We start from the raw sequence: 230,686 nt of genomic DNA, 5'->3' as shown, positions 1-230,686 counted from the left end.
CTGAAACTAATCTTGCCGTACCCGCGTGACCCGCTCCCACCGATGTAGGAATCTCTCAAAAGCTCCATGCCTTGGAAGACCACTTCAACGAATTTCTTGTCCGTTTCGGAATCTCCGTTCAGATTGTAGACACTGTAAACGAGTTCCATGTTGAACTCAGAGCCCTTTGGAACGCGTTCGAATGTCCGCAAATTCTTCGATTTGGAAGTCAGCCTTTCGATTACATTCTCGGTCTTCACCTCAAGCGCACCCATTCTCCGCAGCTCTTCTCTCGTTCTTTCCGTCACGTGGCCATCCCTGCAGATGAGCCTCGTGGGACCGATTTTCATTTCCTGATCTGCGGGGACGCCAAAAACCCTGCACACCGGGCATTTCAATGCTTCGTTGACGTCTTTGCAAACGTGTATTCCTGATTCGCCAACCTTCTTATAGTACCATTCAAGAAGGCTTCGCATTTTTCCTTTCAGTGAGCTGCCAGGGATATAGGGCATTCCGTCCGCGTCCCTAATGACCTGCTTGTCGATTCCCCCAATCTCGGTCATTTCTTCTGAGCCGCCGATGAGAAGACCCGTTTCGGCCACAATCTTTCCCCTTATTATCAAGTTACCAACAAATCCATAATTCACAACGATTCCTTCAGTCATTTCAACCACCGCCGTTACGATGAGTAGTATCTGTGGTATGCAAGAATGCTCTCAACCACAGAAAAGAATGCCTCCAGATCCTGTTCATCCGAAACGGCATCAATCACTCTACACAGAATTTCATAGAGATTGTTCATTTGATCTCTTTCATCTCTGTTTTCCTTACCCCTTCCTGCAAGATAGGCGAGCTTGGCCTTGAGAAGCTTGATGTCCGAAATTATTGGTCTAATCTGGTCAACCGTTGGCTGATCAGCTTTCCTTTTTGCTTCCTGCAGGTCAAGCCTAGACTTGCGCACCCAAGCATAAATTGTTCGCATTCTGCTCTTCGAAACATCCTTGCATCTTTTTGCGACTTCCTCCGCAAACTCCACCTGTTTCTCGCCGCTCATTTCCTTCAATGATCTAGGAATCATGCTCAGCAGCTCCTGCGGCACTCTTTGCGCCGTTCCTTCGCCGCGACCCGAGTGCGGCGAACCTCTCACATCTCTTTGCATTTCAACCCACACTCCTTTCAACTCATCTTTTCCACCCTTTCCTCTCTTATTCTGTAACTAATATAACTGACAGGCAACCTAGCAAATGGAACAATCTTCGGTATCTCCCTCTCAAGCCAACCAATGTCCTGCGGACTCAATTTGTCCTTCAGCCTGCCTATTTCATATTTGAAATAGGGGATGTATTTCTTCCTGCCTGTGGCCATGCCCTTCCTCAGCATGGCCTCGGCGTATTGGCTCTTGGACATTCGCCCTGAGCCTGAGGCAGTCTCAATCTCACAACCTGTGCCCTCTGCATGGAAGGTGATGCTTTGATATTTGAGTAATTTGTAGAGAAACCCCTTTGACAAGACTCTTCCATTTATAAGATCATGAAGCTTATCAGAAGTCTCCAGCAATTTCTCAAGATCTCTGTAAACTGTCACCCCGAGGGCTGAATCTCTCCAGTTCACCGTTTCTCCAAATAGATGGATTGCGTTCTTGCCTTCGATGGACTTCGGGAGTTCCTCGAGGAGCTCGCCAGCCAGAATCCCAGCTCTTCCGATTGGATACTTATATTTGAATAGCGAAATTGCGCACGAAAGTGTGAGGTTATCATTTTCCGATGTGAAATTCTTGAACCGCGAGTAGATTTCTTTCGAGACTTTGATCACCTCAATCCAGTCACCAACGATGAATGCGTCGTCACCGCCGGAGTAAATGATGAATACAGCCCTATTTTGGCAAATGAGGTTGAGGTAGCACTTGAAGAAGTAATCGAAAAGACGACTTATCGTGCAATATCTCGAAATGGTCCGCCTGTTGCCATCCGCGATTGCCTTTAATTCTGGATCTACAACTTGAGATGACCACGATCCGATCAATCCTTCGGTCATGATTTTTCCCAAGTTGTCGACGTCGAGGCGTGCAACAGCGAGCCTTCTCGACCCCTTCTTCCCGTCCGATGATCCAGAATTCGAGAAGATCGTGCCATTTGCCACATCGTCAAGCGAGTATACATCCCCGTTCGGGTTTATCGGTGCATAATTCCCAATCAGTATATAACCAAGGGCGATCGGGATGTCAGGTACTGACTTTATAACGGAAACCGTCTCTTCTCTCACAAAGCGAGTATCATTGATCTTAAGGAGTCTTGCATACTGGATATCAAAATGCCGACCTGATTTGCCAGAAAGTTTCATCAATACCGCGCTAACTTCATCGATATCGCGAAGCAGGTACCAGCCGATCCCCAGTTGTGGGATGGACAGGTTGCAATCTCTATCGAGTTCTCCCCTGAAGAAAACCTCGAGGAAATACTCGGATTTTGGAAGACTTCTGCCAATCGCTTCGTGACGATCGCATTTCGAACAAAAGGGTTTTTTCTCATCAACAAAACTGCCACAGATTGCACATGGTATGCCATGCTCTTCTTTTCCGGTGAACGAGAGCTCATCGATCACATCAAAGAACCTTCGCTTCTTCTCAGCCTCCAGTTCAATAGAGAGCTTCGAAAGAATCTCGCTGAAGTTGACAAGTTCTGACGCTTTGACACTAACGGTGGCGATTGCCACATAGATTGAATTTGCAAATTCGGCGAAAATAGCCTCATCGATTCTCTTCTTCAATTCCGCAATCTTGCCCTTGCTTTCCTCAGAATATGGTGCAAGTATGAGGAAATGACCGCCAGTGCACCAGATCAAAGAACAGGTACTCAGGGAAAGCTCTTTCAAAAGGTAATGTGCAATCCCGCGGTTGAGGAGCTCAATGACGAAGGACCTTCCCCTCAATCGCGAAGCCATGCCCTTTTGTGCTTCTGTTGGCGATTTGACCGAATAGATGAAATCCTGTATCCCAGAAATGTCCCCTTCGATAAACAGAATCCGCTTGTCCTCTCCTTCACCCTCATCTCCCTTGAATAGGGCTTCTGCGACAGCGCATGTTGTCTTCAAATGATCGAAGAGAGAAATATCTGGAATCGTATAATAAGTGGCCGACGGAATGAAAACGGTGTATGTCGATAACAAATTCACGAGCGTTTCAAATGATGCCTCATTGAGGGTGAAAGAAAGAAGGCGAAGATCATCGTAGAGCTGTTTCCGCAATTTCTCGTAGCTTAATGCACCAGCGACCCTACCAGCTTCGTTTTCCAGAGTTGGCTCCACGATTCGCGAAGCGTCGAAGTGCTCGATTGGAAACCAGGAGCGGATGGGTTCCTTCAGCTCGTGAACAACGCCTGTAATATAACCCATCGGAGAGAGCAGTGAGAAATTCTCGGGCGGATCCCTTTCCTGGTGCTCATCATTTATTCTTTCCTTTGCAGAGAGATGATCGGCTTGTTGGACAAGGGTTGCCATGCGCCTTGTTTCTGCGTCTCGGACATCATTTGGGCTGTGGTGTTCTTTGACTGCGGTTGCAATACCTTCAGGCAGGCTGCCGAGCAGCTTCACGAAATTGGAGCCAACTTCCTGATGCGTTCCGTTAATGGTAGAGCGCTGGATGAATTTTCCTATGTCGTGCAAAAATGAAGCATAGCGGAGCTCTAATTCGTTCACAAACCTTCCCCACCTACATCTACAATTTACGAATATATAAAAATTATTTTTAATCAAAAACCAGAATCGTGCAATTACCACGTTCAAATATTAAGATTCCAATTTTTACAAAAAAATCATCAAAAAGAGAAATTTGTTGATTCGCCGTTGTTATGAATAATATTTTTATATAAACAATTGGTAAGAAGAGATGACGGAATTTCTGATCTTTCTTCACCTTAGTTGATACTTGCGTCAGTATTTTGCAGAATTCAATCAAGTTGGACTTCTGAGAATTGTTCACAAATGAATCGATTTCTGAAAATTCATACATAGGCACGACATGCACTATTAGAATATCTTCAACTTTGATTTCCCTTTGATTCAAGAATGAGATTCAAAACTGATATGGAACTAAGTCTCATCCCGCAAGAACGTACAGAGATTGGTTGCATTGATTTGGCGGGTAGATCGCAAAAATTTTCGATTGAGTAACGGTATCTTCTGCTTCTATTATCGAAAAGTCATGCATCAAAATATACTCGAAATTAGGATATTCGGTCAGATATGCAATGATCTAGATTTTCCAAAACCCAACAAATATACAATTTTAATTAATCATTTACAGGGCATTACAGGGGCATCACATGGATCGATGAAAAGCTCGTGAGAACATAGCGCAGATCATATCAATTTTTTTTAAGAATGTGCATCATATCGATACATCAGTATCACCATGAGTCACATTTAATTTCACCAAAGAATTAATGCAAGATATCTAAAGAGGGGGTCGCAATTTCAGATTGCTACACTCGTCACCAACCAGTTTGTTGTATTTCGCTACCAGCTTTAAGAATAAGAATGATCGTAATATCCTAGAAGAGGATGACACAATAGACCATGTATCATCTGGATGACTGCCAGCCGGTGACTGATGTCTTATAATTATTGGTCTTTGATTCGAAGAAAGCCATATCTGTACCATATCGGTAGCTCGAACGAGCGCCCGAGAACTATAGGCAATAAACACTGCAATTCAATTGCTCCCGCTTAGAGCGTTTGATATTCCCTTTCTAGAACAAGTAAAAATGATAAAAAGAAAAAAAATGGATACCGAATCAATTTACCAGTTGAATGTAATATCGTCTATCACTGCACCGGTGGGCGTATACAACATCGTTACCCGATACGTCCCTGATGTGGCGGTTGACTTCATTGTTATCTTTAGGTAATCACCAGAATTTATAATATTGTTTTGTGCTAGGTCCACATACTCTATTTCCCCGTTCACATTATCTGTAACGTCTGGAGTGCCTGTAATCGAATATTTATTCTTCTCATCACTCCAGTTCCAAGTTCCAACATTCCCGTCAGGATCTTCGACTATAATTTTCAGATTCGAGGGTGGCGTATCTGGCGTTATCACGCCAAAAGATATTTTCATCGTGGTTGCATTTATCTTCGTCGCCGCTGTAAACGATCCAGTTGGCGTTGTCGTCGTCGGCCCTCCGAATCCCATCACCATGACGTACAACACCGCCGCCAAGACGACGGTGATGGCAACCATGAGAATGGTGGCGATGACCGGGGAAACTGCCTCAGAATCCCTTCTCATTTTCCAAATCTTTTTCATCGTTCAGTCCTCCTATCGTAGGCCAAGCCTACGCTGGAAGTAATTTATGTATCTATGATTATAAAGCTTTCTATTTAGATATCAAGTCAGATTTTAGCAATACGACAAAGAACGAATTTATTGATTTAATAAATTCGATTATTGACGAATAAATCCAGAGTTTTGAGGTGGCGTCGAATCCGTTCAATTTTTTATAAAAAAGGAAAAAACATCAAAGAGAAAGAGCTTTCAAATTAAAGAGACGATGAGCGCGAATATCATACATATCGACCTTTCACATCTCTTTAACATGATCATCATTCATTCGATTGCGGAGCTTCTTTAAAAAAAGTCTACTTCGAAATCTCGTTTAAGAAATGACAATTGTAACCTTGCGAGAACGCTTCAACTCGCGTGATCTTTTTGCATCGTCGCGAATGCGGTCGACCAGTCAAATCGTGTTTAATTTTAAACTTAACGATTTGGATGTGTTTGCGAGGAATGCTTGTTGCCGTTATGGAAAAACGAGGCGTCGATTCAATGAAAATCATTCAAATGACGAAGGCAATTGAATTGTCGATATCGGCGACTCACTAGATTTCCAAGGAGCGCTAGAGCGTGACATCACGCGCTTGATCGATGAGATGTAGTCCTTGCATCGGGCGCTAGTACCAGTTGTCATCGAAAAATTTAAGGGGGGGGGAATAGAGGGTTTGGGGTTTTGTCTATGAAAGACGAGATGAAAGGTAAGCTGAGCAAACCAGTAAGTATGAAGACGTTCATCGCCGTAACCTTAGTCCTTTTGGTGATGTCCGTCGCCAGCGTTGCATATGCCGCCCAGATACTTGCGACGAAACAATGGAGCACCGTCGGAGGTCAGGTGTACCTAGTAACGGGCGACACGTCGGTGACCAGCGTAACGCTTCCCTATGCCTTTGCTGACACGAACATTGCCGAGCAATCAGCTTCCGTTGACCTTACAGCTGGGTCGATAACCCATGGTTATACAGCTATAACTCAAGGACACTGGATCCTTAAGGTCGACGTCCAATTCAAGACCACAGCCACCGCTGGAACGTATTATGTGAATGTTAGCAAGATGGTCGCAGGCGCGTGGACTTCCATAGGCTCGATTATCTGCCAAGTCACTCCTGGAGCTAGCCCAGTGGAGCGGACTGTAAGCTTCTACTACGATTACGGCGCTGAGGATATACCCGCAAGCACCGGTTTGCTCATAACGGTCGAGGGGCCTTAATCCAACAATTCCCCTCTTTTTTTATTTTGATGATTAAGTCTACCTTCAGGTTTTTCTTCGATATTTTCATTCACCTATCTGTTGCAAGAAGGGCCGTCGCTTACTCGACATTCTCCATCGGTTCTGCCTCCTCCAACGGCGACGGCACTTCACTCAATCTTCAGCTCCTCGAAACCTTTCATTCCATTCAATTTCGAGAAGACCAATTATGATATTGTTAGGAGAGATTGACAACTTCATCGCTCACGAGTGCCAACATTTCCCTGACATCTGGCTTGATCTGGTTGGCAATCGCAATCATAATAGCATAGTTACCCTTCGAGCGCAGCGAATTGAGAAGAATTTGAAAGAATTCCGTGAGCATTCCCGTGTCGTTGTAAACGGCGAGAGCGCTGACCGAATCGATAAAGATGACCGCCTCCTTACCCTGATACTTTTTCAACAGGTATTCAACTTTCAGAATGACATTTTCCAGCATCGTCGGGCTATCGAGATACGAGACGTTTTCGAGGGGTGGCGCATTGCCGAAGATTGATTTAGAAACGCAGTCAACGAATTGAATTCTTGAGATATCGATGCCGAGCGCTCCGAACGCGTTAATCAGAGTTGTCGAGGGAATTGAGGCGGTGATATAAATGCAATTCAATTTCTTCGTAAGAGCGAATTCTTCGAGGAGGGCGCTCATGACATCAAAATACTTGTCCACATCGAGCTCAAAGGCGATCGCGGAACCACCACCGATCTCCTGAAGCTTCGCCACCACTTTTTCTCTAATCGCGTCACTCATGATGATCCCCCTCGGAGTAACGGCGTTGCAAGGATTCCGCAATCCGTCAAATCGATTACGTATTTCGATCGTGAGTGATCCGTTCCCTTCATCTTGATAACCTGCATAATCCTCAGCAAATCGCCCCTCCTCTCAAAATTGCTCAGAAGAATCATGCCATCGGCGATGATTCCCTCGCAATCGTCGATCTCATCCGAAATAATCATCGCCGTGCATCTTTTTTCGAAAAGAATTGAGCTCAGCTTTCTCAGCACCTGCCGTCGGGCACTCATTTTTTCATCGTCATTCAAAAAACTGCTGAACGAATCGATGACGAGGCGCTTGATGCCATCCTTTTCAATAATTTCTTTGATCGCCTCGACAAGCCGGTGACCCTTCTCGGTTGCGTCGATCTCGGGTGTTTGACTCGCGATTTCTTCAAGTTCATCAAGTTGAAGAATTTTGATACGACCGTCATCGATCATCCTCTCATCGAAAAAATCGAAGTGGGGGAGATTCGAGAGCAATTTTGCTGGGGACTCAACCGTTGTCACGAAAAGACCTCTTTCGCCGATTAAAGCCCCGCGCACGAGAAACTCGAAGGCCAGTGTCGTCTTTCCCGTCCCGCAACCGCCCGCGACCAGAACCATGTTCCCGACGGGTATCCCGCCACCGAGGATTTTGTCGAGGTCTTCGATGCCCGTCACACACCTTCCGCTGTCCCGCCGGATTTCCTGCATTTGCTGGACATTATCACACTGCCTTTTTATATGGTTTTCCTAAAAAATACAATTCTCGAAAGAGGGGAGGTGTAACGACCATATAGAGGTCTCTGTTTCAAAAGGATTTATTAGAAAAGAGGCTCTTCATCGGGATCGATGAAACCCGTTTTGCAGGTCGCCCTCGACATGATGCATCTCAAGAGGGCGATTGAAATAGGAAAGGAAGCGGTTGAAGGTGGAGCGGACTGGATCGAGGCGGGCACACCTTTGATCAAAAGCGAGGGTGCTGAATGTCTGAGAGCGCTCAAGCGCGAATTTCCTGATCGCGTCATCGTCGCGGACATGAAAACGATGGATGTCGGGGGATTCGAAGTTGAAATCGCGTCGAAGGCAGGCGCTGATATCGTGACAGTCATGGGGCTTTCCAACGACGGGACGATTTCCGAGGCGGTTCTCACTGGTCGCAAGTACGGGACGAAGATCATGGTCGACCTGATGAATGTCGAGGACAAAGTGAAAAGGGCGAAAGAAGTGGAGGCGCTAGGCGCCTCTTACGTTTGCCTTCACGTCGGCATCGACGAGCAGATGCGCGGCGGGAAATCGCCTCTCGAAGTGGTCAAGGCGGTGTCGGAGGTAACGAACATTCCAGTTGCGGTCGCAGGCGGGATCACTTCCGAGACCGCCGCCTCATTCCTGAGAGCTGGTGCATCGATTATTATCGTCGGCGGGGGAATCATCAAGGCCGAGGACGTGAGGGCGGCCGCGAAGAGAATTAAAGAGGCGATCGAGAGAGGCGAATCAATCGCTTCTGACCTCTCAAAAAAATACACGGCTGAGGAGCTCTTCGAGGCGTTTTCACGCGTCTCGACGCCGAATATCGCTGACGCAGCGCATAAGAGAGGGGTCATGAAGGGCATTATCCCGAGAATAAAACACGGCACCAAGATGGTCGGCCGGGCGTTGACTGTCCAGACATCGAAAGGGGACTGGGCCAAGCCGGTGGAGGCAATTGATCGCGCGCAAAAGGGCGATGTCATCGTCATCGATGCTGGAGGAAGCGACATCGCAGTCTGGGGGGAGCTTGCCTCGTGGAGCTGCAAGGTCAAGGGGATTGCTGGTATTGTCGTCGACGGTGCTGTCAGGGACATCGACACGATCATCGAGATCGGTTTTCCCTGTTTTTCGAGATATGTGACGCCGGAGGCCGGCGAGCCAAAGGGATTCGGCGGGATCGGACTCGAGATTGTTTGCGGTGGACAGGTTGTCCGTACGGGCGACTGGATTATCGGGGATGAGAGTGGCGTCATCGTTGTGCCGCAGGAACACGCAGTCGAAATCGCAAATCGCGCGCTCGATGTGCTTGAAAGAGAGAATCGAATCAGAGAGGAAATTAAAAGAGGGAGAACACTTTCAAGCGTCCAGGAGTTGGAGAAGTGGGAAAAAGTACAGTGATCAATCTCCACGCGCACACCACTTTTTCCGATGGAATCTTTGACATCGAGACGATCGTTAGGGAAGCCGCGCGAAAGGGATTGACGCACATCGCGATCACGGATCATTTTGAAACGACGAAAGTCTGTTCACTGAGCAAACGCGATTTCAAGCGGTATCTCGCGACGATCGAGAATGTCAAAAAGAAATACGAGGGGACGATCACCGTCCTCGCTGGTGTGGAAATTGATGCGAATCCAGATCGATGTGATTTGAATGGCATACCAGTCGAGATGCTCAATTCCCTCGATCTTGTGTTGTTTGAACATGTCAATGATTTTTTGAACGGCGGCGCAGACATTGAAACCGTCGGAGAGTTTATTTCAAAACTCTCTGTTCCTTGCGGACTCGCGCATCCTGATTTTGAAATGGCGTTCTTTGATGTCCAACCGGAAGATCTCGCAGAAATGCTCTCGGCATACCGCTTCTTCATCGAAATCAACACAGCGAAGCCGTACAGAAGGAACGGGATGGCGTTTTATGAAAGGGCGGAAGACCTCATCGCGAAGCTCAGGGGAAAAGTCAGATTTTCGATCGGGACCGACGTTCACAGAACACTATCGGAAGTTTACAATGTCATTCCAGCCTACAACTTCGCGAGAAAGATCGGGATAGAAGAGGACCTTCTCTTCTGAATTGAATGTAGAAGAGGCCCGAGACTTCGATTTCTCATTAAAACGCTTATATTCGAAGGCAATCTTAACGAAATATCACAAGATATCAAAACTATCAGCCAGATTGCTTTAATCCAAACGCAAAGCGCCAATTGAATTCGATTTAATTTCCGATTATGATAAGAAAGGAAGATACGGATGATGAAAAGGCCAAAAAAAGTTTAAGGAAAAATTGTAGAACTCAGAGCTGCCCCATCTTGCTCGCCATCTGCTTCAGGCGCTTGACCCTTTCAGCGATTGGCGGGTGCGTGGAGAAGAGGTGGACAAGCCCGCTCGAACCGAACGGATTGACGATCCATATCGACGAGGATGCCGGATTCCCGAATTCGATCGGTTTGCGCTTGTTCGCCGCTTCAAGCTTTTCAAGTGCTTTCGCCAGGCTCATCGGTCTTCCGATGATCAACGCGCCCTCTTCATCAGCCAAATATTCCCTGCTCCTCGAGATTGCCAATTGGATGAGCAGCGCGGCGATCGGCGCGGTGATCGCGACGATAAGAGCGATAAATGCTGCCGACGAGTCCCTGCGACCCCCGCCACCGAATAGAACGCTGTACCAGAAGGATCTCGCGGCAAAGGAGATCGCCCCAGCAAGCGTCGCGGCAATGCTCATAACAAGAATGTCCCTGTCTTTGATGTGCGCAAATTCATGAGCGATGACGCCCTCGAGCTCATCGTCATTGAGCGTCTTCAGAATGCCCTCAGTTGCAGCCACGACTGCATTTTTCGGATTGCGACCGGTTGCAAATGCGTTCGGCGTTTCGCTCGGGACGATCGCGACCTGCGGCATCGGCAGGTTGGCCTTGAAAGCGACGAGTTTAACAATCTTATAAAGCCTCGGCGCTTCCTTTTCAGTTACAATCTTTGCACGATAAGACCAAAGTACAATCTTTGAGGAATAGAAGTACGCGATGAGATTGAAAACCCCTGCGATCGCAAGGAAAAAGACCGCTCCAATGATCCAGTTACCAATGAATAAACTCCCAATGGCCCAACCTATGACGATAAAGAGGCCGAACATGAACGCGAATAGCAGCGCCGTGCGCGAAACTGCTCCCATCGCTCTCACCTTGATCGCATCAATCTTGAAACCTCTATTTAGTTTTATTTATCCTGTAAATGGCAGTCTGGGATTTGCAAAGCCAATTGAATCAGGATGATCATGCAATCGAAGAGTTTAAGAAAAAGGTGATGAAGAAATCAGCTGAAAGAAATCGGATTCGCTGGGCGATTCTCAACCTTTTTGATCACGAGGCGATATAAACGACCCTGCGTCCCCTCTGTTCCGCTCTGATTCGACCTTTTTCAACAAGTTCATCGATCATTTGTGACAGCGTGTCCTCATCGATGCCAACGATTTTCAAGAGCTCCTGGAATGTCTGCCCGCCCTCAACTTTCGTGCTCTCGATGATCTTGTTTTTCGCCCGTTCAATCAATTCCCTTTCTCGGATTTCTCTTAACTCCTTTTCTCTTTCCAGGGCGATGCGATCAACTTCCATCTTAAGAAGTTCCATCGCTCTCGTTCTGAATTTCTCAACATCATACTCGATGAGATCGACGAGCTCGTCAACATCAATCCCAAGAACCCTCCAGAGGTCCATCCGTTCCCTGTAGCCCGCGGACCTCAAATGCTGTGCCTCCGCTGGTCGCATGATCGAAGGAATGTAGATGATGCCAGCATTCTTGAGCGACTGATGGAGTCTCTCGATTTTCTCAGTCAGTTCATTTTCTTCATCCACCTCAATTTCAAAAACCGGCGACCCCGCAATTTTTTTAAAGCCAGCCTCACCGAAGATGCGTTCGATTTCCGCAGGCGATTTGCCTTCGCTGCTGTATTCCACCTTGACAAAGGCCTTCATCTGTATCCGCAAAGGCATACCTTTCTGCGGTATTAAATATTAATCTTGCCCCAATCTTAGCAAAACGCTGCCGAGAATTGAACTCTCAAGGTATCGTTTTTGATCCATGAAGATTGGTTGACGATACCCCAGAATACTACCAGTGGAATCGTGCAAATGACTACTGTTGGATGAAACGATGATATCAAAAATATCCACAGAGAAATCATATTAGTCCTCGAGTATCTAATGTGCGCAGCGATCCGATGACCGATGGTGCCGCGAGAATTTCAAAGGAAACGGAATTCATCATCAGTTGGTTCAGAAAACATTATGAAAAGTCACCGCCCCCACCACCAGAGCGCTTCGGAAGGCGTGAATTTGGCTTCATGTTCTTCGATAGGGACTTTGTCCAGCGGCATGTCGCCTTTACGAAAGCGAATGATCTGACCTCATTCCTCATCTCGCAGGTACCAGCGCACGTTTATTATTCCTCCGCGTATTACGAAGTTCCATCAGCCCCCACCATGGATGAAAAGGGATGGCTGGGCGCCGATCTCATTTTCGATCTCGACGCAGACCACATCAAAGGCGCTGAAGCAATGAGTTACCCCGAAATGCTCGCCGCTGTCAAAAAAGAGATTATACGCCTTCTCGACGAATTTCTCATGGGCGATCTGGGGTTTGGATCGCAGGACATCAAAGTCGTTTTCTCGGGCGGAAGAGGGTATCACGTCCATGTGAGCGATGAGCGCGTGACCTCACTCAAAAGCCACGAACGCAGGGAAATCGTTGATTACATTACTGGCACAGACCTCAGCATCGATTGGGTTTTTCCAATGGATCCCTTTGAAAAAAGGCAATTCAAGCATGTGACAAAAGTAAACATCTCAAGAAAATTTCCTCCCGCGAATTCGGCCGCATGGCGACGTCGATTTCGCAAAGGCACAGAGCTGTTGTTGAATGAGATCGCAGGTCTTTCGATCGAGGCGATCAAAGACCGTTACCCTTCGCTGAAAAATGAGCCAGATCATCTCATCAAAAAAATGCTCGATGATCTTTTTACAAAAAGGGGGGAAACCGCTGGAAAAGACAATCTGTTCGAGAACAACACGCTCGAGATCTTCTCTTCCGATAAAGCGAGAGATCTCTTTCTCAAATTTGTCTTTGAGGAGGTCAAACCGAGAATGGCTGGCCAGGTGGACGAGCCCGTGACAAGTGATATCAAGAGGCTGATCCGCTTACCGTTTACCCTTCACGGAAAGACCGGGCTTCTCGTCGTCAGAATGAGCAGAGATGAACTTGATGAGTTTGATCCTCTGAGAGATGCGGTACCAGACACCTTCACCGACGATCCTGTCAAGCTCATCGTCAATCGTAAGATTGACATCAAGCTCAGGGATGAGCGTTTTGCCCTCGATGGCGAGGTTGAAGTTCCACTTTTCGCAGCAATCTTCCTTCTCTGTAGGAAGGAAGCGGTACTCGCGAGATGATTTTTGTGATTAGATCGATCTGGCAACAGAATCGATTGAATCCCAGAGTGATTCAGATTCCTGATCAATTCTTAAGTTGTTGGATCTCGCACCGGGTAGGATTTAGAAATGAACTCAGAGCCAGATTGATAGACAGCAACGAAAAATATATATTCATTCCAGATCATGCTTCGTAACGAACCTGATGGAGGGCGGAAGGGAGGTACTTGAGGGCGGATGGCGGTTGACGCGCATCCGTCGTATTAAATCATATCTGTATCTAATCCAAGTTATTTTCGCGATCGTCACGGTTATTATCCTTATCTTCTCTGAAAAAGCCTTTTCCCTCAAGCCATTCTATTTGCCAATCAACTCTTTTATCTATTTTCTGCTCCTCATGGGCGTTATCATCGGAGCTGAGAGTTTTTATTTCAGAACACTTGAAATGAAATTCGCGCGTTCGATGAGCTCGAAGTCATTAATGGCGAAACGATTCATCAGAAGGAGTGTAATCATCATTGGCATTTGTGTTGCCGTCATCATCATCTTGAAAGTTCCATTCATCTACAACACCTTTGAAGACGCGATGAGTACGAGCGGAACGGTATCGAGTGTCGTCGAATTTAACAACAAGGATCACCTTGGACTCATTTCAGTCAACCGGATCACAATTGAAAGTGATGGAAACGCAGCGAATGTTTACGTCGTCAGTTCAGACTACTATTCAACATACGCGTCTGATCTAGAAACCCTGAAACTGCATCGGATCAATTATCTTGATTACAGCGTCGACGCAAGCAATCCAACGATCGCTTTCAACTTTCCCGATGCGAAATACGACACCTTCTATATTGTTGTCCAACATTTAGACGACGATCCTTCACCGCTCACCTATACGCTGCATAGGAACATTTCATCCATTTTCCTGGACTATGTTCCCCTCTTCGCTCTCATTTTCATCGTTGTCTACGCGATCGCGATCGTGTACCTTTCAACCCTCAGAAAGAGATATGCTGGCGAGTCGATTTATCGATAGAGGGCGCAGCAGCACTTCCGCGTTTCAATTCTGTAATCCAATTCTTTCAGACCTTCAACGGTTTTTCGTGACGGCAACGCGATACCGGCTACTCCGATTTTGGCGCATTCAATTTCGATCTTCCAGTTCCCCCTTGGCCTCATGCAGCCGATAAGGATCGGACAGCGGAGCAATTCGACGGCGCTCCTCACAAACTCGACCACATCGGATTCATCAGGCGGCCTTCGGTTGAATAGCGGAGTGCCAGGTGTCGGGCGGAAGAGGATGATGACGAATGCAGATATCGGAAATCCTGAAAGAAGATCGAACACATCGCGATCCCTCTCTGGATCCTCAGAAAGACCGAGACAAAAATGTGGGACGACCCTCTTTGCACCGTTATCAAAGAGCAATTCCATGGAGTTCAAATAGTCTGCTGGTGATGCCTCAAGATGAAAGATATGCTTGATGACTTTCTCATCCCCGACGATATCGACCGAAAAGCAATCAGGGGCGGCCTCCATGAGAAAGGAAATCGCGTCAGATGTGAGAAGGCCGGTGTGAACATTGACCTTCAGCCCCCTTTTCTTGATTTCTTTGATCGCCGGGACGAATCGATCGAGTTCAACCCTTCCTTTCGAGTTAGAGCCTCCGCTCAGCAGGATGCCTTCGGCTCCTTGATTAATGACCGAGGACGCAACGCGTAACAGCTCTTCAGGTGATGTTGCAGAAATCATGTCGCGGAGATAAACTCCACGGCAGTGATCGCACATCAAACCGCAATGTGATCCCGTGATCGAGATAGCTGGAAAATTTTTACCGGGGTAAAATGCGATAATCTCCTCACTCATGATTCCTTCCAATCGAAAAACACGCTCTTGACCAAAATATTTATTCGGTCGAGACACTTCCACGAAACGGAGATGATATGAGAGCGTTCAGAGTGGAAGGCACATTCAAAATCAATCCTAAAAAGAAACAAAAGTTCAGCATTGAAATTGCAGCGATCGATGAGAAGGATGCGATTCATAGGATACTCTCGAACCTCGGGAGCAGGCATAAAGTTCCACGTAAGCAGATTCAATTGAATGAAATCAAGGAGATCAGCAATGAAGAAATTACCAATCCAGTCGTGAGATATCTTGCAGGAGGGGCGCGATGAGCGAAAAAGAATTGCAGGAATCGCTCGCGCTTCTCGATCTCTACAGAGCCCAAATTGAGAGCCTCGCAGAGCAGCAACAGATTGTCCAAGCATCGATCGAGGAGCACATGAGGGCGAAGTCAACCCTCACGAGCGTTTCTAAATCCGAAGAGGGTACGGAGATCCTCGTGCCAGTTGGCGGCAATTCATTCGTCTTTGCGAAAGTGGCGTCGAACAAGAAGGCAATCGTCGGGATCGGCAGCGGAATTTCTGTCGAGAAACCCATGGACGAGGCGGTCAAAACGATCGAATCAAGACTGCAAGAGCTCATCGACACTTTCAACAAACTCGGGGAAAGAAGATCGGCGCTCGAGGCTCAGAGTTCCCAACTGACGAGAAAAATCCAGGAAACTTATCAGAAGGTCCAACAAAGGATTTAGGACCGGTGGCCAAGGTGTTCGAGTCGCTGAAGAAGAAACTCTTTGGGTGGAAGAAGAAAGCGACCGAACTCCCGGAGTCGCCAGAGGCAATCATTGGCGACAGCGGCCGAAAGATTTCTGAAAGCATGCTTGATGAGATACTCTGGGATCTCGAGATCGATTTGCTCGAGTCCGACGTCGCCCTGCCCGTTGTTGAAGAGATTAAGAAAGGCGTTCGGGATAATCTAATAGGCAAGAAAATTGAAAGGGGATACGCCCCCGAGGATGCCATCGAGCTCGCGCTCAAGAGCTCCATCGAGAAGGTGCTCAAAAAGAATGAATTTGACTTTGATCAATTCATCGCTTCTCGACAAAAACCTGTGGTCCTCATGTTTGTCGGCATCAACGGTACAGGCAAAACGACAGCAATCGCGAAAATCGCCCATCGCCTTCAAAAAAATGGGATGAGTTGTGTGCTCGCAGCTTCCGACACCTTTAGGGCGGGCGCGATCGAGCAGCTGAGTGTTCACGCCGAGAGGCTCAACTGCAAGATTGTTAAACACAAGCCCGGAAGTGATCCAGCTGCTGTCGCCTTCGACGCAGTCGAGCACGCGAAGGCGAGGAAGAAAGATGTCGTTCTCATCGATACGGCTGGCAGAATGCAGACGAATGTCAACCTGATGGATGAAATGAAAAAAATCAAGCGGGTTGTCAAACCAGATCTCGTGATTTTCGTCGGCGATGCCCTCGCGGGCAACGACGCGATCGAGCAGGCTGCGACGTTTGATAAGGAAGTTGGAATCGACGCTGTCATACTCACGAAAATCGATGCGGATGCGAAGGGAGGCGCTGCTTTATCGATCGCGCACGCTGTAAACAAACCGATCGCCTTTCTTTCAACCGGTCAAGGATATGATGATTTCATTAAGTTCGATAGCAAATGGATGGTCGAACGGCTGTTCGCGAAAGAAACCACCACTAATAATGTATGATCTTTCGATAAAGGCGTAGATGATCAATTTATCGAATGCATGGTCAGCGCTCGAAATGATTTGGATAACAAATCGTCGCAAGCATAACCGCAAAAACCTTCGCGTCGGCGATGAGATTGTCGATTTTTGAATACTCATTTATGGTATGCGCCACACCGTCGACCGTTTGCCATACGTATGCGTCAAACCCGACCTGCCTGAAGAGGTTAGCACATGTGCCACCGCCGATGCCCCTTGCCACAGGTTCGATCCCTTTCACCCTCTTGATCGCTGATGTGAGCGCGTTCATCGCTTCCGTGTTTGTCGATGAGGGTGGGCCAGCTTTCGTTGCCTGCTCCGTTTCGATCTTGATTCGCGCGCCACTCCTCTCTTCAAACAACCTGGCAATCGTTTCGACGGTTTTTTTGACCTCTTCGATCTCGTACTCTGGCAGTACACGGAAATCGAGATAGAAAACATCCTCTGCCGGAATCGTGTTGATATTCCCAACCGTCTGCAACCGCTTTGTCGGCTCGAATGTCGAATTTGGCGGAATGAAGAGGTCGTTCAACTTACCATATTTTTCTGTGAGATGATCGAGCAGGAAAGTCATGAATTTCGATCCGACCTTCATCGCGTTGATGCCCTTTCCAGGGGAAGAGGCGTGTGCCTGAATGCCTTCAACAGTGATTTTAAGCCAGAGAAGCGATTTTTCGGCGACTTCGATAACAGATCCATCTGGCACGCCGTAATCTGGCACGTAAATCATATCCCCTGATCGGAACACCCCCTCCCTGATGAGAAATTTGATTCCTTTTTCATTTCCGCACTCCTCATCGGCCACAAGCGCAAGACCCATCGTTTTCTCCCCGCTCAATCCGAAACTGTTGATCGCTTTGGCAGCGAAGAGCGATGCGATGAGCGCCTGACCGTTGTCCTCAGCACCGAGACCATAGAGCTTACCGTCAACAACCCGCGGGGAGAACGGAGGATAGCTCCAACCGTCAAGATCGCCCGGCGGCACCGTATCCATATGTGTGACGATCCATGCGGTTTGATCTGAGGATCCCCTTTTCTTAGCAACAATATTCGGTCTCAAACGGAGGCGCACCCTTTCATCAAGGGCATCGAACAATTCAATCTCTTCGAACCCACAGCGTTCCGCGAGCTCTCTCAGATATCTGGCCCTTTCAAACTCTCCATCACCCCCATTCTCAGGGCCGATTGCAGGAATCCTGATGAGTTCCTTCAGTGCTTCGATCATTTCTTCCCTATAACCATCAATAACAGCAAGCAGTTCATCAACGGATGGCATCGGATCACTTAAAACGAGAGAGACTTATTTCCTTATAAATCATTGTCGCCGCGATTTCTCGTCCATAAGGATATCTATCGATCGATCATCCGTATGATCTTGGCCCTTTACAGATCGGTCACTCGTATTTATGGAATCCCCAGCCAGTTTTTCTTCCAAGGCGCCCTGCCTGAACCAACCTTCGAAGCAAAGGACATGGCCTGTACTTCGGATCCCCGTATTCACTGTAAAGCACTTCCATGATATTGAGGCAGACATCCAGGCCAATGAGGTCGGCAAGCTCGAGGGGGCCCATCGGATGATTTGCGCCGAGTTTCATGACCTGGTCGATCGCCTCGGCCGATGCAACGCCCTCCATTAGACAGTATGCGGCTTCGTTGATCATCGGCACGAGAATCCTGTTCGTGCAGAATCCTGGAAAATCGTTAACCTCGACCGGCACCTTGCCCATTTTGACGGCAAGCGCCTTAATCAGTTCCTTTGTCTCGTCGGCAGTTTGCACTGCCCGAATAACTTCAACGAGTTTCATAACCGGGGCTGGGTTAAAGAAATGCATCCCGACGACCTTATCAGGTCGCTTCGTCGCCGATGCGAGTTCTGTGATTGGGATTGATGATGTATTTGACGCGAAAATCGCATCTGGTTTACAGATAGAATCAAGGGATGCGAACACCTGCTTCTTGGCAGCCCGATCCTCCAGAATCGCCTCGATGATGACATCAGAATCCGCGAGATCTTCGAGTCTAACTGAGCCTCTGATTCTCGACATAATATTTGCCATTTCTTCCTTTGTCATCTTTCCCTTTTCAATCGCCCTACTCAAGCCTTTCTCGATCTTCGCAATGCCGTTTTGAATGAATGAGTCGCTGATATCGTTCAGAATGACTTCGTACCCACTTTGCGCAGCGACCTGCGCGATACCACTGCCCATAGTCCCCGCGCCAACAATGCCAATCTTTCTTACACCATCAACCGTCTTCATCTCATTCCCCCCAAACCGTCATTGTCTTTTATTTTTTAACGATCATGGCGACGGCGTTTCCACCGCCAAGGCATAACGTTGCCAAACCAGTTTCCTTATTTCTATCGTGCATCGCGTAGAGAAGCGTTGTCAGAACTCTCGCACCACTGCACCCGATTGGGTGACCGAGTGCCACCGCTCCACCGTTAACGTTGAATATTTCTTCGGGAATATTCAGTTCTCGCTTAACGGCAACGGAGGCCGTCGCGAAGGCTTCGTTGTGTTCGAAGAGATCGATGTGATCGATAGTCATATTATTTCTCTTGAGAAGCGCCCTAACCGTTGGAATCGGCGCTTCCATGATATATTCTGGTTTAACCCCACCAGTGTTATAATCGATGATCGTCGCCATCGGTTTAATCCCCCTTTCCTCCGCGAATTCTCGCGAGGCGACGACGACCGCTGCGGCCCCGTCACTGATCTGTGACGCGTTTCCCGCTGTGACGATGCCATCTTTCTTGAAAACCGGTTTTAATTTTGCCAGCGACTCCAAGGAGATATCTGGACGAACGCCTTCATCAACCTTAAACTCGATGTCACCCTTCTTCGTGCTGATCTTGAATGGAATGATTTCTTTCTCAAAACGCCCAGATCGAATTGCCTCGAGCGCTTTGGTATGGCTTTGATATGCGAGGAGATCCGCGTCTTCCCTCGTCACCCCATATTTCTCCGCCACAATTTCACCTGTCATCCCCATCAGCATGCCCGTATTCGAATCCAATAGGCCGTCGAAAATCATATGGTCGACGACTTTGCCGTCATTCATCCGATAACCCCACCGGGCCTGTGGGAGCAAATATGGCGCTGCACTCATGTTTTCCATTCCGCCAGCAACAATCACATCGTATTCCCCGGCTTTGATTGCATTCGCTGCGAGCATGACTGCCTTCAGTCCAGATCCGCACATCTTGCTAATATTGAGCGCGCCGATCTCATAAGGGAGACCCGCCCTGATTGCCGCCATTCTTGCTGGATTCTGCCCGACGCCGGCGGGAAGACAAATGCCCATGATGCATTCCTGAATGTCAGTAGGCTCAAGTTGCGCCCTTGCCACGCTTTCCTTGATCACGTGCGCCCCGAGATCGTAAACTGGGATGTCTTTGAGCGCCCCACCGAACTTTCCAACGGCTGTTCGAACAGCGCTGAGTATAACAACCTCTTTCATCGAGTACCACTCCTCGTTCTTCAAATGACAGTCGTGACTTTGCTGCGTGACTAACGATTGGTGATTATTTTAAAATTGCCTGAGTTTTCATCGTTGATTGACTAAATCGTAGCGGTTGCTGCAGAATTCTCTTCAGCGGTTTGCTTAGATGTCTGCGGGAGCAAACTGGAGGTTCGTACCATCCGATTTGAATTGACCGGGAGACGGCGCGGTATTCAGCATCTGCTTCGGATGCTTTCCTTCCGCATCTGCGACACCGATAGCCAGAGTCTCTTCCAATCGATTTCATGCGTTTCCCGCAAGAAGGGCAAATCGGATTCCCGATTTTCTCTCTCGATTCAACAAGTTCAACGATTCTCATTTTTTCGATGTTGAGCGTCCTAGGCTCGTTCCTCAGCTCCCCATAAACGACGATTCGATCACCAGGATCAAGCGCCCGGACCACATCTCTAAAACTCTTCGAGGGTTCGTACGCCGTACAATCAATCGGCGTGCGAGACCGATCTGGTCGCAGCTTAAAAACTACATGTCCTCCCTTGATCGTGAGAGGTTTGCTGAGTACAACACCCTCAACCGCGTAAGATCTGCATGGAATCAATTCCTCCCAATCCGTAATGATGTGATCGTCCGTTCCCTGATTGGTGAGATAGACGAGCCAGCGCTCTACTAATTCACCCTTGATCGACCGCATCGCAGGGATGAGTTCGTTTACATCGTCGCCTCTGATGCCAAAGAGAATAGGACATGGCGAATGTGGAGCGATCGCGATTCTTCCTACTTCAGCATCATAATTATTGAACGTCGATGGAAATGTGGAGTCCAATGACCTCACTGTATTATCATCGATTTCACGCTCTGTTCCCCATTTATTCTCGAAACGGTAAGTGATGATCTCATACGTTCGATCTTTCGGTTTCCAGGCGGCCGCAGCCGTCGCACCAATGATTCCTCTTCCGCCTGAAAGTTCGAACTTGGCAGCACCGAGCCTTTTCAGTTCCTCCTCTACAAGCTCCTTTTCTACGATACCACGAACCGCTTGCCAGTAGAAAGACTCCTTTGGTTTCATCGGTGAGACGATGAGACCAGGACTCGCACCCTCGTCCGTTCTCGCCCACCGCTTGACGACTTCGCCGCATTGCTGAGCGATCTCCTCGGGATTTGCGTCACTTCTTCCCCTTTCATATGAATAGATTGGCGACCCAGAGATCATCCCGATTAGCATCTTCTTTCCCCGTCCAATTCCAAAGCGCATGGCAATCGCCCCATTACCGCGCGTCTTCCATGGTACCGCGGGATTGAGGCGAACGAGGCGAGGCAATCCGATAAGATCGAAGCCTTCAAGCTCTTCGATGATCTTGGTCGCAAGAAAAGTTGTGCACATACCTTCTGTTGAATCGGTATCGTCAAACGCGACGATCATTTTGTGTCACTCTAAACTGGGAAGACACGGGTTGAAACGGTTCTTTAACCTTTCGCAAACTCCGTACACTCGAAAACACATCTTTTCAGCTGAATGCTCCCAATGAGAATTTGTTTAATCACACGGCAACAAGATGGGAGGACAAGTTTATCAGATCTGAACCGTAGGGCTCGATTGATTTGATGAAAACAAAGTTCCCATCGTCCCCGACATCCACAAGCATCATAACCACGGATCCGAGTTCTAATGCCTCATCATCTATCAACGAAAATTCGCAGAAGGCACGAATTTCGTGACCGAATGAGTCTGAAAGCTGGAAGATCCAACCGTTCTTACTCTTCTGGATACTCTCGATCGAGCAGATCAAGCGCACGCGATGGCCCTTTTCTTGTAAAAGATCATCAAAGTTTGTAATCGTATGGACGTTGAAGTCGCTGATGAGAAGGAGTGTGCCGATGCTCATTGCCGCTAAAACACAAAGGAGTGCAATCGTCCGCTCAGGGATCATCAATCGCGCAATTTTCGATAAAAAAGTGGAATTTGTGACTACAATCACATTAATCTCCATCGCATGCAATTTCAATATTTCTACTACCGGTCAATAGATTGCTGGTCAACGAATCAAAATGTTCGAGCATCAGAAAAATTGAAAAGTTTCCCTGTTGATGCCTTGCTCATGGGAAAACCGATTCATGTTGAGTGGGCACCTGTATTTTCTGTTGGACTCTTGCTGTTCGGCTTCGTACTCCTCGAACTTGCTTTGATGTCTCTTTTCACGGAGATCTCTCTGATCTCGACAGGATGGGCTTACTGGTTGCTGATAGTGGGATTGATTTTTGTCATTTCGGGAGGTGTTTGGTTCTGGAGATTCTTGTCAACACTTACAAAATACAAGAAATTGCTCGCGACGAGAAGCAAGTCTGAATTCATCACAAACCTAGATGACATTGAATATATGGCTTGGAAACTTCCATCGAAATATCAAAGAGAACTCGAGGTGAAGAAGAGTGAATTAAAGATAAAATGACGGCGCTTTGCTGATCAAGTAGGTAAGAGAGTTTTCATCGGAGAGAGACCCCTTTATTTCCACTGGAGAGAGAAACTAACACCCTCGAACGTTCCTTGTACAGATTCATTATGTCTATAACTTTGGTTGGCTCAATTTCACCGCTCTTTGTATTAAGCTCTCCCTTAATGATCTCTCACATTCAATAGAAATCCTGATTTCGTCGTCATAAACGATATCACTAATTATGGTGTTTTTGCTAAGCCAGGAAATGATAGAGTTCGTTTCCTCGGTATATGGCAAACGCAGTTCTAAATGTTCAGAATTATTAAAATAGCGTCTGATCATATCAATAAGGGAATTAAGTCCAGTTCCTGTTACAGCCGATACAGCAACAATATTTTTCGATTGAATTCGACTTGAAACAAATTCTATTCTCTTTTCAATCTCAGAATATTCTAGTTTATCAATTTTGTTTAAAACAAATATAACTTTTCTAAGATCCATCTCAGGTAATAGAATCTTTAGAGATGCGTTGAGTTTTCTTTCGATTTCAGAAAGAGGGTCAGATATATCTAGAATAAGTAAGACAAGATCAGCGGTAAAGATATCATCAATCGTATTCTTAAAGGATTCAACAAGAAAAATCGGTAGACTATCAAGAAAACCGATCGTATCGATCAAAACGAGATCTTCTTTAATATCAGCAATTCTCCCTGTCAGCGGTTTCAGTGTAGAGAACATCTTTGAATCGACAATCGTATCCTTTTTTGTAAGAGCTTTAAATAAACTCGACTTGCCTGCATTTGTATAGCCGGCCAAGGAAATAACGTGTGCTTTAGGCCTCTTCTTAAATCTTATGTAGAGATGGTTTTCTCTCAATTTTTTCAGTTCATCATCGATTTTTTTAATCCTTTTCTTAATAAGATCATAATAAACTGTCGCTTCATATTCGCCACTGGAAAAATGACCTGCGCGCTCTCCACTCTTCGTCCTGTGGATCCAATCTCGAATAAATGGGATCTCATACTTGAGTCTGGCTTTTTCAACCTGTAATTTTGCTTCTTTACTACTTGCGCGCTTCGCGAAAATCTCGAGAACTAAACTGATGCGATCGATGCATCTAACATTCAATAATTTTTCGAGATTATATTGTTGCGATGGTTTCAGCTCGCCGTTGATTATGATCGCATCCACAGATCGTTTACTGAGGATGACTTTGACCTCATCGATCTTACCTTTTCCTATGAATGTCGAAGGATCTGAAGAGCTTCTACGCTGAATAATTTCATAAATCAGTTTATAACCTGCAGATGCTACCAGCTCTTCAAGTTCTGAAACGTTTTCATTGGTTGTTATAATCGCTGCCGTCCGTTCATTCATATTTGGATCTCTTTTTTTGTCTTCCATTGATATTATTTAGAAATGTATTTGAGAATATTTAATGAAGAAGTGAATCGATAGAACCTGGAAAACTTTCGAACATTTTCAATGTTTTCCAATCACATAATCTTTCATTATGCTTTTATGTCTAGTTCAAAATATCCTGTTTTTGGGTTTAAGCGCCGTCCAAGCTCTATTGTCATGAATTTCTTGATCAATATTTCATTAAGAACGTTGACCGTTCCCTTGAATAAATGTCCTCCAAATGCATCAAATTGATCGTTTGAAACAGAACAGTGAAGATGTATTGGTACCTCTGCTCCAATCGTTATTGAACCAGATAGAGACAATAGTTCATGGGGCTTTTCAAAATATTTCTTGATGTATTCCTTTCCTGTAAAATAACCAAGAGTAAATTCCCTTAAAATACCCACTCCACCAAGAACCCATCCATTCTTTACACCATATTTCTTAGATACTTCAATCAAACTTGAATGTACATCTTCTCCATCTTCAAGCTTAACAATGATGACATCTTCTTCACAACTGTGAATCAAGATTCTTGCCTCCCTGACCTTTTAATTTCATTTCAATAACGGACGTTTTAGTATTCATAATTTCGCGGCAGCAAGACTCCTTTAATTTCTCGATCCGTGCACGCGAAACGAGCAGCATTCATATTTTATTCAATGATCACGGAATGCCTCAACTAGCCAGATAAGAAAAAATTCTTTACAAATCATTGAAAACATTCAAGAAAAAGTTTCCACAGGAAATGAAGGGGGTAGGGCTCAGTAAGATTATTGCCAGAAAATAGTTTATTTTGAACCAGTAATTCGGTAATTCGCTCATGAGGAATAAAAATAAAGTTCTTGTAATCAACCATCCTATTCATTCCGGAAATCGAATTTCGATGTAATCTCCAATTGAAATGAAGGGGTGGGACATTTTATTCCCGCGCCTTCTGCTATTTGGGGGGAGTGCCCTTGGATGAAAACATCTTTCAACCGTACCTCAAATCAAAGTCGCTGTTCAAAAGAAATCGGGAGATCCTACGGCCATCATACATTCCGGATGAACTTCCTCATCGGCAGCAGCAGATCAGTCAATTGGCGGCAGTTCTTGCCACAGCTTTGCGAGGGGACAGACCTTCGAATGTATTGATCTTTGGAAAAACGGGAACAGGAAAAACGGCGTGCGTGAAGTATTTGGGAAATGAGATCAAAAAGGCTGACGCCACATCCAATCGCGTTAACTTTTTCTATATGAATTGCGAAGTCGTTGATACCCAGTATGGGGTTCTTCAGAACATCGGAAACAGGTTAATCAGCGATTTTGGGGAAAGAATTCCGTTCACCGGCTGGAGTACGGAAAGACTCTATAACATTTTTCGAGAAAGAATTGAAGATGAGGGGAAAGTCAACATTATCGTTTTGGACGAAATCGACAAATTGGTCTACAAGAGCGGAGATGATATCCTTTATCATTTATCGAAGATTAACGATGACCTCGTGAAAGCCAAAGTATCGCTGATCGGCATTTCTAACGACCTCACTTTCACCGAATTCCTCGATCCTCGCGTTAAAAGTCGTCTTGGCGAAGAAAAAATGGTCTTTCCACCATATAACGCTGAACAGCTGCAGGACATCCTCAATCAGCGGGCAAAACTTGCGTTCGAGGATGGAGTCCTCGAGCCAAGTGTTATCCCGCTCTGCGCGGCTTTAGCAGCACAGGAACATGGTGATGCGCGGCGCGCGCTTGATCTATTAAGAGTCGCAGCAGAGCTCGCAGAACGCAATCATGACGACAAAATCACGGAGGCGCACGTTTACAAGGCGAAAAACAAAATCGAACTCGATTGCGTAACAGAAGCGATCAGAACATTGCCAACACAGTCAAAACTCGTGCTGATGAGCATTATTATTAATGAAGAGAAAGGTCGCGAGAGGCTTACGACGGGAGACGTCTACGAGATTTATAGGGAGTTGAGCAGAGCTGTTGGCGTAAGCGTCCTAACGCAGAGGAGAATTACTGATCTTATCTCAGAGCTCGACATGCTTGGCATCATCCACGCTCGTGTCAAATCGTTCGGCAGAGGCGGTCGGACGAAAGAAATCGAACTGAGTGTTCCGCCACATGAAGCAAAGAAAATACTCGAGGAGGACGAGATGCTTCAGGGCCTCAAGAATTTCAAGCCTAAAACCCAGACAACATTGATTTGATTACAAAATTTTCTTCGGAGTAAGGAAAGATAGACACAAAAATCATTTCTCTCTTGATCCGCTTTTTTCCCGTTTTTTCTTTTTTCCTCCTTGCTCTTGATTTTCATCGATCTTTATAGGTGCTCTCGTTTTCTTCTTATCTTTATCGATCTTCATTTCTACGGTCTTATCATCCTTGTTAGTGACATTTTGTGCATTGGGCGGCTTTTCAGATTTACTTTTTTTGAAAAGCTGTCTAAGATTGAATTTTTTAGTCCAACCAAAGATCTCTATCCCTTTTCTCTTAAGTACAAAATTGAGAGCGTCGATCCCGATGGGCACGACGATAATGGCAGCGATTGTGATAAACAGGTTCGTTTTACTGTTCTCAGGAACATTGGGGGGCGCGTCTCCGCCAGCCCATAGCTTAAGCAATCCGAACCACGGTATCTCTCCACGCGCTATTCCGACAACCCAATCGTCCCTTACGGGTTCGCGAAAAATCGAGATTTGATCATAGTATCCATAAAGAATGCCATTATCGCTGATGACATTATGGTCGCCCATCGTGATGAAACCGCCATGAGGTGTCACATTATGTGATTCAAAATACTGAAGTATGCTGCGGAGATCGAGACGAACGGTCACATTCAGGTATCCAACGCCGTAAATCTCGACAACCGTCCGGAGATTCCACCATACATGCTCGCCTTGGGGGAGAACTTTCCACTGCCACTCGGGAAGCGATGAAAGCGAGGGAATATCGAAACCGCCACCAGTGGCATTATAAATGATTCTGCAAAATGCTCTGTGAATGATCGGCGTAGAAGGTGAATTATCACCTTTCTTATAGATAATCACGTCGCCGTATTCGCCATAAGTCATATGCCCTCTTGCAATCCCCTCGATATATGTTACGATATTATCGCTGCGCGCCTTCTTCACAATCACGATGTCTCCTGTATCGATGACACCGATGAAGCTCCTCGAGTCGCTATGCTGCATGCTGCTCGATTCGACAACGACAAGTGGAGGCCAGACTGAACTGTAGGCGAAAAGCAGGGAAAAAATAATCAGAATGGTAGCTGCCGCGATTCCGATATTGATGAGCACTTTCTGGATCGCCATATTGACCATCGAGTCACTGACCAAGTTGCTGATTAGCATCTTTTATTATAAAGAATTGGGCCGTTCGAGGCAACCTGATGATCAAGAGATTCGAGCTCACCCGTTGAGATGCAAAAATTGGATATAGGAATCGACAATACGCCTTCTAACAATGACAAGACCTGATAATGATACTTATTTCATGAAAATGGCAGAGCTTGTAGCCACGCGGTCGACCTGTCTTCGTAGACAGGTTGGTGCCGTGATCGTCAAGGAGAAGAGAGTACTTACGACAGGTTACAACGGCGCACCTCGCGGACTTAAACACTGCGAGGAAGTCGGTTGCGTGAGAGCGCAGAATCACATCGAATCGGGGACGAGACACGAACTCTGTCGTGGGGTACACGCCGAACAGAATGCGGTCATTCAGGCGGCGTATTTCGGTGTGAGTATTAAGGGCGCTACGATCTACACGACAAATTTTCCATGCGTCCTCTGTGCAAAGATCCTTGTCAACGCTGGAATCGAAGAAGTCGTGTATAAAGACGAATACATTGATGAACTCTCGAAGAAAATCCTGAGCGAGAGCAACGTCCGTGTTCGTAAATTCGAAGGATGATACTCGGCGAGCGCCGAAATGTTTGGGATCAAACGTCTGAATACCTGGCTACAGATAAAATCATTTTCGGATATTCGACGATCAAATAACTAAACCTATAAATATGACAAGAATGTTCAACTCGCAGCTATCCGGGGAGAGTCTGGTGACACGAGCTGAAACGCTTCTCGAGATCAAGAAGGCGGAAGAAGAGGCGGAACAAATCGTCCGGGAGGCGCAGGAAAAACGGAAAGTGATCGTCGCCGCCGCCCGGCGGGAAGCTGCACAGAGAATGAGAGAAAGCGAGGAGAAGCTCAAGGCCGAGTTCGAAATAGCTGTTTCCAGAGAAAAGAACCGCATCGCATCTCAAAAAGAAGAAATTCTCAAACGGGGGCGGGAGGAGGCTGAAAAAATCAAGAAATTGGCCGATGAGCGCATCCCAGAGATCAGACTTTATCTGAAGAACGCTTTTGAGAGGGCGATCGATGCTGCTACCAGAACAAATGGTTAGAGTTCTTGTCGTCGGTTCGAAGGACCTTTTGGAAAGGACGGTCGACCTGCTTTATGAGCTGGAATGCGTGCATTTGATCGACTTTCCGGCAGATGAAGAAGGATTCACGCTCGGCTCACCGTTGCCAGCGGCTTCCGATGCATCTCAGAAACTGCTGAGATTGAGGGCAATGCAGAAGGACCTGGGTATCGAGGAAATGAAGGGAATCGAGCCGATCAGGACAGATGCACTTGCGAGAGAACTCGACCAGATGATTGAATCGCTCCATCAGGAAATTTCAGATGTTGTTGAATCGAAGAAGAAGATCGAACTTCGATTAAGCGAATTAGAGCAGGAAAGAAAGAATATCGAGCCCTTCGTCGGTTTGCCCCTCGAGCTTGATCTTTATACAGGTTACAAATCACTTGTTGTTTTTACTGGTTATGTAAAACTTGATCCCGAAGGGGTCTTAAGGGAATCGATTGAAAAGTTTGAATTGTTCAAGAGCGAGGACGGAAAATTCATCGCGCTCTTTGTTGGTAGGGAGGAGTCTGAGGAAGCCCAGCGCATCCTCGTTCAGCACGGGTTTTCTGAAGTTCCTGTGCCACCAAAAAGTGGAAAACCCGACAAGATCCTCGAATCGATTCTTGCGGAAGAGGAGACCTTACGGAAGAGCATCGCCGACCTGTCGGAAAAATTGGAGAAAATGAGGGAAAAACACGCTACCTTTGCGCTTGCGGCTGAAGAACATCTAAGCATCATTGTCCAAAAGGCCGAAACACCGTTGAGGGTCGGTGCGAGCGCCCATTCCTTTATCATTGAGGCCTGGGTACCCGAGAAGAATTTCGAACAACTTCAAAAGGCATTTGCTGAGAATCTCGGAGAGAGAATTTACGTTGAAGTCCTCGAAAGGAGGGAAAGGAGAGAGGCTGAGGGACATCACGATGAGGGGGACGAAGCACCCGTCAAAATCGAAAATCCAAAGCCATTTAATCTATTCGAATATCTTGTCGAGCTCATTTCAACGCCGAAATACAACGAGCTCGATCCCACGCCATTGATCTCAATCTTCTTCCCAATTTTCTTCGGACTGATGGTCGGGGATGTCGGTTATGGAATTCCTTTCGTCATTCTGGGCTACTTGGGATTGAAAAAATGCACGAGCAATGAATGGCGAACAATCGCGACAATGCTTTTCTTCGGTGGAATATTTACAATAATTTTCGGTTTATTCATGTTTGGAGAAGCCTTTGCTCTGCACTTTGCACCGAGTCCTTATGGGGAGGTTACTTGGTCGAGTTTGCTTGGTATCGAAATCCCCCACCATCTTGAGATCGGACCTCTGTCGATTCCGCTGGGCGTTTACAGCAAGCTTCACGATGTGAAGATGCTCCTTTACATAAGCATCTGGATAGGCGTTATTCACCTTTTTGTAGGCTACGCGCTCGGGTTCATCAACGTCACAATTAGACATGGTTTGAAGCATGCGATTTTTGAGAAACTCAGCTGGCTCTTCATTCTTATCGGAGCTGTTATGTTGGGTCTGGTTCTCCTTGACGGGTTGGTCCTTTCGAAACCTTTAGTCATGACTGATGTAAGGATGATTGGCGGTCTCATCACTCTGATCGTTGGCATTGTTCTTGGATTCCGGGGAGAGGGAGCAGGAGTCGTGCTTGAATTGCCTGGTTTAGTCAGCAATATTATGTCGTATTCAAGATTGGCAGCGATCGGGATGTCGAAGGCAGGTATGGCCCTCGCGTTTAACATGATCGCGATTGAAATGATTGCCCCGGGCGGTGGCGTCATGATCGCCGTCGCTTTTGCCATCTTCGCCGTGGGGCACATGATGATTTTTATCCTTGCAGTGATCTCCGCGGGATTGCATGGAATCAGGTTACAGTATGTTGAATTCTTTACGAAGTTCTATGAAGGTGGAGGACTTAAGTTCAATCCATTGAGAATTCGAAGAAAGTATACAACGGAGGTGTAAAAGAAATGGCAATAGAAACGGGTTTGATCGCCTTGGCCGCAGGTCTCGCTGTAGGCCTTGCTGGACTCGGCGCAGGGCTTGCTGAGAAGGAAGTCGGTACCGCGGCTGTCGGTGCCATGGCAGAGAACGAGAAACTCTTCGGTAAGGGCCTTGTGTTGATGGTCATTCCGGAGACGATCATCATTTTCGGGCTCGTCGTGGCGATTCTGCTGTGGACCAAGATGGTATAAGGGCAGCACTTGACAACAGGGAGCCTGATCATGGCGCTCGATACTGTAGTCAGGGATATCCTAGAGAAAGCCAAATGTGAGGCGGACAGTTTGATCGCGGAGGCGGAAAAAGAGCGAGACGCAATCTTGAAAGAATGCGAGGAATCGATCGCAAAGAGGAAACGAGTGCAGGAGAAACAGTTTGAAGATCTCACACGGCGTCTCGCCCGCCAGGAAATTTCAAGTGCCGAACTGGAAGCGAAAAAGATCGTCCTCAAGGCGAAAAAAGAGATCCTCGATCGTGCATTCGGTGAAGCGCTTCGGGAAATCTATGGAATGGATCGTGAGAACAGAGCTAGGATTTACCACAAAATCATCGAGCGTGCGAAGACGATTGTCTCAAGGCCGAGGATTATTTGCCCGAAGGGTGACGCCGCACTGATCGAAAAGAGTGTTGCCAATGTCGCTATCATCGAAACTGACATGGAACCAGGGCTAATTATCGAAAGTGAAGACGGTCTGATACGGCTGGACTTCAGGTTCCGGACGATGCTCGAAGAGATTTGGGAAAAGGAAATGAAGAAGATCTCGACGATTCTGTTCGGGTGAACCGATGCAGCGATTCTGGGGGAAGAAGGGGAACTACGCATATGTCTGCGCGAGGATCAAAGCGAAGAAGAGCCTCCTCCTCACAAAGGATGTTTATCCAAAACTGCTCATGATGGACCTGAATGAAATTGGTCGGTTCCTCGGCGAGACACAGTACCACGTCGAGATGACGGAGCTTGCCTCGAAGTATTCGGGTGTGGATCTGATTGAATTAGGGACGAGTCGTAATCTCGCGAGGATTTACAGGCAGATCATTGGATTTAGCAGAGGTGAGCTGCGGGAAATGATCTGCAGTTACCTCGGACGATGGGACGAATGGAACATCAAAACAATTCTCAGAGGTAAGTATTCCGGTGCGAGCATCGAAGAGATCCAGGAGGATCTTGTTCCAGCCGGAAGACTGAGCGAAGATACGCTAAACAGCCTCCTTGCACTCGAAACCGTCGAGGAAATTCTCGAAGCACTAAGGACGAAGGAAGGTATCACGATACCCGAGGAGGTCATGGCGGCTTATCGTGAAAGTGGAACGCTCGAGCCACTCGAGGAATATTTCGACAAGGTCTATTATTCCCGCCTTCTCGCCTCTATTCGAACAAATACCAAGCCAGGGAAGCTGTTTCTCGCATTCGTTCAAAAGGAAATTGACGTGACGAATCTCAAGACGCTCCTAAAGCTGAAGCGCGAAAACGTCCCACCTGAGAGGTGTAAGGGATATTTCATTGATGGCGGCAGTGAGCTCACGATGAAGGAGCTGCTACGCCTCGCAAGTGTCGAGAACTTCGATCGCCTGGTCGAAGAGCTCGCCAAATTCTCCTTCTACGAGGAGATCAAGGAAGGATTGCGCATCGCGAAGGAAAGTGGATCGCTCATCGAGGTGACGCTTGCGCTACAGAAATACCTCGTGAAGCAATCTGAAACCTTCTCACACATTTATCCACTTTCGATCCTTCCAGTGCTCGATTACATTATCAGAAAGAAGATCGAAGTCGACAACATCAGGATCATCGCTCGCGGAAAGGAAAGCGGGCTTGATGTCGAAGTAATAAAGAATTTATTGGTGGTTTGATGGAGATCGCCGTACTTGGCAGCGAGGAATTCATACTCGGATTCCGGCTCGCAGGTGTCACACGGGTTTATAGAGCCGAGGGAATCAAGGAATTTGAGGAAAAGTTGCTGGAACTGCTCCAGGATACATCAATCGGCGTACTGGCGATCGACTCATCCGTCCTTGAAAAATTGGGTGCAAGCACACGGAAAAAAGTGCTCGAGAACATTGCACCGGTCGTCGTTCCAGTGGGTCGTGAGGAAGGCGACCTGAGGGATAAGGTCAAACGGGCTATCGGTGTCGATTTGTATAAGACGCAGAGGGATTGATATGGCTAAGGTTGGTGAAATTTACAGGGTGGCCGGACCAGTCGTTACGGCGACTGGTATTTCACCGAGGATGTATGACGTCGCTCTGGTCGGCGAAGAGAAGTTGATGGGCGAGGTCATCAAGATCTACGGGGACAAGACGGTCATCCAGGTGTATGAGGATACTTCTGGGTTGCGCCCGGGAGAGAAGGTCTTGGATACTGGGCAGCCGCTTCTTGCAGAACTCGGTCCAGGACTTCTGGGCAGCGTATATGACGGAGTCCAGCGACCTCTACCGGTTCTCATGAGTGCTATGGGCGATTTCATCAAGCGGGGAGTCACAGCACCAGGACTTGATCGGAAAAAGCGATGGAATTTTATGCCTGCTGTGAAGAAAGGTGACGTGGTCAAGGCAGGTGCCATTATTGGCAACGTCAAGGAAGGTCATATGGATCACAGGATCATGGTGCCACCAGATGTTTCTGGCACCGTTGATTGGATCAAAGAAGGTCAATTTACCGTCGAGGAACCGATATGCTCCATTTCAGGAAAAGAAGTGACGATGATGCAGAAATGGCCTGTGAGGACAGCGAGGCCGATCGTTCGTAAGACGATGCCTGATGTTCCGCTGGTGACGGGTCAGAGAATTTTGGACACACTTTTCCCCCTTTCAAAAGGTGGTACCGGCGCAATCCCTGGCGGTTTTGGTACTGGTAAGACGGTGACGCAGCAGCAGCTTGCAAAGTGGAGCGACGCAGATGTTGTCGTGTATATTGGTTGCGGTGAGAGAGGCAACGAGATGACCGAAGTTCTCGTTACATTCCCGAAGCTGGAAGACCCCAAAACAGGAAAACCACTGATGGAGAGGACCGTCCTCATCGCCAATACATCGAACATGCCGGTTGCTGCCAGAGAAGCATCAGTCTATACAGGCATGACGATTGCTGAGTACTACCGTGATATGGGATACGATGTCTCTTTGATGGCAGATTCAACGTCGAGATGGGCAGAGGCGATGAGAGAGATTTCATCAAGACTCGAGGAGATGCCTGGTGAGGAGGGATTCCCAGCGTATCTCGCAGCACGTCTCTCCGACTTTTACGAGCGGGCTGGAAAGGTTGAGACTTTGTCCGGCTTGAACGGATCGGTTACCGTTGTCGGCGCTGTTTCTCCGCCTGGCGGAGACCTAAGCGAGCCTGTAACGCAGAACACGCTCAGAATTGTGAGAGTCTTCTGGGCACTCGATTCAAAGCTCAGGGAACGAAGGCACTTCCCTGCCATTAACTGGCTGACCTCATATTCATTATACACCTCGAACCTGGATGCCTGGTTCCGGAAGAATGTCGCCGAGGATTTCCCTGAGCTCAGAGCATGGGCAATGGAAATTCTTCAGAGGGAGGCTGAACTGCAAGAGATCGTTCAGCTCGTTGGTTCTGATGCGTTGCCTGAGGAGCAGAAACTAACCCTGGAAATCGCGAGAATGATCAGGGAGATTTTCCTCCAGCAGAATGCGTATCACCCCGTCGATACCTACACGCCTCTCAAGAGGCAGTATGTTTTCATGAAAACGATCAAGCGCTTTAGCGAGCTTGCCAGGCGGGCGGTCGAATCTGATGTGCCAGTCGAAGCGATCACGGAATTGCCGGTGAGGATCCGATTGACAAAATCGAAGTTCGAACCGAACGTCGATGAGGAGCTTGAAGTGATCAACAAGGAAATGGAATCTCAGTTTGAAGGTCTTGGAGGGAGGGCATGATCTCGAAGGAATATCGTACAATTTCTCAGATCGCAGGCCCACTTGTTTTTGTTGAAAAGACTGAACCCGTCGGCTACGGGGAACTCGCTGCCGTCTCGCTTCCAGATGGTACTGTGAAGCGAGGACAGGTTCTCGACACATCGCATGACTTCGTGGTCATTCAGGTTTTTGAAGGGACTGCTGGCATCGAGAAATCGTCGGGGGTGCGTTTTCTCGGCGAAACGATGAAGATGCCTGTATCTCAGGACATGCTCGGGCGTATTCTCTCTGGATCGGGCGAGCCGCTCGATGGAGGACCGCCTATCGTGCCGGAGGAACGTCTCGACATCGTTGGATCGGCAATTAATCCCTGGGCAAGAGATGAGCCAAAGGAATTCATTCAAACGGGGATTTCAGCAATTGACGGGATGAACACCCTTGTCAGAGGCCAGAAGCTTCCGATTTTTTCGGGGAGTGGTTTGCCGCACAACGATATCGCACTTCAAATTGCGAGGCAGGCCAAGGTTCGTGGGAAGGAAGAGGAATTCGCCGTCGTCTTCGCAGCGATGGGGATCACGAACGAAGAAGCGCAGTATTTCATGTCCGATTTCGAAAGGACGGGTGCGCTTAAGAGAGCTGTTGTTTTTATGAATCTAGCAGATGACCCTGCGATCGAAAGGATCATCACTCCACGGCTAGCGCTCACGACGGCTGAATATCTCGCGTTTGAATTGAATATGCATGTTCTTGTCATTCTCACAGACATAACGAACTACTGCGAGGCGTTGCGTCAGATCGGTGCTGCAAGAGAAGAGGTACCAGGAAGAAGAGGTTATCCAGGGTACATGTACACAGATCTCGCCACGCTATACGAGCGGGCTGGGAGGATCAAAGGAAAGAAAGGATCAATCACGCAGATTCCAATTCTCTCGATGCCCGGTGATGACATTACTCATCCGATTGCCGACCTGACAGGATATATCACTGAGGGGCAGATCGTGGCCGCAAGGGATTTGCACAGAGCTGGCATCTACCCGCCAATCAACGTTGGTGCATCGCTTTCCAGGTTGATGAACGCTGGCATTGGTCCGGGGCTGACAAGGGAGGATCACAAGGCAGTCTCAGATCAGTGCTACGCCGCATATGCGGAGGGGAGGGACCTCCGAGGTCTCGTCGCGATAGTCGGCAAGGACTCGCTTTCTGAGAGAGATAAGAAGTTTCTCGAGTTTGCCGACCTCTTCGAACGCCGCTTTGTCAGGCAGGGCAGAGAGGAGGATAGGGATATCGAAACGACACTCGAGATCGCGTGGGAGTTGCTTGCTACTCTGCCGGAATCCCAGCTAACTCGTATCGACAGAAAGTACATCGAAAAGTATCATCCTGCGCATCGAAAGAGTGAGTGAAGATGGTTAAGCGTGAACTTAACCCGACGCGGTCTGAACTGCTCGAGATCAAGAAGAAAATCAAGCTGACCGAGGCCGGATACAAGATTCTTAAAATGAAACGTGACGGTCTCATCCTCGAATTCTTCAAGATCCTCGAGGAGGCGAAGGACGTAAGGGCGAAGATCGTGCGAGACTACGAAAGGGCGATGCAGAAAATCGCAATTGCAAAGGCGGTTGATGGAGTCATTGCCGTCAAGTCAGCTGCATTCGCCCTCAGAGCTCATCCTGAGGTGAAGCTGCGCAGCAAGAACATTATGGGTCTCGTTGTGCCGGAGATTGAGGCGACGAGCATCAGAACGACCATCGAGAAGAGGGGATACGGTGTTATCGGCACATCACCCTTTATCGACGAGGCTGCAGAGGCGTACGAGGAACTCGTTGAAACGATCATCAAGGCTGCTGAGATCGAGACAACGATGAAACGGTTGCTCGATGAAATCGAGAAGACAAAGCGCCGTGTCAACGCGCTTGAGTACAGGGTGATTCCTGAATTGAAGGAAGCGGAGGAGTTCATCGAGTTCAGGCTCGAGGAGATGGAGAGGGAAAATATTTTCCGCCTTAAGCGCATCAAACAGAAGGCGGAGGCACGCGCTTGAGGATTTTCGATATCAGCGAAGAGAAGAAAAGGGAACTCGTATTTAAGTTAGTCTGGATTATCTCAACCTTCATGCTCGTTTTCGGCTTCATCATGATTATTCTCTTCTGGAATGCGTGAAGCATCTAGCGTAGCAATTATCTCTCATGAGACGCTTTTGATGGAAATCAATTGAAGTTCCTTACAATGCACTTGCCTGTCCCGAGATGCACGACCGGGAGTTTAGCAGGATCTGGGTTGAAGTTGTGCATTCGTTGATAGCTAGTTTGCGCCTGCCATGTTGATGCGTTGATAATCCTTACACCACGATAATCGGAGACACCAGCGCCGTGGACATGACCCGTCACAAAAATGTCTGGAACAGGATCGATCACGAGAAAGTCTTTCTTCTCTGGCGCAATAGGCGTTTTGCCCCCGTAAATTGGCGCGAGGTGTCTCCTCTTGAGCATCTCCTTCATAGCATCGATCGGATTAGCGTAGGTAAGGGATTGGATATTGCCGATCAGATCGTCAATACTCCTGCCGTGATATGAGAGGATAATTCTCCCTTCGATCTCAAGATAACAGGGGTTGCCGATCATGATGACTTGAGAATCGAAGAGATCCGCAATCTCTTTTTGAAACGCTGGTTGCGGCTCAGCGAGCCTCACCGCATCGTGATTGCCTGGTTGAAGGATGATTGTTACGCTGTCCGGTATCTCCTTTAGGAGTTCGCTAAGCATTTCGTACTGTTTGAAAATGTCATCGACAATGAGTTCTTCCTCCTGATCCGGGAAAACGCCGATGCCGTCGACGCAGTCGCCTGGCACGATCAAATAATTGACCCCGCTTGAAATGCCTTCAGTCCTGAGCCAGTTGACCATCGCATCCCATTGTTTTCTCAGAAATGTTTTGCTGCCAACATGGATATCGGATGCGAACGCGATCATTGAGGTGGCATCACTTCGCTCGAATCTGCTTCTCAACGGAACATCGGGTCTGATGATCTCTTGAACAATGAGCATCTCGCCCTTCCTGTTCGGTTTTCCCACAATTCCGATCACTTCGTCGGGAATAACGGAGTCGTTGATCAGGGGGGAATCCTTCGGGATGAGGGCGAGACACCTCTCTTCTTCATCCTCTATCTCAAGTATCTTATGCCCCGTTTTGGTCACTCTGATCTCGTTAACCATCGCGATGATTCTCACATCACGCTCAAGTTTGAGCGCCTTCGAGATCGGGAGGGAACCAGCTAATTCTCTCCTATGAGCGAGCATTCGCTTGATGGCGTTGAATCGATCCAAAAAATACCGTGCAAAGTCTGATATATTGCCTTCGCAGGTCGAGTTACCCGTTATATCTTTTAAAATTTTTACATCATTGATCTTCCTGGCATTACTCTGTTGATTTACGCTTGTTCGAAACTCATGATTATCTGGTAACGCATTTGCTACACCAAGTGTTTCCGCTGCCGAATGATCTTTTACATATTCTGCCAGATCTGCGGCAGTGACGATGAGGGGGTGCTGTTTCATGAATGAAATCGCCGATTGAACAAAGGCGATCGGATCGTCTTTCGACATGACGATTTCGAGCGCACCAGGTTCAAGCAAAATTCCATTGCTCGCCAGAACTTCGAGAACGTGCTCCCTCATCTGCGCTGATGATGAAGCAGTCCGATTTAAATACTTTTTCCGGTATCGGGTTGGCATGTCCATAATCACAGTGCGGGCGAAATGCTATCCTACCGAAGACCCTGAAAGGGTTAAAAGAGCAATCCTTAACATTTTCCCAGAGAGCACGCTGACCGAATATGAGGATGGTTTCATCGCCAACACAGCCTCAGTGGAAAAACTCAGTGAGCTCATCAGAAACATGAAGATCCTTGATTCAGCGCGTGCTGTGCTTCTCAGAGGAAGAGAGGGCAACAAGGTGAGATTCAGAATCAACAAACAGGTTGCGTTTGTTGGAAAATTAAGCTTCGTCGAGGATCGAGATCCGCCTCTTGGTTCGATCGAAGTTGTTATCGAGGACGAGAACATCGTCGCCCTCATCGACACGATTGCGCCGAGTACGGTGAGCGGGGAGGGATAGGCAGATGATCGCGGTTTCTTCACCAGTTTTCTCGATGTTGGATTTCGAAACGGCATTGGGTTTTGTGAGCCAGAAGTTCGACGCATGGGAGATTGTAGGGGAGGGGCGACACTTCCTTCCAGAGATCGAAAAGACTTTTCACGAAATCGCACCATCTTACAATATGAGGTTTTCGGCGCACGGGCCACTTAGTGATGTCAACATCGGGAGCCTCAACCCCAGGTTGAGGGAAGCGGCTGTGAAGGAAATTGTCGACGGGCTTCATGCAGCGAATCGCATGAATTTTGAAGTCTATACAATGCATCCGGGTTTCTGGTCTCCAATTGGGTTGCTGGATAGGGAGGGCGTGTATCGTGCCGTGCACGAATCACTCAAGGTTATTGAAAAAGTTTCAATCGATACGGGCGTAAAGGTCGGTTTTGAGAACATGCCAGACACGCCAGTAACAATGGGAAAAACGCCGGAAGATTTGTTTGCGATGTTGAACGGATTTGAGATCGATGTTTGTTTCGACGTCGGTCATGCCCATACTAGCGGTTCCATAGACGAGTTTCTTAAGTATACTGATAGATTCGTTAACGTTCACATTCATGATAACCGTGGTCAGTATGATGAACATCTTCCCATAGGAAACGGAACACTCGATTTCAAAAGAGTGCTAAGAGCGCTTAAGAATTACAAAGGGCAACTGGTTATCGAGGCGAGGAGCATGCCCGATGCAGAATTGTCGAAGGAAAGACTAACTAAGCTGATCGCTGAAATCAGTTGATAATTCGTCCGCATCGCAGGCATTCGAATCTTCCTTCACGATACCTTGCTTCGGTGTATCCACAGTAGGGGCAGGCAAATCTGAAAGATCCCGGTCCGTACTGTTGATCGCCGTGTCTCATGTCAATCTGCATCGGATTGTCGACCTTTCGCGATTTGCCCCTCTCCTTTTCAACACTGATCGAATCTGGCCAGATCCTTCTTCCGATGAGAAAACCGATGGCCTTTGACGTGTAATTGACGAAGTAAAGGAAACCTACTGCAACCCAGGCAAAGATTACCAGTCCCATAATGAGGAGAGACGCAAGGCCGGGAAAAACCTGAGTTGGAATTGCCAGATAATCGACCATAAAGTGAAGCATGATCGACGCGTAAATGCCCTGAGTAAGGAAGAGGTAGCCGAGGGCGAGACCAGCAACAAAAGTCGGCAAAAGCTTGAATGCATCCCAGCTGAATATATGGGCGGAACTGAAAAAGATGCTGGAGATGATGAGAAACGTGATTTCGAGCTTACCGAGGGAAAAGTTGCCGCCAAGGAAATAATGTATCAATCTTTTTCTTCGCTTCCTTGCCATGTCGATGATGAGTAAGGGGACGCCAATCAACAACATCCTGCTTACGATCTCCTCCCAAACAGAAGCACTCGCAAATCCATAGAGAAGCTTCCACAGTTCTTGCTCCTCAAGTTCTGGCGTTTTTGGGGTGATGCCAGCAGCACCGAGGATTAGATAATAAATGACATTGAAGAAAAGAACAGCAAAAAAGATTGTGCCAACGACATAAAGTGGACTGTGCTCCTCCACCACTTTTTCTACAGACATTTCCTTAATGAACAACCTCCAGCTCTTCCATACGAGGAGTGTAAAAGAACTAACGATCGCAATGACGAGTAATACATGATAAATCGCGAACGAAATTCCTGTGAGCTCAACAAGATTAACAATCCAGGGAACGATGATAAAAAGAGTTGTATGATAATTTGGCGTCTGCGGGAGAACGAGTTGTATACTCCAGATAAGAATGAGGACGTTCAATATTGTCATCGCTACAAGGCTGAGAACTGTATACGTTCCAACGCCTCTGAGAATCTGCTTTATTGTCATCATTGCGGATTGAGTTGATGAAGAGGGTAAACGCGGAATATCGAATGGAACATACAATTGCTGTCCGCAGAAAGCACAGAAATTCGCTTCTGGTAGGACGGGACGTCCGCAGCGAGGGCAAAACCTGTAAGGGCGGACGCCATCAGGCGACTGGATTCCAGATACCACAGCTTTCAATTTTCAGGTGAATATTTCTACTTGTCGGTTCTCCTTCCGGTATCTTGTTCTTCTTTTTAGCATATCTCTAGCTCCGACCGTTGAGCTAGATCAGGTCGCATCTCTGCCGATCGATATGCCGATTGAAGAAAACTAGCCAGATTGAAAATTGTTACTTTGTGGAAACTTTTATTAGGTATCCGAACCTTCTCGGACAAGCCGATCAGGAGGCTAAAAATGGATGATGAAGTATCGGGCAAGAAGGTTGAATTTGTGACGATAAGCGCTGAGAAGATACCCTTCGGTAGAAACAACTTCATTGAGATCGCCAGAAAAAAGGCGATCACTGAAGATGGCGAGAATGAATTTATCTCGCTTTCGAGGGGTTATTATCTTCCTGATGGCTCCGAGAGATTCAAAAAATCTCTTACAATACCGGATGACCCACAGATCAAGGCGTTCATCGTAGAGAAAATATCGTCGATGTAAGCATCGAGGACAGCAGCTGAGTTTTGTAATTGGCTCTCTCTCGCAAATCAAGAATGCGCTTCTTTTATCATTTATTTTCATTTATTTTCATTTGAACGATCTTCCATTTCTCTCGATTTTTTGATCAATAGTAGTTCGAGGTAGGACCGTCGCTCATTGCCGCTTAGATGGAGCTCCCTCATCATTGAGAGAATCTCTCTCTTCCCCTTTTCGAGGTCTTCACCTGCGTATTCAATTTCCACAAAACTTCCCAGATCTTCGACCTCATCAAGGCAGACAACGAGCGACCCAATCCTATATACTGTTCTTTCCTTCACAACTTTGCCAGCGATGTCAAAACCTAGCTTTTTTAGAATGGAAGCGATCTGTTCGCAGTCAGAAACCTCAACTTCAATCTCATCGCGCGTCTTCGTTTCTAAATCGATTTTCGGTCCTTTGTAAACAAGCGTGCAATGACCCTCTTCTTTTCGAATACGAAGGGCCTCATCCGTCACTGCGAATCTTCGACAAGGATGAGAGAAATAAATATCGATTTGCTTTGTGGTATCGAGTCTTAGCGCGCCCATCGACTCGAGTTGACATTTGACCAGGGCGATATCATCGCAATAGGATTTGACCTCGATTTCCAGCATGTTGGTAAAGAATGAATAGGAGAAATAAATAATGTTGACCCGATAAACATATCGGCTTTCATCTCCTCCCTTTCGGAAGTGGGCTTTCCGCTGACTAGTTAAAAATCACGGTGCGTGAATGATCTTAATTAAGGCAAAGTGAATGCTCAATTCCGAGGAGGTTTTGGATTTGTCGGGCCTCATTATCCTGTACACTGGGGATGGAAAAGGAAAGACGACAGCAGCCTTCGGTCTGGCAATGAGGGCAGCGGGACACGGAAAGCGCATTTGTATCGTTCAGTTCATGAAACGCTGCGAGGAATGTGGAGAGGTCAAAGCGATTAAAAAGTTCGATGCCGTAACGCTCAGACAGTTCGGAACTGGTGCGTTCGTTGTAAAGGAAAAGCACCAGAAAGAGGATCTCGAAGAGGCTGCAAAGGGCATGGCGTTCGCCGAAGAGGCACTCACCTCAGGTCTTTTTGACCTCGTTATTCTAGATGAGATATGCATTGCAATCGATTTTGGGCTGATCGATGTCGATGATGTGCTTGAGCTTTTAAGAAAACGCGACCCTGAAATCGACGTTGTCCTCACTGGGCGCAATGCACCAGAAGTGCTGATCAATGTCGCGGATCTCGTGACAGAAATGAAGGCGGTGAAGCATCCGTACGATGATGGTACAAAAGCACGAAAAGGGATCGAATACTAGTTTCTTATTTCTCCATTGCGTAGTGTCTTTTTCGTGCGCAAATACATAAGAAAGCGCACCTCCTCTTTAGGTTTGAATGCCATGAGTTTCTCCGCGTCGCCTTTCCGCACAAGGTCGAGCGCGAGCGGCTGCCCTCTCGTTAATTGATATATGAGTTGGAACGCCTCGTCGTCGACATCCAGCGAAAGAACCTGTTTCGCGCTCGTCTCATCCATCCGCTGCAAATGGATCTCGACCACGTGCCCTCTTTCAACATCCTCTTTCTGGAAAAATCTGTTATAGGACGGCGTCCCTTCTCCCATGGCGATCGCCACTTTTGCCTTTCCGCCCTTCAGAACTTCTAGCAGTTCAAAGAAAAAATCGACAACATCCTCGGACACATTGCAGTAATTGTCGAAACAGAGCAGAATTTTTCTCTCTCGCAGATCTTCAAGCTTGCCGCTATTACAACCGATTTCGATCGCAAATTGGCTGATGGCTTCCTTGATATCGGTGGCATCTGAATTCATCTCTAGATCGTACCAAAGGAGTGGCATTTCAGTGCGTTCCAATGCAATTTTTTTCAACAACGTCGAGGATCCATAACCAAAACTTGCAAAAATTACGAGTGCAACCGCATCTGAACCAAAAAATGATGAAGCGATGGCGAGCTCCTCTTTCCGACCGCAAAAAGCAGGGATCTCCACATTTGTGTTTGACCAAATGATTCTTTTATCCTTTCTTCTGATTTCAATTCCAGTGTGAAGATACTCCGCAATGGTCATAATTGAAATGTCGTGGAATTTCTTCAGCACCTCCGAGACGCTCATCACTTCTTTTCCATGATCATCAATGACGGTAATTCTTTCCAAAGCAAGGCGATTGATCAGTTCCTGCGCTTTTTCCAGGCCAGCGGGCGTTAGAAAGTAGACCTTCATCTTTCTCTCTCTTCCCTGGATCCGCATTTTTCTTTCTTCGATCAGTCCTGCTACGATCAATGGACGTAAATGACGTGTGATGTGCGTTCGCTGAATCTGAAGCGCCGATGAAATACCACTCTGAGTCAGCGCTTCCGATGAAGAGTCCTGAAAGTGCTCTTTCCTTTTTTCCAACAGGTGCAGAAGGATCCGATCTCTCGAAGAGAGCTGGATCATGTGGTGAAAAGATCATTCCCGCAATATTTAAGTATGCTCTTCGCGAGCTACGGACAAGAGGAAGGATGGTTTAGATGACCAGCAAATCATTGGTCTCGCGATGCCATTTTCTCTAATTTCATCACTATGCCATCCGCTCTTTCATATTCAACAACAGCGAGGATTTTCCTGTAGAGAGAAGCCATCTGGGCGATTCTCTCTGCCATGTATTGCTCCCTCACCTGCGAAAGTTTTTTGAATCCATTCGAGGCGTTGACCTTTCTGTCCCAATCAAGAACGAAGTTTTGTGGGGATGAAAGGTCGAATTTTTTCCTGGTAAGTCTCCTGACGAAAAATGATTCTCGAAGTAGGTCGATTGCCCCGACGCAGTTGCAGTACGCATCCGTGTAATGTTCCTCGCACATATCAATCGCAACGATTGTGATTCCCGCTCTTTCGCTCAGTTCGAGCGTTTTGACGTAGCAGGGTGGTGGGATCTTCACCATTCCAAACGTAGACAGGAAATTTCCGTAGGCGATCTCAAGATCGCTCGGCTCATACTTGTCATAGTCTTCTTTTTTCCTAAGACCTTCGAGTTCTTCACGAGATATCGAAATTCCGACAGCCTCAGGCCTAACGAGATCAAAAGCCCTCTCGACGGCAGACTCTTCCGAGACAAGACCTTTAATAACCGGCAGGACATCGATCGTCGCGCCGTTGAGTTCAACTCTTTTCATTAATCCCACAACGCGCAATAACCAGTTCAAAGAGTTTTTCTGATTCATTAAGTTTCTTCAGTTCATCTTTACCAATAATCGCCGCCCCACCAATATTCTGTCGCGATTTCGCTCTTCTCAAAAATATGACTGATTTCTTCTCGGTGATCTTCGAGATATCGCCGACGATGCATGCCTTCTCGACGAGCTTTGTTTCGTCCTTCCCTACGCCCGTCAAAATCAAAGTCCGGTCGTCTTTTGTCAGAGCTTCGAACGGACACCGCACCGTTGGCACGACGGAGTATCCCAGCTTGCTGAGCAGCATGAAAACCTCTCGGCTCAAATCATCCATTCCGCTGAGATCCATAAGGCGCCCGCCCGTTTCAGATGTGTATTTAAATGGATCAAGTGGCAGAACGAGAAATTCTCCGAGGAATTCTTCAAGCTTGAGTGCGACATCGATCATTGCGCCCATGCCCGATTCGTACATTTTGATCGTTCTTCTCGAGACACCTGCCACCTCGGCCAACGTACCGAGGCTGATATTTCTCTCCTCTCTGATCGATCTCAGTAATTCGCTATCCAGACGTACATAAAGGCCTCCAGGAGCTGCAAAGATGAATGGGGGGACGCCCTCGAGGAGATAGTCTGAGAGGGTTTCTATTGAAATAATTGGAACGCCGAATCGCGAGTAGACGATACCCTCCTCGATGTCTCCAGAGCCAGATTTTTCACCGATGAGCAAAGGAGAAGCCTGAAGCGCTTCAGCGAGCACCTTCATTTCTTCGGCATTTTCTTTCGAAAAAGCATCGACGTTGCTGAGAACCTTGATGATGAGGAGAGTCTCATCTCTCCGGGCGACGATGTCGAAGCTGATGCTCCTCATGGCGATTGGTTTTGATACGTAAAATCCCGCTTTGGCCAAGATGCCCCTGACGCCCTCAATGAGCTCTCCTCTCTGCACAATTGTAAACAAGGCGAGCTTCTATATAAGTCTTGCTCAATATCAGGTGCATTTCTGATATGTCTGGAAGGTCTGATGATCGTCGATCGATCACCGACCCACTTTTCCTACTCGATTCTGATTTCCTTACCCTTCTCCTTTACACTTGCCCTCTTCAGTAGGATCTCCAAAACACCATTTTTGTAGGTCGCCTTTGCGCTATCGGGATCGACTTCGCACGGAAGTTCGATGCGTTTCTCGAATCGTCTGTCAGGGTTGTCTACTTCGATGTCGAGGGAGTCCTCCGTCGCATTCAGTTTGATATCCTCCTTCTCGACACCTGGCAGTTCGACGATAATCCTGACCTTGTCCGCTTCCTCGATGATATCTGTTAATGGCTCTCTCTTTGCCACCTCTTCTTTTCTGCGTATCGTGTTTCCAAACTCCTGGATCCTCGGTTTCCCGTCGGGACCGATTCTCATGGAGAATCCGTAGATCATCGGCTCCCTTTCTAGCGGTACTTCTCCGCTCATCAGTCTCTCCATAATCCTCTCGATCCTCCGGCGCATCTCTTCGAATTCTTCGTCGAAATCACCGAAGAAGTCGTCCCAGTCTCTTCTCCTCTTGTCCCTTACCATCATGATCACCTCACATATTCAAAGTCTTTTGCGATCTTCTGATACTTCATCAACTCTGAGCGTGAGAGCGGTCTCACTTTGTTGAGTGCTTCGAGGAAATGTCTCATCTGCACCTTTTCCTTTTTCAGCGTCTCCGAATTAACCTCCCCGCCCTTTGAGATGATTTCTCGCATGGCGAGCATGACAGCTTCATTGACGAGCGCTGCGAGGTCCGCTCCTGTGTACCCTTCTGTGCGCTTTGCGAGGTCATCGAGATCCACATCATCCGCCAAAGGTTTCTTTCTTATGTGGACTTCGAGGATCTTCCTGCGACCCTCGAGATTCGGCGCGGGGATGTGAACGAGCCGATCGAACCGACCCGGCCGGAGAAGCGCTGGATCGAGCATGTCGGGGCGGTTCGTTGCCGCGATGACAACAACGTTGTGCAGGCTTTCCAGCCCATCCATCTCTGTTAGCAGCTGGCTGATTACTCTTTCAGTGACGCGGCTGTCGAAATCGCCGCCCCTTACCGGTGCTATCGAGTCGATTTCGTCCATGAAGATGATGCAGGGCGCAGCCTGTCTTGCCTTTCTGAAGGTCTCTCTTACCGCCTTCTCGCTCTCGCCAACCCATTTGCTGAGGAATTCTGGACCCTTGACATTGATGAAGTTTGCTTCACTCTCCGTCGCGACCGCCTTTGCCAGCATGGTCTTTCCAGTACCGGGCGGACCGTAGAGAAGGACGCCTTTCGGCGGTTTCGCGTCGAGGTGCTCGAAGACTTCGCCGTACTTCAGTGGCCATTCGACGGCCTCCCTGAGTTCCCTCTTCGCCTCTTCGAGATCGCCAATGTCATCCCAGTGCAGATTGGGCGATTCGATCAAAACCTCTCTCAGGCTCGAGGGTTGCATCTCGCGCAGTGCGGCGAAGAAATCCTCCTTCTTGACATTGATCTTGTTAAGGATCTCGACTGGGATGCTTTCCATCTCGAGATCGATCTCTGGAAGCACCCTACGCAGAGCGTGCATCGCCGCCTCCTTGCAGAGAGCCGCTAAATCAGCACCAGCGTAACCGTGCGTGAGATCTGCAAGCTTCTCGAGATCGACATCATCATCAAGAGGCATACCGCGTGTGTGAATTTGGAGGATCTCAAGTCTTCCATTCCTGTTCGGGATGCCAATCTCAATCTCTCTATCAAACCGACCGGGCCGTCTGAGTGCGGGATCGAGGGCATTCGGTCTGTTTGTTGCGCCGATGACGACGACCTTTCCCCTTGACTCGAGTCCGTCCATAAGTGCGAGTAACTGGGCAACAACTCTTCTCTCAGTCTCCCCGGTCACTTCATCTCTTTTCGGCGCGATTGAATCGATCTCGTCGATAAAGATGATACTTGGCGCGTTTTCCTCTGCCTCTTTGAAAATCTCGCGCAACCGTTCCTCGCTCTCACCGTAGAACTTGCTCATGATCTCGGGTCCGCCGATTGAGATGAAGTTTGCATTGGTCTCACCCGCAACTGCTTTCGCCAGTAAGGTTTTACCAGTACCCGGCGGTCCATGCAGGAGGACGCCCTTCGGCGCTTCAACACCGAGTCGCTCGAAGAGCTCAGGATGCCTGAGGGGAAGTTCGATCATCTCTCTCACCTTTTTGACCTCTTCACTCAGGCCACCAATGTCCTCGTAGGTAACCTTCGGTATCTTTTGCGCAATCTCCTTCACCGGCTTCTCACTAATCTTGACCTCAGTATTACGATTGACGATAACAGCATCAGCTGTTGGAGTGTAGGATACGACAACGAGATCGATTCTTCTACCCATCACATTGATTTCAATGACATCGCCCCTTGTAACAGCTCTGCCTTCAAGGGTTTGATTGAGGTATTCCTCACCACCCATGATCCGTAAAGGCTCGGTCGGGGCGAAAGTGATCTTTTGAGCCTCTTTGACATTAACTTTTTTGATCGCAACTTTTTCATCTATACTCGTCTGCGCGTTCCGTCTGATCGTGCCATCAATCCTGATGATCCCTCTGTTTGCATCCTCAGGATAACCAGGCCAGACGATCGCCACAGTCCTCTTCTTGCCTTCGATTTGTATAACATCGCCTGCCGTCAATCCCAACACTTCCATCACGGCAGGATCGACGCGTGCAATGCCTCTGCCCGCGTCTTTGGATTTTGCCTCCGCAACCTTGAGTACTTTTTCTGATGAGTTCATAATTCAGCTCACTTCCTCAAAAATATTAAGAATGGAGGTTTTATTTAACCTCCACTTTCTTTCGCCTCTCCTCGACTTTTCTGAGCTTGGGAAGGGTGATCTCCAGGACCCCGTCCTCCATCTTTGCCTCGATTTTGTCCTGATCTATATCCTCATATATTGGAATTCTCCTATAGAACGAAAGTCGACCTCTCTCCCTGCGGACATAGCCAATGCCCTTTTCCTCTTTCTCTTCCTCTTTCTTTGCCCTGATCTCTAGCATGTTGTCGACAATTTCGATTTCAACATCGTCTTTTCTGATCCCTGGCATCTCCGCCTGAACAATGTACTTGTCACCAGTGTCCTTGATGTCGATCGCTGGGATGCGTTCAAAGCCGCCACCGAGCATCGGGAAGGACGGGAACCAGGATTCACCCCATCCCATTCTCAGATCGTCGAGCATTCTCTCCATTTCATCTAACAGGCTAAGTGGTCCCCAGTAAGATCGTGGAACGATACCCTCTCGCTCGCGGTCTCCCTTTCTCATGCGACCACCTCCTTTTTCACGGATTATTACAACCTCGAGTTATCAACCCGAGGTTACAAAGTGTAATTAGAAAGAACATCTATATAAATTATTCGCTCAACAATTTCTTCAATTCTTCTTCGATGTGTTCAATCTGTTTCTTCACAACCTGCTCCATAGCCCGCAGATTCTTCACGATTTGAGGGGTTTCCTGCTTGACTTCATCGATGATTTTCTTTGCTGTCTTTTTCACATTCCCCTCCGCTTCTTTACTCTCTTTTACCAGTTCCTTGAGAACTTCTTCGCTCGTTCTCTCGATTTTTTTGATTGCCGTTTTGATGTTTTCATTCGTCTCTTGAGCGAGCTTTTTTAGCTCCTCTTCATACTGTTCCATGAGCGTTTTCAACCTGACTTTATCCCACATTTCAACCCCTTCCATTTATCGCACTTAATATCTCCTCCACAACTTCGTCTCGCAGTCCCAACGCTTTCGCGATCTGGGCCGCCGTCAGCGTAGGATGCTTGACCGATTCATAGATCACGCGTCTCGCTTCGTAATCTCCAATATATGATTCAACGAGCTCTCTCGTCTCGCTCAATATTCTCTCCTTCTTCTCGATGAGAGCACACCTGCGGTTTTGAAGTTCCTCGAGTTCCTTGTCGATCGCCTCGATCTGATTTCTCATCTCAGAATACTTCTGACAAAAGAGGTCGAAATCGATATTCTCTTTTTCCTGCGTGTTCAAATCGGTGCGAGATTCGATGTCAAAGTTCTCGCGCGAAAGGATCTCAACGTTGAACAGACCTGGTCCCACATCGACGAGAATACTGAATCCTCTTATTGGAACATAGACCTTTCTCGCTGGTCCGCCTCGATCGCTCTCCATAAGGAAGCTACGCACCAGATTGTTCTCTTCGAGTACTTTGAGATGTTTCATGATGGCTTGCTGGCTCATTCGAAGCTCTCGTGAGAGCTGCAATGGGTAATGTGGCTCCCTAACGAGCGCTTCAAGTATCCTTCTGCGCGTAGGGTTTTCGATTATGGAGAGAACGGTGTCTAGATCGGTCATATTAACCACTTCTAGGTAACATTTAGTTAACAACATATAGTATATATATTTAACCGATTTGACCCTCCGAATCCGTCATCAGTTTATGATGACCTCGCGTTACATAACAGTCTAATGAATCCAAGCTTCGTGAGGTTTGATCACACGTCCGGGATGAGTTAAAACACAATCATGATAGATTCGGCAAATAACTATAATAATCGAAACGGAATTGCAAGATGCATGCCTGGGGTTATCTTTAATGATTCAGTTATCATCGAAGACGCGGCTGAAGGGAGTCAAATTTACAATAAAGGATTCTATGGATATCCGCGCTCAGGTGGTGGTCTCGAACTCGATCTGCTTGAAGCGTGCTACCTTGTTGAAACCGGTCGTCTTGTCGTCTATGAAGGGTCATCGGTTATCGGATTCTCTGAAATCATGAGACGTGCTGCATGCGTCTGCGATGATTTCGAGATCGATTACTTGGTCTACCGTGATTTAAGGCAGAGAGGTTACATTGTCAAGCGTGGGACCAGCGATTTTGATTTCAGGGTATTTCCAAGGGGCGGAACACCCACGAGTTCTCCGACAAAATTCTGGGTTTCTGCAATTACCGAGAGATCGCTCTTCGATATTGGAAAATTCCTTCAGGATGTTGAAAGATCTGAAAAAACGAGAAAAGAGCTTCTTGTCGCGGTTGTGGATGAGGAGGGGGATATTACCTATTACAAGGCATCTTCTGTTATTCCGAAAGGTCGGTTTTCTTCGGCCAGAAAAGAAACAGAGTTGATCGAAGCGTTGCTTTTCGAAGATCGGGCTCTTGTCTTTGAAGAGAAAGCAGTCCAGCAACTCTACGATCATGAATTTTACGGAAAGAAGATTGGTAATGCCTTGCAATTATCGATGATCGAAACAGCCTTTTTGCTTGAAGATAAGAAAATTGTTCTTAGGAGTGCAAAGTCGGGAAGAAAGATCAGTCTGAATGGGCTCAGAAAGCGTGCAAAAAAGATTCAAACGGACTTTGATCTGAGGTTTAAAGTCTACAGCGATTTGAGAAGAAAAGGGCTCATCGTCAAAACTGGGTTCAAGTATGGATCGCATTTTAGAGTTTATGACGCTGATCCAGACAAACATCATTCGAAGTACCTTGTTCACGCCGTGCCGAGGGAATACCGCGTGACCTGGCCGGAGATCTCGAGGGCCGTAAGGCTCGCTCACGGCGTAAAAAAGGAAATTCTTTTTGGCAGGATATCTGACCGCAAAGTCGATTATCTGAAATTGAAAAGAGTGCGTCCGTGATCAGGCAGTCGTCGCTCTTTCTCCGACTTGGCACGCTTCACGCTCTTCATTTGACTTCAAAATCTGCTCTTTGACCTTCGTCGCTCCTGCGTAATCTTCAGGGTCGAGTTTCAACGCTTCTTCAACGATTTCAAGAGCATCCTGGCTTTTGCCGATATTCTTGAGAATCGTCGCCATCTTAACCATATAATGACTCTTTTTTCTGTCAAAGACGGTAAACTCGATTGCCTTTCTGTATGCGTCGAGTGCTTCGTTTGTTCGACCGAGCTTCAAAAGCGCTTCAGCAAGTTTTGCGTATCGGCTCGATCTGACTTCGCGCGAACTCTCTTCTTCAGCAAGGGCCTTGAGCGTTTCCACATGTCTGATCAGCAGCTCAGGGCGTTCGATTTCAGCGCCACAACGGCCGCATTTAATATCCTCGGGTTGCAGCTTAGCACCACATTTTCCACAAATCTTTGGAAGGGATGTGCCACAATACGGGCATGATATCCAGTCTTTCTCAACAATTCCTTTGCAGGTGGGGCACTCTGAAACTGTCTTCACCAGTGAAGCTTCCAGATTCTTGATCGCAACTGCTCTTTCCGCTTCTGATGGGATAAAATAGTCTTTTTTCGTGAAAACAAACACGAATGTTAGTAGCTCGGCAGCGCCGATGATCGAGTTCGCATAAAAGATATCTCCTGAGGAGAAGTAAATGATAAGAGCCCTGCAGATAAGTGAGAGGCCTACCCATGTAAGAATGCTTTTCCAGGCACCAATTTCCGAGCGCCATAGTGATCTCGTTACTGAAATTTCAGAGATGGCCACGAGTAAGAAGAAAATGACAATGAGCGTACCGAGTGTCGTGCTGACGAGTCTCCCCCATATGAAAACAATGACTGATGAAATGATGGTGAGAATCCCACCAGCTATCAAACAGAAAGCAGCTGGTTTTAGTAAAGTTTTCCCGATCTGCACCGCTATTCCCGCCGATGTAATGGCAAGAAGCAATAAATAAACTTCGGAACCAGCGTAGGCTCCGAAGTCTGATAATCAATGATCCAATCAGAGCTGAATATCAATGCCGAGCTTCTCCGTCAATTCCTTGTACCTGTTTCTAATTGTAACCTCTGTGACGCCTGCGACATCAGCTACTTCCCGCTGCGTCCTTCTTTCGTTGCACAGAATTGAAGCGATGTAGATCGCTGCAGCCGCGACACCTGTTGGCCCGCGTCCCGATGTCAGCTCCTTCTTTGCAGCATCCTTGAGGATCTCACCAGCTTTCGATTGTACCTCGCCGCTCAACTTCAATTCACTGCAAAATCTCTGTATATAATCTTGCGGCTTCGTTGGCATCAGCTTAAGCTTCAATTCCCTAGTCATGAATCGATAAGTCCTTCCTATCTCCTTTCTTCCGACACGGCTCGAGTTTGCGACTTCATCAAGTGTTCGTGGTACTCCGCACTGCCTGCATGCAGCATACAGCGAGGCCGCTACAACACCCTCGATGCTCCTTCCCCTTATCAAGTTCTTATTGACAGCTTTGCGGTAGATCATGGCAGCGGTCTCTCTAACATTTCGCGGTAACCCCATTGCTGACGCCATCCTGTCGAGTTCGCTGAGTGCGAAAGCAAGGTTTCGCTCTGTTGCATTTGAAACCCTGATTCTCCTCTGCCATTTCCTCAATCTGTAAAGCTGAGCACGATTTCTTGTCGGAATACTCTTACCGTAACTATCTTTATTCTTCCATGAAATCTCAGTCGAAAGACCCTTGTCATGAATCGTGTAGGTCATCGGGGCGCCCGTTCTCGCTCTTTTCTCTCCTTGCTCCACATCAAAGGCCCGCCATTCGGGTCCCTGATCTATAAATTGGTCATCGATCACTAACCCGCAATCTTCGCATATCAATTCGCCACGCTCATAATCTCTCACGAGGTGCGCGCTGTTACATTCCGGGCACCGCTCTATCTCATCCATTCCTTCTCTTTGTTTTGGCATGCTCATCGACCCCTTCAACATATACTTGCTTGCCAACGACGTCAGGCAAGCGATAATTATCGACAGGTTCTATTGACACGAAAGGCGTATTAACTGGACCAAAAACTCGCTTGACGCGTCCGATGACCCTCTTGCGGTTGTCAAGAACGCTCATTCCAATATTCGGGGCGAAAGTCGCCCTGACAACATACTTGCCGTCAAAAGCGATTTCTTGGATAGCGCCAAGGAGTCTAATCCGTTTATGAGAGTTCACTGATCTTCCCCGATGCGGAGAGTACATTAGAGAACATGTATATATAGATTCCGTAAAAGATTTAATCGAACACTTTTAGATGATGAAAATCCCATATTAATATTTATTTTATTTTCAAACTTCAATACTAATATATAAATTATATTGCAAGAACCTTGTGTTGAAGCGAAGTTCAAAACCATTCCCAACGCGGTGAGTAACAGTGAACGAATTCATTTTGATGCCTGATTAATACATGACACATTTAGTATTCGATGTCTTTCAAGGCTGTCGGAACTTTTTAATCGTGAATCGAGTAATGTTCGATCATGGAAATACCGAAGGATCATCCGCGTCGCAAATCGCTCGAAACGAGGGAGCGCCTGGCAGAGCTTAGTCGTGAAGGAATCGTTTCAATAACTGGATTAATCGCTCACGGTCGGGGGGAAGCTTTTGATTATCTTCTCGGTGAGAAAACAGTTAAAGAGGCAACTGTCGCCGAAGAAGTCGCCGTTGCCTATCTCTTGGAAGCAAAGAATCCCGTGATCTCGGTGAACGGTAATGTAGCCGCACTCTGCGCTAAAGAGATCGTCGGGCTTGCGAAATCTTTGCCTGCAAAGATCGAGGTCAATTTATTCCACCGTTCAGATGAACGTGTAGAGAAGGTTTGCGCTTATCTAGAGAGAGCCGGTGCAACGCATGTTTTGGGAAGAAAGCCCGATGCGAGGTTAGAAGGGATTTCGTCAGACCGCGCCTTATGCACACGTGAAGGAATATACACCGCTGACGTCGTTCTCGTGCCTTTGGAAGACGGGGATCGGGCCGAGGCTTTGGTAAAAGCTGGAAAGGTCGTTATCGCCATTGACCTAAATCCTTTGTCGAGGACTTCAAGAACGGCCACTATATCGATTGTTGACGAGGTAACTCGTGCAATTTCGAATATGCAACAAATTGTTTCAAAATTGAGAGATAACGAGCGTGCTCGTAAGGAACTCATCTCGAATTTCGACAATAAGAAAAACCTAAAGGAGATTGTAAGGGCGATATGTCGTTATCTCGACTCGCAGTTTTGATGAGGAAACTGATAAGCGATACCTGAGCAATTTCGTGAACGACACTGTGAGTGGATTACCTTGACGGGAGACATAGATCTGGGTCTTAAGCGATTGGAATGGGCCAGCACCCATATGAAAGTTCTTTCCGCTATTCGGAAAAGAATGGAAAAGGAACAGCCGTTCAGCGGTTTGAGAGTTGGAATGGCCCTCCATGTCGAAGCGAAAACAGGTATTCTTGCGATTGCACTTTCTGAAGCTGGGGCGAAGGTGAGGCTTGCAAGCTGCAATCCCTTGTCAACAGACGACTCCGTTGCTGCCGCTCTGAAGGAACATTTTGGTATCGAGGTCCATGCGAGGAAATGGGAAACGCTCGAAGAGTATTATCAAAATCTCAATGCTGTCATTGACCTCTCACCCGATTTCGTGATCGATGATGGCGCTGACCTCATCACGATGCTTCACACGAGTCGCAGGGAAAAATTGGATAATGTCAAGGGGGGAAATGAGGAAACGACAACTGGAATCATCCGTCTGAGAGCATTGGCAGCGCAGAGAAAATTGGAGTTTCCAGTGATTTCGGTCAATGACGCGCACATGAAATATCTTTTTGACAACCGTTACGGAACAGGTCAATCGACATTCGATGGCTGGATGACTGCAACAAATCTCCTCGTCGCAGGAAAGAAATTGGTCGTTGCAGGTTATGGGTGGTGTGGGAGAGGCATTGCGATGCGCGCAAAAGGGCTCGGCGCGAATGTCATTGTTACTGAGGTCGACCCCATTCGTGCGATCGAGGCTGTTATGGACGGTTTCGAAGTCAAGCCGATGGCTCAGGCCGCCAGGGAGGCGGACATCATCATCACGGCGACGGGTTGTCGGGACGTCGTTAGAAAGGAGCATTTACGAAACATCAAAGACGGTTGCGTTTTGGGGAATTCTGGGCATTTCGACAACGAAATTTCGAAAAGAGCCTTAGAAGAACTTGGCGGCAAACCTGTGAGAGTAAGAGAGTTTGTTGATGAATACCGGTTTCCAGATGGCCGTAGGGTATACCTGCTTTGCGAAGGGCGCTTGATGAATCTAGGAGCGGGTCAGGGGCATCCTGTGGAGATTATGGATATGAGTTTTTCGATCCAGGCGCTTTCGCTTCGGTATCTTTCGGAAAATTATGAGAAAATGTCGCCAGCTGTGTACAGCGTGCCGAAAGAGATTGACAACGAAGTGGCACGTCTGAAGTTGAAAGCGATGGGTATTAAGATCGATAGGCTCACGCGTGAGCAGAAACTTTACCTTTCTGGTTGGGAAGGGGGAACATGACGCCTTCCCTTTTCCTTTGTGTTTATGGGCATGTTGCATTGGACTATATCATTCAGCTCAAGGATTTTCCTGAGCCAAATACGTCGATTGACATTCTTGAGAAAAAGCGATATTTTGGCGGGACTGGCGCCAATATTGCGACTATCGCCTCCTCTCTCGGTGTTCCGACAGCTCTGTGTTCATTCGTTGGCAACGATTTTCCCGATGATTTCCAGCGTTTCATGATCGATCGAGGCGTTGACCTCAGAGATCTTGTGAAGATTGAAGATGATGAGACGCCACTTGTTTGGATTGTTTCCAATTCATCACACGATCAGATCGCATATGTTTACCAGGGACCGATGCGCCGGATGGACGAATTCGAGATCAGGGTCAACGCTGCGCGGGAATCTAAATTTGTGCACATTTGCACGGGAAGACCGGGATACTATCTGAAAGTGATGAAAGCATGCAGGGGAATGGACAAATTCATATCATTTGACCCTTCACAGGAAATTCATCACATTTGGAATAAAGAAGATTTTTGCGACGCGATCTCGCAATGCGACGCATTCTTTGCAAATGATAGCGAGTTGAGGACGGCCATGCGTTATATGCATCTCTCAACACCTGAGGAACTCTCAACACGCGTGAAATTCCTCGTTAATACAAAAGGAAAGGAGGGATGTGTGATATACGAAGGTCAAAATCGGATTAGCGTTCCTGCTTTCAAATCGAAGAAAGTTGTTGATACCACTGGTGCGGGGGACGCATTTCGTGCAGGTTTCTACGCTGCATTATACCGGGGAATGTCTCTCAAAGAATGCGCGGCAGCAGGATGCGCGACCGCATCGTTTATTATCGAATCAACAGGGTCAATGACGAATATTCCGGATTGGAAGGACGTCGAGAAGCGGATGTCAGAGATTCTCTCCCATTAACTGATATCTTTGATTAGAATTGATTGGCTGTTGTATAATAATACAGCGAAAAGTTTAAACACAAATAAACTGTAATGGGGTTTGGTGAATAAATGGCTGTGGGTTTTGTTCTGATCAGTACGGCACCCGCAAAAGAGCACGAGGTCTACAACGAGCTGCTCAAAGTCAAGGAGGTTGTTGAACTTCATCCCCTCTTCGGAGAATACGATTTGATTGCAAAAATCGAGGCGGAGGACTTTAATCTTCTTGGGCAAGTCGTCGTCGACAAGATCAGATCGATCCCCGGCGTTATAGACACCAAGACACTCACAGGTATCAAGTTTTAAATGAAAATGGAGCACAGGTGATAAAATGGATTGGGAAGGCTTTTTGACAGTACTTTTGTTGACATTTGGATTGTTCATGGTTTTGGCAGGAGCATTCACAGCTTATTTTGGTAGCGGAAAAAGCAGAACGATCGGCGTTGCACTGTTGATCATTGGTCTCATTGTAGGAATCATTTGGGTCTATCTCGCGGGCTTTACAGATACGGTTCATGTTTGGGTGGCCGACGTCGTTTGGACCGCATTTGTGAACATTCTGGCAGCAGTCATCGGTGCTTTGATCGCAATTGGCATTTTCCTGCTTGCGATCATGAAATCCTGAGGACCGAAATCCTTTTTCATTTTCTCTGGTAGATTCGAATTTCAACAATTTTTTCTATTCCTTTTTTCTGTTTAACGTACGAAATACTTTTATTCTGTCAATATGGTCAGTAGAGTTATGCCGGACGTGACAATCCTGTTAGGCAGTAAAAACGACATCTCCGTCGGTGAAAAGGCCCTCGAAGTCCTTCGAAAATTCGACGTCAGTGCGGAAATCGTTGTCGCATCAGCGCACCGTACGCCCGAACGCGTGAAGGAAATTGTGTCGAAGAGCGACGCAAAAGTCTTCATTGCGATTGCTGGCCTTTCGGCAGCGCTCCCTGGGGCGGTTGCTGCATTGACAACAAGGCCAGTAATCGGCGTGCCCGTCAGCGGCAAGATCAATCTTGATTCAATTCTATCCATCGTTCAGATGCCTCCAGGAGTTCCCGTGGCAACCGTTGGCCTTGATCGCGGCGATAACGCTGCTATTCTGGCACTTGAGATTTTGGCATTATCCGATAGACGGATTCATGATAAACTCATTGGATATCGAAACGAAATGGCCAAACAGGTTGAGCGAGACTCAGAGGAGGTGCAGCGCTAGTGTTCGACCCAAGGAAGTTCGTTGAGGAAAAGGTTGGCGAGCTTGAGCGCGAAATCAAAGGAAAAGCGATTATCGCATGCTCAGGAGGCGTCGACAGTACTGTTGCTGCTGTCATTACAAGTAAAGCCATTGGAAATCGACTTCTCACCGTTTACGTCAACACGGGTTTTATGAGAAAAGGAGAGACGGAGACGGTAGAGAGAATGCTAAAGCAACTTGGCGTAAATTATAAGATCGTTGATGCATCAAACGAGTTTTTTGCCGCGCTCAAGGGTGTTGTGGATCCTGAGAGAAAAAGAAAGATTATCGGGGAGAAGTTCATCAGAGTGTTTGAAAGAACAGCAAGAGATTTTGGAGCAGATTACCTCGTGCAAGGGACGATCGCTCCGGACTGGATCGAAAGCGGAGATCGCCTGAGGGATACGATTAAAACACATCATAACGTCGGCGGATTGCCAGCTGACATGAAATTGAAGCTAGTGGAACCGCTGCGCGATCTTTACAAGGACGAAGTCAGGAAAGTCGCGAGATTTTTGGGTATTGAGGTTTCGGAACGACAGCCATTCCCAGGTCCAGCTCTTGCGATCAGAGTCATCGGGGAGGCGACACCGGAGGCGGTAGAAATCGTCAGGGAGGCGTGTGCGATTGTTGAAGAGGAAATCGAAAAGGCGGCTGCGAGCGGAAAAATGGCACTGCCGTGGCAATATTTCGCCGTGCTCCTCCCAGTTCAGTCTGTTGGTGTTCAGGGCGACAGGCGTGCTTACGGAAGAACGATTGCTGTGCGTGCTGTGGATTCGGTCGATGCGATGACCGCCACCTACTCAAAGATTCCACATGAAGTTCTCGAAAAGATCTCGCTTCGCATCGTCAACGAGATGAAAGACAAGGTGAACAGGGTCGTTTACGACATTACTGACAAGCCGCCTGCGACGATTGAGTGGGAATGAGTCATCGTCGTGTGTACTTTGCAAGAACACGATCTATTTCATTCCAACCTGAGATTTTTTCGTCTGGCACGATCGAATCGTCGTGCTGGTAGAATTTCGATTCCTTGAGAACCGCTACCATCCCAATGCCTTTTGCACCCTTGATATCGGCCTGCAGTGAATTGCCAATGAATATTGCCTCGTCAGGTTTCGCATCTAAATTCGAAAGGGCCATTTTGAAAATCTTGGGGTTGGGTTTTCTTAGACCAACATCCGTCGAGAAGATAAGATCATCGAAATACTGGTCAATCCCGTAGTAACACATGTCTCTCAGAGGGAATTCAGAGGGTAGTCCCCAGGCGACGTCAGAGACAAGCCCAATCACGTATCCCCTTGCGCGCACTTTATCGAGCATCTCTTTCACACCTGGAATGAGCTGGCGATTCTCGAGCAATGTTTCGTAAAAAGCGTGCAGCGCTTTATCGATAAGGTCATCATCACCGTCACAGCCGTAACGATGAAAGCATCGGTTCAGGATATCTGATAACGGTATTTCGATCATTTTCTTGAGTTTTGTCTCCCTCGCTTCCATCAGCAACTGGCTCAGATGCCGACAAAATTCACCCTCTTCCTCGGAAATTCCAAAATCTGTTGAGAGTATGCGATAGATTTTCCTGATCGCTTTCATCTCAGGTTCTTTCCAATCGTGGTAGTAATCGATGAGCGTGTGGCCGAGGTCGAAAAGAACAGCTTTCACAAAAAATTCTGATACAAAATCACCATTTAATGATTCCGATTATGATTAAATTAGTAGTTGATTCGTTGCTAAATAACACTTTGCGAGAATTGCATAACCATTGAGATCATTAGCTGAAGTCGGTACCTCAACAATCCGTCATGACCAGCTTTTTTCTCTCTTTTCAGTTTTGAATCCCAATTGATCGGATCTTTCGCAGTGGTATTTAGGAACCGACACTCCTTAAATATGGTACAGTCTTTTACAAAACGATGAAGATCTACGTTGTAGACAACGGTGGACAGTGGACACACCGAGAATGGAGGGTACTCAGGTATCTCGGCGTCGATACAACGATCGTGCCAAATACAACACCATTTGAGGATATTCAGGACGCGGACGCTCTCGTTCTTTCTGGCGGGGCCCCTCGTGTCGCACTCGATGCCGAAAGGATGGGACGCAACAGTGAGTACCTCGACAGGGCGCAGATTCCAATCCTCGGAATCTGCGCGGGAATGCAATTCATGTGCGCGAAATTTGGGGGGAAGACGGAACCGGCAAAAGTTCCGGAATTCGGAAAGACAGTACTTTATATCGATCGCGAAAACGATCTTTTCAAGGGCCTCCCTCATAGTTTCATTGTCTGGGAATCGCACAATGACGAAGTATCGGTTGTGCCCTCTTCATTTGATATCCTTGCACATTCGGATCATTGTCCCGTCGAAGCGGTTAAAATGAAATCGAGACCGGTATACGGTCTGCAGTTTCATCCAGAGGTTGAACATACCGAATATGGCATAGAGATTTTCAAGAATTTTCTCAGGGTCGTCGAAGGTTGGCATAAATGAGATCGGAGGATATAATCGCGGTCAGGGAAGCGCTTGAGCAGCTGAGAAAGAACGAGCCATTTGAAAAAGCGCTCGGTCGGGTGCTGCGGAAAAGGCGAAATACATTCGAAGATTACATTAGGATCGTTGGGGAAATCAGGGAATTCGCACGGAAGAAAAAGATCTCGTTGAGGGATGCTGGCCAACTGATTGTTGATGAATTAGAGAAAAAGAAGGGCGAGCAAGATCATGACGATTGCTAGCACCATCGCTATAATCGCCATTTTGGCATCCGATCCAAAGACGATCGGGATTGGACCGATGAGAACAACACCACCACCTTTGACTTGAGATTTCTTCTCCATCTGAGGTCGCTCGATTTCCATCGGTTCGTATGGCTCTTCAACATGGTCAGGAGGAATAGCGAAGGACAAGAATGCTAAGAAGAAACCAAGAAAAATCAGCAGAATCGAGATCAAACCCACGATTCCTGTACCATAAATCACTGGGAAAATAAGGAAGAGAGCAACCTGCATCTCACCTCTCGTGATACCATAAATCACTAGGAAAATACCGCTTACGATCATTGACAGCGAGATCAAGCGAATCGGCAAACGGAGATCCATGTTCAGATACAGATGAACGTCCTGTTATCAACTTTTCTCATCAGAGGTTCGATATCATCTCTATTTCAACTCGATTGCAGCGATTTGAAATTGTTCACTCATCGGAAAGAAGTGAAAAAGAAGAGCGTCTCTCACATTACCATATTTTATCGCGCATGAAGATTCCATGCACCCACGAAGGATAAGCCTTTTCTTGTGAGGGCTTCCGCGGTTTTGTTAATGGCATCGTGTTTATCGAGGTAATTTCGTTCCAATAACGGCATTAATCCCGATTCTACGATCTCTTTCTTATCTCTGAAGTAGTCGAGAATGTCAGATGGGTGCTCTCTCATTTGCTCGATTTCGATTTCACCGCCCTCGTGCTTCGCGGCGATATTAGGGATATGATCCGCAACCGCAAGGAGATCATCTCGCCGATTGTATGGCTGTCTCACGATGCTTTTCCATGTTTCGGTGATATGATGTTCGATTCTGACCTTATCTTCAAGGCCGAGCATCTTACGAATCTCCGCCGTTTTCTCCAGCGTGTCGACGTTGACCGAATTGCTCAGATTGAATCCAACGAGTGGTGTCGTTCCATCATTTCGTGCAAACAGTTTCGCCGTCATTAATGTCCAGAGTACAGAATAGGGGTTGTCGTTTCCCATGAAGACAGATATCTTGAATTCCATATCGATCCCGAGCTTGTGAATGATGTAACCGAGGAGAACAGTGCCTGGGTTCACATTGAGAACCTGTTTTATTCCATAGTTTGTATAATAATAAAGAAACTCATCGATGTACTGACGTGCATGCTCGTTCGGCTGTCCAACTCCGCCGAAATATCCAGTAATCGTTTCAGGACCCCCGAGGTGGACATTTGAGCCGTCAGTTCCCCTCGTATCAAGCGTCTCAACATATGAGGCGCCAATGACTTGCATCGCTGCCACAGTGGCTAGGATATCTCCCTGGTCGGCTTCCTGTTCCTTCATCTTCCTGACCCTGATGTATCTCGATGGCATGATTTCCCCGTTCTTGATCGCCTGCTGAGCCTCAGCGATCAACCAAGGGAAATATTGGAGGGCGCTGATCTCGAGAATTACGGGATATTTCTCGTTAAATACCATTTCATCGGCTCTCTTTCCAAGCACTTTTTTTCTGAATTCTCGAATGGAAATGAACATTTTCTTGTCTCTCGCATCGATGAGCCATTCGATATCCCTCAGATACGGCGAATTCACATCTTTCAGACGCTGCAACAGCTTCGCAAGCTTGCGAGTCTCTCGCGCTTTTGCATTGATCTCCTCAGGCGTCCCGTATTTTTCGATAACGGAAAGTATGTCGTTTATTATTTCATTGGATGGGTCAAGAAGGAAATCGTTGATTTCCTTTAGAGCACTTCCTGGTATTTCCAGTCTATCCCGTAGTTTCTTTATCATCCCCAATTCTCCTGGTGCAGGTCTTGCGACCTACCACCCGATTGAAACATTACAGTGCATCCTATAAATCCCTTCTTCTATCGCAGATATTGATGCAGCGTTGATATTTCGTATCTTCACGAAATCCTGCGTATCGAATGAATCCAGCAATCAGCCAGCACTCTCATTAGTAACCCAGACTATGTTCCGAAGAATAAGCTCTCATGAATTAGTATCCTGCTCTTAATGCGCTCAATGGGCAGAAGAAATCCTCTCGTATGATTTGCTTGCGAATGGTAAAGATCTTGTAGTCATATATCTGGTAGAAATGGTCATAGGGCTCCGATCGAGAATGTGCACGCAATAAACGAGAAGATAATATTTTTATTTCTGGAACATGATCAAGTACACGGTGCGAATTTGTCCTCCCTGAGCAGCGTCATCATCGAGATTCTGAAATCGAGGGAGTTCGAGGTGACCGAAAAGGGAGATCGCATATTCGGAAAGAAAGGAACGAGCGAAGTCGTCTTTTTACTTCTGGAAGGAACGGATGATGAAACAAAAATCCGTGCTTTTCTCAACGAATTTAAGAATTTCAAGGGGAAAAGGGTGATTGTGAGTCTTCAGCCGATTTCCGAGTCATCGGCGGCGCTTCTTGATCAGTCGGTTACCTACTGGGACAGGGAAGCCGTCGCTCGCGAAATTGGACGAACGCGTATCGAAAAACTACTGGGAGAACATGACCACGGTCTCATTGATGAACTCATCGCCGATGATTATCCGAAAATCGTTGCGCCGGAAGTATTGGAAGAAATGCAGGGTACGGAATTGGGCGAGAAGATCGTGAAACCCGTAATAGACCTCACGGATGTGAAAGAAATTTCAAGACAGACTGTTGGGGGCTTCAGATACAGGCTGGAGTTGGTTCCCTATTTCGTCTATCAATACTCGTGTGATCTGTATATTGATAAAATCAAGGTCGGTAGCGAGCGTGGACACCTGTCGGTCAATGCGCTGACGGGAAAGGTTGAGCCTTGGAACGAGAATGTCGATGTTGTTTTGACGCTTGAGCATGCGTTCAAACGCCTGGAACCGATGCTGGAAACAGAGGAAGCGAAAAAACTCGTCAAACGTGAAGTTGTGAGAATACACACGCATGAGCAGGAAATTATCAGGGATACTGGTCAGGTCACTATCGTAGAGAAGAAAACGGTTTCACCGAATCCCGATGAAGTCGCGGTGAAGGAACTGGGCGTATTTTACATCCCGATCTGGTGCGTCGAGGGCATTCATGGTGTCATGATACTCAACGCAGGTAATGGGAAAATCATCAGCGAGGATTATTATAAGATTTGAAGGAAGCATATTTCGAGGAAAATTGTGGTTTAAAATATGCATGAGATTCACTCATCTTCCTCGATCAGTTCCAGGGTTTTAAGAATGTTTTCCCAGTGAGATCCCTTCCAGTAAACCTTGCCGCAGCTCCGACAGCGATAGAATTCTGTGTTGTTTACGAGGGCACCTGCTGGAACATCATTTTCGACTTCCTTTTGTGAAACTTTATCAACTTCTCCATTACATAACGTGCATCTTGTAAAATCCTCATCCATCGTCAAATTAAATGACTTGATGACCTGACGAAGCTGTTCACGAAGCTCATCGCTCTCAATGTAAAGACTTCTCTCGCCAAGCCTCTTTGCAAGATTCTTATCCCTGGTCAGTAGAATTCTCTTTTCTCTGAGAACTTGCGCCTCGATCTCTTCGTCACTCTTATTCTTTTCATAAATCGTGTCATAACCGATAATGCGCAACCACCTCGCCAGTGTTCCGAGCATCTCATCTGCTGCGAATCTTATCCTCTCACTTGACATTCCTGACAGCCTCGTAGATGAGGAGAACGCCACCGCCTAATCTTTCCACGCTGATCAATTTGAGATGGAATGGCAGATGATCGGAGAAACCATCTCCTTCGACGGGAGTTGGAGCGTCCCTTCCGCCGAGAACAAAGTCCCCGATGTAGACACAATATCTGTCAATAAAGCCTCTGTTGAAAAAGGACCAGATAACTTCTCCACCTCCTTCTACAAGCAATTTCCTTACGCCCTTCGAGTAAAGATATGAAAGTAATTGCTCAATATCAACTCTCCCCTTTCCGAATCTCACGACCTCAACATTTTTCCAGGTTTTTTTGCACTCTTCCGACGTCGCGATGAGTGTTGGGGCATTTCGATCAAGGACCTTTGCATGATCTGGTGTTCTTCCATTCGAATCGAGCACCACCCTCAGCGGATTCTTTTCTGGTGGAAGATCTTTGACAGTCAAATGCGGATCGTCTGCAAGTACTGTCCCTATGCCGACGAGAATCGCATCGCACGAGGCACGTAATTTTTTTACCCTCTCGAGATCCTCTTGAGACGATATGCGCACTTGTCTTCGTTCTCTGCCAGCGATTTTTCCGTCAGGCGTCATCGCACAGTTGACGATCACATAGGGTCTCATCATCTCAGAGCATGATGAAAAAGGATGATAAGATTTCCGTATGTCGAGTAATTCTGCATTCTTTCAGAGAATAATGAGAATTGAGGAGAGCCAGCGATTGCTAATTGTTAAGTATTATGAGCTGAATATGAATTATGATGGACGAAATTCAGATTATTGAATTAAAGGAAAGGGATCTGAAAGGTGCTTATGTCATCGATGGATTCCCGAGTGTCGGCCTCGTAGGGTCGATCGCAGCGAACTATTTGGTTACGGCTCTAGCGCTCGAGCAAGTGGGTGTTGTCGATTCGGAATACTTTCCGGCTGTATCCTGGATAAAGAATAGAGTGCCGTACGGACCCGTGCGGATATATGCTGGTGAAAAGGGAAAGGACAAGATTGTTGTCTTTGTATCAGAGTTTCAACCGCCAGCAAATCTAATTAAACCGCTTGCGAGAGCTGTGATGGATTGGACGGAAGAACACAGGTGCGGGATGGTGATTTCACCAGAAGGTCTCATCGTTCAGTCGGCGCCGGGGCGGGAATACGAGGGGGCTGAAAAGGTTGATACAGCAACGGACCTCACCAATCGGGTCTGGGGGATCGGTTCAACCGAAAGAGCGAACGAAGTCCTGAAAAACAATGGCATACCTTTTTTTGAAAACGGCGTCGTTGTGGGTCTAGCCAGCGTTCTGTTGAATGAAGGTGTATACAGAGATTTTGATGTTTTGTTATTGTTGTCGGAAGCGAGTGCGGAGTATCCAGACGCGAGAGCGGCCGCCGCTGTGACTTCAGCAATCGATAAGATCTTGCTTCACACCGAGATCGACGTCAAGCCCCTTCTCGACGAGGCGGTAATGATCGAAGAAAAATTAAAAGAAATGTACAGAAAGGCTGGCAAAAAAGAAGAACTGACAAAAATGCGATCAATCATGTATGGGTAGGCCGAACAATGATCCTGTATCCTCCTTCGATTTTTTCCGATTCAAATCGCGTATTCATGAACTTGCCTATCAGCCAGACCTGCGTTTCGAGATGTTTTGAGATTGTTCTTACACGGAATGTCGATTCTTCTGTAGATAGCGCGAGATAAGGCAATATCTGGTCACTTGCGTGAACATCGAGCGTACCGGCACCAGAGATTTCCTCTTTAAGCGACTGTGCAGCGCCCGCTCCCACCGACTCAGCTGGTAATCCTTTCTCGCCCAGAGCATCTGCGCCAAGTATTGTATGATCGTATTCAGCAAAAAGACAGATCCCTGTACCAGTTGAGATTCCTGATGAGGTCTCATTCTTGATCTCAATACCGCCGAAATCGATCAACGACTTTTTCACTGAATGAATCATCCGCGAACAGATATGTGGTGGAAGATTTTGGGAAAAACATTTACCTCCTATCCTTCTCAACTGGCCACGATCTTCCAGGCGCAACGGCGCGAGATCTCTGGCAGGGGAGATTTCGACCAATACCTTTCCTCCCCCTTCTGGATAAAAGCCTCGTGCAATGATTTTCATTTTTACGTCAATTCCGATCTTTTTTAAAAGTGAAAATAGCACTAGATCATAATAGTCGACGGACGGGGACCACCTTACATCCGTGCCGCCAGAGATTTCCATGATCGTTTTCGTTTCAGCCATGATCGCTGGCAACATGCATGCCTGAAGGACGAGAGGGATGCTACCAGCTGTACCAACATCGATCTTGAATTTTCCCCCTTGAACCTTTCCAGGTCGAAAGATAATTTCAGTTGAACCAACTCCTGCCCCTTCCAGCTTACCCCCGGAAATCAGAGCAACACCGTTGATCGCAGCGAGGTGTTGCGGTGCGAGACCGGGATTCGGTCTTCCAGCTCTAATGTTATGTACTCGCGTCTCTTTGCCTGTTAGTGCAGCAAATGCAACAGCGCATCTCAAGAGTTGCCCGCCGCCTTCTCCATATGAGCCGTCGATTTCGATCATAAGTCCCCTCTCGCGATGAGATCACTGGATTATCAGCAAATCCGTTGATTGCGATCTTTATTATTTTTCTTTCTTGAAACGACTTTCCAAAGCTCTGCTACCAACGTTGCTGACATTCCAATAACCATCACGATCACCCATTCTTCTAGCCCTATCGGTGTCGTCTTGAATATAGGGTTGAGTGGAGGCGTATAGATAACAAGTAGCTGCAGCAAGACAGATGCAAGAAATGCGTAGACAACCTTGACATTCGAGCGCAACCCAAGCTCAATGATTGTCCGTTTTTCCGATCTACCGGAAAAGACATAGAACAGCTGAAAGAACACAATCGTGCAAAATGCAACGGTTCTTGAGCGCGTAACATCTCCCGTCTCCATATATTCAAGGTAGAATGATAATATTGTCCCAATTGCCATGATGAATCCGACCGCTACGATACGGTAGCCCATACGCCTCGTGATCGGTTTTTCTTTAGGATCTCTTGGCGGTTCTTGCATGACGTCCGGTGATGTTGGTTCGACGCCGAGAGAAAGCGCGGGCAAGCCGTCAGTGACAAGATTCATCCAGAGTATTTGAATTGGAAGAAGGAATGGTAAAAATTCTGGATCTGCGAAAAGGAGCGTTGCAAGGAACATCGCTGCGACTTCACCAGCATTGCAAGAAAGAAGGTACTCGACAAATTTCCTGATATTATTGTAGATGCCCCTTCCCTCTTCCACGGCGTGAACGATCGATGCGAAGTTATCATCCGTAAGCACCATTTCAGACGCTTCCTTTGAGACATCAGTTCCTGTGATGCCCATCGCGATGCCGATATCCGCCTTCTTTAACGCGGGCGCATCATTAACTCCATCACCAGTCATCGCAACGATCTCCCCATTTCTCTTCAGAGCTTCCACAATCTTTACCTTGTGATCTGGAGCCACACGCGCAAAGACTGAGACTTTCTTCACCCGCTCTCTGAGCTCTTCCATCGTCATCGTCTCGAGTTCTCTGCCGGTGAGAACTTCGGCTTCATCGCGATTAGCGATGCCCATTTCTTGAGCAACCGCTTTAGCGGTCAATTCGTGATCGCCAGTGATCATAATAACACGGATTCCCGCATTTTTTGCCTTTCCAATTGCCTCGATCGCCTCTTTCCTCGGCGCATCAATCATGCCAACAAGGCCGAGGAAGACGAAATCTCTCTCGATCACAGCCTCATCTTCAGAGAATTCTGGCATTTCCTTCATCGCGATCGCGAGAACACGCAAGGCTCGCTTGGCCATATCTGAGTTCCTTCCTAGTATTTTCTGTCGTTCATCTTCTGAAAGTTCAACGATCCGCCCATCCAGGTATCGCTTGTTGCACAAACAGACAGTCGATTCTGCGGCACCTTTCATGAAAGCAAAGATCTTTTCACTGTGTTCATGGATCGTTATCATTCTTTTCTTGACTGAGTCGAAGGGTAATTCAGAGATTCTTGGAAACTCTTCTTTCAGCTTTGAAAGGTTAATGCCAGCTTTCTGCGCGAGAACGAGAAGAGCTCCTTCCGTTGTATCGCCCCTAATTCTCCACTGACCTGAATCATATTCGAGCGACGCATCGTTGCATAGAGCGCCAGCTTTGAGCAACCAAGCGAGTTCCTCAATTGTGAGAGGATCAATCTTTTGCGAACCCTTGCTGAAGTCACCAACTGGCACAAAACCCTCACCAGTGACGTGGATAGGTTCTCCAGTATAAATCTCCCGGACGGTCATTTCACCTTTTGTGAGCGTGCCAGTCTTATCCGTGCAGATCACTGTTGCGCTGCCCAGGCTTTCAACGGCTGGTAATTTTCTGATTAATGCATTTCTTTTTGCCATACGCTGAAGGCCGAGAGCGAGGCTGACTGTAACGACCGCTGGCAATCCTTCTGGAATCGCGGCGACCGCCAGACTTACGGATGTGAGGAACATTTCGCCGACAGCGACATTCCGCAAAATCCCAACGATAAAAATAAAGGCAGATACGAGAAGTACCATAATTCCCAGTTGTTTTCCGAGTGTCGCGAGCTTTTTCTGAAGAGGTGTTTCCTCGTCCTCTTCTTGTATCATGTAGGCGATTTTTCCAAGTTCTGTTTCCATTCCCGTCGATATAACAACTGCGGTACCCCTTCCATATTCCACGGTCGATCCTGCGAAGACCATATTCCTTCTATCACCGACGTATGCGTCTTTTTCCACAACTGCACCAGCATCCTTGGAAATCGGCACCGATTCGCCAGTCAGAGAAGCTTCATTGACTTTTAGATTAACAGCATCGATCAGTCTAGCGTCCGCCGGGATCTTGTCCCCCGTCTTGATAACGATGATATCGCCTGGCACAAGCTCACTTGACGGTATGTCCTTCTCGCAACCGTCTCTGATCACTGTCGCGTCGGGTGAGGCGAGTTTCTTGAGTGCCTGCAAAGTCCTTTCAGCCTTGTATTCCTGAAAAAACCCCAAAATCGCATTCAGAACAACGATCACCATGATGACCGCAGCATCAAGCCATTCCTCCGTTGTCCCCTGGATCGTTGCAATCGTGCCAGAAATGATAGCAGCGATGATGAGAATGATAACCATTAGATTTTTGAACTGACCAATGAAGATTTTCAGGGGAGAGAGAGCATACCTATCTATGATTTCATTTGCCCCGAACTTTTCGAGCCGTGATAGCGCCTCCTTGTCACTTAATCCCTTTTCGAGACTTGTATTCAGGGAGGCCAATACCTCGTCTCTGCTCAGGGAATGCCATTCCCTTACCATCGGTCGGAAACTTCACTACCTCCTTAAAAAAGCACCGATACGTGTACTCGATCTTTTGAGACAGATCCAAAGAGCTTTGTGTGACTTATGTTGGTGCAAAGGACCGTAATTGAATTCGAATAACCATGTAACTCAAAATAGTGAACGATTCTAATCAAAGAAGTTGCGAAAAAATTATCCGTTCAATTCCTGTCCATGCTGGGAAATATATTAATATCGACTCATCCCATTATACCCGTGGAGGGATGCACAGTTGATACAGTCGTGTCAGAAGGGTGCTATATTGTGTATTAGAAAATCCTGTTCGCCGATCAACTCATTCGAATTCTCAATTGCCCATCGTTCGTCAATAAGGTCGGACGATATATCCCTGCTCATGTTTGATCTGTATTGATGAGAGGGAGCCATGCTAACACCAGACAACATGATGCTGGAGATCGGCGCTGTTATGCTTATCGCCTTTATAGGCGCCACAATCGCCTCGAAGTTGAAGCAGAGTGTCATTCTCGGCTATATCATTGTTGGCATCATCATCGGTCCTCATATTCACTTTCAACTTGGTCCGCTAGCTTATAACGGCATCATCAAAGACACGACTATGATCGATTTCCTCTCGTACCTTGGTCTTATTCTCCTCATGTTTTTCATCGGATTGGAATTCTCTTTTAGCAAGGTAAGAAAGACAAAGTCGTCAGCTACGATCATCGCGATGTTGAATCTCGGCATCAACATGTTTACTGGCATTATGTTGGGAACAGCGATGGGCTGGCCAATCATCGACACGGTTTTTCTTGCCGGCATCATCTCGATGAGTAGCAGTGCGGTGGCAATGAAATCAGTCATCGAGCTCAAAAGGCTGGCAAATCCAGAAACGGAGTTCCTCATCGGAATCTCCGTAACTGAAAGTTTCCTTTCAATGGTCCTTCTAACGATTATCGCTGGTCTGATGATCAAAGATGGAACCGAACCTGTGAATTTAACATCACTTGCGATAGGGATCATCGTTTTTTATGTATTCTTCGTTTTTCTCGCACTTTGGGTTATACCGAAGACGATCCACCATCTTCGAAGGATTAAGAATGATGAGATGTTCGTCCTCTTTGCACTCGGTATCGTTTTCCTTGCGGCTGCTTTCGCGGAGATTTCTGGAGTACCAGCTATTATCGGAGCATTTTTCATCGGAATGGTATTCGCAGAAACGAAAGTTTCCGAGAGATTTGAGGAGAAGATCGTACCTTTCAGGGACGCGTTCGTAGCTGTCTTCTTCGTATCATTTGGAATGCTGATCGATCCTCTCATGTTCGTTGATATTTGGTGGCTGATCATAGCAGCGGCCGCACTTGTCATTCTCAACGATTTCATCATCACCGCTGCGCTCGCGTATCTGCTTGGTTTTTCTTCGAAAGCCTCTGTGTCAATAGGAAGCGCACTCTGTGGGAGAGATGCTGAATCTGTGATGTTTGCGAGCGTCGGTAGCCGGGCTTTTGGTGTGACGAAAGGCGCAATTCTTTACCCCTTTGCAGGAGCGCTCTGCTTCGTGACGAGCGCGATTACCCCGTTCCTCATGCGAAATAGTTTGAAATTTGCTGGGAAGCTCTCTTCAAAACTTCCTGCGTATGTGAAACATGGTGGTGCTGTCGTATCGAGGACATTAGCAAAGTTGGTCATGCCTTCGACTCTTCCAATCCAACAAAAATCAAAAGGAATTGGTATTCTTCTTTTTGTTTACTTTTTATTTCTTTGTGCGACTGCCGTGACGACAGGCTACGCACACATCTTGATATTCTTTATCGGCATTCTCTTAACGATCATCTTCCATTTTGCTTTTTCATCTGAGATTTCGAGGATTGTAAGGAGTACAAACTACTCAAATCTCAATCTTTCACAGAGGGACAATCGGGTTACAATTAGACTCGTCTCCTCATTTGTTTCTGGAGGATTCATTGCAATGATCTGGGCTGCATTTCTTTATCCCTATTATTGGCCATTGACGCCCACGGTACTTTTCGTTTATCTCGTCTGGATTATCATCATGATGAAGCGAGTTTATCGGACAGTATCGAGTCGATCGATATCAATCAGCCGACCTGTCGCCACGGATGAATTTTCGTCATTTGGCTGCGGAATTGAGAATAAGAATGCTGCAAAGATCCCGTCACGAGACAAGTAAAGCCAATTAAATGTGATTTTGATGTTCAATCGTTTTTTGGGATTAGTTAAACACGATCAGTGTCCTTACTAAGTGTCCCCCTCTATCTGAAACAATCCCAAATGACACTTTATGCCTCTGCTCGAAGCCGTTCATTGATTAATGATTAATTCGATTTGGGTTATTTTAGAGAATCCAGAAAGAAGACATCTAGATGTGTTAATGACGGTAACCTGATACCATGTACTCCCAGCGCGATCGAGGGACAGTAAACCTCAAAGTGCGGCTGCCGGGATTCGAACCCGGGTTTGAAGCTTGGGAAGCTCCAGTCCTAACCACTAGACTACAGCCGCTCGCGCCTTAATCGCATTTCAATCAATAATTCTTTTCCACTTTAAATCTCTTTGATTTCAGGCTCGGTGCAGAAGCCTTCTCAGCTTACGGTTTCCAGCTGGCTGATTATGTTCCAGATCAAGGTTCTGCCATGAAGGGGAATGTTGGGATCATTTGCCAGTTCATCTAAAATAAAGATGGCGCTCGCAGCCCTCACGTCGAGTGCTTCATTTTGCTGCAAAAGTCGCTCTTTCGCTTCTGTCGCTCCCCGCCTGATATTCCTTGGTACCGATGTATCTTCAGCCAGCTGGTCGAGAATTTCAATGATCTGCTTGAGTTTGGCATTTTGATCCACATAATCACCTCCTTCACCTACGGCATGTTTCCGTCACTCACTCTTTGGTGTCTCATCGGAGCCTTGGCCATTTGGCGACTCCGTTTTCAACTCTCCTCTTTCTTTGAAAGTCATCACGACCATCATCGTTTTTATCTCTTTGATTCCCTGGATGTTGGCAATTTTTTCGACGAGAAATCTCTTCAGTTGATTATAGTTCTGAAATTTCACCTTTGCAATGATATCCGTATCACCAGTAACAAGGAAGACGTCTTCCACAACCTCGTATTCGGATATCCGCTCAGCTATCGCATCCGCATCCTTTGTGTCAATTTTCAGATTTATGAGTGAGGTAACTTGGTCGTCACCGTAATAGTTCGACATAACTGTGTCGTATTCCGTTCTCTCCTTCTCCTGCAAATCGAACACCTCCTCTTGAATGAATCTCAATGGCATACGGGCTCGCAGGTGCAGGATGCTCTGCGCTCTCTAAGCGGGCGGAATGCAGAGCCTTGGAAGATCCCTAACCAGTCGTCTCAAATTCTTCCTGGAGATCGATAATCACTTGTTCAAGAACTTCTTCGAGACTCGAACTGCGGTATTCCCTCAGCCCGCCAATGTCGCTTTGAACTCTGGCTACATAGGTCGTGTTGCTTTTCAGGAACTCAACATTGCAAAGGGTCTCTTCCATTTTTCATCCACCTCCAGCCAACATCCTGAGAGGTCACCAACGTGCGGCACATGTATGGTTTGATATTTAATGATTTTTACACGACAAAGGTCGCTCGGGTAGCAGTTTTGAGAATTTGCCAAAATCATTTCATGGAATAATGGAATTCTTTCTGATCAGTGCGGGTTTGATTTTCTTGAACATCGTGATCTGAACGGTTTTTTTCATTTCTCTGAAGAATTAGATTTCATACAATATCGTTTGTGCTAGATCATGATAATCCAAAATAACTAATCTTGACGATTGGAATGGAAGAATACGCTTATTTCTTTTTTTTTCAGAGTGAAGGTTGCCTTGGATCCAAAGCAGCGGATTCTAAAATGGATTGATGGTTCTTTTGTACCAAGACCAGTCATCGACTCCCGGGCTTTTTGACCGGAAAATTGAACATCGCTTATAAAGGAAATCTTGTGGTGCATGGGAATGCGGATCTACGACTACATTCACCTCAGATACAATGGCCAGCTTAAAGCGATTATCGCCAATCATCCAGGCGATCAGTTGGTACTAGAGTGCATCAATTGCCATCAACTAGATTCCGTAAATGTATCATCGTTTCGATCAGCTGCACTAAAATTTTGGAATCAATCATATAGAATCTCTCGAAGATTGATCATCCGAATCCTTTTGACCCTCACGACGGTATCGAAGAAATTTTTCCATGGTAAACGCATTTTTTCCAGGGCCGTAGTAGTCCAGTAGAATCCCTCTGATTGAAAATCCTCTTTTCTTGTAGAATTTCAATGCCTCATAATTCGTCGTACGAACCTCTAAAGCGACTTTGATAATACCCTTTGCAACCGCGTTCCGTTCAATCTCTTCGATCATAATGGTACCAACTCCCCTTTTTCGATATTCTGGGAGAACAGCGATCGAAATGATTTTCGACTCGTGACAGAATTCAGAAAAATAAGCCGAAGCATATCCTATCGGCTTTTCGTTGATACATGCAATAATTGTCAGGAATTCTTGATTCTCTACAAGTGTTTGTAGCAGTGATCGTTCGTATCGCTCGGACTTGTCAAAGCATGCTCTCTCGATCAATTCAATACAATAAATATCATTGGCAGTAGCTCTCTTTACTACGATGCCGTTAAGGTCCACGATCGATCAATGACAGTCACAGGACAATAAATTTCTATCCCTCTGTATGTCCAACTAAATAAGAAAATAGGAAAAACTGTAAAAAAACTGAACTTCAATTCGAGCCTCTCATTCTTGTGAACCGAAATCAAGAGATACTTGAATGCACTTCGTAAAAGGCGAATGTACCATCCAGTTCCGATATCGGAAGTATTCAAGCGGCCTGATACCGACAAGGAAGTCTGCATCAGAGGATGGGTCTACCGTACTAGATCAAGTGGATCGATTGTTTTTTCGATTATTCGGGATGCCTCGGGGATCATCCAAGTGACAGTGAAAAAAGGTCTTCTGCCTGATGCTGATTTCAATGCAGCGGCTGCGGCATCGATCGAGTCATCGGTAATGGTCGCAGGTAGAGTCGCCGAAGACAAGAGGGCGCCGGGCGGATTTGAGATTCGAGCTAGCAAATTCAAATTGATCGGTCCAGCTGATCCATTTCCGATCACAGAGTACCAAAGTGAGGAGCTTCTTCTCGACAAGAGACATCTATGGATTCGGTCAAGGGAACAAAACGCCATCATGAAAATCAAGGCGACGGCTCTCGAGGGAGCGAGGGAATGGCTCAAAGAAAATGACTTTGTGGAAGTGACACCGCCGATTTTCACAACAAATGCATGTGAAGGAGGCGTCACGCTCTTCAAGCTGGATTATTTCGGAAGGGAGGCGTATTTGAGTCAGAGTGCGCAGATGTATCTCGAAGCGTTGATCTTTTCCCTTGAAAGAGTCTGGTCTCTGACTCCTTCTTTTCGTGCCGAGAAATCGAGGACGCCGAGACACCTCACTGAATATTGGCATCTTGAGCTCGAGGAAGCTTGGGTCGAGAACGATGAGAATATGAGAATTCAGGAAGAGCTTGTGACCGCGATCGTTGAAAAAGTCTTGTGCAAAAGAAAAGCCGAACTGGAATTACTTAAGAGGGATATCGAACCTCTGAAGGCCGTATCGCCCCCGTTCAAGAGAATGAAGTATTCGGAAGTCATCGACCTTTTACGTTCGAAAGGATTCGATATCGCCTATGGATGCGATCTTGGTGCACCTGAGGAAAGGGCAGTCACAGCAGAGGAGTTTGTGCCTGTTTTTATCACTAATTATCCCAAAGAATGCAAGGCATTCTACATGAAAGAAGATCCAGAAGACCCGAAAACGTGCAAATGTTCGGATCTTCTCGCACCAGAGGGATACGGTGAAATCATCGGCGGCAGCGAAAGGGAGACTGATATCAATAAGTTAATCGAAAGGTTAGACGCGCTTTCGATACCGAGAGAAAATTATGAATGGTATCTTGATCTCCGGCGATTTGGGAGTGTTCCGCATTCTGGGTTTGGATTGGGGATCGAGAGGGTTGTCAGGTGGATATGTGGGGTTGAGCATATTAGGGACGTGACCCCGTTTCCTAGGACAGTCGCACGCATTTACCCCTGACCGGTGTTTCCAGACAATTCTCGCCCAAGTTTGACCAACGCGGTATGCATTCTTACGAGTGCCGATAGCTCGACGTACTCGTCGGGTACGTGGGCAAGCGAAGGCGCCCCCGGTCCGCAAATGTAAATGGACCGGTTGGATGACTGGTATCGTGGCGCTTCGGTTGCGTACGGAACGTCGACGATCGTCGATTTGAGATATGTAGTGAGCATTTTTACAATTCTCGAATCTCTGTCGGATTCGAATGGTTCAAGACCATAAATTGTTTCAATCTCGTAGTCTTCACTCCCTAAACGACTTTTTATCAGCGCTTCAATATCTTTCAGAGTGAGAGGTGCGGGGAAGCGTACATCGATCTCCGTTTGACACCTGTCTGGCACAACATTGTCCTTCGTACCGCCGCGAATCGTTGTGAAACACATCGTCATTTTGTCTGTCGGTCCGGCTGGAACTTGCGCGAGATCGGAAAGTTTGATCATTAAAGTGTGCATTTTGAGAATCGCATTCTCTCCTAGCCAGCATTGGCTCGAGTGCGCTGCTTTTCCTCGCGTAATTAGTCTGAACCGGAAGACGCCTTTTTCTCTGCACGCGACGTTAAGGCTCGTGGGCTCGCAGATGATGATTGCCCGCGCGGCTCTCACAGTCTCGAACTGGCTGAGCTTTAAAGCTCCCAGCATCCTCTCCTCCTCATCCGTGGTAAGGAGAAGAGTACAAGGGACGTCCTCTTCTGCGAGATCGCGGGCGGCGAACAGCATCGACGCGATCGCGCCTTTCATGTCCGTAGTACCTCTTCCGTAAACCCTATCGCCGTCGATTTCCCCTTGTTTCCTCGTCCATCCATCTCCGATAGGAACTGTATCTAGATGTCCTGAGAAGGCGACGCCTCCTCTGCCTTTTGATGCGACGAGAGCTGGATACGATTGATCTCCCACAATTGTAACTGCAAACCCAATTTCTTCGAGCATTTTCTTAACATAATTCACAATGATGCTTTTGTCAGCATGCATATCGCTTCTGATTGCCAAAAGATCCAGAAGCATGGCTAATATTTCATTTTTCATGAAATAACACCTTTTTCCTTCTTTTCCAGATCATCGATCGTCTTTTCGAGGAGGAGGATAAGATTCTTCAAATCGTCGAGATGTATGCATTCGACAGTGGAATGCGTATATCTTACAGGTATGCAGAGAGGAACCATCATCGAACCGAATTCTTGGGCGGCGGCACCATCAGTACTTCCTCCGCTTATCCCCAGCTGGAGCGGCAATCCATTAGATGCGGCAATTCTTCTGATGAGGTTGACAAAGGCGGGAGAGGCAATAGACTTGTTGTCGATGTATCTGACGACGGGACCTCCGCCTAATGAGATCTTGTCAAGGTATTCAGGTGTGCCGGGGAAGTCTGTTGCAGAACAGGTGTCAACGGCAATCACGTAATCTGGCATCTCTTTGAGCGCTGCGACTCGAACGCCTCTCAATCCGATCTCTTCCTGAACACTCCAGACGAACGTCACACGTAAATCGATCCTTTTTTTGTGTAAACGTCGTAGCAATTCGATGAGCGCAAGACATCCTGATCGATTGTCGAGACTGCGTGCACTCACGATCCGCTCTCCTAACTTTGTGATATTCTTTTCGAAAACGATTGGGTCCATAACGGATATACCGATTTCCTCCGCCTCCTTTTTTGAAGTGCAACCGATATCGATAATCATTTCTTCAGCGGCTGGGACTTCCTTCATCTCCGCGGATGGGTCTTTCATGAGGTGGGGAGGAAGCATTCCGATGACACCTTTCATCTCTCCCTTCGCTGTGTATATTGTGACCGTTCTTCCAAGTAGCGATCGATCATCAATCCCTCCAATCTTCCTGAAACGAAGGAAACCGCTTTCCTCGATCTTTGACACAACCATCCCGAGCTCATCCATGTGAGCAACGAGGAGCAGATGACGATCGCCGTTCCCAATCGTTGCGTACAGATTGCCAATTTCATCGACTCGTGTTTTAGCGAGTGGATCTACTTTCTTCCTGATCATCTCTCTTATCGGGAATTCAAAACCAGATACTCCGGGCGTTTTCAATAGCTCCGTGAGCTCCTCCAACATGACAATTACACTCCTCAATTTGATCAGAAAGGAAATGCAATTCTCATTGATTAATTCTCATTCTTTCATGAGAATGCGATGAATGGGAATTGAGAACACGACTATGCGAAAAAAACAGACAACTGTCTACATCGGAATTCTATGATCGAAGAATTTCCTCAAGCTTCTGCCTCAGCACTTTCGCAGGAATGTCTGGTAAGGAAATAAAAGTCGTTCTTCCACCGGATGCATCCGTGGAGACCTTTGTTTCGATGATGCCTTCATTTGAAAGATCTTGCAAATATGACCAGAATTGTGTATGGCCACGTGGCTTTTCACCATATTCCTCCGCGGCGATGCAATATGCTCTTTCTGCTTCACCAGTTGTTACATAGGCCTGGTCTTTGAGTGCTCTGCAAATTCCAAGCAACACGATCTTTTTTTGTCTATCGAGCTCTTCAATTTTTGATTCGGTGACGATGCTGTACGTGAAGGCCTTTGCCGCCCTCACGTGCTCCGGCGAGACAACCGTAGAACCCTCCTCCTCCGCAATCATGCCTGATCGCTCGAGCAGCTCAATGGCAAATCGTGCATCTCCCCAGTCAGCAGCGATATCGGCGATCAGATCAATCGCATCCTCGCGCACACTTCCTGGATAGAAAGCAAGTGCAACTCTGTCGCTTGTGATATCCTTCAATTCGTCGCGGGTGTATTTGCCGAACGTGATGACATTTGCCCTCCGGAAGGTGGAAATTGATGACAGATCGAGGAGATCAAGTACGTATTTCTGAGAGATGAGGATGAGCGAAAGAGATGCACGCCCTCCGACCTTTTCCTCGTCAAATCTGGAAAGCTGGTAAATGAGATCTCCAGCACCTCTTCTTAGCAGAACGTCAACTTCGTCAAGAACGACAATGAAGTGAAGTTTTCTTTTCTCGAGGTGCTTTTTCAATGACGCAAGCATTTCGGAAAGGGACATCCCTCGATCGGGATAACCCTCATCGAAATGCGAGACAAGTCTCAGAACGACGCTTGCCTCTGTGTTGCGCTGGCGGCAGTTAACAACGATAAAATCGACCGCACGACCAGATTCCTGTGCGACCTTTGCGAAATCAAGACAGAATCGCTTCGAAGCGGCGGTTTTTCCAGTGCCAACACTTCCGATCAGCAGAGCGCTTTGCGCGATGCCTTTTTCAAGTACGGGTCTGAAAAGCATCCAGAGCTTCTGCATTTGGCTCTCTCTATGGATGAGCTTATCTGGAACATAATCGAATGAAAGCTTCGAAATGTCCTTGAAAATCTTCGACCGCCGTTCCTGTTGCACGAATGCCGTCAATTTCTTTTCACCCTAATATATCCTGAGAATGGTTTTATTGAGAGACCTCTTTCTTCAAGCTTGTCTGCAAGAAGATTCATTCCGAGAGAATCTGATGCCATATGGCCGGAAATCACGAGATTAATGTGATATTTCTTCGCTTCCTCGATGTGGTTTTCCGGTACGTGCATGCAAACGACTGTCCCAACACCTGCCTGCACCAGCTGTTCATACATTTCTTTTGGACCTGACGTTCCGCCAGTCATCTTGACCGCGATTTTACCGGCTCTTCTGTTCTTATCTCCTACGAAGATTTCTGGTCCAGCATGGTGTCTCATCGCGAAATCGAACTCAGGGATTTCGCAGAGAATGTCAACAACATCTTTGACTCTTTCAGGTTTCTTTTCGTCCATGATCGTCTGGAGATATTTCTGAACAAGGTTGTCCGTCGGCGAATGTATACACATGAATGGTATGCCGAGAAGGTTGCATGCGTCCACTGTTTGGTTGAAATTCTGTGGATGCACGCCTCTCTGGACTTCTTTAATTCTCGGCGCTAGTATATCCTCGGCGACGGTGATAGGAACGCCGAGTCTCTGTAGCATGATCTCCTGTACATGCATGACGTCGTAAAAATTCGCCATCGCCTTCCCGCGTGGATGATGTCCTATGATGAGGTCGATTTTCTCGCCTCTTTCTCTTAGCCTATCGGCGATGAGAATTTCCGCAGGCGTTATATCGATTCCCCACATGATCCCTTTAATCTCCATTTTCGGATCACCGACAAGGATTCGGGTATCAGCATATGGGTTCCAAAGGGAATCCATATCAAACCATTTTTTCTCTTTTTCCTCCATTTTCTTAAATTTCTCTTCCACTCTTTTGAGCTCAGCCTCGATTTCCTCTTTTGTTCTTGGATCTGCATCCATTCCGACTTTGACTGCCAATTGATAAATTTCTTCCAGCTTCATAATACTCAATTCAGAGTAATCTCTGAGCATATTTAATCATTCGTCGAGCGATTCACGACCGCTCCGCAGGGTTAACAGCAGAGATTATCGACGTTCGACATCAAGATCGGGATTGATTGTCATCATAGATTCGAGTTGAGCGCAGTACGTGATCATTCATCAATGATGGGAAATCCGATCGCCGATCGCATCAAAATCGGAGTTCTTTCGAGCGGTGTATGTGAAAAATAATTATACTTATCAATAAGTGATATATGGGGTACTATGCCAGAAGAAAACGTTGAGTCGTTGATTAAGAGTCAACTGGGAATTCTTCATTCTGAAGATATTCTAATCGAGGCTCTCAGGGATCTTGTTCGTGATGAGGTCAAGCGATACATACGACAGAAAATCGAAGAAAATCCGGCGCTGAAGAAGGAGATCAAGGAAGCAATCGGTGAGTTTGTTGCTGCGAAAATCAAGGAGGTCTACGCCTTGATGAAGTTGACGAAATGCGGCGCAGAGCTTGGACTTGCGATGGTTCCAAAAGAGATGAAAGAAAAACTGGAAAAGGATCTTGCATCGCTACTCGAACGCGAAGTTTCGAATGTGATTGAGCGGATCTAGTAGTCCTCGCAGCTCCCTGATTTAAAATTTTTGAGAGGAGAGCGCTCCGCGTGGCCTTGCGTGCTCATCCGAACAGAGCACTTAGGCCAGCTGCGGCTTCTTCCTCGCTCACCGTCTCTTCTTTCTTCTTTTCTTCCTTCTTCTCTTCCTTCTTCGGCTCTCCAGCGGCTGGAGACGCGGGTGTAGCCGCAGGTACGGCAGGCGTGATCATCGCTGAGGCGATCGCTTCGTCGATGTTGATTCCCTCGAGTGACGCAGTCAACGCCTTTATCCTCGCCGCATCCGGCTCAATACCGGCACTCTTGAGGATACTTGCAATTGAGTCCTCGGTGATCGGCTTCCCAGCGGCGTGGAGAACCATTGCGCTATAGATATACTCCATTTCTTTACCTCCTTTTTTATCCGAACAGAGCACTTAGGCCAGCTGCGGCTTCTTCCTCGCTGACCTTCTCCTCTTTCTTTTCCTCTTTGTGTTCTTCTGCCTTGAGCTCTTCAGGCTTTTGCTGGGCAGGTACTGTTGTCAGTCTCTGCCGCAGTCGTTCATCTTCAAATCCAGGAATCCTGGATGCGAGAGCCAGCATATTTGCTTCAGCTTTCGCCAGCAAGACCTTGATATTGTCTTTTGTCGGGAATGCAGCCGCGACGCCGAGCGCAACCCCTTCGCGATAGGCTCTAGCCAGCAGAGGTCCGATGGTCTGCGGTGTCACGTAGGCAATGTGGATGCTCAGACTGAAAGCATTCCTCGCTGCCGTCGCGATCATCGATCGATAGTGATCAGGTGTGATTGCAAGATCATCCTTCTTGAAGATGATGCCATCCTCAAATACTCCCATGAGTTCGAGTCCTATCATCATCGGGTAGATGTCAAGTTTAGGAAGTATCTTGGCAATCTCCGCTGGTATCTTTTCGCCCTTTTTCACCAGCACCTTATCCTTCTTGAATACGACCTTTCCACCTTCAATACCGGCGGGAATACCAGCTTTCTGAAGTTCTCCGACAATTGGGCCGGGCTTAAAGGGTGTTTCGCCCTCTTTTATAACGATATCTTCTGGCGAGATATCACCCGGTTTGGCAGCGCTTCTCGTTCGTGTGGCCTCAATCTCCCTGTATAACTTAAAGGCGTTCATGTCGGTGCCTAGCAATGCACATTGACCCCCGACCAGATCCTTGAGCGGCTTCAATCCCTGTCTTTCTTTTGAAACTTCCTCGATAGCGATATTGATTAGTGTATTCCTGGCCATGACCATTTCAGCTTTCCCGCGAAGTCGTTTCTTAATCTGCTGAAGTTGAGGGGCTGGAATATTTCCCACGTTGACAATAGCGACGACCTTGTTGTTCTTCAGTATGCGCGTGAGATCGCTGACAACTTCTCTTTTCCACTGTGCAACATGTGCTTGTCTGATCATGTTACTTCACCCTCTCCGAAGGTCCCATCGTCGTTTTGACGTACACTGAACCGATGTTCATCATTCCTCGCTCTAATTTCGATGAGATCCGCTTGAGGATCGCTTCAATGTTATCTGCGATCTGCTCTGGTGGCATGTCAACGGTGCCAACGGGTGCGTGAAATGTTCTTTTGTCTCGACTCCTCACAGAAACGGTCTTGCGTAGATTCTCGATCATTGGCCTCGGATCCGCACCTGGTGGAATGGGTTTCGGCATTTTTCCGCGAGGTGCAAGAACGATACCGAGTCGCTTACCGATCGTCGGCATCAAAGGAGCTTCGGCAATGAAATAGTCAAACTCAGAAGCGATCTTCTTTGCTTCTTTCTTATCGTCCGCAAGTTTTGCGAGCTCTTCCGGTGTGATGATACGGTCGGCGATACCCTTAGCCTTCAGCGCGAGCTCGCCTCCCCCGATGACGCAGATCTTGACATCCCTTCCCCTTCCGTACGGAAGAATAATATCTTCTTGAATTCTATTCTTTGGGACGGAAAGATCAACGTCTTTAAGATTGATAGAAACGTCAACGGTCTCTCTAAAATTGCGCTTTTTTGCTCTTTCAAGCGCCTTCTTGACAGCCTGAACTACGGTCTTTTCTGCCAATACAATGCCTCCTGTAGTGCTAACGAGCTGTGCTCTCCTACAGCAGTGGCCTCCTCTAACATCCGTACTGTTTATAAATTTTATGGCATCAGCCGGCTAGCTTGTTGTCGTACTTCCCAGCGATGATGTCCTTCTGGATATCCTTCGGGTCTCGATTCTCAACTGTGACACCCATGGAAACGCAGACACCGATGACCTCGAGAACTCTCTTCTTCAGCGTCTTTCCAAGCAGTGAGTCACCTTTCATATTGGCGATCTTGATCGCCTGGTCGATCGAGATATTGCCGATCTTCATCGCTTTCGTCGATCCCGATCCCTTCTCAGCGCCGATTTCCTTGAGTATCAACGCTGATGTTGGTGGAGTGCCGACTTCGATCTCGAATTTCTTGGTTTTCGGGTCGATTGTAATCTTGACAGGGACTTTCATACCCTCAAATGATTTCGTCTTGTCGTTGATCGCGTTCACGATTTGAATGACATTTACACCCAGTGGACCGAGTGCCGGACCCAATGGCGGTCCCGGCGTCGCCTTGCCACCTTCCACAAGCACTTCGACTGTCTCAGCCATGCTATTCACCTCTCTTTTTCAATGACTCTGACATGATCCCCTCTGACTGTGATAGGAATAGGAACCATTGCTTCGAAGAGCTCTACTGTGATCTCTTCCTTGCTCTCATCGATCTGCTTGACCCTCGCCTTCTCTCCCTTGAATGGGCCAGCGACAAGTTCAACAACATCACCTTCCATAACGCCAGAGACAAGCGGTTTCGGTGTGAGGAAATGATCGATTTCGCTGAAATTCGTCTCACCTTCAACAAGTCCATGTGCCCTTCGAATTCCGCGAATTGCTTCGCGGACCGAATCGGTATTCATACCCTCAATAAGAACATAGCCTCGAAGTGTTGCGGGGGCGAGAACTGCGAAGATCCCGGCTTTTCCTGTTTTTGCCTTGCTTGCAACGCTGTCTGCAACATTTTTCTCATGACCAATTGATGTTTTGAGTGCGAGAATTGACTGTCTTGCGGAGGCGGTGAATTTGATTCTTGCAACATCATCTGGCGAATCTTCAGCGTAAGCTTCCATGTTAATAACAACCCTGTCATTGTACCGCGCACCTTTGGGGGCCGTGACTTCGAGTTGCAGTTCCTTCGCCTTCGTCCCCTCCATAAAAAATTCGGTCTCGGGCGGCAACTGCGAGTCACTGTCCCAGAGGACTCCCCTGGCGTCATATAGTCTGATGCCCCATTCAGGAGCGCCTTCAGTCTCTCCTCCTATATCGATTGTCAGCTTCAATTTGATCTTCTTCTTTGTCTCATCGTCTATTTTCAACTGGATCTTCCAGCTGCCCCGGCTGCTCGCCGGCAATCTCTTCTCGTCGCTCTCTGCGACTAAATGGATATTCTTTCCTGTTTCGCCAGCAGGAATCGTCTCATTCTTTCTATCCTCTTCCAACATTTCCAATTGAAACCTCTCCTTTGATGTCAACCAGTGAGCAGATACATGATCCAGTAAATCAGAAAGCCCAATCCTCCAATCAGGATCAGTCCAATCCCAGTGATCTCGATCACACGGATATATTCCTCATTCGAGGGCTTTCTAGCCATCTTAATAACGCGACCATACTTGCCTTTACCAATGTGTTTGACGCGGTCCTCTATTCCCTTTTGGACCTCCCACGATTTCTCGATGATGTCCATTTTTGATACACTCTTGAGGGATGAACGTCCTCTACTTTATAAAATCAACGTCTATCGTTTTCGAAGGCTGTGTCTCCTTCGGACCGAGAATGTACTTTGATTTTACACCGGTGATAACGACCATCACCCTTATTTTGTCGCGAAGCGTCGGATCGATGACCGCACCCCAGATGATTCGAGCATTCGGACTAATCTTCGACTGGATGATCTCTGCGACCCTCTCCGCCTCGCTGACTGTCATGTCCTCGCCACCTGTCACATTAATTAAAGCACCGGTTCCTCCGCTGATGTCGACATCGATCAGCGGGGAGTTGATGGCCTGATCAACTGCTTGCTCAACACGATCGTCGTCTTCGCCCTCTCCTAGCCCGATCATCGCGACGCCAGATCCCTTCATGATCGTCTTGAGGTCATTGAAGTCGAGGTTGACGAGACCCGGCTTCGTAATCAACTCGGTAATTCCTTTGATCGCCCGCATCAGTACCTCATCAGCAACCTTAAACGCGGCATTCAGTGACAAACGGGGGACCAACTCGAGTAGTTTGTCGTTCGGGATTACGATGACAGTGTCAGCAACATTCCTGAGGCGTTCGAGACCCCATTCTGCATTCTCCATTCTTATTGTACCTTCTGCCTTGAAGGGAGAAGTACAGACCGCGATCGTCAGGGCACCCATTTCCTTTGCTAACTGAGCAATGAATGGCGCTGAACCAGTGCCAGTCCCCCCACCGAGTCCTGCAGTGATGAAGACGATATCCGCTCCCATCAGCGCCTTTCTCAATTCCTCCTCGGCCTCTCTCGCCGCCTCCTCCCCAACCTGAGGCAATGCACCGGCGCCAAGTCCTCTCGTGCTACGCCTTCCGAGCAAAATTTTATGTGGAGCTCTTACTGTCAAAAGATGCTGGGCATCTGTGTTCGCGGCATAGAGCTCGGCTCCAACAATTCCAGCCTCGACAAGTCTGTCGATTGTGTTCGAGCCACCACCGCCACAGCCTATGATCTTAATGTTCGTTTTCAGGCTTGCGAGAATTTTCTCGAGCTCTTCGTCTTCAGCCGAGTATCCCTTATATGGCGCTGTGGCATTCGCGGGAGTGACCTCCGCAGCATTTGTTCCGGCACGAGCCAGTGCATCAGCAATGAATGATTTCACGATGAGACCTCCATCGGGCGCTTTTATCGAGTTAACACTACATCGATTTACCTTGCTTTTAGCGTTACGTGCATTTGTATTTTAAAACATTTCGGTTTTGTGGCTTTTCAATGAAGTATCTGGAATACCATGAATTGAAGGGGGTAGATGGGACGAAAGAACGGGCCCCTCTCTTTTTGATGAACATTTAACCATCCTTGGGTTGAGGATTTTTGCATAATGCTCTTTCAAAGATGTTGTGGGCTCTTCAAAGATGTTGTGGGCTCTTCATCAGTTGAATTTGATCACCGAGATTCAATTGTACACGCCATCACGATGTTTTCGGCCCCTAGAGCGATGAGGCTCAGATTATTTGGCTTATAACGAAGATGACGGAGATGGAAAGATTCATGACGGAGATGGAAAGATTCGATCCAGTTCTTACCTGACAAGGTCGACTTCCGCTTCCTTGATACGCGATGTCTCTATGCTCCTGCCGAGTATCTGCTTCGACTGCACGCCAGTCATGACCAGCAATACTCTGATTTTGCGCTCGACCGTTGGATCGATCGTTGCTCCCCAGATAATCCTTGCATTGTTGGAGACCCTCTTTTGTACCTCCTCCGCAACCTTCTCCGCCTCACTAACCGTCATATCCGGTCCACCAACAACGTTGATGAGAACGCCCGTCGCAGTGCTGATATCGACCTCAAGTAGAGGAGAATTGATTGCCTCATCTATCGCCTCTGTTGCTCTGTCCTCAGCGTGTCCGGACGATTCGCCGAGTCCTATCATTGCGACACCAGCGCCCTTCATGATCGTCTTAACATCGTTGAAGTCGAGGTTGACGAGACCCGGCTTCGTAATCAACTCGGTAATTCCTTTGATCGCCCGCATGAGCAATTCATCCGCGACTTTGAAAGCAGCGTTCAAAGATAATCGCGGCACGAGCTGCAGGAGTTTGTCGTTCGGGATTACGATGACAGTGTCAGCAACATTCCTGAGGCGTTCGAGACCCCATTCTGCATTCTCCATTCTCAACCGTCCTTCACCTTTGAACGGAAGCGTGACGACGGCTACAGTTAACGCTCCCAACTGTTTTGCGATATCCGCAACAACTGCGATACCACCTGTTCCTGTTCCGCCACCCATGCCGGCAGTGACAAAAACCATGTGTGCGTCCGCCAGCGCCTTTCTCAATTCCTCCTCGGCCTCTCTCGCCGCCTCCTCTCCAACCTGAGGCAATGCACCAGCACCCAACCCCCGCGTACTTCTGCGTCCGAGCAATATCTTTCTCGGCGCCCGCACCGTGAGTAGGTGCTGTGCATCTGTATTCGCTGCGTAAAGATTGACACCAGAAATACCCTCCTCGTAAATCCTCGCAATGGTGTTGCAACCTGCGCCTCCAACACCAACGATCGTGATGTTTGTCCTTAGCTTTTGTAATACTTCGAGTAACTCAGCATCAGTGGAATCTTGACCAGGAAAAGTCGTAGTCTGCATAGTGACGCTCATTCCACCAGCCCCTCTACTCAGGGCCCCCTCAAGCATTGATTTCATTTCATTTCCTCCAATGTCACAATGCCCGCTCCCATCCCAGAAACGTGCATCCCTGCACGATATTATGCTCCATACAGGTTTATAAGGTTTACTACTTAGTCGAGTGCTGGGATAACTTCGAAGGGAGTAGAATTGATCCTGGACACCAAGAGGGAAATAGAGAGGAATTCCGTCGGAGCAAAATTTGCGTCGTTGATGATCAGTTAGTCGATTATTTGTGCAGAATTCATTGGTGGGCAAAATCGCCATTATCTATAATCTATTTTAGTTAGGCGAAATGTTGTACGAGGTGAAATAATGATCAATCCAAGTTATCTTAACATTCTCCGTAAAATTTGCACCCGACTCGGTGGCACCACTGTAAATTGGGTAGTCACAGGCAGCTTCGGTTTTGCACTTCAGGGTGTTCCCATTGAGCCGAATGACATTGACATTCAAAAGACAAAAAGGGAGATTATGAAATTGAAAGTCTCTTCTGTAAGTTCGTTATTAAACCCGTTAGGTTTTCCTCCGCTGAGAAAATCCGCTCATATTTTGGAACGCTAATGATTGATGGTATTGAAATTGAGATAATGGGAGATATTCAGAAGCGGCTTGCGGACGGGTATGGGAGGAACCTGTTGATTTGAAGCAGTATAAGAGGGTTGTAGAAATTGAAGGAGTGCAAGTACCTGTCTTATCTTTAGAGTATGAGTATCAAGCATATCTAAAGTTGGGTAGGATAGAAAAAGCAAAAATGTTGAGGAAGTGGTTGGATAGTGTGCATGGGTCATCAGACAACACATCGCCTAACAGCTGATAAAAGTGAAATCAGGGATTTCCCCAAATTGCCTTTCGCAATTTTTTTATCCACGGTACAATCGACTAGGATTCTTCGCGCCTCGCTCATAGCGAATTTTGCGAGCTCCGTGATCTGTATTGGTATAACTAAAGAATTGGAGACGAGAGGCAAAGATTATAAAATCTCAAATTTGACATGGAAATAAGATTCCTCGCGGAGATCTAGACTGGTGAACAATCGAAATTTCACGAAATGTAATTAACGCTTGACCACTCGAATTCTTTCACGAGTTCAAGGCTGTTGTCCTCTAGAATCGGGCGAGGCGTAGGATAAGTAAACAAAGGCAGGGAACGACCGACGTGTTCCGCAAGTCTTGTGACAAGACGATCTTTCCTCGAACAGGCTTTCGTTTATGGCCAGCGTCATACTCTTTGTTTCCCCTCATCGATGTATTCAACACTATGTAGATATTCTTGAAGAAGAATATGGAAAATGTATGTCTTGTAGAGCTTTCTGCATGAAGACTTGATGCGTTCCAGCGGCCCTTTGTTTACGATGATTATATTTGAGGCTATAGAATATAAATACAACCAATGAACGGAACGTTGCTACCTTCGGGGTCTGCAAGGCCAAGCATGAGACCCCCCTCTAGACATTCCAATCTTCACTTTCGCAGCTTCCTTGACCACCTCGAAGATATCTGCAAAATCCTTGCCTTAGATAGGATGTTCGGAAACCCATCAGCTCTATTCGACCCTGATATCGCATTTGCCGTATTCATCAAGACTGAGCCACGTGGGTACGACGGTGCGACTATAATTAATTCACAGTTTTTCAGCTTGGTGCGGAAAAATTGAAAAAAGTCGAAACGCCTGGAACCGTCCATGTACGCGATATGGAATTCATATCTGTATTTGAGGTCATTGATGCCATTCGCCTCTCTTTGACCCTCACATGATCCTCTCCAGCTGATTGTGATTTTTTTTCGACCAGCGTGGAAAACCGTATCACGAAATTGTCGTCTTTGAATTCGATTCTTCCGATAGTTCCAGGTTTCGTCTCATCTGATAACATGACGAAACACCAGAATTTTCTTGCATGTTCAAACGCTATGAAAAATCCAATAAGAGAATCACTGAACTTAATCTATTCATAACAAAAGCGCACCCTCTTCGACGATTTGATCGCAGGGATTTATCTTTCGATTTCATATTTGCAGAGCGATGAAGGCACGTGCTGAGGTGAGATTCTCCGGAAAGGTGCAGGGGGTCTATTTCAGGGCTTACACAAAGCGCTTTGCCGACGAACTAGGTGTCATGGGTTTTGTGAAGAATATGCCAGATGGCAGTGTTTATGCAGTCTTTGAAGGTGAAAAGGAATCGATCGAGGAAGTTATTCGTAAGCTAAGAGATGAGCATCCATACGCTTGCGTAAAGTCTATAGAGATCAAATGGTTGTCTTGCCGAGACGAGTTTAACGAGTTCAAGATTCTCTATGATTGAGATTTTCGTTTATTCGACAGTAATACCATAAACCCGCTCAGGATTTTCCTTATGAATTCGCCAGAGATCGTCCTCTGTGAATACTCCCGATTGCAAAAACGAATGGCATCTTTTCGGCACAGTTGTAATCGCCATAACCGCCCCCGGTCTACTGGGATCATCCAAATAGTCCGTCTCCATGAGGAAACGCCTTCCCTTTCTGATCGCCTCTTTTATAGCCTCGCGACTGGCGAGAATTGATGGAAAGAGCCCGTGATTTTCTTCCGGAAGAACATACGGCGGGCAATAATGTTTGACGACATTTTCTCTCCGCAACCCAGCTGCGTCGGCCATAGAAGCGATTTCCTTCATCGTCTCAGGCGTGACACTTTCCGTATGCAGAATAACTGGGCAGTCGATCTCAGCTGCGAGTTCCATACCGTATAAAAGAATGTCATTTGACGCCCTGAGGATTTCCTCGCTGATTGTGAAATGCGGTCTCCCGATTTCACCGATTCCTATTGCTTTCTGCTCTCTCACGAATTTCTGGGCGATTTCCATTCCACCTTTCATAATTTCAACGGCGCGTTTGATGCCATACATCTCTGCGAGTGGAATGAGAAGCGCGGGATATGGACCGACGACCAGATGGAGACCGACATCGACCTCTTTTCTCGCCTTGTTTGCGATGTTGACCGTGATATCAAAAGACCGCTCAAAACTTCCCTCATCGACGATCTCAACTTCATCGTATGGAAGATGCACGAGGATTGCGTGCGTCCCTCCTGCCTTCCGAAATTCTCTTAAGGCGTCGAGATTCCTGCCCGAAGGTCGTAGGTGAATGTGGTTATCAAATATCGGGATTCTCATGAATCAATGAAGCAGACCCGCGGCTCTGAGTTCTTCCGTGATTTTGTTAACAGCTGCCTCGACGTCCTCAGGTTTTCTTGCGCCTGTGCAGACGAGTTTTCCAGAGCCGAATAGGAGAACGACAACCTTTGGCTCATCGATTCTGTAAACAAGCCCAGGGAATTGTTCTGGTTCATATTCAACCTTCTCAAGACCAAGAGAAATCGCGATCGCATTGAGATTGATCTCGGTTCCAAGATCAGATGAGGCAACAATATTTTGGACTTCGATTTGGGGCTCCATTTTGATTTTGATGCCAGCCCTTTCGATTTGTTTCGCAACCTTGCTGATTGCGACTTTGACGTGCTCTAGGCTTTTTGCACCCGTGCAAACCACTTTACCACTTCTGAAAAGCAAGGTTGCTGTCTTTGGGTCTTTCAATCTGTAAATCAATCCCGGGAACTGCTCAGGTTCGTATTCCGCACCTTCCAATGCGAGTGCGATCGATTGAAGATCCAGCTCTTCTCCTAGGGACGTCGACGCTACAACGTTTTCTATTTTAATTTTGGCCATCGGGGGTCACCTTTGCGGTTATTTAAATAGTCCTTTATAAAGGTTCTTAAAGGTAGTTTCTATGTTTTTTCGAAATACTTGAATGACGTTAACATTTGGAATCAAAAGTGATATCCCTTTTCCGTTCCCCCTTTCCTTGCTTCACTTGATTTGAGATTTGCGAATAATAAAGAAGCGATGAATGTGCGCCCACGTATTTGCTCCTGTTGTTCGATCATGTCACGCGGGAAATTGGCGTTTCACCTGCGACACCATAGCATTTTTGGGGCTTTTTGGCTATGAGCTATCCTCTTCCATGAGGTCGATTGTTTATAGAAAGGAGTGCTCTAATGAAATTTATTCTCATTCTCGACGAGTAATGTAAATGCCTAACGAAAGTAATGGCAGCGTTGCCAATCTTTAAATACTCACTGGAATATAATGACATTTGTCCGACGATATTGCCAATATCGTCCGACAAATTCAGTTTGAAGAGCCGAGGTCATGACCGAAACTGAAAGAATTACTGTAAGGATTCCTGCAGAGAAGGTTAAGGCTCTGCAGGAACTCGTAAAAAGGGGGTCGTATCCAACAATCTCGGATGCAGTAAGGGAAGCCATTGATACAATCATTGAGAAACATTTCACTCCAGAACATATTAAACGGATTACCGTGGAACTTCCAAAAGGTAATGTCGTCGAACTGGAAAATCTTGTTAAGGAAGGCGACTCAGTGTCTATCGATGACGCGATCAGGAATGCTGTGCGGGAATATGTGAGAAAGAGAATATCCAAAGTCGTCGAGGAGATTAGGTAAACCTGCTGGATGCGCCGGGGTGTGGCCCGTGAGTTGGGAATACGTCGAGGACGAGGACATTGAAAAAGATCTCAGGCAGCTGAAGATCCTCGTGATAGGATGCGGAGGAGGGGGCTGCAACTCCATCAATAGGTTGAACGATCTGGGCTTAAAGGGGGCCGAGACAATCGCGATCAACACCGATCGGCGGCATCTGGCAAGGATCAAAGCTGATAAGAGACTTCTAATCGGTGCTAGTCTAACAAAAGGTTTCGGTGCAGGCGGCGATCCTGAACTCGGTCGGGTTTGTGCCGAGAACGCATTTGAACCACTTAACGAAATTCTTTGCGGCGCAGATCTCACATTCGTGATCGCCGGGCTCGGAGGAGGGACTGGCACTGGTTCAGCACCTGTCGTCGCTGACCTCGCAAGAAGAAACGGATCCCTTGTTTTTTCAATCGCGACAATGCCGTTTGAATGCGAAGGAAGGCGCGTGGATATCGCGACGAGGGGTTTGTGGCGATTAGAAGAGTTCTCCGACACCCTCCTTATCCTCGACAATAACAGACTCCTTGAAATGGTGCCACATCTACCGGTCGACCAAGCGTTCGGCGTCATGGACCAGCTTATTTCTGAGATCGTCAAGGGCATCACAGAGGCGATCACTGAGCCATCACTAATCAACATCGATTTCTCCGATCTGAGGGCAATATTCAGGCAACGGGGAATCTCGACTGTTCTCTATGGTGAGAATTCAGACCCGGACTCAGTCGTCAAGGACGCGCTTAGCAATCCATTTCTCGATATCGATTTTACTGGCGCTACTGGCGCCCTTATTCACATCACTGGCGGAAGTAACCTGACTTTGAAGAGGGTCACACGGGTCGTTGAGGGAATAACGGCATTTCTCGACCCACAGGCAAATGTCATTCTCGGCGCGAGGGTGGACGATGATTGCGAAGGGGTAATCAGAGTCATTGCTATTATCACAGGGATCGAGGAGGTCGACGAATCAGGTGATTTAGAAACAGTCGGCGGGCATCTGATGACTGTGTACTGAACTTATGAGCCAAAATTCTGATCATCCGTTTCATTACCATTCGATTCCTTCAAGCGGATCTTCTTGACCGCGTCTCCGATCACGCCCATCAGCGTGTAGAACTCCCACCTAGATGGCACAGCTCTGCCTACCAAACGACGGAACATGATCTTTGTTCGCTCTTTTCTAAATTGAGGATAACCAATTGCATCTAGGAGATCAGAAAAGAACTCATGCAATTTTTCCTTTTCAATCTCGCTCGCTTCGGTCAGTGTGAACGATCGAGCTCCAACGAGGAATATTTCATAAAATATGATAGCGGCCGCATGGGAAATGTTGAGGACGGGATACTGCGAGCTTGCTGGAATATGAACGAGGATGTCGCATTTCATCAACTCTTCCTGCGAAAGGCCGTAATCTTCCCTTCCGAAAAGCAAGGCGATTCGACCCTCGCTCGTTTTCGTTTTTTCAGCGAATTCTTTTGGTGTCAGTGGAATCCTCATAAAATTTTTTTCACTTGGCGTCGTGACGCCGCTCGTGCCGACGACGAGCGAACACTCTTTGATGGCATCATCGAGAGTCTCGACAATCCTCGCATCGCGTAGAATATCAACGGCGTGCTTCGCTCTCTTATACGCTTCTTCGGTGATCTGGCAAGGATTCACAAGATAAAGGTCTTGGAAATCGAAATTACCCATGACTCTTGCAATCGCCCCTATGTTCCCATCATTCTTCGGATTGACCAGGACTACTCTGAATTGTGGCATGAGTCTTCCCAGAAAGCTTATTACCCGTTTCTTACTTAATGCTGTCGTGGTCTGGAGAGCAGCCGTCAAAACGGCTTACGATGGTAGACTTTTCGCTGGCTCTCAAAGACAACCAGATCTACCGACGGTTGAAGGCGAAATCATCAAAACTCTGAAAGAAATCAATGCGATTAAAAATGAGACGTCTTCACGATTCAAAGCGGCGAGCAGGACGGATCGCGGCGTGAGCGCTCTCGGCAACGTGTTCGCTTTTGATACGGAGTTTCGAAAGAGTGAACTCCTTCGAGCCATGAATTCTGTCGCGAAGAATCTTTATTTCTACGCAGTCGCCGAAACGCCAATTGACTTCTCTCCGAGACGCGCGAAAGCACGCTGGTATCGATACTGGTTACCGAATTCTGGTGTCGATGTTGATCTTATGATGAAATGTGCAACACTCTTCGAGGGAAAGCACGATTTCAGGCAATTTTGCAGATATGATGGTCGATCGACGATAAGGACGATTAGTAAGATCGCCGTAAGCGAATGTGGGAATTACATCGCAATCGACTTCATCGCCAGGGATTTCTTGTGGAATATGGTGAGGAAAATCGTTTCGTCGATGACGATGGTTGCTTCGGGAAGGGCAGCGATTGAGGACGTCAAGAGGGCATTGGGGGGTGAGTTTATCGACTTCGGCATAGCTCCAGCGGAGAACTTGATTCTGATGGATGTATCATATGACATCACATTTCAGGTCGAACGTCCAATAACGCTCGCTCGCAAAATCATACAAGGAAAAACTGATGCTTTTTTGAAGTCTTTCTTTTTCGATCACTTAGGCAAAGTTTCTGGTTTGTCTTTAAACGATTACCATTCAACTTTTTCGGTATTTTTTTCTTGAGTGTTTTTTTTGAGTGTATTGCTATATAAGGTTTGCTGTAGCATGCTCTCCGATGATTTTTATAGAGTGGTTCAGGTCTGCCGTCAACAACCAACTGCTCAATACGTGAGTGTTTGGGGAAGGCCCCCGGGGATTTGTCCCCTTCGCCAGGAGATGGATTCTCCTGGCACTATAGCGATAATGATTCAGCGTGTCTAAAAGATCGTTGTGTGTATGAATGCGAATAATTAATATTCAGTCTATCGATGCTCAATCGTGGTCATAGCAATTACTGGTACACCAGGAACGGGCAAGAGCTCTGCCGCAGCGATTCTTCAATTAAAAGGTTTTGAAATCATCGAGATCAGCGATCTTGCAAGAGAAGAGGGCCTCATTTGCGGATATGATGGGAAGAGGGATAGCTATGAGGTCGATCTCTCAAAACTCGATGTAGTGTTACGAGGAAAGATTCAGAAAAAGGACGTATTCGTCGTCGGTCATCTTTCCCACCTGATCGATCCAGACATCATTGATATGATCATCGTGCTCAGGTGTAGTCCCTCTGTTCTCGGTATGAGGTTGAGAAATCTCGGTTGGAAGGAATCTAAAGTGAGGGAGAATATGGAGGCTGAGGCGTGCGATGTCATCCTTATCGAATCCCTTGAACAATCAAACGAGGTGTACGAGATCGACACAACATCGAGAACACCTGAAGAGGTCGCAGTCTGTATTTTGGAGATACTGGCTGGAGAAAAAGAAAAGTATGCATACGGAAATATCGATTGGAGTGAGGAGGTACTGAGCTGGTTCTAGAATCCTTGAGGAATGATGCCGAAGTCATTCTCGATCCTTTCGCAAAGGCGTTTCGCCGCGTTAATCCAAATACTTTATCTTGGACCGCGTTTTTGTTCGCTATTGCCGCAGGAATTTCCATATACTTCAGCTACTGGGTTCATCCCTTGCTCATTGCGACATCGATCCTCATTATTCTAAACGGTTTTTTCGATGCGTTGGATGGAAAAGTTGCACGTCTATCTGGAAGAGCTTCAAAGAGCGGTGATTTTGTCGATCACGTCCTCGATCGGTACGCTGATGTTTTGATGATCGGCTTGATCGCGGTGAGCCCCTGGTGCAATCCGTATATCGGGATTCTTGCTATCATCGGGGTTCTCCTGACCAGTTACATGGGTACTCAGGCGCAAGCCGTCGGCGCGGGGAGACTATACAGTGGACTGCTTGGAAGGGCCGATAGAATTGTTATATTGTTCTTCGCGCCACTTGTCCAATGGGGTCTGATCTTTTTAGGATCGGAAACGATTGGATTTGACAAACTGCAATTCACGATATTTGAACTCGTGATGCTCTGGTTTGCGATCGTTGGAAATCTTACCGCGGTGCAGAGGGCTTATGTCATCTGGAAAAAGATTAAATGAGCAGCTTGGATGCGGTTGAATGCGATTTTGCATTGATCAAATTTCAGTTATGATTTTTATTTACAATCATTAGGTGCAGATGATACCGATTCCGGGGATATTTCATCAATTGTCCAGACGATCTCCCGCTCTATTTTTCTTCATTGGCGACTTTGATCGATTCTCCTCTGAACTCATCTCTTTTCGTTTTCTGCTTTTCGCTCGGTAATAGGTAAATGGGTGCTTGATCTTCTTGCAGAGTGAATCGGGCTCATAACAGAGTCCGTAGCTTTTCATCGTCGAACATTCTGGTGCGGTATATCTCGTACCAGAAATTTCCCCGGTGATGTGTTCGATCTGGTAGCGAGTCTTCGATTGATCGAAATCCGGTGAACTCGAAAAAAGTCTAAGGATCTCTTCTTGAGAAAGTCCTATTCCATGGAGAAACGCGGTTACTGCGAACCTGCCGCTGTGTGGGATATTCTCACCCGCCTGCACCATTCCGACGAGTTTTCTCATGCACGGAGGTAGTTTGATGATGCTGATTCTTCCAAGGTCTTCAACCTTGTACTTTGTTACCCTCATCTCGAGTGCCGTTCGAATTTCTGCAAGATCGGTGGAAAATCGCTGTAGGATCTCATCAGAAACTTCAAGTGGCAATTCATTTTCAATCTTCTCTTGCAACGCCTGTTGAAGTACTCTCGCAAATCGATGCTTGTTCAGATAAACATACCCGTTCTCTACTTCCATGTTTACGAGTTTCCAATCAACACTACGCATTTTTGAAGTATACCTCAGATAATCGGAAAAATACATTCTGAGCGATTCATCGATGATCGCGACTTTAACCCCAAGTTCGTCCGCAACAGCTGCGACGGATTCGGTACTCTCTGAGAGTAGTCTCTTGTTCATCGTCACCGCTTCAGCAAGCGCGTAACGTTTGATTAGAAAACTATCGTTGATGCAGGATACGATCATCCGAGCGACGGGATAACTGAGTATTTCGAGTAGACACTCTTCCTCTGTTGACATCGGATAATTCTCAATTTCTCCCTCGACTAGTGCATCCATGACTCTCTTTTTACCGCGTCTTCTTGCCTCGGAGAAAACGTATTCTCGGAGAACATCGTCGAGATCCACATCATTTTCTTTCACATACGTAATCGCATCTCTGAGAAACGGAAATTTTGCGAGGCGATGTGGATCCATATCGATTGATTCAATCGCTTCTCTTTATTTCATTTTTTCCGCGTATTCTGACCTTTTGATACAATCGCTTTACTTTCATTCATGGTTTCGGCGACATCGAATGTGATGATTGGAGCGATTTTTTCAGCAAGCGATGGATCGTCGAGTGCGTTTGCCAGCTCTAGGAGTGTTCTGAACGGTCTTCTCTTCAGAATTCGAGTAGCCCTCTTCTCGCCGATTGATGGTAGAGACCTCATTGCAGCAAGTGAAGCCGTGTTGATTGGGAACGGGAATTCGATTGCGGTGATACTCCTGTAACCCCAGCCAACAACCATTGCATCAACGAAACGTCCTAGCTCAAGCGGATAATCAAACCCGACAAGCAAGGGATAAGTTCCGATTTGTCGGCCGAATGTCTTATTTCCTTCCCTTATTTCCAAATATACTCTTCGTAGTATAGTTCCAGCTGGAGCGACACGCTGCAGCATTGGTTTATCGATTTCTTTCCTCACCGCTTCTTTGAATCTGAGAAAATCTGTATGGGTAACTCCCGGCTTGAATTCTCTCCTGATCGGCATGACCTGCCTCACGTTGATCCTCCTGAGCAGCAATCCTTCTTTCAGGACGGAACGGAGAAAGGCCAAATTGTGTTCAAGTGTTTTCTTGCTCTCGCCATCTAGTCCAATAATGAAATTGAGACCTGGAAGCAGCTTCGGCAGGCCGTTCTCCCCAATTTCAGCTCCAACATCATTGATCAATTTAATCGCGTCAAAGACCTGTTCGGGCGTGGCATTGAGATTATTCCTCTCGATGACGATTGGATCTGCACTCTCCATTCCGAGTGCCAGAACGTTGCCACTTGTGCAATAATCCACTATGGTTTCAAGAATCACTCTTGCTTCCTCTGGATGCTCAGCGATTACCGCTGGATTCGCGTTATCAAGGTGGATGACATCGATGCCGATGTCGGCAATTCCTGAGAGAAGAGTTTTAATCGCTTGCGGATTAAGTTTGAGATTGTCATCATAACCCTCAGCTTTGTACGAGATGAAGCATGTCTGGCCACCGAGTCTGAAGTTTTTGACGCCAAGGCGACTCAATGTCTTGATTTCTTTAATAACATCCTCAGGCTCTCGAAATAAAGGTGCGCCTTTGAGCGCCTCGATACAGAACGAACATCCGCCCGATCGGTATCGAATGCATCCCCTATATGTTTCAATTTCAGCGATGAGCGGTTGAGGATAATCTGGATGTTTCTTGACCACGGGCGCTCCCTCGATCAGCCAGCGATTCCATTCTTCTATCGTCCTCCACCTGGTGGAAAATTCACCTGTTCTGAGAAAATCGTAAACACACGCGGCTACATCCTTTTTCGCGATCTGATCGAAAAGACCCGTTTCTTCGTATTGCTCGTCGAATGTCGCAGGGCCGCCAAGAATTTTGACACCTGGTAATATTTTCGAAAACTGAATAATTTCATTCTGCGATGCTGGCATCGCTCTCAGATATTTGCCGGGAACTGATACACCACCGAAGAAAACGCTGATCTGCGCATCTGGTAGTTTCACTTGTTTCCTTAAATCATTAATTGACATGTAATGAGGAGTTGCTCCTGCGTCCACGACAGCTCCTGCTATCGCCCTGATATGCGGTGAGACATACGGTGGTACCCCAAGCGACGCAGGCTCATCAACGAAGCCATCGACGATGAGAACGTTAGGATTCATATGAATGAACATAATCGGGCGTGATATTGAGAATTATTATAGATAATTTAACGCGATCGAATGAATCTTAATGGTCTTAACATGCTGGTGATTCATGAATTATAAAGATTAGCGAAAGTGCGATTGTTTCATCTCTTCGTGCCATATTTCACACTCATTTCATTTTTTTGATTGATTTCGAAAATCGATATTGTTATTTCGAATACAAAGAGGTGAAACCTCAATCATTATTTATCTGATGGTTTATATGTCACGCCCTATCATGCCGGGAAGAGTTTCCTGGCACGCTCTGGGTAGAATTGAAGTCAAGACAAAAATGGGTGTTATGATGTCTGGTGCGAAGAAAACCGATGAAGAAAGATTGAAAAAAGCATATGAACCAGCAAGACTAGCAATGAAGTACCACCCCTATTACGAGGGAAAGATCGAAGTTGTCCCGAAGTGCCCGATACGCAACTTCCAGGATTTTGCGATTTGGTACACCCCTGGGGTCGCAGAGCCGTGCAAGGACATCCAAAAAAATCCTGAGCATGTTTACAGTCATACGAATAAATGGAACATGGTAGCAGTCGTGACCGATGGTACAAGAGTACTTGGCCTTGGCGATATTGGGCCAGAAGCAGGTTTGCCGGTGATGGAGGGTAAAGCCCTCCTTTTCAAGTATTTGGGAGGCGTTGACGCGGTACCGATCTGCTTGAACACTAAGGACCCCGATGAAATCATTCAAGCTGTCAAATGGATCGTCCCTTCATTCGGTGGTATCAATCTTGAAGACATCGCGCATCCTAAGTGTTTTACGATTCTCGATCGCCTGCGGAAGGAAGTTGAAATTCCAGTTTGGCACGACGATCAACAGGGAACGGCCACGATCGTCACGGCGGGGGCAATCAACGCGCTGAAGCTTGTTGGTAAGAAAATGAATGAGGCAAAGGTCGCCATGATCGGTGCGGGTGCCGCAAACATCGCGATTGCACGAGTTTTGATTGCCGCGGGCGTTAATATTAAGAATATCGTCATGGTCGATAGTAAGGGCATTCTGCATCCTGGTAGAACGGATCTCGAAGGAAAATATCCTGAGAAGTGGGAAATGGCGCTGAAGTCAAATGCAGAGGGCAAGATCGGTGGAATTAAAGAAGCGATGGAAGGCGCTGATATCGTCATCGGGGCCTCGAGGCCTGGACCAGGTGTCATTACAAAGGAAATGGTAAGATCGATGGCTGACAATGCGATCGTCTTTGCTACGGCCAATCCAATTCCGGAGATTTGGCCCTGGGATGCCAAAGAAGCGGGTGCCCGGATTGTCGCAACAGGTCGATCAGATTTCCCGAATCAGATCAACAATTCGCTTGGATTCCCTGGTATTTTCAGAGGTGCGCTTGATGTTAGAGCAAGAACGATCACCGATGAAATGTGTATCGCCGCCGCGTTGGAGCTTGCAAAAACAGCTGAGGATAAGGGTTTGACAGAGGAGTACATCGTACCGACAATGGATGACTGGGAAGTGTTCCCGAGAGAGGCTGTCGCAGTCGGGATGAAAGCGATGGAACAGGGGGTTGCGAGGATCAAAATGAGCAGGAACGAGCTTTATGAGAGGGCCTCGTCGATCATTCGTCGTGCGAGAGATATGACAAAGTTGCTGATGAATGAAGGATGCATTCTTGCACCGCCAGAGTGAAGAAAAGAAATGGAATGTTCTTTTTCATCCTCTTTTTGTTTACATTTTTGTTTCATCAGTTTCATTAACTTTTAGTGTTTTATCATTGAATAATAATTGCAGTTTCCATTTGTAGAACAAGTAGAGTCGTATGAGTTGACCGTTGCAAATTGCAAAATTGCCCATAGCCGTAAATTATTATATAGTAATATATTGAGCTTTGATGTACGGCGTTAGCCATTTAATAACAAATGATAGAAACAAGAACACAGTTTTTGACTTCTTGTGAGAGGCTCTATTAAAATATCATTAGATAGGAGTGAAAAAAAGGATCTTCTCTTTAAGTCTTGATCAGATCAGCGTGAGAGAAACAGCTTCAACGCTTTGAATACCTTTGATTTCATGAAGCGCGGTCTCAAGTTTATCGACTATGCCTTCAGCATCATTCATCACGAATGTAGCTGTGAGCATCTTGAGACCAAAAGCCACAGGTTTCACTTCAATCTTCGCCACTTCCACTCCGCCAGGAATGACCTTGGTAATTGTGTGTGCAATCTCTTCCATTGGGATATTTATGTCATCGGGCATCAAATTGTAGACTGCAGCAACTTTACCCATAATGATCACCTATGGCCCCGTAAAGCCGCACTTGGGGCATGTGTAAGGCACACTCTGATCCCTGCATTTAGCGCAGCGCCCGATTTCTGTCCCACCACACATTGGGCATTTAAAATAAGTGATTCCCTTTCCGACAAGCCTGATTCCACATGAACTGCAGATCTTCTCTTGCTTCATGGTCTCAGCCGGTGCGAGATGAAGCTTCTCCTATTTATAAATCCTTCTCCACCCTGTTTTTTACAAAATCATCTGTAGCGAGGATCAGTGTTGAAGAAAACGGTCTCTCGATCTTATAGAGATTGGAAGTGTGTTTTGCGAGTAGATACCTTTGAAAAACTCAGTGCTGATCAGTCGCTATCTACTCGTATGTTATTTTCCATGATGGTACCATTAATCTCAAGTTGAGTAGCGAGATTCAAAAATCCCTTTTAGACAAAGTTTAAATAATGATAGTTGTTTGGGGACTCTCTACATGCCTATGTGTGCTTGCCAAGGGCCCGTAGCTCAGCTAGGTTGGATTCTTAAACTTTAAGCATCCCTAGAAAGAGCATCTGGCTTTTAACCAGATGGCCCGGGGTTCGAAAAGGCCTCGGATCCCCAAGGCCTTCGAAAATCCCCGCGGGCCCGCCTGGAAGGGGAGAAGATGTCAACGGTGATGAAGCCTGGTAAAAAGTCGTTGCGTCGATGCATTTTTATAATGATAGCATTTAATGGAAAAATAGGTCCGGGACCAGCGGCGAGGTGAAATTGTGTCTGATGTTATCGAATTTAATGTTTTAGAGCATGAGCTAGTACCTGAGCACCATTTGCTCACGGAAGAAGAGGCTGAGAAGGTCTTGAAAGAGTTGAGGATTACACGAGATCAACTTCCAAAAATCAGAAAGAGCGATGCATGCGTCAAGGTTCTTGAAAAGATTTATGGCCCAATCGAGGAGGGCAGAATTATCAAAATCGTGAGGAAGAGTCCAACTGCAGAAATTTTTGTGGCATACAGGATGGTTATAAGAGGGTGAGATTTTGCGGGAACTTGTAGAACTTTATTTTAAAGAGCGGAGTATCGTCAACCACCATATCGCAAGTTTTAACGATTTTCTCTCGACAATCGACAACCCAAACAGCCGAATGCAGAAAATCGTCGACAACTTGAGGGTCTCAGTCGAGGATATCGATAGGGGTGTGATTAGACTCGATCCAGACAAGACCGATGGAAGGATCATTGAAATCAGAGTCGGAAGAAAGAGAGATGAGAAGACGGGTATGATTGACCCTCATGCTCGCCCAACCGTGCACGTGAAATTGCCGATTGTTAGGGAGGCAAATGGTGCCTCCCATATACTGACACCCATGGAGGCGAGACTGAGGAATTTAAATTACATCGCGCCAGTGTACGTTGACTTTACTGTCATTGAAGATGGAATTGAAAGGGAACCAGAGCATGTTCATATCGGTGATCTCCCGATCATGGTCAAATCGAAGAAATGCACGCTTTATAAGGAAAATATGGAAGAGGAAAGGGAGCTCACTGAGGAGGAGTATATCAAGAAACTGATCGAGGCGGGCGAAGATCCAATGGATCCTGGAGGATACTTTATCATCGGAGGAACCGAGAGAGTTCTGATTTCTCTCGAGGATCTCGCGCCAAACCGGGTCATGGTCGAATTCAACGAGCGGTACGGCACGAAGATCGAGGTTGCCAAGGTTTTCTCGCAGAGGGAGGGCTATCGGGCTCTAACCCTCGTTGAGAAGAAAAAAGACGGAATGCTCATGGTCACCGTACCCGCTGCCTCTGGCCAGATACCACTTGTCGTTTTGATGAAAGCGCTTGGCATGGAAAGCGATGAAGAGATTTACGAGGCAATTGTGAGTGTCCCAGAAATGGCGAACATAGTCTACGCTAATATCGAGGAATGCCAAGACAAGAAACTGTATCCGCCGAATGGTATCTTCACAACCGAAGATGCGATCCTTTACCTCGAAAGGAAGTTCGCGACGGGGCAGGCGAAGGAATACCGTGTGAAGAAGGTGGAGTCAATCCTCGACCGTTCTCTCCTCCCTCACCTCGGTGACACACCAGAAGATCGACTCAAAAAGGCGATTTTCCTCGGACGGATCGCGAGAAGCGTGCTTGAATTATCCCTTGGCTTGAGAAAGGAGGATGATAAGGATCATTACGCAAACAAGCGTCTCAAACTTTCTGGCGATCTGATGGAGGATCTTTTCAGGGTTGCCTTTACCAACCTGATGAAGGATTTAAAGTACCAACTCGAAAGAAGCTACGCGAGAAAGAAGGATCTGAGAATCTCGAGCGCCATCAGACCCGATCTGCTAACAAATCGCCTTATCCACGCCCTTGCGACAGGCAATTGGGTTGGTGGTAGAGCAGGCGTAAGCCAACTCCTTGACCGAACATCAAATATGAGCACGCTCAGTCATCTGAGGAGAGTGACCTCCTCTCTCACAAGGAGCCAGCCTCATTTCGAGGCGAGAGATCTGCATCCGACGCAATGGGGCAGACTCTGCCCGAATGAAACGCCGGAAGGTCAGAATTGCGGGCTTGTTAAGAATGCGGCGCTGATCATCGATGTCTCGGAAGGATTTCCCGAAGAGAATGTTCTCTGGATACTGAGGGATCTCGGGGTTAAAGAGGTTAAAGGTCAGAAGAAGACGGGTACTCGGGTATACGTGAACGGCGATCTTGTCGGGGTTCACGATCGCGCGAGGGAACTCGTCGCGGAGATCCGATATAGACGAAGGTCAGGGATCATTTCTCACGAAATTAACATCAGATATGATGAGGAAATGGACGAAGTCATCATCAACTGCGATGAAGGCAGGTTGAGAAGGCCCCTCCTTGTCGTTAAAAACGGGAGAACCGTTCTAACGAGGAAGCATCTTGATGAGATTGCAGAAGGCAGGCTCCGATGGTCAGACCTCCTAAGAGAAGGGGTTATTGAATGGTTGGATGCTGAGGAAGAAGAAGACACCTACATCGCTGTCGAGGCCTATAAAGTGCCAGAGCGATGCAGCAGCTGCGGCAGGGCGTTATCACCGATCGATGTCATTTGGTTAAATCCTGGTGCAGAGGAAAATTATGCGCTTCTCCGCTGTCGTCACTGCAACGGCGAGATGAAAACACCTCTAACGCTGACGAGAGAACACACGCACATGGAGATCGACCCAATTCTCATTCTTGGGGTGTGCGCTGGGCTTGTCCCTTACGCCGAGCACAACTCTTCGCCGAGAATCACAATGGGAGCGGGGATGGCGAAGCAATCCCTCGGTCTCAGCACAACGAACTATCGTAAGAGACCGGACACGAGAGGGCACCTTCTGCACTATCCGCAGAAACCGATTGTGCAGACGAAGACAATGGATTTCGTTTCGTTCAACGAGAGACCTGCGGGTCAGAACTTTGTTGTCGCAGTTCTGTCTTATCACGGATACAATATGGAAGATGCATTGATTCTCAACAAGGCAAGCATTGAAAGAGGGCTCGGTCGCTCGACTTTCATGAGAACCTACAGGGCCGAGGAACGCAGATATCCTGGTGGGCAGGAAGATCACTTTGAAATTCCGGGTCCAGATGTGAGGGGGGCGAGGGCTGATCTTGCCTACAGCAATCTCGGCGAAGACGGGCTGATCAGTCCGGAGACTCCGGTTAACGGCGGCGATGTGCTGATTGGTAAGACATCGCCACCGCGATTCCTTGAAGAGGAAACGGACTTTCTTACGCCTCAGAAACGGCGGGAGACATCGATCACCGTCAGACCCGGTGAGAGTGGATGGGTTGACAGCGTCATGCTGACAGAATCGGAAAATGGAAGTCGTCTTGTCAAGGTCAAGGTCAGGGATGAGAGGATCCCAGAACTCGGCGATAAGTTCGCATCTCGTCATGGTCAAAAAGGTGTTGTCGGGCTCATCGTGCCGCAGGAGGACATGCCATTCACATCGGATGGCGTCGTCCCCGATCTGATCATCAATCCACATGCGATTCCATCAAGAATGACCGTTGCCCACGTCCTCGAGATGATCGGTGGCAAAGTCGGCGCAATGGAGTGCCGGATGATCGATGGCACGCCTTTCAGTGGGGAGAAAGAGCAATCGTTGCGTGAAGCGCTCGTGAGATGTGGATTCAAGCACACCGGAAAGGAAGTCATGTACGACGGTATGTCTGGTCGGAAGATCGGTGCGGACATTTTCATCGGCGTGATCTATTATCAGAAACTGCACCACATGGTCTCCGGGAAGCTCCATGTTCGCAGTCGCGGGCCAGTTCAAATTTTGACACGACAGCCAACGGAGGGTCGCTCAAGACAGGGCGGTCTCAGATTTGGTGAAATGGAAAGGGACTGTCTGATAGGTCATGGCGCCGCCATGGTGATCAAGGATCGATTGCTTGATGAATCCGACGGTACGTTCCAGTATGTTTGTGGGAATCCGAATTGTGGACACATCGCAATCATGGATAGACGCGGTGTGCTGAGATGTCCTGTATGCGGTAATAACACAAATATCAGTCTTGTCCAGACATCATATGCTTTCAAATTGCTGCTCGATGAGCTTCTTTCGTTGGGCGTTGTAATGCGACTTCAACTGGAGGACTTAAGATGATGCGAGGCGTCTCCAAGAGAATAGGGGCAATCAAGTTTGCCGTGTTGTCGCCGGATGAGATCCGGCGGATGTCAGCTACGAAAATCATCACGGCCGACACCTACGACGATGACGGATTTCCCATTGAAATGGGCTTGATGGATCCCCATCTGGGCGTCATCGAGCCAGGTCTGCGCTGTAAGACCTGCGGGCATAAGGCCGACGAGTGCCCAGGACACTTCGGTCACATCGACCTTGCGATGCCAGTGATTCATGTTGGTTTTGTCAAGGAAATCAAGAAGCTGTTGCAATCGACCTGCAGGTCATGTGGGCGCCTTCTTTTGACGGAGGATCAAGCTAGGGAATACAAGGAGGCGATGGAGTCGCTCGAAACGCTAGGTGGCGATGCGATTGAGGTTCGCATGGTCTCAAAGGAGACAGCCAAAGATGCGGCCTCACGACCTGTTTGTCCGCACTGTGGCGCCGAGCAACTGAAAATTACACTTGACAAGCCAACGACTTTTAGGGAAAACGGACATAAGCTCACGCCGAAAGAAGTTCGGGAACGTCTCGAAAGGATCCCAGATGAAGATTTAATACCGTTGGGCATCGATCCCAAAGCATGCAGACCTGAATGGATGGTTCTCACTGCCCTCCCTGTTCCCCCTGTTACCGTGAGGCCGTCAATCACGCTTGAATCCGGTGACCGCTCAGAGGACGATTTGACGCACAAGCTCGTTGATGTATTGAGAATCAATCAGCGTCTGAGAGAAAACAGGGATGCCGGGGCACCACAACTCATCGTCGAGGACCTCTGGGAGCTTTTGCAGTATCATGTGACGACTTATTTCGATAATCAAACTTCAGGAATTCCACCAGCAAGGCACCGTTCAGGAAGGCCGTTGAAGACCCTCGTTCAGCGACTTAAGGGGAAGGAGGGGAGGTTCAGGTCGAACCTCTCAGGAAAGAGGGTCAATTTTTCCGCACGTACCGTCATTTCACCAGATCCTTCTCTCTCGATCAATGAAGTTGGCGTTCCCGTCGAAGCTGCAAGGGAACTGACTGTCCCCGTTTATGTGACAAAGTACAACATCGAAACCTTAAGGGAAATGGTCAAGCGAGGACCGAATCCACCAGGTCCGAAATATTTGCCCGGTGTTAACTACGTGATTCGGCCCGATGGCAGGAGAATTAGGGTCACGGAGAAAAATGCGGAGAGTGTCGCCGAAACTCTCGATATCGGATTTGTTGTGGAAAGGCATCTCGTTGATGGCGATATCGTCCTATTCAACAGACAGCCTTCGCTTCACAGAATGTCGATGATGGCGCACACGGTCAAGGTCATGCCATGGAAGACATTCCGGCTCAATCTCTGTGTCTGTCCGCCGTACAACGCGGATTTCGACGGGGATGAGATGAACCTCCACGTTTTGCAGAGTGATGAAGCGAGAGCAGAAGCCCTCATCCTCATGAAAGTTCAGGAACACATTCTCTCGCCGAGATTTGGAGGCCCCATTATTGGCGCAATCCACGATCACATCACTGGTAGCTTCCTGCTCACCCATAAGGATTCGAAGTTCACACTGAGCGAAACACTCTTCATCCTTTCAAAAGTTGATCATAAACCTTTGCCAGAACCTATTATTGAAAACGGCATGAAGTACTGGACGGGAAAGCAACTGTTTTCACTGATACTGCCAGATGATCTCAGGATGACGTTTAGGGCATCGATCTGCAGGAAATGTCCCGAATGTCTCAAAGAGAAATGCGATCTCGATGCCTATGTGAAAATCAGAAATGGAACGCTCTTGTGCGGTACAATCGATGAGAAAGCGATCGGCGCTTTCAAGGGTAAAATCATCGACAAGATCGCCAGGGATTACGGTTCAGATATCGCACGTACGTTTATCGACAATCTGACGCGACTTGCGATCGGCGCAATCATGGTGCGTGGATTCACGACGGGAATTGATGATGAGGATATCCCTGAGGAAGCGAAGAGACAGATCGAGGAAGTGCTTCAGGACGCGGCGAAGAAGGTCGATGAACTCGTCGCCGCGTATCGTGAGGGTATTCTCGAACAGCTTCCAGGACGGTCTCTCGAAGAAACTCTTGAAGTTGAAGTCATGAAGGTCCTAGGAAGGGCGAGGGACGAGGCAGGGCAGATTGCGTCAAGGCATCTCGGTCTCGAGAACTCCGCTGTGATCATGGCACGATCTGGAGCACGAGGTTCGATGCTCAACCTGAGCCAGATGGCTGGTTGTATCGGTCAGCAGGCGGTCAGAGGAGAAAGGCTTTCGAGAGGATACTGGAATAGGACGTTGCCGCACTTCAAGAAAGGTGATCTCGGTGCGAGAGCAAAGGGATTCGTTGTTAATTCCTATAAGAGCGGTCTGACGCCAACCGAATTCTTTTTCCACAGCATGGGCGGTCGTGAAGGTCTCGTCGACACGGCTGTTCGTACATCAAGATCGGGTTATATGCAGCGTCGTCTCATCAACGCGCTTGAGGATCTAAAGTTAAAACAGGATGGCACCGTGAGGAATACCGCGGACATGATCATCCAGTTCAAATATGGTGAGGACGGCATCGATCCTTCAAGAAGCGTGCAAGGCAGCCCAGTCGATGTCGATGATCTGCTGATCGAGGTGCTTGGAGATGAAGCTGAGCTGCTGGCAAAGATCGAGGAGAAGAAGGTCGGCGGATATGCAACGATCGAGAAGGATCTAATGGAAGTCGAGGAAGAAGAAGAGTATGAGGAGCCGGAGTTTGAGGCCGGAGGTGAGGAGTAAGTGGCGCTGAAAGACACGGTCAACGCACTCAAACGGAGAGGGCTCAGCGAGGACGCGATTTCAAAGCTCGTATCGAAGTTCAAGTCGATCAACGAAATTGCATCAGCAAGCGCGAAGGAAATTACATCGCTCGGCTTCACTGAGGACGAGGCAGCGGACATTCTCGCCAAGGTTGGGGGCAAGCCTGTTCGGAAGCTAGCGAAAAAGATTCCCGAGAAGGTGGAGAAAAAGGAGGAAAAGCCCCAAGAGGTCAAGGAAAGCAGAATGGAAGTCTACATACCTATTAAGTCGAAGCCTCTGACGGAACTCCAATCGAAGATGCTCAAACTTGCGGAAGAAATGGATATCGACGTTCCATTGCGTGTTATCATCGATATCTCTGAGCGGCTAGAGGGAATCGACGTGCCCGATGCGACACTGAGGAAAATTCTTCAAAGAGCTCATGAAAAATATGAGCAGCATCTGATGGATCCGCATGAATCTGCGGGAATCGTTGCCGCGCAGAGCATTGGGGAGCCAGGTACGCAGATGACGATGCGTACTTTTCACTATGCAGGTGTCGCCGAGATTAACGTCACCCTGGGTCTACCGAGACTCATCGAAATCGTCGACGCGAGGAGAATTCCAAGCACACCGATGATGGAGATTCACGTCGATCCGAAAATCAGGAACGACGTCGAGCGCGTTAGGAAAATCGCAACGGAAATCGAAGCGACCGTTCTTCTCGACATTGCTGACATCGAGACGGACATCATCAACATGAAAGTAATCGTCCATCCTGATGAGAGGAAAATGGTGCAGAAGGAGATCACTCTCGATGATGTCTATGCGCAGCTCTCGAAACTCCGTGCGCTCAAGGGTCTTGTGGAGATTGTCGATGGTAAGATTGTGATCACATCCGATGAACCTTCTTTCAAGAAATTACAGAACATCGTCGATACGGTTAAGGAGTGCAAGATAAAAGGAATCGATAACATCAAACGCGCGATCCTACGAAAGAGCGGAGATGAATATGTGATTTATACTGAAGGATCAAACTTGCAGGAAGTGCTTAAGATTGAAGGCGTCGATCGAACCAGGACGACAACGAACTGCATTCAGGAGATATATGAAGTGCTAGGAATAGAGGCAGCAAGGAACGCGATTATCAACGAAGCCTCGCGCACATTAGAAGAACAAGGTCTGACCGTCGATATCAGGCATATCATGCTCGTGGCGGACCTGATGACTCACGACGGTGATGTGAAGGCGATTGGCAGACATGGTATCTCCGGCAGGAAGTCTAGCGTTCTTGCAAGAGCAGCCTTTGAGATTACCGCGACGCATTTGCTACACGCCGCTATTACGGGAGAAGTTGACCATTTAGACGGTGTAGCAGAAAATATTATAGTTGGGCAACCAGTTACTCTTGGCACAGGAGCTGTCAATCTTGTTTATGTGCCGGTGCGCAGGGAGGCGAATAAATGATTGATTTGGGAAGAGCGTTGAAAACTGCAGCATCGACCGGAAAGGTGGTGTTTGGGACGCAGAGAACTGAAAAGGCGGTCAAGAAAGGAGAAGCGAAGCTGGTCATCATCGCGAAGAACTGCCCGAGCGAGTTCCTCACATCTGGAAATCATGGCGTCAAGGTCTATCGCTTTGATGGCACGAACATCGAGCTGGGTGCGCTCTGCGGGAAACCCTTTTCAGTCGCGGCACTCGCCGTTATTGACAAAGGGGCTTCAAACATTCTTTCGTTGTGATTGTCATGCCAGAGATCACTTTCACTGAGGAGACCCTCCGATACATCTCACTTTTCGAGAGTATCACAAAAACGAGAGTCAGGGATTGTCTAGAAACAGAGGACAAGCTTGTTTTTGTCGTCAATCCAGGGCAGGCAAATAAGGCAGTCGGAAAGGGTGGCGAGAATGTTATCAGAATGAAGAATGCGACTGGTAAAAACATTCAGGTGATTGAGTATTCTGATGAGCCCGAGGAATTTATCAGGAACGTTTTTTACAATTATAATGTACAGAGCGTCAAAATTGAAAACCGTGGAAACATCATCCATGCGACGGTGACGGTCGATCCAAAGGTTAAGGGAAGGGCGATCGGGAAGAACGGGAAGAATCTAAAAATCGCTAGGGATATAGTCAACAGACATCACAACATACAGAGCATCAGCGTAGCTTAGATTCAGATGGCAGTTTCTCCCTTTCAACCTCGAGCCTGTCCGCCGTCGGATATTCTTCAATGATATAGCAATCGTAAGGCAGTGAAGTCGAGATCTCTTCAAGAATCCACGGAGCGATCTCGATTCTTCTCTTCTCCCTATCAACAAAAATAAGATCATCTGGTACTTCGAAGACCTCAAGGAGTAGCTCTCTGATTTTTTTCAGATCCTTGCCCTCAACGATCCCCTTCAGCAATGTCCCATCTCCCGTTATAATATCGCTAGGCCGTGCGATGTTTTTCGCTCTTCGCATGATTCTATTTCTCAATTGAACGCGGTCCTTGAAGCTCGATGAACAATAATGGCGCGGAATCGAAAGATCAAGTCTGAGTATCTCGAGCGCGAGTTCTTCGCTTCCGGCAACTGCACTTGAAATATCGTCTTTGACTTCGAATCCCTTCATTTTGAGTCTCTTCCAATTTGTTTCAGAGAATTCGAGCTCATTGATATTTATGAAATCCATACCGATACTGTCCGCGTAAGTCACGAGCGAAATGATTTCATCCTTTTTGTTAGGTAACGCTGGAATCTCGAGTCCAATCTTCATTTTCCTCGATTCGATAGCCTCCTCAATTCCTGTCTTCGCCATTTTATTCCAGAGCGATAAATGCGGATGGATGCGTAATTCGTCGAGACCTGCGGTCTCGAGTGCATCGAATGCCCTTGGGTCAATTGTGGAGGTGTAAAGATGAATATGATGTTCACCACCGAATTCTTCTTTCAGCATCGTGATAAATTCGAGCGTCCGTTCGAGGACGAGTAATGGATCTCCGCCAGTGACGCCTGTGCCGCGGGCATCGATCAGTTTTGCTTCTTCGATGACATCCTCCTTTTTTCTCACCTTCAGCTCATTTGCATAGATGACGTCGCGTCCTTTCTTTTTCAATGATAAAGGGCAGTAATAGCATGAGGTGTTGCATTTCCCAGTGATCAGTAAAACCAGCTTTGCGCCTTCCTTGCAAATTCTGCAACCTTCTGGCAACGCGCCTATGTACTTTGAACCAGCTCCCATTGATCTTAACTTCATCAGAAAGACGCAGACAGTCTGAGTTTTAAATCTTTCTCTCATTGACAAGAGCTCTCATTGTCATAGTTCGCAGATATTTTTGAAATTCAGAAGTTATCGATAATTCTGCCAAACTGAATATAGATTCTTTCCAATTCTAGAGGTGATATATTTGATATCAAAGGTAAAAGGATCTGAAAGGAATTAAATCGATGGGAATGTATGAGTACCTCCTGAGAAAATCCTGCGTGTTCTCAATTGAGCAGCTCGAAAAACGATCTGCGGGTGAAGATGATGAAGAAAAACACAAGACTGATATTCGCTCTTGATGAAATCGACAAGGAAAGAGCGCTGAAAATCGCTGAGGAACTCAGTGACATTGTTGATGCAATCAAGATCAATTGGCCTCTCGTTCTTCATTCTTCTCCTTCAATCATCACTGAGATTTCTGGATTATGTGATGTTATCTGCGATTTCAAGGTCGCTGATATTCCGAATACCGTGAGATTGATTGTTGAGAAAGCGGTTGATCTCGGTGCCTCAGGAATCATTGTACATGGATTCGTAGGTCACGACTCTGTTTGCGAGGCAGTTCAGTCCGCAGGGGAATCTGCTGACATTTTTGTTGTCACTGAGATGAGTCATCCTGGCGGAAAGGAATTTACCGCGCCTGTTGCTGAGCGGCTCGCAGCTCTCGCGGTCGAATGTGGCGCTTCTGGTGTGATAGCACCTGCGACGAGATTAGATCGTCTTAAGGCGATAAGGAGGATTGTGGGTGATCTTCTCATCCTTGCACCCGGTGTTGGCGTACAGGGCGGGAGTGCAGGAGATGCGATTTCAATGGGTGCGGATTATGTCATTGTCGGTCGTTCAATTTACAAGAGTTCGCATCCGAGGGACGCCGCAAAGGCAATCTGCGAGGAAATCGCGAGTCGTCTACAAAACGATCGATCGCGTGTGTCTGAGAAGGTATCCAGATAATGATGTATTCAAGTATGGCTGTGGACAATTATTTATATTGGGTGTGTTATCGACTTCGCACGATTTTGTCGGGGAGACTCTGAGATGGAAGGGCGAGAGGAAGGCGGAGCAAGCCTTGTCTCAAGAAATCCGTTCAAGTCACTGGGCAATTTGAGAGCTCGTTTTGATGATTCGTGGCTTGGAAGGAACTGGCAAACGGTCGTCGTGCTTTCGATGATTTTTCTGATCGCTCTTTTCATGAGAAGTTACTTTGGCTACTCTCTCTCCGTCGACAACGGGTTTCTTGTGTCAGGCGGTTCCGACTCGTATTATCACCAAAGAGTAATTGATCACGTCACCTCGACAGGTACGCATCTCGTTAACGATCCCCTTCTCAATTATCCAATGGGAATGAGGAATCCGCGTCCACCGCTTTACGATTGGTCAATTGCTGTGACGGGAATGCTCATCTCTGCATTAACTGGTATCGCTGTAGCGGATGCGGTTGGCTATTCCCTCATTTTTTCAACGGCGATATGGGGTGCGTTAACGGTTATCCCCGTCTATCTGATCGGACAGTCGGCTTTCGGCAAGAAGGCGGGGATTATCGCGGCTTTCCTCTTCGCAATCATGCCTGGTCATATTACCCGTAGCGTCCTCTCTTTCGCGGACCATGACTCAATGGTCCTGTTCTTCGGTGTTTGTTCATTCTACTTCTTGCTGACTTCCCTTAAAACAATCGAAGGCGATCGGTGGGTCGAAAACTGGAAGAGTTTAAAATCGATTCGTTCTGGAATTGTCAGTTACTTCCGTTTGAACTGGGTATCAACAATATACGCAGCACTCGCTGGCATCTCTCTTGCCGCCGTGGGCATGATCTGGACCGGGTACGCATACCTTCTCATCATCGTTCTCGCTTATTTCCTCGTGCAAATTTTGATCAATAGATTTCGGAATGCTGATTCGTTGGGCGTTTTGATCACCCTTGTCGTCATGCTTCTTGTGGCGTTTGCAATAATGGCGCCAGTCTATTACCAGATGAATTACTGGGCTGTCTGGTTCGATGTTCCCTTTTATCTTTTTGTTGCTGCGGTCATCGTTGGTGTGATTTTCGTCGCGACGAGGGACTATCCATGGACTCTCGTTCTCCCCTCTTTCACAATTCTTGCAGCGATCGCGCTTTTCATTTTGTCCATTCTAGCACCGAGTATTTTTGAAGCGATCATATCGGGCCAGGGTTACTTCGTCAAAAGCAAACTCTACTCGACGATTTCCGAAGCGCAGGCACCGAGTTTCTCTGACCTTGCACTGTCATTCGGCGCGGTCACTTTCTGGCTATCCTTTGCGGGTGTTGTGATTGCCGCGATCAGGATTAAAAAGAATGTCGCGGCATATTTCGTTTTCATCGTCATATGGACTGCTGTTTCGATGTTCATGGCGGTGTCGGCGGCGAGATTCATGTTTAACGCGAGCCCTGCATTCGCGATCACTAGCGGATGGGTTGTCGCGATGATCATTGAGAGTGTCAAGTTCTCAGACATTTCACGTGCTCTCTCCGCCGGCGCGAGAATGGGGCTTTTCGGTCTCCTGCGACGGGCGATTAAAGTCAGGCATGTGTTTGCGGCATTCTTTCTTGCGTTTCTCGTCGTCTTACCAAATGCCTGGGGAGCGACTGACGCGGCGATCCCTTCCGAGCTAAAGGCGCAGTACGACAAGCAAGTCTATAACGTCATGCCAGGTTTTGCCAAACCTGCGAGTTATGATGTAGTCAATGGATCGAACTGGTATTTCGGAGCTTTCACATACAGCATGCCACTGCCGACGCAATATTGGCCAGCGGCGTGGAGCTGGTTCAGGACGATCGATTCGAATATCATCCCAGTTTCTGCGAGACCTGCATTCCTCTCATGGTGGGACTACGGTTTTGAGGCGATCCAGGCGGGACAGCATCCAACTGTCGCTGATAACTTCCAGAACGCTTACCAGTTCGCTGGCAATTTCATCATGTCTCAAAATGAGACCGTCGCCGTCGCGCTTTTCGTCATTAGAATTCTTGAGAAAACGGGACTTGAAAACGAAACGATCGCTCAGGTGCTAGTCGATCATGGCGTCGATTACACGAAATTGCGGGATATCATGACGAATCCAGAGAGGTACGTAGAAGTCGTCAAGAATCATCCTGAAATTTACGGTCCCAGGGATGCCGATCTGAGTCCGACGAATGCCAAGTATGCTGCTGCGAGCGTGGAGCTTTCGAAGGTCGGTCTTGAGAATATTGTTGAGATTTATAATGAGCTCCGCCAGATGACAGGGGTGGATATTTCTTATTTCGCTATTGATAGCAGGCTTTTCCCCTTTACAGCTTTGAGCGCAAACATTTTCTACGCGCCAGCCAAATTGGCTGATTATAGAATCGATACAGTCTCTAATTCCCCGATCGACTTCTTTGAAATCAAGGCGATCGACAGCGAGGGCGGAATTCACGATCTGGCGAATGTAACTTCTGACATGACGATCGTGAGTTACCAGATTGTTTACAAGGAAATGTTCTACAACAGCATGCTTTATCGCGCTTTCATGGGTTATGGACCATATGACATAGGCGAGACGAGCCAGGGATTACCAGGCCTTACTGGTACACTAGCAAGCTATCCGCCCATGCAGGGCTGGAACATGACGCATTTCAGAATGGTCTATAGGACTGCTTATTACAACCCGTTCCCCCCGGATCAGGTCAAGAATCATTCCTCTGCATGGCGTGCGATTAGCTACGATGAGGCACTCGAATTTCGTGAAAAAATCGACCGTGGTGAAATGCAGGGAACGGTGGATGCAAGTGCGAGTGCCCTGCTTCAGGGCGTTGTCTTTCTCCAGTACTACGATGGCGCCATTGTCGAAGGAACGGTAACGACCAACAGCGGGTTGCCTTATCCTGGACTCTGGGTCACAGTCCTTGATGAATACGGGATTCCGCATCAGACGGTGAAGACTGATGCGAATGGGCATTACGAGGTCATCGTGCCGTTTGGCGAGGTAACACTTGTGTTCTCATACGGAGATCTTGATCTCAGGACGCAGATTGCAACTGAACTCAGTAGGATCACATTCAATGTGAGTTACGATCAGGCGATGAGGAAGAAGATCGATGCGGACAATGACGGGAAATGGGATTATTATATAACAAAAAATGTGGTCGTCCAGGGCAGTGCTGTGAAAGGTAAGGTATACTGGGATGTTGACGGTGACGGGACTTATACTTCTGGAACTGACACGATTATCGAAGGGGCAAAGGTGATCGTTGAAAATGAGAGTGAAGGCCTTCGATACGAAACGATCTCGAATGCTAGCGGCTATGGATTCTATGGACTGCCGCCGATGAATTCGACTATATATGTTGTGCTCGACAACCATTCCTTCGGTCGCATCCAGGTGAATCTGCTTCCGATGGGAAATATCACGAAAGATATCGGAATAAAACCCTCCTCCTTAAATGGTACAGCGACTTTTGCCGATGGGAACGTGGCCTCGGGATTGAATCTAAAGATCATCGATACCATCAGCGGAAAAGAGATTACCACGACGACAGATTCAAATGGGTACTACCATGTCGGAATGTTGCCTTCTGGTCATTATCTCCTAAAAACACAAGACCTCTCTTATGCGATTGTGCCAGATGAAGTCAGCGTCGTGGATGGCGAAACTAAGACGACGGATCTTACGGTTTATGGCTCGCTGAAAGTCTCGGGTCGTGTCATGATCGGAAGTTCAGTCGCGAGTAATGTGACAATAGCATTCATCTCTGAAACAAGCGAGTTCTGGACGAAAAGTGATTCGAATGGAATTTACGATGTTACGCTGCCCACCGGCAATTATACCGTTTTCTGCTTGTCAATCCAGAATGGTGAAACTTACGTCTCTCTTACCGCCTTGAATTCCTCCGGTTCTATCATCAATTATAACATCAAGATGGTACCAGGCAACTTCATTGACCTCTATGTCTCTGATTCGTTGGGACCCGTCAGTAACGCCGAGATTTTGATGCAATCGAAAGCCAGCAGCGCAGCTATAAAAGCGGTGACAAATGCAACTGGTGCGGCAAGGATCATTCTTCCCCAGGGTACTTACTTTATTTATATCAAAGGAAATGAAACGGCATACTGGGGTGACATGTACGTCGATTCCTCGAAGCGTGTTAACATGGTACTATCCTCCGCTGCTTCAATTTCAGGTGTGACATGGTATGATGCCAACAACAACGCAATCATAGACTCAGGTGAACAGATTTCAGGTGCGAAATTGAGATTGTACGATCGCGACGGCAGAACAATCGAGGCGACAAGCGATTCACTCGGCGGTTTTTCATTCGTAGTGCCTTCAGGTTATTCATATGAGCTATCGATTAGCAAAGATGGTTATGCGTCCAAGGTTTTGAGTTATCCGTTCATCGAATCATCGATTTCCCAGGATGTGAAACTTGTGCCTCTCAACCGCACAATCACAGGTATCGTGTATTATGCGTCGACACCAATCGCCGGCATTTCGGTGAAATTTGTATCTATCAATGGGAGTGTTTTCACGGCGAATAGCGGATCCTCAGGTACTTTTTCGATTTCACTTCCACCAGGAAATTACGAAGTGATTGTCGATCAGAATGTTTCGTCTATGAATAATGCGACGAAATATCAATTTACCTCATCAATACAAGTCCCCATCGGTTCTGATCCCTCTCTGCTGCAAATCGATCTTGTGAAGAGGGTGAGGGTCTACGGTTCGCTCTATCCTGAAAGGATTGGTACGACAAAGATAACCTTCAGTGGACCTGAGGAAAGAACGATCACGACCTCTGAAAAATTTGATCTTTACCTTGTGGAGGGCGACTATAGTGTTTACGCGCTCAACGACCAGGTAATTACTGATTACGCGTTTTTCGATCTCATTCACATCGATGCATCGGTTTCACCATTAAATCTAACAACATCTGTCGCGAAAACGGTTAGGGGGGCGATCTATTTTGAGGGCTCACCCTTCTCTTATGTTGTTCCAGTTGAGATCAGAAATGATGCTGGTGCGGTAATCAGGATTGATTCTTATGTTACTGGTATTTTCGAAACTATACTACCGTATGGGAATTATTCGGCAGAGGTTGATTATCACACGAAGACGAGAATCGGCCTAGACACGCGGTATGTACGTTATACTGGAAACACATCACTGGTCGTTCCTTCTTCAACGATTTCTAGCATCGTGCTACATCGCACCTATGATAACGTGACTCTCAGCGGATCGATTTTCGATTCAAGCGGATCGTTGGTGGCCGCGACAATTGAATTCATCCCGACATCTTCCACAGCAATGAGCGCATCAGCGACATCTGGGATCGGTGCATATGCAGTATCGATTGCACCTGGTAATTACAGTGTCTACGCAAGGCAAGTCGGACGGCTGGGCGTATTCCTCGGTGTTGTCAATGTGCCACCGCAATCGAACAAGACCTTTAACATCACCCTTGTTCCTGGATTCAGGTTTGCGGGTGAAACCCTGAAGGAATACGCGCCTGGCAATGCGACGATCGAGATCACATCAATGAATGGGGCGAAATTGAGTGCATTCTCCTCATCTTCAGGCTCGTTTGAAATCATCCTGCCTCCTGGTGAATATAGTGTAAAATTCACTTCTACTGGAATAGAAAAGGGAGTCTTTGTTCGTTATTACGCGAATACATCGATCAATTTGATTACCGATGTGAGCCGAGCGATCACGATGGAAAAGATTCCTGAAAGGGGCGTCGATCTGCAGTGGAATGAGGTCGAAAAGACGACGCTTAGGTCTGGGCAGACAGCGGTTTACAATCTGAGGATCGTCAATAAGGGAAATGTGCCGGATACGTTCAAGCTCGAAGCTCAGGCCACGAACTGGGATGTTGTGTTTTCCCAGAGCACAGTAAGCGTCGATTTCGGCTATCAGAATTCCCAGCTGGTCACGGTAAGCATCACACCATCGGCGAGCGTCTATGTCTCACATTCGCCGATTAAAATCACTGTGGTCTCGCTCAACAACGCGTCGATTCAGGATTCAGTATCAATCGACGCAATCATCCTTCCGTACTACAGTTTGAATCTCAAGTTCGATAAACCCTATCAAGTCAACGGGACGCCGTATTCTTACAGCATAAAACTTGAGAATAACGGGAACGATGAAGACACGATCGATATCGCTGTTGCAAATCGAGTTACACTCGCTGAACTGGGTTGGAAGGCAGAGCTGAGGCTTGGTGACGAAAATCCTGTTAAGAATCTCACAGTCACCTTGCAGGCTGGAAAAGTCAAGTATTTCGACGTCCTCCTTACACCAATACGGGAGAATCCTAGTCCGAACATCGAGGTCGTTATCTCAGCGGCGTCTCAGAAGTCTTCAAATGCGTATGCATTGCTGACAGTGAAACCTCCGCTACCTGTGATTATTCTGCCTTCGGACGGCGTGAGCGTTGGCGGGGAAAATGTGTATTTTGAACCGGCAGCAATTCCCATTGAGACAATCGCTCTTGCAGGCGCAGCCTTAGCGGCGTTTGTGATTTTCATCCTCATGGGTATACACAGGGGGGTATTCAGACGAAGAAAGCGCTGATGGTGATCGCATTCACGATGGCGATTCTTTGTCTTTTCGTTTATCCACTCGCGAGTGTTAGTGTTGCCGCGTATGACCCGATGTACGTTTCCATCGATGGCAAGAGCTGTATTGCCACCAGCGAAAAATCGGAATATGTGATCAGGGTTATTGGTGGTCCTGGAGAGGAGCCTGGAGGAAATTTTAGTTTCACGGCGAAATTGATCGGCCCGTCACCAGCCGAGGCAAAGGTTATTCCGACCAATGGAAAATCGCCGACTGGCCTTTTCAGAGTCAATGTGACCGCGCCACCAACGGTGCAGGACATGATTCTCCGTATCAATGTCAGTTCAGTTTCTGCCAATGGCACGCTCGTCGAGAAGGTGACGAAAGACTTCCCAATCAAGGTGCTCGTTCCCGTTGTCATCACAGCGACCGTGAAGAATGATGGGAACATGTCAGTGAAGAATATCCCTGTTGCGATCTACGCGGATGGATCGAAGATTTATGAAACGACGATCAACCTCGATCCGAAGACATCAAAGACAATTGTTTATAACTGGACCGACCCCTACATGAAACCTGGGGAGCATGTTATCACGGTGACGATTGACCCAGGAAACACTCTAGTCAAGCTCGATACCGGTGACACCTCATTTACAACGACAATTTTTGTTGGAAAGACCGATTACGGCTCTCTCAACGCGCTGCTCGTTGGCGTCCTCCTCCTTTCCCTATTTTTAATCTATGTGGTGTACCGGCGACCGAAGAGAAGGAAGATGAAGCGGTAAACTTCGATTCTGGACGTGAATTTTTTATTATCTCCCATTGATATTTGAAATCGAATTCCCATCATATTCTGAAATGATCTCGCGTGAAGGAGAAAGTCCGTCGAAATGATGGCAAGTTTGGGACGATTTATATAGGCGATTCATGATAGGGCGAATTCATGGGTGGAAATCTCATTGAGATCACAGATGACAATTTTGAGCGAATCAGAAAGGAAAATTCTAAACTCATCGTTGATTGCTGGGCTGAGTGGTGTGGTCCCTGCAGAATGCTCGCTCCGATTTTCGAGAAACTCGCAGCCGAATATTCGGGAAAGATAGTCTTTGGCAAAATGAATACCGATCACAATCCTGAGCTCGTGAGACGATTCAGAATCATGGCAATTCCGACGCTTCTTTTCTTCAAGGACGGAGAAGTCGTCGATCAAATTGTGGGTGTCGTACCGAAGGAGGAAATTGCAGAAGCGATAAAGAGGAATTTCTAAAATCGATGTGATTAATGTCGTTAACCACATCCCTCCAAACGCGTCTTTCCGCACTTTTCTAGATCTTAACATTGTTCGTCAACTTTCTGAGATATCTAGATGTCTTCGAAATTCCTCCAATTTTTCCTGAAGACGTTTCGAACTCACCGCAACGGCGATTTCTCCTCTCGTCTTTTCGAGAAGCGAACGTGCGATATCCTGTTTCCTCCTTATTGGGACGATAGCATCCGGATAATCGAAGCGCATGAGAACGAGAAACAAATCCTCCATCATGTCGAGATACTTCACCGCCTCATCTGTCTTGTCTTTTCTCAGTGCTTCAAGTGCGAAACGTCGCAGCTCACCAATTACATCGGCAAGACCGAGAAGATAGGACGTGGATGTGATATTCAGCTCTTCTGGATCTGGAAGTTCTTCGTTATTGACAATCGCAAGAAGTATCGATGCTTCGGCCATTTCGGCCATTGCATCCTCAACTAGGCCAGAATTCCAGATATCAGGATGATCTTCGAGGAGGCTCCTCAGGCGGTGAACTTCTTCCTTTGCTTCGGCCAACGCCTCCTTGACATCTTCTCTCCTGTGAATGGAATGGACGATGCCTGTCGAAATTCTGATGATCGCCCTTGATGACTTAATCGCCACTTCCCTTACAGTGTCTTTTTCATCGAGCTTATACTGTATTCGATCGGCAATCTCTTCCAGATTTCTCATAATCCAGAAATAGACGACATCGTTTAAATATGATTATGTTTGATTGCGTAACTTTTTCATGTGTTCAATCCTTTTCTGAATGAGCTCTTTCTTTCCGATATCGTGGCGCACGTAGATCGCTTCGCCAGAGACGTATTTCAAACCACGCTCGCATTGTGCCTCTGCCTTTTCCACAGTTTCATCAACGCCGACAACCGCAATTGCCCTCGAGGTCGTCGTTGTGATAATGCCACTATCCTCGTTGACAGATGCGTAGAATAATTGAGCCCCCTCCCTTTTCACGGCTTCTTCATCGACCGATATCTTCAGCCCACTCTTCGGTTTCGTACCGTAACCCTCTGGTACAACATATTTGCACACCGTCGCTTTATGATCAAAGGCAACCTTCGATTGTGATAGGTTGCGGTCGACAATTGCAGCACAGATATCAACAAAATTGTTTTTGAGCAGGGGGAGAACGTTCATCGCTTCTGGATCCCCGAGGCGCGCATTGAATTCGATAATCTTTGGGCCGTCGGCTGTGAGCATGAATTGGCCGTAGAGAAATCCCACGTAAGGACACCCTTCATCTCTCATCGCACTGACGGTTTTTCTCATGATTTCCATCGCTTTGTCGAAATCCTCCCCCGTCATGAATGGAAGGCGATGATCCTCCATTGAGTACGAACCCATACCTCCTGTGTTCGGTCCCGTATCTCCTTCGTACGCCCTCTTGTGATCCTGAACTAGCGGCATTGGCACAACCGTGCGCCCATCAACAAATGATTGAAGCGTGAACTCCTCACCTTCCAATCGCTCCTCAAGGACAACGCCAATCCCTCCAATCCTTTTTTCGAAAATCTCTTTGATGTAATCAACCACTTCGTTCTTATCCTTTAAGTGTTCTCCCTCAATTTTCACACCCTTTCCGCCCGTTAATCCAACAGGCTTGACGGCAAGCTGTTTATCGCAATTGGCGACAAATCTCTTTGCATCTTCAAAATCATTGAAGGTTTCGTAATAGACATTGCCAGGAATATCATATTTCTTCATAAGAGTTCTCATGAACCGCTTTGAAGTCTCGATCCTCGCAGCGGCCTTATTTGGTCCTACGCAGCCAATTCCTTGTCTCGAAAGCGCATCAACGAGGCCAACATCGAGCGGCGCTTCAGGTCCGATGACTGCCATCTCGGCTCCTGCGTCGACGGCAAACTCCGTGATAGTTTCAAAATCAATCTCCTTGATCAGTCTGAATTCCTTACAGATTCTTGCGATACCTGGATTTCTGTTGCTCATCGCGGCGTAAACCTCAGCGCCGCCATCGACGAGCGCTCGCACGATTGCATGCTCTCTTCCTCCCCCTCCCACTGTTAAGACTTTCATCGCAATCCCTGTGATGAAAAAGGTCTCAGCGTTTATAAAAGTGACTTGCGGACGATATCCGTGATTCTGAATTTACGACTGCTTTGAGTTATTATATGTTCTAACTGCTTTGGATTATGACAACTCGTCAGAGAAAAAGTGCAATCAGACGACTCGCAAGAGTGAGCCGTTAGAGATCGATTTCAAGATCTTTAAGGAGAGCTGGTATCCCGACTCCAGTCTTGACACTGATCAGATGGAGGGTCTTATTTTTCATAATCTTTTGGTAATCGCTTGTGATTTTTTTGGGATCCACATCAAGATATGGAATGAGATCGATCTTATTGAGTGCGGCCACATCCGCAACGGAGAAGATCGAAGGGTGTTTCCTCACCATATCATCCCCTTCCGTCACGGAAATGACGACAAGTCTCTTATCAGTCCCAAGGGGAAAATCCGCTGGGCAGACAAGATTGCCGACATTTTCGATAAATAGAAAGTCAATCGATTCGAGATCCAACTTCTCGAGTGCATGGCTGATCAAATGTGCATCGAGATGGCATTCTTTGCCTGTGTTGATATTGATCGCTGGGATACCGAGCGATCGAAAACGATTGTAATCATCTTGGCCAGCAACATCGCCAGCAATCGCGGCAGGGCGCTTCCCTTTCTTGATCATTTCTGAAGCGATTCTCTCGATCAGCGCTGTTTTCCCTGAGCCAATCGACCCCATCACGTCGATTGATTTGATGCCATTTTTCTTGAGGAGCTCGTGATTTTCATCGGCAATTCTTCTGTTCTCGGCGAGCACATCAATTTCCATCGATATCTCAGTTATCTTGTGCACATGCCGATATCGAAATTGAAGATAGAAAACTTGTTGTTGATAGATCGAGCAACGCGAATTTTTCTTTAATGCTGATGATTTAAATTCAAATACTTAGAAAAAATTGACTGAAGAGACTGTAGGTGCGAATAAAATTCATTACTTGAAAAATTCGTTAGAATCTCGATGATAGTTGGTCAATTATTAATTGTTCGAGCGTCAGATTGAAAAACTCACAATAATGATTCAGGATATATCGTTTGGTCGATCTGATAAGGAATTAATATGTTCTTTGAAGCCGCATTGAGTAGATTAGTAAAGATAAATTCAAACTTTGACAAAAATGAAAAGGCATTTCGACCATTGATTCGTGATATGGTGTCGGCTATCATATAATTTTCATGTGTGTTAAATTTCTCAACCGCGTGGCAAAACGCCATGTAGATTCTGGGTTTTATTCCACCCTACCAAAACTGAGGCTGCGGAAAGCATTTTTTTTCTTTTATTGATTTTTTCTCTCAGGTGCCAATTCCAGACAATCATTATCACAAAAGAAAAACCGACAACCTTTAAATAAAGAGACTCCAATACTAGATATAAGTCCTTTCAAACAGGGAGGAAGGATTTGAACAATCTTTGGGGTGTATTTATGAATTCGGACAATGAGAATAAGCGTGAGCCCTCATTGGGTCACGCTTTTGGAAAGCGGACGTTGGTGTATCTCGGTGCACTGGTATTACTTTTTGCACTGTTCCTCATCATCAACACTGGTGATGCAAGTGCAGCGGGACCTACCTACGTTTACGAAGACATTTCCACTGACACAACATGGACAGAGGATGGTAGCCCCTATATTCTGAACGCATCGATTTCGGTTCTCCCGGGAGCTACACTGACTATAGAACCGAATGTGACAGTTATGGCAGATCCTGGGAATGTTCTAGAAATCAAGGGGGGACTGGTAGCGATTGGGACATCCGACGAACCGATTCTTTTTACAACGAACGACACTTTGTATTGGTGGGGAATCGTAATCGATGATACCGGGACAGCTGTTTTTAGCAATGTGATCATTGAACTGGCATATTACGGTGTCTACGTTGAAGACGCAAACGTTGCAATCTCTGACACGCTTATTCAGTATAGTTACAGGGCTGGAATCTGGTGGTCATCAAGTGGAGATATCGATGCTGAGTTGTCAGGAGTTGAAATCAATCACACATATGAAGAAATGGGAATAATGCTCTTGGCAAACAACGGAAATGCGACGGTGTCTCTAACAGATTGCATTGTTAACGACACATATGGGCCTGGAATTGTTGTTCAATCGACCGGCTGGATCGATGCGGTAATTGCTGGTACAACAGTGACGGGATCTGTAGCAAATTCAGGAATCATCTTGTATTCGACTGGTGGAGACGTCGGAGCTACCTTGGATTCAGTCATTGTGAGTGCGTGCGAATTGAATGGCGTACTCATCTATTCCGCGGTTGGAGCTGTTGACGTTCAGGTAAGCGAATCTAATATATCAGCAAGCGGGAAAGCCGGTCTCCAGGTGGAGGGATCAACTGGCGCTGTTTTTGTGATTGAGGATTCTGAGTTTTCTGAAAATGGTGTTGGTGTTGCGGTTTATTCCATCGATGGCGATGCTGTCGTTGAGCTGTCAGGTGTATCAATTCTGGGAAGCTGGGATTACGGACTGATTGTAAACTCAGCTACTGGTAATTTCGACGTGAGTCTAACTTCTGTCTTTGTCAACAACACAGAATGGGCGGTAGGCGTATTTGTGAAATCAAATGATGCCGACGTGAATGCAGTGATTCAAGAAACCTCAATTATTGGCGGAGCTGTGGGCCTTGATCTAGAAGCGGGTGGTAATGTATCTGTTGCGATCACTGATTCTAGCCTTATGGCCAACGGATTTATGTCAATGCTTGTCGACGCCGATGGATTAGCAACCGTCACTGTCGAAAACAGCTACATGAATGGTGAAGAAGCAAACCAACTCTCGTGGTATTATCCAACGGAAATCGATTACGAGTACGACATCATCAATCCTGATGGATACACGACTGGTTCGCTACTGTATGTTACGCTACCGTTTGAATTCCCGTTTGGCGATGGAACTTACACGAACATTGCAATCCATCCGTATGGGTTCATTTATGTAGGTTCGCCAGTTTCGATCTCTTTCCCGATCGATCTGGAGTCAGCATCAGCCAATTTGATCATACCATGTCAGGACTTCTTTAGTGTTGTATACTGGCCGTATGTGAGCTACAAAATTGTAAATGACGAGAAAATTATTGTTCAGTGGTATGTAACTAGAAGCTCCGATCCATGGGGGGCTACAAATGTCTTTGAGGCAATCCTCTATTCAAACGGTGACATACAGTTTAACTATGCGAACATGGATGCGTTGAACTCAGATGATCGCTCATATGATTATGGTATCAGCGCGATGGGTGTTTGGTACACCGCGATTACCCTCAACGAAATCTGGGTTCCGAACGTGTACAATGCGGATTACAGGAGTATTTATCTCACCCGAGAATCGTTCGGAGTGTACGGTGTCGTTGTTCTGTCGAACGGTGGGGTCAAGGCGTCGATACTCGACAGCACGATCAGCCATTATGCAGGCGCTGGTTTCCTCTTCATGTGTGAAAACGGAGATGTTACGGTAGATGCGAACAATCTGACGGCGGAGTACATTCTGGGAATGGCTGAATATGGCGTTGCCGTAGGTGCTCTCACATTCAACGGTACGATGTATGCGACGGTCACCGACTCGAAATTCTCTCACATTGGTAACATCGCAGTCGGCTTCCTATCGTCCCCGTACTGGGGAGGGGAAGATATCGTCGAGATTACATCGAACGCGTTCGACGAGGTTGGCTGGGCTATTGCTGTGGTAACTTTGGTTGAAGACGATGATGGTTTCAACGAAATGGTCGAGTTCAGCGCTACAAGAACAATCTCTGGGAACATCGGAACCAACAGCGGTGGCATGATGATTGGCGCGATGATAGGGTCAGCTGATTCGGTGTGGAATGTCTCTATTGCAGATATGATCATTAATAACAGCTTCTCCGGAAAACCGATGTTCCAGGAAATGTGGGAATCGTTTATCCAGGTGAGACATTATCTGTACAGCGATGGCGTGAATATGTCCGCCAACTTTGTCACCGAGATTGTAGAGAACTCGATCGACTCGGCGATAAGATATGGCAATGGTATTGATGTCGAAGATGATGTCGAAACACATGGAGGAACAGCTGTCATCAATTCAAGCGTTTCCATAAATAGTAATCTGGTCTACGAGCAGAGTGGCTTTAACGGAATAGACGTCTATTACTATGGATATTCGGATACTGGTCTCTATTCAGCCATCGATATTGCGATAAACGACAACGAAATCAGGGCCGGGGAATATGCCTGGGACGGAATCTATGTATCTATCGATAATGACCTACAATACGGCCGCGGTGACGGATCGCTTGATGCGAATGTAGTGACAGAGAGAAACGTGATCGAGAATTCAGTCTACGGTATCTACATCGGGGTAGGTGCGGGAACATATAACCACTTCGGCAACCAGGTAGCGACTTTGACAATATCGGCATCGGACAATGAGATTATCGCATTCTACGATTTCATTGATATCGAGATCTACAGTTACGCTCAATATGATTATTATTACCCATCGTCATACGAGACTGAAGTCTCATCAATGCAATCGGTTACCTTTTACGTCAGCATCACGAGAAACAAGGGAACATATCCAATGGAATGGTGGGACGGTCTCTACGGTATGGGAGTTTATACTGAGTCTTACGCATACGATTGGATGAGCCTATTCTCTCATGCGTCAAGCTATATGGACGGAACCATCTTGATCGCTGACAACACGATAGAAGTCGGTGATTATGCGTCGTACGGTGCAGCGGTCTGGATTGAGAACGATGTCGATGTCTACGCGTATTACGGTGATAGCATTGCTGTTTCATCAATTTCAAGTACGATCACAAACAATCTGATAAATGTGACTGAGGATTCTGACTTTGTTTACATGGAAGGTATAGAAATTTACGATTATGTACAAGCGTATACTTACTACAGCCAATTCGCTTCATCACCTTCCGCAACGTTGATTTCTGATGTCGTGATCAGTGAAAATGAAATCACCGGCCCGATATCTGATGGAATCTACATCGATTCTTATGTTGACTCATATTGCGGCACATCGTCTGCCAATTACCAGACATCGCAAGAAATATCAAGTAACGTGATCTCTGGATATCTCAATTACGGTGTTTATCTCGACTGGTACCTTGATGCTTATCAGTACTCGCAAAGTACATTCGAAACAAACGCAACTGTGAATGCGACAGTTGCAACGAGTATCAATGACAATCTGATATATTCTGAAGTCACGGAGTGGTCTGAGGCCACAGCTATTTCATTATACGCATCCGCATGGTCCAACTGGGACGTCGAGCGTTACATCAACTCGAACATTACTGTGGAGATCAATTCAAATGAGATTTCATTCAGCCCGGATACGGGTTGGGGACAGACCGAAGGAATTTACGCCTATTCATGGCCATGGGGTCTCATTAGTGTCGTTGCCGATGGAAATGTCATAGAGAACGCTGATGTGGGTATAGATGTTGACGATTGCATCGTGACAGTGACGAACAATGTGATATCGAATCCAGGAGACGAGGGTATATATCTATACGACTCCACCGGAGTAGTATCAGAGAATGAAATCCGTGGCGGCGTATATGCGCAGGGCATTTACCTCGACGAGTGTTTCCAGATGAACATTTCGGACAACAGGGTTGATGGCTGCGGTGACGGAATCTACGTATACTATTCGGACGATCTTGTCATCTCGAACAATACGTTGACGAATAATGGACTCGAAGGCTATGATACATTCGGACTATACATCTATGATTCGTATAATGCGACCATTACTGGCAATACAATAACAGGCAACGCAGTCGGTGTTGTGATCTACTATTCTTATGAGATCACATTCTCAAACAATGTCGTCAGCAACAACCTCTATGAGGGCACATACTTCGATGAATGCGAATCGCTTGTCATCGAAAGCAACATCATGTCAGAGAACGGCGGGAGCGGTCTTGAGCTCTATGATTGTTACTCGGTCGTTATCGGTAACAATACAATCCGCGAAAACCTACTGTACGGTCTCTACATCGAGTATTCGGGGCCAGTGACGATCTACAATGGTATCTATCAGGACAACACTTACGATGGAATCTACGCCTACGGCGTAGTCGAATGGATTGTTGACGATGTCTCTGAAGTCAGAAACAACGCAATCACTCTCTACGGCGATCTGACTGTCGTCGATGGCGGTATGCTCACCCTCGACAATGTGTGGTACTTCATGCTTGGCGAAGACTGGATGGACGGCATTCCGCAGATCATCGTCGAGGAAGGGGGAACGCTGGTCGTCGTTGCCTCAGGCATCAGTTCCTACAGCGGGTGGCCAGGACCGGGAATACTCCAGGATGGTTATTACTACAGCTTCGAGGTCTACGGGACACTTGATATGGAATCAAGCGAGGTGAGCGGTGCCGCTGAGATTTACCTTGGACCAACATCAAATGCGGATATCAGAACAAGCGTAGTGTATGAAAACTGGAGAAACGGTATCCACGTAGACAACTGCTCGCCAAGAATCTCGGCAACAACGATCATTTACAATGGCATGGATGGCATCTTCATCGAAGGAGCAGATGCGGCTCCGACGATCATGGACTGTCTGATCGCGATGAACAACCGCGGTATCTACGCGATCGATTCGAGCCTTGCCAATGTCGTTGACAATGTGATCGTCGCCAACTGGGGCGTCGGTATCTATGTGATTGGGGCGAGCGGTTCAATACATGACAATATCCTGCTGTTCAACCCCGTTGAGATCTACATCAAGGACAGCACGGTAACGGTCGAAGACAACCAGATCGGTTATTCAGTAATTGTAGACATTATGTCCAAATACGCACCAGCTCTCATCGGAGGGGGTTCTGTCCCGCTATTCGGAGAATGGCTCCTCACTCCAGAAATGATCGCAGAAGCCCAGATGAATCATATCGGTGTATATGCAGTCAATTCGACTGTTTCGTTGAGCGATAACGTTTACGGCATGCTCAAATACGCGATTTATGTGACTCAATCGACACTAACAGTCAGTGATACTATTAACATGACGACGCTTGTCCTACCTTACTATGATGACTATGGAACTCTCTGGAATGTGTCGTTGCCAATCATTGTATACGATGGTATCTATGCAGCGAAATCCACTGTCACGGTTAATGGCGGCATGATCAGCGTGCTTGACGATGCAATCTTCCTTGAGTCTTCAAACGCAGACCTGAGGAATGTTGTGTTCGACGCGGGCGACTTTGACATCTATCTCACTGGTGAATCGATTGCGTCTGCGATCGAAGTCACATTCGAGAAGGCGAAGGTCCTAGATACATCAGTTCTGACTGTCTACTACAAGCTAACAGTAAGGGCTCTTGATCAGGATGGCTTGCCAGTGAGTGGTGTCTGGGTCGTCGTATACGATGAGGAGGGCAGCCCAGTAGGCGAAGGAGCAACCGATGATAACGGTCTCTTCAGCGTCTATGCAATCGGTTGGATACAGACAAGTGCTGGTCAGAGCGCGGCAAAGGCTTACACGGTCAATGCTTCGTTCGAGCAGGGATACGTCGAGAAGAATGTCACGCTTGATAAGGCGACTGATGTCATCGTCGAGGTACCTGTTGAGAAACCTGTCGCATGGAATCCATCCTTTGCGATTACATTCACGCTGATTGCGGCACTCCTCGTCGCTGTGGCGCTTATCATCGTGAGCACGAAGAAGTAATTAGAAACCCATTCCTTTTTTCTTTTTATTTTTGATTTCTTCTTAATTTTGATGGTTTCTATTAATTCTGCCAAAATAGTTAAAGATGGATGCGTTTTTATCGTCGGGGAGATTGATGAGTTACTCAAACCTAGCATTCAATATCCTCAGAAAAAGCGGAGCCGAGGAAGGCGATCATGTCGTCATCGAGACTGATAATAGAGTTTTTGAGGGAATCCTCATGCCTCACCATGAGTTTAGCGATCCTGATGTCGTTGTCATCAAGTTGAGAAGTGGCTACAACATTGGTGTGAGGGTTTCTGAAGACACGAAAATAACTACAATCAGAAAGGTTGAGAAGAAAGAGAAGCATCTTAAAAAGAGAGAAACGCACGCGGAGAAAAAGGATGTTGCGATCATTGGAACTGGTGGGACGATCGCAAGTTATGTTGATTATCGTACTGGGGCAGTGCATCCTGCGCTGACGGCCGAGGAACTTGTTAGTGCGGTTCCTGAGATTGCAGAGATATGCAATGTCCAGGCGAAAGTCCTTTTTTCAATTTTCAGCGAAAACATGACTGTCGAGAAATGGCAGGCAATCGCAGAGGCTGTGGCTGACAGAATGCGTGAAGGTGCGGAGGGATGCATCATTCCCCATGGAACTGACACAATGGGATATACTGCGGCGGCGCTTTCTTTCATGTTTGAAAACCTTCCGCGGCCCGTGATCCTTGTCGGTGCACAGCGATCTTCTGATCGCCCCTCGTCCGATGCGTACACGAATCTAATTGCAGCGGCGAGATTTGCAGTCGAATCGGATGTTGCTGAGACATGCGTGCTCATGCACGAATCGCCGTCAGATACTTCGGCTTTAATTCATCGCGGTACAAAAGTAAGGAAGATGCATACGAGTCGGCGGGACGCTTTCAAGAGCATCAACAGCAAACCTATTGCTAGGGTTAATTTTGAAGGAGGAATTGAGTATCTCGCGCCATATTGGAAAAAGAACTCTCATCCTGTTAGTCTGAAAACTGAAATGGAGGAGAACGTCGCACTTCTCTTTTTTTACCCGGGTATGAGCCCGTCAAAGTTTGAAAGGATTCTTCTAGAGCACAAGGGAGTCGTTATTGCAGGTTCGGGGCTAGGGCATGTATCATCAGATATGGTGCGATTGATCGCGAGGACGATCAGATCGGGGACGGTCGTTGTCATGACCTCTCAGTGCTTGTACGGTAGAGTGAATCTCAATGTATACGATACGGGGAGAGATCTGCTCGCAGCTGGTGTGATTCCCGGGGAGGACATGCTTCCAGAAACGGCATACGTAAAACTGATGTGGGTACTTGCTCACGCCTCGTCGGAGAAGGAGATCGAGTCAATGATGCGGCAGAATCTCCGCGGCGAGATCTCGCAGAGGAGGGAACTCGATGAGTAAAGAGGCGATCATCGGCCTCGAAATCCATCAGCAGCTCGATACAAAGAAACTCTTCTGTTCGTGTGATTCAGCACTTGTTGATCTCGAAGGTGGTACTTTCACGCGGAGGTTGAGGCCGACGCAGAGCGAACTAGGCGACATCGATCGGGCAGCACTCGCCGAAGCAGAGAAACGCATGAAGTTCAATTACCAAGCGCCTCGCGGTGTCTCGTGCCTTGTAGAGGCGGATGAGGAACCGCCTCACGACGCGAATCGAGATGCGATTGAGATTGGTTTGACAATCGCCTCTCTATTGAACGCAACACCGGTCGATGAGATACATTTCATGAGAAAAATCGTCATCGACGGATCGAATACGACGGGCTTTCAGAGGACTGCCCTCATCGCGGTCGACGGCTCGATCGAGATCAATGGTAGAAAGATTTCAATTCCGACAATCTGCCTTGAAGAGGATGCCGCAAGAAAGATCGAAACGAAATCCGGCGAAGTTACGTACAGGCTCGACCGCCTCGGCATCCCGCTTATTGAAATCGCAACAGGCCCGGAGCTTCGCACGCCAGAGGAGGTCAAGATTGCTGCGCAGAAGATCGGATCGGTTTTGAGGGCGACGAAGCGTGTGAAGCGCGGAATCGGCACAATACGCGAGGATCTCAATATTTCAATTTCAGGTGGAGCGAGGGTCGAGATCAAAGGGGTTCAGGAGCTCAGGATGTTACCGATCTACGTTTCAAAGGAGATCGAAAGGCAGAAGATGTTACTCGAAATCAGGGAAATACTCCGGTCGCGATCAGCCCCACAAGTCACTCCTCATTTTTTCGATTGCACCGAGATTTTCAGGGATACAAAATCGAAGATTGTCCGATCATCTATTTCGTCGGGCGGAAAGGTTCTCGTTCTCCCATTGAAAGGATTTGCCGGCGTGCTCAAGAGCGCGGATAATCGTTTTCGCCTTGGCGCGGAGCTTGCGCAGCATGCGAGGGCAAGAGGAGCTGGAGGAATCTTTCATACAGATGAATTGCCTGCTTACGGGATCGATGAAGCCGCGGTCGCTACCGTAAGGAAAACGCTTGGACTCGAGGAAAACGACGCGTTCGTCATGTGCGTCGATCTGCCAACAAAGGTGGAAAGAATTCTCGAGGCCGTTGCATCACGTGCTGGATACGCTTTGATCGGCGTGCCTGAGGAAACTCGTGACCCGTTGCCCGACGGAACGACCGCATACAGCAGGCCATTGCCTGGGGCAGCCAGGATGTACCCTGAAACCGATGTTAGACCGATTACCGTCGACGCCGAATTGATCACACGTATCAAAGAGAGATTACCAGAGTTGCCTGAATCCAAGGTTAAGCGCTTCGTGTCGCAATATGGCATTCATGAGCAGCAGGCCGAGCAGATTATCAGGGAGGGGTTCGAAGAGATTTTCGAAGAAATCGCCTCGAAATGGGGCCTCGGAAGCATCGCTGCGAAAACGCTGTTGAGCACCTTCCCTGAGCTTGAGAGGGAAGGTGTTGGTGTTTACTCAATTGATGATGACAGAATCAAAGAGATATTCCAGGCGCTTCATGATAACAGATTTGCGAAAGAAGCGCTTCCGGATATTCTTAGATTGGTCGCAAAAGGCATTCCTCTTCAAAAGACGATCGAGGATCTCGGTTTGAAAACGATTTCGATGAACGAGGCAGTGGCGATTATCGAACAGATCGTTGAACAAAGAAGAGATTTCATCAAAGAAAGGAAAATGAACGCGATGGGGCCGCTCATGGGTGAGGTTATGTCACAGTTGAGAGGCAAGATCGATGGCAAGATCGCAAGCGAATTGCTGAGGAAGGTGATTACGAGGATAATTGGAGATTAGGAGACACGGAGGCGAAGGACGGCCAGCTCTTCAAAGAACATTTTTTTCCTCGCAATGAAATCAACTTTGAAAGGAGCGAGTAATTCCTTCAGCGTATCCTGATTCATGAGCGATGAAACGACGATGAATATTCTTCCCGCTTCCTTCAGAAACTGAGGGACCGAACGGAGAAAACGTTGCAAGATTTCAACACCGTCGTTTCCTCCAGCCCAAGAAATTGACTCATCCGTATCCTCATTAACAGGCAAATAAGGTGGATTGAAAATGATTGTGTCAAATCTTCCCCTGATCGCTGAAAAGAGATCGGAACGAAGGACGTTGACAGGCACAGAGTTTCTTTCGGCATTGCTTCTCGTACATTGCACGGCTTCCTCTTTAATATCGACGGCGGTGACGATAGCGCCAGCCATCGCGCAATGAATCGAAATGATGCCGGTTCCGCATCCGATTTCGAGGACTTCCTCGTCTCTTTCGACATCAATTGATTCAAGCAGAAGGAAAGTATCCTCCCTCGGCGGATAAACACCGGGACATTCCGCAATTTGAATCTGCTTGTCAATCCTCATATTCCTTCCGTATTCATTATTGGATACAGTTGTGTGGCATAAAAGAATATCTTTATCGTCGATTTCGCCGAAAAACCCATAAGATCACTTTCATTGACTTGCGAAATGCAGATAACGCTAGAGCTTGCTACACTCTGCCAGGTGTTCGAATGAATTCTCTCTCGTGGATCGCGATCATCATCATCGTTCTTTCAATTTTCATCGGTTTCACGAAACGGGTCAGTATGACAAATTCGTTGATCATGGGGAATCTCGTTGTTTATTTTCTGACGATCATTTCACTCGAAGATTTTGGCTTCTTCGCGATCTCGCCAGTCCAGCTCGAATTGGGATTTAAGCCAGTGTATCTCATCACTGGAGAGAATTTTTACACTCTGGTTACGCAGATGTTCGTGCACTCGTCGATTGCCCATATCTTCTTCAACATGCTCTTTCTTTTTCTCATAGGCGGGCACCTCGAGCTGAGGATTGGAAAATCACGCTTTTTCGCGATTTATTTACTCGCTGGGCTGCTCGGAGTGCTGATGGAATCTCTCGTCCAATGGGGTTCAAATGTGTTAATTATCGGGGCCTCTGGCGCGATTTCCGGCGCTATGGGGGCACTTCTCCTTCTTTATCCAAAAGAAGAAATCCCGATGTTTCTGGGGCCCATTTTCTTACCTCGCGTACCTGTTTGGCTTTCCGTCGGAACATGGTTTGCGATCCAAGTTGTTATGGTTTTTGTCGACTCAGGACCGATCGCCTACACCGCACACGTCGGTGGATTTCTTACTGGGGCGTTGCTCGCCTCAGCAATGTCTCCTGGGATCAAGGTCGCCGAGCGGAAAAAACCTGAAGCGTCCCCCTTCGAAACCTCAGCGCTCGAATCTCTTGCGACGACGGAGGAGCTGAAAAACGCACTAGCAATAATAAGGGAAGAAAAATTTGAGGATGTGAGAAAGGCGTGGCTTGAATATTTTGTGAAGCGGGCTCGATGTCCAAAATGTGGATCTCCCCTTTCTTTCAACCGCTCTCAAATTCGTTGCACTTCATGCGATTTTGCGACGGTGGTTAGATGAAAGAAACGATGGTAGAAATCCTGTGCGAGGGCATGATCCGAAAAGCTGGTGGTTTCGTCGTAGAGGCGCACTCAAGTTCAATCCTTGTTTACAATGATGAGATGAGAGCAATCGTGGACACAAGCAGTAGCGCGTATCGCGAAAAATTGCTTTCTTCTCTCAGAAACTTAGGGATTGGATGCAACGAGATCGATGTCGTAGTGGTTACACACCTTCACCACGATCACACTGGAAATAACGATCTTTTCGCTCGAGCGCGATTCATCGCCCACGCAAACGAATATCCCCCCGATCATTACATGAAGATTTCTAGTGATGTCGATCTCTTTGAAGGCGTTCACATCGTTCATACGCCGGGGCACACAAGAGGTAGCATCAGCGTCTTCGTCGAGTCGGAATCGAGAGTTGCAATCGTAGGTGACGCGCTACCAACGAGGGATAATTATGCGAAATGGCTACCGCCAGCGATTCATTACGATGCGTCAGAGGCGCTTGAGAGTATAAAGAGAATAGTCGGTTTCGCAGATCTCGTGATTCCAGGTCACGACCGCCCGTTTAAAATCGACCGATAATTATAACTGGGAGTACGCTAAATGGATTGTGAAGATTGAAATGACAATCCCGAGTGCTGTTTACTTGGAATGTCCCTCATGTGGTACCAATACACTCCATGAGGTTCTCAGAGGTAGGGTTGGAGGAAAGAAAGACACGCTGGAGGCGACGGTGCGCTGCAGGAAATGCGGCACTATTCATACTACTCTTTACACTGAAATGAAACCATTAAAGATCCCTATCATCATCAGCGATCTTGGAAGATCGCGGAGAGAGGAAATCGAGCTCGGTCCAGACGAGCTGGTCACCATCGGCGATGAGCTGATTGTCGGGGATACGCAAGTCATTGTGACCTCGATCGAAAGTGGCGAGAAAAGAATGAAAGAATGCGTCGCCAGGGAAATAGGCACGATATGGGCGAAGAGATTTGATAGGGTAAAGGTTAAGATATCAATCAATAAAGGAAGTAAAACGATTCCCGCCGAGATGCTTGTTCCGCCCGATGAGGAGTTTTACGTCGGGGATCTCCTGACTGTCGGGAAGTACAATGTTGTTGTGCATAATATCAAGACGAAGGACAAAATGCTGAGAGATGGTGGTAGCGAGGCGCGGGAGATCGTCAGGATTTATGCCAAGATCGTCAGGACGACGAACGCTTGAGGTGCTTGAGGCATGGATTTCGACGTCGAAAGGAAGCGAATGATTAGATCTCTCATTGAAAAGGGCTACCTCACAAAGCCTGATGTGATTAAAGCGATGGAAAAGGTCCCTCGGCACCTCTTCGTTCCTGAAGGTATTCGTCGAAGTGCATACATTGATACACCTCTTTCAATCGGGGAAGGACAAACAATCTCTGCACCGCATATGGTCGCGCTCATGGTCGAAACTCTCGATCTTCATCCTGGAATGAAGGTTCTCGAAGTCGGTGGGGGATCGGGCTATCATGCAGCGGTCATGGGAGAGCTTGTGAGACCAGATGGCCATGTGTATAGCGTCGAAAGAATCGAATCCCTCGCTGAAAGGGCGAAGAGAAATCTCAAGGAGGCGGGGTATGATGACATCGTGACGATCGTCGTTGGCGACGGATCAAAGGGCCTGAAGGAGTACGCGCCATTTGACAGGATTTGCGTTGCTGCGGCAGCTCCGGGTGTGCCTGAACCGTTAAAACAGCAGCTTGCTGATGATGGCAAACTGCTTGTACCAGTCGGCGGTCGGTGGTATCAGGACCTCATTCTCGTCGAGAGAAAACAAAACAAATATCTTCAAATGAACCTGGGTGGCTGTGTCTTTGTGCCATTGATTGGTGAATACGGATACGGCGATTGAGAGGGCTTTTCGAAGATGAAAGGAAGAACGGCACGCAAATCATTCGATTGAATAATAACATCAGCTTTCTTAACGACGATCTCATCAATCGGGTTAAATGCGATTGAAAGACCGCAGTCCTCAAACATCGACACATCGACAAAGCTATTTCCTACACTCACAACTCTGTTTCTTGCAATGCCCCATTTTTTCAGAAATAAATCAAGTGCCTGTCGTTTATTCGTCAGTTCAACCCTCAAAATTCCTTCGCCAGTCAAGCAGCCATTTTCGTCATACTCGAGACCATTTGCAATGTAATCGTCGAATCCAAAGATACGCTTGATTTTTTCGGCGATAACATCTATTCCCCCACTCACGATGACAACTTTCATCCCAGCATTTCTCAATGTGCGGACTGTTTCATCGATGCCTTCCGAAAGGGGCAGGGGAGTGAGAATTCTTTCGATATCTTCCCTGCTTAAATCTCTCTTACACGCTTTCCAGAGAGCGATGTCTCTGCGCATGAATTCGATGTCGTCAATCTCGCCATGGATGTACTTTTCCAGCGAAGTTTCGTTGGTCACGCCGAAGTGATCATGGATCCATGTCCATGAGCTTGGATAGTCGACGAGAACGCCATCCATATCAAAGGCAACAAGATCGAAACGTCTTTCCTTTGTCATTTTCGTGATCAGAGAAGAGCATGAAAAGATTATTAAAATCTTCGCGCCATGAGTTGAACAATGATCACGCTTGTCGGTGTGGGGCACGTTTTTAATATTTCGGAGCAGGTGCGCCAGATCATATTCTCTCAGAGACCTAAAGTTGTCTGCGTTGAATTGGATCCCCACCGTTATGAGACTCTACGCAATCCTGAGGCGGCTCGGTCGATGCCTATTATGTATCGCATGCTCGCTGAAGTGCAGAAAAGAATGGCAAGAGAATTTGGCGGAGAAGTTGGAATGGAGATGATTGCTGCGACTGAGGCCGCAAAGGAAATCGGGGCAGTCGTCGAATTCATCGATGACGATGCGGTGGCGATTTTTGAAAGACTCTGGAAAGAAATGCCTGTCAAAGAAAAGATCTGCCTTATGTTTTCGGCAATTACTGGTTTTTTCATGACCAAAGGAAGAATCGAGAAAGAATTGGAAAGATTTGAGGAGAATGGAGAGGATTATCTCAGGTTATTTGGTGAACAGTTTCCGACGATCAAGAGAATGCTCATCGACGATCGTAATAGAATGATGGCACTGAGAATAGAAGGCGCATGTGCACACCATGGTAAAGTAGTGGCCGTCGTCGGCGATGGGCACATTGAGGGTATCAAGAAACTTCTGAATAAGGATGAAATCAAGGTTTTCAGGTTGCGGGATTTGAGAGAATGGCCATCACACGATGAAAAGAAATCGCCAGCTGGTAACGCCGAGGCATCGTTCCACTTCACCTATTCAGATCAATATTTATGAAAATCATATATCACACAAGAACAATCTAGAAAGAGAAAGCTGAGAGGCGATCGATGAGGGTCAAACTTCTTTCGTACACGAAGGATGCTGAAAAACTCTGTGCCGCGGCCGCACAATCTTGTTATTCAGAAAAGCCAGCGAGCGAATTGTTAGTGGACATCGACGATACTCGATCGGGCAAAATCATTTCAAAAGTTGTAGGTATGGGTCATCACTCTGTCATCGAGCACGCATGTTATACCTTTAGCGTCGAAGGCGTTTCGAGAGCACTGACACACCAGCTTGTGCGGCACAGGATTGCGTCATATTCGCAGCAGAGCCAGCGTTACGTCTCGATGGATCGCGCGGATTATGTAATTCCACCGAGTATCGAAAAAGACAGAGAGATGGCTGATGAATTCAAAAAACTGATGGATGAGATTTGGAAAGTGTATAGGCGATTATCTGAAAAAGTTGACGTAGAGGACGCGCGGTACGTGCTACCGAATGCCTGCACGACGAATATCACTATCACCATGAACGCGAGAGAACTTCTACATTTCTTTTCACTTCGCTGTTGCAATCGTGCTCAGTGGGAGATCAGAGAGGTCGCTGATAGGATGCTAGCTGAAGTCAAGAGGGTATCGCCGGCAATTTTCGAAAATGCAGGACCACCTTGCATGAGGGGACCATGTCCTGAGGGCAAAATGAGTTGTGGAAAGCCACGACGGGACGAGTTGAAAAGGCTTAAATAACAATATGGCTTAACCCGATGCTACCGGTGTAGGCATGGGAAAAATACGACCTACGTATATCAAGAGGGTGGCGCTTGAACTTGTCAAGAAGTATCCGAAGGCGTTCAATGACGATTTCGAGCACAATAAGCTGTTAGTAGAGAAACTCACGGATGTTTATTCTCCCGCAATGAGGAATCGGATCGCAGGTTACGTGACGCGATACTGGCAGCAGCTCGAGCATTGATCGATAGGTTTTTCATCACCCTCTTTGTTCTCTTCGCCAACGATGAATAATGCCGTTGAATGCAGATCTCTAAGTCGATCTTTCAAGGGGAATGCGAAGCAACCGCTGATCATTGCCCTCGATAACATCAATCTCGATGTTAGAGAAGGCGAGCTTTTCGGCTTGCTAGGCCCGAACGGTGCTGGTAAGACAACCCTGATCAAGATCCTTGCAACTCTATTGCTTCCTTCCTCAGGAAAGGTCACGGTATTGGGGTATGATGTGGAGAGGGAAGCGCATAAGATCAGACCTCGGATTAACATGGTTTCTGGCGGAGAATTTTCTGGATACGGGCTATTGACTGTGAAAGAAAATCTCTGGATGTTTTCGCAGTTCTATGGTATCCCAACCAAGATTGCAAAGCGAAGGATCGATGAATTGCTCCATGAGTTCGCGCTCGCAGACAAGGCAGACGCCAAAGTGAGAACGATATCGACAGGCCAACGGCAAAGGATGAATGTCGTCAGAGGTTTTGTGACCGACCCCGATCTGATCTTTCTTGATGAGCCAACGCTTGGTCTCGATGTCAATTCGAGCAGGACAATCCGAGATTACATACGAAGGTGGGTCAGGGGACAGAATGGAAAAACGGCGCTGATCACGACGCATTATATGATGGAGGCTGAGGAACTCTGTGATCGGGTCGCGATCATCGACCGGGGGCGCATTCTTGCCTGCGATTCGCCTTACAACCTTAAAAGACAAGTTCAGAGAGACGCTGTTTTCACTCTTGAAACAACTCAATTCGTCGATCTCGATTGGATCGGGCAAATCAGCGGCGTGAAGGGCTACAGTGGCGAAATCAACGGGGAACGGCAGAAGATTAGGATCGTTGCCGAAGATGAGTCCGTGCTAGCTGAGGTCATCCACGTGATCGCGGGAAAAGGGGTGAAGGTGCTCTCCCTCACCAAGGCGGAGCCAACACTTGAGGATGTCTTTTTGCAGCTAGTTGGAAGAGGACTGATATGATTGATTGGCGCTTGAATCTCCGTGCTGTTATCGGAAGAGCTTATCCACGAATCATTGGATCCTTCAGGGAACCAAGTTGGTTATTTTTTGACATCTTCCTTCCTCTTTTGGGAATCGCGGCGTTTGCTTTTTATTATCAGGCACTCGGCGCCCCTTCGGTTTTTATCGGTTTTGTGATTCTTGGCGGCGCGATGACGGCATACTGGCTCAACGTTCTTTGGAGCATGGCGGCACAATTCTACTGGGAGAAGGAAGTGGGGAACCTTCAGTTATACCTTATGGCGCCGATGTCGCGTATGTCTGTTCTTGCGGGTATGGCGCTTGGTGGTATTTTTTTCACATCGGTCCGCGCACTGTCAACGCTCACTTTAGGAATGCTGATTTTTGGCATCGAGATCAAGATCGTTTCCCCAGGTAGTCTCCTGATCGTTTTCTTCCTCACCCTTTTCGCACTGTACGGTATGGGAATGATGTTCTCCTCTCTGTACCTTCTCTATGGCAGGGGAATCTGGCATTTATCGAGCGTTTTTCAGGAACCGATCTATTTCGTTTCTGGCTTTTATTTTCCAGTAAAAGCACTTGGATTTTGGACGGCGCTTCTGGCTTCAATCGTTCCGATCACTCTCGGTCTCGATGCGATGAGACAGCTGATTTTCGCTGGGCAGGAAACGATGGGATTTCTACCGGTCAATATCGAGATAACTGTTCTTGTCTTTTTGACGATCGCTTTCATTTACGGCGCCCGCGTTGCGCTCGATTTCATGGAGAACCTCGGTAAGAGGGAAGGGAGGCTGACTTTGCGATGGCAGTGAACGAACATCTGCGAACGATTAGGTGGGCGGCGTGGCTTGGCTGGCAGATGGAGTCGAACTGGACGAATCCATTTCTTTTCATCATTTATTCTATCATTAAACCAATTACGGCGACACTGATTCTCGTTTTCATGTATCTCATTATTCTCAAGTCTGTCAACGCCGATCCTGTGCTCTTTTCGTATATGTTCATCGGGAACGCTTTTTATATGTATGTGGCCCAGGTCTTATTCGGCATCACCTGGGTGGTGCATGAAGATCGAGAACATTATCAGACGTTGAAGCAGATCTACATCGCGCCGATCAACTTTCCAGTTTATCTTGTTGGGCGGGGAATCAGCAAGATCATCATCACAACGGCATCGGTCATCGTGACACTCGCATTCGGAATCCTGGTTCTCGGTTTGCCTGTCAACATTTGGAGAATCGATTGGCTGTTGTTGATCGTCGCGATGATCCTCGGACTCTTTTGCATCTGCACGATTGGCATCGCGCTCGCAGGCATTTCTTTGCTAACTGCACGCCACGGGGCAGGAATCAACGAGGGCGTCGCTGGCGTTTTCTATTTGTTCTGCGGCGTGATTTTTCCCATCACCTTTCTACCTTCGTGGGGACAATCGATTGCTCTTTTCATTCCGATCACTTACTGGCTTGAATTTTTAAGGCGCGCGATGGTGCCCGAGACCGTTTCGATCAGCGGTCTTGTGAACTACTCAGCGCAAGAGATGACGGTCTTGCTTCTTGTCTCTATCCTTCTCTTTCTTTTTCTCTCCCTGATCATTTTAAAGTACGCAGATTTCCTCGCTCGAAAGAAAGGAAAACTGGATATGACGACAGCTTATTAGGCAGAAAGTGAATTAAAGGGTATACTGATATCCCGAGAGAAAAAATGCCCGAGTGGGGTAGCTTGGACATCCTAGGAGGCTGCGGACCTCCAGACCCGGATTCGAATTCCGGCTCGGGCACTTCCCTAGCTTTCTATCATCACGTTTTTCCTTTCTTTAATAGAAATGTCACCTGGCGGAAGAACTCTTGATATTTCTTCTTCGGGCACTTCGAAAAACCTTGCAAGGGCCGATGAAATCAGATTTCTATCAGTGTTCCCTGGCACGATCACAACGAATCTAGTCGATTGCTTTTCAACGGCGCTGCGAGGTCCGCACATAATCTTTCTTTCGCCTTGATACTCAATCTCGCCAATTGCCAGTTCGATAGGTAGGTGATGGAGATAATTCCTTTTTCCACGGATGATAAAGGCACCTCTGGGCACGAACTCGCCGGCCTCTGGCGTCTTTGAAACCTGATCCGGTAAAACCCAATACGCGCTTCCTTCACCAGCCCCAGCTTTCCAGATTTTTGAATGTGCGAGTGCAAAGATGCCTGCTTCTTTCATTTCCTCATCACTCGCCGTCGACCCGTCTTTGACGATAACGCTTGGCGCGCCATGAATATCCGCGTGAACAAATCTGTCGGCCGTTGTCATGTGTTTCTTGACGAGCTGTTCATTGGTCTTTGCGTCCCTGCCAGCAAGAACAAGTTTTCCGCCGGAAGTGATGAACCACTTGTATCTCTCAAACCAGAACTCTTTTGTTTTCTTTGTCTTCTTATCAACAGTTCCCCTCTCCCTGCTTGCTTTTCTCTGTTCGATTTTCGCTTCAGTCTCTTTAATGGCGACAAAAGCGCCTTCAATTTTCTCTCTCAGGCGTTTTGATTCCTGATAAAAGGCGTCAGCATTCTCTTCGAGACTTTTTAGGTAATCGAGTTTGATTCTATTTCCCTGAATCTCGAGCTCGATCGAATGTTCGGAGGGATCGATTCCTTTTACGACGTCAAATCTCTTTGAGAACTCAACGATCTCATTCCATTTGGATGAAGTGGCTTTCTCTTTGAATTTACAGAGAATTTCGTTGATCGCTATGTAATTTACAAAAAGAAGCTCGGCCAACTTCGAGCACTCGTCCGCTCTTGTTCTTAACTCTTGAATTGCGTTCTTCTGCTGCTCGAGTTGTCGCTCGAGTCTCCGAAGTTCCTCATCAACTGCCTCTGCCTCAATTCTTGGTCTCAATTCTAGGAAACGATTTATCGCATCGGAAAAAGAAACAAACTGCTCAGCGCGTGCCCCAGCGTGAATCATCAGCCTGATTGGCGTAACATCAACAGGGGAACCATCGTCAAATACAATATTCGGTTCTGGCTTGGTACGAATCGAATCGATGATTTCCTGCAATCTGCTGTTCAGGTTTCTGAAATCTTCTTCCGTCAACGAATCCGCTTTCCTGTTTTTATCAATGCCAGCCCTCAGGCAAATTTCTTCGGCATACTGGCCGCCAAGGTTGACAACAGTCGCAAGGCTTCTCACGATGTCGGATCTTGATTGTTCGAGCGCTGCTCTGAACGATTCGAAGGTTGCGGCAAGTGGGTTGAATCGCGATGGCGGGAATTTGTACTCCACGCCAGGTCTGACTTCTCTGTGCTTCCATTGTTTTGATGCAAGTGCGATGACGATCTTCCCTTCCTGCACGACAAGTAAGTTGCCATCCCCAAAAATCTCAAAAATGACCTCATATTTTTTATCTCGTTGGATTTCAAGAATAACGATTCGGTCAAAATCTTTCTGGTAAACTGATGTGATACGCCCACCTGATAAGTGTTTTCTCATTGTCATCGCGAGCTGAGAAGGAATACCAGGAAGTTCAGGGCGTTCACTGGCTAGATAAAGCCATCGTGCCTCCTGGAAGATAATTTCCTTCTTGCCAGACCCAGGCACATTGATTCTGAAAAGGAAATTACTTCCATTCCAGTGGAAGATCTTATCGACAAATCCGCCAATAATTGAGCGCATTTCAGCTGCCAAGGCGAGTACATCAAAGGCGCTCATCTCATTTTTCATCAACAATACCCATATGCCGAAGTGTCATAAATGCTTGTTTTCGATTTTGGAAAACTTTATGAACGCTCATCTGATTGAAGGAGTCGTGGCCACTGTGGCTTAGCGGTAGTGCCTTGTTGCACCGCCAAATAGCGACGCCTTGGTAAGGCGTAGGTCGAGGGTTCGAATCCCTCCAGTGGCTCCATTTTCTTCTATCGTTGCAAGAATCGATAAATACAAATTCTGACGTCTTTGAGTCGTTATCTGTTGGGGGTTCGTATTTGAAAAGCCATAGATTGCTCTATTCGCTCTATGGATTGCTTGCGGTCCTGACCATTGGCACGGTGGGCTTCACACTTTGGGAGCCAACCGTCGATAATCCGCTAGAGGCGCTATATTTCACGCTCGTCACAATGACAACTGTTGGATATGGGGACATCGTGCCCACGACCGCCGCAAGTCGAATCATCGCATCGATCGTCATGGTTGGCGGAATCGGAGCGGGAATTGTCGCACTCCAATCTGTCTTTGATACAATGGTGAGTAAAAGTCTGAGAGAAGAACTCGGATTACCTGAAAGGAGGACAAGGATGAAGGGCCATTATATTATTTGTGGGTATGGAAATGTGGGGCGTCAGATCGCCGAACAGCTAGGCGCAAAAGGTGAGGAGTATATCGTCATCGAGAGAAATAAAGAAAAAGTCGCGGCGATGGTGGAAGAGGGAATACCTGTCATCGAGGGCGACGCCATATACGAGGAGGTTTTGCTAAGGGCGAATGTCGAAGAAGCAAAAGCTCTCCTAACAACGATGACAGACACATCGAATGTGATGGTCGTCCTTACGGCGAAAATGTTGAATCCGAATCTGCATGTTGTTTCTGAGGTTGAGGATTATCGAAACGCGGCGAAGCTGAAAAAGGCAGGTGCCGACGAAGTAGTTCATTGCCATGAAATGGGTGCGCGGGTTATGGTTTGCAAGGCGAGGCGCATCGTCCTCGATCCCGTATGTGGTTTGGAGATCGATCCAGCTAAGAGCGTTTTGTCTTATGAGCACGAAGGCGAAACCTATCGCTTCTGCAGCGAGGAGTGTCTGGAAGCATTTAAGAAGAATCCTGCGCGATTCGTCGAAATGAAGAAAACACTCGATGCAACTTGCAAGGTCAAATTCGGCCTGGGCTAGGATCAAATCTTCGATGATCGTCGATTTCAATCCCATTCATTTGGGATGGTCTTTGTCCATATTGAATCGACTAAAAAGAACAAAAAAATGGAAAGTGGGATAAATCCCCTTTCAAAAATAACCGCCTTCAGGTTGATTGTTGATGTAGTCTGCCAGATCCTTTGCCTTCTTGTACTTTCCCTCGCAATACCAATTCATTATCTGATGAAGCGCATCTTCGATCGCTGGATCGTTATCACCAGGAAGATCTACACATCCCTCTAGATAATAATTCTCGCCATAATAATTGTTGTACCACGCATTTGTCATGAGCAGCGCGAGAATCTGTGCTTGTGCCTTCTGTGTCATATTCTTTGCATCGGGTATCGAGAGAATCTTGTAAGCCTTTGATGGCGTGATGTTGCGGATCCAGTCCATGCATTCAGCTGTGCAGTGGCCATTCTGCCAGTCGAATGTTGTGTTGATTTCTGCAAGGCAGTTGACGATCTTTGCCTTTGGAACCTGAATGCCCTTCCCTTTCATCCAGCCCCAGTTCTTACCGATGTTTGTTTTCCAAAAGCCTATAGTAAAACCATCTGGATAATAACAGCATTTGACGATCGATGAGTCGCAGAGTGCGTTCGGCACAACAAGGTTTTGTACGTTGACATCGGGATAATTCTGATTTGGCGGATTCTCGTCGTCCCACATCAACATGCCAGCTCCGCCATTGACGCAAACAGTAACAACCACTCTCGTTGCGCATTCGGGATCCAGATAAACGCTCGCTTTCCCAGTAGAATTCGTGGAGACTTCGGTATCGCTCAGCGCGCCAGATGTTGTTGAAAAGCGAACCAAAACATTCTCTAGTGCATTGCCGAACTGGTCGAGAACGGTCGCCGTTATCGCAACCTCGTCTCCACAATCAATATTCTGAATCTCGGGCTCAAGCTGCAATGAAGCTGGGTATAAGCAGGGGTCCGGAATCGATTTGATGATTTCCCACGCACGATCTCTTATCTCATGTCCATAAATCTCGTTCCAAGCGTCAAATGTCGCGCCAGTCGCGGCATCTGTCATAAATGGGTGATCTTCATCGGCGGTGAGAATATACCATATCGCAGACTGGATTGCAGCGGCTTCAAGAGTCGGGTCTGAAGCCATTTCAGGCTTGAATATGTTGATAACATAGTTGACCATGCAAGATTCATTTTTCGTTATGTATCGTGTCAATTCGCCGTTAGCCCAAAGCATATTGCCTTCACCGACCACCATGTTGAAATCAATGCAATAACCATTATACCTCACACCAATTTCATTTTCCAGGAGATAATATCCAGCCCATGCCCATGGCCAGTGATTTGCATGATACGATACATTGACAGCAATGTCTACGCCGTACACTCCTTTCCCAACCAGCTTTACTTTTTCCCCTTCCTGAGGTACGGCACCAGATATCGCGGGCAAACCGAAGCTCACGACAAGAAGAAAAGCTACAATGATCGCGATTAATATTCTTGTTGAACTCATTTCCTCCCCTCTTTACCAATCAAAAGAAGAAGTAAAACGCGAAATCCTACAATAGATCAGCGCCTTGCTCTCTTTTAATCTTTAATTATACCACAATCGATCTATTATTTGAATCTTCTCTTAATCCAGACATTATCAAGAATGATAATTCAAAATTGATATTCAATATCCATTATTTCCTTTTTGTATAGTTGTTTTCATTTCGGGAAACATGTTGTTCTTTGAAATATTGAAATTCTAAAAGAATTTCTGACAAACCAAACGCGAGCTTCCTATTCACTTACTTTTTCATCGAATAGATGACAAATCCGGACCATATTTTTGGCCAGAAATAGGTCGTCTTTTTTGGCATCCTGAGGCCGCGCTCTGCAATTTTCCATATTTGATCAAGTGATGGTGGTCTCAAGATGACCGCGAGATCGCATCGATTATTTGTCACTTTTCTGAAAACTTCATCGGCATTATGCTCGTATTCAACTTTGATCTTGTCTTTGTATCTTGCTTTTTCCATAATGACGGGAAAGCCAAGTTCCTGAAATACAAACGCATCAACACTCCATAGCGCATTGTCCGACTGTTTCATTTTGGGAGTAATGATCGCACATTCGCGATCGCTTGTAATAATGCCGATACTGGACGTATCGGATGCGAAGACCCGCTCTTTGAGTTCATGAAAATCTCTCGTTCGAATGATGTCGAAGTTTGTTTTGAGAATTTCGATGATTTCGAAATTGTTCAATCCCGTTCCATAAATGATCCTATGCGTCGGCAAAACGATCATCCCAGGATCATTCGAACCAACCAGCGTCGCGAGGACGAATTGACTCTTTTCATCGCTCCGCTCTCTTGAATATCTCAATGCGGTCTCATATCTGTGATGGCCATCGGCGATCAGGATTCTTTTCCATTTCAGACTTTCAGAGATCATTTGCACCGTTTGTTGATCGCTTATCCTCATGAATGAGTGCTGAACACCATCTTCATCATAACATTCCCAGAGAGTCTCCGCAACCGATGTCATCTTTTCTGCAATGTCATCATCAAGACGATCGAAAACGCCAAAGATCGATTCGAGATGAAACTCGGTTGCCATCAATAGGTTGAGCCGATCATCCTTGACTTTCGGAACCGTTTCCTCGTGTGGCAAAATATTGCCTTTTTCATATTCTTCAACCATCAACAACCCAACGATCCCCGTTCTTGATAATTCTCGTCCGTTGAACTTGAACGACTGTTTGTACAAATAAAACGATTCTCGATCGTCTGGAATAAGCTTTTTGTCTTTCAGCCAGCTCTCTAATTCTTTTCTTGCGGCATCGTAATTATCAGCCTTTTCCCCCAGCGTGATCCTCGCGATGTTAAAGGGCTTGCTCTGTAACTCTCGCTTTTTATTGTCATCTATCACGTCATAGGGAGGTGATATCCTGTCGCAGATGCTTTCTCTTTCGCTGAGATTCGGAAGATAACCTTTGAAAGGTCGGAAGACCACCATACGCGCACCGAGGATTTGGGGTTATGCTTACGCTATTCAATATTCTTTCCCCGCTCGTATGCAATGAAGTTATTTATCTATCGCGCATCTGTTCGTAGTTCGCAGACGGGAAACGTCCCCTAGTTAAACGGCTCCTCCTCCGTTTCGAAAAATGACAATGCGGTCATGCAATCGTTTGATTACAAATTATTCGGAGACGGGCCCTACGCGATCCAGCAAGAATTGAGTGTTTCAAATTGATTTCTTTAACCTGATTCGTTACAAGGAACAAGGTCCAGACAATTACGGCTGCTTTGAGGGACATGTAATGAGCGACGTTTTGGCATCTCGTTCAACAGCATCTACTGCCACATTCTGTAAGTGGGCTGAGGTCTTGAGGGTGCGAACGATGAATCTTCAACACTCTGAATTTTGATATCCATGCCGTGCAACACTCCATGGACCGACTCTCTCACAACTCTTTTCAATTTCTCCGGGGATGAAACGACCCTTGCATTAACGGTGATCATCGTCTTTCCCTCGCCATGTCGTGTACCCTTAATGCCGTCGATACTCACTTGTTGATCAACCAAGCTGATCTTTAGCGCATTCGATTCAGACTCTATCATTAATTTGACATGAGCAATCTCTCCAGCTTTGTAATTTCCAGCAATTGATTTGAGAATATTAATCGCAAGTCCATACAAATCGGTACGGCGGTCAAGCTCGAATCGATACAATCCATTGTACCAGCCAAGTTCTGCCTCAGCCGCAGCGTAGATATCGTAATCTATTTCAATCGGGCGTCTTTGGCTGACCTCATGTGAAGTTATAACGCTCATGATCGAATCGAGACCTTTGTTATCCACTGCCGAGTATTGAATGATTTTTGCATCGGGATTGATTCTCCTGATGATCTGTATGAGTTCTGGCATATCTTTCGTCGAGACCAGATCTGTTTTTGACAGAACGATGATCTCCCCCTCCTCGATCTGGCATCTTTTGAGATAATCGCCCGGAGTCTCGAACTCCATCGCATGCGAGAGGAGACGGGGACTGTCGACGACGATAAGAAGCGGAGCGACATCGAACTCGTTGGGGTATAGTGTCTTTAGGGGAGCAATCACCGTGGATAATAGGTCTGTGCAGCTACCGACAGGCTCGGCGAGAATTATATCAGGTCTTGAATTCACAGCGAGGATTCTCGCACTCCTGAGAAAGTCAGGAAATCGGCAGCAGAAGCAACCTCGGAGCACTTCCTCGACGTCGATGCCCATCGATTTCGTGTATTGAGTATCGACTAGCGTTTCCCCCTGGTCGTTCGTCACGAGCGCAGCCGATTTGCCCATTTCCTTGAATTTCGCAGCCACCTTTGTCGCCAAGGTTGTTTTCCCAGCTCCGAGAAAACCGCCGATGATCACTATTCTAGTCTTCATCAGCTTTCACCCCCGAGAAGGCTCTTGTTGGAGATACGTTGTCATTTTTCCCTCCTTGTCCGACCCGATGTCTATCAAACCAGGAGTTTCGTCGTGATTGATTCTCACAGAAAACAGAATCTCACTCTCAATCATCAACATACTATCACCTTTTTATCTGGCACGGACATGCAGGTGCAATCAATCCTGGATCCTTGATTGTCAAGATATCATTACTCCTTTGCTATTTGGATCGATTTTGTACTTTCCAACTGTATGGATTTGTCACCCAGTTTTCTTGGATAAAGATAACTGAACGTTATTGTGGCCATTGATGCCCCAACAAACTCCGCGAATATAAAAAAGATCGCACTAGCGGGAGCGATGCCACATATGGCATAAGTAAAGACCCTTGCCAAGGTGACTGCTGGATTGGCGTACATGGTGCTTGATGTTGTTATCAGCATCCCTCCAACAACAGTCCCCACAGATAGACCTGTGAACTTCGAGCCTCCCCTGATACAGCCTAAGATAACTGCAACTAAGAGGAATGTTCCGATAAATTCTGCGAAGAACATGCCTGGTGTCTTAGTATTTTCGGACACGACGAGAAGCGTAGACGTAGTATCATAAAACATCAGGTGAGTTGCCATAACGCCAATGAATCCACCAGCGATCTGGGCTCCGATATAACAGGCAGCTTTCTTCTTTGTGATTTCTTTTGACAGAAGAAAGGACATTGTGACTGCCGGATTAAAATGACCTCCAGAGATTGGTCCGAGCATCTCGATCAATGCGAAGAGTACGAACGCGACTGCGATCGCGTTCATGAACACCGAGAGAGCTACGTCAGCTTTGAGAACATCTACGGGCAGTATTGTCGACGCAATTGCCGCGATAATGAGAAAAAAGCTGCCGATGAATTCTGCGACAACGCCTCGCCTCAGTGTCGACGTATATAATTCCCTCCAGCGGCTCGTTCCCTACGTCTCGATTTTTCAATACTCCTCCATTGAATGAAAATATAAATAATCATTGTAAAACTCAAATATTTTACCTGATCAATTACACTTCAATGTCGCAAAGGACAATAACAATTTCACCCATTTGATCTCGAAGAATTGAGGTATCATTCATCAATCTGCTCGCCTATCCCTCGGTTTCAATCAAATCTTGAGTACTAGGGAATCGCAAGTAAGTGATCTATAGTAGATATTCTCTAAGAAACGGTTGGGTGATTGATGAGGATAAGAAATAGCCGCTTATCTATTAATTGATCAATCACCTCGAAAATTTTTGAGTGTAAAGGATAAAAGATGGAACGCGAATGGACCAGGGAGAGCAAAGCTGTACTGCTCCAACGTTCGAACCGAATCCGAACTCGCTCATTTCGATCGACTGCATAATCAAATTCGTTTGCATGCACAGTTAAAGGTGTAAAGGGCGATTTGATCAGAATCGAAAAAACAATCGCCTCTCAGGGGAAATAAATGGGCTCACCCGGATTCGAACCGGGGACCTACGCCGTGTAAGGGCGTTGTTTGCCAGTCGACCTCTGTTTTAGGTCGACTCATGACCACTAGACCATGAGCCCGTGCATATAATGGAAAGAATATTATTAAAGATTAGCAGTTGTGAATTAAATTATTACTGGCGAAAGAATTTTTCATCGGATTGTTTTCGCAACACTCATCATTCCGAGCAGAGTGATTTCGAAATGTCATTTCTTTTCAATCGAGTAATCGAACAAGAGACGCTTCCTTATTCCAAGGACCTGAGGATCAATACCGGATTGTTTGGAATAGCACGCCGAAGGAGCTATTCATAATCACATTTATAATCAGTAATCAAGGTCATTGCTCGAAGATCTTATTTATCCACTACAACGACAAAATATCTTTCTTCGTGAGGTTTTTAAATCATGATTCCGCTCCTCTGGCAATAGATTCGTGACAAAAAATAATAAAAAAAAAATTAAAAAAAGAGTTTTTATGTTTACGGTTTAGGCAAGGAATGGTATGTTAGGCACAGTACCTATCCAGTAATCGACTGGACCCTGTGTTGTACTAACGATGATGTATAGATAGTCATAGAGCGAAAGCAGACTTGAAACACTCCTCAGAACCGTTTCATCCGCGTGATTAACATTGATGTCGAGAAGCAAGGGCAGTAGCATGTTTCCGTCCGAGGTTAACTGTCCTGGTGCGTAAATCGTGATCATGAAGTCGCTGTTTGGATATACCGGTTCCAGTGTCGAGATCGAATCTCCGCCATCATCGACCAGGACATCGTTGATGTATACTTCATCGATGAACCATCCCTCATATGTAAATGCCCAGTCCGTCATGTACCTGAAGCGGTACATGATTTCGTGGCCGACATACTCAGAAAGGTCAAAGGACATTGTTATCCATCCCTCCGACCAACCCGTCAGGCCTGGCAGGTTTTCGACAATCGCGGGATGAGCATCCGGATCTGCTTCATCGGTCGTGTACTCATTGGCGAGCGAGACCCATGTGTTCCCACCATCTATTGATACCTGCACGAATCCGAAATCCCAGTCATCCTCGATATCGTAATAAGTTGTAATCGTCAATGTAGCTTCTTCAACATCAGATAGATCGGCTTTTCCAACAAGCGAAACATCCCTGAGATCCGATTCCCCAGAATACCATACGTATCCATGTGGATATCCAGTCGATACTTGTTCCCACCCAATCATCGCTATATCGTCACCATCGAATCTGAGACTCATCGATGTCGCATCTTTGTTGAAATTGTCGACAAAGAAGTAATCAGTTCCGTAAGATCCCAATGTGCTTATACCAGTGTCATAATCGTCATATGTCCATGTCGTGCCATACCACCATGATTCATCAATATAACCATAAGTTGGGCGATAATAATGCGTCATAAGTGGTATAGGTCCCAGATCGATCGATTCATAGTTGTAAAGTCCGTTACCTATGCTGTCGGATCTGATCAGGTTTGCCAGTGAGAAGGCATGATAAACCTTGTCAAAATTCCAATCTGTATAGTTCCTGTCGTGCAACGCCTGGGTTACAGATGTTGCGCCGTTCAGTTCACTCTTTACTAGGTCTGAAATCAACGCCGAGCCACCGAAGTGATCGCTCAAATAGATCATGAATAGGGCAGCTCCTCCGTAATCGGCAAGGATATTAATGTCCCCTTGGTCTCCCCACTCCGTCAGCGAATTGTCTGGGGTGTAGAGGTATCTCAAGAAGTAATCATATGGTATTCCATAACCGCATAGCATTTCTGCATACATCGAACATCCTTCGTTCAACCATGTGTCCTCATCTGGGTCTAAATAATCGTGCAGCAGGTGCTGATATTCATGGGCAACTGTGCCTTCATAGAGCCATGGTCTTGGTGAGTCGGGCCCCGTTCTGTTGTCCCAGTCCCAGCAATCGATGTTAATTATATTCCGGTCATAATAGAGATCGAGTGTCGGGCTGAAGAAACCAGCGATATAATATGGATATGATGGGTCGTAATAATTATCATCCCTGATGTTGAAAATCATGATCATAACTTTGCCAGTATCGTTTGTTTCCATGTATGGATAGCCCCACTCCTTCATGAGGGCGTTGGATCCGTCCAGAGGTGGAGGCTCGGAGAAATATGCCGTCTCGTTAGGATAGATGTTGTTATCGAATTGGTCAATAATCCAGGCTACGTGGTCGTCTGTGATCGTAATCCTTGATGTATATGCATTTCTTGGATCGCCAGCAGGGAAGCTCAGATCCAGTGCTACCCAAACTTCGCAATAGTTTCCTTCGCCTCTCTTCTCGAATTGCTGGAAACCTCCGCTGTAGCCGCCTGCCCAATACCATTCAACATCACCAATATTGTAAAAATCGTTGAGATCATGTTTCATTGGCGAAGCACCAAGCGCGTAGGCAGATGATGCAACGGCACTATAGTCTGGGAATTCACCTCTAATCGATGGTCCGATGTCCATTCTCTCTACGTCGGCAATAACTGGCTCTTCGGAAGGGGCAGCGATTGTTGTCGGAAAAACGACAGCAAAAACCCCCAGCACCATAACCAGTGCAATGGCCACGCTGAGAATCTTAATTATCTTTTTCAACTCATAACCCCTCCTAAGTTTTCAGCTTGCCAGTGGTCCAGATATACTCTTACCAGTGGCAGCTCTTACTGTAAATGTATCGAATGCATCTATATATATAAATTTGGTATCTGGAGTTTTTAACCCATTCAATTTTGTCAGAAGCTTGCTGCGTAAATAGAACTCCAAGATGAACATTGCGATCTGTTGCAACCGATAGAATTTCTTCAGGTATTTAACCGAGGAGTATGAATATAATCTTTTCTTCTAACCTTTGAAAAACTCATACAGCAATTAGGCGACTGCAGCTTTTTGGGATCTACTGGTGCTGTTTGTCTGAATTTGACTTGATCATATTTCTGTTCCATACTAGATTTTTTTGGTAATCAATAGCCTCGCAATTCTACCTTTTATCATAATGCATCTGTCCAATGTGGCGATGTGTTTTCATTTGATTGGCGGAATAACCAGTAAACTCGATTATGATAAATTCAAGTCAAATATCAGGGTTTTGTGATGGCTTCCAATTATTTTCTGACAGATGAGAAATTTCGAATGTCAATGTCAACATATTCTCGGTACCGGATCTCCTACAGGCCTTTCAAGAATCCTTTTTCCCCCGATTTCAGTTCTTAAGACAACGCGTTTATGTTTCGATGTCGCTCGTCCGATGATTTCAGCCCTTTTTCCGAAGGGTGATCTTTTCATCACCTTGAGCACTTCCTCGGCCACTTCCGGCACAACTGCAACGACCAATTTCCCCTCGTTGCCGATTGTGAGCGGATCGAGACCAAGCATCTCGCATGCGTTTCTGACAGGTTCCGCAATCGGAATGGCCTTCTCATCGATCTCGATCCCCACCTCTGATTTCTCCGCCCATTCGTTGAGGGCGTTTGCGAGACCGCCTCTCGTCGGATCCTTCATCGCAACTGCACCGCCAACCTTGAGAATCTCTTCAACAAGTTCATTGAGAGGCGCCACGTCACTTTTGACCTCCGTTTCGAAACCATAACCCTCTCTAAAGGAAAGGATGGCAATACCGTGGTCGCCCACGGTCCCCGAGACGATAACGACGTCTCCATCAGCAACATTATCATCGGTTAACCAGTTCCTTCGCACTCTTCGGAACGAAGAAGCGACTTCGAAGTTGTGATCGAGGTACTCGCTTCTCCGCCCAACAGCCGATGTCGTGATAATCATACCATCTGCGGCTCCCCTCTCGACGACCTTCGTGTCCCCTGTCGCGATCGGAACGCCGGTCAGGGCGGAGTACTTGCCCATACTCTTCATGACTCTTTCTAGCACATCGAATTCCAGCCCTTCCTCCAGGACGAGAGCGCAAGACATTGCCAATGCTTTCGCACCCATGACCGATATGTCGTTAATTGTTCCGCAGAACGCCAGTGCTCCTATATCACCCCCAGGGAAAAAGAGTGGTTTAACGGTATGAGCATCGGTCGTGAAAACGATGCCATCGATTACAGCCGAATCATCAAAAGATTTCAGGGGCACCTCAATCGGAAAATCTGGTAAAAATGGTGCGATGTGTTTCCCGATGAGCTCCTGCATCAGTTCGCCGCCGGCACCATGCCCCATCGTAACCTTGTTCATCGCTCCTAAATTCAAGGGCGTCGTTTAAATCTTTTTAAATAGAAATGAGAACAATCTTTGATGAATCCTTTGTAAGTTTTGATCGATAATTGTCTTTAATTTGGTGACGGAATTGATCGTTTATAGACAATTTCAGTTAAATCAGTTCATTTTTGAAGCAAAGGTTTATCATCGATTCTTGCTTTTCGAAAACCCGCACCACGGAAGATATATATGAATCCATTCAGATTTTACGTACCGACGAGAATCATCTTTGAAACAGGCTGTGCTCACTCGATCGGCGAGATCCTTGTCAAGCAAGGCATTCATTCATCTCTTATTATCACTGATCGTGGCGTCCGAAAGGCAAGTTGCGTTGCTAAAGTGATTGACTCACTAGATGACAGCCACATTTCCTATGATGTTTATGATGGCGTGGAGCAGAATCCGAAAGAGGAAAACGTCATCGAAGCTCTTGAGACGTTGAGGTCATCATCGCATGATTCCATCATCGCTGTTGGTGGCGGTAGTGTGATTGACACCGCAAAAGCAACACTCGCACTGATGAAAGAATGTTGCGATATACATGAACTCTATCGGAGGGAAGTGACTGGAGCCGCGCCGATCACGTTGATCGCAATTCCAACAACAGCGGGTACGGGCAGCGAGGTGACGAGGTCAGCAGTCATTACAGATGCGAAGGCGAAGGTGAAGGAAACAATTCGCGGCGAGTGTCTTTACCCTAAGATCGCTCTAGTCGATCCTGAATTGACAATTTCATTGCCAAAATCGATTACCGCATCAACCGGCATGGATGCACTGACCCATGCCCTCGAAGCTTACACATCAAAAAATGCTCATGCGATGTCCGATGCTCTCGCTGTTGAAGCGACGAGATTGATCTTCGAAAATTTGAGAACGGCTGTTGAGGACGGTCATAATATTGAGGCAAGAAGTTGCATGAGTGCCGCTAGCACACTTGCCGGGATGGCATTTTCAATTTCTGGTCTAGGGATGGTTCATGCGATGGCGGAGCCCCTTGGCGGAAGGTTCAATGTGCCGCATGGAATTGCCAACTCGGTACTTCTCCCATACTGCCTCGAATTCAACTGCGGAGCGGTTATGGACAAACTCGCCCGCATGGCGAGGATTTTGAACATACACGCTGTTGAGAACTGTAACTCTTCTATCGAAGATGCTGCGAATAGCGTTGTCAACGCAGTCAGGGAATTGTCAGCTGATGTCGGTATCCCTCATCATCTCAATCATTTAGAAATCAGCCAGGACGAATTTGAGATACTCGTCAATGACGCATTGAAGAACAGCTGCCTTCCTGCAAATCCGAGGAAAGTTGGAAAGAGCGATCTCAGCAGAATTTATAGCACGGTCTTGCGAGTTGGATGATGAAATTCTGATCATCTTGCATTTTTGATATTTCGATGCAATCTCCTATTTTTTAAGTCGAATGAGCATTCAGCTATGCCGTTTGAATTCCGCTGCATAACAAACAAATACTTATCAGGTGGTGATGTGATACCTTCGACGGGCCCGTAGGGTAGTCTGGATTATCCTTTTGGCCTTCGGAGCCAAAGACTGGGGTTCGAATCCCCACGGGCCCGCCTTATTACAGGAAAATAATTTTCTTTTTTCTCGTTCGTAAAGATACTAGTCATTCATTTCCGCTTCATGCTGCAGTTAAACACCGAGTTGCGATACCTTTGTAGCTCTAACGAGGCGGAATATGACATCTATTTCGGTATCGAGAACCCAAAAGGAAGCGTGCCCTGACTGTGATCAAAATTAACCTTATTACGAAATCAAAAAAATCAAAACGTGAAAGACGAATTTGCGTTAATTCAAAATAGCCAAATGTTTTTCATTATTATCACTAATCCTATCCTTCGTGGTTCGAACATTTGAAGAGATTGTTTCGAGATTGGATAAGGGAGAAGCCATCGTCCTCACAGCTCAAGAGATCTCTGAGCTTGTCGAAGAAGGTGATGAATCTACATTAAGAGAGGTAGACGTGGTTACGACCGCGACAAGGGGGATCATGAGTGGAACATATGCTCTCTTGTCTTTTCAGGTGAGAGCGCCACGAATCTTCACGAAGGCGGAGAGAGTACTCATCAATGGGGTGCCAGCTTTCGTTGGTCCGTGCCCCAATGAACGACTTGGCATTCTCGATCTGATCATTTTTGGAACGGCAAAGAGTGAGACGGATCCCACATATGGAGCCGGTCATCTCTTTCAAGATTTGGTAAGGGGTAAGTCTGTTGAGGTGGAAGTGAGAACCGAAGATGGCTACGAATTTTCTGATAACGTATCTTTGCAAGATATGGCTGTTGCGAGACTCTTGGCTTCTCGCAATATCTTTCGTAATTATCATGCTTTTGTGAATCGTAGTCAGACGTCCGTCCGCTCAATATTTCACGCGAGAGAGTTTAAACCTGGATTAAAGGAGGCAACTTTTTCTGGAGCTGGTCATATCAGTCCTTTGGAAAACGATCCGTCGTTGAAATACATCGGCATCGGCACACGGGTACTTGTTAACGGATCTGAAGGTTTCGTGATCGGCACGGGAACAAGAAGTACTCCTGACCATCCAAATCTGATGATGATATCCGATATGAAGGGCATGAATCCTGAGTATATGGGAGGCTTTAAGACATCAGCAGGTCCAGAGTGTATCGTTTCTTGGGCTGTACCCATCGCTGTGATCGACGACTCCATTGCAATGGCAATAAGAAAGAGGGATGCGGATATTCCTCTGCCAATTGTCGACATTTTTGAAAGAAAGAGAATATCCTTGGCCAACTATGGAGAGGCGTGGCAGAACGTCGATCTCGCTGTTAAATTGGATACAGAGAAATGCATCGATTGTGTAGAGTGTCATGCCGCTATCGGATGTCCGATGGATGCAATCAATTTTGACATAGGCAAGCCTCGAATCGACCGAAAAAAATGCTTCAACTGCGGTTTTTGCACGACACTCTGCCCTCAGAATGTATTTCGTGCCAAACTTGGTAAAATCAAACTTCCGGACAACGGCATCGAGATCCCCATCGTCTGTCGGCAGACAGACCGTCTCCGCTCATTGCGGCTTGCGGAAGAACTCAAAAAGAGAATACTTTCCAATTCATTCAAAATCACCCAGAAGGTTGAGTCACTGCGGATATGAATCTATCCACAATCTCTTGAGGAGATAAGGGGATTTCTGGAACATCTGCGTTCTCTGGTTCTACCTTAACTACCAAAACACCATGGCGTGTTGTTTTCAATTGGTAACGCAATTCCAATTCCGTATTTACTTCGATCGCTGGCCTGATCCCAGCTGCTTCCGCAATCTCAACTAATCTTGTCAAATGCGATGTTGGTGTTGGCTGATAACCTGTCGAGCCATAGACGCCGTTGTCCATAATGACCAGCATATAATTTTTTGGATTATGAGAGGCGATCGTTGCCAGCGATCCTAGGTTCATCAGGATCGAACCATCACCATCGATCGTGATGATCTCCTTTTTCTTTTGGGCCAATGCCAGACCGAGCCCGATCGAAGAAGCCATGCCCATCGAGCCGAGCATATAGAAGTTTCGTGCTGAATCTCTAATATGAAAAAGCTCTCGTGATGGAAATCCGAGATTGCATACTATGTAAGCATCAGGTCTTTCCTCGACAATCGTTCTAATCGCTTCAATTCGTTTCATAACCCCCTCCAAAACGAAATGCTGAGTAGGACAGCTCTTGGCACTCTCTCATTGAAACATTTCTCCGCTTCCACTGCAACGACACTCTCGACTTCTGCCAATGTCGGAGATACATATGGTATGCCTAGAGTTCTGAGAAGATGTTTAGTCAATTTTCCCATCGGCATCTGCGCCACTATCCGTTCCCCTTCAACCCCTCTGTGGCTGATAATCATGAGTACGGGAATCCTATATAAGAGGTCAAGTGACGCCAGAGCGTTAATGGAGTTTCCGAGTCCAGAATTTTGCATGATTATCGCCGGCCTCATCCCGCCCATATAGGCACCGGCGCATAATCCTATCCCCTCCTCCTCCCTTGTGACGGGAACATGAGTGATCTCTTTATCAGAGTTAATGAGGTCTAACAACTCCCTGAGATAGAGGCATGGAACACTGGCTACGAAGTTGACACCACCTTTCTTCATACCTTGTAAGACGGCAACGCTGTGGTTCAAGGTCTCCACACCTTTAAGTCGATGCTTTCGATTCTCACCCTCGAGCCTGCAGACAATACCACAACTCCGGAGTGAACCTTTCTCATCATGCATTCGTGCGGTAAAAATCTCACGGTCTGACCTACTTCAGGTATTAATCCATCACGAACCACTCCTTCGAATGCGACAACCATGCATATCCCGATATCCGATGGCTGAAAAGGTTCGCCAAGCAAGTGACGTGGGCCTACAATATGCACAGTAATCAATCCATGATTCTTTCTCAGGATTTTTGCGAAATGGGTTATTGGGCAGCCTAACGGCCTGTATCTGATCGCATCTCCTTCATTCAACTCGCAATCTCGATCGAAAGGAAGAAGTTCTTCCCTGCATGAGGGTTCTCCCTCCAATGGGGCAAGGGCGAAGTCAGCCTCCAGGCCATCGATCACCCCTCTGATACTTCTTTTTCTTTGTCTCTTTGCCATTATTTCTCGTATCTGTGCTAATTTTTCAGGCGAAACGTAGGGGCAATCCGATGGATGCGCGCCATCCTCTAGAGCACGGGCGAATCCAAGGCAACTCCTATGACCGCATCTCCCACAGTTTAGTCCCGGCAAGAGATCAACGATTCTCTCCATGCTCATTCACCAACGTATTCCATCGATCCGTCCAAATGACGGAGCAGTCCCCGGTGGTGCTCCCTTTCGATTCTCCGCTCGCCTGTACAGAGAGTGCATATAGCAAATGGGGGATTATGCCGCAGTTGCATACCAGGGTTAACGGTCAAGCACTTAACCACTATCTCGACCAGCTCATTGACACCCTTGCCTGTTATTCCATTAGCTTCGATCACTTTGCATGTTGGATTTGCCTCAACAACTCTCTCCCAGAAGACCTCCCTCTCTGCCTGCGAGACCATATCGCCTTTTGTTGTCACTATTACGTCTGCCGTAGTGAGGAGTGGTCCTACCTTCAATGGAGTATTGGGTCCAGATGTGACATCGATTACACAAACGGCAAGGCATTTATCCGGGTACGGGGCGCAGCGGAGACACAGGCCTGCCGTTTCCACAAACAGAATCTCTGCCCTCATCTTCTTAGCCCATTCGATCATCTCTTCGAATCCGTAAATGGCGAAATGATCGGGGCACATATCCTTTGAAAGACCAAGCATGACTGGCACCTTCAATTCCGCGATCCTCTTGTCATCCTCGGACGAAATACAATCGATCTTGACAACTGCGGGGTCGAAACTTCGTGATATCAGTGATCTTACCACATGCATGAGTATGGAAGTTTTTCCAGAGCCAGGTGGACCGGCGATGACAACTAATCTCATTTCTCGCACACCACTTCTCCCATTCTAATCCTCTCTCGGAGATTGCAAATCCAGTCGTCAATCTCAATGAGTCTAGAGTGTATCCTCACCTCTTCTTCAGAGCGATTGATAAGTGATATCATCCCACCATTTCTCATCACAATACGCCTTGGTGGGATGAGGGCAATATAGGGATCATGGGTGATCACCATGACAATTTTTCCCTTTCCCGAAAGAAGCCTTAACGCTTCTTGTTTCTTGATTCCAGCGTTCTCAATTTCGTCCACAAGTACGACTGTAGAATCGCTGATAATCGCGATATCTGCCGTCATCAGTGCTCGGCACTGTCCACCACTCAAAGTCGTGAGACGATCGGTTTCGACTATTGGCTCACCACATAGCGTATTTGCCAGGGCCAGAACTTCCGAAACTATCTCCTCTCTCCTTCCCCTACTCCTTGCATGTATCTTGAGAAATTCACCAACTCTCAAGTCGGCCAGAAAATGCATGCGCTGTGAGAGCTGCGCAACGAGTCGCTTTTTCGGATTCGTTCGAACATCCTCGTCTGCCACTACTCCATTAATCAAAATGGTTCTTCGTGAGATCGTATCGCCCTTGGCAAGCTGTTCAACATCATTGAGCAGAGTCGATTTTCCAGATCCAGTCGGACCAACAATTCCGATGATCTCTCCTCTTTTCAGAAGGACTCTATTAACCCCTTCCCTCCTTCCGTTTTTGTCTATTCCACCCAAAATAGTCAGTTCACGCAGCTCTTTCAAAAATCGACCCTCCCAGCGCTTCTGTAATCATCCTTACGATCGAGAAAGGATCCTCGTCCCTTCTGACTTTAACATCTGCTTCTATAATTTTGATTCCTTTATCCCGCCGGAGAAGGGCTTCTCCACCACCAGTGATATTGAGAAGAACGCTTTCATTTTTTGACACAACTCCAGTGTCAACCGCTTTCAGCAATGCAGCTACTGCAATAGCGGCCGCCGGAACGATATCGATTCCCTCAAGACTCTCAAAGAGCCTCTTTGCTATCTCAGCCTCCTTATTTGAAATACCGTAGACCAAGCCTCCTGTACTTCTCAAAGCGTCGAGAATACCTCCGCCAACATGAAGCGGAGGTTTTCTATTGAAAAGAACATCGTCGAACATGTCGCGAGGGCAGTCATCGGAAATATTTTCATTGTTGATAGTGTTGAAAATAGGCGCACAAGGAATATTTTGGGCAAGATGGAGATGAGGGAGAGACTGGCCAAAACGTCCATCACTTATAAGGCGCAAAGAAGCTTCCCATGCCGCTATTCCTCCAGTTCCGCTCCCTATCGCCTGAAAGTAATGTTTCGGTAACTTCTTGATCGTAAATGCGGCATCGAGCATGACCGTACCCATGCCATCTCTGCGAGCGATGTTTTTTGCCCCACCTTCAGCCATGAAGGGCCCGTGAGCGACCAACTGCTCTGAAAGCGAAATTGCGTCGTAGTAGTCCCCTTCAACACCAATAATGAAAATCGATTTGCCCTTCTCTACAGGCATCCATATGCGATCCAATCCATGAACAGGGACAACGAGGATAAGGGGAAATCCGATATCGCTACAAACGCGGGCAAAGGCACGTGCGGTATTGCCAGCAGAGGCGACAACCAACGCTTTACGTACCTTATGATCTAGCAGCCGTCTTATTGTCGGGGCGGCTTCAAGATCTTTGAAAGTACAGGTATCCATGTATGCCCCTTTCTCTGGCCAATATCCATTGAAGCTGATGTATAATTCTTCCAGTCCGAGTTCCTTTGCGAGCATTTTACTCTTGTATGTTGTTGGTCCGGCCCCTAATTCCAGAATTCCCTTCACAGGTAACCATTCTGAGAATTTCCAGATACCGGGAAGATCACTCAAAATGAGTTGTCTTGTCTCGTATTCACTGCGGAGAAGGGAATCATGAATTGAACAATAACTGGCTTGTTGATTGTGTATTTCTCCTCCCCTCACACACCGAATTGAACACTCAGCCACAAATGCTAAGATTAAATGGGTCTTAAAGAATTTTTCTACAATTGTGATAGATCGTGTCACGAAGAGGAAAAAACCCAAATAAAATGGTACGAGAGTATCATCAAAACGAAAAGTATGGTTTACTTGTTAGCATCTAACGCTCTTCCATATATAATTACACTTTTATTTTTGTCGTTGATCTTTTTTCTCATATCATCAAGCGAAAACCCCTATGGAATCTATTAACAAATAATAATATGAGATGTATCGCATATAAAATTAATTAACTGTTAACTTGAGGGAGCGTAAATGGATGTGTGCACATCCACGGGCCCGCCATAATGCTCAATTTACCTAATGTGTCCATCTGGTACCACAATTTGCGAGCTCAAATTGGCGGGAATGGCCATCATCGTTTTTTTACTTTTTTAAATAAAAGAACGATCCTCTTATCAAATCGCCTATTACATACCATTTCGAATCCGTATTTAGAAAACTGATTGTAAGACACTTGATAGATTGCGGATCTTGAGAAACGAAATCATCCACATATTTAAAGATCGCTCCTTTACTTAAGAAATTCCGATAAATGCATCGTGAGAGTCAGAAAATTAGAAAAGGCAATCATTCCATAATGACAATACCTGGTTCGGTTGATGTTTCGAAACTCGATTTTGGTAGAAATTGTGGAGTAATGGAGGCAAAACGAATTGTTCCTCGACGATCCAATAGTCGGCAGTCTGACGATACTTGATCTCATCGCATTTCTTATCGTTCTCGTTTTGTCAGTCATCCTCGCGAAGAGCGCCTATGCTTTGATCAGAATGATCCTCGACCTCAGAATCACAAAAAAACGATCGAAGATTATCGCGAAACTCACTCAATATTTAATTATCATCCTCGGTCTCTACATAGGTTTCTGGGAAATCCTCAAGTTGGATATTTCAGCGTTTCTCGTCTCTCTTGGTGTCATTGGTATTGCTGTTGCGCTCGCATCGCAGCAGGTTATACAGAACGCATTCGCTGGCATCCTTATTTCCGTCACGAAACCTTTCGAAATTGAAGATTGGGTTGAGGTCGGAGGCATGCCCGCCACCGGTTTATGCCGCGTAAAAGATGTCAACCTCATCAACACAGTCATGCGCGACCTGGATGGACGCATTCTTTACATTCCCAATTCTTTTTTGATTGGAAATAAGTTGATCAACTACACGAAGGGAGGTTTCATCGCTCTGACAGTGCCCTTGTGGATTTCGAAGGAAGAAAATATCGACTGCATCGCGAGAATCGTGCTGGACGAAGCGGATAAGAATAATTTCATCCTACCTCATGTAACCGGAGAGGAAAAATCAAGAATTAACAAGCTACTTGAACTGCCACGTTTCAAAACACTATTTGAAGGCAAAATCGACATGAATTTTTTTAATCCGCAAGTCAACGTTGTCGAGATTCAGGGGACAAGGACAAAACTGGCAATCAAGATTTGGATTAGGGAAATCAATAAGAAAGATGAAATTATTTCGACCTTTCTAAAAAATTTACGTGAAAGATTTGAAAAAGAGGGCGTTAAGCTTGTCGATGTTTAACCTCTCTCTCATGATCCTCTGTAAACACGTTTTGCATTCGTAAGCAAGCATTGAGCATTTCTTATCGTTGAATGAAGATTAATGAAAATGCACCTAGCATTCTACTGATCGGTTTTTGATTTCAACTTACAGCTCAAATCGACGAAACGCTTGATCCGCTGCGCAGATATCTGTAGTCTCGGCAACAAGCGTCTCAGTGAGCAGAATAAATAATGGTCAATACATGTCATTATCTTGCAATGGATATCCTCAACGATCTCATCTTCCTTCTCACCGGATTTACCGCCGTCTATTTTGGAGGCAGATATCTCGTTGATGGGGCGGCTAAGCTTGCGAACGCAATTGGGGTGAGACCATTTATCATCGGAACGACCATCGTCGCTTTTGGAACATCCTCCCCAGAATTCTTCCTCGGTCTTGTGGCGGGAATACGCGGAGTATCAACGGTCTCTCTCGGTAATGTAATAGGTGCGAATGTATCAAACGTGACTATCATTCTCGCTCTCTGCGCAATCATCTCTCCTATCGTCATCAGGTTTGAAATGGTCAGGCGGGAAGGTTTAGTTGCACTTTTAAGTACAATACTCTTTCTGGCGCTTGCGCTCGATGGTCAAATTTCGCTGCTTGATGGGTCTTTGATGATCATCTTGTTTCTTCTGACAACTCTTATCATACTCATCTTGTCGAGAGGAGAAAAGCCAAGCGACGCGGTCAGCATGGAATACAGGGAAATTTGCGCACCCTGCCCCAAGCCACTGACGAGCGCACTTATCCTGCTAGTAGGTCTCCTGATCCTGCTTATAGGGGCGCAAGTCTCAATTGATTCGGCTGTGGGTCTTGCAAAGGCATTTGGGGTCAGCGATTTTCTGATTGGTCTTACGCTCGTGACGCTTGGAACCACTCTTCCCGAAATGACGGTCAGCATTGTCGCCGCCTTTAAAAAGGGAATGGACATCGCTTTGGGAAACAGCTTTGGCTCTGTTGTTTTCAACACACTCGTCGTCGCAGGAATGGGAGGCGTCTTTCAGGGTTTGTCGGTCACGAGCATGTTGCTGATCACAGGTGTCATTCCACTCGTCCTGTTTACTATTTTAGTATTTTTTATGCTGATGCGCCACGGCGGCATCGACAAGAAACATAGTGTTCTACTCTTGATTCTCTATGGAATCTTTCTGGCCATCAATTTTGCCGTAGGATGATCATTTTTGGGTCTTTATTTTTAGGAATCATTGGTTTATGATGTTTATGTCATCAATTATGAGCATATATTTTTGGTATTTGATTGAGGAAATTGTGCAAGATTAAGTCAGATTCAACTCTATCCTCGAAAAATTGAGTCAGGTACAGGAGTCTGCGATGTCACCGATTCTATATTTGGACAAAAGACCCCTTCGACCGTTAAAAAGAACTTGTGGAGCATCGGGGTATATCAGTAATTTATGAAGAAGAAATACATCGCAGGAGAATAGGTTAATTACTGAGTCAATGATATTTCATAATAAATGATCTCAAGGGATGAGGCAATTCGCGTGGTGAGGAATTACATTTCGAAAGAAAACAATCTGAAGCATATGATCGCGGTTGGTGCGATCATGAGGGAGTTAGCAGTGAATCTAGGTGAAGATGCGTTGAAATGGGAGGTGACAGGAATTCTCCACGACATCGACTTTGAGACATGCAATGCTCCTTCAAATCACACCCTGAAGGCAAAGGAGTTGCTTCAGGGAATTGTTGATGATGAAATCATCAACTCGATTTTGGCGCACAATTACGAGTACACATCGGTTATGCCAGATAGTAAACTTAAGAAAGCCCTCATCGCATCCGATGCTGCCTCTGGTCTGATCGTCGCATGTGCGCTTGTTATGCCATCGAAGAAGCTCGATGAAGTGAAATTAGAAACGCTTCTCAAGAAGTACAAGTCGAAGGATTTCGCAAGAAACGTGAGCAGGGAAAGGATCGCGATCTGCAATGAATTAGCTCTCGCGCTCGAGCAATTTTTGCAAATCGCTCTGGAGGGAATGAAGAAGGTATCGGGAGAATTGGGACTTTAATCTGGCAATTTGAATTTCTTGGCGGAATTTTGTTAAACAATTTTTGACTTCAGATAAAGGAAATAGCTCATCTGAAACGAAGCGCAGATTCTCTTTCTTATTTTAAAATAAATAATTTTACTATTATTTTATTATTCGCAATGATTTGTTAGAGATCTAGCTCATGCGTGATCCTTAACTCATGAGGTATCATCGGTGCCGATTATGCCTGCCTTCTTGCTTTTTTTACTTTTTCTCATTTTCATCGGACCGCCAACATACTTCTCATCATGAAAGCCGTGCGCGGGCGATCTTGAATCGGGTTCTCTCAATGGATCGTGTCTGATTTCAAGCCATAAAAGGTTAGGACACGAATAGTGACCGGAGAGCATTGTCAACGTTAATATCCTCCGCAAAAAGATCTGCATAGAGAATTTTTTCTTTACTGAATATATGGCCTGCTAGGGCCTGCGAGTGTTACGCTGGCAGGGTTGACAATGAAACTACCTCCTACCGCAATATTGAAATTTCTACGTTCAGGCGGCATCCTGTCATCTGGAATATACTGCCTACGCTGATCACGAAAACCTGGTTTTCGAACGCGTATTCCTTCATCGCATGTCCGAGATCACAAAAGAAAGGGGAGTCTCTATTTTTCAATCTCTTTTTTTCTCCTGGATGATGCTCCCATGACCCACCAGCCGGGCCATAACGCGCAGTGAATCTCCTTCCCAGCGATGCCATCGCCGCTTTTTGAAGCGCCATGTGACGCTCGTAACAGATCATGCCACCGATCGTTCCGATTGGAGTATCGAAGACGACGATATCGTTTGCGTCCCCCATGCTCCAAATCATTCTCTCGGCGTGTGTCGGCATGGGCTTTCTGTGGCGTCCGAGGATTTTTCCGTCGTGGTTTGATGAATAGGATCGTATTACACAGTGCGTTGCTTCCCTTGATATCGCTCATTTCGCTACAGCCGATGGCTGTAATGACAGTCGCATCCTTCGGGGCTTCGCACAATAAATCGACATCAGAACTTGGGATCTTCAAAGAGTTCTTTTGATACCGTACCATCCACTTAGACCATTTCAAGATCGGCAAAATCCCGCGCCTGGCTTTCTCCGCCGTCTCAATCGTCCTGCAGGCTTTGTTGATTGTTGCTTCCTTTTCCATAAAAACTGGCGAGACTTGTGCCGCCGCAACTCTGACTCTTTTTTCTATTGAGATCAAGAAGAAACCAATTTGCTCAGGTAAGAATCTATTGTCCCGTTCATCTTTATCGATCAAAATCAATGATCATTTCCATGTCTCGCAAACCCAGCGATCGTAAAAATCACTTCTTTCATTTTCAAACACTTCGACTTCTCTTCCCCTCTCTTTTGACCACTGACTGATCATGAAGGCTTCTTTTTCAGTGCCTGTTGTGAGGATCGTATTCTCAGTTAACGATAGAATCTCATTTACAATTCTCTTCCAGAGAATTGAGTTGAACGGGGTGATTTCCCCTGCCATAAGAATGAGTCCGTATTCCACTTCTTTGATATACCGAGATGCGAAAGTAGCGTCAATACACATTGTCTCTTCCGGTAACAATCTTCCAGCTCGCAGACCGCAGGATAGCAGCGACGGATCATTGTCGAATGAAATGACTGACATACCCATCGTTCTTGCGACCACCGAGCCTACACCTGTCCCGCAGGCGGCATCGAGGCAAATTTTATCCCTAACATTCCCCCATTTTTCCCTCAGAATGTGTAATAAGTTTTCAGCACGATGCGGGGAAAAATCGTCGAGCGCTGGTGGAACCTTTCTTATCAATTCGAGCGAATAGTATTCCCTCACTGCGGCTTCCCATTCGGTCTGTTTTTCCTGGTAAATCTCAATATCAATTTGTTCGAGTTTATCAAGAAGCTCTTCTGAGATATTTCTATAAGTGAAAGTCCCAGCAACCCACCCACTATCTGTTTCCAGCGCAACAGCAATTGGCCACTCACTCTCGTTGATGAGCAATCGTCCTCTCGATGATCGTATGTTGATCAGATCGTTAGTGAATTGTTCGTCGATGAGCTTGTCGAAGCTCGGCTCAATGAATTTGACTTCATCTAGGTCGAAGAGAAGTGCCGCTCGCATAGCTTTTCACCTGCTGTCGTGCCCACACATCTAGGCGGCATACCGAATCCTGCTTCCGATCAGCACAATCGATTGAGTAAATAATGAAATTTTCACACAGAATCGAATCCTCTTTTCCGAAATGATCAGAACATTAATAATACTTGAAGGTATGAATTATCAATACAAAATGAAATAAAAGAAGATGATGGAAAGAATGAAGGAAAACCCGCGCCTCTCGTTACGGAGAAGCGCTGAAACTCGGGAGGAGAATCTGTGAGAGTCGTCAACATGTATGCGGAGGTTGATGCCTCCAAGTGCACTGGGTGCCAGACGTGCGAAAAGGTCTGTCCGACGCTTTCAATCAAAGTCGGAAAAATTGACGGCAAAAGGAAGGCGCAAGTCAATCTCGATACATGCGTTGGCTGTGGCGCATGCTCGGAAAGATGCCAGTTTAGGGCTGTCAATCTGAAAAATCTCAGCCAGCCGAGGATTCTGGCGATTGATCTCGAATCGGTCGACAGAATCAAGATCAAGGAGCTGTGCCTGAAAGCGAGATTGCACCCAGAGCAAATCGTATGTTTCTGCACGGGCACGAGGGCAGAAGAGATTGCTGCGGCAATCCTCCATGGAGCCTCGTCCCCTGAAGAGATTTCGAGGACGGTCGGAGCAAGAACGGGCTGTAAGGTCGAATGCATTCAGCCGATTCTCCGTTTGCTCTTCGCCGCCGGGAAAGATCCGAAGCCCATTAAGGGAGGATGGCAGTGGTATGGTCTAACGCCGACCCTCTGGGATATTCCGGAAGAAGTAATCGAGAAATACTCCTCCAGAGGCTTTTATTTTGAGGAAGATAGGGCGATTTTCAGGAAGCTCCTTGATTTGGCTGAAAAAAGGGGTGAATAAAGTGCCACCGAAGCTGTATGCTCCAGTTAGACCTCTTCCGCCGAAACCGTCGAGGTATGGTCCCGACCCCTCGATGATCCGTATCAGAGCGGCAGATTTGAAAAACATGGTCTCTATCGGTGTGAGAGAGCTTTTTCCAGGATTTCCAGAGGCCATATACCCCTCCGAAAAGGGGATATCGGCTGTGAGGGAGGCAACGGAGGAAGCGCTCAGCAAGGTCGACATGTCGATGATCAAGCCAGGTGACTCGGTTAACATTCTCGGTTCTCATCATGGCTTCACGATCCTCGGCGGAGAGCCGTACGCCGAGATGCTCAAGGCAACGAGGGATTTCATCATGGAGAAGACAGGCGCCGAGGACATCAGGCTCAGGGCTGGTGTCGGTCTCAGATTTAGAGAATCGGATGAGTACATCGAACGATTCCGGCTTGACGATCATTTCAATGGGAAGGCAATTGGGGTTGCGCCAATCGACGAGGGGATCGCGATCGAAACGGAGATTGGTACGCTCTATGGTTTGAAAAAATGCTACGATGCGAAATGGATCGTCCACGCTCACAACAGCGATGTCAGGGAGATACACTTTCACAGGCATGTTGACAGAGCGGTCAAGCCGTTCGGCATGTCGTATGCAAGAATCGAAACGCGGTCTACATACCACCATAATCTAGGCCCGAGAGGCGCAAATTTCGCAGCAAGGGCAATCTTTAATTCTCAATTTGTACAGAAGAAGTGGACATTCGCGACATTCCTGCGACCAACACCTGCAGGAATCATCGGCGTTGACGCAGATAACGATCTTTTCGAGCTCGATCGAAGAATCGCAATTGATAACTTCAGATATTATGGCAAAATTTTGACGCTCCTCGGCAAAATCAGGGAGTGCATCGCCGTACTTGATTTCCAGGCGCCGATTCCTTACGTGTTTTCAGCGGGAATGATTTTTGCGAATTTTTCCGCTTCAAGCGTCGACATTTTCGATTTAGATAACCCTCTTCCTGGTTATACATGGTACACCGAATCGTTCTATGGCAGGGATGAAAAGCCGATCATTCAGGATGTTGCCCCAATCAATCCAGCTATCAAAGCACTCATCATCAACTACGCCTGGGGAGGTTATCCTAGTGTCTTTTGGGCCAAGAAGATACCGACGATTGTCGTCGGAGAATGGCAAGCGGATGTTTTCAGAAAAGATCCGCAAAACGTGGAATTCATGAAACATGCACTCATTGCCGACGATCTGGAATCAGCGATTGAAATGGCAATGCGAATCACAGGCACGGACAAGATACTTGCCTTTGACGGTGCACCTGGGGCAATCAACTTGAGCAAGTCGCTTGCCCTCGATTTGATCGACATAGCGCCGGATGTTGATCAGGAGGTCGAGAATACGCTTCTGCCGAAATGGTGTCGGCAGCGGGGAATCTCATTTGCGACAAGTGAAATCCTGGCAGCAAAGTGAGTCGAACGTGAATGACATCAGAGATTCGCTGTTCAGAGACATCCCTAACAGAAAAGTGAGTGCCCGTATATGGTCAAACGAGAGCGGTGTGGTCGTTGGGATTAGACGGATGGCGCAGGCAGCGGCGAAGATCGGCGTGTCTATTGATGTGAAATTGCGCGATGGAGACGAGATTCCTTGCAGAGGGACGATCGCGATCGTCGAAGGTACGCCAAAGCAAATATCGATTGCAGAGGATGAGCTGATCGGAACGATTGCCAAAACCTCAGGTGTTGCGACGGCTGCGCGCAACGCGGTGAAGCTTGCTGGAAATAGAGTTAAAATCGTTTCTGGGGGCTGGAAGAAAATGCCGATCCAGATCAAGGAAGAAATCAGAGAAGCGCTCAGATTGGGAGGTGTCGGGATCAGGATTAGCGAAGAGCCATTTGTTTATTTGGACAAGAATTATATCCGAATTTTTGGCGGAATTTCTCAGGCTCTGAGGGCCGCCTCGCAATTCGACGATCGAATTAAAGTCGTGCAAATAAGGGGCGAAACAAAAACGATTTCAGATGAATCGATCGAAGCGGTAGATCATGGTGCGACGATTATTATGGTCGATACAGGGGAAATGAAGGACCTGATTGCGGTCATCGATTCGCTCAGAAAAGCTCATGTGAGAGATCGAGTCAAGGTCGCATTTGGAGGATCGATCAAATTGGAAGAGATTCCTCGGCTTGTAGAAACTGGTGTGGATATTCTTGATATCGGTAGAGCCCTGATCGATGCACCGATGTTGGATATCAAATTTGATGTGAGCGTGGCTTCAAATGAAAGTTAATCTTCTGGGAAAGACGGAACTATGGATAAGAGATGTGAAGCTCGATGATGTGAACTTGGGTGAGGTTGCCGCAGCCGTTGCGAGCGTCTTGGGATTGAGCAGAGAGGAAGTTCTTGTGACCGACGCTTCAGATAATCATCTAACCTTGGATATTTTAAGGAAGGAGATTGAGGCAGAGCGCATTTTCGGAAAGAAGGCGGAATTGCTCCGTGCTCTTTCGAATGTGCCCGGAATAAATGTATCGGAAAAAACAAGCATTCATTCAGAGGGAATTCTTGGGTTCATCGATCTCGATGAGGAAATTGCAAAACAAGCCTTTCAAAAATCGAGCGAAATGGTTGAAGAGATCATGAGCAGGATTAGAAAAAGGTGCATCGTTTTTCCGACAGGGGAAGAAGTCAAGAAAGGGACAATCAGGGACACGAACTCCCCTTACATCAAATCTCGTCTTGAGGCAGAGGGATTCTGCGTCGATATCGGCAATGCGCTAAATGACGATGTCGATGAGATCGCTACCGCGCTCAACAGCGCGATCGACTCGGGTTACGGGGTCGTGATTACAACTGGTGGTGTTGGCGCAGAGTCGAAAGATTGCACAGTCGAAGCGTTGAGAAGGGTTGATCCTCATGCTGCCACTCCTTATGTCACAAAATACAAGAAAGGGACTGGTAGACATGCGAAAGACGGCGTGAGGATCGGTACAGGACGAGTTGGAGAAAGCCTCCTTGTAACCCTTCCTGGTCCTCACGAAGAAGTGAAAATCTTGATCGAAATCCTCATATCTTGTATTAAGAGAGGAGAAAGCAAGGATAGAATTGCTGCTGAGATCGCCAGAGCGCTCAGGGAAAGATATATGCAAAACATCGATGTTGCTAGCCATCGGAAGCATCAAGCAGATTAGTGAGGATTTCTGACGAGAGAATAGCGAAACCCACGGCTCGATCTCACCTTTTGTTCCCCAATCCATTCCTCGAGCCCTATCTCCTTCATTCTCTTTCCATCTGGAATCAGAAATGGATACCGCCTTGCAAGTTTTTCGATGTGATGACATGGATAGCTTTCGCAGAAAGGGCAAGCAACGATGTTCTTCTCTCTTGCACACTCCCTTATTGGACAATCTGGTGGTCCTCCAGAATTGTTTCTACAGGAACATTCAAACGATGCGAGCTTTCGCAGAAAGTTCCAGAACGGCGGAAAGGATTCTTTCATCTCCGGATCGTAACGATAGAAATCATCGAATCCTTCGTCATGTAAACTCTCGATCAGGGCTTTCGATCTTACTGGCACTTCAGCTCTCTGAGCGCAGAGATCACAGTAAAGACCGCAATACGCGACGCATTCTAGCTCAGAATCGCTGACCATGAGATATTCATTTGCGCTCTTGTTTGAAGACTTTTTGGTCATTTTAACCGATGCGATTTTTTAGTAATGTTGTAAAGGAAGATCGAGCCGGAAGAAAACAAAAGCACAAGAACACTCGTCGCTGATTCTTCAAGCTGATGCAAGAAATATCTGACCTAGCCACTGGCGCGAGATAGCGATCATCATACATTTTTTTTGGGAGGTACCTTTTAGACCTTCTGCGAGTCGATTTTCTTGTCTCGCGCATTCGAGATCATCTCCTGCGAAATGCGACGAAATCGATTCGTCTATCGTGTCGAAGATCTTTACTGATCCGAACTCAACGTAAGATGGATCATCAAAATCCTGTTTGATACTACTTGTCTTTTCGAAGGAAAACGCCAAGCCTATGCCATCGGTTGTAACAGCGATTGTTCCCTCTATATCCGTCCGTAAAACCGTGACATGGTGAGCTGAGAGCCTTGCGAGTGTTTCAGTCGATGGATGATCATAGGGATTATCAGCTCCGACCATGATAATTCCGATTTCTGGTGTCGTCGCCTCAAGGAATTCATCTGAAGTTGAATACTTGCTTCCGTGATGGGCAACTTTCAGGACTTCGATATCCAGTTCAGCCAGAAAGTTGACCAGAAGCTCTTTCTCGACATCATATCCGATATCCCCTGTTAGTAGGAAATCTATTTCGAAATATGACATCTTTATGACGATGCTTGCGCTGTTGGAGTTAGGTGCATCTTTGTCGACGTGAAGAACAAGAAAATCGACGAGACCGCTGATTGGGATTCGATCTCCCGGATCCATATTCTCGTCTGTGATGATCGGGCACCCTTCTTCGAGCATCGCAGAGACGAATTCGCTGTATGTTGTTGTCTCTCTGACATATCCTGGATGATAGATGCTCAGGACATCGAAGTTCCTGAGAACCTCGTCCGCCCCTCCGATATGATCCTCATCGGGATGGGTAAGAATGAAAGCATCGATCGATGTTACTTTATTGGAATATAGATAATTGATGAGTTCCGCGGCTCTCTCGTTAGGTCCTGCATCGATAAGAACGGTTTTTGAATCAGGTGTTTTAATAAGCACCGCATCGCCTTGTCCGACATCAACGAACGAAACGGTCAGATTCTCTTGAATTGTCTCATCGATTGGAACAAATACTCTATCTTTGTAAATGAGAACGGACGGCATCCTGTTATTGGGAATATCGAAGTGCAGAGAGATTGAAATTCTCTTCAGAGGATCCAAGACTCTGTCTAACTCATACTCAGTTTCTTCGCATTGGTATAATTCATCATCATCGGTTTTTACGAAAAACTCGCTGATGTTAATTGATATTGGTTGCGGCGCTCTGTTGCTCAGGGAAATATTGATCCAGAGCGTTTGCATTGATGGTGTCCCGTTCTGATTTTCGAATCTCTTTTTGGTGATGGAAATAACCTCTGGATTTTCAATCTTAATTGAATGAGTCACGTCGCTTACACCACCTTCGGAATCCTCAACGGTCAATTTGACTTGATAATCCCCAGGGAATCGATAGAAATGTGAGACGACGCTAGATCCAGTTACATTCTGCCCATCTCCAAAATTCCATCGGAAAAACATCGCATTAAGGTTAGGATCGTAGGAAGAAGAAGCGTTGAATTTAGTTACGATATCGCACCATGAAATCTTTGGCGCATTGAGTTTCAGTACAGGAGGTTTGTTGGGTGCTTTAAGAACATCTGGGAATGGAACGTTGTCGCAACCTTTTTCGAGGACGATTTCATTATTTGAAAAACGGATGTATGCCATGAGAGATTCGTTACGGCTATCGCTTTTCTGAATCACGGCGAAGGGGATTTGCCATACATATCCATGGATGAGTGTATGATCTGGCAAGTCATATGTAGAAAATTCGTTGGCCGTAACCTCGAACGAGGCCTTGTAAAGAGTGATCATAAACTCGTCACGTATTTCGAAATCAACAGTTCCAGCCGTTGCGACGTCCTTGCCGCCTCTGTCAGTTAGGACGAAATAGGCAGTAAAGTGATCAGATGATGCAAAAAGCCCGAATCTTTCGATGCGATCTGGATGGCCTCCAGCTGAAAAACTAGCGAAGCTCGCGGTCATCAGAGAGATAATCGATATGATAAAGAACCAAAATCTGATTCTCTTCTTTCGCACATCCCATCCCTTTCTGAAATATACGAAATTACTATATTTTTCATTTCTTCACTGTATCTATTTGTCTTCCAATTGTTCGATAATAGGTGCACCGATAGGTGCACCGAGAAGACAAAAACTCGAGAAAGTACAATCCGTTAAACACAGACTTCAAGTACACATCTGGTGATTACGGTAGCTGAATTTAAATCTTCAGCAAACGCAAGAAAAACGATCGGTCTGCTGAGGCGTCAGGATTTGGGCGGATATTCGGAGCGGGATTTGCCTATGGTCGGATCGATACCAACCGTCCTTGATTCAATTCAGTGGGGCGCACACATCTGCCAGTTTTACAGAGAACGCGATGAATTTGTCGATCTTATTACGCCATTCATTTCTTCTGGCCTTGATAAGAAACACTATTGCCTGTGGATCCTCCAAAACCGTTCATCAGCAGACGAAATGGTCGATGTTTTGTACCGTGAGGTTCCAGGATTTGATGATTTTCTTAGGCATGAGCAGGTCGAGGTTATATCGCAGGAAGTGATCGACGAGCATGTTGACAAACCAGCTTTATCATCGCTGACAACTCTTCGACAGTACCTCAAGGGAAAAATGGATTCCTGCATGGTTAGAAATCTGGAGGGAATGAGGCTGGCCATAACAACTGAAAGCGTGGAAGAGGGAAAGATCGAACACGTCATGGAACGCGAACAGCTCATTCACGAATTGTTGAATAGTAAAAAAGTGATTGCCCTCTGTTCTTATCCTTCGACCGAAATTGAACCGCTAGAAATCACAAGGATCGCGCTAGATCACCAGATCATCATTTCCAAAAAAGATCACGACTGGACATCTCTGGTGATACCGTTTAACCAGGATAAGGGGAGCTTGTTGGGAGAGCTTCATCAAACGTTCGAAACTCTACTAAGCAATCTTCCTGGGATGGTTTACAGATGCCGCAATGATGCAAGCTGGACAATGGAATTCGTTAGCGACGCATGCACTATCCTTACAGGCTACGCTCCATCCGATCTCGTCGGGAATGCGAAGATCTCTTATGCGGAGATTATACACCCTGAGGACAGATCTTTCGTCTGGAATGAGGTGCAGAAAGCGTTGCGGGAGCGCAGATCATTTACGATTGAATACAGAATCATAACTCGTCACGGAGAAGAGAAATGGGTGTGGGAGCAGGGACAGGGTCTCTATGATGATTCTGGGAATGTGATCGCGATTGAGGGTTTCATCATAGATGTCACCAGCAAGAAACGTGCAGAAGAATCAATCATGCAACTGAACGATATCCTTAAAGTGATTAACAGAACGATGAGGCACGATCTGTTAAATGAATTAACTGTCATCGGCGGATCTCTTGAACTTTTTGTGGAAATGAAGAACGAGAAATTCCTGAAGAATGCGCTCACCGCTGTGAAAAAGAGTACAGAACTGATAAAAAGAATGAAAGAACTCGAGCAATTCGCTTTTTCTGGCATTGGATTAAAACCGATTAGGATCAGAGAAGTCTTGGAGAAGGTCATTGGCAGTTATCCCATCAAGTTCAACATCGATGGCGATTGCAGCGTGATGGCGGACGAAGCTCTCATGTCGGTCTTTGATAATATCATCAGGAACGCGGTCGTCCATGGGAAAACTGATAGAATTGACATCGTGATTAAATCGGATACGAACACATGCGAAATCAAGATAATTGACTTTGGCGTTGGAATTCCAGAGTCGATCAGGAATCGGATTTTGGAGGAAGGCGTGAGCTACGGAAACGGTCGGGGCTCTGGTCTAGGGTTGTATCTCGCGAAGAAAACAATTGATCGGTATCATGGATGCATCCATGTGGAGGAAAATAAACCGCAGGGCGCAATCTTCGTCATCAATTTGAAAAGAGCGTAATAGCGCCATTGCATTCTTAGTGGATCGCTATCGTAGGATACTGCTTTAACATCAAATAATATGAATGGCTATTTCTATTCAGTTTCCGCTCTAGTGTATCGTCGGTGATAACATGATGTACCTTATATTCAAAGTCGTGCAAGAAGCAGGTCAGGCTTCTGGTATTATCGAAATCCGTAAAAGGAAGACAATCACATGTACCGAAAAAATCGGCGCTGTAGCCTTCTCCAACGAGGAAGAAAAACGCTTTCTCCTTGATCTCTTGACGAAGGGAGGAACTGCAGGTGAAATTATCGAAAAGGGATGTTGACAATCCAGAAAAGGTCTTTGAAGTCACTGGTTCGAAGCCGATTTGTTTTCAATACGGAATGAGTTTATATTTAGCAGAATGATACTATTTAGCAGAATGATACGGATGGGAATTATATGGTGTTCCTTGTCAAGGATTTCATGACACGCAAAAGGGAAATCGTCTCCAGCAACGACTCAGTCATCAGTGCGATCGAGCTAATGGTTGAGAATGATGTGGGAAGTGTGGTCGTGGTCGATGACGATCATGTTGTCGGTGTTTTTACTGAAAGGGATCTTTTGCGCAGGTACCTTCAGAGCCAGTCCAAGCTTCTATACATGACTGTTGCCGAGGTGATGAGTTCCCCGGCAATAACCATTCGACCGAATGACAAACTCTCTGATGCTTTCAGGATCATGGCGGAGAAAAACGTTAGACATCTGCCAGTCGTCGATGATGAAGGAAAGCTTGTCGGCTATCTAACGTGGAAGGACATGTTTAGGTTCGTGTCGCAGCGGATCATTTCTGGTGAATTGCAGTGAATTCATTCTTCGAGTGTTGAGAGATCGCCAACGTCGAGTCCGAGCTCGCGGGCTCTGAGAACGCGTCTTAGTATCTTGCCGCTACGCGTTTTTGGCAATTTATCAACAAACTCGATTTCACGTGGATAAGCATAAGCGGCGAGCTTCTGTTTGACGAAACGGGCAATGTCTTCTTTCAATTCCTCGGAAGGTGTGAAACCAGGTCTGAGCGAAATGAATGCTTTGACGATCTCCCCTCTAATTTCGTCGGGTTTTCCGATGACACCAGCTTCCGCAACAGCCGGATGTTCCAGCAATGCACTTTCAACCTCAAAGGGCCCAATTCTCTCGCCAGAGCTTTTGATCACGTCGTCCGCTCTTCCAAGGAACCAAAAATAGCCGTCTTCATCCCTGTAGGCCATATCGCCGGCAACATACCAGCCAGGTATTCTAAAATACTCGCGATATTTCGGAGCATTGCGCCAGATACCGACCATCATCGAAGGCCATCCAGGTCTAATTGCGAGATATCCCTCGCGTCCTGGTGGCAATTCCTGCCCATCCTCATCAACCACTGCTGCCTGGACACCCGGTATCGGTCTCCCCATCGAACCAGGTTTGATGTTCTGGCACGGATAATTGCAGATGAGCATCGCGCCTGTTTCTGTTTGCCACCAGGTATCATGGATTCTCTTTCCGAGTGTTCGCATACCCCACCGCACAACCTCTGGATTGAGCGGTTCCCCGACACTGCATATATGCCTTAACCTCGAGAGATCGAATTCTCTGACGAGGTCATCTCCCGCTCTCATCAGCATTCTGAGCGCTGTCGGAGCTGTATACCAGACCGTGACACCGTATTTTTCCAGGATGCGATACCAGACACGTGCGTCGAACCGCCCCTCATACGAAACGATCGAAGTGCCCAGTAACCAGGGACCGATGATTCCATAGGATGTTCCGGTGACCCAGCCGGGGTCGGCCGTGCACCAGTAAGTGTCCTCTTCTCGAAGATCGAGAACGATCCTGCTCGTGAAAAATTGCTGGATCATGGCCCTGTGTCCGAGGAGCACGCCCTTCGGTTTTCCTGTTGTTCCTGATGTGTAATGGACCACATAGGGGTCATTGGGATTCATGCTAACAGACCTGAAATCCGGTGAGCATGATGAGACGAATTCGCTGAAGGAGATACAACCAGTTGGAACCAGCTTCTTATCCTCTGTCACAACGATGATATTCGAAAGTTCGGCGAGCTCATCCAGAATCGGCTGTATCCTCCGGTAAAGCTCAGGCGTTGTGACAAGGGTTCTCGCACCAGCATCCAGCAATCGATCTTTGACCCCATCTGGCCCGAGCGCTGAAAACAGAGGACCGACGATACCGCCCATCTTGATCGTTCCGATCGCCGCAATGTAAAGTTCTGGGATCCTGTCGAGGTAGACGAAAACGCGGTCTCCCTTTTTTGTGCCTAGTTTTATAAGCGCGTTTGCGAATCGATTTGTCTCCGTTTGTATCTCTCTGAATGTGTACTTCTTTGCCGATCCATCAGCTCCTTCCCAGTAGAGGGCGATCTTATTCTTTCTCCATCCTTTTGCGTGTCGATCGATTGCTTCGTGGGCGATATTGTATGGTGCGCCATTGGACCACTCGAATTCCCTTTCCAGCGATGCCCACGTGAATTCCTTGCAAGCCTCCTCGTAATTCTTCAGATTACCACTTTCGGTGGGGGGTATAACCTCACTTTGCACGTGGATTCCTCCAAATCTCTGAGTCTGGTTGTTAACGCCATTCGACTTTTAAAATTATCGTATATTATATTCGACAATTGCCGCACAATCGCGGGCAATAGCGATATAAAAGAGTAATGCTTCCTTCTTCGCATGATCCCCATGACCTTTGCGCAAAAGATTCTTTCCCGTGCGTGTGGTCGGCCAGTTGACCCAGGCGATATCGTGAACGCGAGAGTTGATCTCGTAATGTCACATGAGAACACCGCTCTCGTGATCAAAGCTTTCAGGGAAATGGGTGCTGCAAAGGTCTGGGATCCTGAAAGGATCGTCATTCTCTTTGACCATCGCGTGCCAGCAAATACTCTGAAAACAGCAGAAAGCCACAAGATCGTTAGAGAATTTGTTAGAAAGGAGGGGATTCGACATTTCTACGATGTGAATGAAGGAGTTTGTCACCAGGTTCTTCCGGAAAAAGGTCACGTATTGCCAGGATTGCTCATCGTGGGTACGGATTCTCATACGACAACTTATGGTGCCTTTGGCGCCTTTGCAACAGGCATCGGAGCAACCGAAATGGCCGCAGTTTGGGCAACGGGGGAACTATGGTTCAGGGTACCTGAAACCCTAAGGATCCGCATCAGTGGGCAAATGCCCGATCGTGTTTCAGCCAAGGACGTGATGTTGAATATCATCGGTACGCTTGGTGCGGAAGGCGCAAATTACATGGCTGTCGAATTCGTTGGCGATTGCGTTGATCGAATGTCTGTTGCTTCGAGAATGGTTTTGTCGAACATGAGTATGGAAATGGGCGCAAAGATTGGTGTCGTCTTCCCAGATAAGAAAACAGAAAAATGGTTATCAGGTCGATCTCACCGGTCATTTGAAATTGTTCGTTCGGATGACTCAGCAAATGTACAAATGGAAGAATTCGATGTTTCTAACCTCTCTCCCCAGATCGCAAAGCCTCACTCCGTTGATAACGTCGTTCCAGTTGAGGAAGTTGCTGGGACGCCCATTGACCAAGCTCTTCTCGGGTCGTGTACGAACGGTCGATTGGAAGATCTCATCGCAGCGGCGAAAATCTTGAACGGAAGAAAAGTGAGCGAATCTGTGAGATTTATCGTTGTACCTGCATCGAGGGAAGTTTACCTTTCAGCGGCGAAAAGGGGGGTTCTCACATCGCTCGTTAAGTCGGGCGCGATTGTTTTGAATCCGGGCTGTGGTCCTTGCCTCGGCGCACACCAGGGCGTTCTCGCGGCAGGAGAACGCTGCATCTCGACAACAAATCGCAATTTCAGGGGAAGAATGGGAAGTCCAGACGCGGAAATTTATCTCGCCAGCCCAGAGACAGTTGCGGCGAGCGCGCTCAAAGGTGAGATCACGGATCCTAGGACGGTGTGACAATGATCAAAGGGCGTGTATGGAAGTATGGCGATCATATCAACACAGATCTTATCATCTCGGGTCGATATCTTGACGAATACGACATGAAATCCCTTTCTGCCCATGTATTTGAAGATCTCGATCCGACATTCGCAATCGGGGTCAAGCCAGGCGATATTATCATTGCTGGTCGGAATTTTGGGTGCGGATCAAGCAGGGAACAGGCACCGGCGGTTCTCAAAGAAAAGCGGGTAGGGGCTATTATCGCAGCCAGTTTCGCACGAATTTTTTTCAGAAATGCGATCAATATTGGTCTCCCTGTTATCGTTTGTCCGGATGCCTGTCGCCTCTTGGAAAAAGGGAATATTGTGACTCTCGACATTAGGGGCGGATTTATCTTAAGAGAATCTGATGGCATTCGCATCGATTTCAATCCACTCCCAGAATTCCTAATCGATATTCTAGAAAAAGGAGGGCTTGTACCATATTTGAAAACAAAGCTCGGGAGGTGCGTTGCCTGATGTCGGCCTCTACAGAAATCGGCGTGGAGAGATGCATAGCCAGCGTGTCAGAACATCATGAGGCTCGCTACAAAAGTTTTATAAGGCCCCCATCAATATGGGGGAAATCCCGGCATGGTGACTTTATGAAATATACAAGATTTGAGAAGGCGCGCATTATTGGAGCGAGGGCTTTGCAGATATCCCTCGGTGCGCCTGTTCTCATCGATATTCCTGAGAATGTCATTGATCCGATTCAAATTGCTATGCTGGAATTTGAGAAAGGGGTTATCCCTCTCACGGTCAAAAGAGATATATGAGGGTTTGCAATGACGGATGAAACGAATACTGGACTTCTCGTGTCCGAGGACATCTATCTCACTTCAGGTGTTCACATCGGAACGCAACAGAAAAGCGCAGATATGAAACAATTCATTTTTAAAGTAAGATCAGACGGTCTGTATGTACTCGATGTGAAGCAAACCGATCAGCGGATCAGGGTGGCAGCGAAATTCCTTTCAAGATTTCCTGCCGACAAAATCGTTGTGGTCTCTGCGCGGCAGTACGGGCAAAAGCCAGCAAAAGTCTTTGCTAAAGCGGTTGGCGCACAGGTCATCCCTGGTCGTTTCGTACCTGGCAGTTTAACGAATCCTGCGCTTCCCCAATACATTGAACCGGAAGTTCTTCTCGCCACAGATCCTGCTGCAGATCAGCAAGCTGTTGCCGAAGCTCTCAACATCGGGATCCCGATCGTTGCTCTTTGCGACGCCAACAATGAAACAAGAAATGTCGATCTTGTCATTCCGACAAACAACAAGGGACGAAGGGCGCTCGCGTGCGTTTACTGGCTTTTGACCAGAGAAACGTTGAAGGAAAAGAAAATTATCGAGAAAGACTCAGATTTCAAGTTGACAATCGATGATTTCGAAGCAAACCTCTGAGACAGGAGTGAATTAGTGAACATTCAATTTTCGATCTCAAAACTTTGAAATAATCTAGCACGCATCATTTTGTTGATATGAGATATCCTGCCGTCGCTGGGAAATTTTACGCAGGAAAGGAAAGAGAATTGAGAGAGGAAATCAGAAAATGTTTTCTTTCGCCCCTCGGTCCGGGCTCAATTCCAGAGCTTTCACGCAACGGTGAAAGAAAGATCATTGGGGCTGTTGTGCCACATGCAGGTTATGTTTACTCTGGACCTATCGCCGCGCACGTTTACGCGGCGATCGCCCGTGATGGATTTCCAAAAACCTTTGTGATTATTGGTCCCAATCATCACGCAATTGGAAGCGCAGTGGCGGTGACTGGTGAAGATTTCGAGACGCCGCTAGGTGTATGCAAGTTAGATCGGGATCTGCTAAAGAAGCTCGAGCGCGAAATGAGTGTCGATCCGATCGCTCATCAATACGAGCATTCGATTGAAGTGCAACTGCCGTTTATTCAATTCTTCTCTAATGAAGTCAAAATCCTTCCGATCTGCATGGCGCTGCAGGATTATGAGACAGCGATGGAAACTGCGGAGCAGTTGCAGAAGGCGATTGAAGGGCTCGACGTCATCATCATCGCATCGAGCGATTTTTCACACTATGTGCCAGCACATGAAGCAAAAGCGAAGGATATGGAGGTTATCAATCAGATTCTGGCGCTCAATCCAAGGGGCGTTTACGATGTTGTGATTCGAAGGGATGTCTCGATGTGTGGCTATGGTCCTGTGATGGTGATGCTTGAAGCGGCGAGGGGGAAGGAAGCCCGATTGCTCAAATACGGGACATCCGGCGATGTTTATCCGATGAGAGAGGTCGTTGGTTACGGCGCGATCGTCGTAACGAAGTGATTTCGAAATCACTTATTTAGACAGCGATCATTAGCATTTTCATATTATCGTTAGGTCACCGAAATTACGCCGTTTCGAAAAATTCCCGCATCATTCGAAATTGGTAATCTCGAAGCGGATTAATCGTGCTGAGTGAAGTATTATAAATAGATAGAAAAAGATATCTTTTTGCCCTTTTAGGGCGACGGAGGTATCAGGATGGAGGAACGTCCATATGATGAGATCATCGATGCAACATGTCCGAGTTGTCGCCACGCGGTCCCGATGGACGCCAACGTCTGTCCTTACTGCGGGTATGTCATAAAACCCGAGGTTGCCAAGGCGGCAGCACCGCAGAAGGCACCTCCGCAGGCAGCTCCCGCTGGTGCAAAACAGCTGACGTCCAAGCCAGTAGTTGGTGGGGCTTTAATTATTGTCTCGGGGCTAATCGGTATCGTCATGGGTCTTGTACTTGCGACCCTTTCTGGCGAGATTGAAGAGATGTTACAGGAAATGTATGGCCCTGACGTCATTAGCACCGTTGAAGGAATTTTGGTTGCCTGTGGAGTAATCTGGTTTATCATCGGTCTCATTGCTTTAATCGGTGGTGTCTTCGCGATAAGGAGGAAAAAATGGGGATTTGCGATCGTTGGTGCTGTCCTCGCATTGTTGACCGTTGGGCCGTGGTTCATCGGTTCGATACTGGGCCTCGTGGGGCTTATCCTCATCGCGATCTCGAGGAATGAATTCAGTTGAAGAATGCGCTCCGAAACCTTTTCCCTATATCCTTTTCATTTTTCCTAAAATTGGTTCGTAGATCAATCCTTTATCGAGAAGAGAATTTGTGATCTCTTCAAGTTCATTCTTCTCGATTCCTTCCTTCCTTGCCTCCTCAACAATTTCATCCCAGGGCGCTCCTTTCCCCTTCTTGTCAAGGCGGTCGATGATCGCCAAAACCTTTTCTTCGTTATCGATGTTTTCCTCCTCTTCATCAATTTCCTCAGGGGATTCGGCTGGTATCTCTGGAATTTCTGCCTGGTATTCTGGTAGCAGATATTTCAGCGCATCAATAACTACTGCCTTGTATTTCTCAAAGTCAACTAACTGATAGTGAGCGACACTTCTAACTACACCCTCTGAAAGCACCTTCGAAAAGCCGAGTTTCATGAGAGACTCAACCGATGGATTTTCCATCTGCCTTGCCTCCTCAGCTGCCGATATTCTCTTGAGCGTAGACTTACATGTTTCGAGTATCCAGTAGTCACGAATTTTCTCGTCGACAACCGTCACTTTCTCAGGCCTGATCGACACATAAAGCGTTCCCTCTTCTGGTGAATATGTTCTGCTCTTCCCCACGACGGCGATAAATTCCGGAGGCTTTATTCTGGCCAATGCGATGGCCGCCTCTGGCTGATACTGGCCAGCCGAAATGAAGAATGTTCCCGTTGGATCGGCAATCCTTGCTTTCCAGAACGGCTCTTCCTCAGTACCCGTGTTTTCAATGTCGGTCAGGACGCCGACCACGAAGAGTCTGTTGATCATCGCGCCTAGCGGAGTAATCACATAGGACGGTGCCCTCTCTCCCTTTCCCTTGATTTCAAGACTCGAGGCGTTGTATTCCGCCGCGAATGTCCTCCATGCAACTTCCCTTGAAATCATGAAATTCCCTCCAGTTCCGAGAGCAGAGTTGTTGCCTCTGCCTTCACATCGGGTAACGCGATTCGAGCCGATCCAACGATCATCATGAGACCGTATTCATCTTTTGTGACATTTCCAGAGATCTCGACAGGCTGGGCAATCAATTTACTTTCAATCTCCTCTTTCACAATTTCGGGAGTCATCATCTCCTTCGCCTTTTTCATTGCTTCGTCAAGTGTAATCCCCACTAAAGACTCAGTGATTTTTCTATTCATGATTGCTGTGAGAACAGACTCGCCGTCATCGACAACCGCCTTAATTCGAAGATCTGGCAATGGTTCAACAGCGCCGTGAATTCTACAGAGATTCCTCTGGATTACCCTCTTGCAGGTGGGACACCTGAAAATCAATCCTGATCCATCACGCACATCAACGATGACACCCTTTACAAGGATATCAATTCCGCCACCGATCCTCTCGAGATCGACAATCGTCCTCAGGACGGGCTGGGAAAGTTCAATCATAGAAGGGAAAGTTCCAGAGAATTTGCTGACTTCAGCGCGCTCTCCAAAATTGAGCTGGGGGATTCCCCGCCATCCTCGGACGTACGCGCCCTTCACTGTGACCACATCATTCTGTTTGAGTTCAAAGTTGTGCCACGCAGAAAACTGGGTTTTCCCTGTCGCATCTGCCATGACGCCCGAATATACGGTCTTTGAGCCATCCGGTGTCTCAACAATTCTTTTTTCTACCGAAAGGATTCGACCAGTGACAGTCACATTGTTCATACCCTCCTGGAGCTCCGCTATCTTCACCTGTTTTGTCTCTGCAAAATATGGAAGTTCTATATCTGAAAAGTTAACTGAAGTGGCATCTTGTCGCTCAACGATTGCCCTGTTTCCAAGATTGATCTGCGGTTGCCCATTCCATTCTTTGGTGTAAGCATTCCGGATGAGCAAGACGTCCCCTCTATCGAAATTGAATCGATCTGCATCCCACGCGGTAAAACTCGCGGTGCCGCTCTCGTCCGCGAATATCCCATAAAGAATCGGCTTGTAAGTCCCGTCCATCTCAATTTCTTTCTTGTTAACAGAGACCACCTTGACGAGAAGATCGACTCTCTGTTCATTGGCAGTGAGTTCGCCAATACGTTTTCTTTGACCGCCCGAGAGGAGAGCTGGATTCCCCCCATATTTTCTAATGATACTCCTTTTCGCCGTCTCGAGCGAAACTCTGTAAACTTCAAGAAATGTTTTAAGTTCGTTCATAATCTGATCATCATCGATACTCCCATTGAGCACCTGGCTAATCTCCTTAACATGGGGTGCTAGATCTTCTTTTTGCATGGAATGCCTCCGTTTTCTTCCGTGATTTCATTCATTTTAAACTTTATCTGAGTTGTCCTTAATTGTACTATTGCAGAGGAGATCGAAAGTGGCGGATACCGATCCGCTTCGATTCTTTATTTCGACTCTTTAATGACAAAATATGCCCCAAATTGATATGATCAGAATCTTAAAACTTTGAAAAAGGAAAAAAGTACGGATGAAGGGATATCAGGCGCTTCGAAATTGTGTTTAATTGTGTTTATTCGGTGAAGGTCTCGCCACGCTCGTAGTTGTCCTTGAGATGCTTGATCAAAATGTCCCTGTTCCTTCGGAGGTGCGATTCGTACCACGCTTTAACAACGTCTGCCAGTTTCTCGTGAAACTTGTCCATATCAAACTTAGCGAGAGGAGCATCATAGATGACAAATTGTCCAAAGATTCTCTTCCATCCAGAATACTTATAATAATGTTCGCCCTCGCAGTATTCAAAGACCATCCTGATGTGGGGCGTCGAATCTTCGTTATAATACCAGATTTTCAAGGAATCACCCATTCTCCCCTGTTCCTGCGTTCTGTCGACGAGTTGTATCGTGTTAACTCCCGCGAAGTTAAAATCTTCTCTGAAGCGCCATTGCTCCGGGAACTCGTCGAATTGGGCGAAGGCGCTATACGAAGGCTCCATGGTGAAGTGGACATTAATCTTCCCAAACCTCATCCAAATCTTCCAAAAGTCTTCGATCAATGTTCGGTTAATCATTCTTTTTTGATTGTTGAGTTCCATGAGGTCCTTGGTGATAGCTTCGGTCTTTTGTTCCAGCTCGGCATCCAATTGCGCGAACCAGTCCTCCTCCTTTGCAGCATCTTTTGGCGCCATTGTATTCCCTATATTGCGTAATTGGAATGCTTGCTTAAAAATGTTGCTAAGTGTGTTATCTGCTGGATTGGCAGACTTTTTTTATCGCAATTTTATGCATACAATGATTTCATTTGTGATGTTTCAAAGAAGGTTTTTAGCATCTGAATGAAATCACCCTCTGATGGATATTTGGACAGAGTTCATGCATTTTCTGAATCAGTACTCGACAGATCCACTTACATATAGTTTGATTTTCTTCATTTACGCGGTATCCGCGGCAATCATTCTTCCGATTCCTGTCGAAATCGGTCTCATTCTCAACCCCGGAACTCACTTTGTTCTGAAGGCGCTGATCCTTGGAGCTGGGAAAGCGGTTGGCAGTATACTCGTTTTCTTCATCGGATCAAAAGTTGAATGGCGTGTAAGAAACTGGTCACAGAAATGGGGGTGGTTCAGATGGTTCGTCGAGAAGTCTGAACTTCTTGTCGAGAAGCTGAAATACCTCGGTCTATATATTCTTCTCAGCATTCCCGGTATGGTTGATACGATTCCGGTTTACATCTTTTCTGTCTTCAATCGAGAGGGGGAGGTCCTTGAGTTGAGGTATTTTGTTCTCGCGAACTTCTTAGGAGGAATCACAAGAGCCCTCCTTTTGTATGCCCTGTTCTATGGGTTTGGGATCAATCTCTTTGGCCATCTTTGATTTTTTCATCTCAGGCTCGTAATGCAACATCAGTTCCGAAGTGAAGAGCATATGGAAAGATTTAAGCATTGAAGTGGAATTAAACGGTAATGGCACTGAGAAATAAAATCAGTGAAATTCTCGAGGGTTACGATAAGAGTAAGATTGCTATCGCTACATTGTGCTCTCATTCCTCGCTTCAGATTTTCTATGGCGCAAGACGCGAGGGTTTTAGAACGATTGGTCTTGCTGTGAACCAAAGGACAAAATTCTACGATGCCTTTCCGCTTGCCAAACCTGACGAGTTTATCCGATTCGAAAGTTATGACGAAATTCTCGAAAGAGCCGATGAACTCATTGACCGCAATGTCATCATTATTCCGCACGGCTCCTTTGTTGAGTACATGGGAACGGAAAAATTCGAGAAACTTCCGGTCCCAACTTTTGGGAACAGGGCCGTTCTCCAATGGGAATCAGATAGAGAGAAGCAGAGGGAATGGTTGGTTTCAGCTGGTGTCGAGATGCCGAAGAAAATCAGCGATGCGAAGGAGATCGATAGACCCGTTCTTGTCAAATACCACGGCGCAAAAGGCGGTCGGGGCTTTTTCATCGCTAAGGATTATCCGGACTTCAAACTGGGAATCGATGAAAGCCAGCCATACACCATTCAGGAATATGTGCTGGGGACAAGATATTACCTGCACTACTTTTATTCCCCGATAAAAAAAGACGGGTACAGGGTTGCAGAGGGCAGTCTTGAGCTCCTTTCAATGGACAGGCGCGACGAGAGCAACATCGACGAGATGTACAAGCTCGGTGCCCAGGAAGAGCTCAAGAAACTGGGACTTTATCCTACATTCGTCGTCACTGGCAACGTTCCCGTTGTCATAAGGGAAAGCCTGCTGCCGAAGATTTTCGACATGGGCGAGCGCGTGATTAACCGGTCAATTGAATTATTTGGCGGCATGATCGGCCCGTTCTGCCTTGAGACGATAGTCACAGACAGGCTTGAATTCAAGGTCTTCGAAATCTCTTCGCGTATTGTTGCTGGAACGAATCCGTTTATTTCTGGCTCTCCCTATTCCGATCTTATTGAGCCTGAGCTGAGCACCGGAAGGCGGATTGCAAAAGAAATCAAGATTGCGAGGGACAAAGGTCTACTACACAAGATCGTCTCATGAGTTTATGATCGTGGTGAATCTAATCTGGACTCACCATCCTCGCTCTTGCAACCTTTGTTCTGGTTTTATCGCCGAAATTTCGATGCCCTTCATCGCCTCGCCGAGTCCTTTGGAAATCTCCGCCAGTGTTGCTGGATCGTCAAAGTGCGTGACCGCTTCAACAATCGCCCTTGCCCGTTCCTCAGGGTTTTCAGACTTGAAAATACCAGATCCAACGAAGACACCATCTGATCCCAGCTGCATCATCAGAGCTGCATCTGCAGGCGTCGCGATGCCACCGGCAGCGAAGTTAACGACAGGAAGGCGCTGAAGCTCCGCAACTTCCTTAACAAGATAAAACGGTGCCTGTATCTCCCTCGCAACGGTCATAAGTTCTTCGTCTTCTTTTCCTTTCAATTCTCTGATCTTCCCCATGATCACTCGTTGGTGTCTGACCGCCTCAATCACATTACCCGTACCGGCTTCGCCCTTCGTCCGGATCATCGCTGCGCCCTCGTCGATGCGTCTGAGCGCCTCACCGAGGTCCCTCGCCCCGCAAACAAATGGAACTGTGAACTTCTTTTTATCAACATGGTAAAACGGGTCAGCGGGGGTGAGCACTTCCGATTCGTCGATCATGTCAACACCGAGGGCCTCGAGTATCTGTGCTTCGACGAAATGCCCTATTCTGCATTTCGCCATGACTGGGATCGTAACTGCATCCATGATTTCCAGTATTTTTTTGGGATCGGCCATGCGGGCGACGCCTCCTTGCGCCCTAATATCAGCAGGGACTCGCTCCAGTGCCATAACTGCAACTGCCCCTGCGTCTTCGGCGATCCCGGCCTGCTCAGCGTTTGTAACATCCATCACAACGCCGCCCTTCTGCATTTTCGCGAATCCTCTCTTGAGGAGTTCGGTTCCGCATCTGAGCTTGGCCAGATCAAGTTCCAGTGGCATTTCTTTCACCAACCCACTTTAGTTGTGCACCATTATTTATCATTTTCCTAAAACACGCCGGATTGCGTATCATATTCCATGTCTATCGTATTCATCTCTCTGTTATCAGTTATCGGATGAGAAAAAAACTAAAAGCTCGACCATGTTGCCGTCTTTGATGGTTTCGCAACGCGTCAAACGCGTCGCCGAGTCCGGCACAGTGAGGATATCAAATATCGTGAGCAAGCTCAAACAGGAAGGCATCGACATTATTTCATTTTCGATGGGGGAACCTGACTTTCCAACGCCTGAAAATATCACCAACGCATGCATCAGGGCGCTCAAAGAAAATTTTACGCATTACACGCCGTCTGCTGGAATTCCCGAATTAAGGAAAGCAGTCGCTGAGAAAAGCAGGAAAGAAAATGGGATCCCTTGCGATGAGAAGCATGTTTTGATCACACCATCGAAGCAGGCGATCTTTTTGAGCATGCTGGCTGTTCTCGATGACGGAGACGAGGTTATTCTTCCTGATCCATCCTGGGGGACATTCGAGGCCTGTGTCCGGATCGCCGGCGGAATTCCAAGATTTCTGCCTCTTGAGGCGGAAAACGATTTCCGAATGTCTCCAGATGCAATGGCAGAACTCATCACGGACAAGACAAAAATGGTTCTTGTCAATTCTCCATCGAATCCCTGTGGCGCCGTGCAGAGCTTGGAAGATCTCAGGGGGATCGCCGATTTAGCGAAGGACCACGATTTGATTGTGCTGGCGGATGAGGTCTACGAGAAGATCATATTTGAAGGCACACACTACTCAATCGCATCGTTCGATGGTATGTTCGATCGCACGATCACGATCAACGGTTTCTCGAAGACCTATGCAATGACGGGCTGGCGCATTGGATGGCTGATTGCACCGACTGAGATCATGAAGGAGCTCAATAAATTGCAAACTCACTCCTTGACATGTGCAACTTCATTCGTTCAACTGGCGGCGCTCGAGGCGTTGAAGGGGCCACAAGATTCTGTCAGGAAGATGGTGGATGAGTTCAGGGCAAGAAGAGATATTGTCTGGAAGTTAATGAACGAAATCCCCTCACTGAGCTCGCCGAAGCCTAAGGGAGCTTTCTATGCATTTCCATCTTATGACTTCAAGATGTCATCCGAGGAACTGGCGGCGTACCTCCTAGAAAAGGCGCATGTGGCTGTTACGCCTGGGTCTGCGTTTGGACCATCGGGTGAGGGACATATCAGATTATCATTCGCAACGAGCAGGGAAGCAATCATCGAGGGAATGAAAAGAATCAAAGAAGCACTGGAAAAGCTCTGATCATTTTTTTCTTCATAACTTCTTTTCTGGGGGAATCATGTTCGGGATGCCGTCTTCAATCTGATAGTTTATCTGACATTTCGGGCATCGCAGAGTTCCATGAATGATCTCTTTTTCATTTTCTTCAATTACATCGAGCTCGAGCGGATGATGTTTGCAAACTGGACACGCAAGTATATCAAGAAGTCCTCGCTTCAAATGATCACCTAAATGAGGTTACTAACTATCCATTTGTCTGATATATTTTTTGCGCATTCACTTGCTATCTCCTCATTTCTATTATCGCGGGGATTTAATACTGTATAATGTGATGGAAGATGCATGATCCGGACCGGTGTTATCGGCGTCGGATACATGGGTCAAAATCACGTACGGATCTATTCAGAGATTTCAGATCTTGTCGGAATTTACGACGTCGATATCGATCATTCACGCGCTGTTGCGCGTCGCTTTGGAACTCAGGTGTTTGAGAAAACAGAAGATTTGATTCGGAAGGTCGAGGCATTGAGCATCTGTACACCAACGGCCGATCACTTTGACTCGGCGCTCATGGCGTTAAAAGCGGGTAAGTCTGTGTTATTGGAAAAACCGTTCACAGGGGATTCAAGAAAAGCGAGTTTGCTAGCAAATGAAGCCGAAAAACAAGGTGTCGTCCTCGCTGGTGGATTCGTTGAAAGATTTAACCCCGTGGTTTCTGCGGCGAAGGAAGCGCTTGAGGTCGGCAGATTTGGAAAGCTCATATCGATATCTTCGAGGAGGGTTTCCTCATTTCCCTCAAGAATAAGGGACGTCGGGGTCATCATGGATTTGGCGATCCATGACATTGATGTAATCAGGTACATCACTTCCTCTGAAATCATTGGGGTTTTTGGCATGGGGGGTAAATTCGCGAATGATAGATTCGAGGATTACGCGAATCTTCTACTTGAACTCGAGTGCGGAGTGACAGGCCATGTAGAAACAAACTGGCTTACACCGATGAAAGTGAGAAAAGTGTCAATGACCTGCAGCAAAGGATATGTTCAACTCGATTACATCGATCAAATGCTCGAGGTCTCATCGTCAGAAATCAGGGAAATTGATCCGGGTAACCTCTTTCAAGTGCCGCTAGAATTTGACGTGCGCCGACTCTCTCTGAAAAAGGAAGAGCCACTAAAAAGGGAACTAGAAGATTTTCTCGCAGCGGTTAAGTCTTCGGGGAAGCCGAAGGTAACAGTGCAGGATGCTATTATGGATCTGAAGGTATGCGAAGCTGCAATTCGATCCGTCAGGGAAAAAAGAAAGATCGAGATCGCTCATTGAGGGACGCAGAAGATCATCAAGTCACAGATTCGTTCGAAAGATTTCTTAATGAACTTATCGTACTTGGGGTTGTGAAAGCATGCGAATCATTGATTTGCGAAGCGATACGGTAACGCTTCCGACAAAAGAAATGCTTTTGAGTATTCTCGATGCTGAGCTCGGCGACGATGTTACGAGGGAAGATCCAACCGTCAACAGATTAGAGCAGCTCGCAGCTGAGAAATTCGGCATGGAGGCAGCGTTGTTTACGCCCAGTGGCACGCAGAGTAACCTCATCGCTGTGATGACTCACTGCCATCGCGGCGATGAAATGCTTGTTGAGTCCGAAGCGCATATTTACTATTATGAAGTCGGCGGAATGTCGGCGATTGCTGGCGTTATTCCTCGTTTAATCAGAGGAAAATATGGAGTTTTCACTGGCGAAGACGTTCATGCTGCCTTACGTGGAAATGATCTGCATTTTCCACCCTCAACGCTTGTTGAGATCGAGAACACGCATAACAGGGCAGGCGGAACAGTATGGAAACCCGACGAGGTGAAATCGGTCGCCAGCGTGGCGCACGATTTTGGAATGAAAGTGCATATCGATGGCGCACGGATCTTCAACGCCGCCGTTGCCTTAGGTGTTGATGTAAAGGAGTATGCTAGGCACGTTGACAGCATCAGTTTTTGCCTGTCCAAAGGTCTTTGTGCACCCGTTGGATCAGTACTTGTAGGGAACAAAGAATTCATTGAGAAGGCAAGGAAAGTGAGGAAGATGCTCGGCGGCGGGATGCGGCAAGCTGGTGTACTTGCCGCACCAGGCATCATCGCTCTGACGAAGATGGTTGACCGCTTGAAAGAAGACCATGATAACGCAAAAAAATTGGCCAGAGGACTTAATCAGATTGGCTCATTGAAGGTCGACATGAAAAGGGTTCAGACGAACATCGTGCTGCTTGATGTCTCATCCTTAAACATGACATCAGCGGAATTCGTCATGAAAGCGAAGGAAAAGGGATTGCTTGCCGCCGATTTCGGCGGCACCATTGTACGATTCGTCACTCATTATGGTATTACGGAAGAGGATGTTGATGAGGCGATCGGGATCGTCGAATCGATCTACTGATCACCGACCCTTGCCGATTCCTCGATAGATGAAACCTTCTTCTCTACATTTCTTCGCATCGAACAGATTGCGCCCATCCACGATAATCTTTGTGCGCATGAGCTTGGCCAATTCTTGCAGATCGATCGTGTAATAATCGCTATGATCTGTGACAAAGATGGCACAGTCTGAATCTCTTAGTGCTTCGTTGATGTCCCTCGTAAATGCGATATCGATCGGCGGTTCGGCGTAAGGATCGTGGACAATGATTTTTGTATCTTTACGAAGTATGTCGATCACAACGAGCGCGGGGGAATTTCTCGTGTCTCCAATATCTTTCCTGAAAGCGAGACCGAGTACCGATATTTTCGATTTCGATATCTCTATTCCAGCTTCGCAGAGCGCCTCGATCGCCAGCGCGGCGAGATGTTTCGGCATTGAATCGTTGATCGCCCTCGCAGTCGAAATCAACGGAAGCGATCGGCGAGTGATTGAACTCGCGAATAGCCACGGATCTTTAGTTAGGCAGTGGCCACCGACTCCAGATCCGGGCAAATGCATATCCCTGAAAGGTGAGGTGTTGACAAGTCTTCTTACCTCAAAAACATCTGCTCCGAGCTCTTCACAGGCCAGTGCAACCTCATTCGCGAACGCTATCTGGACATCTCTATAGGCGTTCTCGACAGTCTTGACGATTTCAGCCGTGAGGATATCTGTCTGATAAATTGGAGCCTCGATGATCGCCGAATAAATTTCGCGGGCCAGTGAGAGCGACTTATCATCATGGTAACCAATAATTCTTGCATTCTTCTTCAAACTCTCTACAACATTGCCGGGCAGAATTCTTTCTGGGGAATAAACGACGTGGAAATCATTGCCTGCCCGCAGCCCGCTAACGCTTTCAAGAAGCGGAATCACGAAATTATCCATCGTTCCAGGAGGAAGCGTCGACTCCACCGCAACTAGCGTACCTTTTCTCAGTCTTTTCCCTACTTCCGTCACTGCACTTTCGAGAAATGTCAAAATGGGTTTCTGGAGTTCGTTTATTGGAGCATCCACGCAAATGAAGATGGCATCGGCCTGTGAGCAAATCTCTGGATCAGATGTTGCGATCAGTTTTCCCTTCTTGACAACATTCAAAAGAATCTCCTTTAAACCAGGCTCTTTTCCTCGTAACGGACAAATGCCTTGATTGATTAATTCTACTTTTTTCCGATCCTTTTCCAATCCGATTGTTTCGTACCCTCTATCAGCGAACAAGCATGCCAATGGTAGGCCAACGTAGCCCAACCCGACGACGCAAATCCTTCTTGCACTCATTTAGCTTCCGAATTCACTCAGCAGCTATAATAACCTTCTACAATTGCTGGTCAATGCAATACTATTCTCAAAGCCTGGTGGGATCGTGTGTTTGTTCAGTTAATTTTATTCCCCATATCCAATTCGATCGATCTCATTTGTGATCAAATGTTATCCAACCTGTTTGGAACATTTGATGGCGCTTTGCTCATCAACTGTATCTCTGAATTATCCCCTTCAATGACCAATTCCTTACAGTAAGTTTTATATCAGGACATTTTCCATACAGGCATCGCAATGTTATTAAGTGTCATGCTTGGCATTTCAAGAATCGACTTGATCTCGACAGCGCGCAGCAGAGACTCGCCAAGCATGGGGATTTTGAGTTTTCGAATGAATTCTTGCGGTTGCTGGTCGATCAGCTCTGGATCGGGATGTGGATGTGGAGGAGCATCACGGATGCCCTCCGCTTTCCCCGTGCGGTCCTGAGCGTCGTGCGGAGAATTCTGGGGGGTGTCCGTGTATCGTAAGTTGTTTACTGTAGGCCCTGTCGAGGTTCGACGAGAAGTTCTGGAAGCGATGACAAAGCCAATGATTGTGCATCGAGGTAAGGATTACGAACATCTTCAGGAAAGCATCGTTGAGAAGATTCGCAAGGCGCTGGATGTGGATATGGATGTATTAATAGCGCCATCGTCATCGACCGGTCTTCTCGAATCATGTGTGAGGTGCGGTGTTAGCAAGAAGATGGCTGGCATATCAAACGGTGCCTTTGGGGAACGCTGGCAATCGATCGGCTCATTAAATGGGAAAACGGTGCAGAAAATTGAGATACCTTGGGGTAAAGCGACCAGAGGCGATTATGTGGGAAACACTCTGCAAGAGGACGTCGAGGCGGTGACTATCGTTGCCAATGAAAGCTCAACTGGCGTTTTCAACCCCCTTGATGAAATCATTAATGCGATTCGCTCGAAATGTGATCCTCTCATTTTTATCGATGCGGTGACCGCCGCGTTTGGTATCGATCTCAAATTGAGGTCTCTCGACGCGGATGCGATTGTGTTCGGGACGCAGAAAGCACTCGCACTTCCGCCTGGCCTTGCCATAATCTGCGTGAGCGAGAGGTTGCTGGAAAAGGCAAGAAGCGTGGAGAACAGGGGTTACTATTTCGATTTACTGGAAATGAAAAAGTTTGCTGACAAGAATTTGCCCGTCACGACTCCGCCGATTTCTTTAATGTACGCTCTTGATTTCCAGCTTGAAAGAATTCTGAGGGAAGGGATGAAACAGAGATATGAGCGACACAAGGCGATGGCAGAGGCCGTGAGGTCATGGGCTGCGAAGCGGCTCTCTCTTTTCGCTGAGGAGGGATACAGATCGGACACGATCACCGTGATCTCAAAGGGAAATGTTAAATTCGATCAATTGCAGGAGGAACTCAAGAAGAAAGGTTTCGAGATCTCGCCTGGCTATGGGAAAATCAAAGATTCAACTTTCCGGATCGGACACATGGGTGATCTTACTGTAAAGGAAATTGAGGAACTTCTGAAAGCGATGGATGAAGTACTGGAGGCGTTGACATGAAGATACTCGTTACGGATGAGATTTCGAAAGAGGGGCTTGAAATACTGCGCCGAGATTCAAGTGTAGAGGTCGATATTAGACCGAATATCAGCCACGAAGAGCTGATTAAAATCATACATGAATATGATGGTATCATTATCAGAAGCGGCACTAAGATCACAAGGGATGTAATCGATGCGGGCAAGAATCTCAAAGTTATCGGTCGTGCGGGTGTCGGTGTCGATAATGTCGATGTTGAGTACGCGACAATGAAAGGCATTCTTGTCATGAATACCCCGTCCGCCAACATCATCTCGGCAGCTGAACACACAATGGCAATGATTCTGGTACTCGCGAGAAATATCGTGTGGGCCGACGCCTCGTTGAAGAGCGGAAAATGGGAGAGGAGCAAGTTCACGGGCATTGAGCTCAGTGGAAAGACTCTGGCGATTATTGGCCTTGGTCGGGTCGGAGCGGAGGTTGCGAAGCGCGCGAAGGCATTCCAGATGAGATTGATCGGATATGATCCCTTCATCTCACCTGAAACCGCGGTGAAGGTTGGCGTTCGGCTATTACCGCTCGAGAAAGCGCTTGAAGAAGCCGATATCGTGACGATCCATGCACCATTGACGCCGTCAACTTATCATCTGATCGGCAAGGATCAGATCAATCTGATGAAACCGACAGCGCTGCTCGTCAACTGCGCAAGAGGGGGTATTGTCGACGAGGAAGCTCTTTATGAAGCGCTGAAAACGAAGAGGATCGCTGGTGCGGCACTCGATGTCTTCGAGAAGGAGCCGCCGATCGGTTCAAAACTTCTTGAATTGCCAAATATCGTCACGACACCACATCTTGGAGCGTCAACAAGGGAGGCGCAAGAAAGAGTTTCACTCGAAATGGCGGAGCATGTGAAGCTCTTTTTAACGGAACACAAGATCACGAATGCCGTCAACGCGCCAATTGGTCGACTCGACCAGAAGGTCATCCCATTCATCTCTGTTGCAGAGAAACTCGGCGCATTCGCATTCCAGCTGGTTGACGGGCCAATAAGAAGAATTGAAGTCTCGTACTCAGGCGAACTCGCAACACTTGATACGAAAATGTTGACGATCTCTGCATTGATCGGCGTTCTATCGAATATCACCGGCGAAAACACGAATATCATTAACGCGCAGGTGATTGCGAAAGAGAAAGGTATCCAGGTCATCGAGTCGAGAGTGGAAGAAACATCCCAGTATTTCAACACAATCAGTGTGAGGATTCATTCGGACGGCGTCAAACGGGAAGTGCGTGGTACTACATTTCCGACGAATGAACCGAGGCTCCTAGGTATTGACGCGTTCGATGTCGACCTTCCGCTAGAGGGTGATTTCATCATGACCACGCATAGCGATGTTCCTGGTGTAATCGGGAAGGTCGGCACGATTCTTGGCAGCAGGGGAATTAATATTGCGAGGATGGGCGTCGGGCGCGAGAGCAGAGGGGGTCGGGCACTCATGTTGCTCACAGTCGATGATCCAGTGCCAGCGGAGATCCTCAACGAGATCAAACAACTCGGGGAATTCCACGAGGTCAGGTTTATTGCATTAAGTAAGCTGAAGCCGAAGGAATACATGATTTTCTGATCGACAATGGAATTCAAACGCTCGACGTCGGAAAATGTATTACAACGACGTTCATTTTTACCTTCAATGAAAATCGCCTCGATCATTGGTGCGCGTCCTCAATTCATCAAGATCGCGCCACTTCAGGATGAAATCTCGAAAAGGCATGAACATCTGCTGATCCATACCGGGCAGCATTACGACTACGAAATGAGCAAGGTCTTCTTTGAGGAGCTCAGCATTCCCGATCCTGACTACAATCTAGGAATCGGCTCAGGAAGTCACGCCAACCAGACTGGGAGAATGCTCATGGCGATCGAGGAAGTCCTCCTTAAGGAGAAACCAGATCTCGTGATCGTTTATGGGGATACGAATTCAACACTCGCTGGCGCCCTCGCTGCTGCGAAATTATTGATTCCGATCGCACACGTGGAAGCGGGCTTACGTTCTTTCAATATGAAGATGCCTGAGGAGGTTAATAGGGTCATCACCGATCATATCTCCTCAATATTTCTGTGTCCAAGCGATACTGCTGCACAGAATCTTGCTCGAGAAGGTATTGTCAATAGGGTTCACGTCGTCGGAGATACGATGATCCAATGCCTGATGGACGTTGAACAGAAGCTCTCGAAGTCATTCCTTCAGAATTTCGGGGTTACTGAGAACAATTACATTCTCGCAACGATACACCGGCAAGAGAATGCAGATGTGAAGGAGAGACTTGAGGTGATCATCAAGGCACTCGCGAAATGCGGAATTGAGGTTTTATTGCCACTCCATCCGAGAACAGCAAGGAGTATTAGATTATGGGGTTTAGAAGATTTGATTATCTCATCTGGAAATGTGAAGATTTTGCCTCCGCTGAATTTCATCGCATTTACATCTCTTGAGAAATACGCGAGGACGATTGTCACGGATTCCGGTGGGGTTCAAAAAGAAGCATACTATTTCGGTGTTCCATGTGTTACCATGAGGGAAGAAACTGAATGGGTGGAGACGGTCAAAGACGGGTGGAATGTGCTTGTTGGTGCCAACGAGGAAAAAATTCTTCGCGCAATTCGCAATGCTAGGCCCAGGTCGTCGAGAACGACGCAATACGGGGATAGGAATGTTGCACAACGCATCGTCGAGTCGATCGAGAAAGACTTCGAAGGACTACGCTGATATTATATAGAGGGGGATGTCGAAGCCACGTGGAGAGTCAAGAACGCATCGCTCACACAAACATTCGTATATGTTTGACTGAACGTATTCATCCGATCTTTTCTTTAACACTTTTCACTTTTTCAGTCATCGCGTCTTTTCGTCCTTTCCTATCGTCGATTTTGATGGATGTCAGTGCCCGATCGCACATGCTCATGATCTTCATGTGGCATTTCTTGATAACTTCCATGACCTCATCGTATTCGCCCTCGAGGATTGTGCACATCGGTGTGAGCTGATACTTGACGCCGCTTTCCTTCACAATTTTGATGCATTCGGCCACGAACCCACTCAGACTTTCTCCCTTTCCTATCGGAACAATACTGAATTCGGCGATCATAATTTCTCAGATTTTGATAGGAATATAGAGATACAAAAAACTGATGATTTTTTTCATGATTTAGCTAATCTTGTTCCATATTAGTAAAAATAACCCCTTTTCAAAGGATGGCGCTCGCAAAATGTTTAAATAGAGAATCTCTAAATTTCAATCAACCTTCTGATTCGTAGAAAGTTCTCAGAACTCGTTAACTTCGTACGGAGCGGACCTGTCATGTCACCTAACAACGGCAATAACGGTAAGTCATCAACATTTACGGTTGATGACTTGGCTAAGGCGATTAGGAATAGCATCGACAGGAATGGCATGCCTGAAGATCAAGCGAAGGCGATGGCCACTCACATTATGAATTTCTTCGGATACAGTGAACGGATTATCGATAATATTCTTGAGCCTGAAGATAGGGATGCGTTTTACATGCTCGAGGATACAGGCATTTTGACAACTGAACGGGAAGAAACAACGCTATATGACGGAAGAGAATGGAGGATCCATTACTGGCTTTTCAGGAAAGAAAGGATACTTGAATTGCTTGAAATGAATGGGTCGAGTAAGCATCTCGATAACGAAGCCGACTCGGTTTACGATGAAATTCCAGATGATGTTTGGCAAAGAAATTGAGTAATTAGTGATCTTGGATTCGAGGAGTTTGGTTTTTGAAATCACTCAATAGATCAGCAATTTCGATGACCTCTCCGAAAGAGTATTGTTTGGCTCTCAGATCTTATGAATGAAATGAATCTTTTCCCGTATCGTCCGAGACCAGGCCAGCGTGAAATGGTCGAAGATATTGCCGCTGCGGTAAGGAGTAAACAGCATATTATCATCGAATCTGGCACGGGGACCGGAAAAACGATATGTGCGCTTGTAGGTTGCTTGAGCGCATCGCTTGATAGCGGGAAGAAGATTCTGTATTTAACGCGGACAAATTCTCAGCAGCAACAGGTGTTGAAAGAGCTTAGGCGGATCAACGAGATACGCTCTGTTTACGGACTTGGCCTCCAGGGAAGGCAAAGTACCTGCCCGCTTGCGCGACGAGATCCAGAGCTGAGGTCTGGTACGCCAGAGGAACTTTCAAGGCTCTGTACAGAAAAGAAGAGGCGCACAATTGATGAACTCGAAGGCGGGTGCAGGTTCTACGAACAAACGATCGCTATGGCTTTCGATGAAATCGAAAGATATGTGTTCTCTGAGATTCCAACCGTGGAGGAATTTGTGGATTATTGTGATAGAAGGGGTATCTGTCCGTACGAACTCGCAAAAGAGCTAGCTTCAAAAGCGACAGTTGTAACGGCGCCTTATGCATACTTCTTCGTTCAATTCATTAGGGACACGCTTCTCGATTGGATGTCCGTGCCAATTTCGGATCTGGTTGTCATTGTCGATGAAGCTCATAACCTTCCAGATTATGCGAGAGAAGTGAAGACGCTGAATCTATCGAGGAAGGCGCTGCGTCATGTGGAAAAGGAGGTAAATGAGTTTGGGAACCTCGAGATTCTCGACGGAGTTAGCATCCTTGACATCGTGTCAGCGATGGACGAAGCCCTCGATTCAGCGGTCGAAGAATATCTTCTCGATGAGGATGGATTGTTGCCGACGAATTTCCTTGAGGAGCGTCTATTGCACGCCTTCACTCTCACATCAAAGATGCTAGAATTGGCAACAAGAGAGTTGATGGTACAAGGAGAGATCATCAGGGAAAGAAAAAAGGAAGCGGGGAGATTACCAAGATCCTATATCTTCTCGCTCGGCGCTTTTCTCAATTTCTGGATGAACATTGAGGAGCGTTACTATGTGAAACTCATCCTCGGTGGCGATAACCCATCATTTGAGAGCTATTGTCTCGATCCGTCAATTGCGGCTGCCCCTCTCCTCGACTGCGCCGCTTCTGTGCATATGTCCGGTACGCTCTCCCCTCTGATTGAATATAGGGATTCGCTTGGTCTTCCTTCGAGTTCACCAATGAAGTCGTTTCCATCACCCTTTCCCAAAAGAAACCGTAGGATTTTTTTTGTCGATGATGTGACGACGAAATACGAAGATCTAGCGCAGGACCAAGAGATCGTGGAGAAGATTGAGGATTATATCGTCAACATTTGCAACGGGGTAAGACGGAATACCGTTGTCTTCTTTCCCTCTTTCAATCTTTTGCAGCGCTTTCTCTCAGACGGAATCCTGTATCGAATTAAACGGAAGGTTCACATCGAGGAGCGTGGTATGAGCCAAAGCGACTTGATGGAAACAGTGACGCGGTTCAGGGAAGGCGCAGAGCAGGGTGCCGTACTTTTCGCGGTTGTGGGCGGAAGGGTTAGCGAAGGTCTTGATTTTCCAGATCGGGAACTTGAACTCGCATTTATCGTAGGTATTCCTTATCCCAAGCCAACCGCTAAACAGAGGGCTCTCCTCCATTATTATGAAATGAAATTTGGTCGGGGGTGGGAATACACGGTAAGGGCGCCTGCATACCGCCGGATGCTTCAGGCCATCGGGAGGTTGATCAGAACGGACACAGATATCGGCGTTGCCATTATTCTCGATCGAAGAGCAAAGCAGTTTTCCGATCGCATCGAACTTGAGCTTACACAAGATGCCCTCGGCGATGTACTTCGTTTTTTTGAGGAAAGAGAGAAGGAGGGAAGGGTTTCAAGTGAAAAGACGAAGATGCGAAAAGTTCATACCAATACTTCAGAATAAACGGGCCGATGGATTTGTTGCATGTCGCTTTAAGCGGCCTCTGGTTGATGCTACCTTCTTTGATTCCTAATCCCGCCGCCGTGATCTTTGGTGGCGGACCCCCCATCGATTTTGGCAAGAGTTCTCGTGGAAAGAGAATTCTCGGTGATGGTAAAACGTGGCTCGGTCTCATTGGTGGCGTCTCAGCGGGGTTATCTTTAGGCATTATCATGTTGATGATCGCATTCAGTTTTGATCCCCAGGATCTCTGGGGGTTTGAATCTTGTTCAAGAGGTTTTGGGATCATTTTTGTGCTGTCATTTGGTTCTCTGCTCGGCGATATGGGAGGGTCGTTCATTAAACGACGCCTTGGCATTGAAAGAGGTGCGAAGGCGCCAGTACTCGATCAATATGACTTTCTTGTAGGGTCGATCGTCCTCGTGGTCATCTTTTATCCAGATTGGTTCATCAACAACTTCATTGTCGGTGAACGTATTTTATCGTTGATTACATTGATTATTGCCGTTCCGATTCTTCACAGGATCGTGAATATCATAGGATATAAATTAGGTAAGAAGAGTGTTCCTTGGTGATTTCATGCAGGCAGTCAAAGACGCATTGCTGAATTGCGGAGCCCTCATGTACGGAGATTTCACCCTTGCGTCGGGGAGAAAAAGCGGGTATTACATCGACATCAAAAAGGCGACCACAGACCCATCCGTTCTTTCAATTATCGCGGATGGAATGCTGTCAGTTTTGACAAAACGAAACATTAAATATGATAAGATCGCGGGTGTGGTGCTTGGCTCGATTCCTCTTGCAGTTGCGCTCTCTCTCAAAACAGGCATTCCTTTTGTCATGGTTCGGAAAGAAAAGAAGGATCACGGTACGGGAAAAATGATCGAAGGATCCGTTGAAATGGGCGATCGCGTTCTTGTCATTGAGGATGTCGTCACGTCCGCACGTTCGGCTGCGGAAGCAGTCATGCTACTAAGAGAGAGCGGAGCGGTTGTTGATTTTGTTGTTGCGGTCGTCGACAGAGAAGAAGGGGGGAGAGATTATCTGAAGTCGATGAATGTCGAACTCATACCACTTCTGAGTTCGACTGATTTGCTGGGGAAACAGCATGCATTTTGACCCCCATTGCCGACGCTGCCGTCTGTCGTCTTCTCGAACCCAGGTTGTTCCACCGGATGGTAATATGAATTCGCCAATATGCTTTCTGGGAGAAGCACCAGGAGAGAATGAGGACAAAATTGGTAGGCCTTTCGTTGGCAGAGCTGGCAAGATACTCGACCGTCTTATGGAAGAAGTTGGACTTTCGAGGAAAGATGTTTTGATTACGAACGTTGTGAAGTGTAGGCCGCCCCATAACAGGAGGCCTAAGAAGGATGAAATGAGCGCATGTCTTCCCTTTCTTTTGGAAGAACTGATCGGGAAGAAGATTATTGTCGCGATGGGCCGAACTGCGTGCCTCGATCTGCTCGGTCGGGAAGTGAAACTGGACGAAGAGGCGAATGGCATTTTGCAAGTGGTAATCGGAGACACAAAGTCACTGGTCATCCCGACGTATCATCCAGCCGCATGTTTTTACAGCATGCGTGCAAGAGAAACGCTGAAGAAAAGCATTGAGATTGCAAAGGCATATTTATCAGAGAAGAGCAATGATGAGAGGGATTAGTGCATTGAGAACCGCTTTTTAAGTAGAAACGAAAGGTTCTGCCAACCATCTTTCCACGATGAAAGTTTAACCTTTCCTATCCTTTTCCTGTATTCGATAGGTAGTTCCATCGCGCGGGCTTTCTTAAACGCCTCGATCTTGATTTCCTCGGAAAAAGGCATGCCGTCGCTGATCAGATTCATCCTACTCAAACACTCCTTTCTGAAAACCCACATACCGGATTGTGAGTCCCTAACTCGGATTCCGAAAAGAATGTTTGTTGTGACTGTCAGAATCCAGTTTCCAACTCGGTGCTTAAAACTCATCGCCTTTCTTTCCATCTTACCAAACCGGTTCGTCGTGATGAATTCAACGTTCTCCTGAGAAAGCGTTTCAATGAGTCGGGGAATCATTTCTGCGGGATATGAGCAGTCGGCGTCAAGTGTCACAAGAATATCACCTTTCGCCATCTGAAAACCTGTCTTGTAGGCCCTACCATATCCTCTTCGGGGCTCGTCGATTACGATCGCCCCTTTTTCCCAAGCAATTTCTCTTGTTCTGTCTCGCGAATTTGTATCAACGACAAGGATCTCATATTGATACTCTGTGTTTCTCATCGCTTCGTGGACGGCATCAATGACCTTGCCAATTGATTCTTCTTCGTTCATTGTCGGGATGATAATTGAAACCTTCAGTTAAGCCCCCCAGACTGTGATTCGTCTTTTCATTAAAAATAAGTTTTCATTTTCGATGTTCGCGAAGGCGATTACTTCTCATTTCCTTTTATATGGTCCCTTATCGCCAAAGAACTTGAATCCGACATAACCCATGAGTGCGCAGGTGAGTCGCAGCAACGACCATGCGTTGACCCTTTGTTTGAACATTTTAATCGGATCATAGGAACTCCAGAGTCTGCCGTGCTTGAAGGTAAGTTGCTTTCTCCCAACGCCGTTCCAAAAAGCCTGTCTGAAAAACTTGTAGATCGTGCCTTTTGTCCTGTGATAGACGATCGCATTGGGGTTGTATTTAATTGAATATCCTGCTTCAACAGCTCTGTAATTCAGATCAATGTCCTCTGCCGTGATGAACCAGGGATCAAATCCGCCGACCTTCTCGAGAACTTCCCTGCGAAATGCCATATTGCAACTGGGAAAGGAAACATCAAATCCCCTATGATACAATTCAACACGTTCTAAATCCTCCCAAGCTTCAGGTCCCAGATTAATTGTCCTTCCTGCAACGATATCGGCTCCTTCCGCAATCGTTTTTCTGAGCTCCTTGACCCAGAAAGGGTTAACAATACAATCACCTCCAGTGAACGCGATGATTTCGCCAGTTGCCTTCGAAATTCCGTAATTTGTACTCTCCCCTCTCGTCCCCCATTTTACGTAAAGCTTGATGAAAGGATACCTTTCGGCGTACGCCTTCACGATATCTCGTGTTCTATCCCTACTGTTCGCGTCCACAACGATGATTTCGACTGGCATTTCTTGAATGACGAGGCTATCCAGAAGATCGGATATGTTCCTTTCTTCGTTCATAACATTAAGAACAACGCTGACAAGCATCTATCGCTGGATAACCTCTCAGAAGCTTATCACAATTTCGATGAAATCTAATAATCATTGATTTGATGACAGGTTGTATTTGACCGTTGCTAATAATTCTCAAAGACTCTGGTCGCATGGATCGACAATAAATTATTAATGCCCAGATTGCGTTGGTTGATGAAAATGAAGCTCTTGGCCAAGTATTATTCAATAGAGGATTGCACGATTGGGGAAGGAACAATCGTAAGAGAATTCGTGAATCTTTACGGCTGCACGATCGGTCGCGACTGCAAGATCGCTGCATTTGTTGAGATTCAACGAGGCGTGAGAATCGGGGACAGATGCAAGATTGAGGCCTTTTCTTTCATTCCTTCAGGTGTCGTAATCGAGGACGAAGTCTTCATCGGGCCCCATGCTATTTTCACAAACGATATTCGTCCTAGAGCGGTTGGCGAATGGAAAATTATTCCGACGCTTGTCAAACGCGGTGCATCGATAGGAGCTGGTGCTGTGATTATTTGCGGAGTCACCATTGGCGAGAACGCGATGGTTGGTGCGGGGGCCGTTGTTACTAAAGACGTTCCGCCGAATACGCTTGTCGTTGGAAATCCAGCGAGAGTGGTAAGAAAACTGGAAGATCGTCATGGGGGTGAGCTCGACGAATAAGATACCATTAAGCAGGCCAGTGATCACAGATGAAATGATCGATGCGGCGGCCAATGCGCTGAGAAACGAAAGACTCGTCCTTGGAGAGAGTGTTTATCGCTTTGAGGAAGCATTTGCTAGGTACATCGGAACCGACCATGCGATTTCAGTTTCCTCGGGAACCGCTGCGCTCACACTTGCGCTTCTCGCACTTAACATTAAGAATCAGGAGGTCATCACCACACCCCTCTCTTTCATCGCGACTGCGAACGCGGTTGTTCATGCTGGTGGAATCCCAAGATTCGCCGATGTTTCGGACCAAGACTTCAACATCAACCCTATCGAGATCCCCAAAAGGATTTCTGAAAAAACCTCGACGATCCTTCCAGTTCATCTTTTTGGATATCCATGTCAGATGGACGAGATTCATGAGATTGCACGATCGAGAGAACTGAAGATTGTGGAAGATGCCGCTCAGGCGCATGGCGCTGTCTTCAGAGGGAAAAAAGTAGGCTCAATCGGAGATGTCGGCTGCTTCTCTTTTTACTCTTCGAAGAACATGACCGTGGGAGGAGACGGAGGAATGGTGACAACTAATGATGATTCCCTGGCAAAGGCGATCGCCAAACTGCGGGATTGTGGGCGCATCTCTCGGTATCTTCACGATGTCTTCGGTTTTACCGCGCGCCTTAATACGATTAATGCGGCGATTGGTCTCGTGCAATTAAAATATCTGGACGAATGGAATGAGAAGAGAAGAACCATAGCAAAATACTACGCAAAACAACTCGAGGATTTGCCGCAGATCAGACTCCCGCCGATGGGCACCACCGATGTGCACCCTGTTTTCCATCTCTTCGTGATACGGTGTGAGAAAAGGGATGAATTGGCAAAATACCTTGAGTCTAAAGGGGTCGAATGCGGAATCCACTATCCTGTCCCGATCCATCTTCAGCCGATCTATGTTGAGACTTTTGGCCATGCACCAGGGATGTTCCCCGTTAGTGAAGCCCTTTCAAAAAATCTTCTATCTCTTCCGATGTTCCCTACTCTTTCCTTTAATGATGTCAGGTATGTATGCCAGGAAATCTTCAATTTCTACGGAGGCTCAGGAAGATGAGACGATTTGACGTCGGAGTCATCGGTGTGGGATACTGGGGGCGGAAGATTGTCGACGAATACAGCGGGATACCGGGGGTAAGAGTTCGGGGCGTCGCCGATATCGACGAGAGAAATCTGGAGTATTGCAGGGAGCGGTATGGTGTCGAGATATTGACTCAGGATTATCATGAATTACTCGCCGATAGTTCGATCATCGCCGTTAACGTCTGCGTGCCTAACGCTCTCCACTACCAGGTTTGTAGAGACGCCCTTGAGGCTGGCAAGCACGTCCTTGTAGAAAAACCGATGACCATGACCTCTGTAGAAGGCCAGAAGCTCGTTGAGATCGCAGAGGAGAGGAATTTAACGCTCTCCGTCGGTCATATTTATCGTTTCAACAACGCATTGCTGGAAGTGAAAAGACTCATTGGCGAGAGATTCTTCGGTCGTATTTTCTTCATGAATCTCTTCTGGGTGAACTTCGAGCCTCCTTATCCTGACAGGGACGTCATTGTTGATTTGGCACCTCATTATTTCGACATTATCAACTTTTTGTTAGGTGTCTGGCCAAAGAAGATTACTTGCGTTGGCCGCCCGTTCAGAAGGAAAGAGATGGAGGAAACGGCATACATCATTTCCGAACTGCCTTCCGGTGAGATTGCAAGCGCCTCACTAAGCTGGCTGGCACCGAAAAAGGTGAGGCAGATCGAGATCGTTGGGGAGAGGCGTTGCTGCGTTATCGACGCAGTCGCCCAGGAAGTGACGGTCTATGAGAGCGGATACTGGTACAAACTTGGAATCGAGAGGAATAATACGATCAGGACCGAACTCTTGCATTTCATTAAATCCATTGGTGATCCGCATACCGAGACGATGAATAGTGGAATCGTGGGCGTGAAGACGGTCGAGATGATCGAGAAAGCGAAGCAGTCGATGATCGAAGGGAAAACCATTGACACTTATGTGTAAAAAAAAGGTTCCAGCCGAGAAAACCGTTCTGATGCTCCTCTCAAACGAATACAGGCCAGATCCGAGAGTCGAGAAGGAAGCGCTCACCCTCTCGGGCGAAGGATATAGAGTGAAAGTAATCTGCTGGGATCGCAACTGCAGCCGGGTAATGAATGAATCTCCTAATAGGATCGAGGTTGAAAGAATCAGGACGCTGTCAGTTGAAGATGTTAGATCATTCATTTTCAATTTCCCATTCTTCATGGTGAAGATGATTCTCAGAGCATTGAGAACGAATTGCGACATCGTTCATTCCCACGATCTCGATACACTCTTTCAGGGTGTGATCGTTTCAAAACTCAAAGGTATTCCACTCGTTTACGATGCTCACGAGCATTATGCGAGTATGGTTTTCGAAGATGTTCCACGTTTTTTATCAAACTTCCTTAATTCATTTGAAAAATCGCTCGTTGACAAAGCAGATGTTATCATTGCCGCCAATGAGAAAATCGCGGAGATCCTTCGTGATTCTTCTCGCGTTGAACCAGTGATCGTGATGAATTGCATCGATTTGCGCGATTTTCCTAACGACATTGGACAGCGGTCAAGAGAACGTGAAAAAATCGTTGTTTTTTATGGCGGGAGCTTGGAACCACTGAGGTATTTGATCGAAGTCGCTACGCTCGCAATTTCTTCCCAGGCTTTTATTTTGAGAATCGCTGGATCTGGTCGTTTGGCTGATCATCTCGAAAAGATATCTCAAGGGTTTTCTAATGTCGAATTTCTCGGATATTTACCACGTAAGCAACTGCTAGACGAACTGAAAAACGCTGATATCGCCTTATGCCTTTTAGACCCCAAAAACAAGAACAACAAGATCGGGACCCCTAACAGGTTGTTTGAGGCGATGGCCCTAGGTGTGCCTGTCATCGCATCGGAGGGCACATTGACAGGGGAGATTGTTAAGAAATATTCATGCGGTCTTGTCATCGAATGGTCTGAACAGAATTTCCTCAGAGCGATCAATACGTTGAGGGATCCCGCTGTCCGTAAGAAGCTCGGTGCGAACGGTCGCATAGCGGCGGAAAAGGAATATAACTGGGAATCGATGAAATTCCGTCTTATTCACGCATACTCCTCCGTTAAAAAATCGATGTTCGATGATTATTGATTTTTCTTGCGCAGCTCCGATTTAAGATATTCCTTCATCCCGCCAGGACTCACGACACTCAGGAAGTAATTGATGTCATCTTTTGTCAACTCTCTCAGCAAATAGAGAATTATCAGAAATACACCAAACGATACGATCCCATATCCGATGAGATCGTACCATCTCACCATTGGCCAAACAAAATTTACAAAATATAGCACGCAGCCCGTGATAATCCCAGCAACGACATGTAGAAGAATGCGGGGATTCGATCGCGTGTTCGTTAGTCTTCTCACAACAAGTCTCGTCGCGATAAATACTGTGCTGACAGTCACCACGTTCGCAATCGCGGCCCCGGTCGCTCCCAATCCAAGCATAGTGATGCCATTTATACTCGGTGGCACGAAAATTAAAAGCATTGTGAGATTGACAGAGAGCGACAAAAGGGTCAGTTTTGCCGTGATATCAGGTCGATCGACGGCGTTAATCTGGCTTGCGTACACACCATTTAACAATCCAAGTAGCATGGATATCGATAGGAATCTTAGAGGCCCGCTCGCATCGGCGAACTTCTCGGCAAAGAGAATTAATGCGATTTCGGACGGGAATAAAAGAACGACAACGACGATAGGAATCGCGATCATTGAAATGTATCTCTCTGCCATCCTTGTCTTTTTTCTTACTTCGATGAGATTGCCTGCCCGGTGCATCTTTGAAAAGGTCGGGAAGGTAATCGTCGACACAGCAACGCCGATCACGCTGAAAAGACCGAGAGTTGACTGGCTAGCAGAATAAAATCCGACATCGGCATCGCTCCAGAACAATCCGATCAAGAGTTTGTCTGCGTTGGCAGATATCGCTCCCATGATTGAAATCAGCGCAATTGGGAAAGCAAATTTGATGTAGGATTTGAAAAGTGTCGGTTTAACAAATCGATATCGTCCTTTCATAAGAATTGTGAGGCTGACGACTGCAACTGTCAGCCCGCCGAGAACGTACGCGTAGGCGAGGTAGGTGGCATCGAGCCTGCTGATCGAAATAATCGCAATAAGTGGAATTCTGACCAGCGGATCCGTTATTACAGAGATCTGTGTTTTCGCAGTTTCGACTCGGCCATCGAACGTCGTGGTGGCAATCGAAGCCAAATCGTAGAAGACCGAATAGAGAATGAAGAGCATGATCAGTTCGAGGGTCGATTGTGAAAATCGTTCGCCAGAAAACGAGGACCAAAGAAGCACTGATGCGATGATCGTCAATACCATAATACTTGTCAAGAGGGTCTTTACAACAAGGAATGTACTTAGGCAGTCGTGGATGTCCTTCCCCTCTGACACGCGTTTAATGTGTGCAGCGTTGAAGCCAAGATCGGCTACTGCATTGAATGTGTTAACAAATGAAAGAGTCCACGCGATGCTGCCGTAAACATCGGGCGCATAATACCTCGTCATGAAGTACAGACCCACGAACGCGAGTCCGGCCGAAGCGAATCGCGAAAGAACGATGAGGAAAGATTTGCGCCCTATCAAGATATGACGGGGATACGCTGGTTTCTATTTAACATTGTTCCTTTCAGCAATCAGAGATCTCAGGATCGACTACTGAACTCATCAAACCAACTTTTCTTTCATCCCTGTTTTAATGGCTAATCGAAGCACCCGGACATTGCCATCTTCTTCTATTTCCTTCCAGTTGTATCCTTTTGGTTAATTCTTTTTATGGTCTCGAACTTTCTCAATGAATTTTAAAACATCGTCGAACAAGTGACTAGCCATTCTTTGGAAAGAAGTTCTTGACGAAGGATCATGTCTCGTTTGTACGATTCATATAGAACTTTGAAACGATGAAATCACTCCGCACCAATCAATACCGCAATCCCAATGATCAGCAAAATAAATAATGAAATACCAGCGTAGCGAAAGTCCTTTTCCGACAGGAAAACAGCAAAAGCTATTATGACCCTCATCAGCGGCGTTGCGATGAGTAGGACGATGCCAAGATTCAAAATCGCGACAGGGTTTCCCTTCACTATTTCGCCTGGGATCCGATCGATTGGTATCGCGATATCACTCCAGCCGGGGGGTGAGAGGAAGAAAGCGACGAGACCGATAATCAGCAGTGAAACGCTGAGGATCATGCCACTGAATAGAACTAGTCTCACATACCAATCCAGTTTTTCCTTTTCTTCCATCGATTTCTCACCCCGTCGGCAAGATTCCCATGCCGCGAAGGAACATGAGAATCGCAATCGCGATCATCACGACTGCGAAGAATTTTCTTAGACCAGTGCCAGTAGCTAGGTAAGCAATTCGCGATCCTATAGTTGCTCCAAAGAAGACGCCAACTGCGACGATTGCACTAACAAGTGGCGATAGGAAACCATAGCCGTAATAGACCAGCGCACCCGCGAGGGCGGTGACACCAATCATGAAATTACTCGTTGCAGTTGCTGCTTTCATCGGAACGCCCATCCAAATGTTCATTGCAGGAACCTTGACCAAGCCTCCACCAACACCAAGAAGACCGGACATAATGCCAGCGCCAGCGCTCGCCACTAACCCTCGATCGAGATTTTTCACTTCGTATGTAACCTCTTTGTTCAGTTTGCGATCAAAAAAATTCCCTCTAATTCTGAAAGATTTTCGTTCACCTTCAACGGGAGCTGGCGGCGCTAGACGCTCTGGCCTGTGGATCATGTAAATCGCGCCGTAAACAAGAAAAATTCCAAATGCAATCGCGAGAAGATGCTGGTTTGCGTAAACGGCAACGAGAGCGCCGACAATCGAGCCGACTGTTGTTGCCGTTTCCAAAACCATCCCGAGTCTGATATTCGTTAGTTTCTCCTGAACATAATGTGATGCAGCACCTGTCGATGTCGCAATGACGCCGATGAGACTTGCACCGATTGCCACTTGGATCTGATAACCAAAGACAAGCGTGAGGGCTGGAATGATGATGATGCCTCCGCCTAGACCTAGCAACGACCCAAGAAGCCCTGCGATAAGTGCGAAAACGATCAGTCCGATGAAGACGATCAATTCCATCGATAACCGCCTAACAGTCTTCCGACATATCAATGTCTGATAGATAACTCTTGCCCAGCCGTTTAAAGAAGAGAATAAAAGGAATCAGCCTTGGACGTTCTCGGACGCTGCACAAATATAATCGTATGTGCTTCATCTCAACACGATGTCGCTCCTCCTCGTTCGTTATGCTGAAGTCGGCCTCAAGAGTGAGTCGGTCCGAAACCAGTTTGAGCGAATTCTTATCAACAACATTCTCGACTCTTTTGCGAAGGAAGGAATTGAGTGTCTCATCGAGCGGGAGCGAGGGAGGATTTTCGTTGAAACGCATGATGTCGATCGCGCGATCAAGCGATTGAGGAGGATTTTCGGAATCGCATCAATCAGTTCTGTTATGAGTTGCAGCAGTAAACTCGAAGAAATGCGATCATTTGCTGTCGAATATTCAGCACCCCTATTTGCTCGGAGAAGCACTTTCGCACTGCGCGTGCGACGTACTGGTGTTCATGATTTTAGTAGTATGGATGTTGCCAGGGAACTTGGGAGTGCTATTCTCGAGGCAAACAAAGAAAAGGAGATCAGCGTCGACCTCGTATCACCCGACCTCGAAATATTTGTGGAAATTCGTAGAAGCAAAGCCTACTTCTTCACCGAATACATTCCCGGTCCTGGGGGTCTTCCGTTGGGTTCTCAGGGAAGGGTTCTCGCTATCGTTGATCGAGATAGGGATGTCGTGGCCGCGTGGCTCATGATGAAGAGAGGTTGTCGTGTGATTGTTCTCTCTGATTCGAGAGATCTGGTAAAAATTCTGGAGGCCTGGACCCCACGTCTTACAGTCGAACCTTCCGCTCAAGTCGAGCAATGCGTCCGAAAGTACAGGGCACTAGCTGTTGTTTTTGGCTATGGTAGCGATGAAATGGAAGAGATAAGAAAAGTCAAACTCTCAGTTCCTGCCTTTTTCCCGCTGATCGGTTTTGACGATCAAGAAGTTGAGAGAAAGTTGAGGGAGATCAGCGCTTGATTTTACTTACCCTGTCTGTTATGAGCGCCGATCGATGGTCTGACTTTCTCCGCACCCCTGCCCTTGTGTCTGAGCCCTCTTCCTTTCTTGCCAGCTGAAGTGAGTCCGCGATACGCTCTTCCCCTATTCACGGGGTCACATATCCAGTTGATTTTTGGGTCGCTCTTTATCACGGGATGATGTGGATCGACCATGATGATTTCGAACCATTCGTGCTTACCATCACTCCCGACCCAGTATGAATTGAGAACCTCCAGGTTGGGGTACCTCTTCGCCGCTCTTTCCTCAGCAATTCTCTGTAAACTTTTGCCAGCTGTAATCTTCACGATTCCACGGCGCTTCGCCCTTCTTCCTTTCCTTATTTTTCTCTTTTGAAGTGCACCTTTTCTCACTCTGCCTCTGACAAGCACATAGCCCTGTTTCGCCTTGTAACCAAGTTTCCTTGCCCTGTCCAGTCTTGTCGGATAATCAATCCGACAGAAATTCTCTTCTCGTCTCCACTGGATCAACCTTTCGAACTGCAGCTGTTTGACATACGATTCATCTGGATCGTTCCATGCTTCGGCGATGTAGTGGTAAATGCTTTTACCAGAAACGAGCTTAGGGGATTCAGCCTCTTCGCCAAAAGGCTCTTTTTCTTCAAAATTTTCATGATTCTTTGCCATGTCGTCACCTGCCGTCTCATGCGGCGTTTACGGATTCGCCCCAAAGGGCACATCTCCAGCGCGACTGCATCGCGCGACTTGATGGCGCAGAAGTGATATCGATATATAAATGTTTGTCTGAAATGCGCATTGATCACGGTGAAAAAAACAATTGCCAGCATGGTTACATGAAGTCCTCTAGACTGAGCTTTCTTTGTGTCTTCTTCGGTTGTTGTTTTTCTTTCTCTTCGCGCTTCGTTTTCTCAAATGACTCGTCGAAGAGTGTGAACTGCTGCGATCCCATCATCAAACTTCGCTCATCCCATCCAAATACTTCGGTTGCGCGCGCAACGGTCTGAGCAAGTCTCTCGGCATAATAACGCCAGTCGGGTGTTCCAGATAATTTTTTGCCGCTGACATATGGCTCGACCTCCTGCGGTGTCTTCCGGGAATCGGTGACGATCCAGGAGACCTTCATGCCTGGAACGAATTCATATCCGAGAGCCATGAGCTTCTTCGCCGTCTGAACTGTGGCCTGGCTATCTGGATCTTTGTATTGGTTAAAGGGTTTGCACGATCTCGAAATGACAAGCTTTTCAATCGGAACCTTTCCCGCTAGTGTGTCTGCGACCGCCTGTCTCGCGACTTTCACAGCCTCCTCTGTCTTTCCGTCCAGAATTTGCTCAAAAACGCGCATGAGAACCTCGCTTTGAAGGTCGAATGAATCGGTTCTCCTCACCTCATACCCTCTGATCAGTATTTCTTCATTCGGCCAGATCACTCTACCCACATACCTCTTTTTCTTTCCATGCGTGAAAAGCGGTTCAATGATTTTTTCAAATTCAAGCGATCGTCCCTCGTTCGAAAATCTCGCAGCGATTTCCTGCCCGAATTTGATCGTTTCCTCGAGAGTCTGATATGGGGATTGGACAAAAATTGAGTCTGTGTCGGAGTAAATGACTTTATGTCCTTCTTTTTCAAGCTCCGCGATGATGCCCTTGATTGTTTCGCGAGCGAAGGCTGTAATCGAGCCGCCAATCTTTCGATCGGTGAATCTATAGAAGGAGGAGGCGAAGACGCCATAGAATGCATTCATAAGAACCTTGATCGCAGCCTGCAATCCGTCGTAATACCGGTATTCTTCGGGGCTCTTCGCTTCCTTCATTCTTTTTTTGATTTCATCGCGATCTTTCATCAACCTCGTTAGAATCTGGGGGAGCAGTCCTTCTTTCTGCTCCTTACTGAGAAACCGAACACCTGTTGGACTGATGATATCGCCGTTTTCATTCAGAGTCGTGAAGCAGATGTTTTTTGAGATAATGAGCGAGGGATACATTGATTTGAAGTCGAGTATGCATACCCAGTGATAGATTCCTGGCTCAATTGTATGAACATATCCCCCTTCGATCGTCTCTTCGTCTTCGGAGCTCCCAGTCAGAGGAACGCCGACAGGAGGGCGCTGGCGATCAGCGGCCCTGATGAGGATTGAATCGATCAGCTGGGAAGCGCCGGAATTGAGTACATCATCAACTGGCAGGCGTGAAACGGCGGCGAGATCCATGCTTTTCCTCAAGATATCGACCGTTTCCAGAATGCGCAGTGAGAGTTCGGCATCTTTCAGACAATACTTAAGGACTTTATCTCTATTGGATATCCATTCCTCGTCGATCTTCCTCGGATCGACATCGATCTTCTCCTCTCCCAGTAGTAATTTGGCGACATGATTGAGCGTTTCTTGCTTCGGTTTGAGTTGTATTTTTGTTGCCCACCACGCATCTGCGACCAATCTCCCAGTGAGTCGCCAGAACCGGTTCATGATCGGCCTCGGTTCACTGAGATCCCTCCCCCACTGTAATCCTGGAATACCAACCGCTTTTGCCCTCTCGATGATAATCGGAATATCGTATCCGTCGATGTTGTATCCAGTCACCACATCTGGATCCTCGCTCTGCATCACTTTGGAAAAAGATTCGATGATCTCTCTCTCCTCACCGGTCAGGGGATGCCCGTGACGAATCTTTCCATTTTCCTTGATCGCGTAGCAAATTGTATAGATGTGATTATCTTTAATGCTGTTCTCGACATCGAAAGCCAGTATCTTTAATTTCGGGTTGAATGACGGAATTTCTTCGAATCGCGGCTTATCGTTCACCCTGTCCATGTCGATAACGATATCTGTTGTGTAACCCGTCTTATCCCGTTCCTTGCCGAAGACGCGGATGCATGCGGGGATGTCGAAGTCGTAAATAAATCGGTTGTGGAAGGGGATGTCGGCAGCGAGAACCTCAAAGTTCATGCGCTTCAATCTCGATCTGTATTCGGGGACAGTCCAAGGAAACTTGAGAACGACTTTCGCAGCCTTGTTCACCTTTCCCTTGTGGAAAAGTTCTATTTCCTCGATATTGACGACATTCGGATCTTTTTTCAGGGATTCAATCACATCTTTCGTTGGCTCGAGGACATGAAAATAGGGAAGGAATCCGGTGAATCTGATGGCAATCGATCTACCATCGATCGTCTTTCCATACATCTCGATCGTAATGTTGTCGTCTGCATTCCTTCGATACGACGCTGTAAGAAGTCTCACGTCCCAGCTACCCACATCAATCACTTTCGCGCAACGATAGTTATCACATCACCATTCTGCAATATATAATCATGACCAACTGTTCTGTGCGTTCTCGCGTTGATCGCCCTCACGAAATTATCGCCAAGTTCCGTATGTATCTTATATGCGAGATCTCTTGCATTGCTCCCTCTTTTCACGAGGTACGCGTCTGGTAGGACATGCCCGTCATGATCAGTGAGTTTGTTATCATCTTCGACCGGATAGACCACGATCATGTCGAGAAGGTCGTATACCGCTTTTTCCAAGCAAATTTGGACACCGGTTCCATGACCGCACTTTTTCATGACCTTTGCGAAGTAATCGAGCGCCTTTTTCTGATTCTCATTGAGTTTCTGGGGATCGATGATCGTGAAATCTTTGTCACCTGGTAAATATCGAATCAGTCCCGCCTTGGCAGCTCTCTTAAGTCCAAGCTCCGATTCTGCACATACAGGGACAGTGATATAGCCCTCGAGATTCATCAATCGTGTCAGTAGACTTTCGCTCGCAACATCGGCTTTATTAAGAGCGATAATCATCGGTTTGCCTTGTTTTCTTATAGCATCTGCTAATCTTAGAAGATCCGCATCCTGCCAGTACATTGGGTTGTCCGGTAATCCCGCATTTCTTATCGCCATGATGATGTCGGTTTCTGATACCCCGAGTCCTGTCAGTCGCTCATGAATAGCTTTCTCAACCTTGATGCCTTCAAGATGTGCCTGTCTTGCCATCTTCGCAAATCCCTTTTCGAGTATTCCTTTTATCCAGTATGCTATTTCTTGCTCGAGGAATTTGATGTCTGATAGTGGATCGTGGGATCCTGGGGGGATCTTATTCCCTTCCTCATCTGTACCGCCGCTCGCATCAACGACATGAATGAGGGCTGCTGCCTGCCGCAAATCATCGAGAAATTTATTACCCAATCCCCTACCTTGCCATGCGTCTGGTACAAGTCCTGCGACGTCGAGAAGTTCGACAGGCACGAGCCTAATTCCGTTTTCGCAGGCAGAATTTCGCGGATTGCACTTGACGCCGAACTCAGTGTGGGGGCACTTTGCCCTTATGTAGGCAACACCCCTGTTCGGTTTGATAGTTGTAAATGGGTAGTCTGCAATCTCAACGGTCGCCAAGGTTGCCGCAGAGAAGAAAGTCGACTTCCCCACGTTGGGTTTGCCGACGATACCGATCTGCATGTTATCGATTGCATATAGACGCCCATGTAAAAATCATTATCTCCGATTCCTCGATTTTATATTTGAAAATCGTTTTTTGCCTGAAAGACAAGCTTGTATTTTTGAAAGATTTAGAAAATTATAACTAATTCATTATCCACGCACGGCGATTCTTTTCCTACAAGGGAATCATTCTGCCGTAGTTTTCCCGCACACCAGAAACGGCGCTCAAAAGCTATTGATGGCGGGTGCGTGATTTGAACGAATCGTACTCAATGAACGAAGTAAATCTCAAGCCATTTCACTCGCGCAGTGGAACCAAAAAATCAGAAACTTGAATGAAAGAGGAATAATTATTAATAAGACAAACTCATAAACAAAATAGAACTCGCATCAAATTTCGCGGTGCAGGGTTGATTGCGAACATTGTCGGGCCTTTTGGGTCATGGAATCTCTTTTCCCCTGCGCGCTCAATCGCCTCGGTGGTTAAAATGTCTGATGAAGATGTCTACCAAATGGAGGAAGCGCAGTCAAATCAGGTTGAGCTTGATGACCCTACTGTCATTGAGAGGATGCAAGTAGCAGCACGTCGTATCCTGAGGGTTCGTGAGCTGTTTGAAACGGACCCCGAAATGTACAAGGAACTTGAGAATAGCGAAGATCTTGAAGAAGCTCGCGAAAGGTTAATGCAGTTAATGGAACGCAGAGAGCGATTCTATTTGGATCGCGAGTGCTCAATTGAAGCCCTCGAGAGGGTGACTGCTCTGAGTTGCGTTCGTGTCTTGAAAAATTTTCTCTCGAGAAGAAACGAGGATGTTGCTGGCTGCAGTACTTTGAGAGTTCTTTACAATCTTGTCAAGCGCTACGACATTGTCCCCCCTGCTTTCCATGCCTTTTTCCTCGATGTGCTTCACATTGCTAAAGGATCTCTTGGCAAATCAGGTATTTATAAGGAAGAAGCACCACCGTTTCTCGAATTTGAGGGGCCTGAGGCTGCACGGGTTCGATCCGAATATCTGGATGAACTGGCAAGACGTTGCTTCTCACGAATCAATTCATATGCTCATGGCCTTGATCCCAAGATCATTGAAATCAGAGAAGCTAATAGGAAGAGAATACTCGATGTTCTCGGCGGGACAGAAGACGACTGGCAAGATTATCGATGGCAGTTAAAGAATATTTTGAGGGATGTTGACACAATATCGGAGATCATTGACCTTACAATGTCTGAAAGAGAAGCGATCAGACTAGCTGTTGAGAACGGAATCCCGTTTGGAATCACACCATATTACCTCTCTCTAATGGATAAAGACGCAAGCCGTAAGAATGATCATGCTTTGCGCGCGCAAGTAATTCCCTCACTCGATTACGTTGAGGCGATGATATCATTCAAAGACAAGCGCGATGTCGTCTTTGATTTTATGAAAGAGCGACAAACGTCACCGATTTCTCTCATCACGAGACGCTATCCGATGATTGCGATCTTCAAACCTTATAACGCCTGCGCTCAGGTGTGTGTATATTGCCAGAGGAACTGGGAAATTGATGGAGTTCTGAGTCCCTGTGCGTTAGCGACGAAACAGCAGATCAACGATGCGATCAGGTGGTTTGAAGAACATCCTGCGATCACAGAAGTTTTGATCACTGGCGGCGATCCGGCCCTTCTATCCGACAGTCTTCAACGGGAGATTATTGAACGTTTTGCGGCAATGCCCCATATACAAAGGATCAGGATCGGCACGAGGCTCCCCGTCGTTTTGCCAATGCGATTCAATGATTCATATCTCGGAGTTCTTGCTGATGCGCACAATCCGCCGAGTAGGGAGCTCTGCATTGTAACGCATTTTGAGCATCCATACGAAATCACACCAGATGCTGCGAACGCTGTGCAAGCGATCAGAAAAAAAGGAATAATGGTTTACAATCAACAGGTTTTCACCTTCGAGAACTGTAGGCGGTTTGAGACGGTGGCACTTAGAATCCTGCTCAAGAGAATTGGCGTCGATCCCTACTACACCTTCAACACGAAAGGCAAAGAAGAGACTCGCTGGTTCAGAGTTCCAATTGCGCGTATTTTGCAGGAAGCAAAAGAGGAAGCGCGTCTTATCCCAGGACTCTCAAGAACGGATGAACCGGTCTTCAATATCCCCGCACTAGGGAAGAATCATCTCAGGGCATGGCAGCACCATGATCTGATCATGATCACCTCAGAGGGAGAAAGGGTTTATGAATTCCATCCCTGGGAGAAGAACATCGCTCTCGCACCCACCTATATTTACAGGGATGTTCCGATTGCGGAATTCCTCGATCGCCTGGCGTCGAGAGGAGAGAACATTGAGGATTATGAAAGCATCTGGTATTATTTCTGACTAAAATCAGCCTCTCACACCACACCAAATCTTTCACTTGGATGATATAACTCAGTATGAACGCGAGACGATTATAACCATCCTCTCTGGGGATGCCATCGATAAACCTAGTAATTCCATTTTGATTTAATTAAAGCTATCATTGTCAGTGATCAATAAATGGTCCATAACATCCTTTCGAGATATCATACCGACGAGTTTACCTTCATTGTCAACAACTGGTAGACTTCTCAATTTGAATTCAACCATGTACTCAATGGCCTTTTTCAAATCATCATCAACGTTGATCGAAATGACGGCCCTTCTCATGATCTCGCCGACTTTTTCAGCGAATAATTTGAGAAGATCGGTTTTCGAAACGCTTTTTCCAGGTGAAAAAGTTTTTAACAAATCCAGTTTTGTAACAATGCCGACGAGATAGCCATCGCGCACAACGGGGAAACCATTATAGTCATACTTGTCGAAAAGCGCCTTGAGATCCTTGAGCATTATATCTTCATGAATCGCGATGACATCTTTTGTCATCACATCCCTAACTCGGAGATCTTTGACAACCTTCTTAATAGTCATTTCAACCCTCGTTAGTGTCAATGGAAGAGGCACTATTGAATTTTAACGATTATGATAAAGTCTCCATTTATATGGGCATCCATTGGTAAGGAAAGCGTTATTAATCAGTTTCTCTATAAAAGCCAGAAGCCAGCTCAACTTATACATCTTTTGAGCGAGCCCGTTTATCGATTCCTAAGGTTGGTCGCAGATGAAAACATCGAAGAAAAAACAGAGTTTCCGATTTATCCGCAAGTATCGACCGCTCGATAAATCGACAAGAGCCAGTAAACTAGGGAGCACAATTGCGTGGCATTCGATTACGGAAGCAGAGCTTTTTGAAAAACTCAAGACTAGTCCAGAAGGGCTTTCCGTAGATGAATGTGAGAAGCGCTTGAAAGAATTTGGTCCCAACATTCTACCAATGAGAAGGCCGCCATCCATCATCGAAATCTTCATCCGGCAATTTCTGAGCCCCCTCATTTATGTACTCCTTGCAGCGGGTCTTGTCGCGTTCTTTCTCGACGAAACACTCGATGCGACATTCATTTTTGTTGTTGTTTTGATCAACGCGATTATCGGGACAGTCCAAGAAATGAAGGCAGAGAAAAGCGCCGAGCGATTGCAGCAGCTTTTGAAAGCGAGTGCGAGAGTGAGAAGATCAGGGAAAGAATTTGTCATTCCAGCAGATGGTCTTGTTCCTGGCGATCTCGTCATTTTGGAATCGGGAAATAAGGTTCCCGCTGACATCCGTTTGATCTCGTTATCGAATTTTACAGTCGACGAGTCGCTGCTTACGGGCGAATCGATTCCCGTGGAAAAAGCGGTGACTCTGTTGCCAGAAGAGACGGTCGTGAGCGATCGGAAGAACATTGCATTCGCTGGTACGACGGTCAGCAGTGGTCGTGCGCTTGGAATTGTTGTCGCAACGGGAACAGAGACTGAGATCGGACGAATTGCCGAGGTCGTTACTTTCACCGAAAGTGCAAAACCACCGCTTATCCAGCGCCTCGAGCGGTTCTCCAAACAGATTAGTTTGATCGTCGTTGGCGCCGCGTCCCTTCTTGCGATCGTGGCTGCCATAAAAGGGATGCCTTTAGATGAGGTTTTCTTTCTAGCTGTTGCACTCGCGGTTTCGGCGATTCCCGAGGGCCTTCCGGTGGCAGTAACAGTTGCACTTGTCGTACGAGTTACAAAGATGTCTAGGAGAAACGTGCTTGTGAGAAGGCTTGCAGCAGTGGAATCTTTGGGGAGTTGTACATGCATCGCGAGCGACAAAACTGGAACACTGACTGTGAATATGCAAACAGTCAAACTCGTTTACCTGCCACTTGATTCAAAATTTAACGTCACAGGCGAAGGTTATTCGGTGAAGGGTGAGGTGACCTCCTTATTCGAAGATCCCATCGTGAGCGTCGATATGGAGAGACTCAGAGAGTTTGCTGTGGCCAGCGCTCTCTGTAACGACGCCTCATTGATTTTGTCAGGCGATGATTGGTCTGCAACGGGAGATGCTGTTGATATCTCATTCCTTGCTTTTGCGCATAAGGTTGGTATCAATCCTATGGAGTTGAGAACGAAGTTCCCCGTCGTCGGGGAAGTTCCTTTTGAATCCGAGAAACGCTACGCCGCCAAATTCTATCTTATTGATGGAAACGTGCGTGTCTTTGTTAAAGGCGCTGTTGAAGCAGTCCTAGATTTTTGCAAGATGATGAGGACACAGGATGGCATCAGTCAAATTGATCGAAAGGTTATCGAAGATGAAGCGAGTGCAATGGCAAGAAATGGTTACAGGGTACTTGCAGTTGCAGTGGGGGAAACTGAAATTAATCCTGACGGCAACCCTCTTGGCGAAGAAGGCATTCCTTCGCTCACATTTCTTGGGCTCGCGGGACTCATCGATCCTCCGAGACCCGAAGTCAAGGAAGCTGTTGAGATATGCAAGTATGCGGGAATCAATGTGATTATGGTTACTGGTGATCACCCCTCAACCGCACTCGCAATTGCAAGAAACCTTGGGATCGCCGAATCTGAAGAGGAAGTCATCACGGGCAGCCAATTATCACAGGCTAGCTCACCAGATAATCCAGAATTTGTCAATCTAGTTAGAGGAAAAAAGGTGTTCGCAAGAGTAACGCCTGTTCAGAAGCTGCAGATTGTTGACGCGTTGATGAGGATAGGCCATTTTGTTGCTGTGACTGGTGATGGGGTCAACGATGCACCCGCTCTCAGAAAAGCAAATATCGGGGTGGCGATGGGAACTGGAACCGATGTCGCAAAGGATGCAGCATCGATCATCATCACCGACGATAACTTCGCTTCAATCGTCGCTGGGGTGGAAGAAGGCAGGTATGCTTATGAAAATATCAGAAAGGTTACATATTTGCTGGTCTCAACCGGCGCTGCAGAAATCCTGCTCTTCATTCTCGCAATCTTCATCGGTATCAAGGCTGAAGGTGCTCACCTTGCGATACCATTGCTCGCCATTCAGCTCCTGTGGCTTAACGTTGTCACGAATGGGATTCAGCATGTTGTCCTTGCAATGGAAGCCGGCGATCCTGGAGTGATGAAGAAACCTCCACGCGATCCATCAGAGGGCATCTTTGACAAACTGATGATCCGACAGGTCGCCTTATCCTCGATCACAATGGGGTCGCTGGCTTTCCTCTTGTTTTATTATCTGCTCGTGATCGATGGACGCTCGTATTTCGAAGCATCGAATCTAACCTTCCTTTTCATGGTACTCCTTGAAAACATTCATGTCTTCAACTGCCGCTCGGAATATGAATCGGCATTCAGAGTTCCAATTAGCAAGAATTATTTCCTCTTAGCCGGCGTGTTTGGCGCCCAGGGAATTCACATACTAGCGATGCATATACCGGTGATGCAGGAAGTGTTGAGAATCGAGCCCGTATCGATGGAAGAATGGCTCATGCTGTTATTGCTTGCTATGATTCTCCTCCTTGTCATGGAGATCTTCAAGATCCTCGTCAGAAGAAAGCAAAAGAGGATCAGCTGTCAGAGCTGATCGATCCCTCAAAAACACCCTTTCCTATGATGAAAAGTTCCAGACTAATAACCTCACCAATGAGTCTCCCTTGATCGTCAATAACTGGAAGGTCGTTGAGGTGATTCTCAATCATCAGTTGCAATACTTCTGTTAGCTTCGTCTCCTTCTTGACAGCAGTGCTCTTCTGCATCACGCTCATGACATCTTCTTTGAGGGCGTCTCTGAGAAATCTATAAAATGATATCGCACCGCTCTCCCTGACACCAACGCGATAGCCTAAAAGTCTGAGTATCGTTTCAGTGGTCACAGTTCCGATCAGTTTCCCATCATCATCAACGACGTAGACTTTTCTCGAAACGGGATTTTGAAGCATTTCTTCAATCGCGTCCCTGATCTTCGCGCTCGACTTGACGGTTGAAGGCCGTTTCACAATCAAGTCGTAAACATCCCCAACTATAGTTTCCGTGAATCGCTTTGATACATGATCCATAATTCACATGATTGAAAATTGTGGTAATTAATGTCTTCTTGGCCTTTGGCATACTAGCACGGGCAATTTATATTAGTCATGCACGCTCTTCATTATCTGGGAAAAAATGGAAATTGGCACTTTGGAGATAATTACGGTGATTCTTGTTGCCCTTGCGCCTTCGGTATTGTATATCCTTTGGATTCGGAACACGGAGATATGCAAGCAAGAGCCCCTTTTTCTCGTATTCCTTGTACTTTTTTTTCGGTTTGACAGCCGCTTTTGGAATCGCTTTCGTAATCGAGACTTCACTTGTTTATATATTATTTGAGAATGGGAGTTTGCTCAATAGATTTCTCTGGGGCGTCAACGGCCCGAGTCCGGAGATTTATCTTTTTATCCTTGCAGTGGTCATCGCGCCTATTGTTGAAGAATTCGTCAAGGCGAGCGGCGTTTTTCTCGCGTACAGGCGCTTAGCGGAACTTGAAGACGGAATGATTTATGGCGCCGCTGCGGGTTTGGGATTTGCAGCAGCAGAAAATGTCATCTATTTCGGAGACGCGTTGCTTGCTGGATTCGAGGTCTTCCTAGTCGCTGCAATATTGAGGACTTTGACCTCGACAGTTCTTCACGCAAGTTCGACCGCCATTTCGGGATACGGAATCGGCAAGGCTAAACTCTTCAGACAGATTGGACGTCGTTCTCGCTGGTTGCGTTATGTGATCCTAGCTATTGTTGTTCATGGTCTATTCAATTTCTTCGCGATATTGGGGGTGATCTTTTCTCAGGGAATGGAAATCTATTTCGCTGGTCTGTTCGCAAGTTTTGCTATTGCGACGATCGCTTTCAGGTTCATGAAATTGAAAATTCGAGAATTCGATATGATGTTTCCATGTGAGAGAGAATAAGAAAAACAGGATTGAGTCTTGGCATAAGAAGATGATATCGATTAGATTGTGTATAACTCTTGATGGTATCTAAGCATCTGATTATTGATGCTGGTAAATTTTTTGACCAAGCCTTAGCGCATATTTATCATGATCCTTATTGTGATATTTTGATCAATCAATCTAGAAAAATGGCAACGATTTTGTGAGGATCAAGCAACTCCATTAACCGCTGGCACAGCTTAGAGCCTTGAAATCATTTAAGTTTGCGATTTATATTTTTTGAGTAGTTCTCAATTCTATCTGAGAAGCCACTCATTTCCGATATTCACACGTCTGAGACCAGCATCTTTTGCAGCTTTCAGACATCTCTGGGCTTGCGCTTTGGATGTCGTTGGCAAATCGGACATTAAATATTCTGGGTGGAATGCCAGTAGCGAATACGGCGTATCTGGATCGAGATCAGCAAGAAACGATGCAATCGCCGACACCTCCTTTTCATCAATATAACCTGGTATGAGAGGGGTTGAAACGATCAGGAGCGGTACATCTTTTCTCGAAGAGGCCATGTGAGAAAGTAATTCAATGTTCTTCAGGGTCCATTCATTCGTTGCTCCGCAAAGTATGCGGTGAAGATTCTCATTCCATGCTTTCAGATCAATCTTCACGCAGCCACCTGTTTCAAGGGCGATAAGTCCAATTTCCTTGGCATAATTGACTCCCATTGAGCCGTTGCTTTCCCAGCAAATGCGCAGAATACGGTTTGAATTGGCGAGGGCATGTCTTGCTGTCGAGATCGAATGATCGATAAAGGGTGTCGGATCGCCGCCGAAGAAGCATATGCAAGATGTTTTAGCATCGACCATCGAAGCCAACTTTTTTGCATCCAATCTCGATGAAGACGATCGACACAATTCTTTATAATGCCAGTTTTGGCAAAATAGGCAATCAAAGGTGCATGCTCCATAAAAAACGGCGAGATTCTTGTAGCCGATTTCTGGCCCTCTTTCATAGGAATACTTCGGAAATCCAGAGCCGGTACCACCAGGGCAAACCCATGAAGCAACACAATTCGTCGGCAATGGGTCGTGGTAGGCTATTGCAAATGCCTCGTCACCTGCCACATTCTGAATTTTTCCTGATATGTTCTCCCTAACGCCGCAGTATCCTCTTTCTCCATCGGGTATACGACAATCATTGACACAACGCCCGCATCTTTGTCCATCAGCTGGCGGAAAAATGGGGAGACCATATCTTCTCCTGGTGTTTGATCGAACAGCGATGACGTGATCACATTCATTTGATTTGATGATGCACTCTCTGCAGAAACCGACACTTTTTGAGATTATGTCAACCTCAGTGCCACACGATTTACATTTCGCCATTTTTTCTTTTTTCTCTTTTATCATTTAAAGAAATTTCTGTGAGATAAAGAGATTTCTATGAGATGTGAATTGCTTTTATATCATTGGTTAAAGATTAAAATATGGTGAAAACTCTGCGCGACGAAATGCTTACAGAGGCGTTTATCGAAAGTTTTCTTTGGCATCTGGTGATGGGATCACTAGAAGAAATCCAGAAAGATTCTACTCGTCTTTAAGGCCTTTCTTGATACCTTTTCCAAACTCCTTGGTCACTTCGATGCCTTTTTTGATACCCTTCCCTATTACCTTTCCAGTTTTTTCTGCCACTTCTTCAACCTTTCCCTTTTTCTCATCGCCCATTTAAATCCCTTCTTCTACAGTTAATGAATGGTGATCGTGACCATTTATACTTTCCTGAGCGACAAATAGTGATCCCTAAGTCATTTGTTTCTGCAATGGTTGTATAACACTTATGGTGAAGTCCATCACTGTAGATTGTATCGAGTTCGAAATGTGCCGTTAAGAAATCAATCCAATGATTTTGAAAATCTTCAGATATCCGATTCTATACATTTGTTGGGGCCGTCAGAGATGATCATCTATCATCAAGTTTAACGGGATGACCAGCACTCGATAAGAAGACGTTTGATCAGTTCTATATTACTGGTTTTATGAACAAAGGTCTCGAATAACTTTCGGCGTTATGAGTTATCTCTTGATGAGCCGACAATCTTTTTGGCGACCGCGGCAGCTTCGAAAGCATCCTTTCCGTACGCGTCTCCTCCGATTTTCCTGACGAACGATTCATCCACTGGAGCACCACCAACCATGATCTTGATGTTTCCACGAATTCCATCTTCGACCAGCTTATCGATCGTACGCTTCGCATTGATCATTGTTGTAGTGATGAGAGAAGACATTCCGAGGATATCGGCTCCAAGATTTTTTGCCTCGTTGGAAAAGCGATCTGGGGACACATCTGGCCCTAGATCGATAACCCTGAATCCCGCGACTTCAAGAGCGATTCCAACGAGTTTCTTGCCGATCTCATGAATGTCGCCTTCAACGGTGCCTAAAATCACGATGCCAGACAGCTTTGCATCAGATTCTGATTCAATCAATCGAGGTCTGAGGATTTCTAGGGATCTCTTGAAGGCGTCAGAGGCAACAATGAGATCAACGAGATACTTTTCTCCCGATTCATACAATCGACCGAGAATATCCATTCCGCGTGCGAGTCCTCTCTTGATAATCTCAGCAGGCGGTTTGTTCTCTTGGTTAAGAGCAGCATCGACCAAATTCACCACTTTATTGCCATCGCCATCGACCATTGCCTTTGCAATCTCCTCGTAGATCAACGGTGTACCTCCTGTTTTCACCTCGATGACTTTCATCCTTATTCATCTTAACCTTTAATTTGACCGTCGTGACACATCAAATACAAAGAAGCAATTGAAAAGTTTAGTCTTGGGATTATTATTAAAGATCACACTTATGACATCAGATAGGATTATTGGATCCGAGTCGGGCAATCTTTTTGCAGTTTGATGAGTTTACCTGAGAGTCGATGAACGACGCACTTGTGCTCTGCGAGGGCAAACTCGGAACAACAGCGGGTAAGACAGCGAGGGGGCTGGTCAGGTATTCGAGGAAATATCGCGTTCTCGGCGTCATCGACAGCACGAATGCTGGTAGGGATGCAGGAGAAGTTGTCGACGGCATCAGAAGAGGTATTCCTGTTTTCTCATCTCTTTCAGAAGCGCTCGAACGATGCCCCTCGAAGCCAGAGTACCTTATCATTGGAGTGGCTACGATTGGCGGTATGCTCCCTAAAGAATTCAGGCCGACGATCAGGGAAGCGTTGGAGAATGGCATCAGCGTGATTTCCGGTCTTCATGAATTTCTCGCAGAGGACAAGGAATTTCTCGAAATCGCGAAACGGAGTGGCGCATCGATCGTGGACATCAGAAAGGAGCCACCTCTTCATCAGCTGCACAAATACAAAAATCTTGCAAGTAAAATTCAAGCGGTGAGGATCCCTGTTCTCGGTACTGACGCTGCGATCGGAAAGAGAACGACCGCAATTGAAATTACTGAAGGACTTAATCGAATCGGCGTTAAATCCGAATTCGTTGCGACCGGTCAGACGGGACTACTCCAAGGAGCTAGGTATGGCGTGCCCTTGGATGCGATCCAGGGCGATTACATGGTCGGAGAACTCGAGCATGCGATTTATCAGGCATGGCTGAATGAAAAGCCAGACGTCATTATTGTGGAAGGGCAGGGTTCTCTGACACATCCGGTCTATGTCTGCGGGACGCGTGCGATTATCTCTGCAACAAAGCCAGATGCTATCATAATTCAGCATGCCCCAGGCAGAAAATTTAGGACATACGATCCTGAGCTGAAGCTCCCGATGCCAGATCTACATAAAGAAATTGCACTTTACGAAGCATATTCTAACGCGCCCGTCATCGGGCTTGGCATTAATCATGAGGGTCTATCGATCAATGAAGTCAAGGACGTCTGCAGGAAACTCGAGGCGATATTCGGGATTCCGGCGGTCGATGTTTTTCTAGAAGGATCAGAAAGACTCGTCAGAGCGATCATTGAGCGCTTTCCTTTTCTGAAGAAGTGAGACCAGATATCGCATCAGAAAGAATTCCGATTTCATGTGGAGCCAGTGTATCGACTCTGCGCTCTGTGTATGGAAGGTGCTCGATCGCTTTCACGTCGATTCCGCTCATTCTCAGCACCGTTCCGATCTTCTTTCGCCGGTACTTGAAAAGAAGGTCAACGAGTTCAAAAAATGATTTCTCGTCTTTTACTCTGAATGGAGGGTCACGGGGCACTAGACGGATAATCATCGAATCGACTTCTGGCGCTGGCCAGAATCTCGATCTCGGAACGAACTCAAGCAGCTCGCAATCAGCGCGGTAATAGGTACCGACCGAAAGCCTTGAGTATCCTTTATCCCCAGGTAGAGCGACCATTCGCTCCGCGAACTCCTTCTGTATCATGATAACGGCGAGCTTGAATCGATGTTCGAGTATCTTGAAAATCAGAGGCGAGGAAATGTTATAAGGAATATTCGATACGATTTTATCAAAAGGAGGAAAAGGGACCACGAGGGCATCTCCTTCAATTAATTCCAGTTTGCTCCCAAAACGCTCTTGGTTGTATTTCGCGAGTCCGTGATCATACTCGATAGCGATCACTCGTCTCGCTCTTTCTACGAGTCTCGACGTGAGAATTCCCAAGCCTGGCCCAATCTCGAGAACAGTATCCTCTTTGGAAATTTGAGCGTACTCAATCTCCCTGTTTGCAACTCTCTCATCAACAAGAAAGTTTTGCCCCTTACGTTTCCGTGGGGTCACGTTATATTTCCTGGTGATCTCAAGGATTTCTGAAATCCTCATATTGACATCATTTTGCCACAAAAAGATGATATTTCTGCGTCGGATCAGACAGCTCTATTTCGATTCTCTTTGCAATGAGCTTCTCGGGATGTTTGATCGAGGGGACCCTCTTTGCAATATCTTCGAAGCTTTGGAATTGTCCTTTCTTACGCTCTTCCAGAACTGCCCACATCGTCTTCTTGCCGAGGCCTGGAAGTAATTCGAGCATGTGGAATCTCGTCGTGATCGCCTGCGCATCACTGAAGAACTGAACGAATTTCTGCTCATGCGCCTTGACGATCTCCTCGATCACAAATGGCAATTCCTTCTGGGCGGCAGTTGTAAGTTCACTGTAACTAACTCTCCTTTTAACATGAAGAATTTCGGTTCTCTTGCTGATATCTTTTCCTATGTAGACTCTCTGGCCGATCATGATTTGTGCGTTGGGTTTCGGAACGAGCTCAAATAACTTGAATTCAATTTCGCCAAGACCGTAGGCTATCGGCTCTCTTCTGAACGATTTCTCTGATGGAAGCCCCTGGGGTAAATAATCGAGTATGCGAGCGTAGTCTTCCAAAAAGATCACCCCAGGGCTTAGAGATATTTCTCCACGACTTTGAGTATTTGTTCGATGTGCTTCTTCTCGAGGATAAGTCTTTCCTTTGTGAAGAGAATACGAACGTCATCTGGGTGAGTCGGAAGGATATCGACAAGCTTGCATGCAATAGCTGGTGAAACAAAATCAATCTGTTCCAATTCCTTTTGTAGTGCTTTAGCTTTATCAGCTGGCAATTTTTTCAATCTGGTCGCGTGATCGAGTGCGAGCTTCTGCTCTGAGCTGAGCTCCCTCAGCTTACTTTCTTCCATGAGAAGCTCTTCTACTTCAGCAAGGGTGACGAAGCGTTCATCGGCCATGACAACACCGCCTACGCAGCCTTTCTTAGGTGTTCGGGTCTTGCGATGATTGTCTTATATTTATCTCCAT

The 230,686-nt window shown here is 46.8% G+C and carries 220 protein-coding genes, 6 tRNA genes and 1 pseudogene (2 of these 227 cut by a window edge); 115 read left to right on the top strand and 112 right to left on the bottom strand.

Annotated elements, in window-relative coordinates:
* From csm3 to H5T41_06315, 4 genes are all read right to left on the bottom strand, one after another.
* A protein-coding gene (csm3, locus tag H5T41_06330) for a type III-A CRISPR-associated RAMP protein Csm3 (GenBank protein ID MBC7108386.1) crosses the window boundary here: on the bottom strand, positions 1 to 644 show its 5' portion. 121 nt of this gene lie to the left of the window's left edge; only the first 644 of its 765 coding nucleotides appear in the window; the start codon lies at positions 642 to 644; its stop codon lies off the left edge, out of view.
* Positions 645 to 658: 14 nt separating this feature from the next.
* Complete coding sequence (gene csm2, locus H5T41_06325) at positions 659 to 1,159, bottom strand: type III-A CRISPR-associated protein Csm2 (protein ID MBC7108385.1); 501 nt, start codon at positions 1,157 to 1,159, stop codon at positions 659 to 661.
* Entirely contained in the window at positions 1,156 to 3,672 is a 2,517-nt protein-coding gene (cas10, locus tag H5T41_06320) for a type III-A CRISPR-associated protein Cas10/Csm1 (protein MBC7108384.1), read from the bottom strand. Before cas10 ends, csm2 begins: the two co-directional genes overlap by 4 nt.
* Before the next feature lie 1,102 nt (positions 3,673 to 4,774).
* Complete coding sequence (locus H5T41_06315; GenBank protein ID MBC7108383.1) at positions 4,775 to 5,284, bottom strand: type IV pilin; 510 nt, start codon at positions 5,282 to 5,284, stop codon at positions 4,775 to 4,777.
* A gap of 706 nt (positions 5,285 to 5,990) precedes the next feature.
* Here H5T41_06315 and H5T41_06310 point away from each other — a divergent pair.
* Positions 5,991 to 6,518 carry a hypothetical protein gene (locus tag H5T41_06310; GenBank protein MBC7108382.1) on the top strand — a complete coding sequence of 176 codons (528 nt, stop codon included), beginning with the start codon at positions 5,991 to 5,993 and terminating at the stop codon, positions 6,516 to 6,518.
* Between the two features lie 217 nt (positions 6,519 to 6,735).
* Here H5T41_06310 and H5T41_06305 read toward each other — a convergent pair whose 3' ends face one another.
* Together H5T41_06305 and H5T41_06300 are read right to left on the bottom strand one after the other, a co-directional pair.
* Positions 6,736 to 7,305: a hypothetical protein gene (locus tag H5T41_06305; protein ID MBC7108381.1), complete on the bottom strand. Its 570-nt coding sequence runs from the start codon at positions 7,303 to 7,305 to the stop codon at positions 6,736 to 6,738.
* On the bottom strand, positions 7,302 to 8,024 hold the full coding sequence (locus H5T41_06300) for an AAA family ATPase (GenBank protein ID MBC7108380.1): 723 nt from the start codon (positions 8,022 to 8,024) through the stop codon (positions 7,302 to 7,304). Before H5T41_06300 ends, H5T41_06305 begins: the two co-directional genes overlap by 4 nt.
* 138 nt (positions 8,025 to 8,162) lie before the next feature.
* Here H5T41_06300 and H5T41_06295 point away from each other — a divergent pair, with 138 nt between their 5' ends.
* Together H5T41_06295 and H5T41_06290 are read left to right on the top strand one after the other, a co-directional pair.
* Complete coding sequence (locus H5T41_06295) at positions 8,163 to 9,458, top strand: orotidine 5'-phosphate decarboxylase (GenBank protein MBC7108379.1); 1,296 nt, start codon at positions 8,163 to 8,165, stop codon at positions 9,456 to 9,458.
* Positions 9,440 to 10,132 (top strand): PHP domain-containing protein, encoded by a 693-nt coding sequence (locus tag H5T41_06290; protein MBC7108378.1) that lies wholly within the window; start codon positions 9,440 to 9,442, stop codon positions 10,130 to 10,132. Before H5T41_06295 ends, H5T41_06290 begins: the two co-directional genes overlap by 19 nt.
* A gap of 220 nt (positions 10,133 to 10,352) precedes the next feature.
* On the opposite strand, the gene H5T41_06285 is transcribed toward H5T41_06290, so the two are convergent.
* Both H5T41_06285 and H5T41_06280 read right to left on the bottom strand, forming a co-directional pair.
* A complete protein-coding gene (locus H5T41_06285) occupies positions 10,353 to 11,228 on the bottom strand; it encodes a zinc metalloprotease HtpX (protein ID MBC7108377.1) in 876 nt (291 codons plus the stop codon).
* A 187-nt stretch (positions 11,229 to 11,415) separates the two neighbouring features.
* Positions 11,416 to 12,027 (bottom strand): hypothetical protein, encoded by a 612-nt coding sequence (locus H5T41_06280; GenBank protein ID MBC7108376.1) that lies wholly within the window; start codon positions 12,025 to 12,027, stop codon positions 11,416 to 11,418.
* A gap of 230 nt (positions 12,028 to 12,257) precedes the next feature.
* Between H5T41_06280 and priS the strand changes: the two genes are divergently transcribed.
* Together priS and H5T41_06270 are read left to right on the top strand one after the other, a co-directional pair.
* Positions 12,258 to 13,499, top strand: a complete 1,242-nt coding sequence (priS, locus tag H5T41_06275; GenBank protein ID MBC7108375.1) for a DNA primase catalytic subunit PriS — start codon at positions 12,258 to 12,260, stop codon at positions 13,497 to 13,499.
* A gap of 184 nt (positions 13,500 to 13,683) precedes the next feature.
* Positions 13,684 to 14,514: a hypothetical protein gene (locus H5T41_06270; GenBank protein MBC7108374.1), complete on the top strand. Its 831-nt coding sequence runs from the start codon at positions 13,684 to 13,686 to the stop codon at positions 14,512 to 14,514.
* On the opposite strand, the gene H5T41_06265 is transcribed toward H5T41_06270, so the two are convergent.
* The gene (locus H5T41_06265; protein MBC7108373.1) at positions 14,505 to 15,344 is read right to left on the bottom strand and encodes a radical SAM protein; all 840 of its coding nucleotides are present in this window, start codon (positions 15,342 to 15,344) and stop codon (positions 14,505 to 14,507) included. The two genes, H5T41_06270 and H5T41_06265, sit on opposite strands and share 10 nt — an antisense overlap.
* Positions 15,345 to 15,421: 77 nt before the next feature.
* Between H5T41_06265 and H5T41_06260 the strand changes: the two genes are divergently transcribed.
* The 3 genes from H5T41_06260 to ftsY are packed head-to-tail and all read left to right on the top strand — an operon-like array spanning position 15,422 to position 17,045.
* Positions 15,422 to 15,655, top strand: coding sequence for a 50S ribosomal protein LX (locus tag H5T41_06260; GenBank protein ID MBC7108372.1), 234 nt, complete (start codon positions 15,422 to 15,424; stop codon positions 15,653 to 15,655).
* Positions 15,652 to 16,074: a prefoldin subunit alpha gene (gene pfdA / locus H5T41_06255; GenBank protein MBC7108371.1), complete on the top strand. Its 423-nt coding sequence runs from the start codon at positions 15,652 to 15,654 to the stop codon at positions 16,072 to 16,074. The genes H5T41_06260 and pfdA overlap by 4 nt, the downstream gene beginning before the upstream one ends.
* Positions 16,075 to 16,088: 14 nt before the next feature.
* Positions 16,089 to 17,045, top strand: coding sequence for a signal recognition particle-docking protein FtsY (ftsY, locus tag H5T41_06250; protein MBC7108370.1), 957 nt, complete (start codon positions 16,089 to 16,091; stop codon positions 17,043 to 17,045).
* Between the two features lie 43 nt (positions 17,046 to 17,088).
* Here the strand turns inward: ftsY and H5T41_06245 are convergent, their stop codons facing one another.
* From H5T41_06245 to H5T41_06225, 5 genes are all read right to left on the bottom strand, one after another.
* Positions 17,089 to 18,339, bottom strand: a complete 1,251-nt coding sequence (locus H5T41_06245; GenBank protein MBC7108369.1) for a M20 family metallo-hydrolase — start codon at positions 18,337 to 18,339, stop codon at positions 17,089 to 17,091.
* A gap of 118 nt (positions 18,340 to 18,457) precedes the next feature.
* Entirely contained in the window at positions 18,458 to 19,321 is an 864-nt protein-coding gene (locus tag H5T41_06240; GenBank protein MBC7108368.1) for a 3-hydroxybutyryl-CoA dehydrogenase, read from the bottom strand.
* Between the two features lie 28 nt (positions 19,322 to 19,349).
* Positions 19,350 to 20,525 (bottom strand): acetyl-CoA C-acetyltransferase, encoded by a 1,176-nt coding sequence (locus H5T41_06235; GenBank protein ID MBC7108367.1) that lies wholly within the window; start codon positions 20,523 to 20,525, stop codon positions 19,350 to 19,352.
* Between the two features lie 64 nt (positions 20,526 to 20,589).
* Entirely contained in the window at positions 20,590 to 21,945 is a 1,356-nt protein-coding gene (locus H5T41_06230) for a DUF1743 domain-containing protein (protein ID MBC7108366.1), read from the bottom strand.
* Between the two features lie 118 nt (positions 21,946 to 22,063).
* Complete coding sequence (locus H5T41_06225) at positions 22,064 to 22,501, bottom strand: hypothetical protein (protein ID MBC7108365.1); 438 nt, start codon at positions 22,499 to 22,501, stop codon at positions 22,064 to 22,066.
* A 120-nt stretch (positions 22,502 to 22,621) separates the two neighbouring features.
* On the opposite strand from H5T41_06225, the gene H5T41_06220 reads away from it, so the two are divergent.
* Positions 22,622 to 22,972 (top strand): DUF3198 domain-containing protein, encoded by a 351-nt coding sequence (locus tag H5T41_06220; GenBank protein MBC7108364.1) that lies wholly within the window; start codon positions 22,622 to 22,624, stop codon positions 22,970 to 22,972.
* Positions 22,973 to 23,086: 114 nt separating this feature from the next.
* Here the strand turns inward: H5T41_06220 and hflX are convergent, their stop codons facing one another.
* Entirely contained in the window at positions 23,087 to 24,361 is a 1,275-nt protein-coding gene (hflX, locus tag H5T41_06215) for a GTPase HflX (GenBank protein ID MBC7108363.1), read from the bottom strand.
* Between the two features lie 107 nt (positions 24,362 to 24,468).
* Positions 24,469 to 24,891: a DNA-binding protein gene (locus H5T41_06210; protein ID MBC7108362.1), complete on the bottom strand. Its 423-nt coding sequence runs from the start codon at positions 24,889 to 24,891 to the stop codon at positions 24,469 to 24,471.
* A gap of 414 nt (positions 24,892 to 25,305) precedes the next feature.
* Between H5T41_06210 and H5T41_06205 the strand changes: the two genes are divergently transcribed.
* Complete coding sequence (locus tag H5T41_06205) at positions 25,306 to 26,556, top strand: ORC1-type DNA replication protein (protein MBC7108361.1); 1,251 nt, start codon at positions 25,306 to 25,308, stop codon at positions 26,554 to 26,556.
* A 42-nt stretch (positions 26,557 to 26,598) separates the two neighbouring features.
* Here the strand turns inward: H5T41_06205 and H5T41_06200 are convergent, their stop codons facing one another.
* On the bottom strand, positions 26,599 to 27,702 hold the full coding sequence (locus H5T41_06200) for a S26 family signal peptidase (GenBank protein ID MBC7108360.1): 1,104 nt from the start codon (positions 27,700 to 27,702) through the stop codon (positions 26,599 to 26,601).
* Positions 27,703 to 27,814: 112 nt separating this feature from the next.
* Between H5T41_06200 and H5T41_06195 the strand changes: the two genes are divergently transcribed.
* From H5T41_06195 to H5T41_06150, 10 genes are all read left to right on the top strand, one after another.
* Complete coding sequence (locus tag H5T41_06195) at positions 27,815 to 28,261, top strand: cytidine/deoxycytidylate deaminase family protein (GenBank protein ID MBC7108359.1); 447 nt, start codon at positions 27,815 to 27,817, stop codon at positions 28,259 to 28,261.
* Positions 28,262 to 28,406: 145 nt separating this feature from the next.
* Positions 28,407 to 28,751, top strand: coding sequence for a hypothetical protein (locus H5T41_06190; GenBank protein MBC7108358.1), 345 nt, complete (start codon positions 28,407 to 28,409; stop codon positions 28,749 to 28,751).
* Positions 28,726 to 30,720, top strand: a complete 1,995-nt coding sequence (locus H5T41_06185) for a V-type ATP synthase subunit I (GenBank protein MBC7108357.1) — start codon at positions 28,726 to 28,728, stop codon at positions 30,718 to 30,720. Before H5T41_06190 ends, H5T41_06185 begins: the two co-directional genes overlap by 26 nt.
* A gap of 5 nt (positions 30,721 to 30,725) precedes the next feature.
* Positions 30,726 to 30,950: a V-type ATP synthase subunit K gene (locus H5T41_06180; protein ID MBC7108356.1), complete on the top strand. Its 225-nt coding sequence runs from the start codon at positions 30,726 to 30,728 to the stop codon at positions 30,948 to 30,950.
* A gap of 30 nt (positions 30,951 to 30,980) precedes the next feature.
* Complete coding sequence (locus tag H5T41_06175) at positions 30,981 to 31,538, top strand: hypothetical protein (GenBank protein ID MBC7108355.1); 558 nt, start codon at positions 30,981 to 30,983, stop codon at positions 31,536 to 31,538.
* Positions 31,539 to 31,542: 4 nt separating this feature from the next.
* A complete protein-coding gene (ahaC, locus tag H5T41_06170) occupies positions 31,543 to 32,604 on the top strand; it encodes an ATP synthase A1 subunit C (protein MBC7108354.1) in 1,062 nt (353 codons plus the stop codon).
* Positions 32,604 to 32,912, top strand: coding sequence for a V-type ATP synthase subunit F (locus tag H5T41_06165; GenBank protein MBC7108353.1), 309 nt, complete (start codon positions 32,604 to 32,606; stop codon positions 32,910 to 32,912). The genes ahaC and H5T41_06165 overlap by 1 nt, the downstream gene beginning before the upstream one ends.
* A gap of 1 nt (position 32,913) precedes the next feature.
* Positions 32,914 to 34,647 carry a V-type ATP synthase subunit A gene (locus H5T41_06160; GenBank protein ID MBC7108352.1) on the top strand — a complete coding sequence of 578 codons (1,734 nt, stop codon included), beginning with the start codon at positions 32,914 to 32,916 and terminating at the stop codon, positions 34,645 to 34,647.
* On the top strand, positions 34,644 to 36,029 hold the full coding sequence (locus H5T41_06155) for an ATP synthase subunit B (GenBank protein MBC7108351.1): 1,386 nt from the start codon (positions 34,644 to 34,646) through the stop codon (positions 36,027 to 36,029). Before H5T41_06160 ends, H5T41_06155 begins: the two co-directional genes overlap by 4 nt.
* Before the next feature lie 2 nt (positions 36,030 to 36,031).
* Entirely contained in the window at positions 36,032 to 36,667 is a 636-nt protein-coding gene (locus H5T41_06150; protein ID MBC7108350.1) for a V-type ATP synthase subunit D, read from the top strand.
* Positions 36,668 to 36,833: 166 nt separating this feature from the next.
* On the opposite strand, the gene H5T41_06145 is transcribed toward H5T41_06150, so the two are convergent.
* Complete coding sequence (locus H5T41_06145; GenBank protein ID MBC7108349.1) at positions 36,834 to 38,300, bottom strand: DNA-directed DNA polymerase II small subunit; 1,467 nt, start codon at positions 38,298 to 38,300, stop codon at positions 36,834 to 36,836.
* 55 nt (positions 38,301 to 38,355) lie between these two features.
* Here H5T41_06145 and H5T41_06140 point away from each other — a divergent pair, with 55 nt between their 5' ends.
* The gene (locus tag H5T41_06140; protein ID MBC7108348.1) at positions 38,356 to 38,739 is read left to right on the top strand and encodes a hypothetical protein; all 384 of its coding nucleotides are present in this window, start codon (positions 38,356 to 38,358) and stop codon (positions 38,737 to 38,739) included.
* A gap of 4 nt (positions 38,740 to 38,743) precedes the next feature.
* Entirely contained in the window at positions 38,744 to 39,508 is a 765-nt protein-coding gene (locus H5T41_06135) for a sugar phosphate isomerase/epimerase (GenBank protein MBC7108347.1), read from the top strand.
* Here H5T41_06135 and H5T41_06130 read toward each other — a convergent pair.
* On the bottom strand, positions 39,501 to 40,787 hold the full coding sequence (locus tag H5T41_06130; protein ID MBC7108346.1) for a CPBP family intramembrane metalloprotease: 1,287 nt from the start codon (positions 40,785 to 40,787) through the stop codon (positions 39,501 to 39,503). The two genes, H5T41_06135 and H5T41_06130, sit on opposite strands and share 8 nt — an antisense overlap.
* Before the next feature lie 216 nt (positions 40,788 to 41,003).
* On the opposite strand from H5T41_06130, the gene H5T41_06125 reads away from it, so the two are divergent.
* Positions 41,004 to 41,255: a hypothetical protein gene (locus tag H5T41_06125; protein MBC7108345.1), complete on the top strand. Its 252-nt coding sequence runs from the start codon at positions 41,004 to 41,006 to the stop codon at positions 41,253 to 41,255.
* A gap of 77 nt (positions 41,256 to 41,332) precedes the next feature.
* Here H5T41_06125 and cyaB read toward each other — a convergent pair whose 3' ends face one another.
* Entirely contained in the window at positions 41,333 to 41,887 is a 555-nt protein-coding gene (cyaB, locus tag H5T41_06120) for a class IV adenylate cyclase (GenBank protein ID MBC7108344.1), read from the bottom strand.
* Positions 41,888 to 42,029: 142 nt separating this feature from the next.
* On the opposite strand from cyaB, the gene cobO reads away from it, so the two are divergent.
* Positions 42,030 to 42,575, top strand: coding sequence for a cob(I)yrinic acid a,c-diamide adenosyltransferase (cobO, locus tag H5T41_06115; protein MBC7108343.1), 546 nt, complete (start codon positions 42,030 to 42,032; stop codon positions 42,573 to 42,575).
* On the opposite strand, the gene H5T41_06110 is transcribed toward cobO, so the two are convergent.
* The 8 genes from H5T41_06110 to H5T41_06075 form a co-directional block, all read right to left on the bottom strand.
* Positions 42,572 to 43,708 (bottom strand): hypothetical protein, encoded by a 1,137-nt coding sequence (locus tag H5T41_06110; protein ID MBC7108342.1) that lies wholly within the window; start codon positions 43,706 to 43,708, stop codon positions 42,572 to 42,574. The two genes, cobO and H5T41_06110, sit on opposite strands and share 4 nt — an antisense overlap.
* Before the next feature lie 86 nt (positions 43,709 to 43,794).
* Positions 43,795 to 44,424, bottom strand: coding sequence for a hypothetical protein (locus H5T41_06105; protein ID MBC7108341.1), 630 nt, complete (start codon positions 44,422 to 44,424; stop codon positions 43,795 to 43,797).
* Positions 44,411 to 45,367 (bottom strand): transcriptional regulator, encoded by a 957-nt coding sequence (locus H5T41_06100; protein MBC7108340.1) that lies wholly within the window; start codon positions 45,365 to 45,367, stop codon positions 44,411 to 44,413. The genes H5T41_06105 and H5T41_06100 overlap by 14 nt, the downstream gene beginning before the upstream one ends.
* Before the next feature lie 107 nt (positions 45,368 to 45,474).
* The gene (locus tag H5T41_06095; GenBank protein ID MBC7108339.1) at positions 45,475 to 45,987 is read right to left on the bottom strand and encodes an Hsp20/alpha crystallin family protein; all 513 of its coding nucleotides are present in this window, start codon (positions 45,985 to 45,987) and stop codon (positions 45,475 to 45,477) included.
* Between the two features lie 2 nt (positions 45,988 to 45,989).
* Complete coding sequence (locus tag H5T41_06090) at positions 45,990 to 48,173, bottom strand: CDC48 family AAA ATPase (GenBank protein MBC7108338.1); 2,184 nt, start codon at positions 48,171 to 48,173, stop codon at positions 45,990 to 45,992.
* Positions 48,174 to 48,213: 40 nt separating this feature from the next.
* Positions 48,214 to 48,699 carry an Hsp20/alpha crystallin family protein gene (locus H5T41_06085; protein MBC7108337.1) on the bottom strand — a complete coding sequence of 162 codons (486 nt, stop codon included), beginning with the start codon at positions 48,697 to 48,699 and terminating at the stop codon, positions 48,214 to 48,216.
* 88 nt (positions 48,700 to 48,787) lie between these two features.
* Positions 48,788 to 49,117 carry a hypothetical protein gene (locus tag H5T41_06080; GenBank protein MBC7108336.1) on the bottom strand — a complete coding sequence of 110 codons (330 nt, stop codon included), beginning with the start codon at positions 49,115 to 49,117 and terminating at the stop codon, positions 48,788 to 48,790.
* Complete coding sequence (locus H5T41_06075; protein ID MBC7108335.1) at positions 49,104 to 49,748, bottom strand: helix-turn-helix domain-containing protein; 645 nt, start codon at positions 49,746 to 49,748, stop codon at positions 49,104 to 49,106. The genes H5T41_06080 and H5T41_06075 overlap by 14 nt, the downstream gene beginning before the upstream one ends.
* 222 nt (positions 49,749 to 49,970) lie before the next feature.
* Here H5T41_06075 and endA point away from each other — a divergent pair, with 222 nt between their 5' ends.
* A complete protein-coding gene (gene endA / locus H5T41_06070) occupies positions 49,971 to 51,029 on the top strand; it encodes a tRNA-intron lyase (protein MBC7108334.1) in 1,059 nt (352 codons plus the stop codon).
* Here endA and H5T41_06065 read toward each other — a convergent pair whose 3' ends face one another.
* From H5T41_06065 to H5T41_06055, 3 genes are all read right to left on the bottom strand, one after another.
* The gene (locus H5T41_06065; GenBank protein ID MBC7108333.1) at positions 51,030 to 51,986 is read right to left on the bottom strand and encodes a tetratricopeptide repeat protein; all 957 of its coding nucleotides are present in this window, start codon (positions 51,984 to 51,986) and stop codon (positions 51,030 to 51,032) included.
* Positions 51,987 to 52,073: 87 nt separating this feature from the next.
* Positions 52,074 to 53,006: a transcription initiation factor IIB gene (locus H5T41_06060; GenBank protein MBC7108332.1), complete on the bottom strand. Its 933-nt coding sequence runs from the start codon at positions 53,004 to 53,006 to the stop codon at positions 52,074 to 52,076.
* Positions 52,978 to 53,259: an H/ACA RNA-protein complex component Gar1 gene (locus H5T41_06055; protein ID MBC7108331.1), complete on the bottom strand. Its 282-nt coding sequence runs from the start codon at positions 53,257 to 53,259 to the stop codon at positions 52,978 to 52,980. Before H5T41_06055 ends, H5T41_06060 begins: the two co-directional genes overlap by 29 nt.
* 305 nt (positions 53,260 to 53,564) lie before the next feature.
* Between H5T41_06055 and H5T41_06050 the strand changes: the two genes are divergently transcribed.
* The 7 genes from H5T41_06050 to guaA all read left to right on the top strand — a co-directional run bounded on the left by H5T41_06050 (position 53,565) and on the right by guaA (position 58,707).
* Positions 53,565 to 54,311: a phosphopantothenate/pantothenate synthetase gene (locus tag H5T41_06050; protein MBC7108330.1), complete on the top strand. Its 747-nt coding sequence runs from the start codon at positions 53,565 to 53,567 to the stop codon at positions 54,309 to 54,311.
* Between the two features lie 60 nt (positions 54,312 to 54,371).
* A complete protein-coding gene (locus tag H5T41_06045; GenBank protein MBC7108329.1) occupies positions 54,372 to 55,610 on the top strand; it encodes an adenosylhomocysteinase in 1,239 nt (412 codons plus the stop codon).
* Positions 55,607 to 56,530, top strand: coding sequence for a carbohydrate kinase family protein (locus tag H5T41_06040; GenBank protein ID MBC7108328.1), 924 nt, complete (start codon positions 55,607 to 55,609; stop codon positions 56,528 to 56,530). Before H5T41_06045 ends, H5T41_06040 begins: the two co-directional genes overlap by 4 nt.
* A gap of 92 nt (positions 56,531 to 56,622) precedes the next feature.
* Entirely contained in the window at positions 56,623 to 56,856 is a 234-nt protein-coding gene (locus H5T41_06035; protein ID MBC7108327.1) for an Lrp/AsnC ligand binding domain-containing protein, read from the top strand.
* Between the two features lie 25 nt (positions 56,857 to 56,881).
* Positions 56,882 to 57,175: a hypothetical protein gene (locus H5T41_06030; protein ID MBC7108326.1), complete on the top strand. Its 294-nt coding sequence runs from the start codon at positions 56,882 to 56,884 to the stop codon at positions 57,173 to 57,175.
* Positions 57,176 to 57,292: 117 nt separating this feature from the next.
* On the top strand, positions 57,293 to 57,760 hold the full coding sequence (gene purE, locus H5T41_06025) for a 5-(carboxyamino)imidazole ribonucleotide mutase (GenBank protein MBC7108325.1): 468 nt from the start codon (positions 57,293 to 57,295) through the stop codon (positions 57,758 to 57,760).
* The gene (gene guaA, locus H5T41_06020) at positions 57,760 to 58,707 is read left to right on the top strand and encodes a glutamine-hydrolyzing GMP synthase subunit GuaA (GenBank protein MBC7108324.1); all 948 of its coding nucleotides are present in this window, start codon (positions 57,760 to 57,762) and stop codon (positions 58,705 to 58,707) included. Before purE ends, guaA begins: the two co-directional genes overlap by 1 nt.
* Before the next feature lies 1 nt (position 58,708).
* Here guaA and H5T41_06015 read toward each other — a convergent pair whose 3' ends face one another.
* A complete protein-coding gene (locus H5T41_06015) occupies positions 58,709 to 59,443 on the bottom strand; it encodes an HAD family hydrolase (GenBank protein ID MBC7108323.1) in 735 nt (244 codons plus the stop codon).
* A 251-nt stretch (positions 59,444 to 59,694) separates the two neighbouring features.
* On the opposite strand from H5T41_06015, the gene H5T41_06010 reads away from it, so the two are divergent.
* Both H5T41_06010 and H5T41_06005 read left to right on the top strand, forming a co-directional pair.
* Complete coding sequence (locus H5T41_06010) at positions 59,695 to 60,270, top strand: GMP synthase subunit A (GenBank protein MBC7108322.1); 576 nt, start codon at positions 59,695 to 59,697, stop codon at positions 60,268 to 60,270.
* Positions 60,267 to 60,512: a hypothetical protein gene (locus H5T41_06005; protein ID MBC7108321.1), complete on the top strand. Its 246-nt coding sequence runs from the start codon at positions 60,267 to 60,269 to the stop codon at positions 60,510 to 60,512. Before H5T41_06010 ends, H5T41_06005 begins: the two co-directional genes overlap by 4 nt.
* Here the strand turns inward: H5T41_06005 and H5T41_06000 are convergent.
* Both H5T41_06000 and H5T41_05995 read right to left on the bottom strand, forming a co-directional pair.
* The gene (locus H5T41_06000; GenBank protein ID MBC7108320.1) at positions 60,471 to 60,785 is read right to left on the bottom strand and encodes a TIGR00304 family protein; all 315 of its coding nucleotides are present in this window, start codon (positions 60,783 to 60,785) and stop codon (positions 60,471 to 60,473) included. The two genes, H5T41_06005 and H5T41_06000, sit on opposite strands and share 42 nt — an antisense overlap.
* A gap of 236 nt (positions 60,786 to 61,021) precedes the next feature.
* Positions 61,022 to 62,293 (bottom strand): hypothetical protein, encoded by a 1,272-nt coding sequence (locus H5T41_05995; protein ID MBC7108319.1) that lies wholly within the window; start codon positions 62,291 to 62,293, stop codon positions 61,022 to 61,024.
* Positions 62,294 to 62,692: 399 nt separating this feature from the next.
* On the opposite strand from H5T41_05995, the gene H5T41_05990 reads away from it, so the two are divergent.
* Positions 62,693 to 63,628: a hypothetical protein gene (locus tag H5T41_05990; protein ID MBC7108318.1), complete on the top strand. Its 936-nt coding sequence runs from the start codon at positions 62,693 to 62,695 to the stop codon at positions 63,626 to 63,628.
* A 47-nt stretch (positions 63,629 to 63,675) separates the two neighbouring features.
* Here the strand turns inward: H5T41_05990 and H5T41_05985 are convergent, their stop codons facing one another.
* Both H5T41_05985 and H5T41_05980 read right to left on the bottom strand, forming a co-directional pair.
* Entirely contained in the window at positions 63,676 to 64,143 is a 468-nt protein-coding gene (locus H5T41_05985; GenBank protein ID MBC7108317.1) for a Mut7-C RNAse domain-containing protein, read from the bottom strand.
* Positions 64,133 to 64,771, bottom strand: coding sequence for a 2,5-diamino-6-(ribosylamino)-4(3H)-pyrimidinone 5'-phosphate reductase (locus H5T41_05980; protein ID MBC7108316.1), 639 nt, complete (start codon positions 64,769 to 64,771; stop codon positions 64,133 to 64,135). Before H5T41_05980 ends, H5T41_05985 begins: the two co-directional genes overlap by 11 nt.
* A gap of 134 nt (positions 64,772 to 64,905) precedes the next feature.
* On the opposite strand from H5T41_05980, the gene H5T41_05975 reads away from it, so the two are divergent.
* Positions 64,906 to 65,694 carry a proteasome assembly chaperone family protein gene (locus H5T41_05975; protein ID MBC7108315.1) on the top strand — a complete coding sequence of 263 codons (789 nt, stop codon included), beginning with the start codon at positions 64,906 to 64,908 and terminating at the stop codon, positions 65,692 to 65,694.
* Here H5T41_05975 and H5T41_05970 read toward each other — a convergent pair.
* Entirely contained in the window at positions 65,681 to 66,709 is a 1,029-nt protein-coding gene (locus tag H5T41_05970; protein ID MBC7108314.1) for an RNA 3'-terminal phosphate cyclase, read from the bottom strand. The genes H5T41_05975 and H5T41_05970 overlap by 14 nt on opposite strands.
* 32 nt (positions 66,710 to 66,741) lie before the next feature.
* The gene (locus tag H5T41_05965) at positions 66,742 to 69,477 is read right to left on the bottom strand and encodes a calcium-translocating P-type ATPase, SERCA-type (protein ID MBC7108313.1); all 2,736 of its coding nucleotides are present in this window, start codon (positions 69,475 to 69,477) and stop codon (positions 66,742 to 66,744) included.
* A gap of 406 nt (positions 69,478 to 69,883) precedes the next feature.
* Between H5T41_05965 and H5T41_05960 the strand changes: the two genes are divergently transcribed.
* Entirely contained in the window at positions 69,884 to 71,647 is a 1,764-nt protein-coding gene (locus tag H5T41_05960; GenBank protein ID MBC7108312.1) for a cation:proton antiporter, read from the top strand.
* A gap of 260 nt (positions 71,648 to 71,907) precedes the next feature.
* Here the strand turns inward: H5T41_05960 and H5T41_05955 are convergent.
* The 5 genes from H5T41_05955 to H5T41_05935 form a co-directional block, all read right to left on the bottom strand.
* Positions 71,908 to 71,979, bottom strand: a tRNA-Gly gene (locus tag H5T41_05955).
* Between the two features lie 80 nt (positions 71,980 to 72,059).
* Positions 72,060 to 72,314, bottom strand: coding sequence for a UPF0147 family protein (locus H5T41_05950; protein ID MBC7108311.1), 255 nt, complete (start codon positions 72,312 to 72,314; stop codon positions 72,060 to 72,062).
* A 33-nt stretch (positions 72,315 to 72,347) separates the two neighbouring features.
* Positions 72,348 to 72,749 (bottom strand): Lrp/AsnC ligand binding domain-containing protein, encoded by a 402-nt coding sequence (locus H5T41_05945; protein ID MBC7108310.1) that lies wholly within the window; start codon positions 72,747 to 72,749, stop codon positions 72,348 to 72,350.
* A gap of 67 nt (positions 72,750 to 72,816) precedes the next feature.
* Positions 72,817 to 72,984 (bottom strand): hypothetical protein, encoded by a 168-nt coding sequence (locus H5T41_05940; GenBank protein ID MBC7108309.1) that lies wholly within the window; start codon positions 72,982 to 72,984, stop codon positions 72,817 to 72,819.
* Positions 72,985 to 73,611: 627 nt separating this feature from the next.
* Entirely contained in the window at positions 73,612 to 74,127 is a 516-nt protein-coding gene (locus tag H5T41_05935) for a GNAT family N-acetyltransferase (protein ID MBC7108308.1), read from the bottom strand.
* A gap of 162 nt (positions 74,128 to 74,289) precedes the next feature.
* Between H5T41_05935 and asnS the strand changes: the two genes are divergently transcribed.
* Positions 74,290 to 75,588: an asparagine--tRNA ligase gene (asnS, locus tag H5T41_05930; GenBank protein ID MBC7108307.1), complete on the top strand. Its 1,299-nt coding sequence runs from the start codon at positions 74,290 to 74,292 to the stop codon at positions 75,586 to 75,588.
* Here asnS and H5T41_05925 read toward each other — a convergent pair.
* The 4 genes from H5T41_05925 to H5T41_05910 form a co-directional block, all read right to left on the bottom strand.
* The gene (locus H5T41_05925) at positions 75,579 to 76,649 is read right to left on the bottom strand and encodes a M20/M25/M40 family metallo-hydrolase (GenBank protein ID MBC7108306.1); all 1,071 of its coding nucleotides are present in this window, start codon (positions 76,647 to 76,649) and stop codon (positions 75,579 to 75,581) included. The genes asnS and H5T41_05925 overlap by 10 nt on opposite strands.
* Positions 76,646 to 77,692 carry a M42 family metallopeptidase gene (locus H5T41_05920; GenBank protein ID MBC7108305.1) on the bottom strand — a complete coding sequence of 349 codons (1,047 nt, stop codon included), beginning with the start codon at positions 77,690 to 77,692 and terminating at the stop codon, positions 76,646 to 76,648. The genes H5T41_05925 and H5T41_05920 overlap by 4 nt, the downstream gene beginning before the upstream one ends.
* A 139-nt stretch (positions 77,693 to 77,831) precedes the next feature.
* Positions 77,832 to 79,007, bottom strand: coding sequence for an AAA family ATPase (locus tag H5T41_05915; GenBank protein ID MBC7108304.1), 1,176 nt, complete (start codon positions 79,005 to 79,007; stop codon positions 77,832 to 77,834).
* Complete coding sequence (locus H5T41_05910; protein MBC7108303.1) at positions 79,004 to 79,957, bottom strand: NGG1p interacting factor NIF3; 954 nt, start codon at positions 79,955 to 79,957, stop codon at positions 79,004 to 79,006. The genes H5T41_05915 and H5T41_05910 overlap by 4 nt, the downstream gene beginning before the upstream one ends.
* Before the next feature lie 264 nt (positions 79,958 to 80,221).
* On the opposite strand from H5T41_05910, the gene H5T41_05905 reads away from it, so the two are divergent.
* Positions 80,222 to 80,563 carry a hypothetical protein gene (locus tag H5T41_05905; protein MBC7108302.1) on the top strand — a complete coding sequence of 114 codons (342 nt, stop codon included), beginning with the start codon at positions 80,222 to 80,224 and terminating at the stop codon, positions 80,561 to 80,563.
* 64 nt (positions 80,564 to 80,627) lie between these two features.
* Here the strand turns inward: H5T41_05905 and H5T41_05900 are convergent, their stop codons facing one another.
* The 8 genes from H5T41_05900 to ftsZ (H5T41_05865) form a co-directional block, all read right to left on the bottom strand.
* Positions 80,628 to 80,945 carry a 50S ribosomal protein P1 gene (locus H5T41_05900; GenBank protein ID MBC7108301.1) on the bottom strand — a complete coding sequence of 106 codons (318 nt, stop codon included), beginning with the start codon at positions 80,943 to 80,945 and terminating at the stop codon, positions 80,628 to 80,630.
* Positions 80,946 to 80,961: 16 nt separating this feature from the next.
* On the bottom strand, positions 80,962 to 81,969 hold the full coding sequence (locus H5T41_05895; GenBank protein ID MBC7108300.1) for a 50S ribosomal protein L10: 1,008 nt from the start codon (positions 81,967 to 81,969) through the stop codon (positions 80,962 to 80,964).
* 1 nt (position 81,970) lies between these two features.
* Positions 81,971 to 82,609 carry a 50S ribosomal protein L1 gene (locus H5T41_05890; protein MBC7108299.1) on the bottom strand — a complete coding sequence of 213 codons (639 nt, stop codon included), beginning with the start codon at positions 82,607 to 82,609 and terminating at the stop codon, positions 81,971 to 81,973.
* Between the two features lie 88 nt (positions 82,610 to 82,697).
* Entirely contained in the window at positions 82,698 to 83,177 is a 480-nt protein-coding gene (locus H5T41_05885; GenBank protein ID MBC7108298.1) for a 50S ribosomal protein L11, read from the bottom strand.
* A gap of 5 nt (positions 83,178 to 83,182) precedes the next feature.
* Positions 83,183 to 83,692: a transcription elongation factor Spt5 gene (locus H5T41_05880; protein MBC7108297.1), complete on the bottom strand. Its 510-nt coding sequence runs from the start codon at positions 83,690 to 83,692 to the stop codon at positions 83,183 to 83,185.
* 398 nt (positions 83,693 to 84,090) lie between these two features.
* Complete coding sequence (locus H5T41_05875) at positions 84,091 to 84,306, bottom strand: protein translocase SEC61 complex subunit gamma (GenBank protein MBC7108296.1); 216 nt, start codon at positions 84,304 to 84,306, stop codon at positions 84,091 to 84,093.
* Positions 84,307 to 84,337: 31 nt separating this feature from the next.
* Positions 84,338 to 85,456: a cell division protein FtsZ gene (gene ftsZ / locus H5T41_05870; protein ID MBC7108295.1), complete on the bottom strand. Its 1,119-nt coding sequence runs from the start codon at positions 85,454 to 85,456 to the stop codon at positions 84,338 to 84,340.
* A 420-nt stretch (positions 85,457 to 85,876) separates the two neighbouring features.
* Positions 85,877 to 86,995 (bottom strand): cell division protein FtsZ, encoded by a 1,119-nt coding sequence (gene ftsZ, locus H5T41_05865; GenBank protein ID MBC7108294.1) that lies wholly within the window; start codon positions 86,993 to 86,995, stop codon positions 85,877 to 85,879.
* Between the two features lie 297 nt (positions 86,996 to 87,292).
* Here ftsZ (H5T41_05865) and H5T41_05860 point away from each other — a divergent pair.
* Together H5T41_05860 and H5T41_05855 are read left to right on the top strand one after the other, a co-directional pair.
* Positions 87,293 to 87,794: pseudogene (locus tag H5T41_05860) on the top strand (hypothetical protein).
* 1,205 nt (positions 87,795 to 88,999) lie between these two features.
* The gene (locus H5T41_05855) at positions 89,000 to 89,278 is read left to right on the top strand and encodes an acylphosphatase (GenBank protein MBC7108293.1); all 279 of its coding nucleotides are present in this window, start codon (positions 89,000 to 89,002) and stop codon (positions 89,276 to 89,278) included.
* A gap of 9 nt (positions 89,279 to 89,287) precedes the next feature.
* On the opposite strand, the gene H5T41_05850 is transcribed toward H5T41_05855, so the two are convergent.
* Together H5T41_05850 and H5T41_05845 are read right to left on the bottom strand one after the other, a co-directional pair.
* On the bottom strand, positions 89,288 to 90,127 hold the full coding sequence (locus H5T41_05850) for a TatD family hydrolase (GenBank protein ID MBC7108292.1): 840 nt from the start codon (positions 90,125 to 90,127) through the stop codon (positions 89,288 to 89,290).
* A 3-nt stretch (positions 90,128 to 90,130) separates the two neighbouring features.
* Positions 90,131 to 90,679, bottom strand: coding sequence for a TATA-box-binding protein (locus H5T41_05845; GenBank protein MBC7108291.1), 549 nt, complete (start codon positions 90,677 to 90,679; stop codon positions 90,131 to 90,133).
* Positions 90,680 to 91,162: 483 nt separating this feature from the next.
* On the opposite strand from H5T41_05845, the gene H5T41_05840 reads away from it, so the two are divergent.
* On the top strand, positions 91,163 to 91,474 hold the full coding sequence (locus H5T41_05840) for a ribbon-helix-helix protein, CopG family (protein MBC7108290.1): 312 nt from the start codon (positions 91,163 to 91,165) through the stop codon (positions 91,472 to 91,474).
* Between the two features lie 19 nt (positions 91,475 to 91,493).
* Positions 91,494 to 92,513, top strand: a complete 1,020-nt coding sequence (gene ftsZ, locus H5T41_05835) for a cell division protein FtsZ (protein ID MBC7108289.1) — start codon at positions 91,494 to 91,496, stop codon at positions 92,511 to 92,513.
* Positions 92,514 to 92,515: 2 nt separating this feature from the next.
* On the opposite strand, the gene H5T41_05830 is transcribed toward ftsZ (H5T41_05835), so the two are convergent.
* Positions 92,516 to 93,259, bottom strand: a complete 744-nt coding sequence (locus H5T41_05830; protein ID MBC7108288.1) for an RNA methyltransferase — start codon at positions 93,257 to 93,259, stop codon at positions 92,516 to 92,518.
* A 46-nt stretch (positions 93,260 to 93,305) separates the two neighbouring features.
* On the opposite strand from H5T41_05830, the gene truA reads away from it, so the two are divergent.
* The 3 genes from truA (at position 93,306) to H5T41_05815 (ending at position 95,554) form a co-directional block, all read left to right on the top strand.
* Entirely contained in the window at positions 93,306 to 94,142 is an 837-nt protein-coding gene (gene truA, locus H5T41_05825; GenBank protein MBC7108287.1) for a tRNA pseudouridine(38-40) synthase TruA, read from the top strand.
* Between the two features lie 255 nt (positions 94,143 to 94,397).
* Positions 94,398 to 94,934, top strand: coding sequence for an adenylate kinase family protein (locus H5T41_05820; GenBank protein ID MBC7108286.1), 537 nt, complete (start codon positions 94,398 to 94,400; stop codon positions 94,932 to 94,934).
* The gene (locus H5T41_05815; GenBank protein MBC7108285.1) at positions 94,925 to 95,554 is read left to right on the top strand and encodes a CDP-alcohol phosphatidyltransferase family protein; all 630 of its coding nucleotides are present in this window, start codon (positions 94,925 to 94,927) and stop codon (positions 95,552 to 95,554) included. The genes H5T41_05820 and H5T41_05815 overlap by 10 nt, the downstream gene beginning before the upstream one ends.
* Positions 95,555 to 95,659: 105 nt before the next feature.
* Here the strand turns inward: H5T41_05815 and H5T41_05810 are convergent, their stop codons facing one another.
* Both H5T41_05810 and H5T41_05805 read right to left on the bottom strand, forming a co-directional pair.
* On the bottom strand, positions 95,660 to 96,742 hold the full coding sequence (locus H5T41_05810) for a DNA primase large subunit PriL (GenBank protein MBC7108284.1): 1,083 nt from the start codon (positions 96,740 to 96,742) through the stop codon (positions 95,660 to 95,662).
* 29 nt (positions 96,743 to 96,771) lie between these two features.
* Positions 96,772 to 98,460, bottom strand: a complete 1,689-nt coding sequence (locus tag H5T41_05805) for a radical SAM protein (GenBank protein ID MBC7108283.1) — start codon at positions 98,458 to 98,460, stop codon at positions 96,772 to 96,774.
* 316 nt (positions 98,461 to 98,776) lie between these two features.
* On the opposite strand from H5T41_05805, the gene H5T41_05800 reads away from it, so the two are divergent.
* Positions 98,777 to 100,123, top strand: coding sequence for an NADP-dependent malic enzyme (locus H5T41_05800; protein ID MBC7108282.1), 1,347 nt, complete (start codon positions 98,777 to 98,779; stop codon positions 100,121 to 100,123).
* A 330-nt stretch (positions 100,124 to 100,453) separates the two neighbouring features.
* On the opposite strand, the gene H5T41_05795 is transcribed toward H5T41_05800, so the two are convergent.
* Positions 100,454 to 100,720, bottom strand: coding sequence for an elongation factor 1-beta (locus tag H5T41_05795; GenBank protein ID MBC7108281.1), 267 nt, complete (start codon positions 100,718 to 100,720; stop codon positions 100,454 to 100,456).
* Positions 100,721 to 100,729: 9 nt separating this feature from the next.
* Positions 100,730 to 100,897, bottom strand: coding sequence for a DUF1610 domain-containing protein (locus tag H5T41_05790; GenBank protein MBC7108280.1), 168 nt, complete (start codon positions 100,895 to 100,897; stop codon positions 100,730 to 100,732).
* A gap of 316 nt (positions 100,898 to 101,213) precedes the next feature.
* Between H5T41_05790 and H5T41_05785 the strand changes: the two genes are divergently transcribed.
* The 7 genes from H5T41_05785 to H5T41_05755 all read left to right on the top strand — a co-directional run bounded on the left by H5T41_05785 (position 101,214) and on the right by H5T41_05755 (position 110,275).
* A tRNA-Lys gene (locus H5T41_05785) sits at positions 101,214 to 101,347 on the top strand.
* A 119-nt stretch (positions 101,348 to 101,466) separates the two neighbouring features.
* Positions 101,467 to 101,733: a DNA-directed RNA polymerase subunit H gene (locus H5T41_05780; GenBank protein MBC7108279.1), complete on the top strand. Its 267-nt coding sequence runs from the start codon at positions 101,467 to 101,469 to the stop codon at positions 101,731 to 101,733.
* Between the two features lie 4 nt (positions 101,734 to 101,737).
* The gene (locus tag H5T41_05775) at positions 101,738 to 105,331 is read left to right on the top strand and encodes a DNA-directed RNA polymerase subunit B (protein MBC7108278.1); all 3,594 of its coding nucleotides are present in this window, start codon (positions 101,738 to 101,740) and stop codon (positions 105,329 to 105,331) included.
* On the top strand, positions 105,331 to 108,102 hold the full coding sequence (locus tag H5T41_05770) for a DNA-directed RNA polymerase subunit A' (GenBank protein ID MBC7108277.1): 2,772 nt from the start codon (positions 105,331 to 105,333) through the stop codon (positions 108,100 to 108,102). The genes H5T41_05775 and H5T41_05770 overlap by 1 nt, the downstream gene beginning before the upstream one ends.
* 264 nt (positions 108,103 to 108,366) lie before the next feature.
* Positions 108,367 to 109,569, top strand: coding sequence for a DNA-directed RNA polymerase subunit A'' (rpoA2, locus tag H5T41_05765; protein MBC7108276.1), 1,203 nt, complete (start codon positions 108,367 to 108,369; stop codon positions 109,567 to 109,569).
* Positions 109,566 to 109,844, top strand: coding sequence for a 50S ribosomal protein L30e (locus H5T41_05760; GenBank protein MBC7108275.1), 279 nt, complete (start codon positions 109,566 to 109,568; stop codon positions 109,842 to 109,844). The genes rpoA2 and H5T41_05760 overlap by 4 nt, the downstream gene beginning before the upstream one ends.
* A gap of 5 nt (positions 109,845 to 109,849) precedes the next feature.
* Positions 109,850 to 110,275: a NusA-like transcription termination signal-binding factor gene (locus H5T41_05755; GenBank protein ID MBC7108274.1), complete on the top strand. Its 426-nt coding sequence runs from the start codon at positions 109,850 to 109,852 to the stop codon at positions 110,273 to 110,275.
* Here the strand turns inward: H5T41_05755 and H5T41_05750 are convergent.
* Positions 110,262 to 111,341, bottom strand: coding sequence for a radical SAM protein (locus tag H5T41_05750; protein MBC7108273.1), 1,080 nt, complete (start codon positions 111,339 to 111,341; stop codon positions 110,262 to 110,264). The genes H5T41_05755 and H5T41_05750 overlap by 14 nt on opposite strands.
* 273 nt (positions 111,342 to 111,614) lie before the next feature.
* Here H5T41_05750 and pyrF point away from each other — a divergent pair, with 273 nt between their 5' ends.
* The 4 genes from pyrF (at position 111,615) to trxA (ending at position 120,156) form a co-directional block, all read left to right on the top strand.
* Positions 111,615 to 112,301, top strand: coding sequence for an orotidine-5'-phosphate decarboxylase (gene pyrF, locus H5T41_05745; protein MBC7108272.1), 687 nt, complete (start codon positions 111,615 to 111,617; stop codon positions 112,299 to 112,301).
* An 84-nt stretch (positions 112,302 to 112,385) separates the two neighbouring features.
* A complete protein-coding gene (locus H5T41_05740) occupies positions 112,386 to 118,904 on the top strand; it encodes a glycosyltransferase family 39 protein (protein MBC7108271.1) in 6,519 nt (2,172 codons plus the stop codon).
* Positions 118,904 to 119,674, top strand: a complete 771-nt coding sequence (locus tag H5T41_05735) for a hypothetical protein (protein ID MBC7108270.1) — start codon at positions 118,904 to 118,906, stop codon at positions 119,672 to 119,674. Before H5T41_05740 ends, H5T41_05735 begins: the two co-directional genes overlap by 1 nt.
* A gap of 158 nt (positions 119,675 to 119,832) precedes the next feature.
* Entirely contained in the window at positions 119,833 to 120,156 is a 324-nt protein-coding gene (gene trxA / locus H5T41_05730; protein ID MBC7108269.1) for a thioredoxin, read from the top strand.
* A gap of 78 nt (positions 120,157 to 120,234) precedes the next feature.
* On the opposite strand, the gene H5T41_05725 is transcribed toward trxA, so the two are convergent.
* The 3 genes from H5T41_05725 to hypB form a co-directional block, all read right to left on the bottom strand.
* Positions 120,235 to 120,867, bottom strand: a complete 633-nt coding sequence (locus tag H5T41_05725) for a translin family protein (GenBank protein ID MBC7108268.1) — start codon at positions 120,865 to 120,867, stop codon at positions 120,235 to 120,237.
* Between the two features lie 33 nt (positions 120,868 to 120,900).
* Entirely contained in the window at positions 120,901 to 122,229 is a 1,329-nt protein-coding gene (purD, locus tag H5T41_05720; GenBank protein MBC7108267.1) for a phosphoribosylamine--glycine ligase, read from the bottom strand.
* Between the two features lie 169 nt (positions 122,230 to 122,398).
* Positions 122,399 to 123,055, bottom strand: a complete 657-nt coding sequence (hypB, locus tag H5T41_05715; protein MBC7108266.1) for a hydrogenase nickel incorporation protein HypB — start codon at positions 123,053 to 123,055, stop codon at positions 122,399 to 122,401.
* A gap of 628 nt (positions 123,056 to 123,683) precedes the next feature.
* Between hypB and H5T41_05710 the strand changes: the two genes are divergently transcribed.
* The 3 genes from H5T41_05710 to gatE all read left to right on the top strand — a co-directional run bounded on the left by H5T41_05710 (position 123,684) and on the right by gatE (position 133,213).
* Positions 123,684 to 129,944 (top strand): right-handed parallel beta-helix repeat-containing protein, encoded by a 6,261-nt coding sequence (locus tag H5T41_05710; GenBank protein ID MBC7108265.1) that lies wholly within the window; start codon positions 123,684 to 123,686, stop codon positions 129,942 to 129,944.
* Positions 129,945 to 130,059: 115 nt separating this feature from the next.
* Positions 130,060 to 131,358: a Glu-tRNA(Gln) amidotransferase subunit GatD gene (gene gatD / locus H5T41_05705; GenBank protein MBC7108264.1), complete on the top strand. Its 1,299-nt coding sequence runs from the start codon at positions 130,060 to 130,062 to the stop codon at positions 131,356 to 131,358.
* Positions 131,351 to 133,213, top strand: a complete 1,863-nt coding sequence (gatE, locus tag H5T41_05700; GenBank protein ID MBC7108263.1) for a Glu-tRNA(Gln) amidotransferase subunit GatE — start codon at positions 131,351 to 131,353, stop codon at positions 133,211 to 133,213. The genes gatD and gatE overlap by 8 nt, the downstream gene beginning before the upstream one ends.
* On the opposite strand, the gene H5T41_05695 is transcribed toward gatE, so the two are convergent.
* Positions 133,210 to 133,779 (bottom strand): methyltransferase, encoded by a 570-nt coding sequence (locus tag H5T41_05695; GenBank protein MBC7108262.1) that lies wholly within the window; start codon positions 133,777 to 133,779, stop codon positions 133,210 to 133,212. The two genes, gatE and H5T41_05695, sit on opposite strands and share 4 nt — an antisense overlap.
* A gap of 149 nt (positions 133,780 to 133,928) precedes the next feature.
* Between H5T41_05695 and H5T41_05690 the strand changes: the two genes are divergently transcribed.
* From H5T41_05690 to H5T41_05675, 4 genes are read left to right on the top strand one after another with little or no spacing between them, the layout of a single operon-like run.
* Positions 133,929 to 134,837 (top strand): rhomboid family intramembrane serine protease, encoded by a 909-nt coding sequence (locus H5T41_05690; GenBank protein ID MBC7108261.1) that lies wholly within the window; start codon positions 133,929 to 133,931, stop codon positions 134,835 to 134,837.
* Positions 134,834 to 135,409 carry an MBL fold metallo-hydrolase gene (locus H5T41_05685; GenBank protein ID MBC7108260.1) on the top strand — a complete coding sequence of 192 codons (576 nt, stop codon included), beginning with the start codon at positions 134,834 to 134,836 and terminating at the stop codon, positions 135,407 to 135,409. Before H5T41_05690 ends, H5T41_05685 begins: the two co-directional genes overlap by 4 nt.
* Before the next feature lie 40 nt (positions 135,410 to 135,449).
* Positions 135,450 to 136,049: a hypothetical protein gene (locus H5T41_05680; GenBank protein ID MBC7108259.1), complete on the top strand. Its 600-nt coding sequence runs from the start codon at positions 135,450 to 135,452 to the stop codon at positions 136,047 to 136,049.
* Positions 136,050 to 136,061: 12 nt separating this feature from the next.
* Entirely contained in the window at positions 136,062 to 136,715 is a 654-nt protein-coding gene (locus tag H5T41_05675; GenBank protein MBC7108258.1) for a protein-L-isoaspartate O-methyltransferase, read from the top strand.
* On the opposite strand, the gene H5T41_05670 is transcribed toward H5T41_05675, so the two are convergent.
* Positions 136,652 to 137,377 (bottom strand): HAD family phosphatase, encoded by a 726-nt coding sequence (locus H5T41_05670; protein ID MBC7108257.1) that lies wholly within the window; start codon positions 137,375 to 137,377, stop codon positions 136,652 to 136,654. The two genes, H5T41_05675 and H5T41_05670, sit on opposite strands and share 64 nt — an antisense overlap.
* Before the next feature lie 60 nt (positions 137,378 to 137,437).
* Here H5T41_05670 and H5T41_05665 point away from each other — a divergent pair, with 60 nt between their 5' ends.
* From H5T41_05665 to H5T41_05635, 7 genes are all read left to right on the top strand, one after another.
* Positions 137,438 to 138,160: a TraB/GumN family protein gene (locus H5T41_05665; GenBank protein MBC7108256.1), complete on the top strand. Its 723-nt coding sequence runs from the start codon at positions 137,438 to 137,440 to the stop codon at positions 138,158 to 138,160.
* Between the two features lie 53 nt (positions 138,161 to 138,213).
* Entirely contained in the window at positions 138,214 to 138,894 is a 681-nt protein-coding gene (locus H5T41_05660) for an FAD-dependent thymidylate synthase (GenBank protein ID MBC7108255.1), read from the top strand.
* A 34-nt stretch (positions 138,895 to 138,928) separates the two neighbouring features.
* Entirely contained in the window at positions 138,929 to 139,120 is a 192-nt protein-coding gene (locus tag H5T41_05655; GenBank protein MBC7108254.1) for a 30S ribosomal protein S17e, read from the top strand.
* 42 nt (positions 139,121 to 139,162) lie between these two features.
* Positions 139,163 to 140,128, top strand: a complete 966-nt coding sequence (locus H5T41_05650; protein ID MBC7108253.1) for an ABC transporter ATP-binding protein — start codon at positions 139,163 to 139,165, stop codon at positions 140,126 to 140,128.
* A complete protein-coding gene (locus H5T41_05645) occupies positions 140,125 to 140,940 on the top strand; it encodes an ABC transporter permease (GenBank protein ID MBC7108252.1) in 816 nt (271 codons plus the stop codon). The genes H5T41_05650 and H5T41_05645 overlap by 4 nt, the downstream gene beginning before the upstream one ends.
* On the top strand, positions 140,931 to 141,785 hold the full coding sequence (locus tag H5T41_05640; protein ID MBC7108251.1) for an ABC transporter permease: 855 nt from the start codon (positions 140,931 to 140,933) through the stop codon (positions 141,783 to 141,785). Before H5T41_05645 ends, H5T41_05640 begins: the two co-directional genes overlap by 10 nt.
* Before the next feature lie 46 nt (positions 141,786 to 141,831).
* Positions 141,832 to 141,905 (top strand) — tRNA-Arg (locus H5T41_05635).
* 5 nt (positions 141,906 to 141,910) lie between these two features.
* Here H5T41_05635 and H5T41_05630 read toward each other — a convergent pair.
* Positions 141,911 to 143,830: an NFACT family protein gene (locus H5T41_05630; protein ID MBC7108250.1), complete on the bottom strand. Its 1,920-nt coding sequence runs from the start codon at positions 143,828 to 143,830 to the stop codon at positions 141,911 to 141,913.
* Between the two features lie 88 nt (positions 143,831 to 143,918).
* On the opposite strand from H5T41_05630, the gene H5T41_05625 reads away from it, so the two are divergent.
* Both H5T41_05625 and H5T41_05620 read left to right on the top strand, forming a co-directional pair.
* Positions 143,919 to 144,014, top strand: a tRNA-Thr gene (locus H5T41_05625).
* Positions 144,015 to 144,090: 76 nt separating this feature from the next.
* Entirely contained in the window at positions 144,091 to 144,990 is a 900-nt protein-coding gene (locus tag H5T41_05620; GenBank protein ID MBC7108249.1) for an NAD-binding protein, read from the top strand.
* 111 nt (positions 144,991 to 145,101) lie between these two features.
* Here the strand turns inward: H5T41_05620 and H5T41_05615 are convergent, their stop codons facing one another.
* The 7 genes from H5T41_05615 to hypE all read right to left on the bottom strand — a co-directional run bounded on the left by H5T41_05615 (position 145,102) and on the right by hypE (position 155,089).
* Positions 145,102 to 146,499 (bottom strand): Ig-like domain-containing protein, encoded by a 1,398-nt coding sequence (locus H5T41_05615; protein MBC7108248.1) that lies wholly within the window; start codon positions 146,497 to 146,499, stop codon positions 145,102 to 145,104.
* A 280-nt stretch (positions 146,500 to 146,779) separates the two neighbouring features.
* A complete protein-coding gene (locus tag H5T41_05610) occupies positions 146,780 to 147,991 on the bottom strand; it encodes a DUF1015 domain-containing protein (GenBank protein ID MBC7108247.1) in 1,212 nt (403 codons plus the stop codon).
* A gap of 341 nt (positions 147,992 to 148,332) precedes the next feature.
* Entirely contained in the window at positions 148,333 to 149,406 is a 1,074-nt protein-coding gene (locus tag H5T41_05605) for a hypothetical protein (protein MBC7108246.1), read from the bottom strand.
* 212 nt (positions 149,407 to 149,618) lie between these two features.
* A complete protein-coding gene (locus H5T41_05600; protein MBC7108245.1) occupies positions 149,619 to 150,332 on the bottom strand; it encodes an aquaporin family protein in 714 nt (237 codons plus the stop codon).
* Positions 150,333 to 150,876: 544 nt separating this feature from the next.
* Positions 150,877 to 150,979: transfer RNA gene (locus H5T41_05595), tRNA-Val, on the bottom strand.
* A gap of 408 nt (positions 150,980 to 151,387) precedes the next feature.
* Positions 151,388 to 153,499, bottom strand: a complete 2,112-nt coding sequence (locus H5T41_05590; GenBank protein MBC7108244.1) for an immune inhibitor A — start codon at positions 153,497 to 153,499, stop codon at positions 151,388 to 151,390.
* Positions 153,500 to 154,042: 543 nt separating this feature from the next.
* Positions 154,043 to 155,089: a hydrogenase expression/formation protein HypE gene (gene hypE, locus H5T41_05585; GenBank protein MBC7108243.1), complete on the bottom strand. Its 1,047-nt coding sequence runs from the start codon at positions 155,087 to 155,089 to the stop codon at positions 154,043 to 154,045.
* 213 nt (positions 155,090 to 155,302) lie between these two features.
* Between hypE and H5T41_05580 the strand changes: the two genes are divergently transcribed.
* From H5T41_05580 to H5T41_05570, 3 genes are all read left to right on the top strand, one after another.
* Complete coding sequence (locus H5T41_05580) at positions 155,303 to 156,472, top strand: iron-containing alcohol dehydrogenase (protein MBC7108242.1); 1,170 nt, start codon at positions 155,303 to 155,305, stop codon at positions 156,470 to 156,472.
* Between the two features lie 140 nt (positions 156,473 to 156,612).
* Positions 156,613 to 156,687, top strand: a tRNA-Arg gene (locus H5T41_05575).
* A gap of 284 nt (positions 156,688 to 156,971) precedes the next feature.
* The gene (locus tag H5T41_05570) at positions 156,972 to 158,249 is read left to right on the top strand and encodes a methanogenesis marker 16 metalloprotein (protein ID MBC7108241.1); all 1,278 of its coding nucleotides are present in this window, start codon (positions 156,972 to 156,974) and stop codon (positions 158,247 to 158,249) included.
* Here the strand turns inward: H5T41_05570 and comE are convergent.
* The 6 genes from comE to H5T41_05540 are packed head-to-tail and all read right to left on the bottom strand — an operon-like array spanning position 158,218 to position 162,585.
* On the bottom strand, positions 158,218 to 158,775 hold the full coding sequence (gene comE / locus H5T41_05565; GenBank protein MBC7108240.1) for a sulfopyruvate decarboxylase subunit beta: 558 nt from the start codon (positions 158,773 to 158,775) through the stop codon (positions 158,218 to 158,220). The genes H5T41_05570 and comE overlap by 32 nt on opposite strands.
* Positions 158,772 to 159,239, bottom strand: coding sequence for a sulfopyruvate decarboxylase subunit alpha (gene comD / locus H5T41_05560; protein MBC7108239.1), 468 nt, complete (start codon positions 159,237 to 159,239; stop codon positions 158,772 to 158,774). The genes comE and comD overlap by 4 nt, the downstream gene beginning before the upstream one ends.
* Positions 159,240 to 159,265: 26 nt before the next feature.
* The gene (locus H5T41_05555; protein ID MBC7108238.1) at positions 159,266 to 159,886 is read right to left on the bottom strand and encodes a hypothetical protein; all 621 of its coding nucleotides are present in this window, start codon (positions 159,884 to 159,886) and stop codon (positions 159,266 to 159,268) included.
* A gap of 2 nt (positions 159,887 to 159,888) precedes the next feature.
* On the bottom strand, positions 159,889 to 160,587 hold the full coding sequence (locus H5T41_05550) for a hypothetical protein (GenBank protein MBC7108237.1): 699 nt from the start codon (positions 160,585 to 160,587) through the stop codon (positions 159,889 to 159,891).
* Positions 160,584 to 161,345 (bottom strand): ATP-binding cassette domain-containing protein, encoded by a 762-nt coding sequence (locus tag H5T41_05545; protein ID MBC7108236.1) that lies wholly within the window; start codon positions 161,343 to 161,345, stop codon positions 160,584 to 160,586. The genes H5T41_05550 and H5T41_05545 overlap by 4 nt, the downstream gene beginning before the upstream one ends.
* Positions 161,329 to 162,585, bottom strand: a complete 1,257-nt coding sequence (locus tag H5T41_05540) for a cysteate synthase (GenBank protein ID MBC7108235.1) — start codon at positions 162,583 to 162,585, stop codon at positions 161,329 to 161,331. Before H5T41_05540 ends, H5T41_05545 begins: the two co-directional genes overlap by 17 nt.
* A 689-nt stretch (positions 162,586 to 163,274) precedes the next feature.
* Between H5T41_05540 and H5T41_05535 the strand changes: the two genes are divergently transcribed.
* The 3 genes from H5T41_05535 to H5T41_05525 all read left to right on the top strand — a co-directional run bounded on the left by H5T41_05535 (position 163,275) and on the right by H5T41_05525 (position 166,204).
* Entirely contained in the window at positions 163,275 to 164,150 is an 876-nt protein-coding gene (locus tag H5T41_05535; GenBank protein ID MBC7108234.1) for a mechanosensitive ion channel, read from the top strand.
* Between the two features lie 239 nt (positions 164,151 to 164,389).
* Positions 164,390 to 165,349 carry a sodium:calcium antiporter gene (locus H5T41_05530; protein ID MBC7108233.1) on the top strand — a complete coding sequence of 320 codons (960 nt, stop codon included), beginning with the start codon at positions 164,390 to 164,392 and terminating at the stop codon, positions 165,347 to 165,349.
* Between the two features lie 303 nt (positions 165,350 to 165,652).
* Complete coding sequence (locus tag H5T41_05525) at positions 165,653 to 166,204, top strand: HD domain-containing protein (protein ID MBC7108232.1); 552 nt, start codon at positions 165,653 to 165,655, stop codon at positions 166,202 to 166,204.
* Positions 166,205 to 166,383: 179 nt separating this feature from the next.
* Here the strand turns inward: H5T41_05525 and H5T41_05520 are convergent, their stop codons facing one another.
* The 3 genes from H5T41_05520 to H5T41_05510 all read right to left on the bottom strand — a co-directional run bounded on the left by H5T41_05520 (position 166,384) and on the right by H5T41_05510 (position 168,314).
* Positions 166,384 to 166,581 (bottom strand): hypothetical protein, encoded by a 198-nt coding sequence (locus H5T41_05520; GenBank protein MBC7108231.1) that lies wholly within the window; start codon positions 166,579 to 166,581, stop codon positions 166,384 to 166,386.
* A 112-nt stretch (positions 166,582 to 166,693) separates the two neighbouring features.
* Complete coding sequence (locus tag H5T41_05515; GenBank protein MBC7108230.1) at positions 166,694 to 167,059, bottom strand: hypothetical protein; 366 nt, start codon at positions 167,057 to 167,059, stop codon at positions 166,694 to 166,696.
* 421 nt (positions 167,060 to 167,480) lie between these two features.
* Positions 167,481 to 168,314, bottom strand: coding sequence for a hypothetical protein (locus H5T41_05510; GenBank protein ID MBC7108229.1), 834 nt, complete (start codon positions 168,312 to 168,314; stop codon positions 167,481 to 167,483).
* 255 nt (positions 168,315 to 168,569) lie between these two features.
* Between H5T41_05510 and H5T41_05505 the strand changes: the two genes are divergently transcribed.
* From H5T41_05505 to H5T41_05490, 4 genes are read left to right on the top strand one after another with little or no spacing between them, the layout of a single operon-like run.
* The gene (locus H5T41_05505; protein ID MBC7108228.1) at positions 168,570 to 169,196 is read left to right on the top strand and encodes a 4Fe-4S binding protein; all 627 of its coding nucleotides are present in this window, start codon (positions 168,570 to 168,572) and stop codon (positions 169,194 to 169,196) included.
* Positions 169,197 to 169,209: 13 nt separating this feature from the next.
* Positions 169,210 to 170,658: a hypothetical protein gene (locus tag H5T41_05500; GenBank protein MBC7108227.1), complete on the top strand. Its 1,449-nt coding sequence runs from the start codon at positions 169,210 to 169,212 to the stop codon at positions 170,656 to 170,658.
* A 7-nt stretch (positions 170,659 to 170,665) separates the two neighbouring features.
* Positions 170,666 to 171,478 (top strand): hypothetical protein, encoded by an 813-nt coding sequence (locus H5T41_05495; protein ID MBC7108226.1) that lies wholly within the window; start codon positions 170,666 to 170,668, stop codon positions 171,476 to 171,478.
* Positions 171,468 to 172,379, top strand: a complete 912-nt coding sequence (locus H5T41_05490; GenBank protein MBC7108225.1) for a competence/damage-inducible protein A — start codon at positions 171,468 to 171,470, stop codon at positions 172,377 to 172,379. The genes H5T41_05495 and H5T41_05490 overlap by 11 nt, the downstream gene beginning before the upstream one ends.
* Here H5T41_05490 and H5T41_05485 read toward each other — a convergent pair.
* Both H5T41_05485 and H5T41_05480 read right to left on the bottom strand, forming a co-directional pair.
* Positions 172,376 to 172,882, bottom strand: coding sequence for a DUF3795 domain-containing protein (locus H5T41_05485; GenBank protein ID MBC7108224.1), 507 nt, complete (start codon positions 172,880 to 172,882; stop codon positions 172,376 to 172,378). The two genes, H5T41_05490 and H5T41_05485, sit on opposite strands and share 4 nt — an antisense overlap.
* Positions 172,883 to 172,969: 87 nt before the next feature.
* Positions 172,970 to 174,952 (bottom strand): MBL fold metallo-hydrolase, encoded by a 1,983-nt coding sequence (locus tag H5T41_05480; protein MBC7108223.1) that lies wholly within the window; start codon positions 174,950 to 174,952, stop codon positions 172,970 to 172,972.
* A 219-nt stretch (positions 174,953 to 175,171) separates the two neighbouring features.
* Here H5T41_05480 and H5T41_05475 point away from each other — a divergent pair, with 219 nt between their 5' ends.
* The 3 genes from H5T41_05475 to H5T41_05465 all read left to right on the top strand — a co-directional run bounded on the left by H5T41_05475 (position 175,172) and on the right by H5T41_05465 (position 177,724).
* On the top strand, positions 175,172 to 176,893 hold the full coding sequence (locus H5T41_05475; protein ID MBC7108222.1) for a PAS domain-containing protein: 1,722 nt from the start codon (positions 175,172 to 175,174) through the stop codon (positions 176,891 to 176,893).
* A 112-nt stretch (positions 176,894 to 177,005) separates the two neighbouring features.
* Entirely contained in the window at positions 177,006 to 177,203 is a 198-nt protein-coding gene (locus H5T41_05470) for a hypothetical protein (GenBank protein MBC7108221.1), read from the top strand.
* A 116-nt stretch (positions 177,204 to 177,319) separates the two neighbouring features.
* Positions 177,320 to 177,724, top strand: coding sequence for a CBS domain-containing protein (locus H5T41_05465; protein MBC7108220.1), 405 nt, complete (start codon positions 177,320 to 177,322; stop codon positions 177,722 to 177,724).
* A gap of 2 nt (positions 177,725 to 177,726) precedes the next feature.
* Here the strand turns inward: H5T41_05465 and acsA are convergent, their stop codons facing one another.
* Positions 177,727 to 179,436 carry an acetate--CoA ligase gene (gene acsA, locus H5T41_05460; protein MBC7108219.1) on the bottom strand — a complete coding sequence of 570 codons (1,710 nt, stop codon included), beginning with the start codon at positions 179,434 to 179,436 and terminating at the stop codon, positions 177,727 to 177,729.
* A gap of 150 nt (positions 179,437 to 179,586) precedes the next feature.
* Between acsA and H5T41_05455 the strand changes: the two genes are divergently transcribed.
* The 6 genes from H5T41_05455 to H5T41_05430 all read left to right on the top strand — a co-directional run bounded on the left by H5T41_05455 (position 179,587) and on the right by H5T41_05430 (position 183,885).
* Entirely contained in the window at positions 179,587 to 180,834 is a 1,248-nt protein-coding gene (locus H5T41_05455) for a 3-isopropylmalate dehydratase large subunit (GenBank protein ID MBC7108218.1), read from the top strand.
* A 2-nt stretch (positions 180,835 to 180,836) separates the two neighbouring features.
* Positions 180,837 to 181,337, top strand: a complete 501-nt coding sequence (locus H5T41_05450) for a 3-isopropylmalate dehydratase small subunit (protein ID MBC7108217.1) — start codon at positions 180,837 to 180,839, stop codon at positions 181,335 to 181,337.
* 125 nt (positions 181,338 to 181,462) lie between these two features.
* The gene (locus H5T41_05445; protein MBC7108216.1) at positions 181,463 to 181,636 is read left to right on the top strand and encodes a DNA-directed RNA polymerase subunit K; all 174 of its coding nucleotides are present in this window, start codon (positions 181,463 to 181,465) and stop codon (positions 181,634 to 181,636) included.
* 9 nt (positions 181,637 to 181,645) lie between these two features.
* Complete coding sequence (locus tag H5T41_05440) at positions 181,646 to 182,257, top strand: 30S ribosomal protein S2 (GenBank protein MBC7108215.1); 612 nt, start codon at positions 181,646 to 181,648, stop codon at positions 182,255 to 182,257.
* A gap of 77 nt (positions 182,258 to 182,334) precedes the next feature.
* Positions 182,335 to 183,150 carry an MEMO1 family protein gene (locus H5T41_05435; GenBank protein MBC7108214.1) on the top strand — a complete coding sequence of 272 codons (816 nt, stop codon included), beginning with the start codon at positions 182,335 to 182,337 and terminating at the stop codon, positions 183,148 to 183,150.
* Between the two features lie 198 nt (positions 183,151 to 183,348).
* Positions 183,349 to 183,885 (top strand): hypothetical protein, encoded by a 537-nt coding sequence (locus tag H5T41_05430; protein ID MBC7108213.1) that lies wholly within the window; start codon positions 183,349 to 183,351, stop codon positions 183,883 to 183,885.
* A gap of 24 nt (positions 183,886 to 183,909) precedes the next feature.
* Here H5T41_05430 and H5T41_05425 read toward each other — a convergent pair whose 3' ends face one another.
* The 3 genes from H5T41_05425 to H5T41_05415 all read right to left on the bottom strand — a co-directional run bounded on the left by H5T41_05425 (position 183,910) and on the right by H5T41_05415 (position 186,969).
* Positions 183,910 to 184,788, bottom strand: coding sequence for a hypothetical protein (locus tag H5T41_05425; protein ID MBC7108212.1), 879 nt, complete (start codon positions 184,786 to 184,788; stop codon positions 183,910 to 183,912).
* A complete protein-coding gene (locus H5T41_05420) occupies positions 184,785 to 186,113 on the bottom strand; it encodes a DNA-binding protein (protein ID MBC7108211.1) in 1,329 nt (442 codons plus the stop codon). Before H5T41_05420 ends, H5T41_05425 begins: the two co-directional genes overlap by 4 nt.
* A gap of 241 nt (positions 186,114 to 186,354) precedes the next feature.
* Positions 186,355 to 186,969 (bottom strand): hypothetical protein, encoded by a 615-nt coding sequence (locus H5T41_05415; protein MBC7108210.1) that lies wholly within the window; start codon positions 186,967 to 186,969, stop codon positions 186,355 to 186,357.
* Positions 186,970 to 187,132: 163 nt separating this feature from the next.
* On the opposite strand from H5T41_05415, the gene H5T41_05410 reads away from it, so the two are divergent.
* On the top strand, positions 187,133 to 187,654 hold the full coding sequence (locus H5T41_05410) for a hypothetical protein (protein ID MBC7108209.1): 522 nt from the start codon (positions 187,133 to 187,135) through the stop codon (positions 187,652 to 187,654).
* Between the two features lie 89 nt (positions 187,655 to 187,743).
* Positions 187,744 to 188,814 carry a formate--phosphoribosylaminoimidazolecarboxamide ligase gene (locus H5T41_05405; protein ID MBC7108208.1) on the top strand — a complete coding sequence of 357 codons (1,071 nt, stop codon included), beginning with the start codon at positions 187,744 to 187,746 and terminating at the stop codon, positions 188,812 to 188,814.
* A 30-nt stretch (positions 188,815 to 188,844) separates the two neighbouring features.
* On the opposite strand, the gene pdxS is transcribed toward H5T41_05405, so the two are convergent.
* Positions 188,845 to 189,753, bottom strand: coding sequence for a pyridoxal 5'-phosphate synthase lyase subunit PdxS (pdxS, locus tag H5T41_05400; GenBank protein ID MBC7108207.1), 909 nt, complete (start codon positions 189,751 to 189,753; stop codon positions 188,845 to 188,847).
* 157 nt (positions 189,754 to 189,910) lie between these two features.
* On the opposite strand from pdxS, the gene H5T41_05395 reads away from it, so the two are divergent.
* Positions 189,911 to 191,065: a pyridoxal phosphate-dependent aminotransferase gene (locus H5T41_05395; GenBank protein ID MBC7108206.1), complete on the top strand. Its 1,155-nt coding sequence runs from the start codon at positions 189,911 to 189,913 to the stop codon at positions 191,063 to 191,065.
* A gap of 12 nt (positions 191,066 to 191,077) precedes the next feature.
* Here H5T41_05395 and H5T41_05390 read toward each other — a convergent pair whose 3' ends face one another.
* On the bottom strand, positions 191,078 to 191,263 hold the full coding sequence (locus tag H5T41_05390) for a methytransferase partner Trm112 (protein MBC7108205.1): 186 nt from the start codon (positions 191,261 to 191,263) through the stop codon (positions 191,078 to 191,080).
* A gap of 123 nt (positions 191,264 to 191,386) precedes the next feature.
* On the opposite strand from H5T41_05390, the gene H5T41_05385 reads away from it, so the two are divergent.
* Both H5T41_05385 and ltaE read left to right on the top strand, forming a co-directional pair.
* A complete protein-coding gene (locus H5T41_05385) occupies positions 191,387 to 192,367 on the top strand; it encodes a Gfo/Idh/MocA family oxidoreductase (protein ID MBC7108204.1) in 981 nt (326 codons plus the stop codon).
* Between the two features lie 79 nt (positions 192,368 to 192,446).
* Entirely contained in the window at positions 192,447 to 193,475 is a 1,029-nt protein-coding gene (gene ltaE / locus H5T41_05380) for a low-specificity L-threonine aldolase (GenBank protein ID MBC7108203.1), read from the top strand.
* Here ltaE and H5T41_05375 read toward each other — a convergent pair whose 3' ends face one another.
* Positions 193,476 to 194,774 (bottom strand): nucleotide sugar dehydrogenase, encoded by a 1,299-nt coding sequence (locus tag H5T41_05375; GenBank protein ID MBC7108202.1) that lies wholly within the window; start codon positions 194,772 to 194,774, stop codon positions 193,476 to 193,478. It abuts the gene before it with no gap.
* Positions 194,775 to 195,266: 492 nt separating this feature from the next.
* Here H5T41_05375 and H5T41_05370 point away from each other — a divergent pair, with 492 nt between their 5' ends.
* From H5T41_05370 to wecB, 3 genes are all read left to right on the top strand, one after another.
* A complete protein-coding gene (locus H5T41_05370) occupies positions 195,267 to 196,337 on the top strand; it encodes an alanine--glyoxylate aminotransferase family protein (GenBank protein MBC7108201.1) in 1,071 nt (356 codons plus the stop codon).
* Positions 196,334 to 197,941 carry a phosphoglycerate dehydrogenase gene (locus H5T41_05365; protein ID MBC7108200.1) on the top strand — a complete coding sequence of 536 codons (1,608 nt, stop codon included), beginning with the start codon at positions 196,334 to 196,336 and terminating at the stop codon, positions 197,939 to 197,941. The genes H5T41_05370 and H5T41_05365 overlap by 4 nt, the downstream gene beginning before the upstream one ends.
* A gap of 66 nt (positions 197,942 to 198,007) precedes the next feature.
* On the top strand, positions 198,008 to 199,084 hold the full coding sequence (wecB, locus tag H5T41_05360; GenBank protein MBC7108199.1) for a UDP-N-acetylglucosamine 2-epimerase (non-hydrolyzing): 1,077 nt from the start codon (positions 198,008 to 198,010) through the stop codon (positions 199,082 to 199,084).
* Between the two features lie 88 nt (positions 199,085 to 199,172).
* Here the strand turns inward: wecB and H5T41_05355 are convergent, their stop codons facing one another.
* Positions 199,173 to 199,466, bottom strand: coding sequence for an MTH1187 family thiamine-binding protein (locus H5T41_05355; GenBank protein ID MBC7108198.1), 294 nt, complete (start codon positions 199,464 to 199,466; stop codon positions 199,173 to 199,175).
* A 210-nt stretch (positions 199,467 to 199,676) separates the two neighbouring features.
* Here H5T41_05355 and H5T41_05350 point away from each other — a divergent pair, with 210 nt between their 5' ends.
* The 5 genes from H5T41_05350 to H5T41_05330 all read left to right on the top strand — a co-directional run bounded on the left by H5T41_05350 (position 199,677) and on the right by H5T41_05330 (position 203,817).
* Positions 199,677 to 200,084 (top strand): hypothetical protein, encoded by a 408-nt coding sequence (locus H5T41_05350; GenBank protein ID MBC7108197.1) that lies wholly within the window; start codon positions 199,677 to 199,679, stop codon positions 200,082 to 200,084.
* Between the two features lie 114 nt (positions 200,085 to 200,198).
* Positions 200,199 to 202,157, top strand: a complete 1,959-nt coding sequence (locus H5T41_05345; GenBank protein ID MBC7108196.1) for an ATP-dependent DNA helicase — start codon at positions 200,199 to 200,201, stop codon at positions 202,155 to 202,157.
* An 8-nt stretch (positions 202,158 to 202,165) separates the two neighbouring features.
* On the top strand, positions 202,166 to 202,729 hold the full coding sequence (locus tag H5T41_05340) for a CDP-2,3-bis-(O-geranylgeranyl)-sn-glycerol synthase (GenBank protein MBC7108195.1): 564 nt from the start codon (positions 202,166 to 202,168) through the stop codon (positions 202,727 to 202,729).
* Positions 202,730 to 202,733: 4 nt separating this feature from the next.
* The gene (locus H5T41_05335) at positions 202,734 to 203,273 is read left to right on the top strand and encodes an orotate phosphoribosyltransferase (GenBank protein ID MBC7108194.1); all 540 of its coding nucleotides are present in this window, start codon (positions 202,734 to 202,736) and stop codon (positions 203,271 to 203,273) included.
* Positions 203,263 to 203,817, top strand: a complete 555-nt coding sequence (locus tag H5T41_05330; GenBank protein MBC7108193.1) for a uracil-DNA glycosylase — start codon at positions 203,263 to 203,265, stop codon at positions 203,815 to 203,817. The genes H5T41_05335 and H5T41_05330 overlap by 11 nt, the downstream gene beginning before the upstream one ends.
* Here H5T41_05330 and H5T41_05325 read toward each other — a convergent pair.
* Complete coding sequence (locus H5T41_05325) at positions 203,814 to 204,491, bottom strand: glycosyltransferase family 2 protein (GenBank protein MBC7108192.1); 678 nt, start codon at positions 204,489 to 204,491, stop codon at positions 203,814 to 203,816. The two genes, H5T41_05330 and H5T41_05325, sit on opposite strands and share 4 nt — an antisense overlap.
* A 78-nt stretch (positions 204,492 to 204,569) precedes the next feature.
* Positions 204,570 to 205,364, bottom strand: coding sequence for a glycosyltransferase (locus H5T41_05320; protein MBC7108191.1), 795 nt, complete (start codon positions 205,362 to 205,364; stop codon positions 204,570 to 204,572).
* A 159-nt stretch (positions 205,365 to 205,523) separates the two neighbouring features.
* Between H5T41_05320 and H5T41_05315 the strand changes: the two genes are divergently transcribed.
* Genes H5T41_05315 through H5T41_05300 form a run of 4 tightly spaced genes read left to right on the top strand, consistent with a single transcriptional unit; the run spans position 205,524 to position 209,211 of the window.
* Entirely contained in the window at positions 205,524 to 206,012 is a 489-nt protein-coding gene (locus H5T41_05315) for an N-acetyltransferase (GenBank protein ID MBC7108190.1), read from the top strand.
* Positions 205,990 to 207,111 carry a DegT/DnrJ/EryC1/StrS family aminotransferase gene (locus H5T41_05310; GenBank protein MBC7108189.1) on the top strand — a complete coding sequence of 374 codons (1,122 nt, stop codon included), beginning with the start codon at positions 205,990 to 205,992 and terminating at the stop codon, positions 207,109 to 207,111. Before H5T41_05315 ends, H5T41_05310 begins: the two co-directional genes overlap by 23 nt.
* The gene (locus tag H5T41_05305) at positions 207,108 to 208,061 is read left to right on the top strand and encodes a Gfo/Idh/MocA family oxidoreductase (protein MBC7108188.1); all 954 of its coding nucleotides are present in this window, start codon (positions 207,108 to 207,110) and stop codon (positions 208,059 to 208,061) included. The genes H5T41_05310 and H5T41_05305 overlap by 4 nt, the downstream gene beginning before the upstream one ends.
* Positions 208,054 to 209,211 (top strand): glycosyltransferase family 4 protein, encoded by a 1,158-nt coding sequence (locus H5T41_05300; protein ID MBC7108187.1) that lies wholly within the window; start codon positions 208,054 to 208,056, stop codon positions 209,209 to 209,211. Before H5T41_05305 ends, H5T41_05300 begins: the two co-directional genes overlap by 8 nt.
* Here H5T41_05300 and H5T41_05295 read toward each other — a convergent pair.
* From H5T41_05295 to H5T41_05285, 3 genes are all read right to left on the bottom strand, one after another.
* Complete coding sequence (locus H5T41_05295; protein ID MBC7108186.1) at positions 209,205 to 210,716, bottom strand: flippase; 1,512 nt, start codon at positions 210,714 to 210,716, stop codon at positions 209,205 to 209,207. The two genes, H5T41_05300 and H5T41_05295, sit on opposite strands and share 7 nt — an antisense overlap.
* 320 nt (positions 210,717 to 211,036) lie before the next feature.
* Positions 211,037 to 211,378, bottom strand: a complete 342-nt coding sequence (locus H5T41_05290; GenBank protein ID MBC7108185.1) for a DUF1634 domain-containing protein — start codon at positions 211,376 to 211,378, stop codon at positions 211,037 to 211,039.
* A gap of 7 nt (positions 211,379 to 211,385) precedes the next feature.
* Positions 211,386 to 212,231 (bottom strand): sulfite exporter TauE/SafE family protein, encoded by an 846-nt coding sequence (locus tag H5T41_05285; protein ID MBC7108184.1) that lies wholly within the window; start codon positions 212,229 to 212,231, stop codon positions 211,386 to 211,388.
* A gap of 145 nt (positions 212,232 to 212,376) precedes the next feature.
* Between H5T41_05285 and H5T41_05280 the strand changes: the two genes are divergently transcribed.
* Positions 212,377 to 213,231, top strand: a complete 855-nt coding sequence (locus H5T41_05280; protein ID MBC7108183.1) for a hypothetical protein — start codon at positions 212,377 to 212,379, stop codon at positions 213,229 to 213,231.
* A gap of 2 nt (positions 213,232 to 213,233) precedes the next feature.
* Here the strand turns inward: H5T41_05280 and H5T41_05275 are convergent, their stop codons facing one another.
* The 3 genes from H5T41_05275 to H5T41_05265 form a co-directional block, all read right to left on the bottom strand.
* A complete protein-coding gene (locus tag H5T41_05275; protein ID MBC7108182.1) occupies positions 213,234 to 213,896 on the bottom strand; it encodes a 50S ribosomal protein L15e in 663 nt (220 codons plus the stop codon).
* Between the two features lie 163 nt (positions 213,897 to 214,059).
* Positions 214,060 to 216,405, bottom strand: a complete 2,346-nt coding sequence (locus H5T41_05270; GenBank protein ID MBC7108181.1) for a DNA polymerase II — start codon at positions 216,403 to 216,405, stop codon at positions 214,060 to 214,062.
* 77 nt (positions 216,406 to 216,482) lie between these two features.
* Complete coding sequence (locus tag H5T41_05265; protein ID MBC7108180.1) at positions 216,483 to 217,676, bottom strand: redox-regulated ATPase YchF; 1,194 nt, start codon at positions 217,674 to 217,676, stop codon at positions 216,483 to 216,485.
* A gap of 551 nt (positions 217,677 to 218,227) precedes the next feature.
* Between H5T41_05265 and H5T41_05260 the strand changes: the two genes are divergently transcribed.
* Complete coding sequence (locus H5T41_05260; protein MBC7108179.1) at positions 218,228 to 220,024, top strand: KamA family radical SAM protein; 1,797 nt, start codon at positions 218,228 to 218,230, stop codon at positions 220,022 to 220,024.
* A 126-nt stretch (positions 220,025 to 220,150) separates the two neighbouring features.
* Here H5T41_05260 and H5T41_05255 read toward each other — a convergent pair whose 3' ends face one another.
* Complete coding sequence (locus tag H5T41_05255) at positions 220,151 to 220,594, bottom strand: CBS domain-containing protein (GenBank protein MBC7108178.1); 444 nt, start codon at positions 220,592 to 220,594, stop codon at positions 220,151 to 220,153.
* A 190-nt stretch (positions 220,595 to 220,784) separates the two neighbouring features.
* Between H5T41_05255 and H5T41_05250 the strand changes: the two genes are divergently transcribed.
* A complete protein-coding gene (locus H5T41_05250; protein MBC7108177.1) occupies positions 220,785 to 223,601 on the top strand; it encodes an HAD-IC family P-type ATPase in 2,817 nt (938 codons plus the stop codon).
* Here H5T41_05250 and H5T41_05245 read toward each other — a convergent pair.
* The gene (locus H5T41_05245) at positions 223,585 to 224,073 is read right to left on the bottom strand and encodes a CBS domain-containing protein (GenBank protein ID MBC7108176.1); all 489 of its coding nucleotides are present in this window, start codon (positions 224,071 to 224,073) and stop codon (positions 223,585 to 223,587) included. The two genes, H5T41_05250 and H5T41_05245, sit on opposite strands and share 17 nt — an antisense overlap.
* 146 nt (positions 224,074 to 224,219) lie before the next feature.
* On the opposite strand from H5T41_05245, the gene H5T41_05240 reads away from it, so the two are divergent.
* Positions 224,220 to 224,960, top strand: coding sequence for a PrsW family intramembrane metalloprotease (locus H5T41_05240; protein ID MBC7108175.1), 741 nt, complete (start codon positions 224,220 to 224,222; stop codon positions 224,958 to 224,960).
* 278 nt (positions 224,961 to 225,238) lie between these two features.
* Here the strand turns inward: H5T41_05240 and H5T41_05235 are convergent, their stop codons facing one another.
* From H5T41_05235 to H5T41_05225, 3 genes are all read right to left on the bottom strand, one after another.
* Positions 225,239 to 226,348, bottom strand: a complete 1,110-nt coding sequence (locus H5T41_05235) for a radical SAM protein (protein MBC7108174.1) — start codon at positions 226,346 to 226,348, stop codon at positions 225,239 to 225,241.
* Between the two features lie 177 nt (positions 226,349 to 226,525).
* A complete protein-coding gene (locus tag H5T41_05230) occupies positions 226,526 to 226,663 on the bottom strand; it encodes a hypothetical protein (GenBank protein ID MBC7108173.1) in 138 nt (45 codons plus the stop codon).
* A gap of 341 nt (positions 226,664 to 227,004) precedes the next feature.
* On the bottom strand, positions 227,005 to 227,697 hold the full coding sequence (locus H5T41_05225) for a cobalamin B12-binding domain-containing protein (GenBank protein MBC7108172.1): 693 nt from the start codon (positions 227,695 to 227,697) through the stop codon (positions 227,005 to 227,007).
* Between the two features lie 173 nt (positions 227,698 to 227,870).
* Between H5T41_05225 and H5T41_05220 the strand changes: the two genes are divergently transcribed.
* The gene (locus H5T41_05220) at positions 227,871 to 228,941 is read left to right on the top strand and encodes a DUF1611 domain-containing protein (GenBank protein MBC7108171.1); all 1,071 of its coding nucleotides are present in this window, start codon (positions 227,871 to 227,873) and stop codon (positions 228,939 to 228,941) included.
* Here the strand turns inward: H5T41_05220 and rsmA are convergent.
* The 4 genes in view from rsmA to H5T41_05200 are tightly spaced (at most 17 nt apart) and all read right to left on the bottom strand, a layout consistent with a single transcriptional unit that may run on beyond the window.
* Positions 228,910 to 229,722: a ribosomal RNA small subunit methyltransferase A gene (gene rsmA, locus H5T41_05215; protein MBC7108170.1), complete on the bottom strand. Its 813-nt coding sequence runs from the start codon at positions 229,720 to 229,722 to the stop codon at positions 228,910 to 228,912. The genes H5T41_05220 and rsmA overlap by 32 nt on opposite strands.
* A gap of 7 nt (positions 229,723 to 229,729) precedes the next feature.
* Positions 229,730 to 230,278 carry a DUF655 domain-containing protein gene (locus tag H5T41_05210; protein MBC7108169.1) on the bottom strand — a complete coding sequence of 183 codons (549 nt, stop codon included), beginning with the start codon at positions 230,276 to 230,278 and terminating at the stop codon, positions 229,730 to 229,732.
* A gap of 17 nt (positions 230,279 to 230,295) precedes the next feature.
* Positions 230,296 to 230,616 carry an RNA polymerase gene (locus H5T41_05205; protein ID MBC7108168.1) on the bottom strand — a complete coding sequence of 107 codons (321 nt, stop codon included), beginning with the start codon at positions 230,614 to 230,616 and terminating at the stop codon, positions 230,296 to 230,298.
* Positions 230,617 to 230,627: 11 nt separating this feature from the next.
* Positions 230,628 to 230,686, bottom strand: partial view of a 50S ribosomal protein L21e gene (locus tag H5T41_05200; protein ID MBC7108167.1) — the final stretch only. Its footprint extends 235 nt past the window's final position; 59 of the gene's 294 nt are visible here — the last part of the coding sequence; its start codon lies off the right edge, out of view — the gene reads right to left on this strand; it ends in the stop codon at positions 230,628 to 230,630.

This window comes from Methanomassiliicoccales archaeon (assembly GCA_014361295.1).
Classification (GTDB): domain Archaea; phylum Thermoplasmatota; class Thermoplasmata; order Methanomassiliicoccales; family JACIVX01; genus JACIVX01.
This window is presented reverse-complemented; position numbering and strand designations above follow the sequence as displayed.

What these genes read in the sequence shown, in the direction of transcription:
- H5T41_06095 (MBC7108339.1), bottom strand. Translation starts at nt 45,987, where the DNA reads ATGATGGTAAGGGACAAGAGGAGAAGAGACTGGGACGACTTCTTCGGT.
- H5T41_05725 (MBC7108268.1), bottom strand. Translation starts at nt 120,867, where the DNA reads ATGAGAAATCTGGAAGAGATTGCCGATCGAATACAGTATAAGCTCGAT.
- H5T41_05310 (MBC7108189.1), top strand. Translation starts at nt 205,990, where the DNA reads ATGGGGGTGAGCTCGACGAATAAGATACCATTAAGCAGGCCAGTGATC.
- H5T41_05305 (MBC7108188.1), top strand. Translation starts at nt 207,108, where the DNA reads ATGAGACGATTTGACGTCGGAGTCATCGGTGTGGGATACTGGGGGCGG.
- H5T41_05630 (MBC7108250.1), bottom strand. Translation starts at nt 143,830, where the DNA reads ATGAAAAATGAGATGAGCGCCTTTGATGTACTCGCCTTGGCAGCTGAA.
- H5T41_05650 (MBC7108253.1), top strand. Translation starts at nt 139,163, where the DNA reads ATGAATAATGCCGTTGAATGCAGATCTCTAAGTCGATCTTTCAAGGGG.
- rpoA2 (MBC7108276.1), top strand. Translation starts at nt 108,367, where the DNA reads ATGGAAGTCTACATACCTATTAAGTCGAAGCCTCTGACGGAACTCCAA.
- H5T41_05250 (MBC7108177.1), top strand. Translation starts at nt 220,785, where the DNA reads ATGAAAACATCGAAGAAAAAACAGAGTTTCCGATTTATCCGCAAGTAT.
- H5T41_05530 (MBC7108233.1), top strand. Translation starts at nt 164,390, where the DNA reads ATGGATATCCTCAACGATCTCATCTTCCTTCTCACCGGATTTACCGCC.
- cobO (MBC7108343.1), top strand. Translation starts at nt 42,030, where the DNA reads ATGCTCAATTCCGAGGAGGTTTTGGATTTGTCGGGCCTCATTATCCTG.
- H5T41_05420 (MBC7108211.1), bottom strand. Translation starts at nt 186,113, where the DNA reads ATGCAAAAAGAAGATCTAGCACCCCATGTTAAGGAGATTAGCCAGGTG.
- H5T41_05855 (MBC7108293.1), top strand. Translation starts at nt 89,000, where the DNA reads ATGAAGGCACGTGCTGAGGTGAGATTCTCCGGAAAGGTGCAGGGGGTC.
- H5T41_05435 (MBC7108214.1), top strand. Translation starts at nt 182,335, where the DNA reads ATGAGATATCCTGCCGTCGCTGGGAAATTTTACGCAGGAAAGGAAAGA.
- H5T41_05640 (MBC7108251.1), top strand. Translation starts at nt 140,931, where the DNA reads ATGGCAGTGAACGAACATCTGCGAACGATTAGGTGGGCGGCGTGGCTT.
- H5T41_06075 (MBC7108335.1), bottom strand. Translation starts at nt 49,748, where the DNA reads ATGACCGATCTAGACACCGTTCTCTCCATAATCGAAAACCCTACGCGC.
- H5T41_05330 (MBC7108193.1), top strand. Translation starts at nt 203,263, where the DNA reads ATGCATTTTGACCCCCATTGCCGACGCTGCCGTCTGTCGTCTTCTCGA.
- H5T41_05510 (MBC7108229.1), bottom strand. Translation starts at nt 168,314, where the DNA reads ATGCGAGCGGCACTTCTCTTCGACCTAGATGAAGTCAAATTCATTGAG.
- H5T41_05225 (MBC7108172.1), bottom strand. Translation starts at nt 227,697, where the DNA reads ATGAAAGTCATCGAGGTGAAAACAGGAGGTACACCGTTGATCTACGAG.
- H5T41_05445 (MBC7108216.1), top strand. Translation starts at nt 181,463, where the DNA reads ATGAAATATACAAGATTTGAGAAGGCGCGCATTATTGGAGCGAGGGCT.
- H5T41_05465 (MBC7108220.1), top strand. Translation starts at nt 177,320, where the DNA reads ATGGTGTTCCTTGTCAAGGATTTCATGACACGCAAAAGGGAAATCGTC.
- H5T41_05680 (MBC7108259.1), top strand. Translation starts at nt 135,450, where the DNA reads ATGACAATCCCGAGTGCTGTTTACTTGGAATGTCCCTCATGTGGTACC.
- H5T41_05490 (MBC7108225.1), top strand. Translation starts at nt 171,468, where the DNA reads ATGAAAGTTAATCTTCTGGGAAAGACGGAACTATGGATAAGAGATGTG.
- hypE (MBC7108243.1), bottom strand. Translation starts at nt 155,089, where the DNA reads ATGAACAAGGTTACGATGGGGCATGGTGCCGGCGGCGAACTGATGCAG.
- H5T41_05270 (MBC7108181.1), bottom strand. Translation starts at nt 216,405, where the DNA reads ATGTATGGAAAGACGATCGATGGTAGATCGATTGCCATCAGATTCACC.
- H5T41_05415 (MBC7108210.1), bottom strand. Translation starts at nt 186,969, where the DNA reads ATGGCGCCAAAAGATGCTGCAAAGGAGGAGGACTGGTTCGCGCAATTG.
- H5T41_05790 (MBC7108280.1), bottom strand. Translation starts at nt 100,897, where the DNA reads ATGAAGCAAGAGAAGATCTGCAGTTCATGTGGAATCAGGCTTGTCGGA.
- H5T41_05960 (MBC7108312.1), top strand. Translation starts at nt 69,884, where the DNA reads ATGCTAACACCAGACAACATGATGCTGGAGATCGGCGCTGTTATGCTT.
- wecB (MBC7108199.1), top strand. Translation starts at nt 198,008, where the DNA reads ATGAAAATCGCCTCGATCATTGGTGCGCGTCCTCAATTCATCAAGATC.
- H5T41_05485 (MBC7108224.1), bottom strand. Translation starts at nt 172,882, where the DNA reads ATGACCAAAAAGTCTTCAAACAAGAGCGCAAATGAATATCTCATGGTC.
- H5T41_05300 (MBC7108187.1), top strand. Translation starts at nt 208,054, where the DNA reads ATGTGTAAAAAAAAGGTTCCAGCCGAGAAAACCGTTCTGATGCTCCTC.
- H5T41_05555 (MBC7108238.1), bottom strand. Translation starts at nt 159,886, where the DNA reads ATGGAGAGAATCGTTGATCTCTTGCCGGGACTAAACTGTGGGAGATGC.
- H5T41_05830 (MBC7108288.1), bottom strand. Translation starts at nt 93,259, where the DNA reads ATGCCACAATTCAGAGTAGTCCTGGTCAATCCGAAGAATGATGGGAAC.
- H5T41_05805 (MBC7108283.1), bottom strand. Translation starts at nt 98,460, where the DNA reads ATGTTCATTCATATGAATCCTAACGTTCTCATCGTCGATGGCTTCGTT.
- H5T41_06295 (MBC7108379.1), top strand. Translation starts at nt 8,163, where the DNA reads ATGAAACCCGTTTTGCAGGTCGCCCTCGACATGATGCATCTCAAGAGG.
- H5T41_05875 (MBC7108296.1), bottom strand. Translation starts at nt 84,306, where the DNA reads ATGGACATCATCGAGAAATCGTGGGAGGTCCAAAAGGGAATAGAGGAC.
- H5T41_05755 (MBC7108274.1), top strand. Translation starts at nt 109,850, where the DNA reads ATGCCAGAGATCACTTTCACTGAGGAGACCCTCCGATACATCTCACTT.
- H5T41_05430 (MBC7108213.1), top strand. Translation starts at nt 183,349, where the DNA reads ATGGAGGAACGTCCATATGATGAGATCATCGATGCAACATGTCCGAGT.
- H5T41_05405 (MBC7108208.1), top strand. Translation starts at nt 187,744, where the DNA reads ATGGCACTGAGAAATAAAATCAGTGAAATTCTCGAGGGTTACGATAAG.
- H5T41_05670 (MBC7108257.1), bottom strand. Translation starts at nt 137,377, where the DNA reads ATGACAAAGGAAAGACGTTTCGATCTTGTTGCCTTTGATATGGATGGC.
- H5T41_06125 (MBC7108345.1), top strand. Translation starts at nt 41,004, where the DNA reads ATGGATGATGAAGTATCGGGCAAGAAGGTTGAATTTGTGACGATAAGC.
- H5T41_05425 (MBC7108212.1), bottom strand. Translation starts at nt 184,788, where the DNA reads ATGATTTCAAGGGAAGTTGCATGGAGGACATTCGCGGCGGAATACAAC.
- H5T41_06240 (MBC7108368.1), bottom strand. Translation starts at nt 19,321, where the DNA reads ATGAAGACGGTTGATGGTGTAAGAAAGATTGGCATTGTTGGCGCGGGG.
- H5T41_05695 (MBC7108262.1), bottom strand. Translation starts at nt 133,779, where the DNA reads ATGAGGATTGACAAGCAGATTCAAATTGCGGAATGTCCCGGTGTTTAT.
- pfdA (MBC7108371.1), top strand. Translation starts at nt 15,652, where the DNA reads ATGAGCGAAAAAGAATTGCAGGAATCGCTCGCGCTTCTCGATCTCTAC.
- H5T41_06030 (MBC7108326.1), top strand. Translation starts at nt 56,882, where the DNA reads ATGGATTGGGAAGGCTTTTTGACAGTACTTTTGTTGACATTTGGATTG.
- H5T41_05980 (MBC7108316.1), bottom strand. Translation starts at nt 64,771, where the DNA reads ATGAGACCCTATGTGATCGTCAACTGTGCGATGACGCCTGACGGAAAA.
- H5T41_05770 (MBC7108277.1), top strand. Translation starts at nt 105,331, where the DNA reads ATGCGAGGCGTCTCCAAGAGAATAGGGGCAATCAAGTTTGCCGTGTTG.
- H5T41_05450 (MBC7108217.1), top strand. Translation starts at nt 180,837, where the DNA reads ATGATCAAAGGGCGTGTATGGAAGTATGGCGATCATATCAACACAGAT.
- H5T41_06235 (MBC7108367.1), bottom strand. Translation starts at nt 20,525, where the DNA reads ATGAAAGAGGTTGTTATACTCAGCGCTGTTCGAACAGCCGTTGGAAAG.
- H5T41_05340 (MBC7108195.1), top strand. Translation starts at nt 202,166, where the DNA reads ATGGATTTGTTGCATGTCGCTTTAAGCGGCCTCTGGTTGATGCTACCT.
- H5T41_05685 (MBC7108260.1), top strand. Translation starts at nt 134,834, where the DNA reads ATGAAAGAAACGATGGTAGAAATCCTGTGCGAGGGCATGATCCGAAAA.
- H5T41_05845 (MBC7108291.1), bottom strand. Translation starts at nt 90,679, where the DNA reads ATGGCCAAAATTAAAATAGAAAACGTTGTAGCGTCGACGTCCCTAGGA.
- H5T41_05750 (MBC7108273.1), bottom strand. Translation starts at nt 111,341, where the DNA reads ATGAAGTTAAGATCAATGGGAGCTGGTTCAAAGTACATAGGCGCGTTG.
- H5T41_05395 (MBC7108206.1), top strand. Translation starts at nt 189,911, where the DNA reads ATGGTTTCGCAACGCGTCAAACGCGTCGCCGAGTCCGGCACAGTGAGG.
- comD (MBC7108239.1), bottom strand. Translation starts at nt 159,239, where the DNA reads ATGAAGAAAGGTGGTGTCAACTTCGTAGCCAGTGTTCCATGCCTCTAT.
- H5T41_05710 (MBC7108265.1), top strand. Translation starts at nt 123,684, where the DNA reads ATGAATTCGGACAATGAGAATAAGCGTGAGCCCTCATTGGGTCACGCT.
- H5T41_05965 (MBC7108313.1), bottom strand. Translation starts at nt 69,477, where the DNA reads ATGGTAAGGGAATGGCATTCCCTGAGCAGAGACGAGGTATTGGCCTCC.
- H5T41_06260 (MBC7108372.1), top strand. Translation starts at nt 15,422, where the DNA reads ATGAGAGCGTTCAGAGTGGAAGGCACATTCAAAATCAATCCTAAAAAG.
- H5T41_05900 (MBC7108301.1), bottom strand. Translation starts at nt 80,945, where the DNA reads ATGGAGTATATCTATAGCGCAATGGTTCTCCACGCCGCTGGGAAGCCG.
- H5T41_06300 (MBC7108380.1), bottom strand. Translation starts at nt 8,024, where the DNA reads ATGCAGGAAATCCGGCGGGACAGCGGAAGGTGTGTGACGGGCATCGAA.
- H5T41_05970 (MBC7108314.1), bottom strand. Translation starts at nt 66,709, where the DNA reads ATGATCGAAATCGACGGCTCATATGGAGAAGGCGGCGGGCAACTCTTG.
- H5T41_05925 (MBC7108306.1), bottom strand. Translation starts at nt 76,649, where the DNA reads ATGAAAAATGAAATATTAGCCATGCTTCTGGATCTTTTGGCAATCAGA.
- H5T41_05735 (MBC7108270.1), top strand. Translation starts at nt 118,904, where the DNA reads ATGGTGATCGCATTCACGATGGCGATTCTTTGTCTTTTCGTTTATCCA.
- H5T41_06165 (MBC7108353.1), top strand. Translation starts at nt 32,604, where the DNA reads ATGGAGATCGCCGTACTTGGCAGCGAGGAATTCATACTCGGATTCCGG.
- H5T41_06285 (MBC7108377.1), bottom strand. Translation starts at nt 11,228, where the DNA reads ATGGGAGCAGTTTCGCGCACGGCGCTGCTATTCGCGTTCATGTTCGGC.
- hflX (MBC7108363.1), bottom strand. Translation starts at nt 24,361, where the DNA reads ATGGAAGACAAAAAAAGAGATCCAAATATGAATGAACGGACGGCAGCG.
- H5T41_06220 (MBC7108364.1), top strand. Translation starts at nt 22,622, where the DNA reads ATGGGAAAACCGATTCATGTTGAGTGGGCACCTGTATTTTCTGTTGGA.
- H5T41_05660 (MBC7108255.1), top strand. Translation starts at nt 138,214, where the DNA reads ATGAGGGTCAAACTTCTTTCGTACACGAAGGATGCTGAAAAACTCTGT.
- H5T41_06230 (MBC7108366.1), bottom strand. Translation starts at nt 21,945, where the DNA reads ATGATCGTCGCGTTTGACGATACCGATTCAACAGAAGGTATGTGCACA.
- H5T41_05220 (MBC7108171.1), top strand. Translation starts at nt 227,871, where the DNA reads ATGAACGACGCACTTGTGCTCTGCGAGGGCAAACTCGGAACAACAGCG.
- H5T41_05920 (MBC7108305.1), bottom strand. Translation starts at nt 77,692, where the DNA reads ATGTTGGAGGAGCTCACGGAGCTATTGAAAACGCCCGGAGTATCTGGT.
- H5T41_05470 (MBC7108221.1), top strand. Translation starts at nt 177,006, where the DNA reads ATGATGTACCTTATATTCAAAGTCGTGCAAGAAGCAGGTCAGGCTTCT.
- H5T41_05690 (MBC7108261.1), top strand. Translation starts at nt 133,929, where the DNA reads ATGAATTCTCTCTCGTGGATCGCGATCATCATCATCGTTCTTTCAATT.
- H5T41_06150 (MBC7108350.1), top strand. Translation starts at nt 36,032, where the DNA reads ATGGTTAAGCGTGAACTTAACCCGACGCGGTCTGAACTGCTCGAGATC.
- H5T41_05940 (MBC7108309.1), bottom strand. Translation starts at nt 72,984, where the DNA reads ATGGAAGAGACCCTTTGCAATGTTGAGTTCCTGAAAAGCAACACGACC.
- H5T41_05795 (MBC7108281.1), bottom strand. Translation starts at nt 100,720, where the DNA reads ATGGGTAAAGTTGCTGCAGTCTACAATTTGATGCCCGATGACATAAAT.
- H5T41_06180 (MBC7108356.1), top strand. Translation starts at nt 30,726, where the DNA reads ATGGCAATAGAAACGGGTTTGATCGCCTTGGCCGCAGGTCTCGCTGTA.
- H5T41_06315 (MBC7108383.1), bottom strand. Translation starts at nt 5,284, where the DNA reads ATGAAAAAGATTTGGAAAATGAGAAGGGATTCTGAGGCAGTTTCCCCG.
- ltaE (MBC7108203.1), top strand. Translation starts at nt 192,447, where the DNA reads ATGCGAATCATTGATTTGCGAAGCGATACGGTAACGCTTCCGACAAAA.
- H5T41_05550 (MBC7108237.1), bottom strand. Translation starts at nt 160,587, where the DNA reads ATGAGATTAGTTGTCATCGCCGGTCCACCTGGCTCTGGAAAAACTTCC.
- purD (MBC7108267.1), bottom strand. Translation starts at nt 122,229, where the DNA reads ATGAAAGTCTTAACAGTGGGAGGGGGAGGAAGAGAGCATGCAATCGTG.
- H5T41_05945 (MBC7108310.1), bottom strand. Translation starts at nt 72,749, where the DNA reads ATGCCATTGAGATTCATTCAAGAGGAGGTGTTCGATTTGCAGGAGAAG.
- ftsZ (MBC7108294.1), bottom strand. Translation starts at nt 86,995, where the DNA reads ATGAAATCAATGCTTGAGGGGGCCCTGAGTAGAGGGGCTGGTGGAATG.
- H5T41_05975 (MBC7108315.1), top strand. Translation starts at nt 64,906, where the DNA reads ATGATGGACGAAATTCAGATTATTGAATTAAAGGAAAGGGATCTGAAA.
- H5T41_06140 (MBC7108348.1), top strand. Translation starts at nt 38,356, where the DNA reads ATGTCCATAATCACAGTGCGGGCGAAATGCTATCCTACCGAAGACCCT.
- H5T41_05235 (MBC7108174.1), bottom strand. Translation starts at nt 226,348, where the DNA reads ATGATAAAAGAGAAAAAAGAAAAAATGGCGAAATGTAAATCGTGTGGC.
- H5T41_05285 (MBC7108184.1), bottom strand. Translation starts at nt 212,231, where the DNA reads ATGGAATTGATCGTCTTCATCGGACTGATCGTTTTCGCACTTATCGCA.
- H5T41_05675 (MBC7108258.1), top strand. Translation starts at nt 136,062, where the DNA reads ATGGATTTCGACGTCGAAAGGAAGCGAATGATTAGATCTCTCATTGAA.
- H5T41_05580 (MBC7108242.1), top strand. Translation starts at nt 155,303, where the DNA reads ATGAATCCATTCAGATTTTACGTACCGACGAGAATCATCTTTGAAACA.
- H5T41_05760 (MBC7108275.1), top strand. Translation starts at nt 109,566, where the DNA reads ATGATTGATTTGGGAAGAGCGTTGAAAACTGCAGCATCGACCGGAAAG.
- H5T41_05385 (MBC7108204.1), top strand. Translation starts at nt 191,387, where the DNA reads ATGATCCGGACCGGTGTTATCGGCGTCGGATACATGGGTCAAAATCAC.
- H5T41_05260 (MBC7108179.1), top strand. Translation starts at nt 218,228, where the DNA reads ATGCAAGTAGCAGCACGTCGTATCCTGAGGGTTCGTGAGCTGTTTGAA.
- gatE (MBC7108263.1), top strand. Translation starts at nt 131,351, where the DNA reads ATGAGTAAAGAGGCGATCATCGGCCTCGAAATCCATCAGCAGCTCGAT.
- H5T41_06200 (MBC7108360.1), bottom strand. Translation starts at nt 27,702, where the DNA reads ATGCTAATCAGCAACTTGGTCAGTGACTCGATGGTCAATATGGCGATC.
- H5T41_05605 (MBC7108246.1), bottom strand. Translation starts at nt 149,406, where the DNA reads ATGAAGACTAGAATAGTGATCATCGGCGGTTTTCTCGGAGCTGGGAAA.
- H5T41_05740 (MBC7108271.1), top strand. Translation starts at nt 112,386, where the DNA reads ATGGAAGGGCGAGAGGAAGGCGGAGCAAGCCTTGTCTCAAGAAATCCG.
- H5T41_05615 (MBC7108248.1), bottom strand. Translation starts at nt 146,499, where the DNA reads ATGAGTTCAACAAGAATATTAATCGCGATCATTGTAGCTTTTCTTCTT.
- H5T41_06265 (MBC7108373.1), bottom strand. Translation starts at nt 15,344, where the DNA reads ATGAGTGAGGAGATTATCGCATTTTACCCCGGTAAAAATTTTCCAGCT.
- H5T41_06135 (MBC7108347.1), top strand. Translation starts at nt 38,744, where the DNA reads ATGATCGCGGTTTCTTCACCAGTTTTCTCGATGTTGGATTTCGAAACG.
- H5T41_05365 (MBC7108200.1), top strand. Translation starts at nt 196,334, where the DNA reads ATGAAGATACTCGTTACGGATGAGATTTCGAAAGAGGGGCTTGAAATA.
- ahaC (MBC7108354.1), top strand. Translation starts at nt 31,543, where the DNA reads ATGCAGCGATTCTGGGGGAAGAAGGGGAACTACGCATATGTCTGCGCG.
- H5T41_05290 (MBC7108185.1), bottom strand. Translation starts at nt 211,378, where the DNA reads ATGGAAGAAAAGGAAAAACTGGATTGGTATGTGAGACTAGTTCTATTC.
- H5T41_05655 (MBC7108254.1), top strand. Translation starts at nt 138,929, where the DNA reads ATGGGAAAAATACGACCTACGTATATCAAGAGGGTGGCGCTTGAACTT.
- H5T41_05335 (MBC7108194.1), top strand. Translation starts at nt 202,734, where the DNA reads ATGCAGGCAGTCAAAGACGCATTGCTGAATTGCGGAGCCCTCATGTAC.
- H5T41_05665 (MBC7108256.1), top strand. Translation starts at nt 137,438, where the DNA reads ATGATCACGCTTGTCGGTGTGGGGCACGTTTTTAATATTTCGGAGCAG.
- H5T41_05885 (MBC7108298.1), bottom strand. Translation starts at nt 83,177, where the DNA reads ATGGCTGAGACAGTCGAAGTGCTTGTGGAAGGTGGCAAGGCGACGCCG.
- cyaB (MBC7108344.1), bottom strand. Translation starts at nt 41,887, where the DNA reads ATGCTGGAAATCGAGGTCAAATCCTATTGCGATGATATCGCCCTGGTC.
- H5T41_05440 (MBC7108215.1), top strand. Translation starts at nt 181,646, where the DNA reads ATGACGGATGAAACGAATACTGGACTTCTCGTGTCCGAGGACATCTAT.
- H5T41_06155 (MBC7108351.1), top strand. Translation starts at nt 34,644, where the DNA reads ATGATCTCGAAGGAATATCGTACAATTTCTCAGATCGCAGGCCCACTT.
- purE (MBC7108325.1), top strand. Translation starts at nt 57,293, where the DNA reads ATGCCGGACGTGACAATCCTGTTAGGCAGTAAAAACGACATCTCCGTC.
- H5T41_06080 (MBC7108336.1), bottom strand. Translation starts at nt 49,117, where the DNA reads ATGGAAGGGGTTGAAATGTGGGATAAAGTCAGGTTGAAAACGCTCATG.
- H5T41_05850 (MBC7108292.1), bottom strand. Translation starts at nt 90,127, where the DNA reads ATGAGAATCCCGATATTTGATAACCACATTCACCTACGACCTTCGGGC.
- H5T41_05375 (MBC7108202.1), bottom strand. Translation starts at nt 194,774, where the DNA reads ATGAGTGCAAGAAGGATTTGCGTCGTCGGGTTGGGCTACGTTGGCCTA.
- H5T41_05840 (MBC7108290.1), top strand. Translation starts at nt 91,163, where the DNA reads ATGACCGAAACTGAAAGAATTACTGTAAGGATTCCTGCAGAGAAGGTT.
- H5T41_05345 (MBC7108196.1), top strand. Translation starts at nt 200,199, where the DNA reads ATGAATCTTTTCCCGTATCGTCCGAGACCAGGCCAGCGTGAAATGGTC.
- gatD (MBC7108264.1), top strand. Translation starts at nt 130,060, where the DNA reads ATGAGTTACTCAAACCTAGCATTCAATATCCTCAGAAAAAGCGGAGCC.
- H5T41_05880 (MBC7108297.1), bottom strand. Translation starts at nt 83,692, where the DNA reads ATGGAAGCTTACGCTGAAGATTCGCCAGATGATGTTGCAAGAATCAAA.
- H5T41_06195 (MBC7108359.1), top strand. Translation starts at nt 27,815, where the DNA reads ATGACAAGACCTGATAATGATACTTATTTCATGAAAATGGCAGAGCTT.
- rsmA (MBC7108170.1), bottom strand. Translation starts at nt 229,722, where the DNA reads ATGAGGATTTCAGAAATCCTTGAGATCACCAGGAAATATAACGTGACC.
- H5T41_06310 (MBC7108382.1), top strand. Translation starts at nt 5,991, where the DNA reads ATGAAAGACGAGATGAAAGGTAAGCTGAGCAAACCAGTAAGTATGAAG.
- pdxS (MBC7108207.1), bottom strand. Translation starts at nt 189,753, where the DNA reads ATGCCACTGGAACTTGATCTGGCCAAGCTCAGATGCGGAACCGAACTC.
- H5T41_06090 (MBC7108338.1), bottom strand. Translation starts at nt 48,173, where the DNA reads ATGAACTCATCAGAAAAAGTACTCAAGGTTGCGGAGGCAAAATCCAAA.
- H5T41_06110 (MBC7108342.1), bottom strand. Translation starts at nt 43,708, where the DNA reads ATGATCCAGCTCTCTTCGAGAGATCGGATCCTTCTGCACCTGTTGGAA.
- H5T41_06085 (MBC7108337.1), bottom strand. Translation starts at nt 48,699, where the DNA reads ATGAGAAAGGGAGACCGCGAGCGAGAGGGTATCGTTCCACGATCTTAC.
- endA (MBC7108334.1), top strand. Translation starts at nt 49,971, where the DNA reads ATGCCTGGGGTTATCTTTAATGATTCAGTTATCATCGAAGACGCGGCT.
- H5T41_05350 (MBC7108197.1), top strand. Translation starts at nt 199,677, where the DNA reads ATGTCACCTAACAACGGCAATAACGGTAAGTCATCAACATTTACGGTT.
- comE (MBC7108240.1), bottom strand. Translation starts at nt 158,775, where the DNA reads ATGAAACGAATTGAAGCGATTAGAACGATTGTCGAGGAAAGACCTGAT.
- H5T41_05995 (MBC7108319.1), bottom strand. Translation starts at nt 62,293, where the DNA reads ATGATAAAGAAACTACGGGATAGACTGGAAATACCAGGAAGTGCTCTA.
- H5T41_05480 (MBC7108223.1), bottom strand. Translation starts at nt 174,952, where the DNA reads ATGACCGCGAGCTTCGCTAGTTTTTCAGCTGGAGGCCATCCAGATCGC.
- H5T41_06185 (MBC7108357.1), top strand. Translation starts at nt 28,726, where the DNA reads ATGCTGCTACCAGAACAAATGGTTAGAGTTCTTGTCGTCGGTTCGAAG.
- H5T41_05315 (MBC7108190.1), top strand. Translation starts at nt 205,524, where the DNA reads ATGAAAATGAAGCTCTTGGCCAAGTATTATTCAATAGAGGATTGCACG.
- H5T41_06245 (MBC7108369.1), bottom strand. Translation starts at nt 18,339, where the DNA reads ATGCCATCCGTTGATGAACTGCTTGCTGTTATTGATGGTTATAGGGAA.
- H5T41_05610 (MBC7108247.1), bottom strand. Translation starts at nt 147,991, where the DNA reads ATGGTGGTCTTCCGACCTTTCAAAGGTTATCTTCCGAATCTCAGCGAA.
- H5T41_05205 (MBC7108168.1), bottom strand. Translation starts at nt 230,616, where the DNA reads ATGGCCGATGAACGCTTCGTCACCCTTGCTGAAGTAGAAGAGCTTCTC.
- H5T41_05255 (MBC7108178.1), bottom strand. Translation starts at nt 220,594, where the DNA reads ATGACTATTAAGAAGGTTGTCAAAGATCTCCGAGTTAGGGATGTGATG.
- H5T41_06175 (MBC7108355.1), top strand. Translation starts at nt 30,981, where the DNA reads ATGGCGCTCGATACTGTAGTCAGGGATATCCTAGAGAAAGCCAAATGT.
- H5T41_06280 (MBC7108376.1), bottom strand. Translation starts at nt 12,027, where the DNA reads ATGAAGGCCTTTGTCAAGGTGGAATACAGCAGCGAAGGCAAATCGCCT.
- H5T41_06105 (MBC7108341.1), bottom strand. Translation starts at nt 44,424, where the DNA reads ATGAAAAGAGTTGAACTCAACGGCGCGACGATCGATGTCCTGCCGGTT.
- H5T41_05810 (MBC7108284.1), bottom strand. Translation starts at nt 96,742, where the DNA reads ATGGATCCACATCGCCTCGCAAAATTTCCGTTTCTCAGAGATGCGATT.
- pyrF (MBC7108272.1), top strand. Translation starts at nt 111,615, where the DNA reads ATGAAGAAAAACACAAGACTGATATTCGCTCTTGATGAAATCGACAAG.
- H5T41_06040 (MBC7108328.1), top strand. Translation starts at nt 55,607, where the DNA reads ATGACGCCTTCCCTTTTCCTTTGTGTTTATGGGCATGTTGCATTGGAC.
- H5T41_06005 (MBC7108321.1), top strand. Translation starts at nt 60,267, where the DNA reads ATGAGATCGGAGGATATAATCGCGGTCAGGGAAGCGCTTGAGCAGCTG.
- H5T41_06270 (MBC7108374.1), top strand. Translation starts at nt 13,684, where the DNA reads ATGGAGGGCGGAAGGGAGGTACTTGAGGGCGGATGGCGGTTGACGCGC.
- H5T41_06035 (MBC7108327.1), top strand. Translation starts at nt 56,623, where the DNA reads ATGGCTGTGGGTTTTGTTCTGATCAGTACGGCACCCGCAAAAGAGCAC.
- H5T41_05320 (MBC7108191.1), bottom strand. Translation starts at nt 205,364, where the DNA reads ATGCTTGTCAGCGTTGTTCTTAATGTTATGAACGAAGAAAGGAACATA.
- H5T41_05410 (MBC7108209.1), top strand. Translation starts at nt 187,133, where the DNA reads ATGGATATTTGGACAGAGTTCATGCATTTTCTGAATCAGTACTCGACA.
- H5T41_05245 (MBC7108176.1), bottom strand. Translation starts at nt 224,073, where the DNA reads ATGGATCATGTATCAAAGCGATTCACGGAAACTATAGTTGGGGATGTT.
- H5T41_05275 (MBC7108182.1), bottom strand. Translation starts at nt 213,896, where the DNA reads ATGGCAAAGAATCATGAAAATTTTGAAGAAAAAGAGCCTTTTGGCGAA.
- H5T41_06305 (MBC7108381.1), bottom strand. Translation starts at nt 7,305, where the DNA reads ATGAGTGACGCGATTAGAGAAAAAGTGGTGGCGAAGCTTCAGGAGATC.
- H5T41_06010 (MBC7108322.1), top strand. Translation starts at nt 59,695, where the DNA reads ATGAAGATCTACGTTGTAGACAACGGTGGACAGTGGACACACCGAGAA.
- H5T41_06000 (MBC7108320.1), bottom strand. Translation starts at nt 60,785, where the DNA reads ATGCAGGTTGCTCTCTTCCTTATTTTCCCAGTGATTTATGGTACAGGA.
- H5T41_05985 (MBC7108317.1), bottom strand. Translation starts at nt 64,143, where the DNA reads ATGTCAAGTGAGAGGATAAGATTCGCAGCAGATGAGATGCTCGGAACA.
- H5T41_05800 (MBC7108282.1), top strand. Translation starts at nt 98,777, where the DNA reads ATGTCTGGTGCGAAGAAAACCGATGAAGAAAGATTGAAAAAAGCATAT.
- H5T41_05265 (MBC7108180.1), bottom strand. Translation starts at nt 217,676, where the DNA reads ATGCAGATCGGTATCGTCGGCAAACCCAACGTGGGGAAGTCGACTTTC.
- H5T41_05525 (MBC7108232.1), top strand. Translation starts at nt 165,653, where the DNA reads ATGATCTCAAGGGATGAGGCAATTCGCGTGGTGAGGAATTACATTTCG.
- H5T41_05230 (MBC7108173.1), bottom strand. Translation starts at nt 226,663, where the DNA reads ATGGGCGATGAGAAAAAGGGAAAGGTTGAAGAAGTGGCAGAAAAAACT.
- H5T41_06160 (MBC7108352.1), top strand. Translation starts at nt 32,914, where the DNA reads ATGGCTAAGGTTGGTGAAATTTACAGGGTGGCCGGACCAGTCGTTACG.
- H5T41_05895 (MBC7108300.1), bottom strand. Translation starts at nt 81,969, where the DNA reads ATGATCAGACAAGCACATGTTGCACAGTGGAAAAGAGAAGTTGTCAGC.
- H5T41_05905 (MBC7108302.1), top strand. Translation starts at nt 80,222, where the DNA reads ATGCCAGAAGAAAACGTTGAGTCGTTGATTAAGAGTCAACTGGGAATT.
- H5T41_05515 (MBC7108230.1), bottom strand. Translation starts at nt 167,059, where the DNA reads ATGCCGACACACGCCGAGAGAATGATTTGGAGCATGGGGGACGCAAAC.
- asnS (MBC7108307.1), top strand. Translation starts at nt 74,290, where the DNA reads ATGTACCATCCAGTTCCGATATCGGAAGTATTCAAGCGGCCTGATACC.
- H5T41_05280 (MBC7108183.1), top strand. Translation starts at nt 212,377, where the DNA reads ATGTCGCTCCTCCTCGTTCGTTATGCTGAAGTCGGCCTCAAGAGTGAG.
- H5T41_05645 (MBC7108252.1), top strand. Translation starts at nt 140,125, where the DNA reads ATGATTGATTGGCGCTTGAATCTCCGTGCTGTTATCGGAAGAGCTTAT.
- H5T41_06145 (MBC7108349.1), bottom strand. Translation starts at nt 38,300, where the DNA reads ATGAGGGAGCACGTTCTCGAAGTTCTGGCGAGCAATGGAATTTTGCTT.
- H5T41_05910 (MBC7108303.1), bottom strand. Translation starts at nt 79,957, where the DNA reads ATGAAGCTGGAAGAAATTTATCAATTGGCAGTCAAAGTCGGAATGGAT.
- trxA (MBC7108269.1), top strand. Translation starts at nt 119,833, where the DNA reads ATGGGTGGAAATCTCATTGAGATCACAGATGACAATTTTGAGCGAATC.
- H5T41_06060 (MBC7108332.1), bottom strand. Translation starts at nt 53,006, where the DNA reads ATGCCAAAACAAAGAGAAGGAATGGATGAGATAGAGCGGTGCCCGGAA.